Origin of the sequence: Spirillospora sp. NPDC048911 (assembly GCF_043198015.1) — a bacterium.
Classification (GTDB): domain Bacteria; phylum Actinomycetota; class Actinomycetes; order Streptosporangiales; family Streptosporangiaceae; genus Spirillospora.
This window is the reverse complement of the sequence record NZ_JBICUD010000004.1, coordinates 343,305-560,841: the sequence shown is the minus strand read 5'-3', so window position 1 is coordinate 560,841 and position 217,537 is coordinate 343,305. Positions and strand designations below refer to the sequence as shown.

The 217,537-nt window shown below is 73.0% G+C and carries 227 protein-coding genes, 1 tRNA gene and 2 pseudogenes (1 of these 230 running past the window's edge); 121 read left to right on the top strand and 109 right to left on the bottom strand.

Features of this window, described 5'->3' with window-relative positions:
- Window positions 1-158: 158 nt before the first annotated feature.
- The 3 genes from ACGFNU_RS20885 to ACGFNU_RS20875 all read left to right on the top strand — a co-directional run bounded on the left by ACGFNU_RS20885 (window position 159) and on the right by ACGFNU_RS20875 (window position 3,478).
- On the top strand, window positions 159-1,121 hold the full coding sequence (locus tag ACGFNU_RS20885; RefSeq protein WP_392595846.1) for an o-succinylbenzoate synthase: 963 nt from the start codon (window positions 159-161) through the stop codon (window positions 1,119-1,121).
- Window positions 1,118-2,788 (top strand): 2-succinyl-5-enolpyruvyl-6-hydroxy-3-cyclohexene-1-carboxylic-acid synthase, encoded by a 1,671-nt coding sequence (menD, locus tag ACGFNU_RS20880; RefSeq protein ID WP_392595844.1) that lies wholly within the window; start codon window positions 1,118-1,120, stop codon window positions 2,786-2,788. The genes ACGFNU_RS20885 and menD overlap by 4 nt, the downstream gene beginning before the upstream one ends.
- A gap of 147 nt (window positions 2,789-2,935) precedes the next feature.
- Window positions 2,936-3,478, top strand: coding sequence for a YdeI family protein (locus ACGFNU_RS20875; protein ID WP_392595843.1), 543 nt, complete (start codon window positions 2,936-2,938; stop codon window positions 3,476-3,478).
- On the opposite strand, the gene ACGFNU_RS20870 is transcribed toward ACGFNU_RS20875, so the two are convergent.
- The 3 genes from ACGFNU_RS20870 to ACGFNU_RS20860 all read right to left on the bottom strand — a co-directional run bounded on the left by ACGFNU_RS20870 (window position 3,468) and on the right by ACGFNU_RS20860 (window position 5,074).
- Window positions 3,468-3,815 (bottom strand): hypothetical protein, encoded by a 348-nt coding sequence (locus tag ACGFNU_RS20870; protein WP_392595841.1) that lies wholly within the window; start codon window positions 3,813-3,815, stop codon window positions 3,468-3,470. The genes ACGFNU_RS20875 and ACGFNU_RS20870 overlap by 11 nt on opposite strands.
- 33 nt (window positions 3,816-3,848) lie before the next feature.
- Complete coding sequence (locus ACGFNU_RS20865; RefSeq protein WP_392596500.1) at window positions 3,849-4,136, bottom strand: DUF917 family protein; 288 nt, start codon at window positions 4,134-4,136, stop codon at window positions 3,849-3,851.
- Between the two features lie 122 nt (window positions 4,137-4,258).
- Window positions 4,259-5,074: a tyrosine-protein phosphatase gene (locus ACGFNU_RS20860; protein ID WP_392595839.1), complete on the bottom strand. Its 816-nt coding sequence runs from the start codon at window positions 5,072-5,074 to the stop codon at window positions 4,259-4,261.
- A gap of 298 nt (window positions 5,075-5,372) precedes the next feature.
- On the opposite strand from ACGFNU_RS20860, the gene ACGFNU_RS20855 reads away from it, so the two are divergent.
- Window positions 5,373-6,401 (top strand): fatty acid desaturase family protein, encoded by a 1,029-nt coding sequence (locus ACGFNU_RS20855; RefSeq protein ID WP_392595837.1) that lies wholly within the window; start codon window positions 5,373-5,375, stop codon window positions 6,399-6,401.
- 34 nt (window positions 6,402-6,435) lie between these two features.
- The gene (locus tag ACGFNU_RS20850; protein ID WP_392595835.1) at window positions 6,436-7,296 is read left to right on the top strand and encodes an Fpg/Nei family DNA glycosylase; all 861 of its coding nucleotides are present in this window, start codon (window positions 6,436-6,438) and stop codon (window positions 7,294-7,296) included.
- Here the strand turns inward: ACGFNU_RS20850 and ACGFNU_RS20845 are convergent.
- The 4 genes from ACGFNU_RS20845 to ACGFNU_RS20830 all read right to left on the bottom strand — a co-directional run bounded on the left by ACGFNU_RS20845 (window position 7,269) and on the right by ACGFNU_RS20830 (window position 10,889).
- Window positions 7,269-7,931: a hypothetical protein gene (locus ACGFNU_RS20845; RefSeq protein WP_392595834.1), complete on the bottom strand. Its 663-nt coding sequence runs from the start codon at window positions 7,929-7,931 to the stop codon at window positions 7,269-7,271. The two genes, ACGFNU_RS20850 and ACGFNU_RS20845, sit on opposite strands and share 28 nt — an antisense overlap.
- A gap of 126 nt (window positions 7,932-8,057) precedes the next feature.
- Window positions 8,058-9,293 carry an isochorismate synthase MenF gene (locus tag ACGFNU_RS20840; RefSeq protein ID WP_392595833.1) on the bottom strand — a complete coding sequence of 412 codons (1,236 nt, stop codon included), beginning with the start codon at window positions 9,291-9,293 and terminating at the stop codon, window positions 8,058-8,060.
- Window positions 9,294-9,504: 211 nt separating this feature from the next.
- Complete coding sequence (locus tag ACGFNU_RS20835; protein WP_392595831.1) at window positions 9,505-10,101, bottom strand: biotin transporter BioY; 597 nt, start codon at window positions 10,099-10,101, stop codon at window positions 9,505-9,507.
- 122 nt (window positions 10,102-10,223) lie between these two features.
- A complete protein-coding gene (locus tag ACGFNU_RS20830) occupies window positions 10,224-10,889 on the bottom strand; it encodes a spermidine synthase (protein ID WP_392595829.1) in 666 nt (221 codons plus the stop codon).
- Window positions 10,890-11,004: 115 nt separating this feature from the next.
- Here ACGFNU_RS20830 and ACGFNU_RS20825 point away from each other — a divergent pair, with 115 nt between their 5' ends.
- Together ACGFNU_RS20825 and ACGFNU_RS20820 are read left to right on the top strand one after the other, a co-directional pair.
- Window positions 11,005-11,790, top strand: coding sequence for an SDR family NAD(P)-dependent oxidoreductase (locus ACGFNU_RS20825; protein WP_392595828.1), 786 nt, complete (start codon window positions 11,005-11,007; stop codon window positions 11,788-11,790).
- A 77-nt stretch (window positions 11,791-11,867) separates the two neighbouring features.
- Complete coding sequence (locus ACGFNU_RS20820) at window positions 11,868-12,866, top strand: S1C family serine protease (RefSeq protein WP_392595826.1); 999 nt, start codon at window positions 11,868-11,870, stop codon at window positions 12,864-12,866.
- Between the two features lie 14 nt (window positions 12,867-12,880).
- Here the strand turns inward: ACGFNU_RS20820 and ACGFNU_RS20815 are convergent, their stop codons facing one another.
- The 3 genes from ACGFNU_RS20815 to ACGFNU_RS20805 all read right to left on the bottom strand — a co-directional run bounded on the left by ACGFNU_RS20815 (window position 12,881) and on the right by ACGFNU_RS20805 (window position 15,243).
- Complete coding sequence (locus ACGFNU_RS20815) at window positions 12,881-13,516, bottom strand: maleylpyruvate isomerase family mycothiol-dependent enzyme (protein ID WP_392595824.1); 636 nt, start codon at window positions 13,514-13,516, stop codon at window positions 12,881-12,883.
- Window positions 13,517-13,642: 126 nt separating this feature from the next.
- Window positions 13,643-14,932, bottom strand: coding sequence for an RNA polymerase sigma factor (locus ACGFNU_RS20810; protein WP_392595823.1), 1,290 nt, complete (start codon window positions 14,930-14,932; stop codon window positions 13,643-13,645).
- A complete protein-coding gene (locus ACGFNU_RS20805) occupies window positions 14,929-15,243 on the bottom strand; it encodes a YciI family protein (protein ID WP_392596498.1) in 315 nt (104 codons plus the stop codon). Before ACGFNU_RS20805 ends, ACGFNU_RS20810 begins: the two co-directional genes overlap by 4 nt.
- Window positions 15,244-15,351: 108 nt before the next feature.
- On the opposite strand from ACGFNU_RS20805, the gene ACGFNU_RS20800 reads away from it, so the two are divergent.
- Both ACGFNU_RS20800 and ACGFNU_RS20795 read left to right on the top strand, forming a co-directional pair.
- Entirely contained in the window at window positions 15,352-15,672 is a 321-nt protein-coding gene (locus ACGFNU_RS20800; protein ID WP_392595821.1) for an ArsR/SmtB family transcription factor, read from the top strand.
- Window positions 15,669-16,145 carry an SRPBCC domain-containing protein gene (locus tag ACGFNU_RS20795; protein ID WP_392595819.1) on the top strand — a complete coding sequence of 159 codons (477 nt, stop codon included), beginning with the start codon at window positions 15,669-15,671 and terminating at the stop codon, window positions 16,143-16,145. Before ACGFNU_RS20800 ends, ACGFNU_RS20795 begins: the two co-directional genes overlap by 4 nt.
- A gap of 79 nt (window positions 16,146-16,224) precedes the next feature.
- On the opposite strand, the gene ACGFNU_RS20790 is transcribed toward ACGFNU_RS20795, so the two are convergent.
- Both ACGFNU_RS20790 and ACGFNU_RS20785 read right to left on the bottom strand, forming a co-directional pair.
- Window positions 16,225-16,995, bottom strand: coding sequence for a glycosyltransferase family 2 protein (locus ACGFNU_RS20790; protein ID WP_392595817.1), 771 nt, complete (start codon window positions 16,993-16,995; stop codon window positions 16,225-16,227).
- A gap of 121 nt (window positions 16,996-17,116) precedes the next feature.
- On the bottom strand, window positions 17,117-18,160 hold the full coding sequence (locus ACGFNU_RS20785) for an Rv2578c family radical SAM protein (RefSeq protein WP_392595816.1): 1,044 nt from the start codon (window positions 18,158-18,160) through the stop codon (window positions 17,117-17,119).
- 132 nt (window positions 18,161-18,292) lie between these two features.
- Between ACGFNU_RS20785 and ACGFNU_RS20780 the strand changes: the two genes are divergently transcribed.
- The 3 genes from ACGFNU_RS20780 (at window position 18,293) to ACGFNU_RS20770 (ending at window position 21,129) form a co-directional block, all read left to right on the top strand.
- A complete protein-coding gene (locus ACGFNU_RS20780) occupies window positions 18,293-19,888 on the top strand; it encodes a glycoside hydrolase family 10 protein (protein ID WP_392595815.1) in 1,596 nt (531 codons plus the stop codon).
- A gap of 57 nt (window positions 19,889-19,945) precedes the next feature.
- Window positions 19,946-20,149 (top strand): DUF3040 domain-containing protein, encoded by a 204-nt coding sequence (locus tag ACGFNU_RS20775; RefSeq protein WP_392595813.1) that lies wholly within the window; start codon window positions 19,946-19,948, stop codon window positions 20,147-20,149.
- A gap of 518 nt (window positions 20,150-20,667) precedes the next feature.
- Entirely contained in the window at window positions 20,668-21,129 is a 462-nt protein-coding gene (locus ACGFNU_RS20770) for an ATP-binding protein (protein WP_392595811.1), read from the top strand.
- A 120-nt stretch (window positions 21,130-21,249) separates the two neighbouring features.
- On the opposite strand, the gene ACGFNU_RS20765 is transcribed toward ACGFNU_RS20770, so the two are convergent.
- Together ACGFNU_RS20765 and ACGFNU_RS20760 are read right to left on the bottom strand one after the other, a co-directional pair.
- Window positions 21,250-22,344 (bottom strand): helix-turn-helix transcriptional regulator, encoded by a 1,095-nt coding sequence (locus ACGFNU_RS20765; RefSeq protein WP_392595810.1) that lies wholly within the window; start codon window positions 22,342-22,344, stop codon window positions 21,250-21,252.
- A 49-nt stretch (window positions 22,345-22,393) separates the two neighbouring features.
- A complete protein-coding gene (locus ACGFNU_RS20760; RefSeq protein WP_392595808.1) occupies window positions 22,394-25,129 on the bottom strand; it encodes a hypothetical protein in 2,736 nt (911 codons plus the stop codon).
- A 125-nt stretch (window positions 25,130-25,254) separates the two neighbouring features.
- Between ACGFNU_RS20760 and ACGFNU_RS20755 the strand changes: the two genes are divergently transcribed.
- Complete coding sequence (locus tag ACGFNU_RS20755) at window positions 25,255-26,310, top strand: DMT family transporter (protein WP_392595806.1); 1,056 nt, start codon at window positions 25,255-25,257, stop codon at window positions 26,308-26,310.
- Between the two features lie 93 nt (window positions 26,311-26,403).
- On the opposite strand, the gene ACGFNU_RS20750 is transcribed toward ACGFNU_RS20755, so the two are convergent.
- Window positions 26,404-27,183 (bottom strand): ABC transporter permease, encoded by a 780-nt coding sequence (locus tag ACGFNU_RS20750; protein WP_392595805.1) that lies wholly within the window; start codon window positions 27,181-27,183, stop codon window positions 26,404-26,406.
- Between the two features lie 26 nt (window positions 27,184-27,209).
- On the bottom strand, window positions 27,210-28,160 hold the full coding sequence (locus ACGFNU_RS20745; RefSeq protein WP_392595803.1) for an ATP-binding cassette domain-containing protein: 951 nt from the start codon (window positions 28,158-28,160) through the stop codon (window positions 27,210-27,212).
- A 97-nt stretch (window positions 28,161-28,257) separates the two neighbouring features.
- Between ACGFNU_RS20745 and ACGFNU_RS20740 the strand changes: the two genes are divergently transcribed.
- From ACGFNU_RS20740 to ACGFNU_RS20730, 3 genes are read left to right on the top strand one after another with little or no spacing between them, the layout of a single operon-like run.
- Complete coding sequence (locus tag ACGFNU_RS20740; protein WP_392595801.1) at window positions 28,258-28,989, top strand: TetR/AcrR family transcriptional regulator; 732 nt, start codon at window positions 28,258-28,260, stop codon at window positions 28,987-28,989.
- A gap of 51 nt (window positions 28,990-29,040) precedes the next feature.
- Complete coding sequence (locus ACGFNU_RS20735) at window positions 29,041-30,414, top strand: hypothetical protein (RefSeq protein WP_392595799.1); 1,374 nt, start codon at window positions 29,041-29,043, stop codon at window positions 30,412-30,414.
- Window positions 30,411-31,421, top strand: a complete 1,011-nt coding sequence (locus ACGFNU_RS20730) for an ARPP-1 family domain-containing protein (protein WP_392595797.1) — start codon at window positions 30,411-30,413, stop codon at window positions 31,419-31,421. The genes ACGFNU_RS20735 and ACGFNU_RS20730 overlap by 4 nt, the downstream gene beginning before the upstream one ends.
- 177 nt (window positions 31,422-31,598) lie before the next feature.
- Here ACGFNU_RS20730 and ACGFNU_RS20725 read toward each other — a convergent pair whose 3' ends face one another.
- Window positions 31,599-32,018 (bottom strand): acyl-CoA thioesterase, encoded by a 420-nt coding sequence (locus ACGFNU_RS20725; protein WP_392595795.1) that lies wholly within the window; start codon window positions 32,016-32,018, stop codon window positions 31,599-31,601.
- 131 nt (window positions 32,019-32,149) lie between these two features.
- Here ACGFNU_RS20725 and ACGFNU_RS20720 point away from each other — a divergent pair, with 131 nt between their 5' ends.
- The 5 genes from ACGFNU_RS20720 to ACGFNU_RS20700 all read left to right on the top strand — a co-directional run bounded on the left by ACGFNU_RS20720 (window position 32,150) and on the right by ACGFNU_RS20700 (window position 38,601).
- The gene (locus ACGFNU_RS20720; RefSeq protein WP_392595794.1) at window positions 32,150-33,310 is read left to right on the top strand and encodes an AI-2E family transporter; all 1,161 of its coding nucleotides are present in this window, start codon (window positions 32,150-32,152) and stop codon (window positions 33,308-33,310) included.
- A gap of 100 nt (window positions 33,311-33,410) precedes the next feature.
- Complete coding sequence (locus tag ACGFNU_RS20715) at window positions 33,411-35,279, top strand: glycoside hydrolase family 3 protein (protein WP_392595792.1); 1,869 nt, start codon at window positions 33,411-33,413, stop codon at window positions 35,277-35,279.
- A gap of 45 nt (window positions 35,280-35,324) precedes the next feature.
- Window positions 35,325-36,506, top strand: coding sequence for an LLM class flavin-dependent oxidoreductase (locus tag ACGFNU_RS20710; protein ID WP_392595790.1), 1,182 nt, complete (start codon window positions 35,325-35,327; stop codon window positions 36,504-36,506).
- Between the two features lie 43 nt (window positions 36,507-36,549).
- Entirely contained in the window at window positions 36,550-37,257 is a 708-nt protein-coding gene (locus ACGFNU_RS20705) for a phosphatase PAP2 family protein (RefSeq protein WP_392595789.1), read from the top strand.
- Window positions 37,258-37,311: 54 nt separating this feature from the next.
- Window positions 37,312-38,601 (top strand): cytochrome P450, encoded by a 1,290-nt coding sequence (locus ACGFNU_RS20700; RefSeq protein ID WP_392595787.1) that lies wholly within the window; start codon window positions 37,312-37,314, stop codon window positions 38,599-38,601.
- Between the two features lie 39 nt (window positions 38,602-38,640).
- Here ACGFNU_RS20700 and ACGFNU_RS20695 read toward each other — a convergent pair whose 3' ends face one another.
- The gene (locus ACGFNU_RS20695) at window positions 38,641-39,384 is read right to left on the bottom strand and encodes an alpha/beta fold hydrolase (protein WP_392595785.1); all 744 of its coding nucleotides are present in this window, start codon (window positions 39,382-39,384) and stop codon (window positions 38,641-38,643) included.
- An 84-nt stretch (window positions 39,385-39,468) separates the two neighbouring features.
- Here ACGFNU_RS20695 and ACGFNU_RS20690 point away from each other — a divergent pair, with 84 nt between their 5' ends.
- Together ACGFNU_RS20690 and ACGFNU_RS20685 are read left to right on the top strand one after the other, a co-directional pair.
- A complete protein-coding gene (locus tag ACGFNU_RS20690) occupies window positions 39,469-40,416 on the top strand; it encodes a helix-turn-helix transcriptional regulator (protein WP_392595784.1) in 948 nt (315 codons plus the stop codon).
- 27 nt (window positions 40,417-40,443) lie between these two features.
- Window positions 40,444-41,361 (top strand): DNA-3-methyladenine glycosylase family protein, encoded by a 918-nt coding sequence (locus ACGFNU_RS20685; RefSeq protein WP_392595783.1) that lies wholly within the window; start codon window positions 40,444-40,446, stop codon window positions 41,359-41,361.
- Here the strand turns inward: ACGFNU_RS20685 and ACGFNU_RS20680 are convergent, their stop codons facing one another.
- Both ACGFNU_RS20680 and ACGFNU_RS20675 read right to left on the bottom strand, forming a co-directional pair.
- Entirely contained in the window at window positions 41,362-42,123 is a 762-nt protein-coding gene (locus ACGFNU_RS20680; RefSeq protein ID WP_392595782.1) for an SDR family oxidoreductase, read from the bottom strand.
- 18 nt (window positions 42,124-42,141) lie between these two features.
- The gene (locus tag ACGFNU_RS20675) at window positions 42,142-42,657 is read right to left on the bottom strand and encodes an MATE family efflux transporter (protein ID WP_392595781.1); all 516 of its coding nucleotides are present in this window, start codon (window positions 42,655-42,657) and stop codon (window positions 42,142-42,144) included.
- Between ACGFNU_RS20675 and ACGFNU_RS20670 the strand changes: the two genes are divergently transcribed.
- Window positions 42,628-43,260 carry an ATP-binding cassette domain-containing protein gene (locus ACGFNU_RS20670; protein WP_392596496.1) on the top strand — a complete coding sequence of 211 codons (633 nt, stop codon included), beginning with the start codon at window positions 42,628-42,630 and terminating at the stop codon, window positions 43,258-43,260. The two genes, ACGFNU_RS20675 and ACGFNU_RS20670, sit on opposite strands and share 30 nt — an antisense overlap.
- Here ACGFNU_RS20670 and ACGFNU_RS20665 read toward each other — a convergent pair.
- Together ACGFNU_RS20665 and ACGFNU_RS20660 are read right to left on the bottom strand one after the other, a co-directional pair.
- Window positions 43,233-44,354: an AAA family ATPase gene (locus ACGFNU_RS20665; protein ID WP_392595780.1), complete on the bottom strand. Its 1,122-nt coding sequence runs from the start codon at window positions 44,352-44,354 to the stop codon at window positions 43,233-43,235. The two genes, ACGFNU_RS20670 and ACGFNU_RS20665, sit on opposite strands and share 28 nt — an antisense overlap.
- The gene (locus ACGFNU_RS20660) at window positions 44,341-45,126 is read right to left on the bottom strand and encodes an RNA ligase family protein (protein WP_392595779.1); all 786 of its coding nucleotides are present in this window, start codon (window positions 45,124-45,126) and stop codon (window positions 44,341-44,343) included. The genes ACGFNU_RS20665 and ACGFNU_RS20660 overlap by 14 nt, the downstream gene beginning before the upstream one ends.
- A 94-nt stretch (window positions 45,127-45,220) precedes the next feature.
- Between ACGFNU_RS20660 and ACGFNU_RS20655 the strand changes: the two genes are divergently transcribed.
- Window positions 45,221-45,928, top strand: a complete 708-nt coding sequence (locus tag ACGFNU_RS20655; RefSeq protein ID WP_392595777.1) for a TetR/AcrR family transcriptional regulator — start codon at window positions 45,221-45,223, stop codon at window positions 45,926-45,928.
- Here the strand turns inward: ACGFNU_RS20655 and ACGFNU_RS20650 are convergent.
- Window positions 45,906-46,391, bottom strand: coding sequence for a GNAT family N-acetyltransferase (locus ACGFNU_RS20650; protein ID WP_392595775.1), 486 nt, complete (start codon window positions 46,389-46,391; stop codon window positions 45,906-45,908). The genes ACGFNU_RS20655 and ACGFNU_RS20650 overlap by 23 nt on opposite strands.
- A 77-nt stretch (window positions 46,392-46,468) precedes the next feature.
- On the opposite strand from ACGFNU_RS20650, the gene ACGFNU_RS20645 reads away from it, so the two are divergent.
- Entirely contained in the window at window positions 46,469-47,398 is a 930-nt protein-coding gene (locus ACGFNU_RS20645; protein ID WP_392595773.1) for a hypothetical protein, read from the top strand.
- Here ACGFNU_RS20645 and ACGFNU_RS20640 read toward each other — a convergent pair.
- From ACGFNU_RS20640 to ACGFNU_RS20630, 3 genes are read right to left on the bottom strand one after another with little or no spacing between them, the layout of a single operon-like run.
- Entirely contained in the window at window positions 47,379-48,164 is a 786-nt protein-coding gene (locus tag ACGFNU_RS20640; RefSeq protein WP_392595771.1) for an ABC transporter permease, read from the bottom strand. The two genes, ACGFNU_RS20645 and ACGFNU_RS20640, sit on opposite strands and share 20 nt — an antisense overlap.
- Window positions 48,161-49,714, bottom strand: a complete 1,554-nt coding sequence (locus ACGFNU_RS20635) for an ABC transporter permease subunit (protein ID WP_392595769.1) — start codon at window positions 49,712-49,714, stop codon at window positions 48,161-48,163. Before ACGFNU_RS20635 ends, ACGFNU_RS20640 begins: the two co-directional genes overlap by 4 nt.
- A complete protein-coding gene (locus ACGFNU_RS20630) occupies window positions 49,711-50,667 on the bottom strand; it encodes an ABC transporter ATP-binding protein (RefSeq protein ID WP_392595767.1) in 957 nt (318 codons plus the stop codon). Before ACGFNU_RS20630 ends, ACGFNU_RS20635 begins: the two co-directional genes overlap by 4 nt.
- Before the next feature lie 166 nt (window positions 50,668-50,833).
- Between ACGFNU_RS20630 and ACGFNU_RS20625 the strand changes: the two genes are divergently transcribed.
- Both ACGFNU_RS20625 and ACGFNU_RS20620 read left to right on the top strand, forming a co-directional pair.
- Complete coding sequence (locus ACGFNU_RS20625) at window positions 50,834-51,859, top strand: sensor histidine kinase (protein WP_392595765.1); 1,026 nt, start codon at window positions 50,834-50,836, stop codon at window positions 51,857-51,859.
- 5 nt (window positions 51,860-51,864) lie between these two features.
- Window positions 51,865-52,530, top strand: a complete 666-nt coding sequence (locus tag ACGFNU_RS20620; protein WP_392596494.1) for a response regulator — start codon at window positions 51,865-51,867, stop codon at window positions 52,528-52,530.
- Between the two features lie 27 nt (window positions 52,531-52,557).
- Here ACGFNU_RS20620 and ACGFNU_RS20615 read toward each other — a convergent pair whose 3' ends face one another.
- A complete protein-coding gene (locus ACGFNU_RS20615) occupies window positions 52,558-53,214 on the bottom strand; it encodes a response regulator transcription factor (RefSeq protein ID WP_392595763.1) in 657 nt (218 codons plus the stop codon).
- Window positions 53,211-54,359, bottom strand: coding sequence for a sensor histidine kinase (locus ACGFNU_RS20610; RefSeq protein WP_392595761.1), 1,149 nt, complete (start codon window positions 54,357-54,359; stop codon window positions 53,211-53,213). The genes ACGFNU_RS20615 and ACGFNU_RS20610 overlap by 4 nt, the downstream gene beginning before the upstream one ends.
- A 147-nt stretch (window positions 54,360-54,506) precedes the next feature.
- On the opposite strand from ACGFNU_RS20610, the gene ACGFNU_RS20605 reads away from it, so the two are divergent.
- The 5 genes from ACGFNU_RS20605 (at window position 54,507) to ACGFNU_RS20585 (ending at window position 58,464) form a co-directional block, all read left to right on the top strand.
- Window positions 54,507-55,055: a hypothetical protein gene (locus ACGFNU_RS20605; protein ID WP_392595759.1), complete on the top strand. Its 549-nt coding sequence runs from the start codon at window positions 54,507-54,509 to the stop codon at window positions 55,053-55,055.
- Complete coding sequence (locus ACGFNU_RS20600) at window positions 55,055-56,278, top strand: peptidoglycan-binding protein (protein ID WP_392595758.1); 1,224 nt, start codon at window positions 55,055-55,057, stop codon at window positions 56,276-56,278. The genes ACGFNU_RS20605 and ACGFNU_RS20600 overlap by 1 nt, the downstream gene beginning before the upstream one ends.
- Window positions 56,275-56,997 (top strand): ABC transporter ATP-binding protein, encoded by a 723-nt coding sequence (locus ACGFNU_RS20595; protein ID WP_392595756.1) that lies wholly within the window; start codon window positions 56,275-56,277, stop codon window positions 56,995-56,997. Before ACGFNU_RS20600 ends, ACGFNU_RS20595 begins: the two co-directional genes overlap by 4 nt.
- Window positions 56,994-58,196 carry an ABC transporter permease gene (locus ACGFNU_RS20590; RefSeq protein ID WP_392595754.1) on the top strand — a complete coding sequence of 401 codons (1,203 nt, stop codon included), beginning with the start codon at window positions 56,994-56,996 and terminating at the stop codon, window positions 58,194-58,196. Before ACGFNU_RS20595 ends, ACGFNU_RS20590 begins: the two co-directional genes overlap by 4 nt.
- A 67-nt stretch (window positions 58,197-58,263) precedes the next feature.
- A complete protein-coding gene (locus ACGFNU_RS20585; RefSeq protein WP_392595752.1) occupies window positions 58,264-58,464 on the top strand; it encodes a hypothetical protein in 201 nt (66 codons plus the stop codon).
- Between the two features lie 107 nt (window positions 58,465-58,571).
- On the opposite strand, the gene ACGFNU_RS20580 is transcribed toward ACGFNU_RS20585, so the two are convergent.
- The 11 genes from ACGFNU_RS20580 to ACGFNU_RS20530 all read right to left on the bottom strand — a co-directional run bounded on the left by ACGFNU_RS20580 (window position 58,572) and on the right by ACGFNU_RS20530 (window position 69,091).
- Window positions 58,572-59,816 carry an RNA polymerase sigma factor gene (locus ACGFNU_RS20580; protein ID WP_392595750.1) on the bottom strand — a complete coding sequence of 415 codons (1,245 nt, stop codon included), beginning with the start codon at window positions 59,814-59,816 and terminating at the stop codon, window positions 58,572-58,574.
- Window positions 59,813-60,208, bottom strand: coding sequence for a YciI family protein (locus ACGFNU_RS20575; RefSeq protein ID WP_392595748.1), 396 nt, complete (start codon window positions 60,206-60,208; stop codon window positions 59,813-59,815). Before ACGFNU_RS20575 ends, ACGFNU_RS20580 begins: the two co-directional genes overlap by 4 nt.
- Window positions 60,205-60,573 carry a VOC family protein gene (locus tag ACGFNU_RS20570; RefSeq protein ID WP_392595746.1) on the bottom strand — a complete coding sequence of 123 codons (369 nt, stop codon included), beginning with the start codon at window positions 60,571-60,573 and terminating at the stop codon, window positions 60,205-60,207. Before ACGFNU_RS20570 ends, ACGFNU_RS20575 begins: the two co-directional genes overlap by 4 nt.
- 2 nt (window positions 60,574-60,575) lie before the next feature.
- The gene (locus ACGFNU_RS20565; protein ID WP_392595744.1) at window positions 60,576-62,054 is read right to left on the bottom strand and encodes an MFS transporter; all 1,479 of its coding nucleotides are present in this window, start codon (window positions 62,052-62,054) and stop codon (window positions 60,576-60,578) included.
- A 139-nt stretch (window positions 62,055-62,193) separates the two neighbouring features.
- Window positions 62,194-63,189, bottom strand: a complete 996-nt coding sequence (locus ACGFNU_RS20560; protein ID WP_392595742.1) for a sigma-70 family RNA polymerase sigma factor — start codon at window positions 63,187-63,189, stop codon at window positions 62,194-62,196.
- Between the two features lie 77 nt (window positions 63,190-63,266).
- The gene (locus ACGFNU_RS20555) at window positions 63,267-63,572 is read right to left on the bottom strand and encodes an EthD family reductase (RefSeq protein ID WP_392595741.1); all 306 of its coding nucleotides are present in this window, start codon (window positions 63,570-63,572) and stop codon (window positions 63,267-63,269) included.
- Between the two features lie 30 nt (window positions 63,573-63,602).
- Window positions 63,603-64,589 (bottom strand): zinc-binding dehydrogenase, encoded by a 987-nt coding sequence (locus tag ACGFNU_RS20550; RefSeq protein WP_392595739.1) that lies wholly within the window; start codon window positions 64,587-64,589, stop codon window positions 63,603-63,605.
- A 437-nt stretch (window positions 64,590-65,026) separates the two neighbouring features.
- Window positions 65,027-66,448 carry a hypothetical protein gene (locus ACGFNU_RS20545; protein ID WP_392595737.1) on the bottom strand — a complete coding sequence of 474 codons (1,422 nt, stop codon included), beginning with the start codon at window positions 66,446-66,448 and terminating at the stop codon, window positions 65,027-65,029.
- Between the two features lie 277 nt (window positions 66,449-66,725).
- Entirely contained in the window at window positions 66,726-67,097 is a 372-nt protein-coding gene (locus tag ACGFNU_RS20540) for a DUF6596 domain-containing protein (protein ID WP_392595735.1), read from the bottom strand.
- 614 nt (window positions 67,098-67,711) lie between these two features.
- Window positions 67,712-68,017, bottom strand: a complete 306-nt coding sequence (locus ACGFNU_RS20535) for a hypothetical protein (RefSeq protein WP_392595734.1) — start codon at window positions 68,015-68,017, stop codon at window positions 67,712-67,714.
- Between the two features lie 81 nt (window positions 68,018-68,098).
- Entirely contained in the window at window positions 68,099-69,091 is a 993-nt protein-coding gene (locus ACGFNU_RS20530) for a LacI family DNA-binding transcriptional regulator (RefSeq protein ID WP_392595732.1), read from the bottom strand.
- 82 nt (window positions 69,092-69,173) lie between these two features.
- On the opposite strand from ACGFNU_RS20530, the pseudogene ACGFNU_RS20525 reads away from it, so the two are divergent.
- The 3 genes and pseudogenes from ACGFNU_RS20525 to ACGFNU_RS20515 form a co-directional block, all read left to right on the top strand.
- A pseudogene (locus tag ACGFNU_RS20525) lies at window positions 69,174-69,277 on the top strand (DNA-binding response regulator); the annotation flags it as partial.
- A 122-nt stretch (window positions 69,278-69,399) separates the two neighbouring features.
- Window positions 69,400-70,338 (top strand): NAD-dependent epimerase/dehydratase family protein, encoded by a 939-nt coding sequence (locus tag ACGFNU_RS20520; protein WP_392595730.1) that lies wholly within the window; start codon window positions 69,400-69,402, stop codon window positions 70,336-70,338.
- 26 nt (window positions 70,339-70,364) lie between these two features.
- Window positions 70,365-70,598 (top strand): annotated as a pseudogene (locus ACGFNU_RS20515) (sigma factor-like helix-turn-helix DNA-binding protein); the annotation flags it as partial.
- Window positions 70,599-70,645: 47 nt separating this feature from the next.
- Here ACGFNU_RS20515 and ACGFNU_RS20510 read toward each other — a convergent pair.
- Entirely contained in the window at window positions 70,646-71,335 is a 690-nt protein-coding gene (locus ACGFNU_RS20510) for a haloacid dehalogenase type II (protein WP_392595728.1), read from the bottom strand.
- Window positions 71,336-71,449: 114 nt separating this feature from the next.
- Between ACGFNU_RS20510 and ACGFNU_RS20505 the strand changes: the two genes are divergently transcribed.
- From ACGFNU_RS20505 to ACGFNU_RS20495, 3 genes are read left to right on the top strand one after another with little or no spacing between them, the layout of a single operon-like run.
- A complete protein-coding gene (locus ACGFNU_RS20505; protein WP_392595726.1) occupies window positions 71,450-72,058 on the top strand; it encodes a TetR/AcrR family transcriptional regulator in 609 nt (202 codons plus the stop codon).
- Window positions 72,051-72,926: a crotonase/enoyl-CoA hydratase family protein gene (locus ACGFNU_RS20500; RefSeq protein ID WP_392595724.1), complete on the top strand. Its 876-nt coding sequence runs from the start codon at window positions 72,051-72,053 to the stop codon at window positions 72,924-72,926. Before ACGFNU_RS20505 ends, ACGFNU_RS20500 begins: the two co-directional genes overlap by 8 nt.
- A gap of 32 nt (window positions 72,927-72,958) precedes the next feature.
- Window positions 72,959-73,390 (top strand): VOC family protein, encoded by a 432-nt coding sequence (locus tag ACGFNU_RS20495; protein ID WP_392595722.1) that lies wholly within the window; start codon window positions 72,959-72,961, stop codon window positions 73,388-73,390.
- A 27-nt stretch (window positions 73,391-73,417) separates the two neighbouring features.
- Here the strand turns inward: ACGFNU_RS20495 and ACGFNU_RS20490 are convergent, their stop codons facing one another.
- A complete protein-coding gene (locus ACGFNU_RS20490; RefSeq protein ID WP_392595720.1) occupies window positions 73,418-74,047 on the bottom strand; it encodes a TetR/AcrR family transcriptional regulator in 630 nt (209 codons plus the stop codon).
- Window positions 74,048-74,135: 88 nt separating this feature from the next.
- Here ACGFNU_RS20490 and ACGFNU_RS20485 point away from each other — a divergent pair, with 88 nt between their 5' ends.
- Window positions 74,136-74,858, top strand: a complete 723-nt coding sequence (locus ACGFNU_RS20485) for an SDR family NAD(P)-dependent oxidoreductase (protein ID WP_392595718.1) — start codon at window positions 74,136-74,138, stop codon at window positions 74,856-74,858.
- Window positions 74,859-74,911: 53 nt separating this feature from the next.
- Here ACGFNU_RS20485 and ACGFNU_RS20480 read toward each other — a convergent pair whose 3' ends face one another.
- Window positions 74,912-75,475, bottom strand: a complete 564-nt coding sequence (locus ACGFNU_RS20480) for a TetR/AcrR family transcriptional regulator (protein WP_392595716.1) — start codon at window positions 75,473-75,475, stop codon at window positions 74,912-74,914.
- A 70-nt stretch (window positions 75,476-75,545) separates the two neighbouring features.
- On the opposite strand from ACGFNU_RS20480, the gene ACGFNU_RS20475 reads away from it, so the two are divergent.
- The 4 genes from ACGFNU_RS20475 (at window position 75,546) to ACGFNU_RS20460 (ending at window position 78,581) form a co-directional block, all read left to right on the top strand.
- The gene (locus ACGFNU_RS20475) at window positions 75,546-76,040 is read left to right on the top strand and encodes an FBP domain-containing protein (protein ID WP_392595714.1); all 495 of its coding nucleotides are present in this window, start codon (window positions 75,546-75,548) and stop codon (window positions 76,038-76,040) included.
- A 105-nt stretch (window positions 76,041-76,145) separates the two neighbouring features.
- A complete protein-coding gene (locus tag ACGFNU_RS20470) occupies window positions 76,146-76,751 on the top strand; it encodes a dihydrofolate reductase family protein (protein ID WP_392595712.1) in 606 nt (201 codons plus the stop codon).
- Window positions 76,752-76,817: 66 nt separating this feature from the next.
- Window positions 76,818-77,465 carry a TetR family transcriptional regulator C-terminal domain-containing protein gene (locus ACGFNU_RS20465; protein WP_392595710.1) on the top strand — a complete coding sequence of 216 codons (648 nt, stop codon included), beginning with the start codon at window positions 76,818-76,820 and terminating at the stop codon, window positions 77,463-77,465.
- Between the two features lie 27 nt (window positions 77,466-77,492).
- Entirely contained in the window at window positions 77,493-78,581 is a 1,089-nt protein-coding gene (locus tag ACGFNU_RS20460) for a tyrosine-type recombinase/integrase (RefSeq protein WP_392595708.1), read from the top strand.
- Window positions 78,582-78,588: 7 nt separating this feature from the next.
- Here the strand turns inward: ACGFNU_RS20460 and ACGFNU_RS20455 are convergent, their stop codons facing one another.
- Window positions 78,589-78,999: a winged helix-turn-helix transcriptional regulator gene (locus ACGFNU_RS20455; RefSeq protein WP_392595706.1), complete on the bottom strand. Its 411-nt coding sequence runs from the start codon at window positions 78,997-78,999 to the stop codon at window positions 78,589-78,591.
- Between the two features lie 107 nt (window positions 79,000-79,106).
- On the opposite strand from ACGFNU_RS20455, the gene ACGFNU_RS20450 reads away from it, so the two are divergent.
- Window positions 79,107-79,940, top strand: coding sequence for an NAD(P)H-binding protein (locus ACGFNU_RS20450; protein ID WP_392595704.1), 834 nt, complete (start codon window positions 79,107-79,109; stop codon window positions 79,938-79,940).
- Window positions 79,941-80,025: 85 nt separating this feature from the next.
- On the opposite strand, the gene ACGFNU_RS20445 is transcribed toward ACGFNU_RS20450, so the two are convergent.
- Complete coding sequence (locus ACGFNU_RS20445) at window positions 80,026-80,781, bottom strand: SRPBCC domain-containing protein (protein ID WP_392595702.1); 756 nt, start codon at window positions 80,779-80,781, stop codon at window positions 80,026-80,028.
- Window position 80,782: 1 nt separating this feature from the next.
- A complete protein-coding gene (locus ACGFNU_RS20440; RefSeq protein ID WP_392595700.1) occupies window positions 80,783-81,403 on the bottom strand; it encodes an ArsR/SmtB family transcription factor in 621 nt (206 codons plus the stop codon).
- A 109-nt stretch (window positions 81,404-81,512) separates the two neighbouring features.
- Between ACGFNU_RS20440 and ACGFNU_RS20435 the strand changes: the two genes are divergently transcribed.
- Entirely contained in the window at window positions 81,513-82,502 is a 990-nt protein-coding gene (locus tag ACGFNU_RS20435; RefSeq protein WP_392595698.1) for a helix-turn-helix transcriptional regulator, read from the top strand.
- On the opposite strand, the gene ACGFNU_RS20430 is transcribed toward ACGFNU_RS20435, so the two are convergent.
- Window positions 82,492-83,097 carry a TetR/AcrR family transcriptional regulator gene (locus ACGFNU_RS20430; RefSeq protein ID WP_392595696.1) on the bottom strand — a complete coding sequence of 202 codons (606 nt, stop codon included), beginning with the start codon at window positions 83,095-83,097 and terminating at the stop codon, window positions 82,492-82,494. The genes ACGFNU_RS20435 and ACGFNU_RS20430 overlap by 11 nt on opposite strands.
- An 89-nt stretch (window positions 83,098-83,186) precedes the next feature.
- Between ACGFNU_RS20430 and ACGFNU_RS20425 the strand changes: the two genes are divergently transcribed.
- Complete coding sequence (locus tag ACGFNU_RS20425; protein WP_392595695.1) at window positions 83,187-84,173, top strand: ATP-binding cassette domain-containing protein; 987 nt, start codon at window positions 83,187-83,189, stop codon at window positions 84,171-84,173.
- Window positions 84,170-85,003 carry an ABC transporter permease gene (locus tag ACGFNU_RS20420; RefSeq protein ID WP_392595693.1) on the top strand — a complete coding sequence of 278 codons (834 nt, stop codon included), beginning with the start codon at window positions 84,170-84,172 and terminating at the stop codon, window positions 85,001-85,003. Before ACGFNU_RS20425 ends, ACGFNU_RS20420 begins: the two co-directional genes overlap by 4 nt.
- On the opposite strand, the gene ACGFNU_RS20415 is transcribed toward ACGFNU_RS20420, so the two are convergent.
- Window positions 84,982-85,854, bottom strand: coding sequence for a TetR/AcrR family transcriptional regulator (locus ACGFNU_RS20415; protein ID WP_392595691.1), 873 nt, complete (start codon window positions 85,852-85,854; stop codon window positions 84,982-84,984). The two genes, ACGFNU_RS20420 and ACGFNU_RS20415, sit on opposite strands and share 22 nt — an antisense overlap.
- 108 nt (window positions 85,855-85,962) lie before the next feature.
- Between ACGFNU_RS20415 and ACGFNU_RS20410 the strand changes: the two genes are divergently transcribed.
- Together ACGFNU_RS20410 and ACGFNU_RS20405 are read left to right on the top strand one after the other, a co-directional pair.
- Complete coding sequence (locus tag ACGFNU_RS20410) at window positions 85,963-86,964, top strand: ATP-binding cassette domain-containing protein (protein ID WP_392595689.1); 1,002 nt, start codon at window positions 85,963-85,965, stop codon at window positions 86,962-86,964.
- Window positions 86,961-87,803 (top strand): ABC transporter permease, encoded by an 843-nt coding sequence (locus tag ACGFNU_RS20405; protein ID WP_392595687.1) that lies wholly within the window; start codon window positions 86,961-86,963, stop codon window positions 87,801-87,803. Before ACGFNU_RS20410 ends, ACGFNU_RS20405 begins: the two co-directional genes overlap by 4 nt.
- 59 nt (window positions 87,804-87,862) lie before the next feature.
- On the opposite strand, the gene ACGFNU_RS20400 is transcribed toward ACGFNU_RS20405, so the two are convergent.
- A complete protein-coding gene (locus ACGFNU_RS20400; protein WP_392595685.1) occupies window positions 87,863-88,369 on the bottom strand; it encodes a GNAT family N-acetyltransferase in 507 nt (168 codons plus the stop codon).
- Window positions 88,370-88,380: 11 nt separating this feature from the next.
- Window positions 88,381-89,457, bottom strand: a complete 1,077-nt coding sequence (gene rsgA, locus ACGFNU_RS20395) for a ribosome small subunit-dependent GTPase A (protein ID WP_392595683.1) — start codon at window positions 89,455-89,457, stop codon at window positions 88,381-88,383.
- A gap of 276 nt (window positions 89,458-89,733) precedes the next feature.
- Between rsgA and ACGFNU_RS20390 the strand changes: the two genes are divergently transcribed.
- The 8 genes from ACGFNU_RS20390 to ACGFNU_RS20355 all read left to right on the top strand — a co-directional run bounded on the left by ACGFNU_RS20390 (window position 89,734) and on the right by ACGFNU_RS20355 (window position 99,653).
- A complete protein-coding gene (locus ACGFNU_RS20390) occupies window positions 89,734-91,101 on the top strand; it encodes a hypothetical protein (RefSeq protein ID WP_392595682.1) in 1,368 nt (455 codons plus the stop codon).
- Window positions 91,102-91,186: 85 nt separating this feature from the next.
- The gene (locus tag ACGFNU_RS20385) at window positions 91,187-91,912 is read left to right on the top strand and encodes a response regulator transcription factor (RefSeq protein ID WP_392595680.1); all 726 of its coding nucleotides are present in this window, start codon (window positions 91,187-91,189) and stop codon (window positions 91,910-91,912) included.
- A 7-nt stretch (window positions 91,913-91,919) separates the two neighbouring features.
- A complete protein-coding gene (locus tag ACGFNU_RS20380) occupies window positions 91,920-93,326 on the top strand; it encodes an ATP-binding protein (RefSeq protein ID WP_392595678.1) in 1,407 nt (468 codons plus the stop codon).
- A gap of 67 nt (window positions 93,327-93,393) precedes the next feature.
- Window positions 93,394-94,656, top strand: coding sequence for a glycosyltransferase (locus tag ACGFNU_RS20375; RefSeq protein ID WP_392595676.1), 1,263 nt, complete (start codon window positions 93,394-93,396; stop codon window positions 94,654-94,656).
- Window positions 94,653-96,791: a glycosyltransferase family 39 protein gene (locus ACGFNU_RS20370; protein ID WP_392595675.1), complete on the top strand. Its 2,139-nt coding sequence runs from the start codon at window positions 94,653-94,655 to the stop codon at window positions 96,789-96,791. Before ACGFNU_RS20375 ends, ACGFNU_RS20370 begins: the two co-directional genes overlap by 4 nt.
- Window positions 96,792-96,809: 18 nt before the next feature.
- A complete protein-coding gene (locus ACGFNU_RS20365) occupies window positions 96,810-98,828 on the top strand; it encodes an ArnT family glycosyltransferase (protein WP_392595673.1) in 2,019 nt (672 codons plus the stop codon).
- 38 nt (window positions 98,829-98,866) lie between these two features.
- The gene (locus ACGFNU_RS20360) at window positions 98,867-99,166 is read left to right on the top strand and encodes a 4a-hydroxytetrahydrobiopterin dehydratase (protein ID WP_392595671.1); all 300 of its coding nucleotides are present in this window, start codon (window positions 98,867-98,869) and stop codon (window positions 99,164-99,166) included.
- 19 nt (window positions 99,167-99,185) lie between these two features.
- Entirely contained in the window at window positions 99,186-99,653 is a 468-nt protein-coding gene (locus ACGFNU_RS20355; RefSeq protein WP_392595669.1) for a TIGR00725 family protein, read from the top strand.
- A gap of 12 nt (window positions 99,654-99,665) precedes the next feature.
- Here the strand turns inward: ACGFNU_RS20355 and ACGFNU_RS20350 are convergent, their stop codons facing one another.
- From ACGFNU_RS20350 to ACGFNU_RS20340, 3 genes are read right to left on the bottom strand one after another with little or no spacing between them, the layout of a single operon-like run.
- Window positions 99,666-100,448, bottom strand: coding sequence for an SDR family NAD(P)-dependent oxidoreductase (locus tag ACGFNU_RS20350; RefSeq protein WP_392595667.1), 783 nt, complete (start codon window positions 100,446-100,448; stop codon window positions 99,666-99,668).
- A 10-nt stretch (window positions 100,449-100,458) separates the two neighbouring features.
- On the bottom strand, window positions 100,459-100,635 hold the full coding sequence (locus tag ACGFNU_RS20345) for a hypothetical protein (RefSeq protein WP_392595665.1): 177 nt from the start codon (window positions 100,633-100,635) through the stop codon (window positions 100,459-100,461).
- Complete coding sequence (locus ACGFNU_RS20340) at window positions 100,632-102,488, bottom strand: hypothetical protein (protein WP_392595663.1); 1,857 nt, start codon at window positions 102,486-102,488, stop codon at window positions 100,632-100,634. Before ACGFNU_RS20340 ends, ACGFNU_RS20345 begins: the two co-directional genes overlap by 4 nt.
- Before the next feature lie 135 nt (window positions 102,489-102,623).
- Between ACGFNU_RS20340 and ACGFNU_RS20335 the strand changes: the two genes are divergently transcribed.
- Window positions 102,624-103,073: a hypothetical protein gene (locus ACGFNU_RS20335; RefSeq protein WP_392595662.1), complete on the top strand. Its 450-nt coding sequence runs from the start codon at window positions 102,624-102,626 to the stop codon at window positions 103,071-103,073.
- A gap of 3 nt (window positions 103,074-103,076) precedes the next feature.
- Window positions 103,077-104,381, top strand: coding sequence for a hypothetical protein (locus tag ACGFNU_RS20330; protein WP_392595660.1), 1,305 nt, complete (start codon window positions 103,077-103,079; stop codon window positions 104,379-104,381).
- A 935-nt stretch (window positions 104,382-105,316) separates the two neighbouring features.
- Here ACGFNU_RS20330 and ACGFNU_RS20325 read toward each other — a convergent pair.
- Entirely contained in the window at window positions 105,317-106,807 is a 1,491-nt protein-coding gene (locus tag ACGFNU_RS20325) for a M1 family metallopeptidase (RefSeq protein WP_392595658.1), read from the bottom strand.
- A 136-nt stretch (window positions 106,808-106,943) separates the two neighbouring features.
- On the opposite strand from ACGFNU_RS20325, the gene ACGFNU_RS20320 reads away from it, so the two are divergent.
- Entirely contained in the window at window positions 106,944-107,897 is a 954-nt protein-coding gene (locus ACGFNU_RS20320) for a helix-turn-helix transcriptional regulator (protein ID WP_392595657.1), read from the top strand.
- Here ACGFNU_RS20320 and murJ read toward each other — a convergent pair.
- The gene (murJ, locus tag ACGFNU_RS20315; RefSeq protein WP_392595656.1) at window positions 107,894-109,462 is read right to left on the bottom strand and encodes a murein biosynthesis integral membrane protein MurJ; all 1,569 of its coding nucleotides are present in this window, start codon (window positions 109,460-109,462) and stop codon (window positions 107,894-107,896) included. The two genes, ACGFNU_RS20320 and murJ, sit on opposite strands and share 4 nt — an antisense overlap.
- Before the next feature lie 37 nt (window positions 109,463-109,499).
- Complete coding sequence (locus ACGFNU_RS20310) at window positions 109,500-110,108, bottom strand: TetR family transcriptional regulator (protein WP_392595655.1); 609 nt, start codon at window positions 110,106-110,108, stop codon at window positions 109,500-109,502.
- Window positions 110,109-110,228: 120 nt separating this feature from the next.
- On the opposite strand from ACGFNU_RS20310, the gene ACGFNU_RS20305 reads away from it, so the two are divergent.
- Both ACGFNU_RS20305 and ACGFNU_RS20300 read left to right on the top strand, forming a co-directional pair.
- Entirely contained in the window at window positions 110,229-110,960 is a 732-nt protein-coding gene (locus ACGFNU_RS20305) for a carbonic anhydrase (RefSeq protein ID WP_392595653.1), read from the top strand.
- A gap of 67 nt (window positions 110,961-111,027) precedes the next feature.
- A complete protein-coding gene (locus ACGFNU_RS20300) occupies window positions 111,028-111,492 on the top strand; it encodes an SRPBCC family protein (protein WP_392595651.1) in 465 nt (154 codons plus the stop codon).
- Window positions 111,493-111,506: 14 nt separating this feature from the next.
- Here the strand turns inward: ACGFNU_RS20300 and ACGFNU_RS20295 are convergent, their stop codons facing one another.
- Window positions 111,507-112,286, bottom strand: coding sequence for an alpha/beta fold hydrolase (locus tag ACGFNU_RS20295; RefSeq protein ID WP_392595649.1), 780 nt, complete (start codon window positions 112,284-112,286; stop codon window positions 111,507-111,509).
- A 53-nt stretch (window positions 112,287-112,339) separates the two neighbouring features.
- Complete coding sequence (locus ACGFNU_RS20290) at window positions 112,340-113,302, bottom strand: LysR family transcriptional regulator (RefSeq protein ID WP_392595647.1); 963 nt, start codon at window positions 113,300-113,302, stop codon at window positions 112,340-112,342.
- Window positions 113,303-113,386: 84 nt separating this feature from the next.
- Between ACGFNU_RS20290 and ACGFNU_RS20285 the strand changes: the two genes are divergently transcribed.
- Complete coding sequence (locus ACGFNU_RS20285; RefSeq protein ID WP_392595645.1) at window positions 113,387-114,451, top strand: aminotransferase class V-fold PLP-dependent enzyme; 1,065 nt, start codon at window positions 113,387-113,389, stop codon at window positions 114,449-114,451.
- A gap of 118 nt (window positions 114,452-114,569) precedes the next feature.
- On the top strand, window positions 114,570-115,730 hold the full coding sequence (locus tag ACGFNU_RS20280; protein WP_392595643.1) for a serine hydrolase domain-containing protein: 1,161 nt from the start codon (window positions 114,570-114,572) through the stop codon (window positions 115,728-115,730).
- Between the two features lie 63 nt (window positions 115,731-115,793).
- On the opposite strand, the gene ACGFNU_RS20275 is transcribed toward ACGFNU_RS20280, so the two are convergent.
- The gene (locus tag ACGFNU_RS20275; RefSeq protein ID WP_392595641.1) at window positions 115,794-116,825 is read right to left on the bottom strand and encodes a 3-oxoacyl-ACP synthase III family protein; all 1,032 of its coding nucleotides are present in this window, start codon (window positions 116,823-116,825) and stop codon (window positions 115,794-115,796) included.
- A gap of 209 nt (window positions 116,826-117,034) precedes the next feature.
- On the opposite strand from ACGFNU_RS20275, the gene ACGFNU_RS20270 reads away from it, so the two are divergent.
- From ACGFNU_RS20270 to ACGFNU_RS20260, 3 genes are all read left to right on the top strand, one after another.
- On the top strand, window positions 117,035-118,099 hold the full coding sequence (locus tag ACGFNU_RS20270; protein ID WP_392595639.1) for an ACP S-malonyltransferase: 1,065 nt from the start codon (window positions 117,035-117,037) through the stop codon (window positions 118,097-118,099).
- Window positions 118,100-118,169: 70 nt separating this feature from the next.
- On the top strand, window positions 118,170-119,978 hold the full coding sequence (locus ACGFNU_RS20265; RefSeq protein WP_392595637.1) for an acyl-CoA dehydrogenase: 1,809 nt from the start codon (window positions 118,170-118,172) through the stop codon (window positions 119,976-119,978).
- A 131-nt stretch (window positions 119,979-120,109) separates the two neighbouring features.
- Window positions 120,110-120,685 (top strand): TerD family protein, encoded by a 576-nt coding sequence (locus ACGFNU_RS20260; RefSeq protein WP_392595635.1) that lies wholly within the window; start codon window positions 120,110-120,112, stop codon window positions 120,683-120,685.
- A gap of 55 nt (window positions 120,686-120,740) precedes the next feature.
- On the opposite strand, the gene ACGFNU_RS20255 is transcribed toward ACGFNU_RS20260, so the two are convergent.
- A complete protein-coding gene (locus tag ACGFNU_RS20255) occupies window positions 120,741-121,898 on the bottom strand; it encodes an alpha/beta hydrolase (RefSeq protein WP_392595633.1) in 1,158 nt (385 codons plus the stop codon).
- An 11-nt stretch (window positions 121,899-121,909) separates the two neighbouring features.
- Here ACGFNU_RS20255 and ACGFNU_RS20250 point away from each other — a divergent pair, with 11 nt between their 5' ends.
- Complete coding sequence (locus ACGFNU_RS20250) at window positions 121,910-122,557, top strand: TetR/AcrR family transcriptional regulator (RefSeq protein ID WP_392595631.1); 648 nt, start codon at window positions 121,910-121,912, stop codon at window positions 122,555-122,557.
- A gap of 8 nt (window positions 122,558-122,565) precedes the next feature.
- Here ACGFNU_RS20250 and ACGFNU_RS20245 read toward each other — a convergent pair whose 3' ends face one another.
- The gene (locus ACGFNU_RS20245) at window positions 122,566-122,997 is read right to left on the bottom strand and encodes a RidA family protein (RefSeq protein ID WP_392595629.1); all 432 of its coding nucleotides are present in this window, start codon (window positions 122,995-122,997) and stop codon (window positions 122,566-122,568) included.
- 31 nt (window positions 122,998-123,028) lie between these two features.
- Window positions 123,029-124,762, bottom strand: coding sequence for a class I adenylate-forming enzyme family protein (locus ACGFNU_RS20240; RefSeq protein ID WP_392595628.1), 1,734 nt, complete (start codon window positions 124,760-124,762; stop codon window positions 123,029-123,031).
- Window positions 124,763-124,912: 150 nt separating this feature from the next.
- On the opposite strand from ACGFNU_RS20240, the gene ACGFNU_RS20235 reads away from it, so the two are divergent.
- The 3 genes from ACGFNU_RS20235 (at window position 124,913) to ACGFNU_RS20225 (ending at window position 127,419) form a co-directional block, all read left to right on the top strand.
- Entirely contained in the window at window positions 124,913-125,695 is a 783-nt protein-coding gene (locus ACGFNU_RS20235; protein ID WP_392595626.1) for an HAD-IIA family hydrolase, read from the top strand.
- A gap of 239 nt (window positions 125,696-125,934) precedes the next feature.
- Window positions 125,935-126,762 carry a DUF3152 domain-containing protein gene (locus ACGFNU_RS20230; protein WP_392595624.1) on the top strand — a complete coding sequence of 276 codons (828 nt, stop codon included), beginning with the start codon at window positions 125,935-125,937 and terminating at the stop codon, window positions 126,760-126,762.
- Window positions 126,763-126,792: 30 nt separating this feature from the next.
- Complete coding sequence (locus tag ACGFNU_RS20225; RefSeq protein WP_392595622.1) at window positions 126,793-127,419, top strand: YigZ family protein; 627 nt, start codon at window positions 126,793-126,795, stop codon at window positions 127,417-127,419.
- Between the two features lie 30 nt (window positions 127,420-127,449).
- Here ACGFNU_RS20225 and ACGFNU_RS20220 read toward each other — a convergent pair whose 3' ends face one another.
- The 3 genes from ACGFNU_RS20220 to ACGFNU_RS20210 form a co-directional block, all read right to left on the bottom strand.
- Window positions 127,450-128,379: a GlxA family transcriptional regulator gene (locus ACGFNU_RS20220; RefSeq protein ID WP_392595620.1), complete on the bottom strand. Its 930-nt coding sequence runs from the start codon at window positions 128,377-128,379 to the stop codon at window positions 127,450-127,452.
- Between the two features lie 7 nt (window positions 128,380-128,386).
- Window positions 128,387-128,995 carry a cysteine hydrolase family protein gene (locus tag ACGFNU_RS20215; RefSeq protein WP_392595618.1) on the bottom strand — a complete coding sequence of 203 codons (609 nt, stop codon included), beginning with the start codon at window positions 128,993-128,995 and terminating at the stop codon, window positions 128,387-128,389.
- 98 nt (window positions 128,996-129,093) lie between these two features.
- Window positions 129,094-129,624, bottom strand: coding sequence for a CGNR zinc finger domain-containing protein (locus ACGFNU_RS20210; protein WP_392595616.1), 531 nt, complete (start codon window positions 129,622-129,624; stop codon window positions 129,094-129,096).
- 84 nt (window positions 129,625-129,708) lie between these two features.
- Between ACGFNU_RS20210 and ACGFNU_RS20205 the strand changes: the two genes are divergently transcribed.
- Both ACGFNU_RS20205 and ACGFNU_RS20200 read left to right on the top strand, forming a co-directional pair.
- Window positions 129,709-130,626, top strand: a complete 918-nt coding sequence (locus ACGFNU_RS20205; RefSeq protein ID WP_392595614.1) for a DMT family transporter — start codon at window positions 129,709-129,711, stop codon at window positions 130,624-130,626.
- Window positions 130,627-130,712: 86 nt separating this feature from the next.
- The gene (locus ACGFNU_RS20200) at window positions 130,713-131,426 is read left to right on the top strand and encodes a 2OG-Fe(II) oxygenase (RefSeq protein WP_392595613.1); all 714 of its coding nucleotides are present in this window, start codon (window positions 130,713-130,715) and stop codon (window positions 131,424-131,426) included.
- A 29-nt stretch (window positions 131,427-131,455) separates the two neighbouring features.
- Here ACGFNU_RS20200 and ACGFNU_RS20195 read toward each other — a convergent pair whose 3' ends face one another.
- From ACGFNU_RS20195 to ACGFNU_RS20170, 6 genes are all read right to left on the bottom strand, one after another.
- Complete coding sequence (locus ACGFNU_RS20195) at window positions 131,456-132,307, bottom strand: hypothetical protein (RefSeq protein WP_392595611.1); 852 nt, start codon at window positions 132,305-132,307, stop codon at window positions 131,456-131,458.
- Between the two features lie 10 nt (window positions 132,308-132,317).
- Window positions 132,318-132,794, bottom strand: coding sequence for a hypothetical protein (locus ACGFNU_RS20190; protein ID WP_392595609.1), 477 nt, complete (start codon window positions 132,792-132,794; stop codon window positions 132,318-132,320).
- A complete protein-coding gene (locus tag ACGFNU_RS20185; RefSeq protein ID WP_392595607.1) occupies window positions 132,794-133,558 on the bottom strand; it encodes a methylated-DNA--[protein]-cysteine S-methyltransferase in 765 nt (254 codons plus the stop codon). The genes ACGFNU_RS20190 and ACGFNU_RS20185 overlap by 1 nt, the downstream gene beginning before the upstream one ends.
- A complete protein-coding gene (locus tag ACGFNU_RS20180) occupies window positions 133,548-134,261 on the bottom strand; it encodes an RNA polymerase sigma factor (protein ID WP_392595605.1) in 714 nt (237 codons plus the stop codon). The genes ACGFNU_RS20185 and ACGFNU_RS20180 overlap by 11 nt, the downstream gene beginning before the upstream one ends.
- Before the next feature lie 64 nt (window positions 134,262-134,325).
- Entirely contained in the window at window positions 134,326-134,991 is a 666-nt protein-coding gene (locus ACGFNU_RS20175) for a response regulator (RefSeq protein ID WP_392595604.1), read from the bottom strand.
- A complete protein-coding gene (locus ACGFNU_RS20170) occupies window positions 134,988-136,199 on the bottom strand; it encodes a sensor histidine kinase (RefSeq protein WP_392595603.1) in 1,212 nt (403 codons plus the stop codon). Before ACGFNU_RS20170 ends, ACGFNU_RS20175 begins: the two co-directional genes overlap by 4 nt.
- Before the next feature lie 71 nt (window positions 136,200-136,270).
- On the opposite strand from ACGFNU_RS20170, the gene ACGFNU_RS20165 reads away from it, so the two are divergent.
- Window positions 136,271-137,914 carry a histidine kinase gene (locus ACGFNU_RS20165; RefSeq protein WP_392595601.1) on the top strand — a complete coding sequence of 548 codons (1,644 nt, stop codon included), beginning with the start codon at window positions 136,271-136,273 and terminating at the stop codon, window positions 137,912-137,914.
- A gap of 38 nt (window positions 137,915-137,952) precedes the next feature.
- On the top strand, window positions 137,953-138,615 hold the full coding sequence (locus ACGFNU_RS20160; protein WP_392595599.1) for a response regulator: 663 nt from the start codon (window positions 137,953-137,955) through the stop codon (window positions 138,613-138,615).
- Window positions 138,616-138,690: 75 nt separating this feature from the next.
- Here the strand turns inward: ACGFNU_RS20160 and ACGFNU_RS20155 are convergent, their stop codons facing one another.
- Together ACGFNU_RS20155 and ACGFNU_RS20150 are read right to left on the bottom strand one after the other, a co-directional pair.
- Window positions 138,691-139,530 (bottom strand): ABC transporter permease subunit, encoded by an 840-nt coding sequence (locus tag ACGFNU_RS20155; RefSeq protein WP_392595597.1) that lies wholly within the window; start codon window positions 139,528-139,530, stop codon window positions 138,691-138,693.
- Between the two features lie 3 nt (window positions 139,531-139,533).
- Window positions 139,534-140,463 (bottom strand): ABC transporter ATP-binding protein, encoded by a 930-nt coding sequence (locus ACGFNU_RS20150; RefSeq protein ID WP_392595595.1) that lies wholly within the window; start codon window positions 140,461-140,463, stop codon window positions 139,534-139,536.
- 173 nt (window positions 140,464-140,636) lie between these two features.
- On the opposite strand from ACGFNU_RS20150, the gene ACGFNU_RS20145 reads away from it, so the two are divergent.
- Window positions 140,637-141,839, top strand: a complete 1,203-nt coding sequence (locus tag ACGFNU_RS20145; RefSeq protein WP_392595593.1) for an epoxide hydrolase family protein — start codon at window positions 140,637-140,639, stop codon at window positions 141,837-141,839.
- A 72-nt stretch (window positions 141,840-141,911) separates the two neighbouring features.
- On the opposite strand, the gene ACGFNU_RS20140 is transcribed toward ACGFNU_RS20145, so the two are convergent.
- A complete protein-coding gene (locus tag ACGFNU_RS20140) occupies window positions 141,912-142,670 on the bottom strand; it encodes a phosphatase PAP2 family protein (RefSeq protein WP_392595591.1) in 759 nt (252 codons plus the stop codon).
- A gap of 263 nt (window positions 142,671-142,933) precedes the next feature.
- On the opposite strand from ACGFNU_RS20140, the gene ACGFNU_RS20135 reads away from it, so the two are divergent.
- The 5 genes from ACGFNU_RS20135 to ACGFNU_RS20115 all read left to right on the top strand — a co-directional run bounded on the left by ACGFNU_RS20135 (window position 142,934) and on the right by ACGFNU_RS20115 (window position 146,746).
- Window positions 142,934-143,389 carry a DUF1707 domain-containing protein gene (locus ACGFNU_RS20135; RefSeq protein WP_392595589.1) on the top strand — a complete coding sequence of 152 codons (456 nt, stop codon included), beginning with the start codon at window positions 142,934-142,936 and terminating at the stop codon, window positions 143,387-143,389.
- A gap of 44 nt (window positions 143,390-143,433) precedes the next feature.
- Window positions 143,434-144,078: an HAD family hydrolase gene (locus ACGFNU_RS20130; RefSeq protein ID WP_392595587.1), complete on the top strand. Its 645-nt coding sequence runs from the start codon at window positions 143,434-143,436 to the stop codon at window positions 144,076-144,078.
- Window positions 144,079-144,159: 81 nt separating this feature from the next.
- Window positions 144,160-144,654 carry a hypothetical protein gene (locus ACGFNU_RS20125; protein ID WP_392595585.1) on the top strand — a complete coding sequence of 165 codons (495 nt, stop codon included), beginning with the start codon at window positions 144,160-144,162 and terminating at the stop codon, window positions 144,652-144,654.
- Window positions 144,655-145,109: 455 nt separating this feature from the next.
- The gene (locus ACGFNU_RS20120; protein ID WP_392595583.1) at window positions 145,110-146,075 is read left to right on the top strand and encodes an ArsR/SmtB family transcription factor; all 966 of its coding nucleotides are present in this window, start codon (window positions 145,110-145,112) and stop codon (window positions 146,073-146,075) included.
- Window positions 146,072-146,746, top strand: coding sequence for a hypothetical protein (locus tag ACGFNU_RS20115; protein WP_392595581.1), 675 nt, complete (start codon window positions 146,072-146,074; stop codon window positions 146,744-146,746). Before ACGFNU_RS20120 ends, ACGFNU_RS20115 begins: the two co-directional genes overlap by 4 nt.
- A gap of 218 nt (window positions 146,747-146,964) precedes the next feature.
- On the opposite strand, the gene ACGFNU_RS20110 is transcribed toward ACGFNU_RS20115, so the two are convergent.
- On the bottom strand, window positions 146,965-148,029 hold the full coding sequence (locus ACGFNU_RS20110) for a tyrosine-type recombinase/integrase (protein ID WP_392595579.1): 1,065 nt from the start codon (window positions 148,027-148,029) through the stop codon (window positions 146,965-146,967).
- A 146-nt stretch (window positions 148,030-148,175) separates the two neighbouring features.
- Between ACGFNU_RS20110 and ACGFNU_RS20105 the strand changes: the two genes are divergently transcribed.
- Together ACGFNU_RS20105 and ACGFNU_RS20100 are read left to right on the top strand one after the other, a co-directional pair.
- Window positions 148,176-148,637, top strand: coding sequence for a hypothetical protein (locus ACGFNU_RS20105; protein WP_392595577.1), 462 nt, complete (start codon window positions 148,176-148,178; stop codon window positions 148,635-148,637).
- 143 nt (window positions 148,638-148,780) lie between these two features.
- Window positions 148,781-149,482 (top strand): hypothetical protein, encoded by a 702-nt coding sequence (locus ACGFNU_RS20100; RefSeq protein ID WP_392595575.1) that lies wholly within the window; start codon window positions 148,781-148,783, stop codon window positions 149,480-149,482.
- On the opposite strand, the gene ACGFNU_RS20095 is transcribed toward ACGFNU_RS20100, so the two are convergent.
- Window positions 149,457-150,494, bottom strand: coding sequence for a threonine/serine dehydratase (locus ACGFNU_RS20095; RefSeq protein WP_392595573.1), 1,038 nt, complete (start codon window positions 150,492-150,494; stop codon window positions 149,457-149,459). The two genes, ACGFNU_RS20100 and ACGFNU_RS20095, sit on opposite strands and share 26 nt — an antisense overlap.
- A gap of 16 nt (window positions 150,495-150,510) precedes the next feature.
- Between ACGFNU_RS20095 and ACGFNU_RS20090 the strand changes: the two genes are divergently transcribed.
- The 7 genes from ACGFNU_RS20090 to ACGFNU_RS20060 all read left to right on the top strand — a co-directional run bounded on the left by ACGFNU_RS20090 (window position 150,511) and on the right by ACGFNU_RS20060 (window position 158,881).
- A complete protein-coding gene (locus tag ACGFNU_RS20090; RefSeq protein WP_392595571.1) occupies window positions 150,511-151,056 on the top strand; it encodes an Lrp/AsnC family transcriptional regulator in 546 nt (181 codons plus the stop codon).
- A gap of 51 nt (window positions 151,057-151,107) precedes the next feature.
- On the top strand, window positions 151,108-152,241 hold the full coding sequence (locus ACGFNU_RS20085; RefSeq protein WP_392596493.1) for an MFS transporter: 1,134 nt from the start codon (window positions 151,108-151,110) through the stop codon (window positions 152,239-152,241).
- A 225-nt stretch (window positions 152,242-152,466) separates the two neighbouring features.
- Window positions 152,467-153,654: a cytochrome ubiquinol oxidase subunit I gene (locus ACGFNU_RS20080; protein ID WP_392596491.1), complete on the top strand. Its 1,188-nt coding sequence runs from the start codon at window positions 152,467-152,469 to the stop codon at window positions 153,652-153,654.
- Window positions 153,655-153,698: 44 nt separating this feature from the next.
- Window positions 153,699-154,445: a cytochrome d ubiquinol oxidase subunit II gene (locus ACGFNU_RS20075; protein ID WP_392595569.1), complete on the top strand. Its 747-nt coding sequence runs from the start codon at window positions 153,699-153,701 to the stop codon at window positions 154,443-154,445.
- Window positions 154,442-156,370, top strand: coding sequence for a thiol reductant ABC exporter subunit CydD (gene cydD / locus ACGFNU_RS20070; RefSeq protein ID WP_392595567.1), 1,929 nt, complete (start codon window positions 154,442-154,444; stop codon window positions 156,368-156,370). The genes ACGFNU_RS20075 and cydD overlap by 4 nt, the downstream gene beginning before the upstream one ends.
- Before the next feature lie 5 nt (window positions 156,371-156,375).
- Window positions 156,376-158,064 carry a thiol reductant ABC exporter subunit CydC gene (gene cydC, locus ACGFNU_RS20065; RefSeq protein ID WP_392596489.1) on the top strand — a complete coding sequence of 563 codons (1,689 nt, stop codon included), beginning with the start codon at window positions 156,376-156,378 and terminating at the stop codon, window positions 158,062-158,064.
- A 307-nt stretch (window positions 158,065-158,371) separates the two neighbouring features.
- Window positions 158,372-158,881 carry a Rho termination factor N-terminal domain-containing protein gene (locus ACGFNU_RS20060; protein WP_392595566.1) on the top strand — a complete coding sequence of 170 codons (510 nt, stop codon included), beginning with the start codon at window positions 158,372-158,374 and terminating at the stop codon, window positions 158,879-158,881.
- A gap of 164 nt (window positions 158,882-159,045) precedes the next feature.
- On the opposite strand, the gene ACGFNU_RS20055 is transcribed toward ACGFNU_RS20060, so the two are convergent.
- From ACGFNU_RS20055 to ACGFNU_RS20010, 10 genes are all read right to left on the bottom strand, one after another.
- The gene (locus tag ACGFNU_RS20055) at window positions 159,046-159,456 is read right to left on the bottom strand and encodes a gas vesicle protein K (RefSeq protein WP_392595564.1); all 411 of its coding nucleotides are present in this window, start codon (window positions 159,454-159,456) and stop codon (window positions 159,046-159,048) included.
- Window positions 159,453-159,659 carry a gas vesicle protein gene (locus tag ACGFNU_RS20050; RefSeq protein ID WP_392595562.1) on the bottom strand — a complete coding sequence of 69 codons (207 nt, stop codon included), beginning with the start codon at window positions 159,657-159,659 and terminating at the stop codon, window positions 159,453-159,455. Before ACGFNU_RS20050 ends, ACGFNU_RS20055 begins: the two co-directional genes overlap by 4 nt.
- A complete protein-coding gene (locus ACGFNU_RS20045) occupies window positions 159,656-160,498 on the bottom strand; it encodes a GvpL/GvpF family gas vesicle protein (RefSeq protein WP_392595560.1) in 843 nt (280 codons plus the stop codon). The genes ACGFNU_RS20050 and ACGFNU_RS20045 overlap by 4 nt, the downstream gene beginning before the upstream one ends.
- Entirely contained in the window at window positions 160,495-160,929 is a 435-nt protein-coding gene (locus ACGFNU_RS20040) for a gas vesicle protein (RefSeq protein ID WP_392595558.1), read from the bottom strand. Before ACGFNU_RS20040 ends, ACGFNU_RS20045 begins: the two co-directional genes overlap by 4 nt.
- A gap of 42 nt (window positions 160,930-160,971) precedes the next feature.
- The gene (locus tag ACGFNU_RS20035; RefSeq protein ID WP_392595556.1) at window positions 160,972-161,238 is read right to left on the bottom strand and encodes a gas vesicle protein; all 267 of its coding nucleotides are present in this window, start codon (window positions 161,236-161,238) and stop codon (window positions 160,972-160,974) included.
- A gap of 5 nt (window positions 161,239-161,243) precedes the next feature.
- Entirely contained in the window at window positions 161,244-161,486 is a 243-nt protein-coding gene (locus tag ACGFNU_RS20030; protein WP_392595554.1) for a gas vesicle protein GvpG, read from the bottom strand.
- Window position 161,487: 1 nt separating this feature from the next.
- Window positions 161,488-162,234, bottom strand: a complete 747-nt coding sequence (locus tag ACGFNU_RS20025; protein WP_392595552.1) for a GvpL/GvpF family gas vesicle protein — start codon at window positions 162,232-162,234, stop codon at window positions 161,488-161,490.
- 3 nt (window positions 162,235-162,237) lie between these two features.
- Window positions 162,238-162,672, bottom strand: a complete 435-nt coding sequence (gene gvpJ, locus ACGFNU_RS20020) for a gas vesicle protein GvpJ (RefSeq protein WP_392596487.1) — start codon at window positions 162,670-162,672, stop codon at window positions 162,238-162,240.
- Window positions 162,673-162,982: 310 nt separating this feature from the next.
- Window positions 162,983-163,306, bottom strand: a complete 324-nt coding sequence (locus ACGFNU_RS20015) for a hypothetical protein (RefSeq protein ID WP_392595551.1) — start codon at window positions 163,304-163,306, stop codon at window positions 162,983-162,985.
- Between the two features lie 119 nt (window positions 163,307-163,425).
- Window positions 163,426-165,213 carry a thiamine pyrophosphate-requiring protein gene (locus ACGFNU_RS20010; protein WP_392595549.1) on the bottom strand — a complete coding sequence of 596 codons (1,788 nt, stop codon included), beginning with the start codon at window positions 165,211-165,213 and terminating at the stop codon, window positions 163,426-163,428.
- A gap of 220 nt (window positions 165,214-165,433) precedes the next feature.
- Here ACGFNU_RS20010 and ACGFNU_RS20005 point away from each other — a divergent pair, with 220 nt between their 5' ends.
- Complete coding sequence (locus ACGFNU_RS20005; protein ID WP_392595547.1) at window positions 165,434-166,309, top strand: EamA family transporter; 876 nt, start codon at window positions 165,434-165,436, stop codon at window positions 166,307-166,309.
- Window positions 166,310-166,359: 50 nt separating this feature from the next.
- On the opposite strand, the gene ACGFNU_RS20000 is transcribed toward ACGFNU_RS20005, so the two are convergent.
- Window positions 166,360-166,432 (bottom strand) — tRNA-Arg (locus ACGFNU_RS20000).
- Between the two features lie 90 nt (window positions 166,433-166,522).
- On the opposite strand from ACGFNU_RS20000, the gene ACGFNU_RS19995 reads away from it, so the two are divergent.
- A complete protein-coding gene (locus ACGFNU_RS19995; protein ID WP_392595545.1) occupies window positions 166,523-167,086 on the top strand; it encodes a GNAT family N-acetyltransferase in 564 nt (187 codons plus the stop codon).
- Here the strand turns inward: ACGFNU_RS19995 and ACGFNU_RS19990 are convergent.
- A complete protein-coding gene (locus ACGFNU_RS19990; protein WP_392595543.1) occupies window positions 167,047-167,466 on the bottom strand; it encodes a winged helix-turn-helix transcriptional regulator in 420 nt (139 codons plus the stop codon). The genes ACGFNU_RS19995 and ACGFNU_RS19990 overlap by 40 nt on opposite strands.
- Before the next feature lie 125 nt (window positions 167,467-167,591).
- Here ACGFNU_RS19990 and ACGFNU_RS19985 point away from each other — a divergent pair, with 125 nt between their 5' ends.
- Window positions 167,592-168,530 carry an NADP-dependent oxidoreductase gene (locus tag ACGFNU_RS19985; RefSeq protein WP_392595541.1) on the top strand — a complete coding sequence of 313 codons (939 nt, stop codon included), beginning with the start codon at window positions 167,592-167,594 and terminating at the stop codon, window positions 168,528-168,530.
- 15 nt (window positions 168,531-168,545) lie between these two features.
- On the opposite strand, the gene ACGFNU_RS19980 is transcribed toward ACGFNU_RS19985, so the two are convergent.
- Window positions 168,546-169,331 (bottom strand): leucine-rich repeat domain-containing protein, encoded by a 786-nt coding sequence (locus ACGFNU_RS19980; protein ID WP_392595539.1) that lies wholly within the window; start codon window positions 169,329-169,331, stop codon window positions 168,546-168,548.
- A gap of 50 nt (window positions 169,332-169,381) precedes the next feature.
- On the opposite strand from ACGFNU_RS19980, the gene ACGFNU_RS19975 reads away from it, so the two are divergent.
- The 4 genes from ACGFNU_RS19975 to ACGFNU_RS19960 all read left to right on the top strand — a co-directional run bounded on the left by ACGFNU_RS19975 (window position 169,382) and on the right by ACGFNU_RS19960 (window position 172,796).
- Window positions 169,382-170,032 carry an alpha-ketoglutarate-dependent dioxygenase AlkB family protein gene (locus ACGFNU_RS19975; RefSeq protein WP_392595537.1) on the top strand — a complete coding sequence of 217 codons (651 nt, stop codon included), beginning with the start codon at window positions 169,382-169,384 and terminating at the stop codon, window positions 170,030-170,032.
- 79 nt (window positions 170,033-170,111) lie between these two features.
- Entirely contained in the window at window positions 170,112-171,050 is a 939-nt protein-coding gene (locus tag ACGFNU_RS19970; protein ID WP_392595535.1) for an alpha/beta hydrolase, read from the top strand.
- Between the two features lie 76 nt (window positions 171,051-171,126).
- On the top strand, window positions 171,127-171,498 hold the full coding sequence (locus tag ACGFNU_RS19965; protein ID WP_392595533.1) for a YciI family protein: 372 nt from the start codon (window positions 171,127-171,129) through the stop codon (window positions 171,496-171,498).
- On the top strand, window positions 171,495-172,796 hold the full coding sequence (locus ACGFNU_RS19960; protein ID WP_392595532.1) for an RNA polymerase sigma factor: 1,302 nt from the start codon (window positions 171,495-171,497) through the stop codon (window positions 172,794-172,796). The genes ACGFNU_RS19965 and ACGFNU_RS19960 overlap by 4 nt, the downstream gene beginning before the upstream one ends.
- Window positions 172,797-172,847: 51 nt before the next feature.
- Here ACGFNU_RS19960 and ACGFNU_RS19955 read toward each other — a convergent pair whose 3' ends face one another.
- The 3 genes from ACGFNU_RS19955 to ACGFNU_RS19945 all read right to left on the bottom strand — a co-directional run bounded on the left by ACGFNU_RS19955 (window position 172,848) and on the right by ACGFNU_RS19945 (window position 176,005).
- Window positions 172,848-174,500 carry a DUF885 domain-containing protein gene (locus ACGFNU_RS19955; RefSeq protein ID WP_392595530.1) on the bottom strand — a complete coding sequence of 551 codons (1,653 nt, stop codon included), beginning with the start codon at window positions 174,498-174,500 and terminating at the stop codon, window positions 172,848-172,850.
- A 27-nt stretch (window positions 174,501-174,527) separates the two neighbouring features.
- On the bottom strand, window positions 174,528-175,160 hold the full coding sequence (locus tag ACGFNU_RS19950) for a LysE family translocator (protein WP_392595528.1): 633 nt from the start codon (window positions 175,158-175,160) through the stop codon (window positions 174,528-174,530).
- 101 nt (window positions 175,161-175,261) lie between these two features.
- Window positions 175,262-176,005 (bottom strand): hypothetical protein, encoded by a 744-nt coding sequence (locus ACGFNU_RS19945; RefSeq protein ID WP_392595526.1) that lies wholly within the window; start codon window positions 176,003-176,005, stop codon window positions 175,262-175,264.
- A gap of 183 nt (window positions 176,006-176,188) precedes the next feature.
- Between ACGFNU_RS19945 and ACGFNU_RS19940 the strand changes: the two genes are divergently transcribed.
- From ACGFNU_RS19940 to ACGFNU_RS19920, 5 genes are all read left to right on the top strand, one after another.
- On the top strand, window positions 176,189-177,202 hold the full coding sequence (locus tag ACGFNU_RS19940) for an AAA family ATPase (RefSeq protein WP_392595525.1): 1,014 nt from the start codon (window positions 176,189-176,191) through the stop codon (window positions 177,200-177,202).
- Entirely contained in the window at window positions 177,199-178,218 is a 1,020-nt protein-coding gene (locus tag ACGFNU_RS19935; protein WP_392595523.1) for a DUF58 domain-containing protein, read from the top strand. The genes ACGFNU_RS19940 and ACGFNU_RS19935 overlap by 4 nt, the downstream gene beginning before the upstream one ends.
- Window positions 178,215-179,162, top strand: coding sequence for a VWA domain-containing protein (locus tag ACGFNU_RS19930; RefSeq protein ID WP_392595521.1), 948 nt, complete (start codon window positions 178,215-178,217; stop codon window positions 179,160-179,162). The genes ACGFNU_RS19935 and ACGFNU_RS19930 overlap by 4 nt, the downstream gene beginning before the upstream one ends.
- A 107-nt stretch (window positions 179,163-179,269) precedes the next feature.
- Complete coding sequence (locus ACGFNU_RS19925) at window positions 179,270-179,884, top strand: class I SAM-dependent methyltransferase (protein ID WP_392595519.1); 615 nt, start codon at window positions 179,270-179,272, stop codon at window positions 179,882-179,884.
- A complete protein-coding gene (locus tag ACGFNU_RS19920; protein ID WP_392595517.1) occupies window positions 179,881-180,423 on the top strand; it encodes a TrmH family RNA methyltransferase in 543 nt (180 codons plus the stop codon). The genes ACGFNU_RS19925 and ACGFNU_RS19920 overlap by 4 nt, the downstream gene beginning before the upstream one ends.
- A gap of 46 nt (window positions 180,424-180,469) precedes the next feature.
- Here ACGFNU_RS19920 and ACGFNU_RS19915 read toward each other — a convergent pair whose 3' ends face one another.
- Complete coding sequence (locus ACGFNU_RS19915) at window positions 180,470-180,679, bottom strand: EF-hand domain-containing protein (RefSeq protein WP_392595516.1); 210 nt, start codon at window positions 180,677-180,679, stop codon at window positions 180,470-180,472.
- A gap of 117 nt (window positions 180,680-180,796) precedes the next feature.
- Between ACGFNU_RS19915 and ACGFNU_RS19910 the strand changes: the two genes are divergently transcribed.
- Window positions 180,797-181,603 (top strand): glycerophosphodiester phosphodiesterase, encoded by an 807-nt coding sequence (locus tag ACGFNU_RS19910; RefSeq protein WP_392595514.1) that lies wholly within the window; start codon window positions 180,797-180,799, stop codon window positions 181,601-181,603.
- A gap of 27 nt (window positions 181,604-181,630) precedes the next feature.
- On the opposite strand, the gene ACGFNU_RS19905 is transcribed toward ACGFNU_RS19910, so the two are convergent.
- A complete protein-coding gene (locus ACGFNU_RS19905) occupies window positions 181,631-181,936 on the bottom strand; it encodes a type II toxin-antitoxin system Phd/YefM family antitoxin (RefSeq protein ID WP_392595512.1) in 306 nt (101 codons plus the stop codon).
- 152 nt (window positions 181,937-182,088) lie between these two features.
- Here ACGFNU_RS19905 and ACGFNU_RS19900 point away from each other — a divergent pair, with 152 nt between their 5' ends.
- The 3 genes from ACGFNU_RS19900 to ACGFNU_RS19890 all read left to right on the top strand — a co-directional run bounded on the left by ACGFNU_RS19900 (window position 182,089) and on the right by ACGFNU_RS19890 (window position 183,771).
- The gene (locus tag ACGFNU_RS19900) at window positions 182,089-182,673 is read left to right on the top strand and encodes an ATP-dependent Clp protease proteolytic subunit (protein WP_392596486.1); all 585 of its coding nucleotides are present in this window, start codon (window positions 182,089-182,091) and stop codon (window positions 182,671-182,673) included.
- Complete coding sequence (locus tag ACGFNU_RS19895; protein ID WP_392595510.1) at window positions 182,670-183,299, top strand: ATP-dependent Clp protease proteolytic subunit; 630 nt, start codon at window positions 182,670-182,672, stop codon at window positions 183,297-183,299. The genes ACGFNU_RS19900 and ACGFNU_RS19895 overlap by 4 nt, the downstream gene beginning before the upstream one ends.
- Window positions 183,300-183,426: 127 nt before the next feature.
- Window positions 183,427-183,771, top strand: a complete 345-nt coding sequence (locus ACGFNU_RS19890; RefSeq protein ID WP_151560963.1) for an RNA polymerase-binding protein RbpA — start codon at window positions 183,427-183,429, stop codon at window positions 183,769-183,771.
- Between the two features lie 81 nt (window positions 183,772-183,852).
- On the opposite strand, the gene ACGFNU_RS19885 is transcribed toward ACGFNU_RS19890, so the two are convergent.
- The 7 genes from ACGFNU_RS19885 to ACGFNU_RS19855 all read right to left on the bottom strand — a co-directional run bounded on the left by ACGFNU_RS19885 (window position 183,853) and on the right by ACGFNU_RS19855 (window position 190,999).
- Entirely contained in the window at window positions 183,853-184,371 is a 519-nt protein-coding gene (locus tag ACGFNU_RS19885; RefSeq protein ID WP_392595509.1) for an FxsA family protein, read from the bottom strand.
- A 166-nt stretch (window positions 184,372-184,537) separates the two neighbouring features.
- Window positions 184,538-185,284, bottom strand: coding sequence for a polyprenol monophosphomannose synthase (locus tag ACGFNU_RS19880; protein ID WP_392595507.1), 747 nt, complete (start codon window positions 185,282-185,284; stop codon window positions 184,538-184,540).
- 6 nt (window positions 185,285-185,290) lie between these two features.
- Window positions 185,291-186,979, bottom strand: a complete 1,689-nt coding sequence (gene lnt / locus ACGFNU_RS19875; RefSeq protein ID WP_392595506.1) for an apolipoprotein N-acyltransferase — start codon at window positions 186,977-186,979, stop codon at window positions 185,291-185,293.
- Between the two features lie 463 nt (window positions 186,980-187,442).
- Window positions 187,443-187,865, bottom strand: a complete 423-nt coding sequence (locus tag ACGFNU_RS19870; RefSeq protein WP_392595504.1) for a hotdog fold domain-containing protein — start codon at window positions 187,863-187,865, stop codon at window positions 187,443-187,445.
- On the bottom strand, window positions 187,862-188,695 hold the full coding sequence (locus tag ACGFNU_RS19865) for an OAM dimerization domain-containing protein (RefSeq protein WP_392595502.1): 834 nt from the start codon (window positions 188,693-188,695) through the stop codon (window positions 187,862-187,864). Before ACGFNU_RS19865 ends, ACGFNU_RS19870 begins: the two co-directional genes overlap by 4 nt.
- Window positions 188,692-190,296, bottom strand: a complete 1,605-nt coding sequence (locus tag ACGFNU_RS19860; protein WP_392595501.1) for a lysine 5,6-aminomutase subunit alpha — start codon at window positions 190,294-190,296, stop codon at window positions 188,692-188,694. The genes ACGFNU_RS19865 and ACGFNU_RS19860 overlap by 4 nt, the downstream gene beginning before the upstream one ends.
- A gap of 124 nt (window positions 190,297-190,420) precedes the next feature.
- The gene (locus ACGFNU_RS19855; RefSeq protein WP_392595499.1) at window positions 190,421-190,999 is read right to left on the bottom strand and encodes a hypothetical protein; all 579 of its coding nucleotides are present in this window, start codon (window positions 190,997-190,999) and stop codon (window positions 190,421-190,423) included.
- A 590-nt stretch (window positions 191,000-191,589) separates the two neighbouring features.
- Between ACGFNU_RS19855 and ACGFNU_RS19850 the strand changes: the two genes are divergently transcribed.
- Window positions 191,590-191,850 carry a hypothetical protein gene (locus ACGFNU_RS19850; protein ID WP_392595497.1) on the top strand — a complete coding sequence of 87 codons (261 nt, stop codon included), beginning with the start codon at window positions 191,590-191,592 and terminating at the stop codon, window positions 191,848-191,850.
- A 53-nt stretch (window positions 191,851-191,903) separates the two neighbouring features.
- Here the strand turns inward: ACGFNU_RS19850 and ACGFNU_RS19845 are convergent, their stop codons facing one another.
- Entirely contained in the window at window positions 191,904-193,241 is a 1,338-nt protein-coding gene (locus ACGFNU_RS19845; protein ID WP_392595495.1) for a DUF2252 domain-containing protein, read from the bottom strand.
- A 37-nt stretch (window positions 193,242-193,278) separates the two neighbouring features.
- Window positions 193,279-194,364 (bottom strand): L-erythro-3,5-diaminohexanoate dehydrogenase, encoded by a 1,086-nt coding sequence (locus ACGFNU_RS19840; RefSeq protein WP_392595494.1) that lies wholly within the window; start codon window positions 194,362-194,364, stop codon window positions 193,279-193,281.
- 140 nt (window positions 194,365-194,504) lie between these two features.
- On the opposite strand from ACGFNU_RS19840, the gene ACGFNU_RS19835 reads away from it, so the two are divergent.
- From ACGFNU_RS19835 to ACGFNU_RS19780, 12 genes are all read left to right on the top strand, one after another.
- A complete protein-coding gene (locus ACGFNU_RS19835; RefSeq protein WP_392595493.1) occupies window positions 194,505-195,893 on the top strand; it encodes a KamA family radical SAM protein in 1,389 nt (462 codons plus the stop codon).
- Window positions 195,894-195,918: 25 nt separating this feature from the next.
- A complete protein-coding gene (locus ACGFNU_RS19830; RefSeq protein ID WP_392595491.1) occupies window positions 195,919-197,106 on the top strand; it encodes a cytochrome P450 in 1,188 nt (395 codons plus the stop codon).
- 62 nt (window positions 197,107-197,168) lie between these two features.
- Window positions 197,169-198,248: a DUF3616 domain-containing protein gene (locus ACGFNU_RS19825; RefSeq protein ID WP_392595489.1), complete on the top strand. Its 1,080-nt coding sequence runs from the start codon at window positions 197,169-197,171 to the stop codon at window positions 198,246-198,248.
- Between the two features lie 81 nt (window positions 198,249-198,329).
- Window positions 198,330-199,544 (top strand): acyl-CoA dehydrogenase family protein, encoded by a 1,215-nt coding sequence (locus ACGFNU_RS19820; RefSeq protein ID WP_392595487.1) that lies wholly within the window; start codon window positions 198,330-198,332, stop codon window positions 199,542-199,544.
- A gap of 141 nt (window positions 199,545-199,685) precedes the next feature.
- On the top strand, window positions 199,686-200,273 hold the full coding sequence (locus ACGFNU_RS19815) for an FHA domain-containing protein (RefSeq protein ID WP_392595486.1): 588 nt from the start codon (window positions 199,686-199,688) through the stop codon (window positions 200,271-200,273).
- Window positions 200,274-200,432: 159 nt separating this feature from the next.
- On the top strand, window positions 200,433-201,602 hold the full coding sequence (locus ACGFNU_RS19810) for an ROK family transcriptional regulator (protein ID WP_392595484.1): 1,170 nt from the start codon (window positions 200,433-200,435) through the stop codon (window positions 201,600-201,602).
- Window positions 201,603-201,615: 13 nt separating this feature from the next.
- Entirely contained in the window at window positions 201,616-202,947 is a 1,332-nt protein-coding gene (locus ACGFNU_RS19805) for an ABC transporter substrate-binding protein (RefSeq protein WP_392595482.1), read from the top strand.
- A 58-nt stretch (window positions 202,948-203,005) separates the two neighbouring features.
- Complete coding sequence (locus ACGFNU_RS19800) at window positions 203,006-203,938, top strand: carbohydrate ABC transporter permease (protein WP_392595480.1); 933 nt, start codon at window positions 203,006-203,008, stop codon at window positions 203,936-203,938.
- Window positions 203,935-204,834 carry a carbohydrate ABC transporter permease gene (locus ACGFNU_RS19795; RefSeq protein WP_392595478.1) on the top strand — a complete coding sequence of 300 codons (900 nt, stop codon included), beginning with the start codon at window positions 203,935-203,937 and terminating at the stop codon, window positions 204,832-204,834. Before ACGFNU_RS19800 ends, ACGFNU_RS19795 begins: the two co-directional genes overlap by 4 nt.
- Entirely contained in the window at window positions 204,831-206,105 is a 1,275-nt protein-coding gene (locus ACGFNU_RS19790) for a 6-phospho-beta-glucosidase (RefSeq protein ID WP_392595476.1), read from the top strand. Before ACGFNU_RS19795 ends, ACGFNU_RS19790 begins: the two co-directional genes overlap by 4 nt.
- Window positions 206,102-207,091: an N-acetylglucosamine kinase gene (locus ACGFNU_RS19785; RefSeq protein ID WP_392595474.1), complete on the top strand. Its 990-nt coding sequence runs from the start codon at window positions 206,102-206,104 to the stop codon at window positions 207,089-207,091. The genes ACGFNU_RS19790 and ACGFNU_RS19785 overlap by 4 nt, the downstream gene beginning before the upstream one ends.
- Window positions 207,092-207,138: 47 nt before the next feature.
- Window positions 207,139-208,035 (top strand): TIGR03619 family F420-dependent LLM class oxidoreductase, encoded by an 897-nt coding sequence (locus ACGFNU_RS19780; RefSeq protein ID WP_392595473.1) that lies wholly within the window; start codon window positions 207,139-207,141, stop codon window positions 208,033-208,035.
- Here ACGFNU_RS19780 and ACGFNU_RS19775 read toward each other — a convergent pair.
- The gene (locus tag ACGFNU_RS19775) at window positions 208,032-208,472 is read right to left on the bottom strand and encodes an Lrp/AsnC family transcriptional regulator (protein ID WP_392595472.1); all 441 of its coding nucleotides are present in this window, start codon (window positions 208,470-208,472) and stop codon (window positions 208,032-208,034) included. The genes ACGFNU_RS19780 and ACGFNU_RS19775 overlap by 4 nt on opposite strands.
- Before the next feature lie 59 nt (window positions 208,473-208,531).
- On the bottom strand, window positions 208,532-209,551 hold the full coding sequence (locus ACGFNU_RS19770) for a LacI family DNA-binding transcriptional regulator (RefSeq protein ID WP_392595470.1): 1,020 nt from the start codon (window positions 209,549-209,551) through the stop codon (window positions 208,532-208,534).
- Window positions 209,552-209,739: 188 nt separating this feature from the next.
- Between ACGFNU_RS19770 and ACGFNU_RS19765 the strand changes: the two genes are divergently transcribed.
- The gene (locus ACGFNU_RS19765) at window positions 209,740-210,996 is read left to right on the top strand and encodes an ABC transporter ATP-binding protein (RefSeq protein ID WP_392595468.1); all 1,257 of its coding nucleotides are present in this window, start codon (window positions 209,740-209,742) and stop codon (window positions 210,994-210,996) included.
- Window positions 210,997-211,170: 174 nt separating this feature from the next.
- Here the strand turns inward: ACGFNU_RS19765 and ACGFNU_RS19760 are convergent, their stop codons facing one another.
- From ACGFNU_RS19760 to ACGFNU_RS19740, 5 genes are all read right to left on the bottom strand, one after another.
- A complete protein-coding gene (locus tag ACGFNU_RS19760) occupies window positions 211,171-212,241 on the bottom strand; it encodes a carbohydrate ABC transporter permease (RefSeq protein ID WP_392595466.1) in 1,071 nt (356 codons plus the stop codon).
- Complete coding sequence (locus ACGFNU_RS19755) at window positions 212,238-213,821, bottom strand: ABC transporter permease subunit (RefSeq protein WP_392595464.1); 1,584 nt, start codon at window positions 213,819-213,821, stop codon at window positions 212,238-212,240. Before ACGFNU_RS19755 ends, ACGFNU_RS19760 begins: the two co-directional genes overlap by 4 nt.
- Before the next feature lie 34 nt (window positions 213,822-213,855).
- Window positions 213,856-215,178: an ABC transporter substrate-binding protein gene (locus tag ACGFNU_RS19750; protein ID WP_392595462.1), complete on the bottom strand. Its 1,323-nt coding sequence runs from the start codon at window positions 215,176-215,178 to the stop codon at window positions 213,856-213,858.
- A gap of 31 nt (window positions 215,179-215,209) precedes the next feature.
- Window positions 215,210-216,400, bottom strand: a complete 1,191-nt coding sequence (locus ACGFNU_RS19745) for an ABC transporter ATP-binding protein (protein ID WP_392595460.1) — start codon at window positions 216,398-216,400, stop codon at window positions 215,210-215,212.
- A gap of 250 nt (window positions 216,401-216,650) precedes the next feature.
- Window positions 216,651-217,537: the 3' portion of a M24 family metallopeptidase gene (locus ACGFNU_RS19740; RefSeq protein ID WP_392595458.1), read on the bottom strand. 223 nt of this gene lie beyond the right edge of the window; only the last 887 of its 1,110 coding nucleotides appear in the window; the start codon falls outside the window, past its right edge; the stop codon is at window positions 216,651-216,653.

Below are 217,537 nucleotides of genomic sequence, written 5' to 3'. Positions count from 1 at the left end.
GGACTCGGCCGGTTCCAGCCGGTGCGACCGGCACGATCCGGCATGCTGCGGGGCTTCTGACAAGCAAGAACAACCTGGAACATCACCGGGCATCACCATCCGGTACGTTCTCTGCGGTACTACTAAAAACCTCGAGCTGAACGGCAGGGGGTCAACGGGTGAGGGTCTACTCCATCCCGATGCGGACGCGGTTCCGCGGCATCACGCAACGGGAGGGCGTGCTGATCCACGGCCCTGCGGGCTGGGGCGAGTTCTCGCCCTTCGCCGAGTACGGCCCGGCCGAGTGCGCCCGCTGGCTGGCGGCGGCGCGTGAGGCCGCCTACGACGGCTGGCCCGCGCCGTTGCGCGACACCGTCCCGGTCAACGTGACGATCCCGGCGGTCGGCCCCGAGACGGCCGCCGCGATGACGCGGGCGTCGGGCTGCCGCACGGCCAAGGTGAAGGTCGCCGAACGCGGCCAGGACGAGGCCGACGACGTGGCGCGGGTGGAGGCCGTCCGTGACGCGATCGGCCCCGACGGCAGGATCCGGGTGGACGTCAACGGGGCGTGGGACGTCGACCGGGCAGTGCGGATGATCCGCACCCTCGACCGGTTCGGGCTGGAGTACGTCGAGCAGCCCTGCGCGACGCTGGACGAGCTGGCCCGGGTCCGGCGGCAGGTGGACGTGCCCGTCGCCGCCGACGAGTCGATCCGGCGCGCCGACGACCCGCTGAGGGTGCGGGCGGCCGGGGCCGCCGACATCGCCGTGCTGAAGGTGCAGCCGCTCGGCGGCGTCCGCGCCGCCCTGAAGATCGCCGAAGCGTGCGAGCTGCCGGTGGTGGTGTCGAGCGCGGTGGAGACCTCGATCGGGCTCGCCGCGGGCCTGGCGCTGGCCGCGGCGCTGCCCGAGCTGCCGTACGCGTGCGGCCTGGCCACCCTGTCGCTGCTGGAGGGCGACGTCGTCCGCCACCCGCTGGCCGCGGTGGACGGCGCGATCCCCGTGCGCCGCCCCGAGGTGGACGAGGACGCCCTGCGCCGGTTCGAGCCCGCCGACGACCGGCTGCAGGCGGGCTGGCGGCGCCGGGTCGCCGACGCCCAGACCCTGATGGACGCCCCGCCGGTGATCGGAGTCGCGCGATGAATCCGGCCACCGCCCTGGCGACGGTGCTCGTCGACGAGCTGCTGCGCTGCGGCATGACCGAGGTGGTCCTGGCGCCCGGGTCGCGGTCGGCGCCGCTGGCGCTGGCCCTGCACGAGGCGGTCGAGGCCGGGCGGGTGCGGCTGCACGTGCGCGTCGACGAGCGGTCGGCCTCGTTCCTGGCGCTCGGCATGGCCAAGCGGTCCGGCCGGCCGGTCGCGCTCATCTGCACCTCGGGCACGGCGGCGGCCAACTTCCACCCCGCCGTCATCGAGGCGCACGAGTCGCACGTGCCGCTGGTCGTGATGACCGCCGACCGGCCGCCCGAGCTGCGCGACACCGGCGCCAACCAGACCATCGACCAGGTCAAGCTCTACGGCACCGCCGCCCGGTGGAGCTGCGAGGTCGGCGTCCCGGAGAACCGGCCCGGCATGGTCGCCTACTGGCGGTCGCTGGTCAGCCGGGCGTGGGGGCTGGCGCTCGCGCCCGACCCGGGGCCCGTGCACCTGAACGTGGCGTTCCGCGAGCCGCTGATCCCCGACGGCGACGCGAGCTGGTGCGAGCCCCTCGACGGGGACGCGACCGGCGCCTGGACCAAGGTCCGGGCGTCCACGCCGGGATCGGTGCTGCACGTGCCGCCGACCCGCCGCGGCGTTCTCGTCGTCGGCGACGGCGCCACCAACGTCAAGCGCTACGTCGCCGCCGCGTCGATGGCGGGCTGGCCGGTGCTGGCGGAGCCGAACGGCAACGCCCGCTACGGCGACCATGCCCTTTCCTCGCATCACTTCCTGCTCGGCGTGCCGGAGTTCGTGGAACGGCACCGGCCCGAGGTCGTCGTGACGCTCGGCAAGCCGGGCCTCTCCCGGCCCCTGCTCTCGCTGCTGCGCCGCGCGGAAGAGCACGTCGTCCTGTCTCCCGACCTGACGCGCTGGCCCGATCCCGTGCGCTCGGCCACCCAGGTCGCCCAGGACGTGGAGATCCCGGTGGTGTCGGGCGACGACTCGTGGCTGAAGTCGTGGCGCAGCGCCGACCTGGCCGCCGCCGCCGCGGTCGACGCGGTGCTCGACGCGATCCCCGAGGTCACCGAGCCGCGCCTGGCCCGCGACCTGGTGGCCGGGCTGCCGGGCGGGTCGTTGCTGTTCACCGCGGCGAGCATGCCGATCCGCGACCTCGACCAGGTGATGCGGCCGCGCCGCGGCATCCGCGTCATGGCCAACCGGGGGGCCAGCGGCATCGACGGCCTGGTCTCCTCGGCGATGGGCGCCGCACTGGTGCACAGCGGCCGCGCCTACGCGCTGCTGGGCGACCTGGCGTTCCTGCACGACCAGAACGGGCTGATCCTCGGCCCGGACGACCGCCGTCCCGACCTGGCGATCGTCGTGGTCAACAACCAGGGCGGCGGGATCTTCTCGCTCCTGCCCCAGGCGGCCCTGCGCGGCCCGTTCGAGCGGGTCTTCGGCACGCCGCACCAGGTCGACCTGGAGCACATCGCCGCCGCGCACGGCATCCCGTACCGGCGCCTGGAGGCCGCGGCCGACCTGCCCAAGACGGTCGCGGGGGAGGGGCTGCGCATCGTCGAGGCCCGCACCGACCGCGACGCCAACGCCGTGCTGCACGCCGAGATGCGCAAGGCCGCCCACGAGGCCGTCCGCGACCTGCTGTCCCGCTGACGAACCCGGCTTCCGCCCCCGCCATCGATAGTTCAACTCTCAATTTACTACGTAAAGCCGGCGGCCCATTAGTGCCTCTTATCGATTGAGGAACCGCACGTTCCTCAACAACCTCTAGCCTCGGCACGGAGGAAGGGAGAACGGCGGATGATGCACTTCGAGGACGCGGCGCAGTGGGAGGCGTGGCTGGCCGAGCACCACGCGGAGGGGGGCGAGGCCTGGCTGAAGATCGCCAAGAAGAACGGGGGAGCCGTGTCCCTCACGATCAAGGAGGCGCTCGACGTCGCGCTGTGCTACGGCTGGATCGACAGCCACCGCAAGGCCCTTGACGAGCAGTTCTACCTGCAGCGCTACTCGCCCCGCCGCAAGGGCAGCCCCTGGTCGCGCGTGAACGTCGAGAAGGTGGCGGCGCTGACGGACGCGGGACGCATGCGGCCGGCGGGGGAGGCGGAGGTCGCCGCCGCCCAGGCCGACGGCCGCTGGGAGGCGGCCTACATCGGCCAGCGCGACGCCACCGTGCCGCCCGACCTGGCCGCGGCCCTGGAGGCCAGCCCCAAGGCCGCCGCCCGCTTCGAGGCGCTCGGCAAGACCGACCGCTACCAGATCATCCTGCCGCTGCTGAAGGCCAGGACCCCCGCGGGCCGCGCCGCCCGCCTGGAAAAGGCGATCTCCGACCTGCTCAGCGACTGAGGGGGACGTGGCCGGTGTCGTAGCCGAAGTAGCGGGGACCGGCCAATTCCAGGCCGCCGGGCGTGAGCCAGCGGGGATCGCAGGGCACCCCGAGGACGGTGACCCGGAGGCCGTAGCGCAGGCCCTCGGTGGTGACCGGTTCGCCGCTGTCGGTGCCGAGCACGCAGATGAGGTCGGGTGTGGTCGCCACGATCTCGCCGTCAGGCGGGCCTGTCCGCGGGCGAAGCCGCCGGACGTCGACGACCTTGCCGGTGAGGAGCCGGATCCCGCCGAGCAGGCCGGCGGCCGGCTGGTCGCCGCGCATGACGGTGTCGGCGCACGAGACCGAGCAGCCCATCTCGACGCAGGCCGTGCGCGCGAGCCGTTCGGATCACAGGTTGGAGACCGTCTCCAGGACCAGGGTGTTGCCCTTGTCGTCCGCGACGGCCATCGGGGCGACGGTGACGCCGATGAGGCCGGGGAGCACCATCTTGGCCTCGGGAAAAGCGCGGCCCATGGCGTCGCCGTCCACCACCGGCAGCCGGGTCCGCGCGGCGGCGATGAACGGGGTCATGGAGTTGAGGCCGCCGACCTCGATGGGGACGAGGTGGATGGCCCGGCGGCCGAGGACCCTCTCCAGGGCGCGAAGGGCGGTGACCTCCTCGGTCCCGGCGGGGATCTTCTCCAGGGAGCTCGACCACCAGGGGTCGCCGGCACGGGCGGCGGAGGAGCTGCACCTGCATCTAGAAACTTACTATGTAAAGGTCGTGAGCTTGGAAACTCACCAGCCTGAACAAAGAGTTAATCCAGCAAACGAGCCCGCAAGGCGTTGGTGTCTTCGTCCGCCCATCCGTGTGCGGAGAGCCACTCCTGGGAGCCGCCGAACTTCTCGTCCACGCGGGCCAGGAACTTCTCCATGATGTACGCGTGCGGCACGTGGCTGTCGGCCGGCCGTGAGTCCAGGTCCTCGGCGTAGGTGGTGCTGGCGCGCAGCCGGGCCAGGATCGCGTCGATGCGTTCACCGGTCTGGGCGTAGTCGGCCACGATGGCCTCGCGGGTCACCCCCGCCACCTCCAGCGCGAACGCGCAGACGACGCCGGTGCGGTCCTTGCCGGCGGCGCAGTGCACGAGCGCGGAGCCGGCCGGCCTGGTCATCACGCGCAGCGCCGCCACGATCGAGTCGGGCCGGTCGTCCAGGTAGCCCAGGTAATGGCTGATCGAGCGGTCGTGCGCGGGCGCGGTGTCCGGGCGGGTCTGCCACGGGAGCACCTTGTCGATGTCCACCTCGTCGGACTGTGCCTCGGTGTCGGCGGCGACGTCGGTGTGGCGGCCGCCCTCGGCGAACAGCGACAGGTTGTGGACGGTGACCGAGGGGGTGCGGGTCAGCGGCCCGGGCCCCTCGAGGCGTACTTCGGCGTCGCTGCGCAGGTCGATGACGTCCCTGAGCTCGTAGTCGTCGACGAGGATCCGGATGTCGGCGGTCGTCAGGTCCTGCAGGTTGTCCGACCGCAGCACCCGTCCCAGGCGGGTCGTGCCGCCGTCGGTGGTGGGGAGCCCGCCGAGGTCCCTGACATTGACGGCACCGTCCAGATCGATCCAGCGAGAGCGCGCATTCATGGCATATGACCCTATATGACCGGTCTGTCGCTCTGGGTGGGGGAGCTGGCCCCACCCCGCGGCCGGGTGGCAGGTCCCCCTCGCGTGGGGTGCTGGAGCCCATGTGATCGCGAGGTCAGGTGACCAGACTGAATGCGTGATCAAGCCCGTCACGTGGGGTTTTTCTGGCCGGTACCGAGACCTGCGAGCCAGGCCGCAGATGGCTCCCCAGCGTGGTGACCGCTTGATCGCCGGTTCCGTAGCTTTCGAGTCGAACGATCCCGCCCCACCCCGTGAACGCCGCACGAATGGAGAGTCCATGACCGCCACCCTCGAGGCCCCGGCCCCCCGCCGGAGCGCTGGCAGCGATTTCGCGCCGCTGTCACGGCAGGTCCGTGACAGCGGACTGCTGGAACGGCGCCTCGGCTACTACGCGTGGGCGATCGGCCTGAATGTGGTGGCCACGGCGGCGATCTGGGCGGCGGTGGCATGGGCGGGCGCCACCTGGTGGGCGGTGCTGCTGGCGGTCCCGCTGGCGCTGGTGTCGGCGCGGACGGGGTTCCTGGGCCATGACGCGGGGCATCGCCAGATCGCGGGTTCGCATCGCGTGAACCGTGTGCTGGGCCTGATCCTGGGCGATCTGATGCTCGGCATGGGCTACGGGTGGTGGAACGACAAGCACAACCGGCACCACGCCAACCCCAACCATGTCGGCAAGGACCCGGACGTGGGCGAGGGGCCGCTGGCGTGGACGCGGGAGCAGGCGCACGGGCGGCGGGGCGTGCTGGGGTTCCTGGCCCGCCACCAGGCGAAGCTGTTCTTCCCGCTGCTGACACTGGAGGGGTTCAACCTCCAGGTCAACAGCGTCCTGCACCTGAAGAACGCGCCGCGGCGGGAGAGGCTGATCGAGGGGACGCTGCTGGCGGCGCACCTGATCGGCTATGTGGGGCTGGCGTTCGCGTTCCTGTCGCCGCTGCAGGCGGTGGCGTTCATCCTGCTGCACCAGGCGCTGTTCGGCGTGCATCTGGGCGCGTCGTTCGCGCCCAACCACAAGGGGATGGAGATGCCAGCGGAGGGCACGCGGTGGGATCACCTGCGGCGGCAGGTGCTGACGTCGCGGAACGTACGCGGCGGGCTGGTGACCGACTACATGCTGGGCGGGTTGAACTACCAGATCGAGCACCATCTGTTCCCGAGCATTCCGCGGCCGAATCTGCGCAAGGTGCAGCCGCTGGTACGCGAGCACTGCGCGCGGGTGGGGCTGCCGTACGTGGAGACGGGGCTGATCGAGTCGTACCGGGAGGCGCTGGGGCACATGCACGAGGTGGGCGAGCCGCTGCGTTCCTGAGCCCTGTCCCGGTTGGCTCTATCCTTGTTCCACCATGCCTGAGGGACACACGATCCATCGTCTGGCCGCCGAGCATCTGCGGATGTTCGGCGGTCGTCGTTTGCGCGCCGAGAGCCCGCAGGGCCGGTTCGCCGAGGGGGCGCGGCTGCTGGACGGGCGGGTGCTCAGCGATACCGACGCCTACGGGAAGCATCTGCTGCTGTGGTTCGAGGACGAGCGGCCGCTGCACGTCCATCTGGGTCTGTACGGGACGTACACGTTCGGGCCGGTGCCGGCTCCAGAGCCCAAGGGGCTGGTGCGGCTGCGGCTGACGGGGGAGGCGGAGTTCGCCGATCTGCGCGGCCCGGCGGCGTGCGAGCTGCTGGAGCCGGGTGAGGTGAAGGTGCTGCTTGATCGGCTGGGCGCCGATCCGTTGCGTGCCGACGCCGATCCGGACCGGGCGTGGCGGCGGATCTCGCGGAGCCGGACGAGCATCGCGGCGTTGCTGCTGGATCAGGCGGTGGTGGCGGGCCCGGGCAACGTGTACCGGGCGGAGGTTCTGTTCCGGCAGGGGATCGATCCGGGGTTGCCGGGCCGGGCGCTGACGCGTGAGCAGTGGTCGGCGATCTGGGCGGATCTGGTGTCGCTGATGCGGGCGGGTGTGGCGACGGGCCGGATCGACACGGTGCGGCCGGAGCACACGCCGGAGGCGATGGGTCGTCCGCCGCGGGTGGACGACCATGGCGGTGAGGTGTACGTGTACCGGCGTGCGGGGTTGCCGTGCCTGCTGTGCGGGACCGAGGTGCGCACCGAGCGGCTGGTGGGTCGCAATCTGTTCTGGTGCCCTGCGTGTCAGCCGGCGAACTCGGGTCAGCCGACGAACTCGGGTCAGCCGACGAATTCGCTGTCGCCGTAGCGGACGGTGGCCCGCGCCCAGTCGCCGCCGATGGCGGTGACGAACCGGCGGGCGATGCCGAGGTCGGCGAGTTCGGCGACGAGGATGAGGTGGCCGTCGAGGGTGACCGAGCCGCCGTAGAGCTCGTCGCGGGCGGCGGGGTCGGCGACGAGGCCGTCGTGGAGGCGGCGGGCGTCCAGGCCGGGGACCTCGATGCGGACGGCGTCGGTGCGCGCGGAGGCCTTGGGCAGGTACTCGAAGGTGAGGACCGACTCCTGGTGGAATTCCTTGCGGACGAGGTCGGCGATGTGGTGGAGCTCCAGGGCGTCGGTGCGGTCGATGTCGAAGCGGCGTGACCGTTCGTAGGTGGTCTGCTGGAGGTCGCCGGACCAGAAGACGCCGTCGAGCAGGGTGGAGCGGCGGGTGCGGGCGCCGTTGCCGGCGATGATGCGGCGGACCTGCCGGTCGAAGCGGGTGAGGTGGGTCCTCAGCCGGGGATCGCCGGGGTCGGTGATGATGGCGGTGTTGTTCGTGGCGAAGATCTCGGCCTGGGGCGGGTGGTGGCCGGTGGCGGCCTGCGCGGGTGCCGCCGCGAGCGTGCCGATGGCGAGGAGCCAGGCGAGCAGGGCGGCGGCGGTGGTACGGCGGCGGTGCATCTGGTGATCCCCCGAGGATGGTGCAGACGGTGTCGGTGCCAGCCTCACAAGGCGCGGGGGAGCTCAACAACCGCCTGACCCGCTCTGGTCAGCGAACACTCGCCTTTTCGGCAGGTCGGGGGTGGGTCAGCCTTCGAGGGCGTACTGCATGGCGCGGAACTTGGTCTGGGCTTCGGCGAGTTCGGCGGCGGGGTCGGAGTCGGCGACGATGCCGCAGCCGGCGAACAGGCGGGCGCGGTTGCCGTCGAGCTCGGCGCAGCGCAGCGCGATGCCCCATTCGCCGTCGCCGCGGGCGTCGACCCAGCCGACGGGGCCGGCGTAGCGGCCGCGGTCCATGACCTCGAGCTCGCGGATGAGGTCGAGGGCGGTATCGGTGGGGGTGCCGCAGACGGCGGGGGTGGGGTGGAGGGCGGCGACGACGTCCAGGACGGAGCGTTCGCTGTGGAGGCGGCCGTGCACGGGCGAGGCCAGGTGCATGACGTTGGGCAGGGTGAGCAGCTCTGGCTCGCCGGGGACGGTGAGCTTGGCGCACAGCGGCGCGAGGGCGTCGCGGACCATCTCGGCGGCGTAGGCGTGTTCTTCGAGGTCCTTGGGGGAGGCGCAGAGCCGGGCGGCGCGTTCGGCGTCCTCGTCGGGGGTGCTGCCGCGGGCGGTGGTGCCGGCCAGGACGAGGGAGTCGACGCGTTCGCCGACGCGGCGGATGAGCAGTTCGGGGGTGGCGCCGACCAGGCCCGCGACGGAGAAGGTGTAGCAGGCGGGGAAGCGGTCGGCGAGGCGGCGCAGCAGGGTGCGGGCGTCGATGGGCTCGGCGGCCTCGGCGCACAGGTCGCGGGCGAGGACGACCTTGCCGAGGCGGCCGTCGCGGATGCGGCCGACGGCGGCGGCGACGGCCTGTTCCCAGGCGGGGGCGCTGAGGGTGCCGTCGCTCCAGTCGAGGCGGGCCGGTGGCCGGGGCGGGTGGACGAGGGCGAGCGGGTCGGTGTCCTCGCCTATGGTGGTGAGCCAGGCGACGCCGTCGCGGCGGCCGACGATCCAGCGCGGGACGATGAGCACCGAGCCGGACGAGGCGGGGTCGAAGGCGAAGCTGCCGAAGGCGACGGGTCCTGAGCCGGGTACCTGGACGGGGTCGTCGATGTCGGCGGTGGCGAACAGCTCGCGCAGCCGGCGGTCGGCGGCGGCGAAGTGGTCGTCGCCGGCGGGGACGGTGAGGCGGGCGGCCTCGCCCCAGCCGACGATGCCCTCGCCGTGGCGGATCCAGGCCAGCGCGGTCGGATGCGGAAGTCGCGAGACGAGGTCGCCGGGGTCGGCGACCCGCTCGGTGCGGACGATCAGGCGGTCCGGTGCGGTCACGGCGAGCTTCACGGATGCCACTCTACGGGAGAGTTGAACCCGTTCAAACTGCCGGGACGACCGGTCGTGGTGAGGTATGCGCCACATTGTGCGCGGCGTCGCGGGCGCGAGCGCCTCTACTCGTTCCCCGGGCGGGGCGTGCCGAACCCGCGCCGCGGGGGCCGATCGGCCTGTCGCGGCACGGGTTCGGTGAAGGCCCAGGTGGACGTCTCCGGGTGATGGCTCAGGCGGAGCGGCCGCGGCCCGTTCCGGCCAGTTTCCAGGCGGTGGGCAGCAGGCCGGCGGCCAGCAGGACCTTCAGGGCGTCGCCGGCCAGGAACGGAGTGAGGCCCAGGTCGACCGCCTTGCCCGGGCCGACGCCGAGCGAGGCCATCAGATAGGGGACGCCGGCCGCGTACATGATCGCGGTGCCGAGCAGCATCGTGCCGGCGGTGCGGGCGGGAGTGCGGTCGCCGCCGAGTTCGGCCAGGCGTCCCACGACGGCGGCGGCGATCACGAACCCGATGACGTAGCCGAGGGTGTGCAGGCCGGCGCCGGATTCGCCGTCGGTGAACCAGGGCACGCCGGCGATCCCGGCGAACAGGTAGAGGGCCATGCCGAGCGTGGCGCGGCCCCAGCCGAGCGCGGCGCCCGCCAGGAGCACCGCGAACGTCTGGCCGGTGACGGGCACGGGGGTGCCGGGGAGCGGGACGGCGATCTGGGCGGCCAGGCCGACGAAGGCGGCGGCGCCCGCGACGAGCGCGGCGTCGCGGGCCAGGGAGCCGGGGAGCAGGTCGCCCAGGACGACGGGATGCCGCCGGGCCGCTGATGCGATAGTCACAAAACCCTCCACAAATGCTGTGTCAGGCCGAAACCTAGCGAACTGGGACGAGCAGGTGGATCAGGTGGGTCACAGTTTCGGCGGGCCGTTTCTTGTGCGCCCCGGCCATGGACGCGCCCCGATCACCGGTGCGGGGTCCGCGCGAGGTAGACGACGTCGGGCTCGCCGCGCGGGACGGGCACGGGCCGCGCCTCCACCTCGGCGAACCGGGCCCGCAGCCGCTCCTGGAAGGCGGGCGCGGCGTTCGCGCTCCACACGGCCAGGACGCCGCGTCCGGTCAGCCGCGCGGCGAGCAGGTCGAGGCCGTCGTCGCCGTAGAGGCCGGCGTTGGCGGGGGTGACGGTCCAGTCGGGGCCGTTGTCGATGTCCAGGCAGATCGCGTCGTGCCGGCGGGTGGTGCCGCGCAGGTGGTCGAGCAGGTCGGCGGTGACGACGCGGACGCGCGGGTCGTCGAGCGCGGCGGCCGAGAACGCCCGCAGGTGGGTGGCGTGCCAGCCGATCACGGCGGGTTCGATCTCCACGACGGTGATGTCGCCGGCGCCGGGCAGCGCGGCGGCCTCGGCCAGGGAGAACCCGACGCCCAGGCCGCCGATCAGCAGCGACACCGGTGGCGCGAGCCCGGCGACGGCGGCCTGGACCAGCAGCCGCTCGGACTCGCCGTTGCGGGTGTCCATGAGGAAGACCCCGTTGCTGATGATCTCGTAGTGGGCGCCGGCGCGGCGCAGCACGAGCTCGCCGCTCGGCCCGCAGGCGCGTTCGATGGTGGCCGGCTCCGCGCTGATGGTCACCCGGGCAGCCTAGCCGCGGGCGGCGCACCCGGAGTGCCCGGAGCGTCATGGCCCGGCTCCGGCGGCCGATCTTGGGTCTGGGCGGGACGGCGGCGGCGCCGCTAGCGTCTGCGGCATGGCCGAGACGCTCCTGCCCGGCCGGCGGATCCTCGTGGTCGGCGCCGGCACCCGCCTCAGCGACGAGCCCGGCGCGCCGGCCGGCAACGGCCGCGCCATCGCCGTGACCGCGGCGCGGGAGGGCGCGGCCGTGGCGTGCGCCGACCTCGACGAGGCCGCCGCGGCCGGGACCGCCGAGCTGATCTCCGCGGCCGGCGGCCGCGCGCACGTGCTGACCGGCGACGCCGCCGACCCGGACGCGTGCGAACGCGTGGTCGCCGGTGCCGCCGAGGCCCTCGGCGGGCTGGACGGCGTGGTGTTCAACGCCGGGATCGGCGCCGGGTACGGCCTGGCCGGCACCGGGACCGCCGACTGGGACCGGGTCCTGGCGGTGAACCTGCGCGGCCCGTTCATGGTCGCCAAGGCGGCGGTGCCGCTGCTGGGGGAGGGCGGCGCGCTGGTGTTCGTCGGGTCGCTGGCCGGGACCAAGCCGGGCAGCGGTTCGCCGTCCTACGACGCGTCCAAGGCGGGGCTGGCGGGCCTGGTGCGGCACGTCGCGGCCGAGGCGGCGCCGCGCGGGATCCGGGCGAATGTGGTCGCCCCCGGCCTCATCGACACCGTGATGGGCCGGGCGGCGTCGGCGGGCAACGCCGACCGTGACCGGATCGCCAAGCTGATCCCGCTGGGCCGGCAGGGCACCGCGTGGGAGGTCGCCGAGGTGGCGGTGTTCCTGCTGTCGCTGCGGGCGGGCTACGTCACCGGGCAGGTCATCGGCGTCGACGGCGGCCTGTCCACGCTGCGCTGAACACTCTGAGCCTCGCAGGGGATTACGGATCCATCTTCCGCGGATACCGTGTAACGGTGTAATCATCGGGAGGTGAGATGAGCCCCGAACCGATCTCCGAGCCCGTCCCCGAACCACGCGACCCCGGCACCGATCCCGAGGCCGCCGCCGAGCCGCTCGACGCCTACTCCCGGGCGGTGTCGGCCGTCGCCCGCGAGCTCACCCCGCGCGTGGCGAGCCTGCGCGTGCGCCACCACGGCCGTGAGGGATCGGGGTCGGCGGTGACGTTCACCGCCGACGGGTTCCTGCTCACCAACGCGCACGTCGTCGGCGGCGCCCGCGACGGCCACGCCGCGTTCGCCGACGGCACCACCACCACGTTCACCGTCGTCGGCACCGACCCGCTGTCGGACCTGGCGGTGGTCCGCGCCGACGGCGACACCCCCGGGCCGGTCACCCTCGGCGACAGCGAGCGGCTGGTGGTGGGCCAGCTGGTCGTCGCCGTCGGCAACCCGCTCGGCCTGGCCGGATCGGTCACCGCCGGGGTGGTCAGCGCGCTCGGCCGGTCCCTGCCCACCCGCAGCGGCACCATGATGCGGGTGATCGAGGACGTCATCCAGACCGACGCCGCCCTCAACCCCGGCAACTCCGGCGGCGCGCTCGCCGACTCCCGCGGCCACGTCGTCGGCATCAACACCGCCGTCGCCGGGATCGGCCTCGGCCTGGCCGTGCCGATCAACGCCACCAGCCGCCGCATCATCGGCGCGCTGATCCGCGACGGGCGCGTCCGGCGCGCGTTCCTCGGCCTGGTCGCCAACCCCGTGCCGGTCCCCGCCGCGCTGCGCGAACGCCTCGGCCAGCGCGAGGCGCTGCGGGTCGCCGACGTCGTGCCCGGCAGCCCCGCCGCGCGCGCCGGGCTGCGCCGCGGCGACCTGGTCCTGACCGCCGGCGGCGTGCCCGTCAGCCACGCCCAGAGCCTGCAGCGGCTGATGTTCGCCGAGGCGATCGGACGGCCGCTGCAGATCACCGTGCTGCGCAACGGCGCGATGGTCGACGTGATCGCCGAACCCACCGAACTGGACGCCGAGCACGCCTGACCACCGGGCGGCGGTCACGTCCGGGCGGCGGCGAAACGCGCGCTCCGCTCGCCGCGCAGCCGCCCGGCGGGCAGGCGGCGGCCGCACAGCACCAGCGCCAGGTCCTGCGCCGCACCCGTGACCGGCGTGCCCGAGCCGAACGACCAGTCCATGTCGTCGGCGCGCAGCTCGATCCCGTCCAGATCGACGCCGAAGTACTTCAAGCCCCTGGGCGAGCCGAGGCCCTCCAGGACCACGCGCAGCCGCGCCTCGGGCACCCGCCGGTCCAGCCCGAGCGCGACCGTCATGTCCAGGCCGTGCACGACGTCGTGGGTGAGGGCGCCCTCGTAGCCGCCGCCCGGCGGCTTCCACGGATGGGTGGTGTTGTCGCGCAGCGAGGCGTGCAGATCGGCCGCCGGGACCGACGCGGCGTCGCGGCGTGCGCACCGGTCCAGCATCCGGTCGAAGCGGCCACCGGAACGGGCCAGCTCGAAGATCACACGCGGCGCCGAATAGCGGTAGGCCATCGTGATGTGGGCGACGACCTCCCGGATCCGCCACCCCTCGCACAGCGACGGCGCGTCCCAGTCCCCGGGCGCGAGGGCGCCGAGCATCGCCGCCAGTTCGCCGCGTTCCGCCGCGATCTCGGTGCGAAGGTCCGTCTCGTTCATGCCGGTCTCCTGACTGCGGGCGTGCGCCGCGCGAACGGATCAGCGCGGCCTGACACCCCACCGACGAACGAACCGCCGCCGGACGGACACCCCGGACCAGCCGGATGCTTCCGGGGCCCGCGCCGGTCAGGTCCCAGCGGTCACCTCGGCGAGGCGGCGCCGCAGATACCGGCGTTCGGCATCGGCCGTCGCCAGTTCGAGCGCGTCGCGGTAGGCGGCCGCGGCGTCGGCGCGGCGGCCCAGGCGGCGCAGGAGATCGGCGCGGACCGCCGGCAGCAGGTGGTAGCCCGCCAGCCGTCCCGCCGCGTCCAGGGCCTCCACCAGCGGCAGCGCCGCGGCGGGCCCGTCGGACATGCCGACAGCGACGGCGCGGTTCAGCTCGACCACGGGTGAGGGCGCCAGCCGCGCCAGCTCCCCGTACAGCGCGGCGATCTGCGTCCAGTCGGTGTCGGCGGCGCGCGCGGCACCGGCGTGGCAGGCGGCGATGGCGGCCTGCACCTGGTAGGGGCCGGGACGGGCGCGCCGCAGCGCCGCCTCCAGCAGCGCCGTCCCCTCGCCGATCTCCCCGGCGTCCCAGCGGGCCCGGTCCTGATCTTCCAGCAGCACCAGGTCACCGGCGGCGTCGAACCGGGCGGCGCGGCGCGCGTCGTGCAGCAACATCAGCGCCAGCAGCCCCACCGCCTCGGGCTCGTCGGGCATGAGCCGCGCGAGGACCCGCGCCAGCCGGATCGCCTCCCCGCTCAGCTCCGCCCGCACCGGGTCGGCCCCCTCCGATGCCGAGTACCCCTCGTTGAACAGCAGGTACAGCACCGCGAGCACGGCGGGCGTCCGTTCGGGCAGCAGATGGGCGGGCGGCACCCGGTACGGGATGGCGGCGTGGCGGATCTTCTGCTTGGCGCGGGTCAGCCGCTTGGACATCGTCGGCTCGCCCACCAGGAACGCCCGCGCGATCTCGGCGGTGGTCAGTCCCGCCAAGGTCCGCAGTGTCAGCGCCACCTGCGCCTCGATCGCCAGCGCCGGATGGCAGCAGGTGAACATCAGCCGCAGCCGGTCATCGGGCACCGTCTCGTCGAGCGCCGCCTCGCCGTCCGGTCCCGGCACGCCACCCGAGATCGCTTCCATCGCGGCCACCTCCCGCAGCTTGGCGGCGCCGACCGCGGCGCGGCGCAGCCGGTCGGCCGCGCGGTTGCGCGCCGCCGTGGTCAGCCACGCGCCGGGCCGGGCGGGCACCCCGTCGCGCGGCCAGGTCCGCAGGGCCTGCGCGAAGGCGTCCTGCGCGCACTCCTCGGCCAGATCCCAGTCGCCGGTGAGGCCGATGAGCGTCGCCACGACCTGGCCCCACTCGTCGCGGAACGCCCGGTCGACCGCGCCGGTCACGCCGGCCGCGGTCTCGGGCCCCTCGTGCGGGCCGTTCACTGCGGCCAGAGCGGCCGGATCTCGATCGTGCCGTAGCCCGCCGCCGGATGCGCGGCGGCGATCGCGATGGCCTCGTCGAGATCGGCGCACTCGATCAGGCAGAATCCGCCGATCTGCTCCTTGCTCTCGGCGAACGGCCCGTCGGTCAGCAGCACCTGGTCGTCGCGGACCCGCACGGTCGTCGCCTCGGCCGGCGGCCGTAGCCCGCCGCCGCCGCGGATCACGCCGCGCGCCGTCATCTCCTCGCTCCATCCGCCGCAGCCCTCGTCGGCGTGCTCGGCGGCGGTCTCGTCCCCGGCGATCAGCAGCATGTACTTCACGGTTCCTCCGTATCAGGTCTTCCACCCTCCCGACGAACGGCACCGGCCCGCAAGGACCACCCTTGATAGGTAGGGAAAAACCTACGTATTATGGCGGGCATGACCGGCACCGTGGACGACCTGTTCGGAGCCCTGGCCAGCCCGGTGCGGCGCGAGCTGCTGCGGCTGCTGCTGGCGGGCCCGAGCACCGTGAACACGCTGGCCGCCCGTTTCGACATGGCCCGGCCCAGCGTCTCCGAGCATCTGAAGGTGCTGCGCGACGCCGGGCTGGTAGCCGAGACCAGGCACGGCCGCGAACGCCACTACCGGCTGGAGGCCGGCCCGCTCATGGAACTGGCCGACTGGCTGCACCCCTACGAGCGGTTCTGGCGCCAGAAGCTGGCCGGCCTGCGCACCGTGCTCGACGAGGAGGACCTGTGAACGACCCGACCACCGTGAACGAGACCGACGGCGACCTGCGCACCATCCGGGTCGACCAGTTCATGCCCCACCCGCCCGAACGGGTGTGGCGGGCGCTGACCGACCCCGATCTGCTGGCGCGCTGGTTCATGCCGTGCGACTTCAAGCTGGAGATCGGGCACCGCTTCACCTTCACCACCGACCCGCGGCCGAACGTGAGGTTCCAGGGCGTCTGCCACTGCGAGGTCCTGGAGTTCGACGAGGGCAGGATGCTGCGCTACAGCTGGACCGACCCCGGCGAGGAGAACGGCCTGGACTCCACCGTCACCTGGCGGCTGGAACCCGAGGGCACCGGCACCCGCCTGTTCCTCGAACACGATGGCTTCGACCCCGACAACCCCTACCAGCGGCTGGGCCGCAAGATCATGGGCGGCGGCGACGGCTGGGCGGGCGTCCTGCGGCGCTTCGCCGGTTCCCTCGACGAGCCGGCCTGACGCCCCGGCACGGCGAAGGCCCCGGTCCGCCAGGGGCGGACCGGGGCCTCAGGTCGCGGAGAGGTGCCGGGGAGACGGGTCAGGCGGCCGCACCGGCCGCGGCGGGCAGCGCCACCGGCTCGGGCAGCACGGCGGTGTCGCGGACCGGGCGCATCCTGCTGCCGATCATCATCTTCAGGACGCGGTAGCCGTCGCGCCAGGTGTTGAGGTGCGACTCGCCGAACAGCCGGTTGCTCTCGAAGCTGGCGACCTCGGCGATGCGCAGTCCGGTGGTGACGGCGTTGACGCACATCTCGGTCTCGATCTCGAACCCGGTCGACTTCAGCTGCAGCCGCTCGACCGCGCTGCGGTGCATCGCGACGTAGCCGTAGCACAGGTCGGTCCAGCCGGTGCGGTAGAGCGAGTTGGCCAGCCGGGTCAGCCACTTGTTGCCGGTGCGGCGCAGGAAGGTCAGGTCCTCCGAGCCGCCGCCGCAGGCGTACCGCGAACCCTTGACGAAGTCGAAGCCGCGGCCGACCAGCGCGACGAACGCGGGGATCTCGGCCGGGTCCATGCTGCCGTCGGCGTCCAGCATCACGATCACCTCGCCGGTGGCGGCGGCGAACCCCGCCTGCAGCGCCAGGCCCTTGCCGCGCGGCGGCTGGCTGATGATCACCGCGTCGGGCCGCAGCGACGCGGCGATCTCGGCGGATCCGTCGGTGGACTCACCGTCCACGATCACGATCTCGTCGACCCCGGTCAGCCGGGGGAGGAGCCATCGGAGGTTGTCGGCCTCGTTCAGGGTCGGGATGACGGCCGTGACCGTCGGCGCGGGGCTGGCGATGCGGCTCAGGTCTGCGGTGGCGTTCATCGTTTACTCCGTGGCTCCTTGTTGGCGACACTCTGTTAGATGTGACGCCTGCCACGAGATGTTTGAAAAAATCTTGACGGCCGCCTTATATGGCCGCTCCGGCCGCTGACATGACGGCCCCTCACAGGAGCGTGAGCTGCTCCGGACCCGCCGGCCGCACGGGCCGCTCCGGCCCGCGCGCCGACCTGCGCGCCGTCCGCCCGCCGATGCCGTGAGCGGCCGCGAGCTCCTTGACCCGCGCCGAGATCCTTTCCTGGAAGTCCTTGGGGGCGTACGCGCCGTCGCCGTACAGCCGCGCGTACGGCACCACCAGCTCGGGACGGTGCTCGCGCAGCCACGACAGGTACCACTCCCTGGCCCCGGGCCGCAGATGCAGCGTGATCGCCCCGATCGAGGTGGCGCCCGCCTCCGCCGCCGCCCGCACCACCGCCTCCAGCTGCCGGGGCGAGTCGCTCAGGTAGGGCAGCACGGGCCCCATCAGCACCCCGCACCCGATCCCGGCCTCGTTCAGGGCCGCGCACACCTCCAGCCGCCTGCCCGGAGCGGGCGTGCCCGGCTCGGTCAGCCGCCACAGCTCCCGGTCGAGCGACCCGACCGACACCATCGTGCTCACCTCGGCCCGCTCGTTCGCCTCGGCCAGCAGCGGCAGGTCCCGCAGGATCAGCGACCCCTTGGTGAGGATCGAGAACGGGTTGGCCGCGTCCCGCAGCGCCGCCAGGATCCCCGGCATCAGCCGGTAACGCCCCTCCGCCCGCTGGTAGCAGTCGACATTGGTGCCCATCGCGATGTGCTCGCCCCGCCACTTCGGTGCCGCCAGCTCCCGCCGCACCACCTCGGCCGCGTTGACCTTCACCACGACCTTGGAATCGAAGTCCGCCCCCGAATCCAGCTCCAGATACTCATGCGTCTTGCGGGCGAAGCAGTAGGTGCACGCATGGGAACAACCCCGGTAAGGGTTGATCGTCCAGCGGAACATCATGCGGGACGCGGGCGGCACCTGGTTGATGACCGAGCGGGCGTGGATCTCATAGAAGGTCATCCCCCGGAACTCGGGGGTGTCGAACGTGCGCGCGACCGCCCGCCGCTCGATCAGCGGCACGGCGGCGCGGTCCTCGCCCTCGACCAGCCGCAGGTTGTCCCAGCGCACACCGCTCCCTTCGAACACTTGAACGATAGAACTGGCGTTCTAAGAACGCAAACAGGGGAGTGCCGGTCCGGTGTGCTCCGGGCGGTGCGGCAGGGGCGTGTGGGCGGTTCGGGCCAGAGCATGGCAACAGGTGCGTAACAATGGGCCGCTATGGCGAGGCATTCGGGGATCGGAGCGAGGGCGGCCGCGGCCGTCGCGGCGGCGGGCCTGCTGTCGGCGTGCATTCCGGCGAGCGGCGGTACCGACGGGCCCGAGCGGGCGCTGGTGCCCGACGGCGCCAAGGCCGAATGCTCGGTCGCGGCGCCCAAGGGCGACTCCAAGGCGCGGCAGGTGCGCGGCATGTGGATCGCCACCGTCGCCGGCATCGACTGGCCCAAGGACCCCGCGAAGCCGGTCGCCACACAGCAGGCGCAGTTCCGCAAGCTGCTCGACACCGCCAGGGCGATGAACCTCAACGCCGTGTTCGTGCAGATCCGGCCCAACTCCGACGCGTTCTACCCCTCGCCCTACGAGCCGTGGTCACAGTGGCTCACCGGCACGCCCGGCAAGAACCCCGGCTACGACGTCCTGGACTTCATGCTCAAGGAGGCGCACGCGCGCAACCTGGAGTTCCACGCCTGGTTCAACCCCTACCGGGTCAGCCGCAGCAGCGATGTGAAGAAACTCGCCCCGGGCAGCCCGGCGCGGCAGCACCCCGACTGGGTCCGCAAGTACGGGACCGGCCTGTGGTACGACCCGGGGCTGCCGCAGGTACGCGAGCTGGCGACCAAGGCCGTCCTGGACGTCGTGCGCAAGTACGACATCGACGCCGTGCACTTCGACGACTACTTCTACCCCTATCCCGAGGGCGGGCGCGACTACCCCGACCAGGCCACGTTCAAGACCTACGGCAAGGGCATGAAGAAGGCCGACTGGCGGCGCCAGAACGTCGACGTCATGGTGCAGGGCCTCTCCCAGAAGATCCACCAGGCCAAGCCGTGGGTGCGGTTCGGGATCAGCCCGTTCGGGGTGTGGCGCAACTCCACCTCCGACCCGGCGGGGTCGGCGACCAAGGCGCTGCAGAGCTACTCCGACCAGTACGCCGACACCCGCAAGTGGATCCGCAACGGCTGGATCGACTACGTCACGCCGCAGCTGTACTGGCCGATCGGCGACTCGCGCGCCGACTACGCGCGGCTGGTCGACTGGTGGGCCAGGCAGGTCGCCGGCACCAAGGTGCAGCTGACGATCGGGCAGGCCGGCTACCGCGTCGGCGAGGACTCCACCTGGAAGAAGCCCGCCGAGCTGTCGCGGCACCTCACCCTCAACCAGCGCTACCCCGGCGTGCGCGGCGACGTGTACTTCAGCGCCGCCGACCTGGCCGCCAACCGGCGCGGCTTCGCCGAGCGGCTGCGCAAGGACCACTACGCGCGGCCCGCGATCCCGCCGGCGGTGCCCGGCCGCGGCGGTAAAGCGCCCGCCCCCGCCCGGTCGGTGACGGCGGAGAGTGACGGCAAGGGCGTCCAGGTGCGCTGGCAGACCTCCAAGAACGCCACCGCGTACGCGGTGTACCGCGCCGACGGCAAGCGGCCCGGCTGCGCGGCGGTCGACACCGGAACGCTGCTGGCCAGCGTGCGCGGCGGCGGCGTCACCGACCCCTCCGCCAAGCCCGGCAAGGCCTACACCTACTACGTGACCGCGCTCGACCGGCTGCACCACGAGAGCGCACCGGGTCGTGGCGCAACGGTTACCGTCCGGGGCGGATAAAGATCTTGCTCGCGGGGGAGGAACACAGCACTTGAACGCCCCCCGGAGGTAAAAGGCATGTCGCTGTCGATGGAGGAGCGGCGGATCCTCGCCGAGATCGAGATCCAGCTCAGTGCGAACGACCCGCGGCTGGCCCATCGCCTGTCGAGACTTGGCCAGGAACGGCCGCGCCGCCGGATCCGCCTGATCGCGGCCATCGTGGTCGCCGCGATCGGCGTGGTGACGGCGATCGCCACCGCGATCATCACCGCGATCTCCTAGCCCGGCGGCCCGCGCCCGGAGACACCGCGCCACGGAGACGCCGAAGGCCCCGGCGAGAGAACCTCTCGCCGGGGCCTTCGACGTCAGGCCGGTGTGGTGGTCGCCTCACGGCGAAAGGCACAACGCGGCTCCAGCCCGGACCTTTCGATCCGGCGGTGTTCCACGAAGGCTTTATTTAGAGCCCGGGGGACACATGCCACACCGACCCCTCCACCATAACGGCTTCCGGGGAGTGCCTGTTCCACCCGGCCCCCACCTGACCGGAAAGTGAGCTTTATGTATGAAAGTGCACCCGCCTCCGACGGGAAGCGTCCTGACTGTACGGACGCAGGAGGCGATGAGCCGAGCCAGATCTGAGGCGCAAGGGCGGGCGGGGTGCGTGCACCGTGGCCGCCACCGGCACGGGGAACTCCCGGTTCGGCCAGATCTGCGGGCGGGGCCCTATCGCGCGGCGCAGGCCGGGAACATGCCTGGTGGGCGCTGACCTGCCGCAACCGGCAATGTGAGGAGTCGGGGCATTGAGTACGAAGTGGCTCGGGATCGACGACATGACGGGGTACGACGAGCGGGACGCGGTCTGGGAGCTGGCCGCCGAGGCCGCCGCCGCGTCCCGGGCACGCACGCTCACCGCTGAGACCCTGCGCGCCTGGCGCGTCACCGACCCCGCCGACGTCGACGACATCGTGCTGATGGTCGACGAGCTCATCACCAACGCGATCGTGCACGGCACCGGGCCCGTCCGGCTCCGCCTCCACCTCGACGGCCCCGCGATCGTGGGCGAGATCACAGACGACGACCCCGCCGTACCCGGCGCCCCCGCCGCCCCGCCCCTGCTCGACTGGTCCGAACAGGGCCGCGGGCTCCTGCTGGTCACCGCCCTGGCAACCGGCTACGGCTGCCGCCCCGCGGGCCGCGGCAAGACCGTCTGGTTCACCCGCCTGCTCCACACCGCCAACGGCAACGGCCGCGCCCCCACCTGACCCGGCCCCCGCCGACATGCCGAGCGGCGACCCGCGCACCGACGACCACCGCATGGCCCGCCACTGACAGGTTCCACGGGACGGCGACGGCGGGAGGCGGTCGCGTCCGGGGGCGGGTGGTCAGGCTTGGAGGGGGCAGCGGTCGACGACCCAGACGCCCTCGTCGTCGGCGTCCAGCTCGGCGGCGGGGGAGCCGTCGGTGAGGCGGTCCAGATGCCACTCGATGTGGGCCAGCGGGCCGCGCCAGCCGGCCAGCAGGTCGGCGAGCGGACGGCGCCGGGACGGCTCGGTGGGATCGGGCCACGGATCGTCCCAGTACGCGTCGTCGCAGTCGGCCGCCCACCGCGCCACGTCGTCGAGCAGGCCCTCCAGATCGCGGGCCAGCTCGCCGAGCGAGCGCAGCGCCATCGCGTCCTGGATCAGCTGCTCGCGCGTCTCGTAGGGCAGGTCGCGCTCGAACGCAGGGGCCGTGCCCGCGGTGCCCGAGCGGTCGGCGGCGGCGCGGACCGCGGCGGCCTGCCAGCGCGTCCACTCGGTGAGGTGGCCGAGCACGGCCCGCAGCGCGGCCGCGCCCTCGCGGTGGGCGCGGACCTCGGCGATGGTGTCGGCGAGGCGGCCGCGCACGTGCCGGAGGCGGTCGAGCGTCCACGCCCTCGCGCGATCGGCGCCGGCGGGGCCGCGCGGGGACCCCTCGGGCGGCGTGCGGGGGAACGGGACGCGCAGCGCCGCCAGCAGGTCGTCGAGGTCGCGCAGGCTCGCCTCACGGCCGCTGAGGTAGGCCGCGCCGATCCGGTCGACGCGGAACATGCGGGGCCCGTCGCGCATGCGGCACCAGCCGACCAGGTACTCGGCCTGCGGCGCGGTGACCAGGCCGTGCGCCTCGACGTCGCGGCACGTGCGCACGCCGGACTGGTCGGTGTAGACCAGGCGCACGACGCGGCGGCCGCGAACGGCGTCGGTGAGCGTGCCGCGCACCGGGCCCACCAGCGACTGCGCCTCGGTCAGCGGCGGGGGCGGCTCGTCGGGCGGCAGCACGTAGCCGCGGCCGCGCTCGAGCCGCACCGGCAGGCCGCCGTACATCAGCAGCTCCAGATCACGGCGCACGGTGCGCGCGCTCACGCGCAGGCGCGCCGCCAGAGAGTCGGCGGGCAGCGGCTCGGGCGCCGCGGCCCGCAGCTCGGCGGTCAGGGCCAGCAACCGGTCCGCACGGTTCACCCCACCATCGTGACCCGCGGCACCGACATTTTTCACCGACAGTCATATTTCAGTGCGGGGACAGTTCCGCGGCGACGCCGTCGAAGTCGGCCGCGGTGAGCGTCAGCGCGCTGTCGATCGCCTGCGTCGCCGGCGCCCGGCCGAGATTGCGGGTCGCGGCACGGTCGAGATAGGCCTCGATGAGACGCGCGCCGGTGAGGCGGCCCCGGCCGCGCAGCGTCGCCATGTCGCGGTGCACGACCTCCCACGCGTCCTGGCCGAGCCGCAGCCGCCGCTCCTCGGCCAGCAGCCCCAGCAGCCGCGTGCGCGGACGCGGCGCCCCCAGATCGGGCAGGCGCACGGCGCGCAGGTCGGCGACCAGCTCGGGCGCGGCCGCCGACAGCTCCCCGACACGGTCGGGCTCGCACGTGCCCAGCAGCGCGGTGTCGCTGACGCCCTCCAGGCGCGCGCGGTAGATCGCGGCGGCATAGGCGGCGCCGTGGGTGTCGTCGAGGATGAGGGCGTCCAGCCCCTCCAGCAGCAGGACGTGCCCCGAATGCTCGTCGAGCGCCCCGCGCAGCCCGTCGGGCCCGTCCTCGCGCAGCTCCTCCGAGTGCATGCCGTGGACCTCGCCGCTGGACACCTCCACCTCGGCGAGGGCGCGCGCGACCATGCGCGCCAGGCGGCGCTGCCCGCACGACACCGCCCCGATCAGCAGCAGCGCCGGCACCGAGGCGCTGGAGACCTCCTGGCCGCGCAGCCCCTTGGCCCACTTGCCGCGCCGCCGCACCTCGGTGACGACGCGTTCGATGTCGTCGGCGCCGCACAGGAACCGGATGCCGTACGCCTCGGCGACCTGCGTGCCCGGCTCGGGCGCCGCCGCGGGCGGGACGGGCGGCGGCGGCTCGGAGACCGGCGCGGGGGGCGGCGGCAGCACCGGCGGCGGCGGTTGCGCGGCCGGCTCCTCGGCGCCCGGCCACACCGGCGCGGCCGCGCGGTCCAGCTGCGTGGCCCCCGGGCCCGGGTCGAGCTGGGTCGCCTCGGCCTCGCCGGGCCACGCCGGAGCCGGTTCCCCGGCGTCGGCCTGCGGCCACGCGGGAGCGGCAGGCGGGGCGGGCGGCGGGCCCGGCGGCGACTCCTCGGGGGACGCGGGCGACGCGGCCGCAGGCGGCACAGGCGCGGGTGGCACAGGCGCGGGCGGCTCGGGGACGGGCGCGGCGGCGGGCGGCGGCACAGGCGCGGGCGCCTCCGGCGGCGGGACGGGCGCGGCAGGCGGCGGCGGAGGAGGGGGCGCCGGAACGGGAGCGGGCGCCTCGGGCTGCGGCGGCAGCGGCGCCACGGCCGCGTCGGCGGCCTGATCGCGCTCGGAGGCCAGGTGGGCGCGGGCGGCCTTGATGATGTCCCACGCGCTGAGCTCGTCGGTGGAGGGCGGCGACTGCAGGCCCGTGCCGGTGAGCTCGGCCGCCGTCGCCTGCGGCACCGCGAACCCGACCGCCGGCGGCGACACCTGCGCCAGCCGGCACCACGTCAGGCCGAGGGTGTAGGTGGTGGCCAGCAGCGCCGAGAGCGCCTCGGCGTCGGTAGAACGCAGCGCCTCGGGCAGCCTGCCCTCGCGCGGCCACAGCTCGCGCAGCGGGCTGCCCGGATCGGCCAGCACCGCCTGCAGCGTGCGGGCACTGTCGGGGTCCAGCCAGCGTTGCAGCGCGGGCAGCACGTGCGGCGCGGCCTGAAGGTCGGCGGCGAGCACCGCGATGCCCGCGCGGCGCACCTCGTCATGACCCCGGCCCGCGGCGCCCGGGCGCGGCCCGGTCAGGCCCGCCACGATCTGCTGCAGGTCGTACAGCGCCAGCCGCAGGTACTCGCCCGGCGCGGCGTCGCGCACCATCGGCGTGGCGTACTCGGCCGGGCAGCGGCGCCGCCACTCCTGCAGCACCGCCGCCGGGCCGTAGCGGGCGGTCGCCATGTCCTGCGGCACCAGGCGCAGCGACGCGGCGGTCACCGCGGCCAGCGCGTCGGCGCCGGGCCGGAACCGCGGGTCGCCCTGCAGGCCCGCCGCCACCTCGTACATCACCCGGGCGATGTGGGCGGCGCCGCCCGCGTCGCCCGCGCCGAGCCTGCTGATGTAGTAGCCGGCCAGTGTGCTGAAGTCGGGCGGCATCATCCAGTGCAGCCGCTCGGCGGGCGTGGTGAGGAACGGGACGAACGACTCGATCAGCGGGTTCTCGGTGAGCGCCACCGGCGAACCGGCGCACCACAGCAGCGCCGCCCAGGCCGCGGCGATGGTGCTGGGCGTGCCGGGCGCGAAGGTGGGGTCCTGCTGGGCGAACTGCGCCGGGTTGACCGCCAGCGCGGTGGTGATGGCCTGCTGCACCGGCGCCACGACCGGCGTCTCGGGCGGCGGGCCGAGGAACCCCAGCGACGACACCCGTCCCGCCGACAGGTCCGGGCCGGTCGGGAACAGCTGCGGCGGCACCGGCGGGGTCGCCGCGCCGCGCGGCGCGGGCACCGCCACCCGGCGGTCGCCCGGATCGGCCGGCGGCGGGCAGGGATGCCAGCTGCCGTCCAGGCCGCACCGGTACCAGCGGCCCCACGCGCCGTACAGCCACCACTCGCCGGCGCCCCACAGCATGCGCGCGATGGTCTGCTCGGCCCGCTGCTGGGGCGCGGCGGTCTGCCACCACGCCGAGGTCACCAGCTCCCGGACGTTGCCCTCCACGGCGGTGAAGAGGTCGCCCGCCGCGCCGCCCCCGGTCCCCGCGCCGCTCCCCGTTCCGCCGAGTCCCGCCCCGGCCCCCTGCCAGTTCACGCGGCGATCCTAGTCCGCCCCGCCGGACCGCGGTGATGATCGGCGATCACGGCCTCGCCCTGTAATGAGCGTTATGCGATTATGCTCATGAATTCTGGGCATCGGGCGGGAGCGGAGGAGGCGGCATGGCGGCGGACGCGGCGGCACGCGCGAAGGCGTGGGGACTGGCGCTGGCGGTGTTCTCCTCGGTGTGCTTCGGCGCCTCCGGGCCGTTCGGCAAGGCCCTGATCGGCGCCGGGCTGACCCCGCTGCAGGCGGTGTGGTTGCGCATCGCCGGCGCCGCGCTCGTCCTGGTGCCGCTGGTCCTGGTGCTGCGCGGAGCCGCCGGACTGCGCACCCTGCGGCCCCACCTGCGCCCCGTGATCGCCTACGGCATCACCGGCGTGGCGGGCTGCCAGGCGTTCTACTTCGTCGCCGCCTCCCGGCTGCCGGTGGGCATCGCGATCCTGCTGGAGTTCACCGGGCCGCTGCTGGTGCTGGCCTGGATCCGGCTCGTCCGCCGCGCGCCCGTGCACCGCACCGCCGCCCTCGGCATCACCGTGGCCATGATCGGCCTCGCCATGGTCGTGCAGGTCTGGGCCGGGCTGCGGCTGGACGCGCTCGGACTGGCGGCCGGACTGGGCGCCGCCGCCTGCCAGGCCGCCTACTTCCTGCTGGTCGAACGGCTCACCGGCGGCGTCGACCCGCTGGTCACCACCGCCGCCGGCGCCGTCATCGCCGCCGCGGCCCTCACCGCGATCGCCGCCCCGTGGGCCCTGCCGTGGGACGTGCTGACCGCGCGGGTGCCCGTCGGCGGCCACACCGCGCCCGGCTGGACGCTCGCCGCCTGGATCATCGTGGTCAGCACCGTCCTGGCCTACCTGGCCGGCGTCGCCGCGGTGCAGCGGCTGTCGGCCGAGGTCGCCGGCGCGATCTGCTACACCGAGGCCGTCGCCGCCACCCTCATCGCCTGGGCCGCGCTCGGCGAGCACCTGGCCCCCGTCCAGATGGTGGGCGGCGCGGTCGTGCTGACCGGCGCCTTCCTCGCCCAGCGCGCCGTCGGCCCCCGCGAATTCGCCACCGCTCCCACCCTCTCCACCACCCCGGACGCGCCCGCCGCCAGCCCTCTGGACGGACACGGCGCACACGATGGACGGGGCGTGGCCGCCGAGGAGCCCGACGCCCGCGCCGTCACCCGCTGACGCCGACCACCTTGAGACGGATCAATTCACCCGCCCGGCCGGTCACCCGCCGACCGGCGCCATGATCGGAGCGGCGCTGTGTCCAGGCTTGGGTCAGGCGTTCTCGCGGCGGAAGCGGCGTGTGCCGAGCGCCAGTGACACCACCAGCAGCGCCACCGTCACCGCGGCGCCCTCGGCCACCGCCGCGCTCGCGTAGTCGCCCCGGAACGCCGCGCGCACCGCCTCCACCACGTACCGGAACGGCGTGAAGTGCGACACCACGTCCAGCCAGCCCGGCGCCATGCTCATCGGCAGCAGCATCCCCGACAGCAGCATCAGCGGCAGCGTCACCGCCGACAGCAGCGGCGCGAACGCGTCCTCCGACCGCGTCATCAGCGCCAGGACGTACGACAGCGAGGCGATGGCGACCGCGAGCAGCACCACCAGCACCAGCCCCGCCGCCAGCCCGGCCGCCGGGGCGCGCAGGCCCATCGCCAGCCCGGCCGCCACCAGCATCACCGCCTGCACGGTCAGCACGAGCGTGTCGCGCAGCACCCGGCCCAGCAGCAGCGCCACCCGGCTCGCCGGGGTGACGCGCAGCCGCTCGATCACGCCCGACCTCAGATCGGCGATCAGGCCGAAGCCCACGAACCCCGCCCCGAACAGCGCCAGCTGGACGAGGACGCCGGGCACGAACACCTGCCAGGCGTCGGCGCCGCCGAACGCGCCGGTCAGCCGCGTCAGCAGCGGGCCGAACAGCACCAGGTACAGCAGCGGCTGCACGGCGCCGAAGACGATCGCCACCTTGCTGCGCAGCGTCTGCCGCAGGTGACGGCGGAAGATCAGGCCGGTGTCGCGCGCGGTCCGCGTGACCGGCGTCCAGGAGGAAGACATCGGGGAGGCTCCTTGTCAGGGGGTTCTCAGGCGGCGTCGCGCAGCGAGCGGCCGGTGACGGTGAGGAAGACGTCGTCGAGCGTCGGGCGGGCCAGGTGCAGCGACACCAGGTCGACACCGGCCACGTCCAGGGCGCGGACCAGCCCCATCAGCGCCTGGTCGCCGTTCTCCACGGTCAGCCGCACGGTGCCGCCGGTGACCGTCGCCTCCCGCACGGCGGGATGGCCGGACAGCGCGGTGCGGGCGCGGGCGGCGCCGCCGGGGCCGTCGGCGAGGTCGAGGGTGACCACGTCGCCGGACACGCGGCGTTTCAGCTCGGTGGGCGTGCCCTCGGCGACGATCCGGCCGTGGTCGATGATGAGGATCCGGTCGCACAGCGCGTCGGCCTCGTCGAGGTAGTGCGTGGTGAGGAAGACCGTGGTGCCGTCCTCGCCGCGCATCCGCCGGATGTGCTCCCACAGGTTGCCGCGGCTCTGCGGGTCCAGCCCGGTCGTCGGCTCGTCCAGGAACACCAGCGGTGGCCGGTGCACCAGCCCCAGCGCGATGTCCAGGCGCCTGCGCTGGCCGCCCGACAGCGCCCCGGCGGGCCGCTCCAGCATCCCCTCCAGGTCCAGGCGCGCGCACAGCTCGGCGATGCGCCCGCCCCGGTCGGGCACCCCGTACAGGCGGGCCTGCAAATCCAGCTCCTCGCCCGCCGGGACGGACGGATCAGTGCCGCCGCCCTGCGCGACATGGCCGATACGGCGCCGCACACCCGCCGGATCCCCGCGCAGATCGTGGCCGGCGACCGTGGCGCTGCCCGCCGTCGGCGCCAGCAGCGTGGTGAGCATCCGCAGCATGGTCGTCTTGCCCGCGCCGTTGGGGCCCAGGAACCCGACGATCTCACCCGGCCCCACCCGCAGATCGACACCGCGCACCGCCTCGACCGTGCCGTGCTTGCCGGTGAACGTGCGGGCCAGCCCGCTCGCCTCGATCACACTCGCCTCCCATGAACGTCGATGACGTCGCTACAGTAACCACAAAATTTAAGTCACACCAAATTTTCACTCACACCATGTTGGATAGACTTCCGGCATGGGTGAAGTCGAGGAGTCCCGCCAGGAGGCGAGGCCGGCCGCACCGCAGGCCGCCGAACCCGAGCTCGGGCTCCGCGAGCGCAAGAAACGCGAGACCCGGCGGCGGATCTCCGACATCGCCACCGGCCTGTTCATGATGCGCGGGTTCGACAACGTCACCGTCGCCGACGTCGCCCGCCACGCCGACGTGTCGGTCAACACGGTCTTCAACTACTTCAAGACCAAGGAGGACCTGTTCTTCGACCGGCAGGGCGAGGTGACCGACCAGGCCGCGCGGGCCCTGCGCGAACGCGGGCCGGGCGAGACGGCCGTCGCGGTGTTCCGCCGCGAGTTCCTCGACGGCCTGGACCGGAACAGCTACCAGACCGGGTTCCACGAGGGCGCCGAGCACTGGGCCAGGACCGTCCGCGCCAGCCCCGCGCTCACCGCCCGCGCGCGCGAGATCGGCCTGGAGGCGCAGGCCGTGGTCGCCGAGCAGCTGGCCGAGGAGACCGGCGCCGACCCCGACGACGTCACGCCCCGCGTCGCCGCCGCCATGATCTTCGCCGCGCACTGGGAACTGATCGACGACATCCAGCGGCGCAAGCTCGCCGGGCAGAGCCTGGCCGAGATGCGCGACGCCGTCTACGCCAACGCCCACCGCGTGTTCGACCTGCTCGAACAGGGTCTCGGCGACTACGCCGCCCGCCCGCAGGCCGGCGCGCCCGCGGGCCCCTCGAACGAAAAATAGGTGTCGGGGCACTCCCGGTGATTCTTAAACTCCATGATTGCGGAGGCACTCATGGACACCCCCACACTCCTGGCCCACCTCGAGACCCATACCGGCCCGCTCGCCCTTCCCCGGGGCGGCACGCTGTGCTGGGACGACGCGGACTTCCACCGCGCCGCCTACACCGACGACCCCGAGGGCTACGCCCTGCTCGGGCTCGCGCCCGGCGTCCTGCCCTGGCAGCGCGCGCGGGTGCTCCTGCAGCTGCTGGCCGCCTCCCAGGCGGGCCTGGACGACACCACCCGCGGCACGCTCGCCCGCGTCGCGCGCGTCCTCACCCTCGCGCTGCCGCCCGCCGCCGTGATCACCGTCCTGCTCGGGCTGCGGCGGCTGCGCGCCAACCACAAGCACACCACCCGCGCCGCGCTGCGGTTCGTCCTGGAGCACCCCGAGGCCGACGTCCTCATCGCGGCGCGCCGCCCCGCCCTGCTCGACTGCTTCGAGCACGCGCTCGGCAAGGCCACCGCGCGTGGCTGCGCCCGCCGCATCGGCGACGGCGACACCGGCTCGGACTATCTCCAGCGGCGGCTGCTGCGGTTCCTCACCGCTCCGCAGGCGGCGATGCCGCGCGTGCGGGCGCTGTACGGGGCGGGGGAGCACGGGACGAACGGCGGGAACGGCGGGACCGAGGTGAACGGCGGGAACGGCGTGGTGCTGCCGTACGAGCCGGTCCTCGCCCTCGACCCCGTCCGCGAGCGCGCCCCCGTCGTCACCGCCACCAACCGCGGTGACATCGCCGCCACGCTCGTGCACCTGTACCGCGGCGCCGGCGGGCCCGCCGGCGACCTGCGCACCGCGCTCGGCCGGTACGTGGCCGCCGCCACCGACGCGCTGCCGCGCTTCGACGGCACCGTCGCGGTCGTGCTCGACACCTCGGCGTCCATGCGCGGCTACGGCGACCGCGAATGGGCCGTGCTGTCCCAGGCCGCGGCGCTGCGGATGGTGCTGTCGCACGTCTGCGCCCGGCTGGAGGTCGTCGAGGTCGGCGGCGGCGAACACGACCCCGCCGGCGCCACCGACCTCGCCACCGGCGTGCTGGACGCGCTCACCGCCGCACCCGACCTGGTCGCGGTGATCTCCGACGGCTACGAGAACCTGTTCCCCGGCGACCTGGCCCGGGTCGTGGCGACGCTGCCGCGCGCCGGCGTCACCGTCCCGGTGGTGTTCTGCCACGCGCAGTTCACCGGCGCCGACGACCTCACGCTGCGCCGTCCCGCGCCCGCGCTGCCCCAGCGCGGCTTCTGGCACCAGGACGACTTCACCGAGCTGCTGCCCTGGATGTTCGGCCACTGCGCGGCGGGCGAACCCTGGCTGCGCGCCGCGATGCGCGCCCGGCTCGACACCCTGGACCGGCAGGCGGCACAGATGGGAGGAGTCGCCGCATGACCACCACCCACGACAACACCGGCAACACCGGCGCTCCCGGATCGCTCGCGCCGTTCGTGCCGGGCCCGCTCGACCTGGCCCGGCACCGGCTCGGCGCCCCGCAGCGGGCCGGCGCGCTCACGATGATCCCGATCACCGGGCCCGCCCACCCCGGCATCGTGCCGCCCCGCTCGGGCCTGAAGCTGACCCAGGTCGCCGGATACGGGCGGGTCGAGCTGCGCAACGGCTCGGCCGACGGCGTCGCGATCGTCCCCCTGCACATCGGCTACATCCAGGACGCCGCGCAGAACCACGCGCTGTGCCGCTCGGCGTTCCTGGCCCCCGGCGCCGCCATGATGTTCGACGACGCGTGCTGCGTGCAGGAGAGCCAGGGCGGCTACCTCACCGGACGCGACCAGTGGTTCTTCGTGCTGCCCGTCGAGCTGCGCGCCCGCGCGCTGGAGCTGCGCGGCGTCCACGGCTACGGCAAGCTCTGGAACGACATCGGCGACCTCAACGCCCGCTACGGCCTGCCGCGCCGCGGCCACCTGGAGCAGGTGCTGTCGCGCAAGCGCGCCGTCCTCACCCAGTTCCAGAGCCGCCTGGAGCTCCAGCCCGGCCAGCTCGGCGCGCTGTTCTTCATCGGCGGCCGGTTCGCCGGCCTGGAACTGGCGCCCGACCCGGTGTACTTCGCCGAGATGTGGATGGCGCTGGTGTGCTTCGCCTACGGCGCCGCCGCCTGGCACGCCGAGCCGCCGCCCGCCGACGCCGCCCCCGCCCCCGCCCCGTACGAGGCGAGCGACCTGGCGTCGCTGCGCGCCGAACTGGCCCGCGACCGCGCCGCCCGCACCGCCGAGATCGCCGGCTGGGCGGCCGCCGTCCCCGCCGCGGACGCCCGCCTGACCGAGGAGGAACGCTACCTCGGCCTGCGGCTGTCGACCGTGACGGGCGCCGAGCTGGCCGGGCAGGTCGTCACCGACGGCGACCGGCCCGTCTACGCCTCCCTGTTCGCCCGGGCAATCGCATAAACCGGTTGCCCGGGCGGCCCGGGAGCACTTGAATCGTCATGCGGGAACTGAGCCGGGCACGCCGGGCGAAACCCTGATTCCACATTTGGGATTCGTCTTCGAAACGAACATCCGTCCGACGAGGCGCCGGCCGCCCGTCCCGCACCGCACCCCCGCCGCGTCACCCCGCCGCAGTGATCACTCTGCCGCGTCCACCAGATAGGGCTCCAGCGCCATCCGCACGTCCGGCGGGATCTCCCTCTTGCGCTTGGTCGGCGGGTCGATGAACACGTGCCGGATCTCCCCGTCGGCCATCAGCCGGTCGCCCACCCGGAACTCCGGCCGCACGATCATGCTGGTGGTGCCGAGCTTGACCAGCGGCATCCGCACGTCCAGCAGGTCGTCGAACCGCGCGCCGTCGCGGTACCGGATCCGCGCCTCCGCCACCACCAGGTCGTAGCCCTGCTCGAGCACGTCGACATGGGAGCCGAGCGCCGCCCGCCACCACTCGGTGAGCGCCACGTCGTACAGGAACAGGTACTGGCCGTTGAACACCACGCCCTGCTGGTCGCACTCGCTGTAACGCACCCGCAGCCGATGCGTGAAGATCTCTCCCATGGCAGGCATCCTCGCCCGCCGCCGCCGCACCGCGCATCCCCCGTACGGCCGAGACGAAGGCTCGGCAAAGAACGCCTCAGCCGCGAGCACGCCGCGGGCCGCGGGCGGACGCCCGCGGTTAGCGTGCCGGCATGGCGCAGCCCGACGACCTCCCCACCCCCGATCCGGCGCGGGCGATGCCGCCGTGGCTGCCCAGGGCGTTCGTGGTGGCGGCCACGACCGTGCTGCTGTTCGCCGGCGGCCTGTGGCTGCTCGCCCGGCTCAAGGGGCTGCTGCTCCTGCTGCTGATGTCGCTGTTCCTGGCGTTCGCGATCGAGCCCGCGGTCAACTGGCTCGCCGCCCGCGGCTGGCGGCGCGGCCTGGCCACCGGCGCGATGTTCCTGCTCATCGCCGCGGTGGCGGCGGTCTTCTTCGGCGTGCTCGGCTCGCTGGTCCTGGCCCAGGCCACCACCCTGGTGAACGGCTTCCCCGGGTACGTCGACCAGCTCATCTCCTGGATCAACGGGACGTTCGGCACCCGGCTGTCGCAGGACACCCTGCTCACCAAGCTGCCCACCATGACCGAGGAGGTGTCCAAGCACCTGTCGGGCCTTGCGGGCAACGTGTGGGGGATCGGCGCCACCGCGCTCGGCGTGGTGTTCCAGGGCCTGGGAATGCTGCTGTTCACCTTCTACCTGTCGGCGCAGGGCCCCCAGTTCCGCCGCACCGTGTGCTCGGTGCTGCCGCCGCGCCGCCAGCGGCAGGTGCTGTGGGCCTGGGAGATCGCCGTCGCCAAGACCGGCGGCTACATCTACTCCCGGGCCCTGCTCGCGCTGTTCTCCGGCGTCGCGCACTACGCCGTGCTGTGGCTGCTGGGCGTTCCCTACGCGCTCACCCTGGCGTTGTGGGTCGGCGTGGTGTCGCAGTTCATCCCCACTGTCGGCACCTACCTCGCCGGCGCCGCGCCGATCCTGGTCGCGCTCGGCAAGAGCCCCTCGACCGCGCTGTGGGTGCTGCTGTTCATCCTGGCCTACCAGCAGTTCGAGAACTACGTGCTCCAGCCGCGCATCACCGCCCGCACCCTGGACATGCACCCCGCCGTCGCGTTCGGCCTGGTGCTGGCGGGCACCGCCGTCGTCGGGCCCGTCGGCGCCCTGCTCGCGCTGCCCGCCGGCGCCAGCCTCCAGGCGTTCCTCGGCGCCTACGTCCGCCGGTACGAGGTCGAGGAACATCCGCTCACCACCCTCGACCCGCCGCAGGTCAGCGATGAGGCAGACCAGGAAGGAGACGGGGAAGGGGACGCGGGCGGTTGACGCGCGGCGCACCGGTGCCTAGGTTGCGAACAGGAAAGCGATCTTGGTCGTGGACCTTCGCCGTACGGGGGCGGCACCGGAGCGAGCGCAGGGAGCCGACATGCCCACCGGACTGGCCCGTCCCCGTCGTACCGTCGTCGCCGCCGTCGCGGCGATCACCGTGGCGGCCATGACGCCGATCCCCGCCCAGGCGGACGCCGGCGACCGGCACGGCGACCGCGGCAAGGACCGGCAGCTGCTGCGGCTCATCAGGTCGATGACGCTGGAGGAGAAGGCGGCGCAGCTGTTCGTGCTGCAGGTGTACGGCAAGAGCGCCGACACCACCGACGCCGCCGACGTCGCCCGCAACCGCAAGCTGTACGGACTGGACAACGCCGCGCAGCTCATCGCCAAGTACAGCCCCGGCGGCATCATCTACTACTCCGCCGACCCGCCCAACGTCACCGACCCGCAGCAGCTCGCCGCGTTCTCCAACGGCATCCAGCGCGCCGCGACCGCGACCCGCACCAGGATCCCCGCCACGATCGCCACCGACCAGGAGGGCGGCATCGTCGCCCGCGTCCAGCCGCCCGCCACCCAGTCACCGGGCGGCATGGCGCTGGCCGCCGGGCGCCGCACCGGCGACGCCCGCGCCCTGGCCCGCATCACCGGCCGGGAACTGCGCGCCATCGGCGTCAACCAGGACTACGCGCCCGACGCCGACGTCAACGTCAACCCCGCCAACCCCGTCATCGGCGTCCGCTCGTTCGGCTCCGACCCGTCCCTGGTGGCGAAGATGGTCGCCGCGCAGGTCGACGGGTACCGCGAGGGCGGCGTCACCGGCACCGTCAAGCACTTCCCCGGCCACGGCGACACCACCACCGACAGCCACATCGGCGTCCCGCGCGTCGACCACACCCGCGAGCAGTGGGAACGCGTCGACCTGCCGCCGTTCAAGGCCGCGATCGCGCGCGGCGCCGACTCCATCATGACCGCGCACATCATCTACCCGGCCCTGGACCCCTCCGAGGACCCCTCCACCCTCTCCAAGCCCATCATCACCGGGCTGCTGCGCGGCAAGCTCGGCTACAAGGGCGTCATCGTCACCGACGCCCTCGACATGCAGGGCGTGCGCACCAAGTACGGCGACGACCGCGTGCCGGTGCTGGCGCTCAAGGCCGGCGTGGACGTGCTGCTCAAGCCGCCCTCGTTCGACGCAAGCGGAAACGGCCTGTTCCGGACGCAGCTCGACGCCGTCGTCAACGCCGTCCGCGGCGGCGAGCTCACCGAACGCCGCATCGAGGAGTCGGTGTACCGCGTCCTCGCGCTGAAGAAGAAGCGCGGGCTGTTCCGCGACCCCTACGCCGACGAGTCCAAGGTCGGCCAGATCGTCGGCAAGCCCGCCAGCCTCGCCACCGCCCAGCGCGCCACCGACCGCACCACCACCCTGGTCAAGAACGACGCGCGGCTGCTGCCGCTGAAGCCCGGCGCCCGCAAGGTCCTGGTCGCCGGATGGGGCGCCACCACGACCCGCACCATCGCCGACGAGTTCACCAAACGCGGCGCCACCACCGCCGTCCAGGAGAGCGGCGTCAGCCCGACACCCGACCGCATCCAGCAGACCGTCGCAGCCGCGAAGGACCAGGACCTCATCGTCGCCGTCACCAACCGCGCCTGGGACGTCAAAGAGCCGCTGCCCGGCGAACCCCACAACGGCCCCGGGCAGATGAACCTGGTGAACGCCCTCATCGCCACCGGCAAGCCCGTCGTCGTGATCGCCGCCCGCGACCCCTACGACATCGCCTACTTCCCCCAGGCGCAGACCTACCTCGCGACCTACTCCTACACCGCCGAGGCGCTGCGGTCGGTCACCAAGGTGCTCTTCGGCGAGCTGGCCCCGGCAGGGAAGCTGCCCGTCACCATTCCCGTCCGCGACAACCCGGGGCAGGCGCTCTACCCGTTCGGCCACGGTCTGACCTACCGGCGCTGACATCGAGCGCCGACATCGACCGCTGAAAATCGACAAGGGGTCCCGATGAGCACACCCGCACCCGGCCCGCGGCGGTTCGGAATCTTCCTCGCCCCGTTCCACCCCGCCGGCCAGAACCCCACCCTGGCCTTGGAACGCGACCTCGACCTGATCGCCCACCTGGACGCGCTCGGCTTCGACGAGGCGTGGATCGGCGAGCACCACTCGGCCGGATTCGAGATCATCGCCTCGCCGGAGGTGTTCATCGCCGCCGCCGCCGAACGCACCCGGCACATCCGCCTGGGCACCGGCGTCTCCTCGCTGCCCTACCACCACCCGCTGATGCTCGCCGACCGCATGGTGCTGCTCTCGCACCTCACCCGCGGCCGCGTCATGCTGGGCGCCGGCCCCGGCGCGCTGCCGTCCGACGCCCACATGATGGGCATCGAGGTCGCCCGCCAGCGCGACATGATGGAGGAGTCGCTGGAGGCGATCCTGGCGCTGCTGCGCGGCGACGAGCCGGTCACCCGCAAGACCGACTGGTTCGAGCTGCGCGACGCGCGGCTGCAGCTGCGCCCCTACCGCGACGAGCTGGAGGTCGCGGTCGCCGCGATGGTGTCCCCGTCCGGGCCGCGCGCCGCCGGGCGGTTCGGCTGCGGCCTGCTGTCGCTGGGCGCCACCCAGACCGCCGGCTTCGACGCGCTCGGCTACCACTGGGGGATCTTGGAGGAGCGCGCCGCCGCGTTCGGCACCGCCGTCGACCGCTCGGCGTGGCGGCTCGTCGGCCCCATGCACCTGGCCGACACCCGCGAGCAGGCCGCCCGCGACGTCGAGTTCGGCCTCGCCGACTGGATCGCCTACTTCCAGAAGGTGGCCGCGCTGCCGATCGCCCCCGACGAGGCCGACCCCGGCGCGCTCGTCGAGGCGATCAACGCCACCGGGTTCGGCGTCATCGGCACCCCCGACGACGCCATCGTCCAGATCGAACGGCTCGCGGCGCAGTCGGGCGGCTTCGGCACCTACCTGCTGATGGGGCACGAGTGGGCCGACACCGCGCAGACGCGCCGCTCCTACGAGCTGTTCGCGCGGTACGTCGCCCCGCGCTTCCAGGACTCGGCGGCGGGCCTGACCGCCAGCCGCGACTGGGCCGCCGAGAACCGGCCGGAGTTCATCGGCGCCACCACCGACGCCATCATGGCCAAGGTCCAGCAGCAGGCGGAGGAGTCCGGCGGCACGGCCTCGGAGTGAGCATCGGAGTGAGCATCGCCCCTGATAAGGCAAGATCGAAGGCATGCAGGTGCCTCGATCGGGGGGCGGGCGCCTTCCCACCCGTCCGCGTCCGCACGCGCTGCGGGCCCGTGTGCGGCGGCCGTACGCGCTGCCGCTGGTCGCCGCCGCCGTCATGGTGGCGACCACGCTCGACGTGCTCGCCGGCGGCCTGCTGCGGCGGTTCGACCACTGGACGTTCGCCGGCGGGCTGCCGCCGCGTACCGGGGCCTGGCACTTCTTCTGGCGGACCGTCGTCAACGGCGGCCAGTACTGGATCGTGGCCACCGTCGCGGCACTGGCGACCCTGTGGACCGCGTGGCGGCACCGCGACCGGGGCCTGCGCGGCGTCCTGGGCTTCCTGGCGCGGGCCGGGCTCTGGCTTGCGGGCACCGAGCTGACGATCCGCGGCGCGCAGCTCGCGTTCGCGCGCACCCCGCCGCGCACCGGCGCCGACCTGCTGTTCGAGGACGGCTACCTGTCCTATCCGTCCGGGCACGCCGCCAACGCCGCCGCCTGCTGGATCTTCATCCTCGCCGTGCTCGGCGCGAGCCGGCGCCGGACCATCGCCGGCCACGTCCTGATCGCCGGCGTCGCGGTCGCCGTCGTCACCCTCGGCTACCACTGGCCCACCGACGCCATCGCGGGCTGGTCCCTCGGAGCGGTCCTGGGCCGCCTCGGCGCCGCGCTGGTGGCGAGGTGGCCTGGATCACAAGACGATCCACCCCATTGACTGTAACCAAGCACTTACCCAACTATGGGGTGATTCCACGGAAGGGGCGCGGCGGTGGCGATCCAGGTGCCGGGCGGGCAGGTCGGCGACGTCAACCTCAGCGATCTGCGCTTCTGGCAGCGGCCACCGGCCGAGCGGGCCGCCGCGTTCGCCGCGCTGCGCGAGCGGGACGCGCCCCGCTTCTTCCCCGACCCGGCGATCCCGTTCACCAAGCGCGGCCCGGGCTACTGGGCGCTGGTGCGGCACGCCGACGTGGCCGAGGCCAGCCGCAGCCCGCAGATCTTCAGCAGCGAGCCGAACGCCACCAGCGTCGTCGACTCGCCGAAGTGGCTCGACAAGTACGTCAACTCCATGATCAACATGGACGATCCGCGGCACGCCAAGATCCGCCGGATCGTGTCGCGCGCGTTCAGCCCCAAGATGCTCGCCAAGACCGAGGACGACATCCAGCGCCGCGCCGCCCGGATCGTCGACGAGCTCATCGCGTCCGGGCCCGGCGACTTCGTCGCCAAGGTCGCGGTGCGGCTGCCCGTCGAGGTCATCTGCGACATGCTCGGCATCCCCGAGCGCTACTACCCGCGCGTCATCCACCTGACCAACATCGTGCTGGGCAACTCCGACGCCGAGTTCACCGGCATCACCCCCGACATGGGCCGGTTCCGCACCGGCAAGGGCCTGGCCAAGGTCGCCCTCGCCAGCCGCGAACTGCACGTGATCGCCGCCAAGCTCGGCAAGGAACGCATCGCCGCCCCGACCGGCGACCTCACCTCGGCACTGGTGAACGCCAACATCGACGGCGAGAAGCTCACCGCGCAGGAGTTCGGCACGTTCTTCCTGCTGCTGGTCGTCGCGGGCAACGAGACCACCCGTACCGCCATCGCGCACGGCCTCACGCTCTTCAGCGACAACCCCGCCCAGCGCGACCTGCTCCTGGCCGACTTCGACGGCCGCATAGCCGGCGCCGTCGAGGAGATCGTCCGCCTCTCCACGCCCGTCATCCAGTTCCGCCGCAACCTCACCCGCGACCACGAGATGAACGGGCACGCCTTCCGCGAGGGCGACAAGGTCGTCCTCTTCTACAACTCGGCCAACCGGGACGCGGCGGTGTTCGACGACCCCGACGCGTTCGACATCACCCGCAGCCCGAACCCGCACGTCGGCTTCGGCGGCCCCGGCCCGCACTTCTGCCTCGGCGCCAACCTCGCCCGCCGCGAGATCACCGTCATGTTCCGGGAGCTGTTCACCCGCCTGCCCGACCTGCGCGCCGCCGGCGAGCCCGACCGCCTGGTCTCGAGCTTCATCAACGGAATCAAGCGGCTGCCCTGCACGTTCACCGCCCCCTGACCCTGCCGGGCCAGAGGGCGGCGGCGTGACCGGCAGAGGTCAGCGGGCGATCTCGTCGAGAAGCGCGGCCAGCTCCACCGGCTTGGAGAACATCGGCCAGTGGCCGGTCGGCAGCTCGCGGTAGGTCCACTCGGGCCCGGCCATCAGGCCGAAGACCGGGTTGCCGCCCGCCGCCATCTGCTCCACCACCGCCAGCGGGATCGTGCTGAAGATCGCCGTCTTGGGCGTGTCAGGCAGCGTCTCCGGCCGGACCAGCGGCTGGGTCGCCGCGCCGAACGGCTCGGGCGTGCCGCGCTCGGCGAACGTGGCCAGATGCTCGGTGGTCAAGCCGGCCAGCGTCACCGGGTCGGCCTCGGGGTCCAGCGGCGGCAGCGGCAGCCGCCAGCCGTCACCCTCGATCTCCACCTGCTTGCGCGTGGCCGCCTGCTCCTCGGGGTCGGTGAAGTCGATCTGCGCCATCCCCGACGGCATCGGCCCGGTGTCGACGTAGACGATCCGCGTGAGCCGCTCGGGAACGCGGTCGGCCGCGCCCGTCGCCGGCATGTTGGCGCCGCTGTGCGCCACCAGGATCACCTCGCGCAGGTCGTTGTCCTCGATCACGCCGATGATGTCGGCGATGTGGGTGTCGACGTTCACCTCGGGCGTCGCCTCCGCCGCCCGCTCGGCCAGGCCGGTGAGCGTCACCGCGTGCACCTCGTGCCCCGCCGCGCGCAGCCCCGCGGCCACCTCGTCCCACGCCCACGCGCCGAGCCAGAAACCGGGGACCAGTACGAACGTCGCCATCTCGGTGCCTTCTCTCTCTCGATCCGTTGCCACTAACGTAAGGTCAATACCGGACAGACCCCGCCCGGATTAAGAGAGTGACCTGTGTCACATCCGACCACTCGCGTGCTGACGATGCTGGAGCTGCTCCAGGCCCACCACCGCATGCGCGGCACTGAGCTGGCCGAGCGCCTCGGCGTCGACGAGCGCACCGTCCGCCGGTACGCGGCGCGGCTGGAGGAGCTCGGCATCCCCGTCGTCGCCGAGCGCGGCCGCTACGGCGGCTACCGGCTGATGCCCGGCTACAAGCTGCCGCCCCTCATGCTCACCGACGACGAGGCGACCGCCGTCGTGCTCGGCCTGCTGGCCGGGCGGCGCCTGGGCCTGCCCGGCGAGGCCACCGAGAGCACGCTGGCCAAGGTCCAGCGCATCCTGCCCGCCGCGCTGCGCGAACGCGTCCAGGCCCTCGAACAGACCCTCGGCTTCACCCTCGCCGCCCGCGACGCGACCTCACCGGCCACCGCCGCGCTGCTCACCCTCGCCGCCGCCGCGCGCGAACGGCGGCGGGTACGCCTGCGCTACCGGTCCTGGCAGGGCGGCGACAGCGAACGCGACCTCGACCCCTACGGCCTGGTCTTCCACTCCGGACGCTGGTACGTCACCGGCCACGACCACCGCAGCGGCGAGATCCGCACCTTCCGCGTCGACAGGGTGCTGTCGGCTCAGCCCGGCGACGGCACCTTCGAGATCCCCGACGACGTCGACCCCGTCCAGCACGTCACCCGGTCCCTGGCCGGCGTCCCTTACCGGTACGACGTCGAGGTCCTGCTGGAGACGTCCCTGGCCGAGGCGCGGCGCCGCGTCCCCGCCTCCACCGCCACCCTCACCGAGACCGACGGGGGAGTGCTCATGGTCACCCGCGCCGAACGCCTCGACGGCATGGCGATGATGCTCGCCGGGCTCGGCTGGCCCTTCCAGATCCGCCGCCCTGATGAACTGCGCGACGCCGTCCGCGACCTGGCCGACGGCCTGCGCCGCCACGCCGACAGGTAACGTGATCCGGGGCCGAAGAGGGGGAGCATGAACGCCGGAGACGCCGCGACCGTGCGTGTGCGCGGTCGCTACGATCTGAACCAGACACTGGACTTCCTGGAAGGATGGCCGCCCACCGCGCGGACGCCCCAGGCGGCCGACGGCCTGCGGTTCACCTACTGCGTCCCCGGCGAGTGGACGCCCACCAGCGTCCACGTGACCCAGTCCGGCGACCGCCTGCGCGTGGCGGCCTCACAGCCGGTCACCCCGGCGCTGGCCGGCGACGTCGCCCGGATCCTGTCGGCCGACGTCGACGGGAGCCCGCTGGCCGCCATCGCCGAACGCGACGACATCGCCGCCGACCTCGTCTCCCGCGCCCCCGGACGTCGGCCCGTGTGCTTCTGGAGCACCTGGGAGGCCGCGTGCTGGGCCGTCCTGGTGCAGCGCACCTCGATGCGGTCGGCCTCGGCCGTGAAAGAGCGCATCACCCGCGAATTCGGCGGCGAAGTGAGCTGGGACGGCCACCGCGCCACCGCGTTCCCCGCCCCCGAGGTAGTGGCGGCGGCCGACTCCCTCCCCGGCGTCCCGGACGTGAAGTTCTCCCGCATCCAATCCCTGGCCCACGCCGCGCTCGACGGCACCCTGGACGCCGTGGCGCTGCGTGACATGCCCACCGACCAGGCCCTGGCCCTCCTCCAGGAGCTTCCGGGCGTCGGCCCGTTCTCCGCCGGGCTCATCCTCATCCGCGGCGCCGGGGCACCCGACGCCTTCCCCGGCAGCGAACCGCGCCTGTTCGCCGCCATGCGCGGCCTCTACCGGCTGCCGGAATCGGCCGAACCCGCCGACTACGCGCGCATCGCCGACGACTGGCGGCCGCTGCGGTCCTGGATCTCCTTCCTCGTGCGGTCGCTCCCCGGCCAGCCGCACCGGGCGTGGGACGCGAGCGCAGCCGGCGGCCGCCGCTGATCAGCCGCGGCCGACGAACGAGGGCATCGCCGTCGCCAGCACCGTGAGGTTCTGCACGTTGGCGTCCAACGGCAGGCCCGCCATGTAGAGCACGCCGTCCACCACGTGCCGCACGTCCATCACCGGCTCCGACCTCTTCGAACCGTCGGCCTGCAGCGTGCCCGCCCCGAAACCGCTCGTCATGTCGGTCGCCGCGTTGCCGATGTCGATCTGGCCGCAGGCGATGTTGTAGCGGCGGCCCTCCAGCGACAACGTCTTGGTCAGCCCGGTGACCGCGTGCTTGCTGGCGGTGTACGCGACTGCGTTCGGACGGGGCGTGAACGCCGACAGCGACCCGTTGTTGATGATCCGCCCGCCCTGCGGCCGCTGGTCCTTCATGACGCGGAACGCGGCCCGCGCGCACAGGAACGAGCCCGTGAGGTTGGTGTCGAGGACCGTCCGCCACTGCTCGAGGTCGAAGTCCTCCACCGGCGCGGGAGAGCCGAACGTCCCGGCGTTGTTGACCAGCAGGTCCAGCCGTCCCCACCGGCCGGCCACCGCCGCGAACAGCGCCTCGACCGACTCCGGCGAGGTCACGTCGGCGGTCACCGTCAGGACCCGGCCGGCCGGCGCGCCGGCGGTGTCCGCGGTCGCCCGCAACGTCCCCTCGCGGCGGCCCGCCAGCGCCACCCGCCAGCCCGCGCCCAGCAGCGCCGTCGCGATCGCGGCCCCGATGCCCGACCCGCCGCCCGTCACCACTGCCACCTGACCCGGAGCTTCCACGAGCACCCCTCCTTCGTGTTAGGCCTCCCAGGAGTGTGCCAGCAGCGGCTCAGCCGGTGGACTGAGCCGCCCGGACGGGGAGAGTCCGTGCGAAGCGGCGCAACAACAGGACAGCGGTGGCGCTGAGCCCCGTGAACAGCCCCAGCCAGGTGCCGGCCGTCTCCAGCCCGGCGGCGACGCCCAGCAGCCACGCGGCGGGCAGACCGCCGCGACCACCGGCATCACGCCCGCCCCGCAGATCAGCGCCGTGCGGGCGATGCGGCCTGCGGCCTCCGGGCGGCCGCTCGCCAGCTCGCGGCTGACGCCCAGGAACGCGGCGTGCGACAGTCCCACCGAGATCTGGAAGACGATGTACACGAGCTGGTTGACGGCGGTGTGCGCGGCGAGCGCGGCGCTGCCGAACGTGCCGACGATGAGCGCGACGACCGAGAAGAACCCCGCCTCCGAGCCGTACGTCGCGGCGATCGGCACGCCCAGCCCCAGCAGCCGGCGCAGCACGGCGGGATCGGCCCGCCAGACCCGCAGGCCCAGCATCGCCGCCAGCTCGGGGTCGCGGCGCGCCGACGCGTACAGCGCCGCCACCATCTCGCCTATGTCGGCCAGGATCCCGCCTCGGCGCTCAATCCACGCATGCGCGTCGCCCAGCTGCTGGCCGAGATGACCCGCGAGCGCAGGCCAGGCCGCGCGACGCTGCTCAAGCTCCTCGACGAGGTCCGCCTGCCGGCGGCACCGGAGCTGCTCAGGCGACGACCCGGACAGCTCTCGGGCGGGCGGCAACGGCGGGTCGCGCTCGCCCGGGCCCTGGCGCGCCGCCCCGAGGTCCTGCTGCTGGACGAGCCCACCGCGGGCCTGGACGCCGCGCTCCGCGACGAGATCGCGGACCTCCTGCGGCACCTGGCCGCCGACCACCAGCTCGCGGTGCTGCTCTCCTGCCACGACCCCGCGCTCGTCGGCCGCCGTCATGGACCTGCTGGTCGACCTGCGCGACCGGCAGGGCCTGGCGCTGGTCCTGGTCAGTCACGATCTCGCGCTCGTGGCCGAACGCACCGGCACCGTGCTGCTGCTCGCCGACGGTCACGTCGTCCAGAGCGGGCCCACCCGGGAGGTGGTCAGGCCGTCGACAGCCAGTGCACCTGATGCGCCTCGGTCGGGTCCGGGGTCTCCCAGCGGCCGACCATCCGGTCGATGACCGTGTCGGGGACGGGCGCCGGACGGGAGCGGTTGCGTGCGCGCAGCACCTCCGGCGGCGCCTCCAGCGCGATCAGCTCGACGCGGCCGCGGTAGTCGGCGGCCAGCCCGGTGGTCTGCTCGCGCAGCTGCCGCGACAGGCTCGTGGCGTTCCACACGAACGAGCGGCCCGCCCTCAGGTGCTCGCGCGCCAGCTCGTGCGCGGCGGTGGCCACCGGGCGCTGGTCGCCGGACGGTTTCACGCCCATCTCGGCGCGCAGCCGGTCCAGGCTCACCACCGGCAGGTCCGGGCGGTTCGCCGCGATCCAGTGGTCCTTGCCGACCCCCGGCAACCCCGACAGCACCGTGACCGTCAGCCGGGTGTCGTCATAGGCGTCGTAGTCGGGGTCGCGGCCGGGCTTGCGGAAGTACCAGAAGCGGGCGTGGTCGGACGGGAACCGGCGCGGGGCGTCCAGGCACTCCTGCTCGGCGCAGTACTCCTCGTACAGCGCGATGTTGTCCAGCACCTCGGCGGTGTCGCCGCAGATCCGGCCGAGGATGTCGGCGGTGGCCAGCAGCACCAGGTCGTCGTTGCGGGCCAGCAGGCTCACCCGGAAGGCGATCTTCTGCAGGTCGGGGCGTTCCAGCGCCCAGAAGGGCACCTGATGGTGGCGCACCAGCGCCGCCACGTGCTCCCGCCACGCGACCGGCGCGCCGAGCTCCCACAGGATCCGGCGCACCATCAGATCGCCGCGCCGCGAGTGGCCGTGCGCGGTGATCCGGCCGTCGTCGGTCTGCGTGCAGTACGGCTTGGCGACGTCGTGCATCAGCACGGTGGTGAAGAGCCGCACCCGCTCGCCTGCCGGACGGGCCCGCCACTCCGGCAGCGACGCCAGGGCCTCGCACGCCATCCGCGTGTGCACCTCCACATCGCCCTCGGCGTGATGGATCGCGTCCTGTGGCACGCCCGCCAGGTCGCGGACCCAGGCGAACGTCTCCTTGATCTGCGGCCAGGGCACGGTCCAGTGGGGCGGCGCCGGACACAGATCCTCAAACACCCGCATAGAGCACCTCCGGATCGGCCAGGCCGTTGGCGACGATCGGCCGCGCCTGCCAGTGCGTGCCCGAGTCCAGGATCGCGGTGAGGAAGCTGGCCCGCACCCACTTGAAGCGGTCGACGGTCAGCCCGTCCTCCTCCACCTTGATGTAGAGGCCCTCCATGTCGTCGGACCGGTCGGTCTCCTCGGCGACCTTGCCCGGGTCGGCGCCGCCCGCCACCGCGGCCTCCCGCAGCGCGTCCCGCCACGCCGCCGTCCGGCAGGTCGAGGGCCCCGTCAAGGCCGTCAGCGACGCCAGATCGGGCAGCGGCCCCTCGTGCAGCACCGGCACCGAGACCACCGGCGTCCCGGCGAGCAGCTCGCGCCGCCGTGCGGTCGACAGGAACGTGCCGTCGCGCTGGTCGAGCACGTCGAACTCGCAGAAATAATGGGGGAGGGCGTCGTAGAACACCGTGTGCTTGGCGTACATCCACTCCCCGTACAGCACGTACCGGTCGCCCAGCCGCGGCCACAGATGGCGCTGCGCCGACGCCGCCCATGCCTTCAGCGGACCGAACTGGCGCTCGCGCGGGCCACCCGTCAGGTAGTGGCCGCGGCTCTGCAGCCGCAGCTCGCCTTCCGCCGAGAAGCTGATCCCGCAGTTGGCGCCGTCGAGCTTCTCCTCCACCACCAGATACCGCCCCGCGATCTCCCGGAAGGGCACGGCGGCGAGATCGTGGTCCCCGGGCTGCAGCCGGGAGCCCTCGATGTGCCGGGTGCGGGGATACTTGCGAAGCATGTGATCCGTTGTAACGGACGGGTCCGGTCCCGGCCAACCGGATTTCCGGCCGCCCCCGCGGCTAATGCAACCGCTGTCGCGTTACAGTGGCGGGATGGCCGCCGAGATGCCGGAGCCGGGCTCGGTCCGCCCGGGCGGGCGCACCGCGCGGACCCGCGCCGCCGTCCGGGAGGCGACGCTCGCCGAACTGGCCGAACACGGCTACCGGGGGCTGTCGGTCGAGAACGTCGCGGCGCGTTCGGGCGTCCACAAGACGACCGTCTACCGCCGCTGGGGCAACGCCGAAGGGCTCGTCGCCGACGCGCTGGAACTGGCCGGTGAAGAGCCATGGCCCGTCCCCGACACCGGCTCGGCCGAGAACGACCTGCGCGAGCTGGCCCGGCTCGTCCACAGCGGCTTCGCCGACCCCGAGCTCGGGCCGGTGTCGACCGCCTTCATCGCGGCCGCCGTACAACACCCCAGCGCAGCCACATCCAAGGGCGCCGCATCCAAGGACAGCGCACCCGAGAGCGGCACACCTGAGGGCGGCGAGCCCACGGGTGGGGTGGCCGCCGCGCTGCATGCGTTCGTCGTCCGGCGGCAGCAGGACGCCGCTGTCATCGTCACGCGAGCCGTCGAACGCGGGGAACTGCCGCCGGGCACCGACGCCGCCGAGGTGGTGCGCTCGGCCGTCGCCCCGCTCTACTACCGGCTGTTCATCTCCGGTGAGCCGGTCGACCGGGCCACCGCCGACAGGGCCGGATCGGCCGCGTTCGCCGCCGCCCGCGCGGGCGTCTTCGTCAGCGGCCCCGATGGCGCATGACCACGCGCGGGCCGAGCTCGTGCAGGCCCGCGGCGATCTCCGCCTGCCAGTGCGCGCGCAGCTGCGGGCCCCACTCCGGCTCGGGCATCTCGGCGAAACCGAACCGCGCGTACCACGGGCCGTTCCACGGCACGTCGCGGAAGGTGATGAGCGTGAGGTCGCCGCCGGCGTCGGCGATGACCCGCTCCACCAGCGGGCGGCCGAGCCCGCGCCCGGTGTGGTCGGCGCGCAGCGCGATCTGCTCCAGATGCCGGTGGCCGTCGACCTCGATGACCGCGGCGAACCCCACCGGCGGGTCGCCCATCACCAGCAGTTGCAGCGCGCCGTCGCCCACCTCCTCGATGACCGTGGGACCGGGCGGGAACACGATGCCGAGCGGGCCGAACACCCCGTCGGCGCTGCGTTCGATGTCGGCCAGCAAGGGCAGGTCGCGGTGTTCGGCGGGACGGACGGCATAGGCCATGGCGGCGATCGTAGGCGACCCCGCGGTGATGCGACACTTGTTTCCCGTCGGTCCTGCGAGGTCTAGCGAGGTTGCTGGTGAGGGAGACGGATGCCGCGTCCCTGGCCGCGGCGAGGGTCCGGCAGGTCGCCGAGGGCACCGGCAGCCGGGTGCGGCTGGCCACCGAGTTCTACCGCGCCGCGGGCCGCGAACGCGGCTCCTACGGCCGCGCCGAGCTGGCGTTCCTGCGCTGGGAGATCGCGCGCGGCGTCCTCAACCCGCCCGCCGCCGCCACGCCCGGCAGCCCGTGGTGGCGCGCGGTCAACGACCGCCTGCTGCGCGACAAGATCGAGGCGGCGCTGCTGTACGAGGCGGGAGCCGGCAGGCCCTCGGCCCGCAGCGTCGACCTGTGGGTGGAGTTCCTGCGCGTCCCCTCGCCCGCCGCCTGGTACCGCGCCCACAACTCCAGCGTCGTGGCCGGCTACCTCGACAACGTCGACCTGGCCGAGGCGGAGCTGCCCGCCGAACGCTTCATGATGAACGTCGCGCTGCTGCGCGTCCTCTACACCCACGCGCTGACGGCCCGGCCGAGACTGGCGCTGGGCTCGTTCGGCGGCGTCGGGCGGCTGGCCGGAGACCCGCGGCGCGGCTCGGTCGGCTTCTTCCTCGACCTGCGCCACGCCTTCCCCGAGCGGTACCCGCTCACCGGCCTCACCGTGGAGGAACTGGTCTCCACCGAGGCGTCGCTGCCGCGGCTGCTGGACTACGGCATCATCGCCCCCCGGCTGACCGGGCTGTACTCGTTCGCGGCGGCCTGGCTCGGCGAGCCCCGCGTCATGGAGATGATCAGCCACGGGACGCCGTGCTACGCCCTCCCCGCGGCACGGCCCGAGCTGTGGCGCGAGGCGGGCGGCGGCCGGATGCTGACCCGCTTCGCCGCGTACGCCACCGGCGCGGGCGGCGGCCGCACGCGCCGCCGGCCGGCGTCCCCGATCGGGGACGCCGCGGTCAGGGATCACGACGGATGAACGCGGCGCCGCCCGCCAGCAGGATCGCGGCCGCGTAGGCGGCGAGCACGCCCAGCCCCGCCCACGGCCCGATCGGGAGCCGGTCCAGGTCCCGCGTCGCCTGCACGGCCATGCCCGCGGTCGGCGCCGCCTTCTCCAGCCGCTCCCGCCACCGCGGGTCGCCGACGAACTGGACGGCGATCGGGACGAGGTAGAACAAGCTCAGCACCCCGGTGATCGTCCCGGCGGTGTCGCGCAGCAGCGCCCCGGCGCCCAGGCTCAGCACGCCGACGAGCACCAGGTACAGGACGGTGCCGGCCGCCGCCCGCAAGGTCGGCTCGGTCGCCAGGGACAACGGCGGATAACCGTTGGCCGCGGTGAACCCGTTCCCCTCAAGGAAGAACCGGCCGGTCAGCAGGGAGCCCGCCACGCCCAGAACCGCCGCCGCCAGCACGACGCCCGCGACGACGGCGGCCTTGGCCAGCAGCACCACGGCCCGCCGAGGCGTGGCCGCCAGCGTCGTGTGGATCATCCGGGTGCCGTGCTCGTTGGTGATGACGAGCGCGGCGAGGACGACGACGGCGGCCTGCCCGAGCCAGGTGCCCGACAGCGCGAGCTTGGTGGTGTCCTCATGGCAGCCCTGCGGCGTCGCGCAGTCGCCGACGTCCACCGAAGCCGTGAACGCGACGCTCAGCGTGACGGTGACCCCGACCACGCCCAGAAAGCACCAGGCGTTGCCCGGCATCGTGCGCAGCTTGGTCCACTCGGCGTGCAGCGCGCGGATCACGCGTCCCTCCGGCGCAGCAGCCAGTACGCCAGCGCGAGCGCGACCGCGGCGTAGGCCGCCAGCACGCCGATGCCCGCCCACGGTTCGGTGTAGAAGCAGCCGTCCTCGGGGACGCAGACGTCCTCCACCTGGGGGTAGTGCGTCCCGGTCTGCTGGATCGACAGGCCCGCGGCCGGGGTGAGACGCATCATCCAGGTCGCCGCCGACAGCGGCAGCGCGGACGCGATGATCGTGGGCAGCACCAGCAGCGCGATGATGCCGGCGATCGCACCGGCGCTGCGCCGCAGGACCGTGCCGACGCCCAGGCTGAACACCGCCACCAGCGCCAGGAAGAGCGCCGTCCCCGCCACCGCCCGCAACACCGCCGGCTCGGTGAGCGACGAGTCGGGGAAGGCGGGCGGCTCGTAGCCGCTCGAACGCAGTACCGGCTTGGAGGCGTAGAACAGGGTGACCGCGGAGGCCAGCCCGGCGGCGAACGTCACGGCGCCGATCACCACGGCCTTCGCGGCCAGCACCAGGCCGCGCCGTGGGCTCGCCGCGAAACTGGTCCGGATCATCCCGCGCTTGTACTCGGCGGTGATGAACAGGACGCCCAGCGCGACGACCGCGATCATTCCGATCATGACGCCGCCGAACGCGACCCGGACCGGATCGTCGTTGTCGGATATGGGCGCGATGTCGCCGAACCCGCGCAGCGTGAACGTGCCCGCGTTCTCGGTGCCCTGGAACTGCTCGGCGGGCACCCCCGAAGGGCCGCCGCCGGGAGGCGCGCCGCCGGGGCGGCCTCCTCCGCTCGGGCCCACGACGGTGTTGTTCCACGGACCCGCCTGCCGGGGCGTGACGTCGACGCCGTCGAACGTCGCGGCGGCGACCGAGACACCCTGGCCGACCGACGTGCTGCCGAACTCCCGCCGAACCTCGAACACCCCGGGCGCCGTCGTGAAGAGCCCGATCTCGGCGCGCTGCGGCAGCTTGGGCAGCTCGACCGTGCCGGCCTGGCGCCACGTCCGCCCGTCGGACGACTCGTAACCCGTGACGGACGCGCCGGCACGGACCAGGCGGACCCAGCCGGGGATCGCTCGCGACTTCCCGGCCACGTCCCCGATGAAATCGGACTGCAATCGGGTGCCGTGGCCCGCCGTGACCATCATCGCCGCGTACGTCGAGCCCGGCTTCGTGTCCGCCTTGATGATCACACCGGCCTTGGCCCAGCCCGAGATCTTCCGGCCGTCCGCGGCCTTCAATGACGTCACCCGCGCGGTGACGGCGCCGTCCCCCTGCAACGGCCGGTGTGTGAACTGGAAGACGTCATGGACCCGCGTCCCGCCGGGCCCGAACGTGATCTCCCCCGGATTGGAGTCGACGTCGGTGCTGCTGCCCGAGGCGATGAACAGGCCCATCAGCACCGTGAGCACGGCCATGACGAGCATGCCGGCGGCCCATCTGCGCACCGACCGGAACTTCGTCCACTCGGCCAGCACCAGCCGGCCGAACCCGTCGCGGGCGCCGGACACCGAACTGGTGAACCGCGGCGGCGTCGTGGTCGTCATCTCCGCTCCCGCCCGGTCGCGGCGGCCGAACCCGCCGGATCGCCGGCGCCCTTGAAGTCGACGGCGTCGCGGGTGAGCTCCATGTACGCCTCCTCCAGGGACGCGCGGTGCTCGGCGATGCCCGAGAAGCTCACGCCGCCCTCGTTGAGCAGCGCCACGATGCGCTCGGCGGGCAGGCCGGACACCGTCAGCGTGTCGGGCCCGTCCGCCGCCACCGCCGCCCCGGCGTTGGCCAGCACGGTCATCGCCTCCTGCCGCCGCCCGGTGCGGACCGTCACCCGCCCGCTGGACGCGGCGGTGAGCAGCTCGCGCACGCTGGTGTCGGCCACGATCCGGCCGCGGCCGATCACCACGAGATGGTCGGCGCTGTCCTCCAGCTCGCTCATCAGATGGCTGGACACCAGCACCGCGCGGCCCTCGGCCGCCAGGGAGCGCAGCAGCCCGCGGATCCAGGTGATGCCCTCGGGGTCCAGGCCGTTGACGGGCTCGTCGAACATCAGCACCGGGGGATCGCCGATCAGCGCGGCCGCGATGCCGAGCCGCTGCCGCATGCCGAGCGAGAACCCGCCCGCCGCCCGCCTGGCGACCCCCTGCAGCCCGACGAGCTCGATGACCTCGTTCACCCGCCGCGCCGGCAGCCCGTTGGAGTGGGCCATCCACAGCAGATGGTCGCGCGCCCGCCGGCCGGGATGCACCGCCGCGGCGTCCAGGAGCGCTCCGACCTGGCACAACGGGGTGCGCAGCGACCGATAGGGACGGCCGCCGACCAGCGCGCAGCCCGCGTCGGGCCGGTCCAGCCCCATGATCATTCGCATCGTCGACGACTTGCCCGCGCCGTTGGGCCCGACGAACCCGGTGACCTGCCCGGGGCCGACGGTGAAGGAGAGGCCGTCGACGGCCACGGCCGACCCGTAGCGCTTGCGCAGCCCGCGCACCTCGATGGTTGCTTCCATGACCAGGAGGTTAGGAACCCGGCGCCGCCGCTGTCGTCCCGCACCGGGGCCATCTTCGCCCGTGCGGGCCGGGGGACGGGCCGCCGCCGCGTCCCTCTCACGGGGGACGGGCGGACGGCTGATCAGGGGGACGCGGCGGCCCGTCCCGGTCGGTGACAATGAAGCTGTGAAGCTGCTCGAGGCGGCGCGCGGCCGCGCCCCCGCCATCGCCGGGGCCGTGCTCGGCGTGATCGCGCTCGCCGAGGCCGTGGCCCGCACCGGGGTGGGCGCGAACCTGCCGGTCGCGATCCTGCTCGCCCTGTGCGCGACCGTGCCGGTGGCGTTCACCGGCCGGTACGCGCTCGCGTCCGCCGTGACGGTCACGGGCGCGACGCTGCTGTCGGTCCCGTTCTACTGGTCGCCGCTAGCCACCGGCGTCGCCGCGGTGACCGCCGCCTGGTACCTGGTGATCCGCCGCAAGGTGGCGCGGGCGCGCGCCGAGGCGGCCGAACGGGACGCCTCCAGACGCGCCATCGAGAGCACGCTCATGGAGTTCACCGCGCGCGGCGAGCGGGCCCGCATCGCCCGCGAGCTCCACGACGTCGTGGCCCACCACATCTCGATGATCTCCGTCCAGGCCGAGACCGCCCGGCTCGCCGTGCCCGGGATGCCGCCCGACGGCGCCAAGCACCTGCTCGCCATCGGCGACACCGCCCGCACGGCGCTCACCGAGATGCGCCGGCTGCTGGGAGTCCTGCGCGAGGACGCCGGAGCCGAACCCACCCGGCGGCCGCAGCCCACCCTGCAGCAGCTGCTGGAGCTCATCGACGAGACCCGCGAGTCCGGCGGTGTCGCCGCCCGGCTCATCCTGCGCGGGCGGGCCGCGCCGCTGGACCCCGGCGTCGAGCTGGCCGCCTACCGCATCGTGCAGGAGGCGCTCACCAACGCCCGCAGGCACGCCCCCGGCGCCGCCGTAGACGTCGAGATCCACTACGACGCCGGCGCGCTGCGGCTGCGCGTCCGTGACAACGGCCCCGGCCCGCGCCCGCCGGAGAGCGGGCGGCGACCGGACGGGCGGGAGAGCGGGCACGGGCTGCTGGGCATGCGCGAACGCGTCGCGACGGTGGGCGGCGAGCTGCGCACCGGACCGGCGCCCGGCAGCGGGTTCCTCGTCGAGGCGACGCTTCCGGCCAGGACGGAGGACGACTTGTGAGCGCGCTGGTCCGTGTCGTGGTGGTCGACGACCAGGAGGTGGTGCGGGCCGGTTTCAGCGCCCTCCTGGAGACCCAGCCCGACCTCACCGTGGTCGGCACCGCCGCCGACGGCGGCGCGGCGATCGAGGCCTGCCGCGAGCAGAACCCCGACGTCGTCCTGATGGACGTGCGGATGCCCTCGATGGACGGCATCGAGGCCACCCGCCAGATCACCGCGGCGGCCGGGGACGGCCCGTCACCGCGGATCGTCATGCTGACCACGTTCGACCTCGACGAACACGTCTACGACGCGCTCGTCGCGGGCGCCAGCGGGTTCCTGCTCAAGGACGTCACCGCCGAACGGCTCTTCGACGCCGTCCGGGTCGCGGCGGCCGGCGAGGCCCTGCTCGCGCCGAGCGTCACGCGCCGGCTCATCGGCGAGTTCGCCCGGCTCCGCCCGCGCCCGGTCGCGCCGTCGCTCGGCGCGCTCACGCCCCGCGAGACCGACGTGCTCCGCCTCGTCGCCGAGGGCCTGTCCAACACCGAGATCGCCGCGCGGCTGATGGTCGGCGAGGAGACCGTCAAGACCCACGTGAGCCGCGTGCTGCGCAAGCTCGGCCTGCGCGACCGCGTCCAGGCGGTCGTGACGGCCTACGAGTCGGGCCTGGTCGTGCCCCGCACCGGCGGCTGACTGCCGGCGGGCCTCCGGCGGCGCGGGTCATTCGGCGATGCGGTAGCCGACGCCGGGCGTGGTCGTGATGACCGGCGGATCGCCGAGCTTACGCCGCAACCGGCCGACGGTCACCGGGACGGTGTTGGTGAACGGGTCGGCGTGCTCGTCCCAGACCTGGTCGAGCAGGTCCTCGGCGCTGAGGAACGCGGGCGCGGCGCGCAGCAGCGCCTCCAGCACCCCGAACTCCTTGACCGACAGATTGAGCATCCGGCCGTCGCGCAGGACGGTGCGGCGCACCGGATCGAGCTCGATGCCCGCCGCCCGGAAGACGCGCGCGCGGGCGCCGGGGCGGCGGCGGGCGAGCGCCCGCACCCGCAGCACCAGCTCGGGGAAGTGGAACGGCTTGGCCAGGTAGTCGTCGGCGCCCAGGCTCAGGCCGCTGACCCGCTCGCCGGGGGAGTCCGCCGCGGTCAGCATGAGCACCATCACCGGCCGTTCCGCCTCGGTGATCATGCGGCAGAGGGTGTCGCCGTGCAGCCCGGGAAGGTCGCGGTCGAGCACCACCACGTCGTAGGGGACGTCGAGCTTGGTGGCGGCGTCGAGCCCGTCATAGGAGACGTCGACGGCCATGCCCTGGTCCCGGAGCCCCTCGGCGACGACGTCGGCCAGTGCGCGCGAGTCTTCCACGACCAGCACCCTCATGCGTCCACCCCGATGGCCGCGCTTGCGTCGACGTCCGTCTGCGTGAGCGGCAGTGTGACGGTCACGCGCAGGCCGCCGTCGGGCAGCGCGTGGAGGTCGAGCGTCCCGCCGTGGACCTCGGCGATGGCGTCGACGATCGACAACCCGAGCCCGCTGCCCCGGTCGGAGCCGGTGCGGTCGGCTCCCAGCCGGCGGAACGGCTGGGTGAGCTCGGCGAGGTCGTCCTGCGCGAGGACCGGGCCACCGTTCTCGACGACGAGCAGGGCGCCGGCTCCCCGCGCGGCGGTGCGGACACGGATCCAGCCGCCGGGCCGGTTGTGGGTCACGGCGTTGTCGATCACGTTCTCGACCAGGCGGGACAGCAGGGTCTCGCTGCCCCGGACCCGCGCCTGCGGGCTCGGCTCCTGATCCACCCGGAGGTCCAGGTCGGCGATGACGTCGGCGCGGTGCCGGATCGCGGCCGCGGCGACCGCGCCGAGCGCCAGCGTCGACTCGTCGGCGACGGGGGCGTGCTGGGCGCGCGCGAGCGCCAGGAATCCCTCCAGCAGCCGGTCGACGTGGTCGAGCTCGTGCCTGATCCGGCCCGCGAGGGTGACGGTCTGCGGGTGCAGCGGCCCGGGCTTGGCCATCGCGACGTCGAGCGACGCCCGCATGGTCGCCAGCGGCGTGCGCAGCTCGTGGGAGGCGTTGGCGACGAACCGCCGCTCGAACTCGAAGGACCGCTCGAGCCGGGCGAGAAGATCGTCGAACGTGTCGCCCAGCTCCTTGAGCTCGTCCTCGGGTCCGGGCAGGTCGAGCCGTTCGTGCAGGTTGGTGGCCGAGATCTGGCGCGCGCTCGTGGTGACCGTGCGCAGGGTCCGCAGGAACCGGCCCGGGACGAGCCAGCCCAGGACCAGCGACACCACCGCCATGAACGCCAGCGCGAACCCCGCGGCGGCCAGCAGCTGGCCCAGCTCGGAATCGTTCCGGCCCTCCTCGAACGAGCCGGGCGCGCCAGGTGAACCGGGTGCGGGATGCGCGGGGGGAACGGCACCCGGGTCGACCGGAGAGGAGACCGAGGCGCCCTGGTAGAAGGCGATCATGACGATCAGCAAGATCGCGCCCGAGCCGAGAAAGACCCCGAAGTACAGCAGGGCGAGACGCATCCGGATGGTGCGTCGTGGCAGGTGGAACACGGCCCAAGAATGCCTCATCGGGCCTAACAACGAAATAACGGATCACGTTGGGCCCGTGTTAGCGCCTCCTGCGTAGAACGGCCTCTGACAACCAGGGACCGAGTAGTGAGGGACGACATGGCAGCGACACACACGGCCGGACTGCGCGCAGCACGCCTCGCGGTGGTGACGACGGCGATCTTCGGGCTCGTTCTCGGCGCGAGCGCCTGCTCCGGCGGCGAGAAGCGGAACGCCGGGGCCGCGAACGGCGGTGCCGGGGCGACCGGTTCCCAGGCGGAGCTCGTGGCCAAGCACGTCGCGTACTCGAAATGCATGCGCGCCAACGGACTCAAGGACTTCCCAGATCCCGAGGTCGACCCGGGCGGGCACGGCGTGGGCTTCTCCACCAATCTCGACGCCGACGATCCCAAGTACAAGGCCGCCGACGCAAAGTGCAAGCCGTTGCTGCCGGCCGAACCGACCGAGAACGACCCGCAGGCGCGCGAAGGGGCCGTCAAACTGGCCGGCTGTATGCGGGCCAAGGGCGTCTCCGGTTTCCCCGACCCCGACGGCAAGGGCGTCTTCCACCTCAAGGACGTCGACCGCGAGTCGCCGCAGTACCGGACGGCCATGGACGCCTGTCAGAAGCAGACCGGCTTCAAGGGCCCGATGCGTGTCGAGAACTGATGACCACCGAAACACGCCACGACGCGATGAACACCGAACACCCCAGGAAGATCGAACCCGCCAGGGATACCGGCCCCTCCTTGAACGCCGGGCCCGGCACGGCACCTGACCGCCCGGAGGCGGGACCGCCACGGCGATCCCGGGGCGGGCGGCGCCGGACCGGGCCGGTGATCATGGTCTCCGCCGGTGTCCTGATCGCGGCGGGCGCCGGGGCCGTCATCGCCGACCCGTTCGGCATGCGGCCCGAGGACCCGCCGCTCCAGGGGACCAGCGCGACCGGGCTGGCCCAGGTCACCAGGGAAACGCTGGCGGCCCGCACCCAGGAGAACGGGACGCTGGGCTTCGCGGGCACCTATGACGTCGTCAACCAGGCCGGCGGCACCATCACCAGGCTGCCCGCCGTGGGCCAGGTGATCCGCCAGGGCAGGGTGCTCTACCGGGTCGACGGCAAGCCGGTGATCCTGCTGCGCGGCGCCGTCCCCGTCTACCGCGATCTTTCGCAGGGCAGCAAAGGCGCCGACGTCCGGCAGTTGAACGCCTCACTCGTCGCGCTGGGATACGCCACGAAAGCCGAGATCGACCCCGGCTCCGACTACTTCGGAACCGCCACCTACTACGCCCTGCGCAAGCTGCAAGACAAGGCGGGCCTGACCGAGACCGGCGTCCTGGCGCGCGGGCAGGCCGTCTTCGTCCCGGAGACCGCGCTCAGGATCACCAAGATCAGCGCGGTGCGGGGTGGTGCGGCGGCGCGCGGCGCGGTGGTCCTGCGGGCCTCCTCGACCCGGCGGCAGATCACGATCTCGCTGCACGCCGGCCGGCAGGGCGAGGTGGCGGCCGGTGACAAGGTGACCATCTCCCTGCCCAGCGGCAAGAGCACCCCCGGAGTGGTCTCCTCGGTGGGCAAGGTCGCGACGAAGGGCGACAAGACCACGACCGTCGACGTGCGGATCAGGCCGTCCAGGCCCAGGGAGACCGGCATGCTGGACCAGGCGCCGGTCCAGGTCTCGATCGTCACCGAGACGGCGAAGGACGTGCTGTCGGTCCCGGTGAACGCGCTGCTGGCGCAGGCGCGCGGCGGCTACTGCGTCGAGGTCGTCGCGACGGACGGCGCGCATCGGCTGATCCCCGTGACCACCGGGCTGTTCGACGACAGCGCGGGCACGGTGCAGGTCAGCGGCAAGGGCCTGGCGGCCGGGCAGAACGTGGTGGTACCGGCCTCATGACCGACGCGAGTGAGCCGGTGCTCCAACTGGAGAACGTATCCAAGATCTATCCGGGCGCCGTCCCCGTGACGGCGCTCAAGGACGCCACGTTCACCGTTCATCGCGGTGATCTGGTGGCGATCGTCGGGCCGTCCGGCTCGGGCAAGTCGACTCTGCTGCAGGTGATGGGCACGCTGGACCGGCCCACCTCCGGCACCGTGCGGATCCTCGGCGACGACGCCGCCGCGATGTCCGACCGCGCGCTCGCTGGCCTGCGGGCCGAACGGATCGGCTTCGTCTTCCAGCAGTTCTTCCTGGCCGAGCACGCCACGGCGGTGGAGAACGTCGCCGACGGGCTGCTGTACGCGGGCGTCCGGCACCGGCAACGGATGCGCGCCGCCGCCACCGCCCTGGAACGCGTCGGCCTGGCCCACCGGCTCGACCACCGCCCGTCGCAGCTGTCGGGCGGGGAACGCCAGCGCGTCGCGATCGCCCGGGCCCTGGCCGGTGACCCGGCGATCGTGCTGGCCGACGAGCCCACCGGCAACCTCGACAGCGTCTCCGGCGCCGCCGTCCACGACCTGCTCACCGAACTCAACGCCGAGGGCGCCACCATCATCATGATCACCCACGACCGCGAGCTGGCCGCCCGGCTCCCGCGCCGCATCGAGGTGCTCGACGGCCGCATCGTCGCCGACGTCACCGCGGCGCCGCTGCTCGCAGGAAGGCGGCTGCCATGACCGCCACGACTCCCGTTCCCGGCCGGCTGCATCCGGCCGACCTGGCCCGGGTCGCCGCGGTCGGCCTGCGCACCCGCCGGACGCGCGCCGCACTGTCGGCGCTCGGCATCGCCATCGGCGTCGCCGCGATGGTGGCGGTGCTGGGGCTGTCGGCCTCGTCCCAGGCCGGGCTCCTCGCCGAGATCGACAAGCTCGGCACCAACCTCCTCACCATCGCCCCGGGCCAGTCACTGACCGGCAACGACGCCCGGCTGCCGATCGAGGCACCCGGGATGATCGGGCGGATCCCCACCGTGGAGGCCGTGCAGAGCACCGGCGACACCAAGGTCAACGCGTTCCGCAGCCCGCTCATCCCGGGCCTGCAGACCAACGCGCTGACGGTCAACGCGGCCAGCCTGGACCTGCCCGCGGCCGTGCGCACCACCGTCGCCCAGGGCCGGTACCTGAACGCGGCGACCGCCACCCAGCCGGTGGCCGTCCTCGGCTCGGCGGCGGCCCAGCGGCTGGGCATCGCCCGCGTCCACCCGGGGATGCGCATCTGGGTCGGCGGCCAGTGGTTCTACGTCAGCGGCATCCTCGCCCCCGCGACGCTGTCACCCGAGGTCGACTCGTCAGTGCTGGTCGGCTACCCGGCCGCGCGGAAGTACCTCGACTTCGACGGGCATCCGTCGATGATCTATGTGCGGGCGCGCACCGGCCACGTCGAGGACGTCCACCGGCTGCTGGGCGCGACCGCCAACCCCAGGAACGCCGGTGAGGTGCGCGTCAGCCAGCCTTCCTCCGCGCTGGTGGCGCGGGCCGCGGCCGAGTCGGCGCTCAACGGGCTGTTCCTCGGGCTCGGCGCGGTGGCGCTGCTCGTCGGCGGGATCGGCGTGGCCAACACCATGGTCATCTCCGTGCTGGAACGCCGGTCGGAGATCGGTCTCCGGCGTGCCCTGGGCGCCACCCGGGGCGGCATCCGCCTGCAGTTCCTGTCCGAGGCGGTCCTGCTCGCCGCACTGGGCGGCGCCGTCGGCGTCGCACTCGGCGTGACCGCCACGGTGGTGTACGCGACCGTCAAGGGCTGGGCGGCGGTCGTCCCGGTACTGGCCTGGGGCGGCGGCCTGGGCGCGGCCATCATCATCGGCGCCGTGGCGGGCCTGCTCCCCGCGCTGCGCGCAGCCCGAATGCCCCCCACTGAGGCACTCAGAACGGCGTAACGGCGGCTGACCGGCCAACGGCGATGGCGAGCCGGCCAACGATCTCACCGCACGCAACGGAACCCTGGTGCGGGATCCACTCGACCTGCGACAGCTCTTGCGAGCGGGCCAGACCGTGCGGGTCACCACCCCTGGCCGCTGCCCGGGATCCGGCACATTCTCGATCACCCTGGTCGCGCCCAGCGGGCGGGCGATCGACCGTACCCGCGGCGCCGGCTGCGGCTCGCTCGGCACCTCCCAGCTCCACATTTACCCCATCCGCAACTGAGCCCCAGATCATCGACCGGCATGCGGTGCGGCCCAGGCCATGCACCGGCACACCATGATCGGTGAGTGACCTGGTGAGGAGGATCCGCGCTATGGCGCGAGGCGGCGCTACGGCGTGAGGCGGTCTGCGCGGGCTTGCAGGTAGCGCTGTTCGGGGAGGCTGGTGGTCAGGCGGGCGGCCGTCCGGTAGCAGGTCCGGGCGCCCTCCTGGTCACCGGCCATCTCCAGCAGATGCGCCCGCACGGCGTGGAGCCGATGGTGACCCGACAGCCGGTCGTCGGCGTCCAGCGGCTGGAGGAGGGCGAGACCGGCGTGCGGACCGTCCACCATCGCGACCGCGACGGCGTGGTTGAGGGTGACGACGGGATTGGGGTCCATGCCATCGAGCAGCTGGTAGAGCGCGACGATCTGCGCCCAGTCGGTGTCGGCGGCGGTCGCGGCCTCGGCGTGGACGGCGGCGATGGCCGCCTGCAACTGGTAGGGCCCGAGGCGGGCGCGGGGGAGTGTCCCGGTGATCAGGGCGATGCCCTCGTCGATGGACTCCCGGTGCCAGCGGGTGCGGTCCTGCTCGGCGAGCGGCACCAGGGCGCCGTCGCCGCGCGTGCGTGCCGGGCGGCGCGCGTCGACGAGGAGCATGAGCGCGAGGAGCCCGGCGACCTCGCCGTCGCGGGGCAGCAGGGCGAGGACGGTGCGGGTGAGGCGGATCGCCTCCCTGGTGAGGTCGGCGCGGTGCAGGTCGGGGCCCGAGCTCGCGGTGTACCCCTCGTTGAAGATCAGGTAGAGGACGTGCAGGACCGAACGCAGCCGCTCGTCCCGCTCGTTCTCCGGCGGCATCCGGAAGCGGGCGCCGGACGCCTTGACGCGCTGCTTGGCCCTGCTGACGCGCTGCGCCATCGTCGCCTCGGGGACCAGGAACGCGCGGGCGATCTCCGCCGTGGTCAGGCCGCCCACCGCGCGGAGCGTCAGCGCGATCTGCGAGGCCGGGGTGAGGCTGGGATGGCAGCAGAGCAGGAGCAACGTGAGCGTGTCGTCCTCGCCGCGCAGCAGTTCGGTGTCGGCGGCCGGCGCGAGGAGCTCGTCGGGCGAGGCCTGTGCGACGGCCTTCTCCTGTCGTCGCCGGCCCGCCGACTCGCCGCGGAGCAGGTCGGTCATCCGGCGCGACGCCACCCTGATCAGCCAGGCGTCCGGACGGTCGGGAACGCCGCGTTCGGGCCACTGCGTCGCGGCGGCCAGCAGCGCCTCCTGGACCGCGTCCTCGGCCGTCTCGAAATGCCCGAAGCGGCGCACGAGCGCGGCGAGGACCCGCGGTGCCAGCGGGCGCAGCAGGTCCCCGGCCTCGGCCGCGGTGCTCACATCTCCTGACCGGACAGGTCCATGATCGGCCGTATCTCCAGCGCGGCGAAGCGCGCGTCGGGGAACTTCGCCGCGATCTCGGCCGCCCGCTCCGGGCCGTCGCAGTCGAGGACGAAGTAGCCGGCCAGCTGCTCCTTCGCCTCGCCGTACGGCCCGTCCGTGGTCGCCGCGACGCCCTCGCGCACCCGGACGGTCCTGGTGGTGGCCGGATCGGCCAGCGCGGTGCCGACGACCAGCTCCCCGGACTCGGTGATCTCCTTGAACAGATCCTCGAACCGCCGGATCAGCTCGTCGCGTTCCCGTCGCGGCAGCGCGAGGAACTCCGGATGCCGCAGGAAGATCGGATGTTCCCAGTTCTCCGCGTTGCTGTAGATCAGCAGCAGATACTTCATTTCGCCTCCTTCGGGCCCGCGACGCCGATCAGGTGCCCCTCGGGATCGGTGAAGTGCCCGACCGAGAAGTCCGCTGCGCCCACCGGGCCCATCAGCCGCCTCCCGCCGAGCCGCTCCGCCTCCCGCAGTGCCGCCTCGACGTCGGGGACGCCCACGTAGAACAGCACACGGCTCTCGTAGCCCGCGCCGCCGCCGACGCCTCCGTTGATCCCGCTCTCCACGAACCCGTACTCGCCCGGCCGGGAGACCTCCTCGGACAGCGCGTCGCCGACCTGGAACTCCCATCCGAACAGCTCACCGTAGTACGCCCGGAGCCGCGCCGGATCGGCCCCGATGATCTCGAAGTGCACCACTGGACTCCCCATGATCAGACCTCCGTTCGTGGCGCCCCCGCGGGCGCCTCGTCCCAGAGGTCGGATCCGGCGTCCCCGCTCTCGACATCCGTTCCGGAATTTCTTCGCCGCATGAGCAGCGCGGCGGTGAGGACCGCCGCGGCAAGCAGGATGCCGAACGCGACCATCAGGGCCGTGGTGTAACCATGCACGGTCGCCTCACGCTCCGCGTTCCGGTGGGACGCCAGATAGGACGCGGTGGCGCTGGCGGCCAGCGTGTTGAGCAGCGCGGTGCCCAGCGCCGCCCCCAACTGCTGGGCGGCGTTGTAGGCGGCGGACGCGGCACCGATGTCGTGGCCCCGCATGCCTTCAGTGGCCATGCTCGCCGTGGGCGGCATGACACAGCCGAGGCCGACCCCAGTGAGCACCAGCGCGGGAAGCAGATAGAGGGCGAAAACATGATCACTGCCGGCGGTCAGTCGGGTGAGAATCAACATCCCGGTGGCCGCGGCGAGCAGCCCAGGGACGAGCGCTGCCCGCCCGCGGATGAGCATCGACCCGGCCAGCACGGCCAGCGCGTTGACGATCAGCGTCAGACCGGCCTGGACGGGCGAGTAGCCGAGCACCGTCTGGGTGTAGTAGCTCATGAACAGGTAGAAGCCGAACATCGCCACGAACATCAGTGTGATGGCCACGAACGCGGCGGCCCGCCCACGGTGCAGCAGCACGCGCATCGGCAGCAGCGGATGGGACGCGCGAACCTCGACGGCGACGAACGCGGCCAGCAGCACCACTCCACCGGCCAGCAGCGCGAGCACCTCGGCCGAGCCCCACCCGAGCGGCTCGGCCCGGTTGAACCCGTACACCAGCAGGGCCACCCCGGTGAGACTGAGCAGCGCTCCGGCGACGTCCAGCCGTCCCCGCGTCGGCCGGTCCGCCGGCACCAGCGTCATCGTCCCCAGCACGGCGACCAGCGCGATGGGAACGTTGATGTACAGGCACCACCGCCAGCTGAGGTACTCCGTCAGCAGACCCCCGGCGATGAGGCCGACCGCCGACCCCGCCGCACCGACGGCGGCGAACACCCCGAACGCCCGGCCGCGTTCACCGGCCCGGGTGAAGGTGCTCGCCAGCAGCGACAACCCGGCGGGCGCCAGCAGAGCGGCGAACACCCCCTGCAACGCTCGCGCCCCGAACAACATCAGCGACTCCGTGGCCGCGCCGCCCAGCGCGGACGAGGCGGCGAAGCCTGCCAGCCCCACCAGGAACGCGCGCCGGTGACCGAGCACGCCGCTGACCCTGCCGCCGATCAGCAGCAGCCCGCCGAAGGCCAGCGCGTAGGCGGTGATCGCCCACTGCCGGTTCCCGTCCGACATCCCGAGCGCCCGCTGCGCCGACGGCAGCGCGATGTTGACGATCGTCCCGTCCAGGACCACCAGCAGCTGCGCCGCACTCACCACCGCCAGCGTCCACCACCGGCTCCTGACATGCGATTTCTTGTCTTCGAGATCCATGACTTCAAGGGTTCCGTTGAAGCGGCCCCGGAGACTTTCAGCCGCGATGGCCCCACCGACCAGGCGACCGCAACGACAACCCTCAACCCGAAGTAGAACCACCAGCCGGCAAGGAGAGCAGGCTGGTTGCGTTGGCGGGTCAGCGCGTGAGCACGTGCGGGAAGCCGAACGTCGCGACCAGCGCGGGATCGTGGAACTTGACAACGCGCGAGACGCCCGTGGCGGTGGCGGCCAGCGCCACGACGCCGTCGGCTCGGAGCACGCCGTCGTCGTTCCGGTGGTACACGACGGCGGCGGGTTGGCCGTTGGCGGTGGTGGCGATCATCCGCCAGTCGCCCGGTGCGCCCAGTACGTACGCGTCGAGGATGTGGAGGCACATGGCGCGGCCCGCCTGCCAGTCGCGGAACGGCGTCGCCTCCAGGGTGGCGTCGGTGCGCAGGACCTGTTCCAGCAGGCGAGCATCGGAGCGCTCAAAGGCCGCGATGTAGCCGTCGAGCAGCGCACGTGCTCGTTCGTCGGTCGGCTCGAGCAGACCCTCTGGCTCGGGCTCCAGTTCGTTGAGCCGGGCACGGGCGCGCTGCAGTCCGCTCTTGACCGCAGCCGTGGTGGTGTCGAGGATTTCCGCGGTTTCGGCCGCGGAGAACGCGAGGACTTCGCGCAGGATGAGGACCGCGCGCTGGCGGGCGGGCAGGTGCTGCAGGCTGGCGATGAGCGCCAGCCGCAGCGACTCGCGTTCGATCACCATCGCGGCCGGGTCACCGGCGGATGGGGCGATCCATGCGTCCGGCAGCGGTTCCAGCCAGGAGACCTCGCCCGGCGCGACGGGATTCGGCGGGCGATCGGGGCCGTCGTACGGTCCGGCCAGGCCTGAGGGCAGCATCCGGATCGGGCGCGGCTTCAACGCCGTCAGGCAGACGTTGGTGGCGATCCGGTAGAGCCAGGATCGGATCGATGCCCGGCCCTGGAACCGGGAATAGGACCGCCACGCCCGCAGATAGGTCTCCTGCACCAGGTCCTCGGCATCGTGCGCCGAGCCGACCATGCGGTAGCAGTGCGCCAGCAGCTCCCGGCGGAACCGCTCGGTCTCGGCGGTGAACCGGTCTTGATCCGGTGCCGTCCGCAGCTGCGCCGTCACGCCGGGAGCCTGGTACCGCAGCACGTGGTCCGTGTGGCGACGCCGCCGAGCCTCTCTCGCAGCGGTGACATCCGCGATCAGACCTCGCCGAGCCGAAGGGTCATGCCACGGAAGGCCGCGAGGCGGGTCAGGTTCACCGCGGCGTCCTCAGCGGCGCGGCGGCCGGCCTCGGACCCGAGCGCGGCCATGTCGTCCCAGTCCAGCATCACGACCGTGTAGCACGGCTCGCCGATCACGGCTGCCGGCTCATGACTGCGTGTGCAGCGGCGCGGGCCCGGATACTGTTTCGCCAGCGGGACGTGGACATCGTTGTAGTGACGTTCGAACGCGTCGACGTCGGACGGGGTGTCGTACATCACGAATCGCGCCGCCTGCTCGGTCATCTGGTTCGGCTCCTTGGTGCGCAGCGAATGTCAGGGCAGCAGGGCCAGCTTGCCGATGGTGGCCCTGGCCTCCAGTTCCGCGAGCGTTTTCGGGCCGTCGGCCAGGTCGTACGCGGTGGGACGGCCGGGGGCCAGCACGCCGGCGGTGATGAGCGCGGACAGCTCGCCCATGACCTCACCGAAGACCTGCGGCGCGGCCTGGATCAGCACGCCGAGGTTGAAGCCGATGATGTGGACCTGGTGCTCGTAGACCAGCTCCCAGTTGGTGATCGAGGCTTCGCCGCCCGCCACGCCGAGGACGACGACACGGCCGGTGACCCGCCTGGCCGCCGCCAGGCTGGCACCGAAGGTGGTGCCGCCCGCCGACTCCAGCACCACATCGGCGCCGGTACCTCCGGTCAGCCGCAGCACCTCGGCGGCGATGTCGCCTCCGCCCAGGACGTGGTCGGCGCCCAACGCCAGCACTGTGTCGTGCTTGTTCGGGGAAGCAACGGCGATGACCGTCGCGCCGTAATGCTTGGCCATCGTGACCGCGGCCTGCCCGGTCGCGCCCGCCGCCGCGTGGATCAGCACGGTCTGCCCCGCGGTGACGCCCCCCAGCGGCCTGAGCGCCGCCAGCGCGGTGGGCCAGTTCACGACCAGGCCCAGCGCTTGCCGCTCCGTCCAGCCGGCGGGCACCGGCATCGCCCCGGCCGCGGGCAACACCATGTACTCGGCGAAAGCGCCGGCTCCGACGCCGACGACGCGGGCCCCCGGCTGCGGGCCGGTCACCGCCTCGCCCAACGCGACGACCTCACCGGCGGCCTCGAAACCCGCCAGGTACGGCGGGCGCGGGCCGCCTGCGAACGTGCCGTGGGCCCGGGAGACGTCGGCGAAGTTGACACCGGCGGCGCCGACCCGGATCAGAACCTCGCCCCGGCCCGGACTCGGCACCGGCACGTCGGTGACGAGGCGCATGTCCTGCGGGCCGTTGAGGGACGTCTGCCGCAGCGCGCGCATGGTCACGGGAATGCTCATCGGCGATCAGCCTCTCTTCTCGGAGTACGGACGGGCCCACCTGCCGGGCCGCGCCTCCCACCATGTAGACCCCGGCCACCGCCCAAAGGAATCGCCGACTCCCGACAAGGATGAGCCTGCTGTTCATACTCGACTTGACCGGCATCTAGTCGTCCAGCCGGTTCACCGCGCGCCGAAGCCGGCGCGGCCCCAACCTTCGACACTGGGCCGTCGCATTCTGGATCGACCAGGGGAGATCAGCCGCCGAAACAGCACCGACATCGCCACACCTCCGTGGTTACTACACCCACGTCTCAGCCGACGCACTCACCATTGCCGTGGCAGCGAACGTTTGCCCGGTTCGGGGGTTGCGTCGCCCGCGTAGCATCACGGCCTCGGGAAACGCAGCCGGGGCCACCCGACCGACCGTGCACCGAAAGACTCGCTGTAGAAGACCGTCAGGTGCTACTGCCGCGACCTCCGAGCCGCTGTTGCAGCTCCGCTGCCACTGCACGTTCCCGCTGGGCTGACGCTTCTTCCCGAGCCGCGTCACGCTCCCGGGCGAGCTCGGCGTTGCGGGTCTGCTCCGCGCGCAATTCAAGCCGAACGTCAGCGACCTCGCCTCGAAGCCGCTCAAGCAGAGCACGCATCTCAGTGCTTTCCTCCCTGGCCGCTTCCACCCGTGCGACGGCATGCTGCCTCGCCTGCTCGGCCTCCGCCCTGGCGGCGTCGCGTTCGCTGGCGCGCTCCTCGGCGGTGCGCATGCGCGCCTCGGCCCGTCCCCGCGACTCTTCGGCAGCCTGCGCCCTCGCCTCGGCCATGGCCCGCACCCGCTCGGCCTCACCCGCCGCCTCCCGAGCCCTTTCCGCGCCGGTGCGCAGGTTGCTCGCCTCCCTGACCGCAGCCGCTTCCCCCTGCCTAGCTTCCCGCGCGTCCGCACGCGCACTTTCCAGTTCCCCGCGCGCTTTGTCCGCCGCCGCCTCTGCCAACCGCGCGTCCGCACGCACGCTTTCAAGTTCAGCGCGAGCCTGATCCACCGCCCTGACCGCGGCCGCCTCGGCTTGCCTCGCCTCCCGGACGTCCGCCCGCACACTCTCGAGCTCGGACCGCGCCTCGCCTGCCGCCTCAACCGCCGCCATCTCGGCTCGTCGCGCTTCGCTGATGTCCACCCGCACACTCTCAAGTTCAGCCTGCGCTTGGCCTGCCGCCTCAAGCGCGGCCGCCTCAGCCCGCCGCGCCGAGCCCAGGTCCGTACGCACGCTTTCAAGTTCAGCGCGAGCCTGATCCGCCGCTTTCAGCGCGGCAGTTTCGGCTCGTCGCGCTTCGCTGAGGTCGGCACGCAGGCTTTCCAGTTCGGCCCGCGCCTTGCTCGTTTCCTCGGCCGCGGCCGCTTCGGCTCGCCGGGCCTTCCAGGCGTCCGCACGCGCGCTCTCCAACTCGGCGCGCAGTGCCGTGGCCTCGTCACGGACCCGGGCCGCCTCGGTCCGCGCCTCGCGTACGAGGCGGTCGGCTTCCTCTCGCACCGCCGCTATCGCGCGTTCCGCCTCGGTCTTGGTGGTCGCCAGCTCGGCATCTGCTTCGGCGCGCGCCTGCTCCGCCTCCTCGCGCTGCTTTTCGGCCTGCTGAGCGCGTTGCCTCGCCGTCCGTGCTTGTTCCTTGGCCTTCTCGGCATCCTTCTCCGCTCGTTCCGCCCGTTCGGCGGTCTCCTCACGTGCGGCGAGGGCCGCCGCGACCTGCGCCTGCGACTCGGCGCGGACGGCGGTGATCTGAGCCTCGACACCGCGCGGAGAGAACTCGGCGTCCAGCGCCTGGGCCAGGGGAGCGAGGGCGGCAGTCAACCCCTGCTCCATCCGTTCGTAGAGATCCTCGGCCCGTGCCAACGCGCCCTCCAGCCCCGGAGTGGCCCGTCTTAGCTCACGCTCGCGCTTGGCCCGCGCCTGGCAGTCGCTCTGCAAGCAGTATTCCCGCGGCCGTCCACGTCCTGTGCGCTGGGGCACGGCCTGCCCGCAATACCGGCAAGGCCGCTCGCCGACCGGGGTCTCAGTCTCAACTTCACTCACACTGGCCAGCCTATATTTTTCGGATTTCTATTTCCGGAAAATAACAAGGTTCAGAAAACGTGGCGCTCTAACTTACGACAATGTTCGTTTGCAGAAGTTAGATGATGGCGACGCCGCCGGCGCGGGGCAGCGGCGATGACGATCCCGGGGCGCCGACCGCTCGCGGCCCGCGCCGGAGGCCGTCCGCAACCACGGCGCGCTGGGGGACCCGGACGCGTCCGGGCTGGACGAGGAGGCCAACGGAGGGCCAGCCGCTGGGGTTGCGGAGAAGCAACCTCTCCATGGTCCCGGCGACCTCGCCGTCGCGGGGCAGCAGGGTGAGGACAGCGCGGGTGAGGCGGATGGCTTCCCTGGCGAGGTCGGCGCGGTGCAGAGCCTGAACTCGCGGCGTGTACCCCTCGTTGAAGATCAGGTAGAGAGCGTGCAGGACGGAACGCAGCCGTTCGTCCCACTCGTTCTCCGGCGGCACCCGGAAGTGAGCGCCAGACGCCTTGCCAGCGCTGCGGTGAGCGCGCCGTGCTCAGCCAACTCACCACAGGGTTCGCCCCATAAGGAGAGCTAGAGCACTTCAGATCGCGACCGCATTCCAGCGAGGCCACGATCAACCCCTCGGTCGGTCATATCTCACCCCGTCTGCTGTGCGGATACGGGCGCCGTCCGCTCAACAGCCGAGGGAGGCGGACGGTGGCCGAGTGGCAGCGCTGAACTCAGGCAACTCAGTACAGCGCTCACCATTAGCCCACCGAGAGCACTTCTACGCGGCAATGGGACAATGGCCTGCGTCATCCAACGATGCTGAATGGCGTCCATCCCTCACGAACCCTGGTTGCGGAACAGCATGTATTGGGAACGAGGGTGCTACCCCGTCCACCCAATCACCGAGATGGCAGATCCGCAAGGCGGTGGAGATCTAGGTCGCGTTCAGGTGCGGCTGGTGTGCCCGGTCGATCCACTGTAGTGCGCAAATATTAGGCCGCAAGGCGCCCCGGCCATGGATCAGGTCCACAAGCTTATGCACGTGGGGCCCGCAAACAAGGAGTCAGCTTTATCAGTGCTGCGGTCGCACGTGGTGGTCCAGCTTCTTTAGGGTGTCGACCATGTGATATCGGAGGGCAACTTTGATTCAGCGGCCGCCTTCGCATCCTCGATGGTCAAGTTCCCGCCTGAGTCCGGCCAGAACGTTCCATCGCGATGAATGCCATGGAAGGATACGTAATAGATGTTTCCCTCATCGTTGAGCCTCGGCTGCTCGTCGGGCTCGAGATGACCATCTTCTTTTGCGATCTCGTACCAGAAATCGTAGTTGAGACGAACGATGAAGACGGGCTTCTGAACAGAGGCGGCGTATTCCCATGTGCCCGTGGCGACCACGTCATTCTGGAAATTCATAAACTCAGCACCTCCTATCCGACCGTGATTCTGGTCCCTCTCATTGAAAGATCGCCAGCAATCATTGGCGACCGGGCCGCGTCAGGCTGATGCGCGGATGACCAGGTTGGTTTCGCAGATGACCTGTCCGTTGGCCGTCGATGTGCCGTGGATCCGGGTGAGCAGCATCTCCACCATCTGGCGGCCCATGCTTTCGGTGGGCTGGTGGACGGTGGTGAGCGCCGGGTCCGCGCGGCGAGCTATGGGTGAGTCTTCGAAGCCGATGACGGCGACGTCGTCCGGGACGCGTCGTCCATGCCGTTGGAGTACGTGCAGAGCGCCGACGGCCATGTTGTCGGACGCGGCGAACACCGCGTCCAGCGATGGCTCGCGTTCGAGTAGTTCCTGCATGGCGGTGGCGCCGCCGGTCTCGCTGAAGTCGCCGCGGGCCACCAGTTCCGGGCCGCCGGAGAGGGCCTGCCTGTATCCGTCGAGCCGGTCGATGCCCACGGCAGTGTCAGGAAGGCCGGCGATGGTGGCGATGCGTTTGCGGTCCTGGCCGATCAGATATTCGGTGGCCCGCCGGGCTCCGCCCTTGTTGTCGGCATCGACGTAGCTGGCCGGGTTGGCTGGACGGCCGCCCAGCACGGTCGGTATGCCGCCGGCCGCCAGCAGGCCTGGAAGAGGGTCTCTGTGGAGCAGCGAGATCAGCATGACGCCGTCCACGCGTTGCGTGCGCAGATCATCTGCCAGGCGTGCGCGGTCGGCGGGCGAGTGTGTGAAGGTCAGCATCAGCTGGAGCCCGGCCGCGCTGGACGCCGAGCTGATGCCGCGCAGGATCTCACCGAAGTACGGCTGCTCGAACGGCCGCGCCTGTTCCTCCGACAGCACCAGGGCGACCACACCTGTGCGCCGGGCGGCCAGCGTGCGGCCTGCGTGATTGGGCACGTAGCCGAGCTCGTCGATTGCCTTCATGACCGCTGCCCGGGTCTGCGGGCTCACCCTGGCGGAGCCGTTGATCACACGCGACACGGTGCCGCGGCTCACCTTCGCCCGGACGGCGACCTCCTCCAACGTGGGACGTCGCGCTGACATGGCCCTCCTTCGGGTCGCCACACCCCCACAGTCTCGCAGGCGCCGGTCACGCGCGAAGATCGAGCCGCAGGACGGGACATCGCTTCACCTGGACGAAGGCACCGTGCGCAACTACCTCTCCAAAGCCATGCAGAAGACGCGGACCCGCCACGAGGCAGATATGCACGCGAACACGACTGGCTGTAGGCAGGCGCCGCCTGCTTGAGCGCGCCGCCGGATGATCTTTCTCCGGTGGCTTTCCGCTCGCATGTCACAGATCGCCGAGCCGTCCCGTCTCAGGTGCGAGACAGGTTCTGATCAGGAGGGTGATGACCATGCGGGTGTTCGTGGCAGGCGGGACCGGGGTGCTGGGACGGCGGCTGGTGCCGCAGCTGGTCGCGCGGGGACACCACGTGACAGCCACGACGACCAGCGCGGCCAAGCTCGGCCTGCTGGCCGAGCTCGGCGCGGACGGCGTGGTGATGAACGGGCTGGACGCGGTGTCGGTCGGCGAGACGGTGGCCCGGGCCCGTCCGGAGGCGATCGTGCACCAGATGACCGCCATCTCGGTTGCGCATGCCGGCAAGCCCGACATGAAGCACGCGGATCGGTGGTTCGCCGGCACCAACCGGCTGCGGACCGAGGGGACCGACCATCTGCTGGCCGCCGCCGAGGCGACCGGCGTGACCAACTTCGTGGCGCAGAGCTACGCGTCCTGGAACGGCATCCGGGAGGGCGGCCGGGTGAAGACCGAGCAGGACCCGCTGGACCCGATGACGGGCACGGCGGCGGAGCCCGGGATGGCGGCGCTCGCCCACGTCGAGGACGCGGTCGGCAAAGCCGGCGGCGCGGTCCTGCGATACGGGTGGTTCTACGGGCCGGGCGCCACCGAGGATCTGGTCGAGCCCGTCCGCAAGCGCCAGTTCCCGGTCGTCGGGGGCGGCGCCGGCCACTGCTCGTGGGTGCACCTGGACGACGCCGCGAGCGCGACCGTGCTTGCGGTGGAGCAGCAGGCGCGGGGCGTGTTCGACATCGTCGACGACGAACCGGCCCCGGCGAGTGAGTGGCTGCCCTATCTGGCGGAGTGCGCGGGCGCCAAGCGGCCGATGCGGGTTCCCGCATGGCTGGCCCGGCCGCTGGCGGGGCAGGTGGCGGTGGTGATGATGACCGAGGGGCGTGGCTTCTCCAACGCCAAGGCCAAGACCGAGCTCGGCTGGGAGTTGCGGTACCCGTCGTGGCGGCAGGGCTTCAAGGAGGAGCTGGCGTGACCCGCACCGAGGAGTTCCAGCCCTCCTACGACCCGCGAGGTTCGGCGGAACTGACCGACTTGGTGTCGATGGCGGCCCTGCTGCGGCTCGAACGGCTCAGCCCCTTGGAACGCGCGGTCTTCGTACTGCGGGAGGTGTTCGCGTTCGGCTACCCCGAGGTCGCCTCGGCCGTGGGCCGGCCGGAGGCGGCGTGCCGGCAGCTCGTGGTGCGGGCGCGCCGCCACATGAACGCGGGCCGGCCCCGGTTCGAGGCCGACCGCGACGCGGACGAGATCCGCCGGGCCGCGGACTGACCAGGCGGCCTGCCTCAGGTGTTCTCGGTCAGGGCGAGCAGTTGTGCGTGCAGGTCCTGGAGGCTGGTGGCATGAAGGTCGAACGCGTCGTCCGGACCGGGCGTGTCGCCGTGGGGGCGGGGCACGTACGCGGTCCGCATGCCCACGGCCGCGGCCGCTCGCAGATCCCAGGCGTGAGCGGCCACCATGAACGGCGGGCCTGAGCCGGCGGGCACGCTCGCCATCGCCAGCTCGTAGATTCCCGGAGCCGGTTTGTAGGTGCCCGCGTCCTCGGCGGACAGCACCTGGTGCCACCGCAGCCCGGACCTGCCGCTGAGCCCGGTCAGGACGCGGCGGCTCGCGTTCGACAGGCCGAGCACCGTGAGGTCGGCCGCCAAGAGGTCGAGGCCGCCGACGGTGTCCGGCCACGGCCGCAACCACTCGGACGCGTCGGCGAGCCCGGCCAGGGAAGCGGCAGGCAGCAGCCCTTCGCCGACCAGCCGGCGCAGGGCCTCGGCATCCAGCTCATGGCTGGACGCGAACGCGCGCTCACCCTTGTTGATCGCGCGTTCCTGCGCCGAGACGTGCTCGAACCAGTGGCGCACGACGTCCGCCGCGGCGCCGGCCTCGATCCCGGCCACCGCGCACACGCGTTCTTCCAGGCTGCCGGCCTGATCCACCAATGTGCCCAGAACGTCGAAGACCACAGCCGTCCTTCGCTTCATGATCACATCGTAGCCGGGCCCGGCCTCTCGGCGATCGTTCGGCACCCCTTCACAGTCAGTGTTGACTGTGAGATGCTCCCCTTCACAGTCAGGCTTGACGGTGAAAGGGCGGGGATGACCAAGCGGGACGTCCAGCGGGAGGCGACGCGGCAGCGCCTCGTCGACGCCGCGGTGGAGTCGCTGATCCAGGAGGGGTACGCGGCGAGCACCACGCTGGCGGTGCAACGGCGGGCAGGGGTGAGCCGCGGGGCGTTGCTGCATCACTTCCCCTCGCGCGAGGACCTGTTCGGGGCCGCGATCGCTCAGCTGGTCGAACGCAACGAGCAGGCCGTCCGGCGAGAGCTGGCCGGGGCGCCCGCCAACGGAGATCCCGTCGCCCGGGGTCTTCAGGTGCTCCGGGTCGCCTTCGCCAGCCCGTCCTTCGCCGCCGAGCTGGAGCTGTGGGCGGCGGCCCGGACCAGCAAGGAGCTGCGTGCGGTGCTGCGCCGCGCGGAGGGCGCCGCCCGGCGGGACCTGTACCGGGTCATCGGCGAGGTGCTCGGGCCCGAGGTGACCGCCTCGCCCGCCTATCCGATGGTCGCCGATCTCACCGTCCAGTTGCTGCGCGGTATGGCCATTTCAGCCGTCCTCTACCGCGAGGCCGCCGAGCTGGAACCGCTGCTGGAGCAATGGGCGACCGTCATCCGGACGATCCTCGCCCGGAAGGAGACCGCCGATGAATGACGCGCAGCCCGAGACCGTGACCTACGAGGTCAGGGACCGCAAGGCCTACCTGACGCTCAACCGGCCCGATCGGCTCAACGCGATCGATCACCGGCTGGCGCGGGAACTGCCGCTGGCCGTCGAACGCGCCAACGAGGATCCGGACGTCCACGTCATCGTGCTGCGGGGCGCCGGACGGGCGTTCTGCTCGGGATACGACCTCAAGGAGTACGCGGAGGCGGGCGTCGACCACCAGGGCCCCGTCTGGGATCCGATCAAGGACTACCGCATGATGAAGCGCAACACCGATGACTACTTCTCCCTCTGGCGGTCGCTGAAGCCGACGATCGCCAGGGTGCACGGGTACGCGGTGGCCGGCGGCAGCGACATCGCGCTGTCCTGCGACCAGGTGATCATGGCGGACGACGCGCGGATCGGGTACATGCCGTCGCGGGTGTGGGGGTGCCCGACGACGGCGATGTGGGTCTACCGGCTCGGCGCCGAGCGCGCCAAGCGGATGTTGTTCACCGGCGACACCATCGACGGGCGGCAGGCCGCCGAATGGGGGCTGGTGCTGGAGTCGGCTCCGGCGGACGAGCTCGACGCCCGCGTGGAGGCGCTGGCCGACCGCATCGCCGGCGTGCCGGTCAACCAGCTCGTCATGCAGAAGCTGATGATCAACCAGGCGTACGACAACATGGGCCTGCACGGCACGCAGATCCTGGCCACCCTGTTCGACGGCATCACCCGGCACTCGCCGGAGGGCCGCTGGTTCCAGGAGTTCGCCGCCACGCACGGTTTTCACGAGGCGGTGAAGTGGCGCGACTCCGGCCGCTGGATCCCCGAGGGAGGCGGCCCGGTCCCCACCGAGAGCGACCTGCGAGGCTGAGGTCATCCAGCCTTTAGGGAAGGACGCAGATCATGACCAATGCCGACTCCGCGATCCCTCGGTTCCACCTGGCGACGCCCGTCGACGACCTGGACGCCGCACGGCACTTCTACGGCGAGGTCCTGGGCCTTGACCAGGGCCGGAGCGCCGACACCTGGGTCGACTGGAACCTGCACGGCCACCAGTTCGTCACCCACCTCGCGCCGGCCCGAGCCCAGCGCATCCACAATCCGGTCGACGGCCATGACGTTCCCGTCCCGCACTTCGGCCTCATCCTGACCATCCCCGACTTCCACGAACTCGCCGCCCGCCTGCGCGCGGCCGACACCACGTTCGTCATCGAGCCCTACGTGCGCTTCGAGGGCGAACCCGGCGAGCAGTGGACGATGTTCCTGCTCGACCCGGCGGGCAACGCCCTGGAGTTCAAGGCGTTCGCCGACGACTCCCAGGTCTTCGCCACCTGATCGGCGACCAGGCCGTCCACCTGGACGTCAGCACTCGCGCATGATGGTCGCCAGCTCGTCGGGGCTCAGCGGCGGCTCCGGCAGCGGGTGCGCCGCCGTGGCGCGAAGACCGTCGAGCATGAGGGCCAGGTGGCGGCGCCACGCCTGCGGCCTGCTGCCGGCGGTGGCCTCGACGGTGCGGGCGGTGCCCCAGGTCACGAAGGCCATGTCCTCGAGGGTGACGTCGTCGCGCAGGGCGCCGGACTCGCGCGCCCGCTCGATGATCTGCTTCATCAGCGTGTATCCACGCTGGAAGTCGCCGGTCGGGGGCGCCTGCGGGACGCGGCGGGAGACGAGGTCGTTGTAGCCGCGATCGGCGGCCTGCAGCTCGCAGACCCGTTCCAGGAAATGGACCAGGCCCGCCCACGCATCGTCCATCGCCAGGGAGTTCTCGGCGATCCGCACCACCGTGGCCGCGCGGTCGGCGAAGACGGCCTCGACGAGGTCGGCGCGGTCGGGGAAGTGGTTGTACAGCGTGCCGCTGCTCACCCCGGCGGTACGGGCGATCTCGTCGAGGGACACGTCCAGCCCGCGCGCGGCGTACAGCTCCCGGGCCGCCTTGACGAGCAGGTCGCGGTTGCGCTGCGCGTCCCTCCGCAGTGGCTTCGTGCGAGACATGGGGACGATCCTACCTAAGTTGACCATGCTCCCAACTTATGCGTACGCTCCAAGAAGTTGGGACCACAGTCAACTTAAGGAGCCTCCCATGCCCCAGACACTCGCGATCTTCGGCGCCGGGCCCGTCCTCGGGCTGTCCCTCGCGCGGCGCTTCGGACGCGAAGGCTTCCGGGTCGCGCTCGTCGCCCGGACCACCGAGAACCTCGACCGTCTCGTCGCCGAGCTCGCCCGGGACGGCATCGAGGCGGCGGGCTTCACCGGCGACGTCTATGACGGCGCGCAGATCGAGGCCGCCGTCGCGGCCATTACGAAGAGATTCGGCCAGATCGATGTCGTGGAGTTCAGCCCGGGCGGCGGAAACATGGGCGACGGCATCGAGGGGGCGCTGGACGTCGACCCCGCCAACCTGCAGCTGATCCTCGACCGTTTCCTGCTGTCAGGGGTCGCTCTCGTACGGGCCGTCCTGCCCGGCATGGTCGAACGCGGGGACGGCGCGATCCTGTTCACCGCGGGCCAATCCGGCATCCATCCGACGCCGTTCCTCGGCAATATCGGCATGGCACAGGCCGCACTGCGCAACTACTTCTACAACCTCAACGGCGCGCTGGCGGACAAGGGCGTGTACGTCGGCGCCGTGAACGTCGGCGCGCTGATCGAGGGCAGCGTGCCGCACCAGGGCATCATGTCGGCCACCGAGCCGCTCGGGTTCGAGCCGGAGGTGATCCACCCCGACGTGTTCGCCGACGGCTTCTGGGATCTTTACGCCAAGCGCGACCGGGTGGAGGCCCTGGTCGGCAGCTTCGGCCAGTAGCCAGGCCAGTCGCGCAAGAGCAGCAGTCAGGGCCAGTTGCGCAGGACCGGCGGTCAGGGCCAGTTGCGCAAGGCCGCGTCGAGGGCGTCGATGGCCCTCGACCATGAGGCGTCGACGTGGCGCGGGTGGTTGCTGAACGCGCCGGCGGCCTCAAGGCTCACGTAGCCGTGGAACATGCTTCCGAGCAGCCGCACCGCGTCGGTCTCGTCGGGCTCCTCCAGGTCGTAGCCGTGGAGGATCGCCCGGGTCAGCTCGGAGTGCCGGCGCGCGGCGCCTGCCCCCGGCGTCTCCGGGTCGAGCGGGAACCGCGCCGCCGCGTACATGCCCGGGTGTTCCTTCGCGAAGTCCCGGTAGGCGCCCGCGAACGCGGCCAGGGCGTCCTTGCCCGCGCGGCCGGCCAGCGCGGCGGCGGCCCTGTCGGCGAGGTCGGTGAGGGCCCGCACCGCCACCCTCGTTTTGAGATCGTGCAGGTTCTTGACGTGCGAATACAGGCTCGCGTCCTTGACGCCGAACCTGCGAGCCAGTGCCGAGATCGTCACGTTCTCGAAGCCGGCCTCGTCGGCCAGGTCCGCCGCCGCCCGGGTCAGGCGTTCAGCGGTCAGCCCCGCGCGTGCCATGGTGTCGCCTCCCGAACCTAGGGGTCATAAGCATTTGCCTAATACTCCTAGGAAACATACCGTACGAGGTATGAAACCGGCTACTGAGCGCGACATTCGCGCGTCGTTCGTCAACTGCACCAAGGGTGAGGCGAAGCGTCTGGCCGTGCCCAGGGACCTGGACGCCCGCCCCTGGGACGATCTGGACTTTCTCGGATGGCGGGACCCCGCCTCCCCGCAGCGCGCGTACCTGGTCACCGAGTCCGGCGACGGATTCACCGGGGTGGCGCTGCGGCTCGCCACGCCCTACGCGGGGCATGCCCGGCGCAGCATGTGCTCGTTGTGCCTGACCACCCACTCGGGTGGCGGCGTCTCGCTGATGACCGCCGCACGCGCGGGCCGGAACGGGCAGGAGGGCAACTCGGTGGGCGGCTACTTCTGTTCCGACCTGGCGTGCTCGCTCTACCTGCGCGGCAAGAAGCAGGCCGAGCCAGGCGCCCGCCTTGAGGAGTCGCTCACCCTGGAGCAGCAGATCGAGCGGACCACCGCCAACCTCACGGGCTTCCTGCACAAGGTCGTCGGATAACTTCTCCAAGAAATTCTCGGCGACCATGTCGAGACCGTGTCGATGGCTCCGACCAACGGATGAGCGACCCCGGACGGGGAAGCGAAAACCAAGATCACGGTAGGAGTGAGACAGTTGAGCAAGGTCACCTGCGACATGTCGATGTCCCTGGACGGTTTCACCGCGGGCCCCCGCCAGAGCCTGGACCAGCCCTTCGGCGAGGGCGTGGACGACCGGCTGCACCGGTGGATGTTCGAGCAGGCCGAGGTCCACGCCGACGTCATCGAGGCGGGCACGGAGGCGGGCGCCTTCATCATGGGGCGCAACATGTTCGCGCCCGGACGCGGCGAATGGGACCTGGACTGGAACGGCTGGTGGGGCGAAGAGCCGCCCTACCACGCGCCGGTGTTCGTCCTCACCCACCACCCGCGCGAGAGCGTCACGATGAAGGGCGGCACCACCTTCCACTTCGTCACCGACGGGATCGAGTCGGCACTGGCCCGGGCACGGGAGGCGGCGGGGGAGCGCACCGTCTCGATCGCCGGCGGCGCCCACACCGTCAACCAGTACCTGGCGGCCGGGCTGATCGACGAACTGCGGCTGCACATCGCGCCGGTGATCCTCGGCCAGGGCGAACGCCTGCTCAAGGACGTCGGCGACCTCAACCTCGAACCGGTCCACGTCGCGGGCACCGACCTGGTCACGCACGTGACGTACCGGGTGGGCCGCTAGCCCGGCCGTGCGCCGGCGAGGTCGCGGAGTGAACGTACGATCGTCCGTGCGTGCCAGGATGGGCGCATGGGCGATGTGGACCGGCCGCGGACGGACGACGAGCACCCTCCCACCGACGACCAGCGCCTGCTGCGCGGCGCGCGGGCCCGGCAGACCATCGCCCGCCACGCCGTGGACGTGGCGTCGATGGAGGGGCTCACCGGGTTGACCATCGGGCGGCTGGCCACCGACCTCGAGCTCAGCAAGAGCGGGATCGCCACCCTGTTCGGGACGAAGGAGAAGCTGCAGCTGGCCGCCGTCGCGTCGGCGCGGGAGGCGTTCCTCGACGCCGTCGTGCGGCCGGCGATGGACGAGCCCGCGGGCGCCGCCCGGCTCCGGGCGCTGACCGAGCACTGGATCACCTACGCCGAGACGCCGCTCTTCGCGGGCGGCTGCTTCTGGGTGGCCAGCCTCCCTGATTTCGACAGCCGGCCGGGCCGGGTCCGGGACGCGCTGATCCGCCACCACCAGGACTGGCTCGCCCTCATCGCCGGGGAGTTGCGGCAGGCCCTCCACGCGGGCGAGGTGGCGCGGCTGGACGTCGATCTCACGGCCTTCCAGATCGACGCCGTCCTCAGCGCCGCCAACACGGCGCTGCGGCTCGGCGACACCGGCGCCATGGCCAAGGTCCGCCGCGTGGTCGGCGGGTTCCTGGACGGTGACCTGCCGTCCTGACGCCCTCCGCCGGGCTAGGGTCGACGCGTGGATCATGCGAGTGAGGTCGTGCCGGCGGCCACGCCCCTGACGCCCCTGCCCCTGGCGCACGCGGTCCCGGCGCAGGCGCCCGCCTCGCGCAATCCCTACCTGGTGTACGTGGCGTCCCTGGAAAGCCCTCGCTCCCGCCGGACGATGGCCGCGTGCCTCGACCGCATCGCCGCGTTCCTCCTGGAAGCCTCGGGCAGGCAACCAGGCGGGGCCGCGAACGGGGACGCGGACAGAGCCGCGAACGTGGCCGCCGGGCGAGACTTCCCCTGGGCGGCCCTGCGCACCGAGCACACGGCCGCGATCCGCGCGCTCCTCGGACGGCAGGCGACGCGCGAGCCGGACGGCACCGAGCGTCCCTGGTCACCGGCCTACCGCAACCAGCATCTGGCCGCGTTGCGCGGCGTCCTGCGGGCGGCGTGGAGCCTGGGGGAGATGTCCACCGACGACTACCAGCGCGCCAAGGCGGTGAAGAACTTCAAGGGCACCAGGCTGCCGAGCGGCCGCAGCATCCACGTGGCCGAGTTCGCCGCACTGCTGCGGGCCTGCGCGCTCGACCCGTCCCCGGCCGGGCGCCGCGACGCGGCCCTGCTCGCCACGCTCTACACCACCGGCGCGCGGCGCTCGGAGATCGCGGGACTGCGCCGCGAGCACTACGATCCCGGCGAACGCGCGCTCCGCATCGTCGGCAAGGGCGACAAGGAACGGATGGAGTATCTCCACGAGTCGGCCGCCGCGCTGCTGGGCACCTGGCTGTCGCTCGACGACCGGCCGGCCGGCCCGTTGTTCAAGCCCGTGCACAAGTCCGGGGCGCTGCAACATCGTCCGCTCACCGACGCGGCCGTGCGCAACGTCGTGGTCAAGCGGCGGCGCGAGGCGGAGCTGCCGGCGATGACGCCGCACGACTTCCGCCGCACGTTCATCGGCGACCTCCTGGACGAGGGCGTCGACCTGGTCACGGTGCAGCAGCTGGTCGGGCACTCCTCGCCCGCCACCACCGCCCGCTACGACCGCCGTCCCGAACGCCGCCGCCGCAGCGCCGTCGACCGGCTCCACTTCCCCGCGCCGGGGCACGAGCCCACGGCCTGACCGCCGTTCAGCCGGCGTCGTAGGCCTCGCGGGCCCGCTCGACCTTGGGCAGGTTGTCGGCCGCCCAGTCGCCGAGGGTCGCGAACAGCGGCGCCAGGCTCAGGCCCAGCTCGCTGATCTCGTACTCCACGCGCGGCGGGACCTCGGGGTGGTACGTGCGCACGACCAGGCCGTCGCGCTCCAGCTGGCGGAGCCGCTGGGTCAGCACCTTGGGCGTGATCGTGCCGATGCGGCGTTCCAGCTCCACGAACCGCTGCCTGCCGTGCGCGTGGAGCGTCCAGAGGATCGGCGTCGTCCAGCGGCTGAAGACGATGTCGACGACCGGGGCGATCGGGCAGGCGTTCTCCGGGTCGACGGGCGCCTGCGCTTGCGCCTTGGCGCCCTGCGCCTGCATCGGCCGGGTCGCGGTCTTCGCCATGCTGCAGCCTCCGGGGGTAGTCACTATCTCCTAGGTACCTACTATAACCAGGATGTTAGCTTTCCTGCGTCCACCAAAGGACACCAACGGAACCAATAGGAGCTGACATGTTTGTTGTGACCGGAGCGACGGGAAACGTGGGACGGCCGCTGGTGCAAGCGCTCGCAAAGGCCGGTGCTGAAGTGACGGCCGTCTCCCGCCGGGCGGCGGACGCGGACCTGCCCGCGGGCGTGCGCCATGTGCAGGCCGATCTGGCGGACGCGGCGAGCCTCAAGCCCGCGCTCGACGGAGCCGAGGCGGTCTTCCTGCTGATCCCGGACAACGAGGTCGACCTGTACGCCGTTCTCGACGTCGTGAAGGCGGCCGGGGTGCGCCGGATCGTCCTGTTGACCTCTCAGGGCACCGGTACCCGGCCGCGGAGCGCCTCCCACGGTCCGGCGCGCGTCTTCGAGGACGCCGTCCGGGCCTCGGGGCTCGACTGGACGATTCTGCGGCCGAGCGGGTTCGCCTCCAACGCGTTCTGGTGGGCCGAGCCGATCCGGGCGCACCGGACGGTCGTCGCGCCGTTCGCCGACGTGCGCCTGCCGGTCATCGACCCGGCCGACATCGCCGAGGTCGCGGCCGCCGTCCTGCGGGACGAGTCGCACGCCGGCCAGACCTACGTGCTCACCGGGCCCGAGTTGAGCTCGGTGCGCGAGCGGACGCGGGTGATCGCCGACGCGCTCGGCGCGCGGATCGAGTTCGTCGAGCAGAGCCGGGCCGACGCCGCGGCGCAGCTGCGGCAGATCATGCCCGAGGAGATCGCGGAGGGGACCCTCGACATCCTGGGCGAGCCGACGCCCGCCGAGCAGGAGGTGAGCCCGGACGTGGAGAAGGTGCTCGGCCGCCCCGCCCGTACCTTCGCCGCCTGGGCGGAGCGGAACGTCGCGGCCTTCAGATAGGCATCCGGCGAGCAGCGCAAGGCGGGCGCCCGGCGACGACACGTCGCAGGCGCCCGCCTGACGTCGAGCCCGGTCGCTCAGGGCGTCAGCCGACCGGGAGTTCGTTGAGCCAGGCCTGCCACGCCTTCTCCGCCTGCGCCGCGTCCACGTCCGGCGCGAACAGGTGGTGGCCCGCCACCGCCACGCTGCCGCGGTGCGCCCCGGAGTGGATGAACCGGTAGAGCGCGTCATCGGTGCGCACGCCCAGGAACGTGGGGAGATCGACGTAATCGACGACGCCCTCGATGGGGGCGACCCCTTCGGCGGACAGGCTGACACGGTCGCCCTCGGCGACGGAGGAGCCCAGGCCGAGCCGCGCCTTGAGGGCCGTCCAGTAGCCCTCCGCCGGGACACCGGGCCGGAAGGCGGTGACCGTGCCCGCGTGCCGGCCGCGGAAGTGGACGAGGTATTGGCCCAGCGTGTGCAGGTACATGTCCCAGCCGGTCTTCATGGCCTCGTACTCGGTCTCCCAGTCGCCGCCCAGGATGCCGCTGTGCACCATCCGCAGGACCGTGGCCCCGCCGTCGCGGCCCTCGATGAGGTACTCCATGGCCATGAACGCGCCGTCCTCACCGGGCTCGGTGCGGTAGGCGAAGCGCTTGGCCGGTTCCCAGCCGGTGACGGTGGAGGTCTCGGTCGTCCCGGCCATGGTGAACGTGGTCGCGCCGCCCTCGCGCGGCTCGATCTCGCTGCGGCCCATGAACCAGGCGTCGACACCCGGGCCGGTGGCGATCGCGTCCCACACGTCCTCCGGGCTCGCCGCGAGCGTGATCTCCTTGTGCACTTCGAACTCGTGGCCCATGTCAGGACTCCTTGCTCTCGTCGGACCGCCCGGTCTCGGACACGGCCGGAACACTCGGATGGAGGGCGACGACGACGCGGTGGTCGCGTCCGCCCGGCGCGCCGTCGTCGTGGTAGCGGGACACCAGCGCGGTGACCGTCGCGGCCAGTTCCTCGGCGAACGCGGCGCGGTCGGCCGCCGAGGCGAACCGGACCCGGCCGTCGATGGCGAACGTGGCGACCCGCTTGTCGGCCTTGGCCGCACCGGTGATCAGGGCACCGACGTCCCGGACCAGCCGGGCGGCGACCGCCAGCAGCCAGCGGGCCGACAGCCGGTCGGGGGCGCGGTCGGGATCGGGCTGCACCGCCGCCAGCGCGAGGGGGGAGATGACGAACGAGACAGCGGTCGCCCGCATCATCCGCTCGGTGACGTTGCCCTTGCGGCGCTCCTCGACCAGCTCGACGAGCCCGTGCCGCTCCAGCGCCTTGAGGTGGTAGTTGACCTTCTGCCGGGCCAGCCCGACCCGCGCGGCCAGCATCGTCGCCGAGGCGGGCTCCGACAGCTCCGACAGCAGCCGGGCGCGCATCGGGTCGAGCGACACCTCGGCCGCCGCCGCGTTCTCGATCACCGCTACTTCGTCCATGCCCTCAGCCTGCCATCCGACAAGTCATAGCGTCAAGACAAACTTATTTGTCGGTATCATCGTCTATCTAGGTCAGGTCATGACCTAGCAGTAGCGCCATGATGGATCAATGAGCGACACCCCGGGCCGGCTGCTGAGCCTGCTGTCCCTGCTGCAGATGCCGCGCGAGTGGCCCGGGAGCGAGCTGGCCGAGCGGCTGCGCGTGAGCCCGCGCACGATCCGCCGCGACATCGAGCGGCTGCGCGAGCTGGGCTATCCGGTGGAGGCATCGATGGGAGCCGTGGGGGGTTACCGGCTGGTGGCAGGGACCGCGATGCCGCCGCTGCTGCTGGACGACGAGGAGGCCGTGGCCATCGCGGTCGGCCTGCGCACGGCCGCAGGCTACCCCGTCGACGGCATCGGAGAGGCGTCCGTCCGCGCGATGGCCAAGCTGGAGCAGGTGCTGCCGTCCCGGCTGCGGTACCGGGTCGGGGCGCTGAGCGCCGCGACGGTGCCGGTGCCGCCGCACGCGGGCAGGCCGAGCGTGGACCCCGAGGACCTCACCGTGCTCGCCGCGGCCGCCGCCAACCACGAGCGCCTGCGGTTCAGGTACGAGGGGGCCGGCGGCGGTGAGTCCCGGCGGCTGGTGGAGCCGTACCATCTCGTCCCCCTCCATCAGCGCTGGTACCTGGTCGCCTACGACGTCGAACGGGACGGATGGCGCGTCTTCCGCGTCGACCGCGTCCAGGAGCCGCGTCCCACCGGGCAGCGGTACGCACCGCGCGAGCTTCCCGGCGAGGACGCCGCCGCGTTCGTCACCGGAAAGCTCTATTCGCTCGTGCCGACCTACAGCGCGGTCGCCACCCTGCACGCCCCCGCCGAGCAGGTCCGGGGACGCGTGGGCGACGGTCCCGGCGACATCGAGCCCATCGACGATCACACCTGCCGGCTGCGCAGCCATACCGACACGCTGCCGTGGCTGGCCCAGTCGCTGCTGCTGCTCGGCTGCGAGTTCGAGGTGCACGAGCCGCCGGAGCTCATCGACCACCTCCGGGAGCTGAGCGGCCGGGCCCTGCGCGCCTCGGGCGGCACCGCCGCCCCGGCCGCGGCTAGCGGGTGAGCACGCCTCTCTCCAAGGTGCGGATCACCGTGGAGGTGACCCCGTGCCGGGGTATCAGCCCCTGCCCGGCCTGCTCGACCGCCGTGTAGACCAGCGCCCACACCACGTGCTGGATCCAGCGGGGGCTCAGCTCCGGGTCGAACACGCCCTCGGCCTGCCCGCGCTCGATGAGACGCAACACCGGGTCGTCCGGGGGGCCGCCGGCAGAGCCCTCGGGAGGGTCGCAGCCGGGATCGTCCTCGTCGGGATAGCCCTCCAGCACCCTCGGGTCGCCCCACAGGAACACCAGCTGATCGCCCGCGTCCACCATGCCGGCGACCAGGCGCCGCATCGCCTCCAGCGCCGAGCCCTCGTCCAGCGCGGCGCCCTGGGTCGCCTCCTGGACCACGGTGAGCGAGTCGTCGACGACGGCCCTGATCAGCACGTCGCGGTCGGGGTAGTAGCGGTGCAGCGTGCTGCGGCCGACGTCGGCGGCCTTGGCGATGTCGGCCAGCGTCGCGGACCTGTCGCGGGCGAGGACGGTCGCGGCGGCGCTCAGGATGGCGCGGCGGGTCCGTCCGCGTGCCCCTGACTCGGGAATCTCGGTCGTGCTCATCGCTCGAAAAGTATCACTTGACATCCATCGCGAGACATGTGGCACTCTCTATGGGACATCAATGTCCCAAAAACAAGGAATGGTGTTCCATGGATCCGGGTTTCGGCGTCTTCGCCGAGGGACTGACCAAACGTTTCAAGGCCACGACGGCGCTCGACGGGTTCGACCTCGCGGTGCCCGAAGGAACGGTGTGCGGGCTGCTCGGGCCGAACGGAGCGGGCAAGACCACCGCCGTGCGGATCCTGTGCACTCTCCTGCGCGCCGACGGCGGGCACGCCCGCGTCGCCGGGCACGACGTGCGCAGGGAGCCCGCGCAGGTACGGCACCGCATCGGCCTGACCGGGCAGGAGCCCGCCGTGGACGAGATCCTCACGGGCCGCGAGAACCTCGCGCTGTGGGGGCGGCTCTACCACCTGGGAGCGCGCACGGCCCTGCGGCGAGCCGACGAACTGCTGGAGCAGTTCGGCCTGGCCGACGCGGCCGGCAAGCGCGTGAAGCACTACTCCGGAGGTATGCGGCGACGGCTCGATCTAGCCGCGAGCTTCATCCTGGCTCCTCGTGTGCTCTTCCTGGACGAACCCACCACCGGTCTCGACCCGCGCAACCGCAACGAGGTGTGGAACGCCATCCGCGCGCTCGTCGCCGGCGGGACCACCGTCCTGCTCACCACGCAGCACCTCGACGAGGCCGACCAGCTCGCCGGGCAGATCGTCGTGCTCGACTCCGGCCGCGTGATCGCCGACGGCTCGCCGGAACGCCTGAAGTCCAGGGTCGGCGGCGACCGGATCGACCTCGTCCTGCACGACGCCGCCGAGCTCGATCAGGCCACGGCGATCCTCGGCCGGGTCAGCGGCGCCGCACCGCAGGCCGACCGGGACACCCGCCGCGTTCACGCGCCGGTCCGCGACCGGATCACCGCGCTCACCGAGACCGTGCGCGCGCTGCACGAGGCGGGCGTCAAGGTCGAGGACGTCGCGCTGCGGCGGCCCACGCTCGACGAGGTGTTCCTCAAGCTCACCGGCCAGCACGCCGGCACGCCCACCGCTCAGGCCGGCGACGGCGAGGTGGCCGCGTGACGACGTCCCCGCCGGTCGTTCCGCCGATGCCGCGGACCGCGCTGGAGAAGGTGCGCTGGACGCTCGTGGACGGGCGGGTCATCGCGGGCCAGGGCTTCGTCCACTGGGTGCGCAATCCCACGGTCGTGGTCTCGGTGCTGCTCTATCCGATCGTGGTGGTGCTGCTGTTCGGGTACGTGCTCGGCAGCGCGATGGTCGTGGCGGGCGGTGGCGACTACCGCGAGTACCTGATGCCGGGCATCTTCGCGCAGACGATGGTGTTCGGCGTCGCGGCGACCATGGCGGCCGTCTCCAGCGATGTGGCCAAAGGTGTCAGCGACCGGTTCCGCGCGATGCCGATCTCGCAGGCCGGGGTGGTGGTCGGCCGCAGCTTCGCCGACATGGTCAACTCGGTGATCGAGCTGGCGATCCTCGTCGGCTGCGGCCTGGTGGTCGGCTGGGGCTGGAACGAGGGCCCCGGGCGGGCACTGGCCGCGGCCGGGCTTCTGCTGTTGCTGCGCTTCGCGCTGATCTGGGTCGGCATCTACGTCGGCCTGCACATCGCCCCGGAGGCCGCCGGGGCCTCGTGGATGTTGCTGATGCCGTTGACGTTCCTGGCCAACACGTTCGTGTCGCCGTCACAGCTACCCGCCTGGCTGGGTGCCATCGCGGCGTGGAACCCGCTCTCGGCCACGGTCGGCGCGACCCGGGAGCTGTTCGGCAATCCCGGGGTGGGCGGCGACTCGTGGGCGGCGCAGCATCCCGTCCTGCTCGCGGTCGCGTGGCCCGTGGCGATCATCGCGGTCTTCCTGCCGCTGGCCGCGCGCCGCTACCGGCGCCTCGACCGCTGAGCATCCCCGGCGGGGACGTCGCGACCGGCGGCGGCCCCGCCGGGGGCGTCGGAGGCGGGGGCCTCGTCCGGGCCCGCCAACGAGAAGTCGATCAGATCGGCGACGTCGCGCCCGGACGCGTTGCCTGCGGGGGCGGCGCCTTCGATGGCGACGGCGATGCAGTCGAGCACGCGCTCCAGCCCGCTCCGGAACCGTTCGTCACGGTTCATGTGGGGCTGGCGCGCTTCGACGACGATCCGCGTGAACATCGGATAGTCGCCGCTGTCCATGAGCCGGCGCACATAGGGTCCGCTGCGGGCCATCCAGTCCGACTCGCCGACGCCGGACCGGCGCGACTCCTCGACCCACATGAGCTCGCCCCGGACGGTGCGCTCGACGTAACCGTGGAGGAGGTCGAGGAGCTCGAGGATCTCGTCGATGGGCTGGCCCACGTCGAGCGTGCCCACCACGAACTCGAGGAACCGGAGCTGGTTGGGGCCGAAGGCGGGCCGCCCGCGGTGCAGGCGGGCGATCCACGGATGCCGCAGCCACATCGCCCGGGTCTGCTCGGCGACGAGCCGCAGATCGGCGCGCCAGTCGCCGGTGGGCCGCTCGGGCAGGTCCTGCTCGCCCTCTATCAGGTCGACCATGAGCTCGATCAGGTCGTCGCGGCTCGGCACGTACCGGTAGAGCGACATGGCGCCCGCGCCGATCTCGGCGGCGATCCGCCGCATCGACGCGGCCTCCAGCCCCTCGGCGTCGGCGACGCGGACGGCCGCCTCGGTGATCTGCGCGCGGCTGTAGGCCGGACGCGGCCCCCGGGCGGGACGCTCGGGACGCATCCAGATGTTCGGGTACTCCTCGTCGCCCACCGGCCTGCCTCCTTCTTCGCCGCCGCCAGTCTATCTAGTTGCGTACATCGTACCCAGTAATCTACGCTGAGACCCTCAATCGCGTACGCCGTACCCAGTGGAGGGGCGATGGACGACCCGATAGTGATCGCCGAGGGGCTGCACAAGCACTTCGGCCGCACCCACGCCCTGCGGGGGCTCGACCTGCGGGTCCCGGCCGGCACCGTCTGCGGCCTGCTCGGCCCGAACGGCGCGGGCAAGACGACCGCCGTGCGCATCCTGGCGACGCTGTCCGAACCCGACGCCGGGCACGCGCGGATCGCCGGGCACGACGTGGTCGGCGAGGCCGACCAGGTCCGGGCGCGCATCGGCCTGGCGGGCCAGTACGCCGCCGTCGACGAGAAGCTCACCGGCCGCGGCAACCTGCGCCTGTTCGGCCGGCTCTACCACCTGCCGCGCCGGGAGGCGCACCGCCGGGCCGACGAGCTGCTCGAACGATTCGGCCTGACGGCGGCGGCCGACCGGCAGGTGGCCGGCTACTCGGGCGGCATGCGGCGCCGTCTCGACGTGGTCACCAGCCTCATCCTGCGGCCCCAGGTGCTGTTCCTGGACGAGCCGACGACCGGTCTGGACCCCCGCAGCCGCGGTGAGATCTGGGACAGCATCCGCGAACTGGTCGCCGACGGCACCACCGTCCTGCTGACCACGCAGTACCTGGACGAGGCCGACCGCCTCGCCGACGACATCGCCGTCGTCGACCACGGCCGGGTCGTCGCGTCCGGCACGCCCGACGAGCTCAAGGCCACCATCGGCGACCGCCTCGACGTCGTCCTGGCGGACCCGGCGATGTTGCGCGAGGCGGCCACGGTCATGCACCGGCTGGCGGGCACGGACCCGACGATGACCGGCGCCGAGTCGCTGAGCGTCGCCCTGACGGGCGGCGGCGTCCGGCTCGCGGACGCCGTGCGGGAGCTGGACCGGGCCGGGGTGGCCGCGGCCGACGTCAGCCTCCGGCGTCCCACGCTCGACGAGGTGTTCCTGCGCCTCACCGACCGCGGCGGCGCGAACGACGGCGATTCCGGCCAGGAATCCGATCGTGGATCCGGGCTGAAGAAGGAGGCGGTCCGATGACCACGGCACCTTCCGTCCCCGCCCCGGCCTCCTCGTTCGCCGGCCGGTTGCGGTGGTCGCTCACCGACGGGCTGACGCTGGTCGGGCGCGAGTTCTCCCGCCTGCGGCAGGAGCCCGGCCAGATCGTCGTCGCCATGATCTTTCCGGCGATCATGGTGGTGCTCTTCGGGTACGTGTTCGGCAGCGCGATCCGGGTGCCCGGCGGGGGCGACTACCGCGAGTACCTGATGCCGGGCCTGTTCGCCATGGTGACCTTCAGCTCGATGATGCTCGTGACGCTGAAGGTGGCCACCGACGCGTCCCGGGGCGTGATGGACAGGTTCCGCTCGATGCCGATGGCCCGCTCGGCCGTGCCGTTCGGGCAGGCGGGCGCCGAGACGCTGCTGGGCGGCGTGCTCGGCCTGGGAATCATGGCGGGGGCGGGCCTGCTGGTCGGCTGGCAGCCGCACCGCGGTCTGGTGCCGACCGCGCAGGCCTTCCTGCTGCTGATGCTGATGCGGTACGCGCTGGCCTGGGTCGGGTGCTACCTCGGCCTGGTCGTCAAGGACGAGCAGACCGCCGACCAGTTCGTGCCGTTGACCCTCCCGTTCACCATGCTGTCCAACTCGTTCGTGCCGACCGGCGGCATGCCCGCCTGGCTGCGGACCCTGGCCGACTGGAACCCGGTCAGCGCCCTCACCGCGGCCTGCCGGGAGCTGTTCGGCAATCCGGGCGTGCCGGCGGGCGACACCGCCTGGCCGATCGCCCACCCGGTCACGGCCACGCTCCTGTGGTCCGCCCTGCTCCTGGTGGTGTTCGTGCCGTTGACCGTGCGCACCTACGAGCGCAAGGGCCGCTGAAGCGGCGGCGGGCCGGGCGGTGGCCGGCGGGGACGCACCCCGCCGGCCACCACCGCGCGCTAGACCCCGAAGGGCGCCGCGTAGCGGATCGTCCCGGCGGGCACCGGGCCCGCGCCGCCGAGGACGAGCGCCATCAGCGCCTCATCGGGCACCTCGAACGAGGTCCGGATCCCCAACGCGGACGCCCGGACGAACCCGAACCTCGGGTAGTACTCCGGGTGCCCGAGGACGACGACGAGGCGTTCGCCCCGCTCGCGCGCCGCCCCCAGCGCGGCGCGCACGGCGGCGCCGCCCGCGCCTCGACGCTGATGCGCGGGGAGAACGGCGACCGGCGCGAGCGCCAGAGCGGCCTCGTCACCGACATGGCAGCGGGTCAGCAGCGCATGGCCCGCCACCTCGCCGTCCGGATCCTCCGCCACCCAGGACAGGCCGGGCAGCCACGCCGCGTCCTCGCGGAGGGCGTCGACGAGGTCGGCCTCCTGCGCGGTCGGGAACGCGGCCTCGACCACCCGGCGCACGGCCGGCACGTCCCGGCCGGTCTCGGGCCTGGTCTTCCACTCGGTCATGGCGTCCCCCTTCACCGGTCGCGGCCGTTGGCCTTGTAGTGCTGGCGTTGCCACTTGGTGATGGCCTTCCGGCTGTTCTCGCGCTCGGCGCGCAGCCGCGCGTCGTTGCGTGAGGCGGCCCAGGCGTTCTCGCGCAGCAGTTTCCGGTAGCTGTCCAGGCGGCGCTGGGCCAGGACGCCGTCCTCGATGGCGGCCAGCACGGCACAGCCGGGCTCGGTCTCGTGGGCGCAGTCGGCGAAGCGGCACTCCGCCGCGAGCTCCTCGATCTCGGCGAAGGTCTGCTGCAGACCTTCCCCGGCGTCGAACAGGCCGATCCCCCGGAGCCCGGGGGTGTCGATCAGCACGCCCCCGTACGGCAGCGGGAGCAGTTCGCGGCGGACCGTCGTGTGGCGGCCCTTCCCGTCCTGGTCCCGGACCGCGCCGGTGGCGAGGAGCTCGGCGCCCAGCAGGGCGTTGCCGAGCGTGGACTTGCCCGCGCCGGACGGGCCGACCAGCACCACCGTGCCGGTGAGCACGGCGGCGGCGATGTCCACGCCGTCGCCGGTCGTGGCGCTGACGGTGACGATGTCGACGCCGGGCGCGGCCGTGGCGACCTCGGCCTCGGCGGCCGCCGGATCCTCGCTCCGGTCGGCCTTGGTCAGGACGATCACCGGCCGGGCCCCGCTCTCCCAGGCCAGGGCCAGCAGCCGCTCGACGCGGCCGAGGGCCAGGCGCGCGGCGAGCGAGACCGCGATCGCGATGGTGTCGACGTTGGCGGCCAGGACCTGGCCGTGCGAGTGCTGCGAGGCCGACGAGCGGACGATGGCCGTCCGCCGGGGGAGCAGGGCGGCCACGGCCGGGTGCTCCCCGGTCCGCAGCGCCGCCCAGTCCCCGGTGCAGGGACCCTGGACCGGGTCGTCGGGCGAGGCGACCGGCGTGGTGTCGGCGCGCAGGAGGCCGTGCTCGGTGATGGCGTCGCACTGGCCGCGGTCCACGGCGGCGATGCGGGCAGGGATCAGCCCTGCCTCGCGATAGGGGGAGAAGTCTTTCTCCAGGCCCTCATCCCAGCCATAGGTGAGGAGAGCCTGCGGAAACGCAGATGAAGACAACGGATTGAACCCTTGCGTGAAGGGGCCCCGGCGCCGACCGGAGGTCGGAGAAAGTGAGAGTCAGCCGAGGGCCCGGGACATGAGGTGGGCCGGAGTGCTGCACGCGGCAGCCATCACCGCGACGGCCATACACCTCACCTCCCTAGAGTTCGCGGACAAATATACACGGATCGCCCGCGACCCGCTGGCCCGGCGACAGCCGCGACATATCTCGTTTTGGTCCTCTGTGGCGGTTATGGTGAAGAGGGCGGAACCTCACCGGACAGGGGCATGGTGGTGGACGACAGGATCGAAGGCGGCGCTCACGCGCCCGGGGAACGGTCCACGAAGGACGGCGGGCGGCTGGAGCCGGCCAAGGCAGAGACAGCGAAGACCGAGCCCGCGAATCACGAGCCTGTGAAGCTCGAACTGGCGAAGCTCGATCAGGCGGCCGCGGACCGCATCGAGGACGTCTGGAACGCCCTGGCCCCGGCCGCGGCAGGCGCCGCGCGGGCGGCGGCCACCATCAGCGAACCGGTCCGGCAGGCGGCCCGCGAGGCGGCCGCCCGCGCCGCCGTCCAGATCGTGGACCAGCTGTCCGGCACCCCGGCGATGCGGATCGTCGAGCAGGCGGCGCGGGACGCCGCCGTCAAGGTGGCCGCCACGGCGGCCGAGAAGGCGGTGGCCGAGGCCCGGGCCGTGGCCGAGTCCAACGCCGTCACCGGCGCCGCTCTGGAGATGACCACCAGCGCGCTCACCCTCGCCGGCCAGGCCGCCCAGCATCCGATGGCGATCGCCGCGGCCAGGCTCGCCGCCCGCAACCCCTTCGCCCGCGCGGCCACCGCCACCGCCCTCGACGTGGCGAGCCGCACCGTGTCCGCCCCGATCGTCCAGGCCGCCTCCAAGGCCGTGGTCGACACCGCGCTGGACGCGGTGGCCGACGTCGCGGTGGAGGTCGCGCTGGAGGTGGGCGGCGACATCGTCGTGGCCGTCGTCCAGCAGGCAGCGCGCGAGGCGGCCCGCGATCTCGGCCGGGGAGTACGCAGCCGCGCCCAGGAAGCCGTGGCGCTGGCCGAACTCACCCCGGTGACGGCGGTCGCCGCCGAGATCGCGGCCGACGTCGCCCGCCAGGCCGCGCAGAGCGAGGCCGCACGCGAAGCCGCCCGCACGGCCTCGGGCCTGCTGGCCGCGGCCGCGGGCAGCGCCGTGGCGCGCACGGCGCGGGGCCTGGTCACGCAGCTGGCCACCCGCGCCACCATCTACGCCATCGAGACGGTGATGGCCGAACTGATGCGCGAGGCCCTGAAGCTGGCGATGAAGGACGCGCTGCGCGACCTGATGCGCGACGTGGCCAAGGACGTCGTCGTCGACGTCATGAAGACCACCTGGGTGACGGCGACGCGTCCCGCCCCGGCCCCCCACCCGCCCGGCGGCGCCACGGTCACCGGCATCGCCGTGCGGGTCACGACGCGGACCGCGCCGGGTTCCGTGCCCAAGATCGCGGTCAGCACGCTCAAGAACGCCTCGCGGTACCGGGTGTGGTCCCGCCGCAACCGCCTGCCGACCGCCCCCGCGCTGCCCGCGGCGATCATCACTGTCGGCACCGACGCCGCCGGCGGCGGCGCCACCGCCGTCGTGCGCACCACCGTCGACCGGGCCTCGTAAGGCGCCGCTCAGAACTTCGTGAGAGATCCATGAGAAACCGGGCACCGCGTGCCCGGCCGGGGTATGCGCTGGTTACGGTGGGTGCATGGAGCCTGGAACGCCGGGGGCTGTGCCGGCCCGCATCTTGATCGTGGACGACGAGCCCGCCGTGCGCGAGTCGCTGGTCCGCAGCCTGGAGTTCGAGGGCTACGCGGTGGCCGAGGCCGCCGACGGGACGGCGGCGCTCGACCGCGTCGCCCGCGAGGAGCCCGATCTCGTCGTGCTCGACGTGCTGATGCCCCGGATGGACGGCCTGACCGCGTGCCGCCGCATGCGCGCCCAGGGGGCGACGATGCCGGTGCTCATGCTGACCGCCCGCGACATGGTCGGTGACCGCGTGACCGGCCTGGACGCCGGCGCCGACGACTACCTGGTCAAGCCGTTCGAGCTGGACGAGCTGCTGGCCCGCATCCGCGCCCTGCTGCGCCGCAGCGCGATGGCGGCCCCGGCGGCGGACGCGCCGGACGAGGAGACTCTCACCTTCGACGACCTGCGGATGAACACCCTCACCCGCGAGGTCACCCGCGCCGGCAAGCCGCTGGAGCTCACCCGCACCGAGTACATGCTGCTGGAGATGTTCCTGCTGCACCCGCGCCAGGTGCTCACCCGCGAGCAGATCCTGGAGACGGTGTGGGGCTTCGACTTCGAGCCCGCGTCCAACTCCCTCGACGTTTACGTGATGTACCTGCGCCGCAAGACCGAGGCCGACGGACTGCCGCGCCTGGTCCACACCGTCCGCGGCGTCGGGTACGTGCTGCGCTCCGCGGCGTGATGCCGTGATGAGACGCCTCACCCTCCGCGCCCGGCTGGCCCTGCTGACGGCGGTCGCGGTCGCGGTGGCCGTCGCCGTCTGCGCCCTCGCCAGCTGGTTCATGACCCGCGACCAGCTGTACGCCCAGTTCAACCACACGTTGCAGAGCTCCAACACCGGCCCGCCCAACCTGCTGCGGGACGCGAAGATCGCCTGTACTCCCGATGAGACCGACGGCGGGCCCTATCCCTTCGGCACTCTCCAGCTGGTGCGAGAGGACGGCCAGCGCTGCGCCATCCCCGGTTCGAAGACGCTGGTGGTCACCGAGGCCGACATCCAGGTGGCGAGGGGCGAGCTGAAGCAGTCGCTCCATGACGGCACCATGTCCGACGGGACCCCCGTCCGGATCTTGACGCGGCCCATGCGCGAGTGGCGCGGCGAGCCGGGCCCCGGCTACGCGCCGACCGATCAGCAGCGCGCCGCCGTCTCGGTCGCGCTGCCGCTCTCCCAGGTCGAGGACCCCCTCGACACGCTCGCTCTGCTGCTGCTCGCGGTTTCGGCGCTGGGCATTCTCGGCGCGGCGTCCGCGGGGCTGGTGATCGCGCGGGCCTCGCTGCGGCCGGTGGACGAGCTGACCGGCGTGGTCGAGCACATCGCGCGGACCGAGGACCTGGACACCCGGATCCCGGCGGAGGGCGTGGACGAGATCGCGCGGCTGAGCCGTTCGTTCAACACGATGACGGCGGCGCTCGCCGCCTCCCGCGACCGGCAGCAGCAGCTCATCGCCGATGCCGGGCACGAGCTGCGGACACCGCTGACCAGCCTGCGCACCAACATCGACCTCCTCATGCGGTCGGAGGACACCGGCAGGCCCCTCCCGCCGGAGACGCGGCACCGGATGCTGGTGAGCGTCAAGGCGCAGATGCAGGAGCTGTCCAGCCTCGTCGGCGACCTGCTCGAACTGGCGCGGCCCGAGCAGGAGGACCCCGTCCAGGAGGAGGTCGCGCTGCACGAGGTCGTCGGCCGCGCGGTGGAACGCGCGCGGTTGCGCGGGCCGGGCCTGCGCATCGAGGCCGAGGCCAAGCCCTGGTACGTGCACGGCGATCCCGGCTCGCTGGAGCGGGCCGTGGTCAACCTGCTCGACAACGCGGTGAAGTTCAGCCCGCAGGACGGCACGGTAGAGGTGCGGCTGTCCGGCGGCGAGCTGACCGTGCGCGACCACGGCCCCGGGATCGACCCGGCCGACCTGCCGCACGTGTTCGACCGGTTCTGGCGTTCGACGTCGGCGCGGAGCCTGCCCGGCTCCGGGCTCGGGCTGTCGATCGTGTCGCGGGTGGTGCACGAGTGCGGCGGCGAGGTGCGGCTCGACCCGGCCGACGGCGGGGGGACGCTGGCCCGCGTCCGGCTGCCCGGCACCGTCGCGCCGGCGGGCTGACGGTTTCTCATCCCCGGTTAATGATCGGCTCAGGCCGCTCCCACACCGGGTGGCGACGGTGGTCCCCATGAGCCCATTGGTCACCGAAACGGCGCCTCCCGCCGCGACGCAGCCAGGCCGCCCGGAGAACGGCGGACGGCAGCGCCTGGTCGAGGTCGTCGTGCCCGTCTACAACGAGGAGCACGTCCTCGAGGCCAGTGTCAGGCGGCTGTACGCCTACCTGTCCGAGACGTTCCCCTATCCGTTCCGCGTCACGATCGCCGACAACGCCAGCACCGACTCGACCTGGCATGTCGCCGAGGCGCTGATGGCCGACCTGCCGCGAGTGCGGGCGGTGCGGCTGGAGCGCAAGGGACGCGGCCGCGCGCTGCGGCACGTGTGGAGCGGCAGCGACGCCGACGTGGTCGCGTACATGGACGTGGACCTGTCCACCGACCTGGACGCGTTCCTGCCACTGGTCGCGCCGCTGATCTCCGGTCACAGCGACCTGGCGATCGGCAGCAGGCTGTCGCGCGGCTCGGCCGTGGTGCGCGGGCCCAAGCGTGAGATCATCTCCCGCTGCTACAACCTGCTGCTGCGCACCGCGCTCGCGGCGCGGTTCTCCGACGCGCAGTGCGGTTTCAAGGCCGCTCGCACCGAGATCGTGCAGGCGCTGCTGCCGTCGGTCGAGGACGAGGAGTGGTTCTTCGACACCGAGCTGCTGCTGCTCGCCGAGCGCAACGGGCTGCGCATCCACGAGGTGCCGGTCGACTGGGTCGACGACCCCGACAGCCGCGTCGACGTGCTGCACACCGCGCTGGACGACCTGAAGGGCATGGCCCGCGTCGGGCGCCGCATGCTGACCGGCGCGTTCCGCGCCCCGGTCGGCGGCAGGCAGCGGCCGAAGCTGCCGAGCGGCATGGCCCGGCAGCTGCCGAGCTTCGCGATCATCGGGGTCGTCAGTACGCTCGCGCAGCTGCTGCTGTACGTGCTGCTGCGCATGGTCACCGGGCCGTTCGCCGCCAACGCGCTGTCGCTGGTGATCACCGCGATCGGCAACACGGCCGCCAACCGCCGGTTCACCTTCGGGGTCACCGGCACGCAGGGCGCGTTCCGGCAGCAGCTCGAGGGCGGCGCGGCGTTCCTGCTCGGCCTCACGCTCAGCACCGGTGGCCTCGCCCTGCTCCACGCCGTCGCGCCCGGCTCCTCGCGGACCGTCGAGCTCGGCGCGCTCATCTGCGCCAACGGCGTCGCCACACTGGTCCGCTTCCTGCTCATGCGCGCCTGGGTCTTCCACCCCCGCCGGGTGGAGGCCCAGCCGCCGAACTACACCGGGGGACAGAACCGATGACCACCATCCGACCGATCGCCACGCCGCAGGCGGAGGCACCGCCCGGCGAGGCCACCGGCCAGGCGCCGGAGAGAAACCGGATCACCCGGCTGTTCCTCGGACGGCCCGAGGACCCGGCCTGGGTCCGGCCCGTGCTCTGGGGCGTCCTGCTGATCGCGGGCGCGCTGTACGCGTGGGGGATGTCGGCGAGCGGCTACGCCAACTCCTACTACTCGGCGGCCGTGAAGAGCGGCACGCAGAGCTGGAGCGCGTTCTTCTTCGGCTCGCTGGACACCGGCGACTTCATCACCGTGGACAAGCCGCCGATGGCGTTGTGGGCGCAGGAGCTGTTCGGGCGGGTCTTCGGATTCGGCACGTTCAGCCTGCTGTTCCCCGAGGTGCTGATGGGGGTCGCGGCCGTCGCCGTCCTCTACACCACCGTCAGGCGCGCGTTCGGCTACAAGGCGGCGCTGGTCGCGGCGGTCGTCCTCACGCTGACGCCGATCACGGTGGCGATCAACAGGGACAACAACCCCGACACGATGCTGGTGCTGTTCCTGGTCCTGGCGGCCTGGGCGGTCCAGCGCTCCATCGAGTCGGGCCGGGTGCGGTGGCTGCTGGCGTCGGCGTTCTTCGTCGGCTGCGGCTTCAACACCAAGATGCTCCAGGCCTACCTCGTCGTGCCCGCTCTCGCGCTCGCCTACCTGGTCGCGGCCAAGCCCGGTCTGCTGCGGCGCATCGGGCACCTGCTCGGGGCCGGTGCCGTGCTCGCGGCGTCCAGCTTCTGGTGGATGCTCATCGTCGACCTGATCCCCGCCAAGAACCGCCCGTACATCGGCGGCAGCACCGACAACACGGTGTGGGACCTGGTCATCGGCTACAACGGTCTCGGCCGGATCTTCGGCCAGGGTGGCGGGCCCGGTGGCGGGCGCGGTGGTGGCGGCGGGGGCGCGAGCTTCGGCGGTGCGTCCGGCGTCGGGCGGCTGTTCAACGACATCCTGGGCGGCCAGATCTCCTGGCTGCTGCCGTTCGCCGCGATCGCGCTGGTGGCGGGACTGGTGCTGGCGGGGCGGCGGCCGCGCGCCGACCTGGCGCGGGCGGCCCTGCTGATCTGGGGCGGCTGGCTGATCGTGCACTACCTGGTGTTCAGCCTCGCCGAGGGCACCTTCCACCCCTACTACTCGACGGCGATGGCGCCCGCCATCGCCGCGCTGACCGGCGCGGGCGGGGGCATGCTGTACGAGGCCGGCAAGCGCTCGGCCGCCTGGGCGTGGGTCCTGCCCGCCGGTGTGGCCGTCACAGGCGCGTGGTCGTTCGTGCTGCTCGACCGCACTCCTGGCTGGAACCCGTGGCTGCGCTGGGTCGTCGTGGCGTGCACCGTTGTGGCCGTCCTGCTCTTCGCGGCGGGACGTGTGGGCGGTGTGCGGCGTCCGGCCGCTTTGGCCGCGCTGGTGGTCGCGCTCGTGGCGGGCCTGGCCGGGCCGGGCGCGTACGCGGTGTCGGCTGCCTCCACGGCGGCGAACGGGACCAACCCGCTGGCCGGGCCGAGCAGCGGCTCGGGCTTCGGCGGGCCGGGCGGCGGCATGCGCGGCGGGATGCCCGGTGAGATGCCCGGCGGGATGCCTCCCGGCATGAGGTCGGGTCAGGCGCCGTTCGGCGGTCAGCCGCCGACCGGCCAGGCACCGACGGGTCAGCAGCAAAGTGGTCAGCGGGCGAACGGCCAGCGGCAGGACGGCGGCGGTTTCAGAGGCGGTTTCGGAGGCGGCTTCGGAGGCGGCATGCGGGGCCAGGTCGACACCAAGATGGTCTCCTACCTGGAGCAGCACCGCGGGAACGCGCAGTGGCTGGTCGCGGTCGGCAGCGCGCAGCAGGCCTCGTCGCTGATCCTGGAGACCGGTGAGCCGGTCATCGCGATGGGCGGCTTCTCCGGCAGCGACGCGGCCATGACGGTCGCCAAGCTGCAGGAGTACGTGAAGGCGGGCAAGCTCCGCTACATCCTCATCAGCGGTGAGGGCCGCGGCGGGCCCGGCGGCGGAGGCAGCACCGAGGTCACCGCGTGGGTGAAGAAGAACGGCACCCTCGTCGACCCGTCCACCTACGGCGGCTCGTCCTCGTCCACCTCGGACGGCGGCGCGCAGCTCTACCACCTGGGCTGATCTCATATGACCGCAACCATGACACCCACAGTGGCACCGGCCCCGGCATCGGCGCGTGATCCGCGCTGGGCGAGACCCTCTCTACTGGCCCTGCTCGTGCTGACGGCCGTCCTGTACGTGTGGGACCTGGGCTCGTCGGGCTGGGCGAACTCCTTCTACTCGGCCGCGGTCCAGGCCGGGGCGTCGGACTGGAAGGCGTTCTTCTTCGGCTCCTCCGACGCGGCCAACGCCATCACCGTCGACAAGACACCGGCGGCGCTGTGGCCGATGGCGCTGGCGGCGCGGGTGTTCGGCGTCAACGCCTGGAGCATCCTGGTGCCGCAGGCGCTGATGGGCGTGGCCACCGTCGGCACCCTGTACGCGACGGTGCGCAGGGGCTTCGGTGCCGGCGCCGGCCTGCTGGCCGGGGCGGCGCTGGCGCTCACGCCGGTGGCCGCGCTGATGTTCCGCTTCAACAATCCCGACGCGCTGCTGGTCCTGCTGCTGACGGTGGCGGCGTACGCGCTGGTGCGGGCCCAGGAGAACGCACGCACGGGCTGGCTGGTGCTGGCGGGCTCGTGCGTGGGGTTCGCGTTCCTGGCCAAGATGTTGCAGGCGTTCCTGGTCGTGCCGGTCTTCGCGCTGGTCTACCTGGTGGCGGCGCCGACCCTGGTGCGGCGCCGGATCTGGCAGCTGCTCCTGGCGGGCGCCGCGATGCTGGTGTCGGCGGGCTGGTGGGTGGCGATCGTCGCGCTCGTCCCCGCCGGGTCGCGTCCCTACATCGGCGGCTCGCAGCACAACAGCGTGCTGGAGCTGGCGCTGGGCTACAACGGGCTCGGCCGGCTGAACGGCGAGGAGACCGGCGGGCTGGGCAACCTCAACCAGGACGCGGGCTGGCTGCGCATGTTCGGGGACTCGATCGGCGGCCAGATCTCGTGGTTGCTGCCCGCCGCGCTGATCCTGGCGGCGGCCGGGCTGTGGATCACCCGGCGTGCGCCGCGCGCCGATCCGGCGCGTGCGGCGTTCGCCCTGTGGGGCGGCTGGCTGCTCATCACCGCCGTGATCTTCAGCTTCATGCAGGGGATCTTCCACGAGTACTACACGGTCGCGCTCGCTCCGGCGATCGCGGCGCTGGTGGGAATGGGAGCGGCCATGCTGTGGCAGCGGCGGCGCGTCCCGGCGGCCGCCGCGGCCCTGGCGGGCACGTTGGCGGTGACGGCGGTGTGGTCGTTCGTGCTGCTCGGCCGTACGCAGGACTGGCATCCGTGGCTTGGGCCGGCGGTGCTGCTCGGCGGCCTGGTCGCGGCGGGGCTCATGCTCGCCACGGTGTGGCTGCCGCGCGCCGCGGTGGTCGGCGCCGCGGCGCTGGCCCTGGCGACCTCGTTCGCGGGGCCCGCCGCGTACGCCGTCGACACGGTGACCACGCCCAAGACCGGCGCGATCGTCACGGCGGGCCCGTCGACGGGCGGCGGTCCGGGCGGGCGAGGCGGGCCCAAGGGTGGTTTCGGCGGGGGGCGTCCACCGGGCATGCAGACACGGTTCTCGCAGGGCCAGAACGGCGGGGGCTTCGGTCCCGGCGGCGCCGGTCAGGGCCAAGGCCAGGGCCGGGGCATGAGTCAGCCGCCCGGCGCGATGGGCGGCGCCCGCGGCGGCGGGATGGGCGGCGGGCCGGGCGGCCTGCTGAACGCCACGACGCCGAGCGCCGAGCTGACGGCCCTGCTGAAGGCGAACGCCGGCTCCTACACCTGGGTCGCGGCGGCCGTCCGGTCCAACAACGCGGCCGGCTACCAGCTGGCGACCGGGAAGCCGGTGATGGCGGTCGGGGGGTTCAACGGCACCGATCCGGCGCCCACCCTCGCCCAGTTCCAGCGATACGTCCGGGAGAAGAAGATCCACTACTTCGTCGGCGGCGGGACGGGTGGCGGTTTCGGCGGCGGGATGTCGCGAGGGTCGGGCGGCAGCGACGCGGCGCAGCAGATCAGCGCCTGGGTCACCGCCACGTTCACGGCGAAGACCGTCGGCGGCGTCACCGTGTATGACCTCACGGCGTCGCGGTGATGTACTCGGGGGCGAGGCACCACCGAAAGGAGAGAGCGATGGCAGACACCCTCGATGACGCCGCCATCACCACCCACCTGAAGGAGCTGCCCGAGTGGTCGCGTGCGGGGGACGAGATCCGCCGGGAGCTGACGGCCCCCTCGTTCCTGGCCGGCATCGATCTGGTGGTCGAGGTCGCGCGGGCCGCCGAGGACGCCGACCACCATCCCGACATCGACATCCGCTGGCGCACCGTCACGTTCGCGCTGAGCACGCACAGCGCCGGCGGGCTGACCGGCAAGGACTTCGACCTGGCGCGGCGCATCGACCGGATCGCCGACGAGCTCGCGGCCCAGTAGTGGCGGTGGAGTAGTGCCGGTGCAGGTCGCGGTGTGCGGGCCGCGCGCGTGCTCGGAGGAGGAATGGCAGGACGCCTGCACGACGGGCCGGCTGCTGGCCGAACGCCAGGCCGTCGTCATCTGCGGCGGGCAGGGCGGGGTGATGGCGGCCGTGGCCGCCGGCGCGCGGTCGGCGGGCGGCATCGTCGTGGGCGTCCTGCCGGCGGCCGACCGGTCGGCCGCCGACCCGGCGCTCACGGTGGCGATCCCCACCGGTCTCGGCGAGGCGCGCAACAGCGTGATCGTCAACGCCGCGGACGCCGTCATCGTCGTCGGCGGGTCGTGGGGGACGTTGTCGGAACTGGCGCTGGCGATGCGGGCGGGCCGGGTGCCCGTCGTCCAGCTCGGCGGGTGGCACGTCCTGGACGAGCGGGGCCGTCCGCTGTCGGCCATCCGTCATGCGAGCTCCCCGCGGCAGGCTCTGGACCTGACGGGCCTGTGGTCGTGACGGGTCGGCGGCCTAGTGGCTGGAGAGCCCGCCGTCGACGAACAGCGCCTGGCCGGTGACGTACGCGGACGCCCGGCTGGCCAGGAACACCGCGGCGCCGGCGAAGTCCTCGGCCAGGCCGTTGCGGCCGACCATGGTGCGGGCGGCGAGTTCGGCCACCTTCTCGGGGTCGCTGGACAGCCGGGCGTTCAGCGGCGTCATCACGAACCCGGGCACGAGGGTGTTGCAGGTGACGCCGTGCGGCGACCACGCCTCGGCCTGGGAACGGGTCAGTCCTTCCAGCCCGGCTTTGGACACCCCGTAGGCGCCGCTCTGCACGAACGCGCGGAAGGCCTGCTGGGAGGAGACGTGGATGATGCGGCCGAAGCCGCGCCGCGCCATGCCGGGCCCGAATCGTTCACCGAGCAGGAACGGGGCTTGCAGGTTGACCGCCATCGTGGCGTCCCAGACCTCGTCGCCGATCTCGCCCATCGGGGGCCGCAGGTTGACGCCCGCGGAGTCGACGAGGATGTCGGGCTCGCCGAACGGCTTGACGGCCTCCTCGGCGGCGGCGCGGACGCCGTCGCGGGAGCCGAGGTCGGCGCTGACCCACGCGGCCCTGCAGCCACGGGCCTCCAGGTCCGCGGTCGTGGCGGCGAGCTCGGCCTCGCGGCGCGCCACCACGACGACGCTCGCGCCCGCCCGTGCGAGGGCCTCGGCGATGGCGCGGCCGATGCCCGAGCTGCCGCCCGTCACGACGGCGACCCGGCCGTCCAGGGAGAACAGTTCGGCGAGGTAGGAGGGCTGCGGTGTCATGTCCCGCACCCTAGGTGATGTCGCGGGTCTCCTCGTCGTCGCCCCGGCGCCGGTCGCGCCACACCACGACGGCGATCACCGCGACCACGACGAAGGTGGGCACGAAGAACGGCACGGCGCTGATCAGCGGGTGGGCGGCGAGCACCCCGTCGGCCACGGACACTGGCATGGTCACCGGCACGGTCATGCGGTGACCTTCGGCCGGTCGCCGGTACGGGCGGCGGACGCCGGGATCACGCGCGAGACGCGGGAGACGCCCCAGCCGAGCGCGATCACCAAGGCGAGGGTGCAGAACAGCACCACCGAGGAGCAGACCAGCCAGAGCCAGCCGGGCACGTCGGATTTGAGCTCGCGTTGCAGGATCTTCTTCTCGCTCTGCACGTCGCGGGTGAAGGTCTGCGGCGCGGGCAGTTCCTTGGCGCCGATGGCGGCGTCGGCGGGCATGTAGATCGGGACGCCCGCGAGCGTGCGGCCGTCGTGGACGCGGATGAGGGTCTTCCAGTCGCCGTGCAGCGGCATGGGCTCGCTGGTCCGGTAGACGCCCCGGCCCTCGCGGATCAGCGGCTCGACGTGCAGGCCCCGGCCCTGCCATCCGGTGACGGCGACCCAGGCGGGGTCGTCGACGGCGCCGGCGGGGTCGAGGGTGACGCGTGCGTGCGCGGTGCGGCCGGCGGGTCCGTTCTGGACGTCGGTGAGGGTGACGGTGGCCTTCTCGTTCGCCGGAACGGAGATCACCAGGCCGTTGGCGACGGCGGCGGCGACGCCGGCGAGGGCGGCGGCGAAGAGCATGCGCGAGACCGCCGGGCGCGGCAGCCTGCCGTGCAGGCCCTCGGCCAGCAGCGCGCCGCACAGCCCGCCCGCGACACCGCCGGCCACGGCCATGATCATGCCTTCGGTGAGGATGTCGCCGGTCCACGGCAGCTTCATGGCGACCTGGCTCCAGCCGTACTCGGCGCCGAATCCGGCGGTGCCGATGAGCAGGCCGCTGACCGCGCCGAGCGCGATCGGACGCCGGGCGAGGACGAGCGCGGCGACCTCGACGCACAGGGCCTCGGCGAAGTAGAGGGGCACCGACGCCCACAGCTCGCCGATGACGGGGCCGACGACGACGGAGACGCCGCCGCGGATCAGCATGTAGAACACGACGGCGAAGAGCGCTCCGCCGCGTCCGACCCACAGCCGGGCGGCGACCAGCGCGCAGCCCGCGGCCAGCGCGATCAGCAGCGGCTGGTGGACGAGGCGGAACTGCGGCACGCCGAAGTCGTACTCGGCCTGGAAGACCGACAGCCCGATCAGCAGCCCGCCCGCCAGCATGCCCCGGCGCAGGTAGCGTGCCGCAGCCGACGGTTGCGCCGCGGCGGCGGCCGGGTCGCCGCCGGTGGCTCCGGCCTGACGGCCCTCCCGTTCGAGGATCATCATGGCGACCAGTGACAGGCCCGCGCCGCCGATGAGCATGAGGTGGGTCGGCCCCCACAGGGTGACGTCCTGGCCGAAGATGCGGTGCCAGACGTCGTCGAGGGGGAAGCCCAGCAGGGCGTAGAACCCGGCGCCGGCCAGCAGGACCCCGCCGGCCGGGGCGTACCAGTCGCGGGTGATCCGGACGGCGGCGGGGCCGGGGCGCTCGCCCTTGGGCAGCGCCACCGCCAGGACGCCGGCGGTGAAGATCCCGAACAGGCCGATGAGGATCGGGTAGTGCGCGATGTTGGCCAGCGGTCCCTCGTCGCGGCCGTGCGAGATGTGCAGGGAGATGTCCCAGTACATCCCGAGCAGCGCGGTGATCAGCGAGAGGAACGCCACCACGCTGGGCAGCGCCGCCCAGCCGGGCAGGCCGCGGCCGGGTCCCCGCTCGGCGAGCCCGGCCAGCCGCGTCAGCAGCGTGATCCGGCCGGTGCGGTGCCCCCAGCCGAAGACCAGCAGGAACGCCGTGAGGAGCGCGGCGCCGCCGGAGGCGATGACGATCTGGTCCAGGGCCGCGCCGCCCGCGGGTTTCTCCTCGGGGGCGGCCAGCCGCAGCGCGACGGTCAGTCCTGTGTCACTCACTCGATCCAACACGGATGCTCCCATAGCCGACAAAACGGGGTACAAACCCACCCCGGCCGGAGTATGTCATCTCACTATGTGCCATTGTCTAGTGTCACGTTATGTGGTGTGAAGCACCTGATCGGAAGGAGCGGCATGAGGGGCGTACTGCTGAGGGTGGTGACGGCGGTGACCGCTGGGGCGGTGGTGACGCTCGCCGGATGCGGCGAGCCCGCGGCGCCGTCCGGCGGCACGGGCAGCGCGGGCGCCTCCGCCGGCCCGGGCGGCTCGGGAGCGGCGTCGCCCCCACCCGCCACATCCACCGGACCTTCAGGTAAGCCCGATGTCACCCCCGTCTCGGTGACGTTCGCCCACGGGAAGGTCACGACCGCTCAGAGCCGGGTGAAGGTGCGCCGCGACGCGACCGTGCGGATCACTGTCACCGCCGACGAGGCCGACGAGTTCCACCTGCACGGCTACGACCGGACGCTCAAGCTGTCGCCCGGCCGCCCCGGCACCCTCGACGTGGTCGCCGACAAGCCGGGGGTGTTCGAGGCCGAGCTGCACCACTCCGGCGCGCGCCTCTTCGAGCTGCAGGTGAGCTGACCGGTGGAGGTGCTCGCGCACGGCCTCGGCGGCCGGACGGACCTGCCGCTGGACGCCGTCGCCGCGATCGCCGGCGGGGGAGCGGCGGTGGCGGCATCGTTCCTGGCGCTCACCGTGGCCTGGCGGCGTCCCCGGCTCCGGCCCGACGGCGGCAGGCCGCTGCCCGCGCGTCTCGCCCGCGTCCTGGACTCACCGGCGCTGACCTGGGCGGGCCGCGCGGCGGCGCTGGCGGCGACCCTGTTCGTGGTGGTGGTCGCGCTGGCCGGGCCGGGCGGTGACGCGGCCAATCTGGCCCCGTGGGCGTTGTACGTGACGTTCTGGGTGGGGCTGGTACCGGCCAGCGTGCTGCTGGGGCCGGTGTGGCGGCGGGTCAACCCGTTGCGCACACTCCACGCGGGGCTCTGCCGGATCACGCGCGCCGATCCGGCCGGGCGCCGGCCACCGCCCAAACGGCTGGGCTACCGGCCCGCCGCCGCGTGGCTGACCGGCTTCGTCTGGCTGGAGCTGGTCGCGCCGCACCGCTCGGATCCGCGTCTGGTCGGCGCCCTGATCATCGGCTACGCGGTGGTGAACCTGGCGCTGGCCCGGGTGTACGGGCGGGACTGGTTCACGCGGGGTGACGGGTTCGAGGCCTATTCGAGCCTGCTGGCGCGGATGTGCCCCATCGGCCGCCGCGGCGACGGGACGCTGGTGCTGCGGACGCCGCTGACCGGGCTGACGCGCCTCACCGGCGAACCCGGCCTGGTGGCGGCGGCCTGCGTGCTGATCGGCTCGACCGGCTTCGACGGCGTCACCCGCACCACGTACTGGCGCGACAACGTCGATCCCGGCAGTGTGGTGGCGGGCACGCTGGGGCTGGCGGGCGCCATCGGCCTGGTGACCGCCCTGTACGTGGCGGCCCTGCGCGCCGGCGCGGTGCTCACCGGCGACGACCCGGCGGAGCTGCCGGGCCGGTTCGCGGCGACGCTGCTGCCGATCGCGCTCGGCTACACGCTGGCGCACTACTTCTCGTTCTTCGTGCTCGAAGGGCAGATGACCGTCATCCTGGCCAGCGACCCGTTCGGGACCGGGCTGAACCTGCTGGGCTCGACCGGCCACCGCGTCGACTACGACCTAGCCGGTCCGACGCTCACCGCTCAGGTGCAGGTCAACGCCATCGTGCTCGGGCACATCGCGGCGACCGTCGCCGCCCACGACCTCGCGCTGCGCATCGGGCCGCCCGGCCGTTCCGGGCGCGGGCAGGTCCCGATCGCCGTGGTCATGGTCGCCCTGACCTGCGCGGGGCTCTTCGCCCTCCTCAGCGGCTGACGCCTGCTCGGTGCCTTGTGCCTTGCCCTCGTCCTTCTTGCGCTTGCGCACCTCGCGGACGGCGACGCCGCACGCGACGAGGATCGGGATCCAGAACTTGGCCGTCACCACGATCACCTTGATCCACCACGGGACGCTGAGGTCGGGCAGCGGGAGGTCGAGGTCGGGGAGGCTGAGGTCGGGCAGCGGGATCGACGGCAGGTCGACCGAGGGCAGGTCGATGTCGGGCTCGGGGAGGTAGGACAGCAGCAGCTTGATCAGGACGCCGACGCCCAGCAGCGGGAACAGCACCTTGCCGGTGGCGGCGGCGGGATGCCGGGCGGCGTAGAGGACCGGGTGCTCGCGGCCCCACTTCTCCCGCCTGGCGGCGCGGCTGCCCTCGGGCGGCGTGAACGGGAACACCGGAGTCTTGCCGTCGTCCTCCTCGGGCTTCTTGACCAGCGAGACCTTGGTCTCCGCCGTGTCGTCGCCGCTCTTCTGCTCGTCGTCCTCGTCCGCGTCGCCATCGTTCTCGTTCTTGGCGGGGGCCAGTTCGATCCGGCTCGCCTGGCCGTCCAGGATGCCTCTGGGGTCGAAGTGCACGACCACGGTCAGCTCGTCGCCGTAGGGCAGCTCGCCCTTGTTGATGATCTCGTCCGCCTCGCCGGCCGCGTCTTCGTCGACGTACAGCCGCGCGACGCGCTGCCAGCCGGTGCGTTCGGTCTCGACCTCCAGGCGGTGCCCGTCGTGGTCGAGCACCCATCTGTCCCGGGCGGTGCCGCTCATCGAGATTCCCCCTGATCACGGACCTGGGCATGGTCTGCCTGGTCGTTGTCTTCAGGGTGCGCCGCCGCCGGCGGGCCGTGCTGCGTCCGAAGCGCTAAACACCTATAGACCAAAGTCGACGGCCGGACGGTGGTGAACCGTCCGGCCGCTCATGCCGTTCTCGTCTCCCGCTAGGGAAGCGGGGGCTTGCCCGGGGACCAGAGCCAGGTGTTGAAGAAGGCGCTCAGGTCCTGCCCGGCGATCTGCTGGGCGAGGGTGGTGAACTGCTCGGTGACGACGGTCTTGCCGCGGTTCTGGGCGTACCAGGTGCGCAGCAGCCGGAAGAACTTCTCGTCGCCGATCTTTTGGCGGAGGAACTGCAGCACCATGGCGCCGCCGTGGTAGACGCGGTTGTGGAACATGGTGTCGCGCTTGGGGTCGGCGATGACCACGTTCCACCAGGCGTCGTCGGCCGGGTGCAGGTTGTAGGTGTTGAGGGCCTCGGTGGCGACGGTGTTGCCGCCCTGCTTCTCGGTCCAGTACCAGTTGGACCAGCGCGCGAAGCTCTCGTTCAGCCAGATCTGCTGCCAGTCGCGCGGGCCGACCGCGTTGCCGAACCACTGGTGGGCCATCTCGTGGGCGATGGTGCGGTCGGGACGGATCGCCGAGTAGATGGGCTTGCCGTTGGTCTCCAGGGAGAAGCCCAGCGGCTCGCCGTTGAACCTGGCGTCGTCGACGATCGCGCCGGCGGTGTTGTTCTGGTACGGCCCGTAGGTCTGGACCCACAGGTCGGTGGAGCGGGCCGTCACGTCGTAGTAGTAGTCGATCGCCGGCGCGCCGGTGGGGGTGGTGGCGGTGGCCAGCGCCGGGTCGACGCCGACCCACATCGGGACGCCGCCGGCGGTCTTGCCCGTCCTGACGTCCCACTTGCCGACGTCGACGGTGGCCAGGTAGGTGGTCATCAGGTCGGGTTCGTGCCAGCGGAAGGTGGCCGAGGGCGCGGCGGCGCTGCGGCGGCTGAACCCGGCCTTGCCGCTGCTCTTGCCGACCGGGACGCCGTTGGCGACCGCCGTCAGCCCCGCCGGGACGGTGATCTTGAAGTCGTAGGTGGCCTTGTCGGAGGGGTGATCGTTGGAGGGGAACCACGTCGAGGCGCCGTTGGGCTCGTTGGTGGTGTTCATGCCGTCGGGGGTGTGCAGGAACCCGTACGGGGACCCGAACACGATCGGCGACCCGACGATCGTCTGGGGGACGCCGCCGTAGGTCACGCGCACCTCGAACGTGCGGCCTTTGCGCAGGCCCTTGCGCGGGGTGACGGTCAGCTCGGCGCCGCGCCGCTTGTAGGAGGCCCTGCGGTCGTCGACGCGGACCTGCTCGACGTCCAGGCCCGACAGGTCGAGGTTGAAGCTCGACAGGTCCTGGGTGGCCGTGGCCCTGATGGTGACGACGCCGTCGAGCTGGTCGAATTCGGGGTCGTAGGTGAGGTCGAGCCCGTAGTGCGCGACGTCGTACCCGCCGTTGCCCAGCTGCGGGAAGTACGGATCGCCGGCCCCGGGCGCGCCGGGGGTGAACTGCGCCTTGCTCGCCGCCAGCGCGTCGGCGGAGGCGGCGGGTGCCAGGGCCAGGAGCCCGGCGGCCGCCACCGCGAGCGGCAGGAAGCGCGGAGGGGTGCGCAACGCCATCCGAAGATCCTCTCCATCGAGTGATCAACTTGACTGGCTTCACCCTGCCCGCCGGAATGGGCGGCTGTCGATGGTTTGCGCCGGTTCCGGCCGCCGCACCGCCGGAACCGGTCACGGGCGCCCGTAGGCTCGGCGGGTGACCGACACCACCACCTGGGCACGGCTGCTCCAGCTGCTGTCGCTCCTGCAGACCCGGCGCGAGTGGACCGGACCGGAGCTGTCGGAGCGGCTCGGCGTGAGCGGCCGCACCGTGCGCCGCGACGTGGAGCGCCTGCGCGAGCTGGGCTATCCCGTGCACGCCACGCTGGGTGCGATCGGCGGGTACCGGCTGGAGGCGGGCACCGCGATGCCGCCGCTGCTGCTGGACGACGAGGAGGCCGTGGCGATCGCCGTCAGGCTGCGCGGCGGCGCGATGGAGGGTATCGAGGAGACCTCACTGCGGGCCCTGGCCAAGCTGGAACAGGTCCTCCCGCACCGGCTGCGCCGGCGGGTCGGCGCGCTGAACGCCGCGACCGTCCCCATCGACGGCGCGCCCGCGGGCCCGGCCGTGGCGCCCGAGACCCTGACGGTGCTGGCCGCCGCCGCCCGTGACCGCGAGCGGGTGCGCTTCGCCTACCGCGACAAGGACGACGCGGTGTCCCGCCGCCAGGCCGACCCGCACAGTCTCGTGCCGGCCGGCCGCCGCTGGTATCTGGTGGCCTTCGACGTCGACCGCGGCGACTGGCGGACGTTCCGGATCGATCGCGTGACCGAGGCGCGGCCGACCGGCGTCCGGTTCGGCCCGCGCGAGCTGCCCGCCGAGGACGCCGCCGCGTTCGTGCGCCAGGGCCGCGCGTTCGGGTCGACGATGCGCGCGGTCCTGCTGGTGCACGCCTCGGCCGAGCGGCTCGCCGACGTGTTCCGCGTGAGCGGCACCGAGCTGGAGCCGGTCGACGAGCACACCTGCGTCCTGCGCACGACCCCCGAGTCCCTGGAGTGGACCGCGCTGCGCATCGCGTTCCTGCAACTGGACTTCGAGGTCAGGGAGCCGCCCGAGCTGGCCGACCGCCTGCGCGACCTGGGCGCCCGCCTGCTGCGCGCCGCCGGCTAAGGCGTGGGCAGCGCGGCGAGCACGACGCGCAGCTCGTTCACCCGCATCCACCGGGCGGCGACCGCGTACAGCGCGGCCCCGGTGACGGCGACCGCGAGCATTGTGGTCAGGGACCCGGCGCGCCCCATCCCCGCGGCCGGTGCCACCAGGGCGAGGACGAGCGCCCCGGCCGCCGCGGCGGCGAGCACGGCGAGCGCCATCCGGGCGTGGCTGGCGACCAGCCGCCGTCCGTCGATCCGGCCGAGCCGGCGCCGCAGCACCGCCGCCGCCACCAGCGCTCCGATGGTGTGGCCCGCGGCCGACGCGGCGGCGGTCCCGGCGGCCAGCCGCGACGCCGGCAGCAGGTGGGCGAGGGTGAGGACGGTGCCGATCGTGGACGCGGCGACCACGCCGCCGATGAGCGCCTGCGTGCGGGTGTCCTGCAGGGCCGCGAAGGCCCGCATCATGATCTGGTACGCGGCGAACGGCATGAGCGCGAGGCCGAACGCGGCCACGACCGGGCCCGCCTGCCGGCCGTCGCCGAACAGGACGGTGGCGATCTGCTGGCCGAGCAGCATCAGCGCGGCCGCGGCGGGCAGCAGCACGACGGCGGTGACGCGCAGGCCGCGCGACAGGTCGGCGGTGATCCCGGCCAGGTCGCTGGCGGCGGCCGATCTGCTCATGCGCGGCAGCATGCCGGTCATGACGGTCACGGCGATCACCGCGTACGGCAGCTGGAACAGCGTGTAGGCGTTGGCGTACACGCCGATCGCGCCCTCCCCGGCCCCCGACAGCAGCCGCGTCACCACCAGGAACACCGTCTGCGTGGCCAGGACCGAGGCCAGCGTCCAGCCCGCCAGCCGCAGCACCCGCCGGATCCCGATGCCGCGCGGGTCGGCGGCCGGCCGCGGGGTGAAGCCCGCGCGGCGGCTCGCCCAGGCCAGCACCAGCAGCTGGGCGGCGACACCGGCGGTGGTGCCGAGCGACAGCACCAGGGCCTGGGTCCGGGTGAGCGCTCCGGCGTCGTGGGTGCCGCCGATGAGCAGGTAGATCCCGGCGGTGGCGATGACGACGAGGTTGTTGACGATCGGTGCCCGCATCGGCGTGGCCATCCGCCCGCGGACGTTGAGGACGGCGGCCAGCGCGGCGCTGGTGCCGTAGAAGAGGATCTGCGGCAGCAGCAGCCGGGCGAAGCCGACGGTCGCCTCGCGCTGCGCGCCGTGGAAGTGCGGCGCGTAGAGACTGACGATCTGCGGCGCGAGCACCACGGTGACGACGGTGGCCGCGCCGAGCAGGTAGACCACCAGCGCCAGCAGGCGCCGCGCGTACAGGTCGCCCGCGCGCGGGTCGTCGTGGGCGGCGCGCACCAGCAGCGGCACCAGGACGCTGCCCAGCGCCCCGCCGAGCAGCAGGTCGAACAGGGCGTTGGGCACGGTGTTGGCGACGGTGTAGCCGGACATCAGCGCGGTGCCGACGCCGAGCGCGGCGCCCATCGCCAGTACCCGCAGGAAGCCGGTCACGCGCGAGGCGATCGTCGCGGCCGCCATCGCGCGGCCCGCCCGGGCCAGGTCGTCCCGTTCGCTCATGCCGTCCCTCCCGAACGATCGTCCGGTCGGTCCAACGTTATTGGCGCTCCGCCAGTTCCGGGTCGGGGCGGTGGGGGGCGAGGAGGTCGTCGAGGCCGGCGCGCACCGCGCCGGGCAGGGCGCCCTCGCCGTCGAGCGCCCAGACGATCAGGGTGCCGTTGTAGGTGACCTGGACCGAGCGGGCGAGCCGGGCGGGGTCGGTGCCGGCGGCCAGCTCTCCGGCCGCGACGGCCTCGGCCAGCAGCGCGCGGATCTGCTCACGCGTGACGCGGGTGTGGGCCCGGGCGTGCTCGCGGAACTCCGGATCGGTGAGGTCCAGCTGGAGGAAGCCGAGGCTGTTGGCCAGTTCCTCGGGGCCGGCGACGTGGGCGGCCATCGCCGCCATCGCGGAATGCAGGGCGTCCAGCGGCGAGGGGTGGTCGCGGCGGGCGCGCTCGAAGGGCAGGCGGGCGCCGTGCTCGGCGCGCCGGGCGAAGGCGAGCAGGAGCCCGCGCTTGGAGCCGAACCGCTGGACGAGGGTGGCCGGGGACAGCCCGGCCTCCGCGGCCACCGCGTTGAGCGTCAGCCGCCCCGGCCCCAGGCGCCCCAGGGCTCGTGCCGTCGCGGCGAGGATCGCCTCGTCGCTGGTGGTGCGCGGTCGTGCCACGGCCCCTCCGAGTTTGTGAATGAACGTTCGCAAACCCTAGCAGGGCGTTTCGGCGAGCAACCCTCACCGACGTTCACTCTCTGTCATCATTGCTGGTGGGGGGCGGAAAGAGGGGGAGCTGTGACCTGCCCGTCACCCGTTCTGGCCCGCCGTCTGGTGCTGCGCGCCGGGCTCTCCGGGTTCGCCGCCCTGCTGCCCTCGGGGTGCGGGCGCACCTCACCGCACCTCGCCGAGCATCCGACGCCCGCGCAGGCGTGGGCGCGGCTGGCGGAGGGCAACCGGCACTGGGCCGAAGGGCGGCTGCGCCACCCCGACCAGAGCGAGCACCGCCGCCGCCAGGTCGCCGCCGAGCAGTCGCCGCTGGCGACCGTGGTGTCGTGCATCGACTCGCGGGTGCCGCCGGAGACCGTGTTCGACCAGGGCGTGGGCGACCTGTTCGCGGTGCGGACGGCCGCCCAGACCCTGGACGGGCTGGTCACCGGGTCGGTCGAGTACGGCCCGCTGGAGAAGGGCACGCCGCTGATCGTGGTGCTCGGCCACCAGCGGTGCGGCGCGGTGAAGGCCGCCGTCGCCGCGCTCGGGGCCGGCGGGCACCCGCCGCCGGGACGGCTCGGAACCGTCGTGGCGGCGTTGCGGCCGGCCTACGAGGAGGCGGTGCGCGAGGCGGCGCGCGGCGCGGCGGGAGGGGACGTGGCCGACCTGACGGTGCGGGCACAGATCCTGCGCAGCGCGCGGGAACTGGCGGCCGATCCGGCGCTGGCCGCGGCGATACGTGCCGGGACGCTCGGAATCGTCGGAGCGTACTACGACCTCGGCACCGGGCGGGTGTCGGTGCTCACCCCCGGCGTTTGACCCCTCCCGCTATGGGCAGGGTCGGCCACGAACCCGACAGGACCCGACCTGAATGGAGGAATCGGTCATGAGCACCATCGAGCAGTCGATCGACGTCGAGGTGCCGGTGCGCGCCGCCTACAACCAGTGGACCCAGTTCACCGAGTTCCCGCGCTTCATGGAGGGCGTCGACAAGATCGACCAGATCAGCGACACCCGGACGCACTGGAAGACCAGCATCGCCGGGGTCAAGCGCGAGTTCGACGCCGAGATCACCGAGCAGCGGCCCGACGAGCGCATCGCGTGGACGTCGGTCGAGGAGCCCCGGCAGGCGGGCGTGGTGACCTTCCATCACCTGGCGCCGGAGAAGACCCGCGTGATGCTCCAGATGGAGTTCGCGCCCGAGGGCGCGGTGGAGAAGGCCGGCGACGCCCTGAACGTGGTGGAGCGCAAGGTCAAGGGCGACCTCAAGCGGTTCAAGGAGTTCATCGAGGAGCAGGGCCGCGAGACCGGCGGCTGGCGCGGTGAGGTCGGCCAGGACCCGACGTACTAGAGGTACCGGACGTCCTAGTCGAGGACGAACCCGCGGATGAGCTCGGTGAGTTCGGCCGGGCGCTCGAACAGCACCAGATGGCCGCTGTCGATCTCGGTGTAGCGGCTGCCGGCGATGCCGTCGTGCAGGGCGATGGGTCCCCAGGCGGGCACGAGCTGGTCGCGGGTCAGCTCGACCACCAGCGCGGGGGCCGTGACCCGGGGCAGCAGATCGCGGACGTCGACCCGCAGGTCGAGGTCGAGCTGGCGGTCCAGCCCGGGTTCGCGGGCGCCGGCGGCGATCGTCTCGGCGATGCCGGCGGGCCCCAGGCCCTCCAGGAAGCGGGGGCTGAAGCCGTTGAGGATCACCTCGCGGTTGAGCAGCCCGAAGTCGGCGCGGTCCAGCTCGCGCCACAGCTCGAACATCAGGCGCTGCCGGGCGTTCCCGGTGTGCGCCCAGCCCGCCACCAGCACCAGCCTGCGGACCAGGCCCGGCTCGAGCGCCGCGGTGGCGGCGGCGACGACCGCGCCGAGCGAGAAGCCGACGATGTCGACGGGACCGTCGACCGCGGCGCGGGCGGCGGCGGCCACCTGGCCCGCCAGGGTCTCCACGGTGAGCTCGCCGCCCGCGTCGGTGGTCTTGCCGCTGCCGCTGAGGTCGGGCCGCACGACGGTGCGGTCGCCGGTGAACCCGTCGACCAGATGGCCCCAGCTGGTCTCGCCGCTGCCCTGGGTGCCGTGGACCAGGACCAGCCCCGGACCGGTGCCCTCGACCTCGTAGTGGACGTTCGCGTCGGCGACGGTGATGGACGGCATGGGAATCCCTTTCGGAGGGAACGGCCAGACGACGGGCACGGCGATACGACCGTTTATGTCGTCACCGGTGGCGGGCCGTCAAGAGCGCCGCCCTCCTCGATCGTGATCGCGCCGGCCGTCCGGGCGGCGGCGTCGCCGAGCTCGTCCAGCAGCGCGGCGACGGCGGGCGGGCGCGTGCCGGCGGGGACGAGCGCGCTGACGCGGCGGCGGCCGAGGTCGGGCAGCGCCGGCAGCGCCAGCCCGGATTCGTGGTGCAGCGCCAGGGCGAGGCCGGGCAGGGCGGTGACCGCCAGGCCGCGCGCGACCAGCCGCTGGACGGCGATGTGGTCGTCGGTGGCGAACGCGATGCGCGGGGTGAAGCCGGCTTGCTCGCAGGCGCGCAGCAGGTGGCCGCGGCACCGTTCGCACCCCGACGCCCACGTCTCGTCCGCCAGGTCGGCCAGGGTCGCCGTGCCCGCGGCGGCCGGCGCCGCGAGCGGATGGGCGGCGGGCAGGGCGAGCCGGACGGGGTCCTCGCACAACGCGACCTCGCGCAGCCGGGTGCCGCCGTCGGGCGGCGCCCCGGGGTAGGAGAACACCACGGCCAGGTCGACCTCGCCGGCGCGCAGTGCGGCGAGGGCCTGCGGCGGCTCGGCCTCCACGAGGGTGACGGCGACGCCGGGCGCGCGGTCGCGCAGCCCGGCCAGCGCGTCGGGCAGCAGCGCGGCCGCGGCGGTGGGGAACACCGCGGCGCGGACCCGGCCGGCGCGCAGCCCGGCGATGGCGGCGATGCGCTCCTCGGTGTCGGCCATGCGGCCCAGCACGTCCTCGACGTGCTCGACCAGGATCCGCCCGGCCTCGGTCAGCCGCACGCCGCGCCCGTACCGGACGACCAGCGGCGTGCCGACCTCGGCCTCCAGCCGCGCGATGTGGTGGGAGACCGCGGGCTGGGTGTAGGAGAGGGCCCGCGCGGCGGCGGTCATCGAGCCGAGCCGCGCCACCTCGCGCAGGATCCGGCCCCGGTGCAGATCGAGCATCCCGCCAAGGTATCAACCTCATTTATGGATGCCCCAGAAGATGGGACTTTGCCCTATGGCTCGCGGGTCGGCGATGATCGGGACATGGGTATTCCGATCAGCCTGGCGCAGCGGGAGTTCGCCGCCGAGGTCACGTTCCTGAACACCGCGAGTTACGGACTGCCGCCCCGTATCGCGCACGAGGCGATGCTGGCGGCCGAGCGGGACCGGGCGGCCGGGCTCCTCACCACCGACCTGGGCGACGCGGTGGTGACCCGGTCGCGCGAGTCCTTCGCGCGCCTGATCGGCCTGCCCGCGGACCGGGTCGCGATCGGCCCGCAGGTGTCCTACTTCGTCGGGCTGGTGGCCGCGTCGCTGCCCGCCGGCGCCACCGTGCTGACGGCCGACGGCGACTTCACCTCGCTGCTGTTCCCGTTCCTGGCGCGGCCGGAGCTGACGGTCCGCTCGGTGCCGCTGGAACGGATCGCCGACGCGGTGGACGGCGGCGTCGACCTGGTGGCGGTGTCGGCGGTGCAGTCGGCCGACGGCGCGATCGCGCCGATGGAGGACCTGATCGGCGCGGCCCGCGCGCACGGCGCCCGCGTCCTGCTGGACGCCACGCAGGCGGCGGGCTGGCTGCCGCTGCCGGCCGACCGGGTCGACCTGCTGGTGTGCGGCGGCTACAAGTGGCTGCTGGGCCCGCGCGGCACCTGCTTCCTGGCGGGCACCGCCGAGGCGCTGGCCGCGCTGCCGCCGATCGCGGCCGGCTGGTACGCCGGCGCCGACATCTGGGACTCCATCTACGGCGCGCCGCTGCGGCTGGCCGCCGACGCCCGCCGCCTGGACATGTCCCCGGCCTGGCAGGCGTGGGCGGGGCACGCCCCGGCGCTGGAGTTCCTGGAGGGGGTGGGGATCGAGGCGATCCACCGGCACGACGTGTCGCTGGCCGCGCGGTTCCGTGCCGGGCTGGGTCTGCCGCCGGGCGATTCGGCGATCGTGTCGGTCCCGGTGAGCGAGGGCACCGCCGAGCTGCTGCGCGCCAACAAGGTGGCCGCGGCGGTGCGGGCGGGGTTGCTGCGCTGCTCGTTCCACCTGTCGACGACGCGGGAGGATGTGGAGCGCGCGCTGGACCTGCTGTCGGGCCGCGTTCTGCTGCCCGCCGCGAGCTGACGCGTCCGCCGCAAGCTATCCGCTTCGCCGCGCCCCGCCGCGCTTGCCGTGGCCGCCTGCGGCCCGGCCACCGAATTGCGCTCTGGTGGGCGGTGCTGAACCGGTCTACCGTGCGTCCATGACCCAGATCCACGGCACGTGCGAGGACCGGTTCGGCGGGGTGCGCGACGCGCTGGCGGCGTCCCTGGACCGCGAGGACGTCGGCGCGTCGGCGGCGGTGTTCCTGGACGGCGAGCCGGTCGCCGACCTGTGGGGCGGCCACGCCGACCAGGCCCGCACGCGACCGTGGGAACGCGACACGATCGTCAACGTCTGGTCGACGACCAAGACGATGACCGCGTTGTGCGCGCTGATCCTGGCCGATCGCGGCGACCTGGATCTGGACGCCCCGGTGGCGCGGTACTGGCCCGAGTTCGCCGCCGCGGGCAAGGAGGGCGTGCGGGTGCGGCACCTGCTGTCGCACACCGCGGGGCTGCCCAGCTGGGACGAGCCCCTGGAGACCGAGGACCTGTTCGACTGGGACAAGTCCACGGCGGCACTGGCCCGCCAGCGGCCGGGCTGGGAGCCCGGCACCGAGTCGGGCTACCACGCCTTCACCCAGGGCCATCTGGTCGGCGAGGTGATCCGCCGGATCACCGGGACGAGCGTCGGCACGTTCTTCGCCGCGGAGGTGGCCGGGCCGCTGGGCGCCGACTTCCACATCGGCCTGCCCGCCGAGCACGACCACCGGGTCGCGCCGATCATCCCCGCGCCTGTCCCCGAGTCGGAGGGGCCGGCGATGGAGGCGGCACGGCTGCTGCTGCGCCACTACGGCAACCCGCCGTTCGACGCCGGCACCGCCAACACCGAAGCCTGGCGCCGCGCGGAGATCCCGGCCGCCGGCGGGCACGGCAACGCCCGCTCGGTGGCCATGGTGCAGTCGGTGCTGGCCTGCGGGGGAGAGGCGCGCGGGGTGCGGCTGCTGTCGCGGGCGGGCTGCGAGGCGGTGTTCCAGGAGCAGTCCAACGGCAAGGACCGGTGCCTGGGCGTGCCGCTGCGGTTCGGGATGGGGTACGGGCTCACCAGCGCGGAGATACCGATCTCCCCCAACCCGCGCACGTGCTTCTGGGGCGGGTGGGGCGGCTCGCTGGTGGTCGTGGACCTGGACGCGCGCATGGTGGTGGCGTACGCGATGAACCGGATGCTCAGCCCGGGCACGCTGGGCGACGACCGGGGTCTGAGTATCGTGCTGGCCGCCTACCAAGGCCTGGCCTCCTACCAAAACCTGGCCCCCGGGTAAGGTCCGGCCTTACGACCCGCGACGCGTCATCGGACGGTCTACCGGCCGCACTATCGGTGCCGGCTATCGATTGTGTGTGCGGCGTGGCGGCCAGACGAGCAGGGTGTGCCCCCAGGTCAGGCCGGCGCCGAAGCCCGCGAGCAGCACCAGCTCGCCTTCGCCGATGCCGCGGGTGCGCACGGCGCGGTCCAGCGCGTACGGCAGGCTCGCAGCGCCGATGTTGCCGACGTCCTGCCCGGCGATGACCATCTGGTCGGGGGTGAGCCCGGCCTGGTCGGCCAGCGAGGCCACCAGCCGGGGGTTGGGCTGGTGCGGGACGACCAGCGCCAGGTCGCCGGGTTTGACGCCGGCGTCGTCGGTGGCCTCGCTGATCAGCCGGGGCAGGACGTCGACGATGAACGAGCGGACGGCACGGGCGTCCATGTGGATGGTGTGGCCCAGCGAGGCCAGCGTGCCGGGGCCGGCGGGCGCGCGGCTGCCGCCGGCGGGGATGAGCACGTCGCCGGCGCGGGTGCCGTCGGCGCCCATTCCCATGGAGGCGATCCCGTACGGCGGCGGCGCGGGCCCGATGACGGCGGCCGCGGCGCCGTCGCCGAACAGCGCGGCGGTCGCGCGGTCGCCGGTGTTGAGGAACCGGGAGTAGACCTCGACGCCGATGACCAGGGCGTAGGGGGGCTTGCCGCGCTGGGTGGCCAGCCAGCCCACGGCGGTCTGCAGCCCGTAGACGAACCCGGTGCAGGCGGCGGCGACGTCGAAGGCGGCGGCCTGCGCCGCGCCGAGCATGGCCTGCACGCGGCAGGCGGTGGAGGGGCCGAGCTCGTCGGGGGTGGAGGTGCCCAGCACGATGAGGCCGAGGTCGCCGGCGGCCAGCCCGGCGGCGTCCAGCGCCCGGCGGGCGGCGCGCTCGGCGAGGTCGGACGCGGCCTGCTCCGGGGCGGCGACGTGCCGGCGCCGGATGCCGGTGCGCCCCTCGATCCAGCCCGCCTCCAGGCCCATCGCCAGGGAGAGGTCCTCACTGGGAACCCGCTGGTCGGGAAGGTAGGACCCGGTGCCCGTGATCGCCCACCGATGCCGTACGGCCGGCCGCCCGTTCATGTGCACTCCCTTGCATCCGCCCGGTCAGACCGGTGGCTGTCGTACCCACGATCGGGCCCCGACCGTGCATACTGTCCACACGGACGGTTGTCAGGCCGATCCCTTGAGTGAATAATCGCATTTTGTGACTTTCAATCCATAACAACTACAAAGCGGTCTTCATCCAATAAGGAAAGTCGGCCCTTCCTTAGAGGTAAGGAGAACCCCGCGTGTCCTCCTCGTTCCCCGCCAGCTGGACGCAGGAATTCAAGCCGGACGACCTCTGCGCGTTCCTGTTCCCTGGCACCGGCTCCACGGGTGTGCCCGACCTGCAGGCGCTTTCGCGGACCGGCCCGGCGGCACCCCGCATCGTCACCGATGTCCTGGACGCGGTCCAGGAGGGTCTGCCCCGCACAGGTTGGCCATCGTTGCGAACGATCCTGCTGGAGGACCCGGGCGGCTACCGCGCCGCGGCCCGCCGGCAGGGTGTCGCCCAGCTCGCCGCCTACACCACCTCGGTCGCCGTCGACAGGGTGCTGCGCGCCGAGGGCGTGCCGCTCGGCTACGCGGTCGGCCAGAGCTTCGGCGAGATCGCCGCGCTGGTGTGCGCGGGCGCGTTCAGCATCAGCGACGGCGCCCGCATGGCCGTCAGCCTCGTGGACGTGCTGGCCCGGCGCGGCGCCGGCGGCGGCATGGGCCTGATGGAGGCGACCGAGGACGGCGCGCTGGCGTGCATCGAGGCCGCTGGCGTCCCCGAGGTCGTCGTCGCCTGCCTCAACGCTCCCGGCGTCACGGTCGTCAGCGGCCCCGAGGGCCCGCTGGAGATGGTGCTGGCGGCGGCGCAGGCCACCGGCGTCCGCGCCGTCCGCCTCGCCGTCCCCTACCTGTCGCACCATCCGGCGATGCGCGGCGCCGACGACGAGTGGTACGAGATGATCCGCTCGTTCCCGCAGCGCCCGCTGGAGGTCGCGGTGTACTCGCCGGTGCGCGGCCGCGCCTACCGCGACGACGACGATCTGCACCGCGCGCTCACCGACTGCATCGTCAAGCCGGTGCGGCTGCCGCAGACGCTGCGCGCCGTGCACGAGGCCGGCGCGACCGCGTTCGCCGAGGCCGGCGCCGGCAACGCGCTGTGCCAGTGCGCCCGCCTCACGCTGCCCGAGGTGCCCACGCTGGCGCCGCTGCGCGAGCGGCCGCGCTCGGCGGGGCAGCGCGGCTCGCAGGTGAGCAAGTCCGCGCCCGGCGTGCGGCCGGTGCCGCTGACCGGCGCGCTCGACCGCCCCCACCTCGAGTGACCCGTCCACCCGGCCGACCGTCCGCCTCGGACGACTTCTTGGACGACTTCGCCTCAGCAGGAGCGCCGCGATGGGAACCGCCCCCCAGCCCGATCCCGGCCTGTCGCGGCTGGTCCGCGGCGCCGGGCTGACCGCCAAGACCCGCGCCCGGCTGGAGGAGGCCGTCCCGGGCGAGTTCTTCGGCTACCCCGACGGGCTGACGGTCCAGGACCGGCACGCCCTCACCTACGAGCGGCTGCGGCGGGCGGGGCTGGCGGCGCCGCCGGCCCCCGAGCTGCTGGACGACCCGCCGGCGTTGTGCGCGCTGCTGGAACGCGCCGCGATCGCCGACCCCGGGCTCTTCCACGTGATGCTGCTGCACTACACCCTGGCCCTCGGCCCGATCCTGCTGTTCGGCTCCGAACAGCAGGGGCCGAGGGCGGCGCGCGACGCGCTGGAGTCGATGGAGTCGTTCGGCGCGCTGCTGATGACCGAGGTCGGGCGCAGCAACAGCCACCTGGCACCGCGCACCCTGGCGCGCTACGACGCGGCCACCCGCGAGTTCGTGCTGACCACGCCCGACGACCAGGCCGTGAAGTTCCCCACCAACACCGCCCACCCCGCCATCCCCAAGATCGCCGCGGTGTACGCGACGCTGGAGCACGACGGCGTCGAGCGCGGGGTGTTCGTGTTCGCGGTGCCGGTGCGCGGGCCCGGCGGCGCGGTGCCCGCCGGCGCCGAGATCGTGCCCGCGCCGGACACCACCGGCCTGATGGTCGACTACGCGGCGGTGCGGCTGTCGGGGCTGCGGGTGCCCTACGAGGCGTGGCTGCGCGACGGCGCCACGATCGGCGCGGGCGGGCAGTTCCACGACCCGGTGGGCGGCCCGGCCGCGCGGCTGACCCGGTCGATGAGCATCGGCCCGGCGGTGTGGCGCGCGGTGATCTCGATGGCGGCGGCGATCACGCGGGCGGCGGCGGGCATCCTGCACGCCCACGCCGCCGGCCGGGTCACGCTGGGGCGGCTGGCGCCGCTGCGGCCGCTGACCGACTACCGCAACGTGCGCGAGGCGGTGCTGGAGTCGCTGGCGTCGGCGTACGCGCTGACGGTGGTCGCCGCGCACGTCAAGGAACGCCGGGCCGGGGCGGCGCGGGCGGGCGGCCCGGCGACGGCGTGGGCGCCGTGGTCGGCGGTCGACCGCGACCTGGCGCTGCTGAAGGCCGCGACGACGATGGAGGCGCAGGAGACGGTGTCGCGGTGCCGGGTGCTGTCGGGCGCGCCGGGGTTCGCCGCGACCGACCGCCTCAACGGGTACCGCGGGCTGGCCCACGCCTACATGAACGCCGGCGGCGACAACGAGCTCATCCTGTTCGACACCGCCCGCGCGATGGCCGATCTCGACCGCTACGAGCCGCCGGCGGTGGACGGGGCGGTGCCCGACGGCGGTGACCTGTCGTCCCCGCGCGTGTGGGTGCACCTGGCCCGCGACTGCGAGCTGCGGCTGCAGCGGCGCCTGGCGGGCCGGATCGAGGCGGCGCGGGCGGCCGGGCACGACGGTTTCGAGTCGTGGAACGACAACCTGTCGCTGGCGGTGCGCACGGCGACGGCCTGTGCCGACCGCACGGTGCTGGAGATCCTGGCCGCCGCCTGCGAGCCGGAGGCCGTGTCGGGGTCGGGGCCGCTGCGGCCGTTGCTGGGGCTGCACGCCCTCGGCTGGCTGGAGCGCCGGGCCGGGGTGCTGCTGGACGAGGGCGTGGCCGAGCCGGGCCTGCTGGAACGGGTCGCCGAACGCCGCCGCGCCGTGTGCGACGCGCTGGCACCCGACGCGGCCGCGCTGGCCGCCGCGCTGGAGCTTCCGCCCGAGGTCACCGCCCCGACGGCGTTCGTCGACGCGAGGTGAGCCGAGAGTGAATCCTCGCCACGCCGTGTGCGAAACCGGCCAGGGAACCGCCGCCGGGTGGCTACCGTTCTACCATCAGGCCGTGCGGGCGGCAGAGGCCCGCACGGAACGTCTATATGGAGGTGCACGCAGTGGGAGTCAGTCTGAGCAAGGGCGGCAACGTCTCGCTGACCAAGGAGGCTCCTGGACTGACCGCGGTCGTGGTGGGTCTGGGCTGGGACGTGCGGACCACCACGGGGGGCGACTTCGACCTCGACGCCAGCGCGCTGCTGTGCTCGCCGGAGAGCAAGGTGCTGTCTGACAAGCACTTTGTGTTCTTCAACAACCTCAAGAGCCCCGACGGCGCCGTCGAGCACACCGGCGACAACCTCACCGGTGAGGGCGAGGGCGACGACGAGCAGATCAAGGTCAACCTGGCCACCGTCCCGGCCGAGGTGGCCAAGGTCGTGTTCCCGGTGTCGATCTACGACGCCGAGAACCGGCAGCAGAACTTCGGCCAGGTCCGCAACGCCTTCATCCGGGTCGTCAACCAGGCCGACAACAGCGAGATCGCGCGCTACGACCTGTCCGAGGACGCCTCCACCGAGACCGCCATGGTGTTCGGTGAGCTCTACCGCAACGGCGACGAGTGGAAGTTCCGCGCCGTCGGCCAGGGGTACGCCTCGGGCCTGGCGGGCATCGCGTCCGACTTCGGCGTGAACGTCTGACCGCGGGTTTTCCTGCGCTTCCCGAGGGCGTCCCGGCCGACCGGCCGGGGCGCCCTCACGCGTTCAGCAGGAGCGGGGCCAGGGGCAGGCGGGCGGCGCGTTCGGCGACCGGTGTGGTGGGACGGGCGGCCAGGCGGGCGGTGAGCCAGCCCCAGACGGCCAGGATGAGGGGCCGGAACCGTTCGGGTGCGCAGTGGGTGGCGCCGCGGACGAGCCAGACGGTGGTGGCGGGCCGCCCGGCCAGGCCGGTGGTGTCGCCGCGCGGGATGTACTGGTCGTCGGCGCCGTTGACGGCCAGCAGCGGCGCGCCGCCGCGCCGGTCCAGCAGCCCTTGGGCGCGCAGGGAGAACGCCAGGAGTTGCTCGGCGATGAGGGCGGGGGTGGGAAGCGCGTCCAGGTGCAGGGCGTTGCCGATGATGCCGGGCATGCCGTACGGCAGGTTCGCCACGTCGACGGGCTCGTCGGCGGCACCGGTCGGGCCGCCGAGGTCCACGGCGGCGTCGACCTCGCCGAGCAGGGCGAGCTTGGCAGCCCAGTGCCCGCCGAAGCTGAGGCCGAGGAAGCCGACGGGCAGCGCGTAGTCGGCGCGCAGCCGCCGCACCAGCCCGGTGAGGATCTGATCCGCGCGGGGGGTGAGCGGCACCTGCGACTCGCCGGTGCCGGGCATGTCGATCGCGGCGACCAGCAGCCCGGTGGCCAGGGCGGTGGTCACCGCGAGGCGGTGCAGGTCCATCTTCCAGGTGTCGACGCCGCCCGACAGGATCAGCACGCCGCGTGGCCGCCCGTAGGGCCGCCGCAGGAAGTGCACGGGGACGGCCGTGGTGCCGTCGGTGGTGCCGTCCCGGCTGCCGTCCGGGCTGCCGTCCGTGCAGGGCACATGGAAGATCTCCCGGCGGAACGCGGCGCGGAAGCGCGGCGCGGCGGCCAGGTAGCACTCCAGCTGCTGTTCGTAGGCGAACCGGCGGCCGGGCGTGGCCAGGGCGGGGAACCGGGCGGCGCCCCAGCACAGCGCGGACAGCAGCGGGTCGCCGTCGCGGTCGGCGCGCTCGGCGTGCCGCGCCCAGGCCGGCACCCAGCCGCCGGGGCCCATGCCCCACATGTCGTCGATCTCGTCGCGGGCGGCGGCGACCACGCGGGCGGGGATGCCGCAGGCGGTGAACTGCCGCGTCCGCTCAGCCAGGATCTCCTGCGGATCTGCGGGGAAGGTGAACATGTCCCTAGAATGTGAGTAATCCTCAGGGTCTGGCAACTCGCATTGGAGGCCTCATCTCCACACCCCGCAAAAGGCCGCGCCAGCAGCGTTCCCAGGAGACCTTCGACGCGATCCTGGAGGCGGCTGCTCAGCTTTTCGAGCGGCACGGGTACGCGGCCGCGACCACCAACCGGATCGCCGAGCGCGCCGGGGTGTCGATCGGGTCGCTCTACCAGTACTTCCCCAACAAGGACGCGCTGCTGTACGCGCTCGGGGAGCGGCACATGCTGCAGCTGGTGGACGCGCTGGGCGCGGTGTTCACGCGGCTGCGCGAGCAGGCGCCGCCGCTGGAGGAGACGGTGCGGACGCTGGTGGGGGCGCTGGCCGACCTGCACCGCACCGATCCGGTGACCCACCGGCTGCTGTACGACCAGGCGCCGCGCCCGCCGGAGGCCGCGGCGCAGCTGCGGAGTGTGCAGACGGCGATGGCGCGGGAGGTCGAGCATCATCTGCACCGGCTGGAGGTGGGCGGCCCGGACCGGGCGCTGACGGCGCTGCTGCTGGTGCAGGCCGCCGAGGCGCAGGTGCACGGCGCGCTGCTGGATCCCCCGGCGGGCCGGTCGGCCGAGGAGGTCGTCGAGGCGGTGGCGGTGCTGTGCCTGCGGGCCCTGCGGCCCTAGTCCCAGCCCTAGTCCCGGGCGGGGGCGATGGGGACGACGGCGAGGGCGTCGATCTCGACCAGGAGGTCGTCGCGGAACAGCCGTGACACCTCGACCAGGGTGCTGGCGGGCGCGAAGCCGGGCGGCACGATCTCGTCGCGGACGGCCCGCACGACCGCGACCTGCTCCGCGTCGCGCAGGTAGTAGCCGAGCTTGATGACGTGCCGCCAGTCGGCGTCGGCGGCGGCGAGCGCGGCGTGCAGGTTGGCCAGCACCTGCCGGGTCTGGACGGCCAGGTCGCCGGGGCCGACGAGGTTCCCGGCGGCGTCGAGGGCGACCTGGCCGCTGACGGCGACCAGGCGGCCGGGGACGTCGGCCGAGACCGCGTGGCTGTAGCCGGGCCCGGGCGCCAGGCCGGGCGGGGCGATCTTGCGGAGGCCGGTGGGGTCGGTGTCGCTCACGTCCGGCCACGTTACAGGTCGGCGTTACCGGTCAGCCGAGGAGCTCCTCGCGCAGGCGGGTCTTCAGGAGCTTGCCGCCGGGGTTGCGGGGCAGCTCGCCGTCGCGGAACCACACATGGGCGGGGATCTTGAACGCGGCGATGCGGGGTGCCAGGAACTCCTGGAGTTCGGCGGCGGTGAGCGTGGCGCCGGGCCGCAGGCACACCACGGCGCCGACCTCTTCGCCGAGGACGTCGTGGGGCACGCCGATGACGCCGCAGTCGGCGACGGAGGGGTGCTCGTAGAGGGCGGCCTCGACCTCGGCGCAGTAGATGTTCTCGCCGCCGCGGATGAGCATGTCCTTGGCGCGGTCGACGATGTAGACGAACCCGTCGGCGTCCAGGCGGGCCAGGTCGCCGCTGTGGAACCAGCCGCCCGGGTCGAAGGACTGCGCTGTCGCCTCCGGTTTGCCCCAGTAGCCCTTGATGACGTTGGGGCCCTTGATGAGCAGTTCGCCGACCTCGCCGGCGGGCAGTTCGGTGCCCGCGGGGTCGACGACCTTGACGTCGCAGACCGCGACGGGCGGGCCGACGCTGTCGGGCCGTTCCAGGTAGTTGAGCCCGGCGTTGTAGGTGGTGACCGAGGAGGTCTCGGTGAGGCCGTAGCCGTTGCCGGGCACCCGGTCGGGCAGGCGCTCCTTGATGGTGTCGACCAGGCTGGGCGCGGCGGGCGCGCCGCCGTAGCTGACGCCGGTGAGGCTGGAGGTGTCGTACTTGTCGAAGTCGGGATGGGTGAGGACCTGCCAGGCCATGGTGGGCACGCCGCCGAACCCGGTGACCTTCTCGCTCTCGATGAGGCGCAGCGCCCGTTCGGCGTCCCACTTGTACATCAGGACCACGGTGCCGCCCTGCAGCGCGCTGGTGACCAGGACCGAGTGGCAGCCGGTGGCGTGGAAGAACGGCACCGACAGCAGGGTGACGCGCGGCTGCGGCGCCAGCAGCTCTTCCAGGGTGCGGCCGGCGCGCACGCCGCCCGACAGCATGCCGTAGGCGAGGCTGACGGGGTTGGTGGCGATGTTGCGGTGGGTGCCGAGCGCGCCCTTGGACCGGCCGGTGGTGCCGGAGGTGTAGAAGATCGTGGCGTCGTCCTCGGGGTCGAGCGCGACGTCGGGCAGTGCCGCATCGGCGCCGGCATCGGTGGCGGGTGTGTCGTCGAACGGTTCGGTGCCGGCGGGCGGCGTCCCGCCGGCGCGGACGACGAGGGCGGCGGCCAGGTCCAGGCCGGGGAGCGCGCCGGCGAGGCGTTCGGCGCGTTCGAGGTCGGCGATCAGGAGCCGGGCGCCGCTGTCGCGCAGCGCGTACTCCAGCTCGGCGGCGGTCCACCAGGCGTTGAGGGGGACGACGACGGCGCCGGCGACCGCGGCGGCCCAGAACGCCACCGACCATTCGGGGTAGTTGCGCATCGCGATGGCGACCCGGTCGCCCTTGCGTATCCCGTACCGGTCCACGAGGCGGTGCGCGAACGCCGCGACGCGCGCGTAGTGCCCGGCGAACGACAGCCGCTCGTCCTCGTACACCAGGAACGGCTTGTCGCCGTGGCCGCGCGACATCTCCAGGATGTCGCGCAGGGTGCCCGGGGCGTGCTTCCACACGCGGGTGGGGACACCGCGCACGTCGACCTCGTCCATCTCGAACAGCTGCCCGGGCGCGGTCATCGCCGCCCGGACCTCCCGGATGCCGGGGACGCCGGGCGAGTCGGAACCGTGCGTGTCGGGAGCGCTGGGCATGCCTACCTCCGCGGGGACCGGCGGCGCCGCCGCGCTCCCTGGCCGAACACGGTTCGGTGCGCCTGTCGTCGTGAATCTATGGTCCGGGCGCGGGCGGGGTCAATCATCGGGGCGGATCCACCAGTGACATCCACCTGCGACAATGTGCGCATGAGCGAGCGCAGGCCGATCGAGTTCTGGCTGTCGGACATGGACGGGGTGCTGGTGCACGAGGGCCGGCCGGTGCCGGGCGCGGACGAGTTCATCGGCCGCCTCTCGGCGTCGGGCCGGCCGTTCCTGGTGCTGACCAACAACTCCATCTACACCCCCCGCGACCTGTCGGCGCGGCTGGCCGCGCTGGGCCTGGTGGTGCCGGCCGAGTTCATCTGGACCTCAGCGCTGGCGACCGCGCGGTTCCTGGCCGACCAGCGGCCGGAGGGGTCGGCGTACGTGATCGGCGAGGCGGGGCTGACCACCGCGCTGCACGAGGTGGGGTACGTGCTGACCGACCTCGATCCCGAGTACGTGGTGCTGGGCGAGACCCGCACCTACAGCTTCTCGCAGCTGACCAAGGCGATCCGGCTGATCGAGAACGGCGCGCGGTTCATCGCGACCAATCCCGACCCGATCGGGCCGTCGCCGGAGGGGTCGCTGCCGGCGTGCGGCGCGGTCGCCGCGATGATCACCAAGGCGACGGGGGTGGACCCCTACTTCGTCGGCAAGCCCAACCCGCTGATGATGCGGACCGCGCTGAACGTGGTCGGCGGGCACAGCGAGCGCACCGCGATGATCGGCGACCGGATGGACACCGACGTCGTGGCGGGCGTGGAGGCGGGCCTGCAGACGATCCTGGTGCTGAGCGGGGTGACGCGCAAGGAGGAGGTCGAGCGGTTCCCGTTCCGGCCGTCGCGGGTGGTGCCGTCGATCGCCGACGTCCTCGACCTGATCGACTGACCCGCCCGCCTGACCCGCCCGCCTGACCACCGCCCCGATCCGGTCCGGCGGCTTTATCTGTGTTCGTCCCGCTTCGCCCCGGGGCTCGCCGGGTGAACATGGCGGCGCTGTGATCGCCGCGCCCACTACGATGCCGCCTAGATCAACGATCATCGGGGGCGGGCGGAATGAACGGCAGGCGCGGCGCGGTGTCCGGCGGGCGGGGCTGACCAGGGCTCATGCACAATCTCAAGGAACCCGTGGCCCCGGCGCCGGCGGCGCGCCGCCGGCGGCAGGACCGGCGCCGCGGACGCGGGTGGGCGGTGGCGTTCGGCGCCGCGCTGGTGATCGCGGCGGGAGCCGGCGCCGCCGTGTGGGTGGCGGCCCCCGGCGACTCGGGCGGCACGGCGCGGACGCCGCAGCGCGGCACGGGCGCGGACGCCGCGCCGGTGACGCCCGCGGCGCCGGGCAGCAGGCGGACGACGGCGCCGCCCGGCACCGGGCGCCAGGGGCCGGTGGTGAACGGGCGGCGGCAGCCGGTCCGGACGCGGGTGCCGCGGTCGGCGGGCGGCCGGTACGCCGTGGTGCCCGGCACGGCGGCGGCGCCCGCCGGGCGGCGCGGCACCGTGGTGAAGTACATGGTCGAGGTCGAGCGGGGCCTGCCGTTCCGCGGCGCGCAGTTCGCCGCCGAGGTGCACCGGATCCTCAACGACCGGCGCAGCTGGGGGCGGGGCCGCACGATGCGGTTCGTGCGGGTGAGCCGGGGGACGGTGCGGTTCCGCGTGTCGTTGTCGAGCCCGGCGCTGGTGGACCGGATGTGCGCGCCGCTGGTGACCGGCGGGGAGCTGTCGTGCGGGCGCGGCGGCAGGTCGGTGCTGAACGCGCTGCGCTGGGGCACCGGCGCCGCGTCCTACGGCCGGGATCTGGCGACCTACCGCGAGTACCTGGTCAACCATGAGGTGGGGCATCTGCTGGGGCACCAGCATGAGCAGTGCCCGGGGCCGGGGCGCCGGGCGCCGGTGATGGTGCAGCAGACCAAGTCGCTGTACGGGTGCCGCCCCAACGCCTGGCCCTTTCCCAAGGGCTGAGCCGCGCCGGGCCGTAGACTCGGGTCTCCCATGCGCATGATCAGGAACGCGGGCTCGGCCGAGCTGGAGATCCGCAAGTCGAGGTTCGTCTGCACGCTGGCGCGGGTGCGCTCGGAGCAGGCGGCGGTGGAGTTCCTGGCCGGACATCGCCGGGCGCACCGGGACGCCACGCACAACTGCACCGCCTACGTGCTGGGTGAACGCGGTGAGATCACCAAGAGCAGCGATGACGGGGAGCCGGCGGGGACCGCGGGCGTCCCGATGCTGGAGGTGCTGGTGCGGCGCGGGCTGACCGACACCGCGGCGGTGGTGACGCGGTATTTCGGCGGGGTGAAGCTGGGCGCGGGCGGGCTGGTGCGCGCGTACGGGCAGGCGGTCGCGGCGGCGGTGGACGCGGTCGGGGTGGTGGAGCTGCGGCCGGTGGTGACGGTGACGGTGCGGGTGGACCACGCGCTGGCGGGCCGGTTCCTGGGGGATCTGCACGGCAGCGGCCGGCAGCCGGGCGATGTGCGCTATGGGGACGGCGTGGAGGCCGACGTGGCGGTGCCGGTGGAGGAGCTGGCGGTTTTCGAGGCGTGGGCGGCGGAGGTCACCGCGGGCCGCGCCCGGGTGACACGCGGCGCCACCGGCCATATCGAGGTGCCGGTGACCGGCTGACCGCCGCTCGCCGCGTCAGGTGGCGGGTCGTCAGACGGCGGTGTCGGTGGCGCGGGAGCGCAGGCGGCGCAGCATGCGGGCGTCCTGGAAGCCGACGGCGCGGGCGGCGGCCTCGGCGGTGGCGCCCTGTCCGATGAGGTGACCGGCGTGTTCCAGGCGCAGCAACTGCTGGTAGCGCAGCGGGGTGAGGCCGGTGGCGGCGCCGAACAGGCGGGTGAGGGTGCGTTCGCTGACGCCGCCGGCGGCGGCGAGCGCGGCCAAGGGCAGCGGTTCGGCGAAGCGGGCGTCGATGAGGTCCTGGACGCGGTGGACGGCGTCGCTGAGGTGGGAGCGGTGCCGCAGCATGGCGCCGATCTGCTGGTCGTCGCCGTTGCGGCGGGCGTAGACGACCATGGCGCGGGCGACGCGGGCGGCGGCGCCGGGCCCGTGCCGGGCGGCGACCAGGTGCAGGGCCAGGTCGATGCCGCTGGCGATGCCGGCGGAGGTGACGACGCGTCCGTCGGTCACGTGCAGGACGTCGCGGACGACGGCGGCGCGCGGGTGGCGGCGGGCCAGCTCGTCCTGGAGTTCGTGGTGGGTGGTGCAGCGGCGGCCGTCCAGCAGCCCGGCGGCGGCGAGCGCGAACGCCCCGGCGCAGACGCTGGCGACGGTGCCGCCGCTCTGGTGGTGGGCGGACAGGCGGCGGGCGGTGGCGGCGCCGACGCGGCCCCAGCCGGGCTCGCCGGTGCCCCACCGCCAGCCGGGGACCATGACGACGTCGCCGGGCCCGAGCTCGGGCCAGGTGGTGGCGGCCCGTACCGGCAGGCCTTGCGCGGTGGGGACGTCGTCCTGCTCGGCGACGTACCGCAGCCGGTAGGGCGCGCCGTCCAGGGTGGTGGCGGCGGTGGAGAAGACCTGGGCGGGCCCGGCCAGGTCCAGCAGGTGCAGCCCGGGGACGAGCAGGAAGACGATCTGGGTCACGATCCGGTCAGCCTACCGCGGTCTCAGCCGACGCCCCGCCCGTGAGCTGTTCCAGGGTGGCGATGGTGGCGAACCGGCCGGCGAGGGCGTATTCGGTGCGGGCGATGACGTCGGCGGTGGGCAGGGTGCGGGGGTCGGCGAGCAGGTCGGCCGCGGTCGCGTGGGCGGGGGCGTCGCGGTGGGCGATGGGGAAGGTGGCGGTGGCGTCGGTGACGAAGGTGACGGTGTAGCCGAGGTCGGCGGCCAGGCGGGCGGTGGTCTCGCAGCACTGCTCGGTCTGGATGCCGCAGACGACCACGTCGGTGACGCCCGCGGCGGTGAGGAGCTGCTGCAGGTTGGTGGTGGTGAAGGCGTTGCGGCTGGTCTTGGTGATGACGGGCTCGCCGGGGCGCGGCTCCAGCCCGTCCATGAGGCGGACGTGACCGAGTTCGGGGTCGAAGACGCCGCCGGAGCCGGGTTCGGCGTGCAGCACCCACACCACCAGCTCGGCGCGGGCGCGGGCGGCGTCGACCAGCCGCCCGGCCCGCTCGGCGATGTCGGGTGCGGAGATCGCCTGCCAGCTGGGCCGGCGGCGGAAGGACTCTTGGACGTCGATGACGAGGAGTGCGGTGCGCATGTGTCGATCCTGGCGGCGCCGGGCCGCCCGGGACAGACACGATCAGGCCTCCCACCGGAACGATCCGGTCACCTGGGCCGGGCGTGGGCGCGGCGGGATCAGGGGGCGGTGCGGTGGCGGGCGCGGAACGCGGCGGCCTTGGCGCGGTTGCCGCATTCGCGCATGTCGCACCAGCGGCGCGTGCGGCGGCGTGAGGTGTCCAGGTAGAGGCGGGTGCACTGGCCGGCCTCGCATTCCCTGACGTCGCGGGCGTCGGGGCCGCCGAGGAGCTCGACGGCGCCGCGGGCGAGGGTGGCCAGCGCGGCGTCCAGGCCGCCGGTGCGTTCGACGGTGCCGCCGGCGGTGAGGCGGACGGTGACGGGCGCGCCGGCGGCGTGCCGGTTGACCAGGTCGCGGTCGGTGCCGGTGCCGGTGCCGGCGGCGAGCCGGTAGATGGCCTCACGCAGCTCCACGGCGGCGTCGAAGCCGGTGGTGCCGGCCGGGGGCGCGCTGGTGAGCAGGCCCGCCTCCACCGTCCAGCGCGCGAGGTCGGCGGGGGTGGTGAGCAGGTCGATGAACTCGTCGCGCCGGTGCTGGACGGTGCCGGCGAAGTCGAGCGCGGGGTCGCCGCTGACGAACGTGAAGCCCATCCCCTCAGCATAACCGCCTTGACAGGTTATTGGCTCGGTCACCAGACTGATAACCGTTCTAGCCGGTTATCGAGGGGTGGGGTCATGGCGGTCCGGATCGAACGGGAGGCTCCTCCTTCCATGCCCGCGCCGGTCGACGCGGCGCCGGCTCGAGCGGGGCGGGGCGCGGCGGCGATGCCGCCGGTGTTCGTGGTCCTGTGGAGCAGCGCGTTCATCGCCGGGGCGGTCGGCGTGGGCGCGGCGCCGCCGCTGCTGCTGACGTTCGCGCGGTTCGCGCTGGCGGGGGTGCTGCTGGCGGGCCTGGCGGTCGCGCTGCGGGCGCCGTGGCCGCGCGGGCGGCGACTGGGGCACATCGCGGTGACGGGGTTGCTGATCCAGGCGGTGCAGTTCGGCGCGCTCTACAGCGCGATGGGGCTGGGGCTGCCGGCCGGGGTGGTGGCGCTGGTGCAGGGCCTGAACCCGGTGGTGATCGCGTTGCTGGCGGCGTCGGCGCTGGGGGAGCGGGTGACGGCCCGGCAGTGGGCGGGGTTCGGGCTGGGCGCGGCGGGGGTGGTGCTGGCGGTCGCCGACCGGGTGGCGTTCTCGGCGCTGGGCGTGGTGCTGTGCGTGGCGGGGCTGCTGGGGCTCAGCGTGGGCACGCTGTATCAGAAGCGGTTCGTGGCGGACATGAACGTGTTCTCGGGGACGGCGGTGCAATTCCTGGTGGCGGCGCCGGTGATCGGGGCGTCGTCGCTGCTGTGGGAGACGCCGCGGGTGACGCACTGGCCGGCGTTCGGCGCGGCGCTGGCGTGGATCGTGCTGGTGAACTCGGTCGGGGTGTTCCTGCTGCTGAACACGATGCTGCGGCGGTCGTCGGCGAGCCGCGTCAGCACGCTGTTCTTCCTGACCCCTTCGGTGACGGCGCTGCTGGCGTGGGTCACCATCGGCGAGTCCCTGGCCCCGCTGACGGTCGCGGGGCTGGTGCTGGGCGGCGCGGGCGTGCTGCTGGCCAACCGGGGCTGACGCGTCCGGGCCCCGGCTCCGGCGCAACCGCCGCGGGGCCGGCGGGGTTCTTCGGAGGAACACCTCCGGCAGGAAGGACCCTTGTGATGTCTGTGCAGCAGACGGCTCCGGTGGACGGCGTGGTGGACTGGGCGCGGGCGGAGGAGGATCTGGACCGTGCCGGGTTCGCGCTCACGCCGCCGCTGCTGAGCCCGGACGAGTGCGCGGACCTGATCGGCATGTACGGCGCGGGCGGGGTGTTCCGCAGCACGGTGGTGATGGCGCGGCATTCCTTCGGCGAGGGCGAGTACCGGTACTTCGGGAACCCGCTGCCGCCGCTGGTGCGGGAGTTGCGGACGCGGCTGTATCCGCCGCTGGCGCGCGTCGCCAACCGGTGGGCCGGGCGGCTGGGCGAGGAACCCTACCCCGGTGACCTGGACGGGCTGCTGGAGGCGTGCGCGGCGGCGGGCCAGCACCGGCCGACGCCGCTGCTGCTGCGGTACGGGCCGGGCGGCTACAACTGCCTGCACCAGGACGTGTACGGCGATCTGACGTTCCCGCTCCAGGTGGCGATCATGCTGAGCACGCCGGATCGGGACTTCACCGGCGGTGAGAGCGTGTTCGTGGAGCAGCGGCCGCGGGCGCAGTCCCGCCCGATCGTGGCGCGGCCGGGCCTGGGCCAGGGTGTGATCTTCCCGGTGCGGCACCGGCCGGTGCCGTCGGCCCGCGGTTTCAAGCGGGTGGCGATGCGGCACGGGGTGAGCGAGGTGCTGTCGGGCGACCGGCACGTGCTGGGCGTCATCTTCCACAACGCCCGCTGACACGGGCCACGGCGCGTCTCCGCCCCGGTTCAGGTTTCGCGGATCGGGGGCAGCGCCATGGCGTTGGGGAACGGGATGGCGCCGCCGGAGTCGACGATGTGGTGGGACAGGGGCCGCAGGCAGGCGGTGAGCCGCCGGGTGGCGCCGGGCCCGAGCGTGTCGAGGGCGGGTGCGGCGAGCCGGTCGGTGTCGTCCTCGATGGCGGCGCGGGCGGCGCGTCCCTGTCCGGTCAGGGCGCCGTCGCCGGTCAGCCAGCCGCGCGCGGCCAGGCGCCGGGTGGCGTCGTCCCATTCCTGTTCGGTCCAGCCGCGCTGCTCGCGCTGCTCGGGGGCGGAGGTGCCGGCCGCGACGGAGACGCGGTTGGCCTCGCAGCCGTCGAGCCCGCCGGTCAGCAGCGCCGCGATGTGCCCGTCGCCGCGGTATTCGCGCAGGACGCTGGCCGCCCACCACAGCGCCAGGTGCGGTTCGCGGGGGACGGGCAGCGCGGCGTGCGCGGCGGCGAGGGGGCGGCCCTGCGGCGGGCACGCGGCGGCGGCCGCGACGGCGAGGCCGGCGGCCTCGGCGACTTCGGGAGTGGTGATGAGGTCGCCGAGCAGGCGCCGCAGGGTGTGGTCGGCCGCTTCCAGCCGCGCGTCCAGGACCTTGCCGGGCGGGCAGAACCGCCAGGCGTCGGGGATCGCCCGCTCGACGCGGCGGGGCGCGAAGTTGTAGAAGGTGGCGGTGACCACGCCGGGCCCGGGCGCGCCCAGCGGCGCCGACCGGGAGGCGAAGTAGCCCATCCAGTAGCCCTTGAGCCCGGCGGCCTTGTAGGCGGCCGCCGCCTCGTCGGAGAAGTAGATCGGCGCGTGGTACGCCTCGAGCAACCGCCAGACCTCGTCCATCGCGCACACGCTAGCGGCCGGTGCCGCGGGCCGTAAAGAACACCGCGGCACCGTCGTTGATCTCCCAGATCCGCCCGCCGGCGGTGACGCCGCGCAGCCCCTCGGTGGACTCCGGCCCGGCCAGCGCGGGCAGGCGGGGGCCGGCCAGCCCGGTGAACGCGAAGGTGGCGTGGGCGCGCCAGAGGCCGGTGGCGGCGAGCCGGGGGCCGATGCCCGCCCATCCGGCGGGCTCGTCGGCGATCACCCACGCGTCCGGGGCGCCGGCGGCGAGCCGCCGCGCGGGCCGCAGCCACGACGCCGCGGCCGCGGGCCAGGACACCACGGCGCCGACGTCGCCGGGCCAGGCGTCCAGGAACGCGCGGGCACGGGCGGCCGAGGCGGGGGAGCGGCCGTGGCCGACGTTGACCAGCCGCGCCCCCTCCCCTTCCAGCAGCCGCAGCATCGCGTCCAGCTCGGCGTCCGCGGGCCGGGTCTCCCGGAGGTCCATCAGGCGGTCTCGGGCAGGCCGGGACGGCACCGCAGGCAGGGCCGGTATCCGGCGGACTCGGCCGCGGTGAGGGTGCGGAACCCGTGCCGGTGCTCGGGCGTGATGCGGCGGGCGTCGGCGCAGGTCGGGTAGCACACGATGCCGGTGGTGTCGCTGGCCAGGTAGAACACGCCGGCGCCGGCGAGTTCGGCGACCTCGTCGAGGTTGACGTTCTCGGCGCGCAGGAGCCGTTCCTTGGCGTCGGCGCCGAACACGTACTCGCCGACGGCGCCGTCGGAGCGGGTGACGCGGTGGCAGGGGATCAGCAGCGGCACCGGGTTGCGGCCGAGCGCGGACCCGACGGCGCGGACGGCCTTGGGCCGCCCGGCCTGGCGCGCCACCCACGCGTAGGGGCGGGTCTGGCCGCGCGGGATCCGCGCGGCGGCGCGCAGCACGGCGGACTCGAAGTCGCTGAGGCCGCGCAGGTCCAGGCGCAGCCCGCCCAGCCTGCCGGTGCGCAGCGCGGGCAGCAGCCCGGCGGGCGGCTTGGCGGCGGGCAGCAGCGGCCGCCCGAACCGGGTGCGGAACGCGGTGGTGAACTCCTCCTCGCCGAGCCCGGCGCGCAGGTAGGCGACACCGTGGTCGGTGAAGGCGACCTGGACGCCGGCCAGCGGCCCGGGGACCTGGACGCGGCGGGCGACGATCCGGTCGAGCAGGGTGTCGGGCGCGTCGGCGGCCAGCCCGGCCAGGCCGGTGGTGAGCGGGTCGGGAACGTCAGAACGCATGGGGTGCCCCCTGAGTGGTGTGCAGCGTGCGGAGCCGGGCCAGGCCCCGGGAGATGTGCGATTTGACGGTGCCCTCGGGGACCGCGAGGACGACGGCGATCTCGGCGATCGGCAGGTCGGCGACGTGGCGGAGCACGACGGCGGCGCGCTGTGCCTCGGGCAGCTCGGCCAGCATCCCGGCCAGTTCCCGGCCGGTCTCGTGCCGCGCCGCCACCGCCTCGACGCCCTCGGCGGGGTCGGCGGGGTCGGGCGCGGCCTCCAGCGGGCCGGGCGGCGGTTTGCGCGCGGCGCCGCGGCGGGTGTTGCGCCACAGGTTCATCAGGATGGTCAGCAGCCAGGCCCGCGGCCGCAGCTCGGCGATCCGTTCGGCGCCGTATCCGGCCAGCGCGCGGTAGGCGCGCAGGAACGCCTCGGCGGCCAGGTCCTCGGCCTCGGCCCAGCGCCCGCACAGCCGCAGCGCGGTGGAGAACACCGCGCCGCGGTAGGCGTCGTACAGGACCGTGAAGCCGTGGTCCAGGTCGCGGTCGAGCGCCGTCACGACCCGGGCCGCGACCTCGTCCGCGACCTCGTCCGCGACCTCGTCCGCGGCCTCGGGCGCGCCGGCTGGGCCGGGCGCGGCGCCCGTGCCGGGCGTGGCGTCAGGGTTGGTGCCCGGGTCGTCGTCCGCCGGGGCGGGGGAGACCGCTTCGTCCGTAACCGTCACATCCGTTCAACACCGGCCCGCCACGCCTGGTTGCACCCGGGGCCCTACCCGGTCGCGGGGCGGGTCAGCTGAGCCAGCCGGGTTTGATCATGCCGCTCTCGTAGGCGAGGACGACGAGCTGGGCGCGGTCGCGGGCGCCGAGCTTGGACAGGATGCGGCTGACGTGGGTCTTGGCGGTGGCGGGGCTCAGCACCAGCCGCGCGGCGATCTCCTCGTTGGACAGGCCCGCGGCGACCAGCTCCAGCACCTCGCGTTCGCGGTCGGTGAGGGCGTTGAGCTCGACCGACGGCGGCGGCGCGGTGATGCGGGAGGCGAACTCGGCGATGAGCCGCCGGGTCACGGTCGGGGCCAGCAGCGCGTCGCCGCGCGCCACGACCCGCACGCCGTGGATCAGCTCGGGCGGTTCGGTGTCCTTGACCAGGAACCCGCTGGCACCGGCCTTGATCGCCCCGTACACGTAGTCGTCGAGGTCGAAGGTGGTGAGGATCACGACCTTGACGGCGGCCAGCCGCGGGTCGGTGACGATGCGGCGGGTGGCCTCCAGGCCGTCCAGCACCGGCATGCGGATGTCCATCAGCACCACGTCGGGCCGCAGCTCGTCGGCCAGCCGCACGGCCCGCTCGCCGTCACCGGCCTCGGCGACGATCTCGATGTCGTCCTCTCCTTCGAGGATCGACCGGAACCCCGCCCGTACCAGCGTCTGGTCGTCGGCCAGCACCACCCGGATCACGCGCTCTCCTCCATCTGCCCCGCCGGGCCGCGCAGCGGCAGCCGCGCCCGTACCCGGAAACCGCCCGCCGGGCCGGGCCCGGCGGTCACCTCGCCGCCGACGGCGGCGGCGCGCTCTCTGATCCCGCGCAGCCCGTTGCCGGCGTCCAGCGCGGCCGGGTCGGCCGGACCGGTCCCATCGTCGTCGATCTGGACGACCACCGCATCCGCGGTGGCGGTGATCTCGACGGTCGCGGCGCTGGCCCCGGCGTGCCGCACCGCGTTGGTGAGCGCCTCCTGCACGATGCGGTAACCGGCGAGATCGACCGGGGCGGGCAGCGGCCCGGCGGGCACCTGCCCGGTCAGGGTGACCTGCAGCCCGGCCGCCGACGTGCGCGCCAGCAGCTCACCGACGCGTTCCAGCGACGGCGCGGGCGCGACCGGGCTGCCGCCGTCCTCGCCTTCGGCCTCGTCGACCTGCCGCAGCACGCCCAGCACGCCGCGCAGCTCCCGCAGGGTGTCCTTGCTGGCGCGTTTGATCTCCTCCAGCGCCGCGTAGGCCTTGGCGGAGTCGTCGCGGCGGTGCAGCGCCGCCCCGGCCTGCACGTTGATCAGCGAGATCTGGTGGGCGAGGACGTCGTGCAGCTCGCGGGCGATGCGCAGCCGTTCCTCGGTGGCGCGGCGCCGCGCCTCCTGCTCGCGGGACCGTTCGGCCTCCAGCGCGCGGCGTTCGGCGGCGGCGGCGAAGTCGCGCCGGTTGCGCACGAACTGGCCGAGCGCGATCACCAGCAGCAGCCAGAACGTGAGGCCGGCGACCGACTCGGCGCCCAGCACCATGTCCTCGTCCTCGGTGCCGTTGGCGCCGCTGGCGAGGTTGACCACGACGAACCCGGCGTTGATCGCGGCGGCGGCGCTGAGCGGCACGTACAGGCGGCACCGCACCGCGGCGGTGTAGAGCGCGACGACGAACACGAACGCCAGCGGCCCGTCGGGGTAGCCCGCCGGGTAGTAGACGACCGACACCACCAGCGTGACCAGCAGGACGATCACCGGGTGGCGGCGCCGGAACGCCAGCGCGCCCGAGCCCAGCGCGATCAGCGCGGCCCCGGCCGGGAACAGCGGCGCGTCGGTCCCCTTGACGTTGGCCGCCGCCATGACCAGGTTGACGATCAGGGCGCCCGCGGCCAGCGCGGCGTCGGCGCGCGCGGGCGTCCACCAGCTTCGGGTCACGGCCCCCAACCTATTGCACCCTTGACTTTCGGCAGTATCAGCGCTGGTCGGACGCTTGTAGCGTGGACGGCGTGAACGACTCCCCGCCGCGCCACACCAGGGCCAAGGACGTGCTGCTGTTCGCGGCGCTGGCACTGCCGTTGATCTACGGTGTGCTGCTGCCGCCCGCCGCCGGCGACCCTGGCTGGTGGGCGCAGGCCGCGGGGGTGGCGGCGCTGGGCGGCGCGGTCGCGGTCAGCCGGACGCGTCCGCTGCTGTCGCTGCTGATCGTGCTGGCGCTGGTGCCGCTGCAGGGCAACTTCGCGTTCGGCATCCCGGTGATGGCCTACCTCACCGGCCGCCGCACCTCCCACGCCCGCGCGGTGCTGTGGGCGTTCACCGCGGTGTTCGTCGCCGGGTCGGTGCTCAACATCGTCCGCGGCATCGACGTCACCACCTGGTTCCCGCTCACCCTGTACCTGGTGGTGATCGGTGTCCTGCCGTGGCTGGCGGGCCGTTACTGGCGGCAGTACCAGGAGCTGGTGCACGCCGGGTGGCAACGCGCCGACCAGCTGGAACGCGAGCAGCGCATCGTCGCCGAGCGGGAACGGCTGCGCGAGCGGGCCCGCATCGCCCAGGACATGCACGACTCCCTCGGCCACGAGCTGGCCCTGATCGCCGTCCGCGCGGGCGCCCTGCAGGTCGCGCCCGACCTGTCCGAGCGGCACCGCGAGCAGGCGGCCGAGCTGCGCGCCAGCGCCGCCGACGCCACCGAGCACCTCCGGGAGATCATCGGGGTGCTGCGGGAGGAGACCGGCCAGGACCCCGCGGGCCAGAACGCGGCCGAGACCCCGGGCGGGAGCGGGGCTCCGACGCGGCCCGCCCGCGAGAGCATCACCGACCTGGTGGAACGCGCCCGCACCTCGGGGATCCCGGTCCGGCTGACCGGCGCCGCCGAGCCGCCCGCCGACGCCGCCCCGATGATCGCGATCGCGGCGCACCGGGTCGTGCAGGAGGCCCTCACCAACGCCGCCAAGCACGCCCCCGGCGCCGCCGTGACCGTGCGGCTGGCCCGCTCGGGCACCGGGAAGGGCGAGGGCAAGGGGCGGGGCAGCGGCGCGACCGTCGTGACCGTCGTCAACGCGCCGCCGCCCGCCGGGCCGCCGCTGCTGCCGTCGGGCGGCCGCGGCCTGACCGGGCTGGCCGAGCGGGTCCGCCTGGCCGGCGGGACCCTGCGCACCGGACCTGCCCCGGGCGGCGGGTTCCGGGTCGAGGCCGAGCTGCCCGACGTCCCGGCGGCGGCTCCGGTGCCGGGGGCGGGGCACGAGACCGCCCGGCGCCTGGACCGCGGCCGCCGCCGGGTCCGCCAGGGCCTGATCACCGCGATCGCGGTGCCGGCGGGCCTGGTCGCGCTCCTGTCGGCGATCATCCTGGGCTACTACGCCTACGCCACCCTCAACTCGGTGCTGAAGCCCGCCGACTACGAGGCGCTGTGGGTGGGGCAGCCGCGCGCGCAGGTGGAGAAGGTGCTGCCCGCGACCGAGCTCATCAACTCCGACGTCGGCCGCGCCCAGCTCCCCCCGAAGCCGCCCGGCGCGCACTGCGAGCACTACCGTTCCGACGGCAACCTGCTGGGCCTGGGCACCGTGTACCGGCTGTGCTTCGCCGGCGACCGCCTGGTCGGCAAGGACGCCGCGCGCGTCACCTCCGATCCCGAGCCGCCGGCCACGCCGTGACAGGCTCCCCCCGTCATGACCCGAACGAGAGGACACAGGTGATCCGGGTACTGCTCGCCGACGACGAGGCGATGATCCGCGCCGGGGTACGGGCGATCCTGTCGGCCGACCCCGGCATCGAGGTCGTCGCCGAGGCCGCCGACGGCCACCAGGCCGTGGAGCTCGCGCTGGCGCACCGGCCCGACGTGGTGCTGCTCGACATCCGCATGCCGCGCATGGACGGGCTGGCGGCGGTCGCCGAGCTGCGCCGCGCCGCGCCCGGCACCTCGGTGGTGATGCTGACCACGTTCGGGGAGGACGAGTACATCGCCCGCGCGCTGTCGGGCGGCGCCGCCGGGTTCCTGCTGAAGTCCGGCGACCCCCGCGAGCTGCTGGCGGGCGTGCACGCCGTCGCCGAGGGGGCCGCCTACCTGTCGCCCAAGGTCGCCCACCGGGTCATCGCCGAGCTGAGCGGCGGCCGCCTGGCGCACGGCACCACCGCCCGCAAGCGCACCGGCGTCCTCACCCCGCGCGAACGGCAGGTGCTGGCGCTGGTGGGCGCGGGCCTGTCCAACGCCGAGATCGCCGCGCGCCTGCACGTGGTCGAGGGCACCGTGAAGGCGTACGTCAGCACGATCCTGACGCGGCTGGACGTGCGGAACCGCGTCCAGGCCGCCATCGTCGCCTACGAGGCCGGGCTGGTCGACGACGCGCCGCGGTGATCTCGCGGCGCGCCGCCGGCCGGCCCGGCCGTGTACTGGTGCCGTTCTGTCAGGCGGCTGCCGGACGGGGCGGTGTCAGGCGTCGCGGCGGCGCAGCACCACCGTGCCCAGCGCCAGCGCCGCCGCCGCCCACGCCGCCAGGATCAGCAGCCCGACGGCGGCCGGGTACGGGTCGCCCCCACCGCTCATGAAGTGCCGTCCGGCGGTTCCGGGCAGCGCGCTCGACACGTGCCTCAACGCCGTGACGCCGCTGTTCTCCAGCAGCATCGGCACCGCCATCAGCAGCAGGAACGCCGTGGTCAGCGCCCCGGCGGTGCTGCGCAGGACGGCGCCGACCCCCAGGATGAACACGCTGATCAGCGCCAGGTACACCCCGACCGCCAGCACGTCGCCGGCCGCCTCACCGGCCGCGAACCGTCCCCACCGGCCCAGCAGCGGCTCGGCCACAGCGGTCCCGGCGGCGGCCAGGACCACCCCGGCGGGCAGCACCACGGCCGCGACCACCGCCGCCTTGGCCGCCAGCATCCGCCCGCGCGGCGGCACCCACTGCAGCGTGGTGCGGATGCTGCCGGTCGCGTACTCCCCGGTGATCACCAGGATCGCCAGCGCGACCACCACGAACTGCACCAGATCGGTCGCGCCCACGGCGACGCCGCTGACGGCCACCACGCCCTGGTCGTCGCCGGTGAGGTCGTTGGTGTTGTTGGCCGCCGTCGAGGACGCCAGGATCGCGCTCATCAGCCCCATCAGCCCGAACGCCGCGACCAGGCTCCACCACGTGGACCGCAGCGACCACAGCTTGGTCCATTCGGCCGCGACCGCCCCCGGCAGCCCGCCACGCCCCCGGCCGGCAGCGCCACTTCCGCCACTGCCCTTGCCCTTGCCGTGTACTTGTAGTCCGGTCAGGCTCGCCATCGGTCACACCCCCGCCTTCTGCGGCGCGCCCGCGCCGTACTCCACGCTCGCGCCGGTCAGTTCCATGTAGGCCTCCTCGAGCGAGGCCTCCTGCGGGCTCAGCTCGTACAGCGGCACCCCGATCTCGTGGCAGATCATCCCGATCCGCTCGATCGGCGCGCCCGCCACCACCAGCTCGTCCTCGGCCGGCCGCGTGACCCGCAGCGGCGCGGGCTCGGCCGCCAGCCGCGCCGCGAGCTCACCGGACCGCGGGGTGCGGATCCGCACCGCGTTGCGCGAGCTGGCCGCGATCACCTCGGCGACCGGCGCGTCGGCCAGCAGCCGGCCCTTCCCGATCACCACCAGCCGGTCGGCGGTCAGCTGCATCTCGCTCATCAGGTGGCTGGAGACGAACACGGTGCGGCCCTCGGCGGCCAGCGACCGCATCAGCGTGCGGACCCACAGCACCCCGTCGGGGTCCAGCCCGTTCACCGGCTCGTCGAACATCAGCACCTGCGGGTCGCCCAGCAGCGCCCCGGCGATGCCCAGCCGCTGGCCCATGCCGAGCGAGAACGACCCGGCCCGCCTGCGCGCCACCGCCGCCAGCCCCACGATCTCCAGCACCTCGTCCACGCGCCGCACCGGGATGCCGTTGCTGCGCGCCATCGCCACCAGGTGCGCCCGCGCCGGCCGGCCCGGATGCACCGCCTTGGCGTCCAGCAGCGCCCCGACCCGCGCCAGCGGCCGCGGCAGCGCCGCGTACGGGCGGCCGCCGATGAGCGCCTCGCCCGCGGTGGGCCGGTCCAGCCCCAGGATCATCCGCATGGTCGTGGACTTGCCCGCGCCGTTGGGGCCCAGGAACCCCGTCACCTTCCCCGGCGCGATCTCCAGGGTGAGGCCGTCCACCGCCACCTTGTCCCCGTACCGCTTGGTCAGTCCCCGCAATGTGATCATCGAGTGTCCCGGCTCCGTTGTCGTCCCGATCAGCTGTCCGATCACGACGTTAGGAACCGGGGGAGTGCCGCCACAGTGCGCGAACGCCACCTCCCACCCCCGACTTTCGTCAACCCCGCCGACCCGGACCAGTAGGAACGAACCCGTCCTACTACATCCCTAACGTCGGCGGCATGACGAACTCGCAGCAGGACATCCAGCCTTTCCGCATCGACATCCCGCAGGCCCGGCTCGACGACCTCGACGCACGCCTGGCAGCCACCCGCTGGCCGGACGAGCTTCCCGGCGTCGGCTGGGAACGCGGCGTCCCCGTGGCCTACCTGAAGGACCTGGCCGAGCACTGGCGCACCGGTTACGACTGGCGGGCCCACGAGGCGGCGCTCAACGAGCACCCGCAGTTCACCACCGCCATCGACGGCCAGAACATCCACTTCCTGCACGTGCGCTCACCCGAACCGGACGCCACGCCCCTGATGCTGCTGCACGGCTGGCCGGGCGGCGTCACCGACTTCCTCGACGTGATCGGGCCGCTGTCGGACCCGCGCGGACACGGCGGCGACCCGGCCGAGGCCTTCCACCTGGTGATCCCGTCGCTGCCCGGCTTCGGGTTCTCCACGCCGCTGGCCGGGCCGGGCATGAACGCCGCCAGGATGGCCGGCGTGCTCACGCGCCTGATGGCGATGCTCGGATACGCGCGGTACGGGGTCCAGGGCTACGACACCGGCTCGTGGGTCGCGCCCGAGATGGGCAGGCAGGACCCCGGCCACGTCACCGGCGTCCACCTCAACGCCATGATCACCTTCCCGGTGGGCGCGGACGGCGAGACGGACGGCCTCACCGACGTCGAGCAGCGCCGCTGGCAGCGCATGCAGAACTTCAACGACGGCTACCTGCGGTGCAACTCCAAACGGCCGCAGACCGTCACCTACGGCCTGCACGACTCACCCGCCGGGCAGCTCGCCTGGATCGTGGAGAAGTTCAAGGAGCTCACCGACCCCGAGGACGGCCTGCCCGAGGACAGCGTCGACCGCGACCGGATCCTCACCGACGTCTCCCTCTACTGGCTGACGGGCACCGCGGGATCGGCCGCGCAGATCTACTACGAGGAGATCTCCGCCGCGTCCTGGAACGCCCCGGCCGACGCGGGGGAGTGGACCGACGGCGGCGAGGACGCGGGCGGATGGGAGCCCGAACGCGGCACCGTCCCCACCGGAGTGCTCGTGTCGGCCCACGACGTGACCATCCGCCGGTGGGCCGAACGCGACCACGACATCGTGCACTGGACGGAACTGGAACGCGGCGGCCACTTCCTGGCGATGGAGGCGCCGGACCTGCTGGTCGACGACGTCCGCGCGTTCTTCCGCAAGCTGCGCTGACCGCCCTGCCGCGCCGCCGCCAGAGGTGGCGGCGCGGCAGGGGACAGCCGTCAGGCGGGCGGGGAAGCCGTGTCAGGCGGGCGGGTAGTGGCCGTGGCGGCCGGTGCCCGACATCACGTCCGGCAGCGTCTCGGGCGCCACCGCCGGTGCGGCGGGGCCGCCGGGGGCGGCCAGCCCCGCGAGGCCGGCCGCCTCGGGCACCGGGGCCACGACGCGGTCCAGGGCCGCCGCCACCGGTGATCCGAGCAGGAACGCCGCGCCCCGCCGCACGCGCAGCGACTCCACCGCCGGGGTCAGCAGCCGCACCAGCAGCAGCGCGACCACCGGCGCGACCGTCACGCCGACCAGGAAGCCCGCCGCGACGTCGTGCGGGTAGTGCACGCCCACGAACACCCGGGAGAACGCCATCAGCGCCGCCAGCGGCAGCACCACCGGCGCCATCGCGCGCCACGCCACCACGATCACGGCCGCCGACGCCGCGGCGATCGTCGCGTGGTTGCTGGGGAAGGACCAGTCGCCGGGCGCCGGGCACGCCACGATGTTGGCCGCGTCCGCCACCGCGCGGCACGGCCGTTCCTCCTCCAGGAAGGTCTTGGAGACCTCGCTGGCCAGGTAGGCGGCGATCACCGCGAACGGCGCCGCCAGCGCCAGCCCCATCGCCCGGCCCGTCCCGCCGCGGGCCCGCCACCAGCCCGCCACGAAGAGCGCGGCGAACAGCAGGAGTCCCGCGTCGGTGCCGATCTCGGCGACCGCGTGCACCCATGACGGCAGCCCGTCGGCGAACTCGGTGATCTCGCGGTACCAGTCGGCGCTGAATCCAGGCGCTTGCATGCTCTCCCTCACGTACGGAACGGCCACTCGCAGAGTGAGATCCTTCAGCAGACCCGGGAAGTTCACCCTACGTTCATCAAAATGTGCTGAATGTCAGGCTAAAGAGTGATCATCGGGCGGAGGATCATCCGGAAGGCGCGTCCGCACCCCCACTTTCGACAGGGGGTCCTGCAAACGATGTACACCCGGTTCGTCACGCCGGAGGACGATCGCGGCACCCCGCGCGGCCATGCTGGAAACACCAGCACGAAAGGGAAGAACCCATGGCCACGCCGAACTTCGACAAGACCGCCGCCACCCCCGTCCGCGCCGGCGACGCCGACCGCAACGCCGTGATGGAACGCCTCGGCGACGCCCTCGCCGACGGCGCGCTGGACACCGCCGAGTACAACCGCCGCCTGGAGCTGGCCGCCCGCGCCGTCACCATGGACCGGCTCGAGCCGCTCACCGCCGACCTGCCGGTCTCCTCCGCCGCCCGGGCCAGGGCCGAGGCCGCCCGCGAACGCGCCGACAAGCGGGAATGGCGCAACGAATGGGGCTACTGGGGAGCCGGCGCCCTCATCATGACGGTCATCTGGGCCGTCTCCTCACTGACCGCGGGCGAGCTCAAATGGTTCTGGCCCGCCGCGCCCATCGGCATCTGGGCAGCCATCCTCGCCTCGTACATCATCTGGCCCGACAGCAAGGACAAGCACCGCGACCTCCTCCGCCACCGGTAACCCGTTCGCGCCGACCGCCCACGATGCACCACACTTGGCTGATCGTGAGCAACCTGCACATCTTCGACATGGACGGCACACTGCTCGCCGGGTCCACCGCCAACCTCGAGGTGGCCCGGCAGCTCGGCACCCTCCCCGAACTCCACGCCCTCGAAGCCCGCTTCGCCGCCGGCACCCTGGACACCCGCGGCTTCTCCGCCGCCATCCACGCCCTCTGGCGCACCCTCACCCCCGCCCAGGTCGCCGCCGCCTACACCGCCGGACCCTGGCTCCACGGCATCCCCGACGTCGCCGCCGACATCCGCGCCCGCGGCGAACGCTCCGCCGTCATCACCATGTCGCCCGACTTCTTCGCCCGCCACCTGCTCGACCTGGGCTTCGACGAGGTCATCGCCTCCCGCTTCCCGCCCCTGCCCTTCACCGCCCCGCTCGACCCCGCCGGCATCCTCACCCCCGCCGACAAGGTCCGCATCGCCGACGACCTGCGCGCCCGCCACGGCCTCACCCGCGCCCAGTGCGTCGCCTACGGCGACTCCATGTCCGACGGCCCCCTGTTCCGCCACCTCACCAACACCGTCGCCGTCAACGCCGACCACCACCTCGCCGGCATCGCCGCCGCCGACTACCGCGGCGACGACCTCACCCAGGCCTACCGCCTGGGCCGCGCCCTCCTCGACGGCCCCGGCTGACGGCCCGCCGACCCCCACCGCGCCGGACCAATCCCCGCAACCACCATCGCGACCCGCACCCGCACGCCTACCGTGGGTCACATGAACCGGCCACCGCCCAGACGCCGCCGCCCCATGGCGGGGACGCGCTCCACGGCCGCCCTCACTCTCCTCACGGTCGCCGCCGCCACCGCCGTCTGGGCCACCGTCCAGGTCGCCCACCACACCCCGCGCAGCGGACACGGCGACCTCGCCCCCTCCGCCACCTCCGAACCCCCCACACCACGCGCCCCCGCCCCACGCGATGACGCCACACCACCGTCCCAGCACGCCACCGCCTCGAGCAGCGAACACGACACCACACGCCACCGCCCAGCCCGCACCCACCCCCGACACACCCACGCAGAGCACACCCGCGCACCGCACCCCGAACGACCGCCCCGCCCACCCGCGCGCCGCGCGCCGCACATCAAGCCCCGCACCCCCGCACAGCCGCAGGTACCCGCCTGGATCCGCACGGAATGCGCCCGCCGCTTCCCCAGCGGCCCACGCCGCGCCGCCTGCATCACCTACCTCCAACAGAACACCGGCCGCTGACCGGCAATGCGCTTCGAGGACGGCGACAAGCCGCGCCACCGTCCCTCAGCGGCAGTGGCACGGAGGCGGGAGCGGCGGATTCAGCGCCGCTCGTGAAGAACGCGCGGACGTCGTCAACCAGCAGGCCCGGCATCGCCATGATCCGAGCCGACGGCGGCCACGAAACACCCACGGTGCCGAGCCTGTACGGCGGTCCGCCGGTGCGGCTCGAGCGCGGTCGCGGCTAGCGATGAGCCGCCGCCGGTGACCGAGGTGCAGGCCGGTGGGCCCGGTCCGTGGCACGCTCAGCGACGCCGTCCACGGCTGTCGTGCGCCCGATCTGCACCGGCCGGCCCGGTGTGCGGACGTGCCGCGACGTCGAGGCGCACGGCCTGGTCACCGCGCCGCAAGCCGGAGATCGCCGCGCCCGCCCCGCACCGTCCGCGGCCGATATCGTTTCGCGGGGAGGCGGAACGATGGGCTGGTGGCAGGTCGACGCGGACACCCTCGCGCGCGGCCGCTTCGTCATCTCACCCCTCGCCGAGACCACCGCCGCGCTCAAGACCCTCCACCATGCCACGGCCGCCCACCCCGGCGAACGCGCCTGGCTCGACACCCACCTGCCCGCCTACCGTGAACGCCTCGCCGCCGACCCCGTCACGGCCCTGCTCGTCCACGCCGCGCTCGGCCCCACCTGGAACGCCACCTTCATCACCCCCACACCCGACGACGACGCCACGTTCGACCAGGAGCTGGCGCACGTCCGCGCCACCCCGCCCGCCGCCGCCCGCACCGACCTCGGCCCCTCCCTGCGCGGGCCGCTCCCCACCGCGCTGGACCGCGACGACCTACCCGAACGCGCCGCCGACCTGCTCCAGTGGGTCTGGACCAGCAGCGTCCACCCGACCTGGCCGCGCCGCCGCCGCGTCATCGAAGCCGACATCATCGCCCGCACCGCCGCGCTCGGCCACGGCGGCTGGGCCGCCGCCCTCGGCGACCTGCGCCCCGGCATGCGCTGGCTCGGCGGCGACCGCCTCCAGATCACCACCCACGAGCACCCGCCCCGGCACCTCACCGGCGACCGGCTCGTGTTCGTCCCCGTCACCCTCCACCAGACCTGGCTCGCCTGGGACGACGCACACCGCCGCTCCGCCGTCGTCTACCCCTGCTCCGGCACCCTCACCAGCGCCCGCCAAGCCGCCACCGCACCCCTGGCCGCCCTCCTCGGAACCGCACGCGCCGACGTCCTCACCCTCCTCGCCACCCCCAAGAGCACCACCCAGCTCGTCGCCCTCACCGGCCAGCGCCTCGGCTCGGTCGGCCGCCACCTGAGAGTCCTGCTCGACGCCCACCTCGTCCAACGCCGCCGCGCCGGACGCTCGGTCCTCTACTACCGCACCAGCACCGGCGACGCCCTCGTCCAGGCCCAGGAGAACCCATGAGGGACCCCGCACCCGCCACCGGCGACCGGCCCCCCGCCCCCTACCTGCCCTGGCTCGCCGTGATGGCCGTCGCCTACGCCCTCACCCACCACATCGGGTTCGGGCTGGCCTGGCTCGGCAACGCGGGGGAGACCCGATGGGCCGACTGGGCCGACCTCCTCACCCCCTACGCCGTCCTCCTGCCCGCCGCGGCGGCCCTGCGCGCCGGGGAAGCGGCACCCCGGCTCTGGATCCTCTACCTCGCCGGCGCCCTCACCTACGTCGAGGGCCACGGCGTCCACCTGGCCGCCAACTCCGTCAGCAACGCCGAACCCAGCGACCTGGTGCACCTGTGGGACGAGGTCGTCGGCCACTACCTCTGGTACGGCGGCCTCACCGTCGTCCTGATCGCGCTCGCCGCCGCCCTGGCCCGCCGCCCACCGGTCCGCGGCCCCCTGCCCGCCTTCCTCGCCCTCAGCACGGGCGTCACGTTCACCACCAACGCCCTCGAAGGCGGCACCGCCATCGCCGCGATCATCGTGACCGCCGCCTTCACCGCGTGGGGCTGGCACACCCGCGACCACCTCGGCCGCCTCTTGATCTACGCGTTCGCGCCCGCGCTGCTCCTGCTCACCGCGTACGGCATCATGCAAGGCGGCTTCCCCGAACCCTCCGACATCGGCTGGGTCTAAGAAGACCAGGACGTCGTGGTCACCGCGCGCCTGGCGTTCTACTCGATGGTGAACGAGACGTCCCCGCGCTGGTGCCGAGGCCCGCCTTCTGCGGCGCGAGCTCGGCGATGAAGCCGGTGATCACTCCGTTGTGGGTCAGCCGGGTGAGGCGCGCACGTAGGGCGTTGGCGCGGGAGGCGGCTGACGAGGGCACGGGGGAGCGGACGGCAGGGGAGTGCTCAGGTGGTGTCGTCGCGGCCCAGCAGGGGGTGCACGCGCATCGCCGCCTCCAGCTCTCCCGGAAGCTCGTCGCGGTAGCGGCCCAGTGTCGACAGGTCGGCGTGCCCCAGGACGCGCCGCACCGCGTCCATGTCGGTCGCCGCCGCCAGCAGATGCGTCGCGGTCGTGTGCCGCAGCCCGTGCGGGGTGACGCTGCGGCGCCGGTCGGGCTCCACCCGCGCCAGCACCCGGTCGATCACCGCCTGCACGTCACCGCGGGCCAGGCGCCGCCCCCGCCACGACAGCAGCAACGCCTTCGGCTCGAGCCCGCGATCAAGCAGCGGGCGGCCCTCCGCCAGGTAGGCGTCCAGCACCTGCGCCACCGGCTGGGGGAGAGGCACGTCCCTGGTGCGGCCGCCCTTGCCGAAGATGCGCCAGTAGCGGGTGCCGGCGTTGACGAAGAAGTCTTCGGAGTTGGCGCCCGTCAGCTCCGACACCCGCGGCCCGACCGCGGCGAGCACCAGCACCACCAGCGCGTCGCGCAGCTCGGTGCGCTGGTCCGACCGGCGGCGCCGGCCGCGCTCGTGCGGGTCGGCGCCCAGCTCCCGCGCCGCGCCCACCAGCCCCGCGGCCTGCTCGGACGTCAGCGCGCGGCGTTCGGCGCGCAGGCCGCCGCGCTCCTTGGACCGGACCGTCACCGCGAGCATCGGGTTGAGCTGCACCCACCCCGAGATCTCCGCGTGCCGGAAGAACGCCGACACCGACCTGCGGAAACGCGCCTGCGACGCGGCGCTCTGCAGGGGAGCGGCGCCACCAACCGATCCGTCCGATCCGCCTGTGCCCTCCGCGCGGCGCCCGTCCGGCTTGCGCGCGAACCGCAGCAGCACCTCGTCGACGTCGGAGCCGTCGAGGTCGTCGAGGACGCGGTCGGGCCCGGCGAGGCCGGCGAAGGTGTGGACGTCGCGCGCGTAGACCTCGGCGCTGCCGGGGGCCAGCGCGCCCGTCGCGGTCTTGGCGCGGACCATCTCGGCATAACGGTCGACGGTCTCGGCGACGGTGAGACGCTGAACATCGGCTGGACGCACCCGCCGGACGCTACCGGCCGCCTCTGACAGAATCGAGAAACGGACATCCAAGATGAAACCAGACAGAAGGAGGATTCTGTTCGGTTTCGGAATCGATCCGCCCGGCGGGCCGTTCCCCCCACATAATGATCATCAGGAGGTCAGCGGTGCTGGACGAGGGACTGTTCGAGCAGGTCGGCGAGATCGTCAGGGGATCGGTGCCCCGGGAGCTGGGCGAGCTGCGCCTGATGGTGCGCCGTACCGGCGTCAAGGCCTGGTTCGGCGACCCTGCGCCGCACCGCGAGCACTACGAGGCCCAGGCCATCGGCGCCGACCTGGTCACAGGCGCCCGCGAGCTGGCCATCGAGATCGGCTTCCACGCCGAGTACCCGAAGGCCGCCGACAACGACGCGGCGCTCGAACGGCTCACCGGCCGCCAGGACGGCTGGCGCCCGGCGCTGGGAGACGACGCCGTCGCCGGGCCGTTCATCGGCCCGGCCAACTGGCGCCGCATCTCCGAACTGTGGCTCGACCCGGATCTGAGCGACGGCGACATCGTCTTCGAGATCGGCGTGCGGCTCGTCGACTACATGACGGCGCTCGAGCCGCACCGCCGCACCACGGCCTGAGAACCCGCCCGCGCGGCGCGCCGGATTTCCTGCCTTGCAGCCCCTCTTCTGGCGTTTCGCCCGTTGGTCGATAATTGACATTATGTTAAGTTGAGTCCGTTACGCTGCCCTGATCCGATCATGACGAAGGACGGGGCGCGACCGTGCACAAGCCAGGAATCCCGGACGACCTGCCGGCTCCGCCGGAGCTGTGGGCACGCGCCGCCACGATGGCCGCCGTCGAAGCCGCGCTGCCGTCGGAGGATTTCTCGGCGTTCTTCTCGGTGCACGCGAACGGCGTCACGCATGACGACGCCGGCGGCAACACCTGGACCCTGTCGCTGATCGAGGACGGGCGGGCCGTGCTCTACGGCTGCGATGTCGAGGCGAGCCGGACCCGGACGCGGGAGCCGGCGCTGGATCTGCTCGCGGACGCGCCGGCCTGGCTTCCGCTGGAACGTCTCGCGAGCATGCAGCGCGGCGCCGAACTGGGGTTCGTCTACTGGCACGACACCGGCTGGCATCGCATCGACTACCCCGCCGACCTCCCCGACGACGGTCTGGCCTCCACGGTGGGTCTCACCGCCGACACCGAGCGCCTCGTGCGCCACATCGCCCAGGACGCCGTGGGACAGCGGTGGGGCGGCGAGGAGGTCGAAGACGACGAGTTGATGGAGGCCCTGGAGGAGACGGTACGGCTGGCGCAGGACGGCGCTCTGGAGGACATGGTGCGCCAGGCGCGGGAGCGTGCCCTGTCCGCCCAGAGTTTCGCGTGGCTGGGCCACGGCTGGGAGCCGGACGTCTCCGCGGCGCTCGACGTCGCCGCCCGGGCGGGCCTCGTCAACGGAGCGCGGGGGCACCGTTGAGGCGGTAGAGGCCGAGGTCGGCGTTGGCTCCGGTGAGGACGGTGGCGATCGACTCCCCCGGGATGCCGCGGGCGGCGACGGCTGCCAGGGCCGCCGCTCCGGCGGGTTCCAGGAGCACCCCGAGCGTCTCGGCGGCCAGATGCATGGCGGCGAGCAGTTCATCGTCGTCGATCAGCAGGAAGTCGTCGACGAGCGCGCGGGTGCGGACGACCGCCTCGGGTTCGGGCCGGCTGATGGAGATGCCCGCGGCGATGGTCGCGCCGTGTTCGACGGCGACGCGTTCACCGGTCTGCCAGGAGCGTTGCAGGGCGGGCGCGGCGGCCGAGGTGACGCCGACGATGTGGACGTGCGGCGCGTGGGCCTTCACCCAGCGGGCGACGCCGGCGATGAGGGCGCCGTCGCCGACGGGGACGACGAGGGTGTCGAACGGTTCGCCGCGCAGGAGTTCGACGCCGATGGTGGCGTTGCCCTCGTAGACGGCGGTGTCGCTGCCGTCGACGGCGTAGTAGCGGCCGGGTGCCTGCGCGGCGTAGGCGGCGGCGTGGTCCTTGTGGGAGCCTTCGACGCGGTGGACGCGGGCGCCGAACGTCTCCATGCGGCGGGTCTTGATCTGCGAGGTGCCGGCGGGGACGAACACGTCGGCGTTCAGGCCGTGGCGGCGTGCGGCGTAGGCGATGGCCTGGCCGAAGTTGCCGCCGCCCGAGGCGCACACGACGGTGCTCACCGCGCCGCTCCCCACGGCGCTCCCCTGTGTCAGCGCGCCGACGAGGTGGTCGGCGCCGCGGCCTTTGAAGCTGCGCAGCGGGTTGAGGGTCTCGACTTTGGTGATGACGCGGCGGCCCAGGCGTGCGCAGAGTTGTTCGTCGGCGTACTGGGGGCTGTCGCGGAACACCGGGTCGATGGTGGTGGCGGCGTGTGCGATGCGGCCCAGGTCGAGGCCGAGGTCCGGGCCGAGGTCGGAGGTCTGGTCGGCTGAGGTCGCCGGCGCGCGGCGCGTCGTCTGGTCGGTCATGGATGGAACGGTAGGCGTGGCGGCGGTGGACGCGATTGAAGATTTTCCCGCTGCCATGCAAGATTCTTGCGTGGACTCCTCCTCGCTCGGCCTCGATGAGATCGACTATCTGCTGCTCGGGCTGGTGCAGGTGGACGCGGCGCGGCCGTTGCACGAGCTGGGCGATGAGGTGGGCCTGTCCCCCAGTGCGGTTCAGCGGCGGCTGGCGCGGTTGCGTGCTGGTGGGGTGATCCGGGCGCAGGTCGCGGTGCTGGAGCCGCGTGCGGTGGGCGCCACGTTGACGGCGGTGGTGCTGGTGGCGCTGGCCGATGACGACGCGGCGCATCATGAGGGGTTCCGGGCGCGGATGCGGGCCGAGCCGGCGGTGCAGCAGTGCTTCAACATCGTCGGGCAGTGGGATTACGTGGTGGTGCTGGTGACGGCGGATCTGGCGTCGAACCGGGAGGTGTCGCGGCGGTTGTTCGTCGGGGCCGCGACGAACGTGCGGCGGTTCGAGACGTTGCCGGCGTACGAGACGGTGAAGTCGGGTCTGGCGGTGCCGCTTCCGGGTGCGGCGGGGTAGGCTGCGGCCATGACGTGGCGATATTGATCTTCAACTGGGCCTGGGTCCGGGCTGGCGCGCCGGCTGTACGTCTGCGCGTTCCTTGAGGACTTCGTTCTTCTGTATCCGGTGTACGCGCTGTTGTTCGCCGACACCGGCCTGTCCCCCGCGGCGATCTCGTCGCTGTTCGTCATCTGGTCGGTCGCGGGTTTCGTGTTCGAGGTGCCGTCGGGTCTGTTCGCCGACGTGTTCTCGCGGCGTCGGCTGCTGGTGGCCTCTCCCCTGCTGACCGGTGCGGGTTTCGCGCTGTGGATCTGCCTGCCGTCGTATCCGGCGTTCGCGGCGGGGTTCGTGTTGTGGGGTGTGGGGTCGGCGCTGCGTTCGGGGACGTTGCAGGCGCTGGTGTTCGAGGAGCTCGCGCGGGCCGGCGCGACGGATTCGTACGCGCGGCTGATGGGACGGTCGCAGGTGCTGGGGACGACGGCGATCATGCTGGCGAACGGGGTGGCGGCGCCGGTGATGGCGGCCGGGGGGTACCGGGCGGCAGGGGCGGCGAGCGTCGTGGCGTGCGTGTTGTGCGCGGTGGCGGCGTGGTCGTTGCCGGAGTCCCGCGGCCAGGGCGAGAGCGGGGACGACGATGAGGGGCCGTTCCTTGAGGTGCTGCGTGACGGGGTGGCGCAGGTGCGGCGGGCGCCGCGGGTGTGGGGGGCGCTGCTGCTGGCGATGGCGGTGATGGGGTTCGCCGCGCTGGATGAGTATCTGCCGGTGCTGGCGCGGTCGACGGGCGCGTCGGTGGCGGCGGTGCCGTTGCTGATGCTGGTGGTGGGTGTGGGTGAGACGGCGGGCGGGTGGCTGGCGGGCCGGGGGGTGCGGTGGCTGGCGCCGGCGTTGCTGGTCGCGGCGGTGTGCATGGCGGTGGGGGCGCTGAGCGGGCGGCCGGCGGGGATGGCGGCGATCGCGGTGGCGTTCGGGGTGATCGAGTGGGCGAGGGTGGCGGCGGAGGCGCGGTTGCAGGAGCGGATCTCCGACCGGTCGCGGGCGACGGTGATGTCGATGGCGGGGTTCGGTGCGGAGGTGTTCGCGGTGCTGGTGTTCGCGGGGTACGCGCTGGGGTCGGCGTGGGCGGGGCCGGGGGTGCTGTTCGCGGTGGCGTCGGTGCCGTTCGCGGTGATGGGGCTGGCGCTGTGGATGCCGCGCCGCCGCTGACGTGGGGTGTACGGGCCGGTGGGCGGTGTACATCTGCGGATGTAGGCGGGTGGGCGGGGCTGCGCGAAAGGCGCATGGCGGGTGAACGCTCGCGCCGGATTCGGTGGTGCGGGTGCCGCGGCCAGGATCGGGGCGTACCTGAACGATCCTGACTTGGGGCGTGAGCTGATGGATGCGCTGATGCTGGCCCGGGTGCAGTTCGCGTTGACGGCGGGTTCGCATTTCCTGTTCGTCGCGTTGACGCTGGGCCTGGCGACGCTGGTGGCGGTGATGCAGACCAGGGCGGCGGTGTCGGGCAGCGCGGTGCACGCGCGGATGACGCGGTTCTGGGGCCAGCTGTATGTGATCAATTATGCGGTGGGGATCGTCACGGGGCTGGTGATGGAGTTCCAGTTCGGGCTGAACTGGGGCGGCATGGCGCGGGTGGCCGGCGGGGTGTTCGGGGCGCCGCTGGCGATGGAGACGATCGTGGCGTTCTTCGTCGAGTCGACGTTCCTGGGGTTGTGGATCTTCGGGTGGGATCGGCTGAACCGGTGGGCGCATCTGGCGCTGATCTGGGTGGTGACGCTGACGGCGTACCTGTCGGCGTACTTCGTGCTGGTGGCGAACGGGTGGCTGCAGCGGCCGGTGGGCTATGAGCTCGTGGACGGTGTCGCGCGGCTGACGGATCTGGCCGCGGTGATGGCGAATCCGACGGCGGTGATCGCGTTCTTCCACGTGCTGTTCGGCGGGTTGCTGACGGCGGGGTTCTTCATGGCGGGGGTGAGCGCGTTCCATCTGTTCCGGCGGACGGCGGAGGTGGAGTTCTTCCGCCGGTCGATGCGGATGGGGCTGCTGACGGTGATCTTGTCGGTGTTCCCGGTGGTGGTGTTCGGCGGGATGCAGTTCGCGTACGTGCAGCCGACGAAGAGCGGCGGGTCGGCCGACGCGGCGGCGAAGGCGGCGGAGTTCACGGCGCGGTTCGGGCCCGATGACTATCTGGCGCCGGGCCTGTCGGGCGCGGGTCTGGCGACGATGGTCACGGTGTGGATGGTGATGATCCTGGTCGCGCTGGTGGCGCTGGTGAAGTTCCCGTTCGGGGGCTGGCTGGTGCGGGGCCGGGTGTTCCACGTGCTGATGATGCTGGCGGTGCCTCTCCCCTATGTGGCGATGCTGTCGGGCTGGGTGTTCCGTGAGGTGGGGCGGCAGCCGTGGACGGTGTACGGGGTGCTGAAGACCAGGGACGCGCTGTCGGACGTGAGCCCGGGGTGGATCACGGCGTCGTTCGCGGCGTTCACGGCGCTGTTCACCGTGCTGATCGTCGTGAACGCGTGGCTGCTGGCGCGGTACGCGCGGCGCGGCCCGGACGCGGCGCGGCTGGGTGCCGCTCCCCCGGTGGAGCCGCTGACACCGGCGCTGACGCCGACGTTCTGATCCTGCCTTCCTTTCGAGTACTTCGGTCTGAGTGGAGCCTTGCCATGGAGATTCTGGCGATCGTGATGCTGGCGGTGTTCGCCGGCGCGTATCTGGTGCTGGCGGGCGCCGACATCGGGGTGGGGATGCTGCTGCCGGTGCTGGGCCGGTCGCAGCACGAGCGGCGCGTGGTGATCGCGGCGATCGCGCCGTTCTTCCTCGGCAACGAGGTGTGGCTGGTGTCGGCGGTGGGGATCGTGGCGGGCGCGTTCCCGGGGTTGGAGCATCACCTGCTGGAGGGGCTGTTCCCGCTGTTCGTGGCGTTGCTGCTCGGCTGGGTGGTGCGCGACATGGGGTTGTGGCTGCGGGGCCGGGTGGACGCGGCGGCGTGGCGGTGGGTGTGCGACGGCGCGATCGTGGCGGGCAGCTGGACGCTGGCGCTGGCGTGGGCGTCGGTGCTGGGGTCGATCCTGGCCGGTGGTGCGGGCCTGAACGCGGGGTCGCTTCTGGGGTTGCCGCTGGCGGTGCTGTTCGCGGCGCACGGCGCGGCGCTGGCGCGGTGGCGGCTGGCGGGGGCGCCGGCGGCGCGGGCGGACCGGTTCCCGGCGCCGTATCCGCTGACGGGCGCGGCGCTGGCGGTGGTGGCGCTGGTCGCGGGGACGCGGCTGCCGTGGTCGGACGCGGCCGCCGCCGGTTCGGGGCCGGCGGTCACGGCGGTGACGACGGTGGTGGTGCTGCCGTTGCTGGTGGCGGCGCAGGCGCTGGTGTGGTGGACGTTCCGTGGCCGTGTCGACTCCCCCTCCTACCTGTGAAGCCGGTCGAGCGGCGCCTGCTGCGCCGTCTCCCGCGCCGCGTCCTGGTGACACTGGCGGTGCTGGCGGCCGGTCAGGGGGTGCTGCTGATCGTCCAGGCCGGGCTGCTGGCGCGGGCGATCGCGGATCTGGAGACGTGGCCGCTGCTGCCGCTGGCCGGTGTGGTGGCGGGCCGCGCGGTGCTGGCGTGGGCGACGAACGGTGTGGCCGGACGCGCGGCGGCCGCGGCGAAGCGGGACCTGCGCGACGCCCTCCTCACACACCCCGCCGGCGGTGCGGGCGAGCGGGTGACGTTGCTGACGCGCGGGCTGGACGCGCTGGACCCGTTCTTCACCGGTTATGTGCCGCAGTTGCTTGCGGCGTGCGTGGTGCCGGTGCTGGTACTGGCGCGGCTGTTCACCGCCGATTGGGCGTCGGCGCTGGTGGTGGCGGTGACGGTGCCGCTGGTGCCGGTGTTCGGCGCGCTGGTGGGGTTGCGGACGGCGGCGCTGACGGGACGGCAGTGGGGGGCGCTGCAGCGGCTGGGCGGCCATTTCCGGGATGTGCTGGCGGGGTTGGCGACGTTGCGGGCGTTCGGGCGGACCGGTCACCAGTCGGTGGTGGTGCGGGAGCTGGCGGGCGAGCACCGGCGCGCGACGGTGGGGGCGCTGCGGGTGGCGTTCCTGTCGTCGCTGGTGCTGGAGCTGGTGTGCGCGCTGTCGGTGGCGCTGGTGGCGGTGCCGGTGGGGCTGCGGCTGCTGGAGGGCGGCATGGCGTTGTCGACGGGACTGCTGGTGCTGATCCTCACGCCGGAGGCGTATTTGCCGTTGCGGGCGCTCGGCGCGCGGTTCCACGCGAGCGCGGAGGGGGTCGCGGCGGCGGAACAGGCGTTCGCGGCGTTCGACGCGCCACCGGAACGCCAGGGCGGCCTCGTCCCCCAGCGTGACACGGCACCGGAGATCGTCCTGGAGAACGTCACCGTGCGCTACCCGGGATCGAAGCAGGCGGCGCTCAAGGACGTGTCACTGCGGATCGCGCCAGGTGAACGGATCGCGGTCGCGGGACCGTCGGGCGCGGGCAAGTCAACGCTGCTGCTGGCGCTGCTGGGACTGGTGACACCGGAGTCGGGCCGAGTGCTGGTGGACGGCGTGGACCTGGCGGACCTGGATCCATCGGAGTGGCGGCGCCGGATCGGCTGGGTGCCGCAGTCACCGCGCCTGTTCGCGGCGTCGGTCACCGACAACATCCGGCTCGGCGTACCGGACGCGCCGGACGAACGCGTGGTGGAGGCCACGCGGGCCGCTGTGGCCGACGAATTCGTGGCCGCGTTGCCGCAGGGCTACGCGACGGTGCTCGGTGAAGGCGGCACGGGCCTGTCGGCGGGTCAGCGGCAGCGGCTGGCGGTGGCGCGCGCGTACCTGACCGGCGCGCCGCTGATGGTGCTGGACGAGCCGTCCGCGCGACTCGACCTGGTGAGCGAGCGGGCCCTGGTAGAGGGCGCCGCGCGGCTCCTGGCAGACCGGACGGCGCTGATCGTGGCACACCGCCCGGCACTGCTGGCCCTGGCAGACCGTGTGCTGCGCATGCGGGACGGCCGACTCGTCGGCAACGGCATGACCTCCCCCGACGCAGAAACGCGGGCTGTGGAAATGCGCGGAGCGAACGCGAGCCGTATGGAAGCGGGCGGCGCGGACGTGACCGGAACCGATCCCGGCGTTGAACACCACGCCGTCCGCCTCACCAAGGATCTCAGTGACACCGCCGACTATGCGTCCGCACGCGTCCGAGGCGGCGGCGCGCGTGCGGGCGGCGTGAATGTGCGCGGCACGAACGTGGGTGAGGCAGAAGCGGGCGGAGTTGATCCGAAGGGTGCTGACATGGGCGGCGCGGACGCGAATGGCATGGGAGCAGGCGGTGCCGGTGTGGGTGGGGAGGCGGCGGCGTGAGGGGGATGTGGGATGCGGTGCGCCCGTACACGGCGCGGCTGGTGGCCGCGGGTCTGGCGGGGGTGGCGGCGGAGCTGTGCGGCCTCGGGCTGGTCGCGGCGGCGGCGTGGCTGATCGCGCGGGCGGCGCAGCAGCCGGGGCTGGCGGCGTTGTCGCTGGCGATCGTGGCGGTGCGGGGGTTCGCGCTGGCGAAGGGGTCGCTGCGGTATCTGGAGCGGCTCGCGGGGCACGATGTGGCGTTGCGGGCGCTGGCGGAGCTGCGCGGGCGGGTGTTCGACGCGCTGGCGGCGCGGCGGCGTGGCGGGGACGCGCGTGATGGGGACGCGCTGACGCGGATGGTGTCCGATGTCGACGCGGTGCAGGATCTGCTGCTGCGGTGCCTGCTTCCGGCGGTCGCGGCGGTGGTGTGCGGCGTCGCGGGAGTGGTGGTGTGCGCGGTCACGGTGCCGCAGGCGGCGGTGGTGGTCGCCGGTGGGCTGCTGCTGGCCGGGGTGGTGGTGCCGGGTTCGGCGTGGGCGGCCGGTGGACGTGCGGCGGCGCGGGCCGCGGCCGAGCGTGGACGGCTGGCGGTGCGGGCGCTGGACGTGCTGGAGGGCGAGGATGAGCTGGCGGTGTTCGGGGCGTCGGGCCGGTTCGCCGCGGTGGCGCGGGAGTCGGCGGCGCGGCTGGAGGCGGCGGAGCGGGCCGCCGCGCGGGTGGCGGGCACGGTGACGGCGGCGGGGTTCGCGGTGCAGGGTGCGGCGGTGGCCGGGGCGGCGTGGGCGGCGATGAACGCGGGCGCCGACGAGGTCGCGGTGGCGGTCGTGGCGTTGACGGCGCTGGTGGCGGTGGAGGCGGTGCTGCCGCTGGCGTCGGCGGCGCAGCGGCTGCGGGAGGTGCTGCAGGCGGCGCGGCGGGTCGCGGCACTGCTGGCCGCTCCCCCGCAGCCGCGTCCGAAGCGGCCCAGGCCGCTGCCGCGCGGGCCGCTGGCGGTGGATCTGCTCGGTGTCCGCGTCGCCTACGGCGGCGGTGGCCGCGCGCTGGACGGGGTGGATCTGACGGTGGAGCGCGGGCGGCGGGTCGCGGTCGTTGGGGCCAGCGGCGCGGGCAAGAGCACGCTGCTCGCCGTGGTGTCCGGAGAGGTCGCGCCGGAGTCGGGGACGGTGCGGCTCGGCGGCGTGGACGTGGCGTCCTGCGACCCCGAGGTGGTGCGTTCGGCGGTGCGGGGTCTCACGCAGGACGCGCACGTGTTCGCCACCACCGTCCGCGGCAACCTGATGCTGGCCCGTCCGGACGCCACGCGGGCGCAACTGGAGGCGGCGGCGCGGCGGGCGCGGCTGCTGGAGGTCGTCGACGGGCTGCCCGGCAGCTGGGACACCGTCGTCGGTGAGGGCGGCCGGGGATTGTCGGGTGGGCAGCGGCAGCGGCTGCTGCTGGCGCGCGCCCTGCTGGCCGACCCGCCGGTGCTGGTGCTGGACGAGCCCGCCGAGGCGCTGGACCCGGCGATGGCCGACGAGATCACGCGGGAGCTGCTGACGTTGCCGGGCGGCGGCACGCTGCTGCTGGTGACCCACCGGCTGGCCGCGCTCGGCGCCGCCGACGAGGTCATCGTGCTGGACCGCGGAAAGGTCGTGCAGCGCGGCCGCCACGAGGACCTGCTGGCACGCCCCGGCGCCTACCGCGACCTGTGGGAGTCAGAGCTCCTCACGGCCTGACCCACCCTCGTTCGCCATCTCGCCATCTCGCCGTCGCCGCCCGTGCGCTCAGCCGCCGCCCGCGCTCACCACCACCGTGCGGGACGTCACCGGCTCCCCCGCGCGCCCGCTGCGGCGATGGGTCACAGACCACGCCGACGACTTCGCGTGATCTCCCGTTCGCGCAGGTCACGTCCCGTGCACGCATGGAGGGCGCCGCACCGGGTACGTCGCGCACCGACAAAAGAGTGCAATTTCCCGGGAGGGGGCGAACGTTCCAATGCCGCGACCACGCGACGTACCGTCGGCCTTCCGGCGTTCTCCGCAGGTGGCTCAGGAACTGCTGGGCAAGGCCAGGAACCGCATCGGCCGGCTCGGTGAACGGTGGCGGCCCTCGCTGCGCCGTAACCTGCGGCCCAACGGGCCCGGCAACATGCAGCCGGGGCCCGCGCCGCTGGAGGAGCCGGAGGAGGCGCGGGGGCCCGAACCGCCCAGCCCACGCAAGGCGGACGAGGCGGACGCACCGGCGGAGGCCCCGGCCGAGAAGAAGACGACGGCCAAGAAGACCGCGGGGAGCTCCAAGCCCGCCACGGCGGACAAGACCCCCGTCAAGAAGGCCCCCGCCAAGCGCACGACGGCCAAGAAGGCGCCCGCGGCCAAAACCCCGAAGGCGGCCGAAGAGGCCGCGAGCCAGAAGGGAGCGGCCGACGCCAACGGCGACGGCCCCGCCAAGAAGGACCTGTACGAGCGGGCACGGGAGCTGGACATTCCCGGCCGGTCCAAGATGAGCAAGCAGGAACTGGCCGACGCGATCAGCAAGGCCGAGAAGGGCACGTGACGCGCTAGTTCAGGCGGACGCAAGTAGAGCGGGCGCCGGGCGGGCAGTGATGCTCCGTCCGGCGCCCGCTCTCATCTGGTCGCCGTGTCCCCACGTGACCGCCCGCGGGCAGGGGAAAGGCCCGGTGGCGCCCCTGTCCACGCACCACCGGGCCTGTGGCCTGGTCACACTTCGGGGAGGAGCGGGCCGAGGGGGCCCAGGTCGAGGTTGAGGTCGTGGTCCGCCAGCTCGAAGTGGTCCTTCAGCCGTTCCATGGCCTGTTCCAGCCGCATCAGCGCCAGCCCGAGGTCCTCGATCTGGTCGTCGGTGAGGCCGCCGCCCTCGACGCGGCGCAGCGCCTGGCGTTCCATCAGCTGCCGGATCAGTTCGACGACGGTGAGGACCAGCTTCACCAGGTCGCGTTCGACGGTCTCGGGGTCCGAGCGCAGCCGGCGCATCACGCTCGACGTGCCCGGCGTGCGCGAGTGCATCGCCGGCGACCGCAGCGGCTCGGCCCGTGCCGGGCGGCGCGCCCGCGGGTAGGTCGCGGAGTCCTCGTGCGCGGCGGGCCGCCGCGCGGGGACGTGGTCGGTCACTGGTCCTCCTCCCGCGTCAGCTCGTCGCGGACGGTGGTGATGAGGGCGCGCAGCGACACGTGCACCAGGTCCACCTCGGCGATGGAGATGACCACGTCGCCCGTGATGACGACGCCGCCGGCCAGCAGCCGGTCCAGCAGGTCCACCAGCGCGATCCGCTCGGCGGGGACCGACGAGCGGCCGGTGTCCAGGGCGATCGTCATCGCCGCTCCCCCGCGCCGCCGGCCGCGTCGGCGGTGTCGATGAACGAGTACGGCGGCCACGGCCCGGTGACCTCGGCGCCGATGCCGGGCAGCCGCGCGTCGATGTCCTTGACGGCCGCGAGGAAGCCCTCCACCTGGTCGTCGTCGAGCAGGTAGGCGACGTTGAGGATCTGGGTGCCGTCGTGGCCCGACAGCTTGGGGTCCTGCGGCGGATGCTGGCGGGTGGCGACGGCGTGGCCGGCGAGTTCGGCGTGGATGTCCTGCGCCTGCGCGGTGACGCGGCGTCCGGCGTCCTCGCGCTGCTTGCGCTGCGCCTGCCGGTTGCGCAGGTAGGCGGCGCCCGCCCCCGGCCCGCCGGCCGTCGCGGCCGCCTCCCGGGCCGGAGCCGCGGGTGCGGCCGGTGCGGCGGCGAGCGCTTCGGCGTAGGCGTAGGCCTTGACGCCCCATTCGGAGCGGCCGGTGATGCGGTCCAGCGCGCGGGTGAACGTGTCGTGCCGTTCGGTGAGCAGCAGCGTCACGCGTTCGTCGTCGCGGTAGAGCGTGGCGATCCGCACCGGCGCGGTGGGCGCGGTGCGGGCCGCCTGGTCGACGACGTCGTGGTGGGCGCGCGCGGTGGCCTCCAGGAACGCCAGGTCCTCCAGGTTGGCGCGCAGCGCGTCCTCGCCGTAGTCGGCCTCGTTCACCGTGCTCACCAGCGCGGTGAGGTCACCGGCGGTGACGGCGCGGACGGGCGCGCCGCCGACGCCGGTGAGGGCCGGGAGCGCCGCGGGGTCCAGGCCCCGCGACACCCCGTACAGGTACACGGCGGTGCCGCCCCCGGGTCCGGTCGGTCCGGTCACTGGTCGTCACCGCCCTTCTTGGCCGTGCTTCTGCTCTTCTTCTCGGCGGGCCCGTCGTTCTGCCCGGCCTCCAGCGCCGCGATGCGTTCCCGCAGCCGCTCGTTCTCCTCCAGGATCCGCCGCTGCTGGTCCAGCTCGGCCTCGGAGGGGCCGCCGTCGGCGGGTTTGCGGGCGCGCGACGACAGCGACGGGTCGTGTTCCCACCAGTCGATGCCCATCTCCTTGGCGCGGTCGACCGAGGCGACCAGCAGCCGCAGCTTGATGGTGAGCAGCTCGATGTCCAGCAGGTTCACCCGGATGTCGCCGACGATGACGATCCCCTTGTCGAGGATGCGTTCCAGCAGGTCGGCGAGGTTGGCGGTGGGCCGCTGCTCCATGCCCATCGAGCGGGCCGGTGAGCGCGCACCGGTCCAGGACAGGTCGTCGGTCACGTGTGCAGCACCTTCCTCAGTGAACCCTTCTCGGTCAACCGGTCAGTCCCGTCCGCATCGGTCGACGTGGCCGCGCAGGTAGCGGTGGCGGCGCCGGTAGGACACCAGCTCGCCGTCGCCGTCCAGCTCGGTCACGTAGACGGCCAGGATGTCGGCCGAGTCGGGGATGCGGTGGGTCTCGACGATCTCCACCGCGACCTGCCAGCCGTCGTCGGCGCGTTCGACGCCCACGACTCCCTCGGCGTCCCGGCCGGTGAGCCGGGTGACATGGTCCACGGCGTACTTGGCGGCCTCGGACGCGGAGATCATTGTGATCAGCCCCCCTGGGACCGCTGGTTCCGGGTCAGCCGGCCGATGAGTTCCTCTTCCCGCTCGGCCGCCTCCTCGTCGCTCATCTCACCGCTGGCGACCGCGTCGGCGATCTCCTGCATCTCCGCCGCGATCTTGCCGGGGTCGTACAGCTGCGCCTCGGCCTGTTCCTTGAGCACGTCGGCGAGCCACACGACCCCGCGGACGGGGGCCAGCGGAAGCGTCACCAGACCGGTGAAGAGGCCCACCTCAGCCCTCCGGGACGAAGTCGTAGGGCGGCAGCGGCCCGACCAGCCGCAGCTTGATGCGGTCGCCGTGGGCCTGGCCGAGCTTGTCGACGGCCGCCTCGAACTCGGCGCGCTTGGCGCGGTCGATGAGGAACGCGGCGTCCAGCACGTCCTCCTCGCGGGCCGGCGGCTTGTTGATCACCGACTCGGCGACGGGCGCGAGCGGGTCCATCAGCGCGCGGCCGTCGTTGTCGCGGCGCCGTTCCAGCGCCTGCGCGATCATCTCGCCGAGGCGGACGCGGTCGTAGTAGACGGCGTCGGCGGCGTCGGCGGGCACCTGCCGGATCCGCTCGCTGAGGCGCGCGATCTCCGGTTCCTGTTCCATCACCTCGCGCAGGACGCTGTCCTGCACGTAGGTGCCCTTGAGGCGCAGTTCCAGGCGGCCGTCCAGGCCGTCCAGCACCTGGCCGAGACGGTCGGCGTTGGCGGCCAGCAGTTCCTTCTCCACCGCTTCGCGGCCGCTCATCGCGGCGCCGAACCGGAACGGGACGACGACCGCGTCGGCGTCCAGGAACTCGTTCAGGACCTTCTGGTGCGCGACCAGGTCGGCGCGTTCGCCGAGCGGCCGGCCCTGCGGCAGGTCACTGACGATCGCGCCGACGCCGTCGCCCTCGACGATCTCCACGGGCTTGTCGTCCAGCCCGGTCAGCCCGGCGGGACAGGGGGTGCCTGCGCGGGTCACTCCGTAGACGTAGGAGGGAGTGGTCATCTCTTACTCTTCCTCCTTCTTGCTGCTGCGGCTGCTGCTGCGGCGCGACCGCGAGCCCTGCTTCTCCTCTTCGTCGTCCTCGGAGCCGCCGAAGGTCTCCTTCAGCTTCTCCGAGGCGCCTTCCAGGGCGCCCTTGGTCTTCTTGTTGGCGCCGGACTCGGTCATGGTGTCGATCATCTGCGGGAGGCCCTTGGACGTGCCGTCGTGGGCGATGTCCAGGCGGTTGACCGCCTCGGCGAACCGCAGGTAGGTGTCGACGCTGGCGACGACGATCCGCACGTCGACGGTGAGGATCTCGATTCCGACCAGTGAGACGCGGGCGTACACGTCGATGACCAGTCCCTTTTCCAGGATCAGGTCGACCACGTCGGCCAGGCCGCTGCCCGATCGGCCGCCGCCGCCCTGCGAGTAGGTCGTGCCCGACGTCTGCTGGGCGATGGGCCCAGTCATGTCATCACTCCTCGGGGGGTCGGGGGAATTGTCGATGTTCAGTTCGACCACTACCCGCCCTGTTCCCCCTAAACGGGACATCCGGATCCGGCCAGGTCGGCCGCCCGCTCCACCCGCCGGCAGACCTCGGCCCACCGTCCCGGACCTCGCGCCGGCCGCCTGCGACGCGGGTCCGGACAGTGAACGGCCACGGACCGGGGTGGCCGGTCCGTGGCCGTTCAGTGATCGGTTTCCGCGACCGGCCCCCGGGTGTTCGCCGGGTTTCCGTCGCGGGTCCTGTCGGGGTGTGGCAGGGGGGTCAGCGCTTGCGTGCGCGGCGCACGACCCACACCGCGGCGCCGGTCGCGGCCGCCGCAGCGGCGGCGGCCGGTGCGGCGCGCAGCAGCTTGTGCAGCGACAGCAGCCGGGTGAGGCCCGCCAGCTTCTGCGGCGCGGCGGCGACGGTGGCCACCGCCTGGCCGCCTGCCTTCGCCGTGCCGGCGGCCTTGCCGCCGGCCTTGGCGGTGCCCTCGGACGCCGCGCCCGCGGTGTCCTTGGCGGCCTTGCCGGCGCGGTCCTTGGCGCCGGCGGCGTGCTGGGTCACCTGCTCGGCTCCCTTTCCGGGGACCGAAGGGGTCTTCATCTGTGATCTCCTTGTCGTGATGAACGATTCGCCGTGATGAGCGATCGGTTTCGGTGGGACATCGGTTTCGGCGGACATCGGGGCCGCCGGATATGGGTGTCGCCGGGCCCGTGCCGGGGTCAGCCGTGGCGGCGGACCTCGAAGAACTCGGCGAGCTTCTGCCGGAACGCCGCGGCGGTCGCGCCGACCCGGTCGGGGTCGTGCCGCAGCGCCTTGGCGGTGTTCTTGGCCTGGTCGGACATGACGTGCGGGGGCATCGGCGCGACGTTGGCGTCGACGACGAACTCCAGCACCACGGGCCGGTCGGCGGTCAGCGCCCGGTCCCAGGCGGCGCCGACCTCGTCCGGGTCGGCGCAGCGGATGCCGGTCAGCCCGAGCAGCTCGGCGTAGGCGGCGTAGGGCACGTCCGGCAGGTCCTGGGACGCGGGGAACTTGGGGTCGCCGCCCATCGCCCGCTGCTCCCAGGTGACCATGTTGAGGTCCTGGTTGTTGAGGACGCAGAAGACCAGCGGCGGCCCGGCAAGCCGGTCGGCGTACCGCGCCACGGTGATCATCTCGTTCATGCCGTTCATCTGGAACGCGCCGTCCCCCACGAACGCCACCACCGGCCGGTCGGGGTGGGCGAACCGCGCCGCGATCGCGTACGGCACGCCGGGGCCCATCGTGGCCAGCGTCCCCGACAGCGACGCGCGCATCCCGGCGCGCAGCCGCAGCTGCCGCGCCCACCAGGTGGTGCCCGACCCCGAGTCGGCGGTGAGGATGGCGCCGCCGGGCAGCCGGTCGCTCAGCTCCCACGCCACCAGCTGCGGGTTGATCGCGTCGAACCGCTGGTGGGCCTGGCGTTCCAGGATCCGCCACCACTCGGCCACGTCGGCCTCCACGCCGGCCCGCCAGGTCCGGTCCTCCTTGCGCTCCAGGTAGGGGATCAGCAGCCGCAGCGCCTCCCGCGCGTCGCCGGCCAGGCCCGCGTCGACGGGGACGCGGCGGCCGATGCGGCGCGCGTCCTGGTCGATCTGCACCACCCGCGCCTTGCCCTCCTCGGGCAGCCACTCGGCGTAGGGGAACCCGGTGCCGACCATCAGCAGCGTGTCGCACTTCATGATCATGTCGTCGCTGGCGCGGGAGCCCAGCAGCCCCACCGGCCCGGTGACGAACGGCAGGTCGTCGGGCAGCACATCGCGGCCCAGCAGCGCCTTGGCGACCCCGGCGCCCAGCAGGTCGGCGACCTCCACCAGCTCGGCGGCGGCGCCGCGCGCGCCCTGCCCGGCCAGGATCGCGACCTTCTCCCCCGCGTTGAGGATCTCGGCGGCGTGCCGCACGTCGTCGACCGGCGGGATCACCTGGCCTCGGTAGGAGCCGACACCGGAGAACACGCTGCCGTGCGCCCGGTCCGGTGCGGTGACGGCGTCCTCCTCCTGCACGTCCTCGGGGAAGATGATGGTGGCGACGCCGCGGGTGGCGGCGGCCGTCCGCATCGCCTGGTCCACCAGGTGCCGCGCCTGCGCCGCGGTCATGCACACCTGCACGTACTCCGACACGTCCTTGAACAGCGTCGCCAGATCGACCTCCTGCTGGTAGTCGGCGCCCAGCGACGTGCGGCGCTGCTGCCCCACCAGCGCCACCACCGGGACGTGGTCGAGCTTGGCGTCGTACAGCCCGTTCAGCAGATGGATCGCGCCCGGCCCGGACGTGGCCATGCACACCCCGACCTCGTCGGTGAACTTGGCGTGCCCGCACGCCATGAACGCCGCCATCTCCTCGTGCCGCGGCTGCAGGAACTCCGGGTCGTTCTTGGCGCGGTCGAACGCGCCGAGGAACCCGTTGATGCCGTCCCCCGGATAGCCGTACACCCGGTGCACGCCCCATTCCCGCAGCCGCGAGAGGACGTAGTCGGCGACCTGTGTCATCGTTCGCTCCTCCTGTGGGCCGGCCGTCGCTCAGCCGACGTGGTCTCGGGGCCGTCCTCCCGCGGGGCCGCGGGCCGCATGTCACGGGGGTCACCCAGCGGCCTACCCGGCCCGCCACCGGCAAACATGCGCCCGCCCGGGACGCGGAAAGATCCGGTTTTCCGGGCACGGACGTTTACGGGCGTGATCACGGTTATGTAAGGGGCATGCGAGAACCGCGATGATCCCCGGTGAGGTGCTGGCGCTGGCGGCGGCGGGCGCGTTCGGGATCACCCACTTCACGGCCGGGCTGCTCGCGCGCCGCGTCCCCGGCGTCACCGTCGCCCTCTACACCCAGCTCGGCGGCACCGCGATCGTCGTCCTCGGCGCGCTGCTGTGGACGTCCGGCACGCCCGGCGCCGCCGACCTGGCGTGGGGCGCGCTGTCGGGCGCCGGCTCGGGCGTCGGCGTGGCGTTCCTCTACCGCGCCATGGGACGCGGCTCGCTGTCGGTGGTGGTGCCCCTCAGCGACGTCGGCACCGTCGCGATCCCCGTGCTGGTCGGCCTCGCCGTCCTCGGCGACCGGCCCTCACCCCTCGGGCTCCTCGGCATCGCCCTGACGATCCCCGCCATCTGGCTGGCGGCGACCGGCCCCGCTCCCCCGCCCGGCACGCCCACGGCGACGCGAACCGGCCGCGGCGTGCTGGCCCCCGGCGTCGGAGACGCCCTGCTGGCCGGGACGGGCTTCGCCGTGCAGTACCTCGCCCTCAAACCCATCCCCCTGGACGCCGGGCTGTGGCCGATCGCCGCCAGCCGCGCCGCGTCCGTCGCGGTCACCCTCCCCTGGGTGCTCGCCGCGGCCGGCGTCCCCCTGCGCATCCCCGCGCGGCACGCGCTGCCCGCGCTGGCCGTCGGCACCGTCGGCAGCGCTGCGGTCGTGTTGTTCTGGGTAGCCGCGCACCGCGAGATGCTGGCCGTCGCGTCCGTGCTCGCCGCGCTCTACCCCGTCATCCCGGTCGTCCTCGCGCTGGTCTTCCTGCGCGAACGGCTCACCTTCAAACAGGCCCTGGGCCTGTGCGGCGCCGGCGCCGCCATCGCCCTGCTGACCGTCCCCTGACCCGCCCGTGCGGCCGGCCGCCCGCGCGACGGCCCACCCGTGCGCTGGAGTCTCCCCGGCAGGAATCGAACCTGCGACACCCGGCGTCGGAGGCCGGTGCTCTGTCCGCTGAGCTACGAGGAGCGGACTGTCCTGGACCACCAGACTCCCCGCGGCGGCCACCGGATTTCAACAGGTTTTCCCGTTTTCCCGCGCCGCCGTAGAGTCTCTGGAATGACCTCGGCTCCCGTGCTGACCACCGAACGGCTGATCATGCGCGGCTGGCGCGACACCGACCGCGAGCCCTTCGCGCGCATGAACGCCGACCCCGCCGTCATGGAGCACTTCCCCGCGCCGCTCACCCGCGCCGAGAGCGACGCGCTCGTCGACCGCATCACCGCCGGATTCGACCGGCACGGCTTCGGCCTGTGGGCCGTCGAGATCGCCGCCACCGGCACGTTCATCGGGCTCACCGGCCTGTCGGTGCCCGCGTTCGACGCCCACTTCCAGCCCGCCGTCGAGATCGGCTGGCGGCTGGCGATCACCGCGCAGGGCCACGGCTACGCCACCGAGGCCGCCCGCCGCGCCCTGGCCCACGGGTTCCGCGACGCCGGCCTCACCGAGATCGTCTCGTTCACCTCGACCACCAACCGGCGCTCCCAGGCCGTCATGCGGCGCATCGGCATGACCCGCGACCCCGCCGACGACTTCGACCCCCCCGCCCTCGCCGACGGCCACCGCCTGCGACGCCACGTCCTCTACCGCATCGACGCCGCCACCTGGTCGCGGGCGTCGTAGGACGCGCGCGCCGCCAGGACCTCGTCCATGTTCGCCTCGGCCCAGCCCTTCACCGCCCGCATCACCGGCAGCAGCCCCTCGCCCAGCGGCGTCAGCTCGTAGTCCACCCGCACCGGCACCGACGGCGTCACGGTCCGCGACACCAGGCCGTCCCGCTCCAGGTTCCGCAGCGTCTGCGTCAGCATCTTCTGGCTGATGCTGGCGACCACCCGCGCCAGCTCCCCGTACCGCAGCGGCCCGCCGGCCAGCGCGTTCACCACCAGGCTCACCCACTTGTCGCTGATGCGGTCCAGCAGCCGCCGCGTCGGGCACTCGGCGATGTAGGCGTCATAGGCGGCCGCCGCCTCCGCGCGCCGCTGCGCCGCCGTCCGCGTCGCCATCGCTCTCCTCCAGGTCCGGTACGCACTCACAGGTGCCTACTTCCCGTCAGAGAGTACCGCTCCATAGGTTCGTGGCGTCCGGCCGGCCTGTCACCGGCCCGAGCATCGACCATTTGGAGACAGTCATGCGCGCAGTCGTCACCCGCACCTTCGGCGGCCCCGGCGTCCTGGAGATCGTCGACGTGCCCGTGCCCGCCCCGGGCCCAGGGCAGGTCCGCATCCGCGTCCAGGCCGCCGCCGTCAACCCCGTCGACACCGCCACCCGCGCCGGCCTCCTCGCGCAAGCCGGCCTCATGGCGCCCCGCGACACCCTCGGCATCGGCTGGGACGCGGCCGGCGTCATCGACGCCACCGGGCCCGGCGTCACCGCCTTCACCACCGGCGACGCGGTGATCGCGCTGTCGGACCGCCTCGACGTCCCCCTCGGCACCCACGCCGACCACGTGGTGCTGGACGCGAGCGCCGTCGCGCCCGCTCCCGCCGGTGTCCCCGCCACCCACGCCGCGACACTGCCCCTCAACGGCCTCACCGCCGCCCAGGCATTGGACCTGCTGGACCTGCCGCGCGGCGCGACCCTTCTCGTCACCGGCGCCGCCGGCGCCCTCGGCGGCTACACCGTCGAACTCGCCGCCCACCGCGGCCTGCGCGTCGCCGCCGTCGCCGGAACCGCCGACGAACGCCTCGTCCGCGATCTGGGCGCCGAATGGTTCGTCCCTCGCACCTCGGCCGACCTGCCCGCCGCCGTCCGCGCCCTCGTCCCCGGCGGCGCCGACGGCGCGGTGGACGCCGCCGTCATCGGCCCCCGCGCGCTGGAGGCCGTCCGCAACCGCGGCGCGTTCGTCGCCGTCGCCGGCGGAGCCGCGCCCGCCCCGCTGCGCGGCATCCGCGTCGCGAACGTGTGGATCACCGCCGACGGCACGCAGCTGGCCGAACTGTCCGCGCTCGCCGCCGCCGGCCGCCTCACCCCGCGCGTCGCCGGCGTCCTCCCCCTCACCGAGGCCGCGGTCGCCCACCGGCGCCTCGACGAAGGAGGACTGCGCGGACGCCTCGTCCTCACCCCCTGAAACCCCGCAGTGCCCTCAGGCGTACACCACGCACCCGCGTTCCTCCAGCCCGGCGATCAGGCCGTCCGGCAGCGCGTCGAGGGGATTCCAGCGCACATCGAGCTTGTCCAGCGCGGGCAGCCCGGCCAGCCACTGCGGGAGTGTCCGCAGTTGATTGGCACGCAGATCCAGGTGACGCAGCGAACGCAGCCGCCGCACCGCTTCCGGCACGGCGGTGAGGCGGTTGCGGCGCAGATTGAGGACCCTCAGCTCCGCCAGCTCTCCGGCGGACTCAGGGACGCCCTCCAGCCGGTTGCCTTCCACATGCAGCTCACGCAGTCCCGTCATGCCGCCGATCTCGGCGGGGAGCGCGGCCAGGGCGTTCCGCATCGCGCGCAGCTCCCGAAGGCGCCCCAAGCGGCCGACCGCACCCGGCAAAGCCGTCAGCCCGTTGCCGTTCACGTTCAGGTAGACCAGGTCGGCCAGCGCACCGATCTCCTCCGGCAGTTCCGCCAGGCGCAGGTCCGCCGCGTACAGGAAACGGAGCCGCCGCAGCACACCCAGACCCTCCGGCAACGCCGCCAGCTCCCGGTTGCCGCTGAGGTCCAGCACCCGAAGCCCCGGCATGGACGTCACCGGCGGCAACTCCCCGATGCCGTTGTTGTCGACGTACAGCTCCTCCAGCGCCGTCAACTCCGCCAGCAGCCCGGAGACCACGGTCAACGCGTTCTCACCGACATCCAGGCACCGCAGCCCGGGCCGGTCCCACACCTCCGCCGGCACCGCCGCCAGCCCCGTCCCGCGCAGCCGAACCTCGTCCATCACCCGACCCTAGATCAACCGCCCGCCGGCGCCGGCCGTACCGTGGGGCCATGACGGCGCTCATCCCCCGGCCGCGTTCCGAGCCGGCACCCGGCGCCGTGCACGTGCCCGGCTGGCTCGGCCCTGCCGCGCAGCGGCATCTCGTCGAGGCGTGCCGCGAATGGGCCCGGCCGCCAGCGGGCATGCGCCACACCCGGCTGCCCGGCGGCGGCGTCATGTCGGTGCGGACCGTGTGCCTGGGCTGGCACTGGGAGCCCTATCGCTACATGCGCCAGGTGGACGGCACGCCGGTCAAGCCGTTCCCCGCCTGGCTGGCCGATCTGGGCCGCCGCGCGCTCACCGAGGCCTACGGCGACGACGGCGGCTACCGTCCCGACGTCGCGCTGGTCAACTTCTACGACGCCGCCGCCAGGATGGGCCTGCACCAGGACCGCGACGAACGCAGCCGCGCCCCGGTCGTGTCGTTCAGCCTCGGCGACACCGGCGTCTTCCGCCTCGGCAACACCGAGAACCGCGGACGTCCCTGGACCGACCTGGAGCTGGAGTCTGGCGACCTGGTGGTGTTCGGTGGCGACTCCCGCATGGCCTACCACGGCGTCACCAAAATCCTGCCCGGTACTGGCCCGCTGGACATCGGCCTGGACGGCGGTCGCCTCAACATCACGCTCCGCGAATCCGGCTTCGTAGATGTGGGTGAATGAGGGATACGGATGAAGCCTTACAACCCGCCTGCTTGACAACGTAAGGTTCTAATCGGACATTCGAGCCACCGGGAGAGCCATGGGCCGCGACCCCGACTACCTCGCCTTCCTGCGCACGCGCCTTGCCGCCGAGCCCCCTCCCGGCCGCAGGACCATCTCCGAGCTCCGCAAGGAACACGCCGCCGACCTCGCCGCCCTCCCCCGCCCCGAGGTCGGCGCCGTCAAGGACGTCACGATCGACGGGCCCGGCGGGCCGCTGCCCGCACGCCTCTACCGTCCCGCCCACCCCGTCCAGGCCGGCGCGGACGACCCCCTCCCCTGCCTGGTGTACTTCCACGGCGGCGGCTGGGTGCTGGGCGACGTGGAGTCCTACGACCCCGTCGCCCGCGCCCTCACCCTCGCCTGCGGCGTCGCGCTGCTCTCGGTGGACTACCGGCGGCCGCCCGAGAACCCCTTCCCCGCCGCCGTCGACGACGCCGTCGCGGCCGTCCGCTGGACCGCCGCCAACGCCCGCGACCACGGTCTCGACCGCGCCCGGCTCGGCGTCGCCGGCGACAGCGCGGGCGGCCAGATCGCCGCGGCCGCCGCCTGGCGCCTGCGCGACAGGCACCTGGCACCGGCCCTGCAGCTCCTGGTCTACCCGGCCGTCGACCTGCGCGACGTGCCACCCGACCTGCCCGACCCCGACGGCCTGACGTTCGAGCGGTCCGGCGTCGACCGGATCCTCACCCTGTACCTGCTCGGCACCGACCGCACCATGCCCGAGGTGTCACCGCTGCTCGCCGCCGACCTGACCGGCATGCCGCCGACCATCATCGCCACCGCCGAGCACGACCGGCTGCGGCCTCAGGCCGAACGGTACGCGGCGCGGCTCACCGAGTCCGGCGTCGACGTCACCCTGCTCACCGGCACCGGCCTGGACCACGGCTTCCTCGGCTGGGGATCGTTCGCGCGGCGTCCCGCCGAGGCCATCGCCGGCATCGGAGCCGCCGTCCGCGCCGCCTTCGCCCGCGTCTGACCCGATGGTTGTCGATTCCGGCGCAACCCGATCGTCGTATGAGCGAAACGATCCACCAGCGGAAGGACGAACCGCGATGAAGTACATGCTGATGATGTACGAGACCGACAAGGACTGGGTCGCCGCGCCCGAGCAGGAACTCAAGGACGTCATGGCGGAGCACATCGCGTTCACGCGGCACCTGGACGAACGCGGCGTCGCCTGGTCGGGGGAGGCGCTGCGGCCCTCGACGTCGGCGACCACGGTGCGGCCGAGCACCGGCGGGCTGGCCGTCACCGACGGCCCCTACGTCGAGCTGACCGAGTACCTCGGCGGGTTCTACGTCATCGAGGCCCGCGACCTCGACCACGCCCTGGAGATCGCCCGGCGCTGCCCGATGGGCACCGGCATCGAGGTGCGCCCGATCTGGGACGTCGACACCCCGGAACAGCAGACGCGGAACGCGTGACCGGCGTCGACGCCGCCGTGGCGGAGGCGCACCGGCGGGGGTGGGCGGAGACGCTCGCCACCGTCGTGCGCCTCACCCGCGACCTGGACGAGGCCGAGGACGCCGTGCAGGAGGCGTTCGTCGCCGCCCTGGCCACCTGGCCGCGCACCGGCGTGCCCCGTAACCCCGTCGCCTGGATCACCACCACCGCCCGCCGCAAGGCCCTGGACCGGATGCGGCGCCGCGCCACGCTCGCCCGCAAGCTCCCGCTGCTCATCGTCCCCGACAGCCCCGGCAACCCTGACGCCACCGGCACCACCGGCGCCCTGGGCGACCACAACGCCACGGGCGACGAAGGCGTCGCGCCGCCGGGACCGCGGGACGACAGGCTGCGGCTCATCTTCACCTGCTGCCATCCGGCGATCGCGCCGCAGGCGGCGGTCGCCCTCACCCTGCGGCTGGTGTGCGGCCTGCACGTCCCCGAGATCGCCCGGCTGTTCCTGGTGACCGAGCCCACCATGGCCGCCCGGCTCACCCGCGCCAAGAAGAAGATCCACGAAGCCGGGATCCCCTACCGCTCCCCCGGCGGCGGCGAACTCGCCGAACGCCTCCCGGCCGTCCTGGCCGTGATCTCGCTGCTGTTCACCGAGGGGCACACCGGCAGCCAGGGCACCACCCTCACCCGGCCCGAGCTGCTCGACCAGGCGATCCGGCTCGCCCGGCTGCTGGCCGAGATGCTGCCCGGCGAAAGCGAGGTCACCGGGCTCCTCGCGCTGCTGCTCCTGCTGGACTCCCGCCGCGCCACCCGCGCCGGCCCCGGCGGCGCCCTGATCCTGCTGGCCGACCAGGACCGCTCCCGCTGGAACACCGGAGCGATCACCGAGGGACGCGCCCTGGTCGAACGCGCGCTGCGCACCGCCCGCCCCGGCGGCGCCGGACCCTACACCGTGCAGGCCGCGATCGCCGCGCTGCACGCCGAGGCGCCCACCGCCGCCGACACCGACTGGCCCCAGATCGTCGCGCTCTACGACGTGCTGCTGCGGGTGCACCCCGCACCGGTCGCCGCGCTCGGCCGCGCCGTCGCCGTGTCGATGGCGGCCGGCCCCGCGGCGGGCCTCGCCGAACTCGACCGCATCGCCGGCGACCCCCGGTTCGCGCGCTACCACCGTCTCGACGCCGCCCGCGCCCAGATGCTGGAACGCCTCGGCCGGCACACCGAGGCGCGCGCCGCGTACCGCCGCGCCGCGCAAGCCGCCCGCAACCCCGTCGAACGTGACTTCCTCACCACCCGCGCCGGCGAACCCGGACCAGGCCCGTGACGGCATCCACCCCGAGAGCGGGCCCGGAGGACGGGCCCCGGGGACAGGCGGTCAGACGGCCGCGAGTTCGGCGCGGAGCATGTCCAGGCCCATCGGGCCCAGGTCCAGCGCGCGGCGGTGGAAGGCCTTCAGGTCGAAGGCCGCGCCGTCGCGGCGGCGGGCGGCCTCCCGCGCCTCCAGCCACACCTTCTCACCGAGCTTGTAGGCGATCGCCTGCCCCGGCCGCCCCAGATACCGGTCGATCTCGAACGCCACCGGGATGTCGGGGGTGGTGTGGCCGCGCATGAACTCCAGCGCCAGCTCCGGCGTCCACCGCTCCCCCGCGTGGAACCGCGCCCGCTCAGGGATCTCCAGCTCCAGGTGCAGGCCGATGTCCACCACGATCCGCGCCGCGCGGAACCGCTGGCCGCCCGCCCACAGGCCCAGCCGGTACGCGGGGTCGGTGAAGTACCCCAGCTCGTCCATCAGCCGCTCGGCGTACAGGCCCCAGCCCTCGCAGTGGCCGGGGAACAGCTCGCTGCCCAGCCGCTGGAACCGGTTGAGCGTCGTGGTGTTGAGCGTGGTGACCCCCACCTGCAGATGGTGGCCGGGCACCCCCTCGTGGAACATCGTCGCCGGCACGCCCCACGTGGCGATCTCCTGCCCGGGGTCGGTGACGCCCCACCACACCGTGCCGGGCCGCGACAGGTCCTCGGCGGGCGCCAGGTAGTAGATGCCCTCCTCGTTCGGGATCCGGCAGTCGACGCGGCGCAGCGGCGCGGGGATGTCGAAGTGCGTCCCGTCCAGGTCGTCGATGGCCTGGACGGCCAGCTCCTGCAGCCACGCGCGGAACCGCTCGGCGCCGCGGATCCGGTACTTGGGGTCGGCGTCCAGCGCCGCCAGCACGACCCGCAGCGGCTCGGCGGGGACGATCCGCTCCGCCGCGTTGTCGATCTCGGTGTTGATGCGGGCGAGTTCCTCCCACCCCCACGCGTAGGTCTCCGCCAGGTCCAGCCGCGTCCCCAGGAAATCCCGCACGCCCAGCTCGTAGCGGTCCCGGCCGAGCGCGTCACGCTCGGGGGCGGCCGCCGCCAGCTCACCGGTCAGGAACGCCGCGAACTCCGCCAGCGCCCGCGCGGCCGCCCTCCCCGCCGCGTCGAGCTCGCCGCGCAGCGGCCCATCGCCGTACCCGGCCGCGATCCCCGCCACATAGTCCTCGAACTGCGGGCAGGAACGCGCGTTGCGCAGCACCTGCCGCCGCGCCGCGACCCGGCCGTCCCGCCGCGCCAGCGACAGGCTCGCCGTCAGCCCCGCCAGCGCGCCCGGCAACGCCCGCAGCCGCGCCAGCATCGCCTCCCACGGCGTGCGCGGGCCGTCGTCCAGCAGCTCGAACGCCTGCCGCAGCCGCTGGAGCGGCCCGTCGGTGGTGTCGAGGAAGCTGTCGTTGACCTTCGCGTCCTCCAGCGCCAGCTCGACCTGGAGGCGCTCGCGCATCACCCCGGCCGCGATCCGCCCCGTATCCCCGGCCGTCCCGCCGTCCGCAGTCAGCGCGTCCAGCTCGGCGAGGGTACGGCGCGACAGGTCGGCGCGCGCGGCGAAACCCTCCGGGCCGTAATCGGTGAGGTTCGCCTCCTGCCCGGCGATCCCCATCATCGCCGCCCGGCACGGATCCAGAGCGGCGAAATCGTCCACGTACCGGTCGGCGAGACCGTCCAAAGTGATCATGGTCTCAGGCTACGGCCGGCGCGCCGGTCAGCGGGACTCGGCCGCCAGCCGGACGCCCAGGCCGACCAGGACCACACCCGACACCTGCTCCAGGCGGCGCCGCACCGCCGGCCGCTCGAACAGCCGCCGCGCCGCCACCACCAGCCACACCAGGCCCGAGTACCAGAGCAGGTCGATCAGGGCCCACAGCGCCGAGAACGCGATCAGTGTCACCAGCACCGGCGCGCCCTCGGGCACGAACTGCGGCAGGAACGACACCGCGAACACCCCGGCCTTCGGATTCGCGAAGTTGGTGATCACGCCGAGCCGGAACGACCGCCACCCCGACTCGGGAACGCTCGCCGCCTCCAGCGCGGGCGCCTGCGCGGCCGGAGCGCCGCGGCGCGCCTGCCACAACGCCTTCGCCCCGAAATAGACCAGGACGGCCGCCCCCACGATCCGCAGCCCGTCATAGGCCATCTGCGACGCCGCCAGCAGCGCCGACAGGCCCAGCGCGGCCGCCACCCCCCACACCAGCACACCCGCCTCGTTGCCCAGCGTCGTCAGCACCCCCGCGCGGCGCGACCGCATCGACTGGCGCATGATGACGACCGTGCTCGGCCCCGGGGCCATGGCGATCAGGAACGCGGCGCCCGTGAAGGCGAGAAGGCTCTCCAGCATCCGCCCATGATCGCCGCATATCCAGGCGAAACGCAACGCCTTATCCCCGCGGAAGCCCCCGGCTCAGACCAGGCCAGGCCCCGGCCGGACGCGGAACAGGCTCAGACCGGCCCGCCCCCGTCATCGCCCCCGCTGTCCCCCGGCGACGGCGTCGGCCGGCTCGGCGACGGCGACGGAACCTCCGTCGTCGGCGGCGGCGACGGAGTCGGCGTCTGCAACGTCGGCTCGGGCGGTGGCGGCGGCTGGTCCTTCACCTTCGGCTGGCACGCGAACAGCACCATCATCAGCAGCGCCAGCACCACCAGCACCGCCGCCAACGTCAAGATCGCCGACACCAGGCCGCGCTCGGCCCGCTCCGCCGCCACCGGCCGCGGCGGCGCCTGCTCGGGCGGCCGCTCCAGCGCCGGCGCACCCGACCCCAGCCAGTACGGCTGGAACTGCGGCCCCCGCCGCCGGCCGCCCCAGCCGCCCCGGAACGACCCCTCCAGCAACACCGAATCAAGGAACCGCTCCGCGCCCGCCCGGTCGGGCCGGTCGGCGTCATAACGCGTCGCCACCCACGGCGCCGGGCCGTCCGGCCGCGCCGCCACCACCGGCGCCGGCCCCTCCGGCCCGAACTCCGGCGGCCGCCCCGGACCCGGCAGCGCCGCCGTGATCGCCGCGCGGAACCGGTCCCGCGCCGCCGCGTCACCCGCCGCGCCCCGCGTCAGCACCGCCACGCTCGCGCGCCGCCCCTCATGATCCTCACCCAGGAACACGATCCCGGCGGAGGTCTCCGACAGCCGCGCCGACAGCCGGTACGGCCCCAGCTGGGCGGGATCCCCCGGTGGCAACGGCCTGGACATGGGCGCCACACTACAACCGCCCGGCCCCCGCAGATCACCGAGGACGTGGGGATACCGCGCTATTGGGTAAAGATGATCGCGTAGGGTCGAAAGGCGCCCGCCCGGCACCCGGAGGCCAGCGTCGACCGCCGGCAGACCGCCGATGGACTCCCATGACGACTCCCAGATGACGAGGACTTGCAGATGACCGTCGCCGCCCACGACGTCGACCAGGCCGCCGCCCTGCTGCAGGACACCGTGGCCGAGGTCAAAAAGGTCATCGTCGGCCAGGAGCACATGGTCGAACGCATGGTCGTCGCCCTGCTCGCCCGAGGCCACTGCCTCGTCGAAGGCGTGCCCGGCGTCGCCAAGACCCTCGCCGTGGGCACCCTCGCCCAGGTCGTCGGCGGCACCTTCGCCCGCCTGCAGTTCACCCCCGACCTGGTGCCCTCCGACATCGTCGGCACCCGCATCTACCACCCCTCCACCGAACAGTTCGACGTCGAGCTCGGGCCCGTCTTCGTCAACTTCGTCCTCGCCGACGAGATCAACCGCGCCCCCGCCAAAGTCCAGTCGGCACTGCTGGAGGTCATGGCCGAACGCCAGGTCTCCCTGGGCGGCAAGACCTACCCCCTGCCCAAACCGTTCATCGTCCTCGCCACCCAGAACCCCATCGAATCCGAAGGCGTCTACCCGCTCCCCGAAGCGCAACGCGACCGCTTCCTCATGAAGATCGACGTCCACCACCCCGGCGCCCACGAAGAACTCCAGATCCTCCAGCGCATGAGCGTCGACCCGCCCGAGGCCACCGAGGTCCTCGACACCGAGCAGCTCACCGCCCTCCAGCGCGCCGCCGAAGAGGTCTCGGTCCACGAACTCGTCGCCGACTACATCGTCCGCCTCGTCATGGCCACCCGCGAACCCGAGCAGTACCGCCTGCCCGACCTGCGCCGCGTCATCGAGATCGGCGCCAGCCCCCGCGCCACCCTCGGCCTGGTATCCGCCGCCCGCGGCCTCGCCCTGCTCAACGGCCGCGACTACGTCCTGCCCGACGACGTCCGCGCCGTCGCCCGCGACGTCATGTCCCACCGCCTGGTGCTCACCTTCGACGCCCTCGCCGACGGCGTCGCCACCGCCGACGTCATCCACCAGATCCTCGCCGCCGTCCCCCCGCCCCGCGTGGTGTGGAACCACGGCGTCGCGGTGGCGGCACGATGATCTCCCTCCGGCGGCCCCGCCGCAGCCGCAAACTCGCGGCCCTCGCCCCCGAACGCCCCCTCAACCGCCTCGAACTGGCCGTCACCCGCCGCCTCGACGGCCTCCTGCACGGCGAGCACCTCGGCCTCATCCCCGGCCCCGGCACCGAACTCGCCGAAGCACGCCTCTACCAGCCCGGCGAGGACGACATCCGCCACATGGACTGGGCCGTCACCGCCCGCACCACCACCCCCCACGTCCGCGACCTCATCGCCGACCACGAACTCGAGGCCTGGGCACTGGTCGACCTCACCCCCAGCATGGACTTCGGCACCGGCCGCATGGTCAAACGCGACCTCGCCGTCGCCGCCCTCGCCGCCGTCGGCTTCCTCACCGTCAAACTCGGCGACCGCGTCGGCTCCTACCTCCTGCAGCCCGACGGGCTCCGCCGCCGCCCCGCCCGCACCGGCAAGGCCGCCATGTACGCCACCCTCCAGGCCATCCTCGACGCCCAGCCCGGCCCCCGAGCCGCCGGCGCCCCCGACCTCGCCGGCGGCATCACCGCCCTCGACCGCGGCCAGACCCGCCGCGGCCTCCGCGTGATCATCTCCGACTTCCTCCCGCCGCACGACCCCGTGCCCGGCCTCGGCACCCCCCACGACCCCGCGGGCACCGCGCCCGCCGGCGGCGCACCGGCCTGGGAACGCCCCCTGCGCCGCCTCGCCGCCCGCCACCAGGTCCTCGCCGTCGAGATCATCGACCCCCGCGAGCTCGACCTCCCCGACATCGGCCTCGTCGAGATGGCCGACCCCGAGACCGGCGCCGTCCACGAGATCGTCCTCAACAGGAAGGTCCGCGAACGCTACGCCGCGGCCGCCGCCGCCCAGCGCGAGCAGACCCGCGCAGCGCTCCGCCGCAGCGGCGCCCACCACCTCGTCCTGCGCACCGACCGCGACTGGATCGCCGACGTCGCCCGCTTCGCGCTCCGCCAGCGCCGCTCCGCCGGCCGCACCGTCGCGCCGGGGGTGCGCCCATGACCTTCCTGTCACCCGAACGGCTCTGGCTGCTCGCCCTGCTCCCGATCCTCACCGGCGCCTACGTCGTCCTGCAGCTGCGCCGCGGCCGCTACGCCGTCCGCTTCACCAACCTCGCCCTGCTCTCCCAGGTCGCGCCCAAACGGCCGGGCTGGCGCCGCCACGTCGCCGCGCTGCTCTTCCTCGCCATGCTCCTGCTCATGATGATCGGGTTCGCGCGGCCCGCCACCGCCGTCAAGGTCCCCCGCGACCGCGCCACCGTCATGGTCGCCGTCGACGTCTCCCTGTCGATGATGGCCAAGGACGTGGCCCCCGACCGGTTCGGCGCCGCCAAGGAGGCCGCCAAGAAGTTCATCCAGGACCTGCCCGGCCGGTTCAACGTCGGCGTCGTCTCCTTCGCCGGCAACGCCAACCTCGTCGCCGCGCCCTCCGCCGACCGCGAGTCCGCCATCACCTCCATCGACCGGCTCGTCCTGGCCAAGCGCACCGCCATCGGCGAGGCCGTCTTCACCTCACTGCAGGCCGTCCGCTCCTTCGACGCCCAGGCCAGCAACGACCCGCCGCCCGCCCACATCGTGCTGCTGTCCGACGGCGACAACACCACCGGCCGCACCGTCCAGGAGGCCATCGACGCCTCCCGCGCCGCCCACGTCCCCGTCTCCACCATCGCCTTCGGCACCCCCTACGGCACCGTCGACATCGAAGGCGAGACCACCAGCGTCTCGGTCAACAAGGAGACCCTCCGCAGCCTCGCCGAAGGCACCACCGGCAAGGCCTACGAGGCCGCCGACGGCAACCAGCTGTCGGAGGTCTACGCCAACATCGGCAGCTCCCTCGGCTGGAAGACCGAGCACCGCGACGTGTCCGCCCGCTACACCGGCATCGCCCTGCTGTTCGCGCTCGCCGCCGGCGGCACCTCGCTCGCCTGGTTCTCCCGCATGCCCTGACCCGCGCCGCGCCCGCCGCCGTGACCTGCGCCCTGACCCGCGCTGTGCCACCCGCCGTGCCCGCCCGCGGCGGCGGTACCCGCCCGGCGCTGATACGGTCGGCCGACGTGGGGGAACATTACTTCGCGCAACAGCCAGAGGCCGCCAGCAAACCGCGCAGCGTCGACCTCGTCCTGCCCGACCTGCACCTGCGCCTGGAGACCGACCGCGGGATGTTCTCGCCCGACCGGATCGACCTCGGCACCCGCATCCTCCTCGAAACGGCCCCGGCGCCACCCGCCACCGGCACCCTGCTCGACCTGGGCTGCGGATACGGCCCCATCGCCCTCACCATGGCGAGTCGCTCGCCGCAGGCGAGTGTCGTGGGCGTGGACGTGAACGAGCGAGCGATCGCCGCAGCCGTGCGTAATGCCATCACCGCCGACCTTGACAATGTAAGGTTCTGCTTGGCGGACGCGACGGACCCCGGCCTGCGCTTCGACGCCATCTGGTCCAACCCGCCGATCCGCATCGGCAAGGCCGCCCTGCACGACCTCCTGCTCACCTGGCTCCCCCGCCTCACCCCCGCCGGGACCGCCCACCTCGTCGTCCAGAAACACCTCGGCTCCGACTCCCTGCAACGATGGCTGAACGACCAGGGCTTCCCCACCCGGCGCGTCGCCTCCCGCTCCGCCTACCGCATCCTCGCCGTGTCCGCCCGCACAGAAGGCCCCGACTCATGACCACGCCCGCCGAGCGCAAGCAGCTGCGCCCCACCGACGTCAAACGCCTCAACCGCGACTGGCGGCGGCGCACCGACGCCCGGCTCGGCCTCCTGGTGGAATCGGTCACCCAGCCGTTCAACATCGGCTCGATCATCCGCAGCGCCGCCGTGTTCGGCGTCGACCGGCTCTGGCTGGCGGGCAACGCCACTCCCCCGACCCACCGCAACGTCGCCAAGACCGCCCTGGGCACCGAGCGCCTCGTCCCCTGGGAGCACGCCGGCACGCCCGCCGAGGCCGCGGCCGCCGTGCGCAAGGAGGGCATGCGCCTCGTCGCGATCGAGCTCACCGGCGACGCCGTCCCGCTGCACGAGGCGCCCCTGGACGGCGACGTGTGCCTGGCCGTCGGCGGCGAGGACCACGGCTGCTCCCCCGCCCTGCTCGCCGCCGCCGACGCCGTCGCCTACATCCCCCAGATCGGCCGCGTCGGCTCGCTCAACGTCGCGGTCGCCACCGCGATCGCCCTCGGCGAGGCCCGCCGCCGCGAATGGGCCCGCTAGACCGAGCCCGCCGGTCGCCGGTCCTGTCGGCCGCCGGGAACGCCCGCTAGTTGCCGAGCAGCGCCGCGAACTCCTCCAGCGAGATCTTGCCGTCCCCGTTGGCGTCGGCCTGCACCACGACCTCCACCGCGCGCGTGTCGCTGACCTGCCCGCCCAGCGCGCGCATGAGGTTCTTCAGCTCGGCGGTCGAGATGTAGCCGTCACCGTCCACGTCGACCATCTCGAACGCGGCTCTGTAGTCGTTCACGTCAGCCACCAGGCGCACCTCTCGTCACGGGTTTCAACCTCAGGACGGTAGCAGTGCCCACCGCCTTGACAAAGTAAGGTCGAGCCCGGATCGCGCAAGCCCGCAAGGCCCGACATAATCGGGTGAGTGCCGCGCAGCTACGCCTTCCTGGACCATCCCGGCCCGATCCCGTTCGCCCACCGCGGCGGCGCCGGGAGCCGCCCGGAGAACTCCATGGCCGCCTTCCAGCGCGCCATCGACCTCGGCTACCGCTACCTGGAGACCGACGCGCACGCCACCGCCGACGGCGTCGTGGTCGCCTTCCACGACCGCACCCTCGACCGGGTCACCGACAGTTCCGGCGCGATCTCCCGGCTCCCCTACGCCCACGTCGCCAAGGCCCGCATCGCCGGCACCGAGCCCATCCCCCGCCTGGAGGACATCCTCGGCTCCTGGCCCAAGGCCCGCGTCAACATCGACCTCAAGGACGCCCCCGTCATCGGCCCCCTCGCCCAGGCGCTGCACCGCACCAAGGCCTGGGACCGGGTCTGCATCACCTCGTTCTCGACCCGCCGCCTCGCCCAGATGCGCGCCCGCCTCCCGCTGTTCACCGACCGCGACGTGTGCATGTCTTTGGGCCCCCGCGGCGTGATGGCGCTGCGCGCCAAGTCCTACGGCGGGGCCACCGACAAGCTCGTCCGCCTCGCCGCCACCGGCATCGCCTGCGCCCAGGTCCCGCACGGCCTCGGCCGCGTCCCCTTCGTCACCGAGGCGTTCGTCGCCAAGGCCCACGACCTCGGCCTGAAGGTCCACGCCTGGACGGTCAACGACGCCGCCGACATGGACCGCCTTCTCGACTTCGGCATCGACGGCATCATGACCGACGAGCTCACCACGCTCCGGCACGTCATGGGCGCGCGAGGCCTCTGGCCCCGCGCCATCACCGCCCCTTAACCGCCCCTAGCCGCCCGAACCCGGGGGTCAGCGGCCGAAGCCCGGCGGACGCGGCGGCGGGCCGGGCGGGCGGTACTGGGCCGCGATGCGCATCGGCTGAGGCGCGGCCACCGGCCTCTGCTCGGCCGCCTCCGTGCCCGGGCCGGCCTGCGTCAGGTCGATCCGGCCTTCCTTCAGCAACCGCAGCAGTTCGAGGTCCTCCGCCGACACGATGGCGGCCATCACCCGGCCACGACGGGTCAACGCGATCGGCTCCCCCGTGTAAGAGACCCGATTGACCAGATCGGCGAAGTTGGCTCGCGCTTCCGTAACCGGCACATCCACAGGATTCATCGTATAGCGAACCTCCCTAGCCTCCTCGGCCGTACGAAACGTACGCTTCGTTCATCTCGTACCAACTGTACAGATCAGGAGGAGATGCGCCCATGAACGGAACGCAGGGGCCGGGGTTCGGCGGCGGCGGAACCGAGGTGTTCGCGCCGAGGATGAAGGCCACGGTGGCGGAGGCGCCCATGCTGGCGGAGGCGGCACTGTACGAGCGGCTGCTCGCGGAGCGGATCGTCTTCGTGGGGCAGGAGGTCGACGACCAGCTCGCCAACCGGGTGTGCGGGCAGCTGCTCCTGCTGGCGGCGCAGGACGGGCGGCGCGACATCACGCTCTACGTCAACTCCCCCGGCGGCGTGGTGGACGCCGGGATGGCGATCTACGACATGATGCAGTTCGTGCCCAACGACGTCTCGACCGTCGCGCTGGGCATGGCGGCCTCGATGGGACAGTTCCTGCTGTGCGCCGGCACCACGGGCAAGCGGTACGCGCTGCGGCACGCGCGGATCATGATGCACCAGCCGCACGGCGGCGTCGGCGGCACCGCGTCCGACATCAAGATCCAGGCCGAGCAGCTGCTCTACCTCAAGCGCACCCTGGCCGAGCGGACCGCCCACCACACCGGCCAGCCGCTGGAGAAGATCGAGGCCGACGCCGACCGGGACCGCTGGTTCACCGCCGAGCAGGCCCGGGAGTACGGGATGGTCGACCACGTCATCGACAGCACCGAGCGGGTCGGGTCATGACGAGACGCGAGGCGCGGGCCGAGGCCCGCTACGTGCTGCCGTCGTTCGTCGAGCGCACCTCGTACGGGGTCAAGGAGATGAACCCGTACAACAAGCTGTTCGAGGACCGCATCATCTTCCTCGGCACCCTCGTCGACGACACCGCCGCCAACGACGTCACCGCGCAGATGCTCGCGCTGGAGGGCATGGACCCCGACCGGCCCATCAGCCTCTACATCAACTCCCCCGGCGGATCCCTGACCTCGATGCTGGCCGTCCTCGACACCATGCAGTACATCCGGCCCGAGATCGAGACCACCTGCATCGGGCAGGCGAGCTCGGCCGCGGCGGTCCTGCTGGCCGCGGGCACCCGGGGGCGGCGGGCCGCGCTGGTCAACTCCCGGATCCTCATCCAGCAGCCGGCCATCGACGTCCAGCGCGGCCAGTCCAGCGATCTGGAGATCCAGGCGCGGGAGATCATCCGCATGCGGGAACGGATGGAGGAGATCCTGGCCGAGGCCACCGGCCGGGACCTGGCCGAGGTCGCCGCCGACATCGACCGCGACCGGTTCCTGACCGCGGCCGAGGCACTGGAGTACGGCCTGATAGACGACGTTCTCAGTTCCCGCAAGGGGCCCGGACGCTGAAACTTTCTCCCGGAGGGCGCAGGACGGCCGAAACTACAGGGTTGGATCCGGCCTCCGGCGGGAATCTTGTCTCGGCATGGAGCGTTGGTGAGTACAAGACCGCAAGCCGTCTGGGAGGCACGTGACGATGGCCGAGCGCGCACTTCGCGGCACCCGACTCGGAGCGACGAGCTACGAGAACGATCGCAACACCGATCTGGCCCCTCGGCAAGAGGTGGACTACACCTGTACTAAGGGCCACCGGTTCACCGTGACGCTCGCAGCCGAGGCCGAGGTGCCGATGACCTGGGAATGCCGCAACTGCGGCGCCACCGCCCTGCGGGTGGACGGGGAACTGCCCCAAGCGAAGAAGGGCAAGCCCCCGCGCACCCACTGGGACATGCTGATGGAGCGCAGGACGCTCGAAGACCTGGAGGAGGTCCTCGCCGAGCGCCTGGCGATCCTGAGAGCGGGGCGCAGGAAGACCGCATGATCAGCTGAAAGGGCCCGTACCGTCACCCGACGGTACGGGCCCTGCTGCTTTTCCGGTGCGCAGGAGGCGGCTGAGGGGGTCTCAGGGGCGCTTGTCGTCCTCGTCGACGACCTCGCCCCGGACCACCGGCCCGCGGGGCGCGCCGGTGCTCTGGGAGCCGCCGGGGGCCGCGCCGAACGGGTCGAAGCCCGCGCCGCCGGTGGGGAACATCGGGCCGACCCGCGTCTGCGCGATCTTCACGCGCCGTCCCGCGTACGCGACCAGCAGGCGCCGCACCACCGGCCGGGTGAACGGCAGCACGAACAGGAAGCCGAAGAGGTCGGTGACGAACCCGGGCGTCAGCAGCAGCACGCCACCGACCAGGACCAGCGCCGCGTCGGCCAGCTCGCGGTCGGGCATGACGCCGCGCTGGAGCGTGTCCTGCAGCGCCCGCCAGGCCCGCCGGCCCTCACGCCGGACGATCCAGCCGCCCAGCAGGCTCTCGGCCAGCAGCAGCGCCACGGTCCACCAGCCGCCGATCACCTCGCCCACCTGGATGATCACGTAGATCTCCAGGATCGGCATCACCAGGAACGCCAGGACCATCACGAGCGCCAGCATGGTTCCATCTTCGCGTAGGAGGGTTGGTCTCTCTGCCCCTGTCAACGCCGGGCGCACGCCGATCGTTTCCCCGGCGGCGGGAGTATGCGCAGGGCGAACGCGGCGCCGCCGAGCCAGGCCCCGCCCGGCCAGGCGCCGCCCAGTCACGCGCCGCCGGGCCGGCGGCTCAGCGGCGGGAGCGCAGCTTGGCCGTCCGGGCCTCCACACCCCACCGGGTGATGCGGAGCATCGCCTCGGCCATGATGTCGCGGCTCATCTTGCTGCTGCCGTGGGTGCGCTCGACGAACGTGATCGGCACCTCGGCGACCTTCAGGCCCTGCCGCAGGGCGCGCAGCGCGAGGTCGATCTGGAAGCAGTAGCCGCGCGAGTCGACGCCGTCCAGGCCGATCTTCTGCAGGGTCGCGGCGCGGAAGGCGCGGTAGCCGCCGGTCGCGTCGTGCAGCGGCACGCCCAGCATGAGGCGGGTGTAGGTGTTGGCGCCGCGCGACAGCGCCTCCCGGCTCTTGGGCCAGTTGAGGACCTTGCCGCCCGGCACCCAGCGCGCCCCGATCACCAGGTCGGCGTCGACGAGGGCGGCGAGCAGGCGGGGCAGCTCCTCGGGCTGGTGGGAGCCGTCGGCGTCCATCTCGACCATGACGTCGTAGCCGCGGTCCAGCGCCCACCGGAAGCCCGCGATGTAGGCGGGGCCGAGGCCCTCCTTGCCGGTCCGGTGCAGCACCTTGACGTGCTCGTCGGACTCGGCGAGGGCGTCGGCGAGGTCACCGGTGCCGTCGGGGCTGGCATCGTCGACCACGAGCAGGTCCACCGACGGCGCGGCCTCTCGCACCCGCCCGACGATGCTCTTGATGTTGTCCCGCTCGTTGTAGGTCGGGATGATCACGAGCACCCTGCCGAGCTCGGCTGGGATCTCCATCGGTGTCTACTTCCCCTCGTTCTTCCTGCGGGTGGTCGCCACGGCCACACCGGCCGCCCCTACGGCCAGCAGCGCGAGCGCCCGTTCCGGCGTGGCCCCGAGCCGGTCGGACAGCGTACGCGAGGTGCGCGCCGGCACGCTCGCCACCTGGATGTCGGGTGTGAACTCGCGGGACCGGTCGATCATCGTGCCGTCCGGTGCCACGATCGCGCTGATGCCGCTCGTCGCCGCCACCAAGATCGTACGGCCATGCTCCACCGCGCGCAGCCGGGACATGGCGATCTGCTGGGGCGGCAGGCTCGTCTTGCCGTAGGTGGCGTTGTTGGTCTGCACGACCAGGAGGTTCCCCGCGGCGACGTCGCGTACCTCCTTGTCGTAGGCGACCTCGAAGCAGATGACGTCGCCGATCGTGACCGGCCCCAGCCGCATGACGCCCGAGCGGGTGCCCTTGGCGAAGTCGCGCGGGATCCGCTCGAAGCGAGTGATCAGCTTGGTGAGGACGTCGCGGAACGGGAGGTACTCGCCGAACGGGACGGGGTGCCGCTTGACGTAGTAGTCGCCGGGGCCGCTGCGCGGGTCCCACACGATGCCGCGGTTCTCCACGCGCTTGCCGTCGGGGGTGTCGACGAGGGCGCCGACCAGCACCGGGACGCCGATGTCGCGGACGGCGCCGTCGATGGCGGTGTAGGCGTCGGGCTCGGCGTAGGGGTCGAGGTCGCTGGCGTTCTCCGGCCACACCACCAGCTCGGGCCGCGCGGCCTGGCCGGCGCGCACCTGCCGGGCCAGCTCACGGGTCTGCTTGACGTGGTTGTCGAGCACGGCCTTGCGCTGCCCTTGGAAGTCAAGGCCGAGCCGGGGCACGTTGCCCTGGATGACGGCGACCGTGACCGGCTTGCCCTCGGCGGGCGTCGGGATCACCAGGCCACCGCCGACGATCACCGCGGCGGCGCCCAGCGCGACCGCCAGCGGCCGGGCGGCGGCCTTCGCCGGGCCGTGCCGGTGCCCGAGCACGACGACCGCGGCGCAGGCCAGCAAGGCGCCGATCAGGGCCGTGAGGAAGGTGACCAGCGGCGCGCCGCCGACGGAGGCGTACGGGGTGAGCGGGGCCGCGGTCTGGCTGAACGCCAGCCGGGCCCAGGGGAAGCCGCCGAACGGCACGGTGCCGCGCAGCAATTCCTCGGCGACCCACAGGGCCGCGGCCCATACCGGCCACGCGCGCAACCGGGTCACCAGCGCGATACCGGCCCCCAGCGGGACGAAGTAGAGCGCCTGGACCAGGCTCAGCAGGATCCAGCCGTCCGGGCCGATCTTGGCGATGCCGGTGAGGACGGGCAGGAAGAACGCGGCGCCGCCGACGAAGCCGAGCCACCCGGCGGTACGGCCGCGCAGCCCGCGCAGGGCCAGCGTGAACATCGCCACGCCGACGGGCGCCAGCGGCCACAGGTCGATCGGCGGGAACGCCAGCCACATGACGAGCCCGGAGGCGATCGCCAGCAGCGTCCGCGGCCACCCGGCGCGGCCATTGGTCCGCCCGAACGCCGCCAGGCGCGCGGCACGCCCGCGAGGGGCGCCGTCGCCGGGCTCGCCGACCGAACCGTGCTCACCGGCGGTATCGGGCTCGCCAGCGGTGCCGGGTTCACCGGCGGAACCGGCCGCGGGCGGTGTCCGGTCCGGGAGGGTCTCCTGCGCCACCATGGCTCCTTGTCGATAACACCACTGGCGGGAACGCTACCGCGCAGGAGGGGCTGGCACGACCATCCTGACCGAGCAAAGGAGGGCACGGGAGAGGGCCCGTGACATCCATCGGGCCGGAGTCGTCTCACAGGCGGTGAGAACGATGATGCTCCGTTTTCTCCTGGATGTCCGGGCCCTTCCCGGGTCCAAGCCCCCGCCCGATCGGGCGGCTCCGCCGTGACGCCGGCTGCCGGTCACCTGCACCTGGCTGGGACGGGATGGGAGCGAATCCGCACTCGTGCCCGTCGCGGCGCGGTGTCCGGTGGCGCCTCGAGCGGCCGATCGGTGAGTCCCGTGCTGGACTGCAGCAAAACTACCGGCTTCCGGGCCCTTGTCAACCGCCTCACGTTCTGCGGGGATCCCTTGTTTCACAAGGTGAAAACCATGATCGGCGAGGGTTCGCAAATCACGGTGGTCACGGCGGTCACAACTTCGGCCGCGCCGGTTCGGGCACCACGACCGTGCCGGTCGCGGTGACCACGATGATCGGTTCGCCGAGCACCTCGGCGGCCGACGCGCCCTTGCCCGGCGTGCTCATTCCCGAACTGCCACGGCACACCACCCGCGCCTCGAACTCCAGCGTCCGGCTGCGGCGCCCCACCCGGACGACGGTCGCGGTCGCCTCGACCACGTCGCCGGCCCGCAGCGGCGCGCGGAACTGCACGTCGGAGTAGGAGGCGAACAGCCCCTCGTCGTTGTCGGTGCGGATGCACACCTCGGTGGCGACGTCGCCGAACAGCCCGAGCACGTAGGCGCCGTCGACGAGGTCACCGGCGTAGTGGGCGTGGGAGTACGGCACGTACCGGCGGTGCGTGACCGTCAGCCCCTCCAGGTCCGGACCGGTCACTGGGCGGCCTCCCCGGGCAGCAGCGCGTGGACGAGGTAGCTGGCGACCTCGGCGGGCGTGGTGCCCTTGCCGAAGATGCGGTCGACGCCGAGATCCGCGGGCGTGACGGTGTCGAAGCGGGGGCCGCCGACCACCAGCAGCGGGCGGCCCATCCCGGCGGCGACGGCCGTCGGGTACTCGGCGTGGAAGGCGGCCGCCATCTGCTTGGTGTTGTGCAGGTGGGCGTTCTTCTGGGTGACCACCTGGGAGACCAGGACGGCGTCGGCGTTGTCGGCCTTGGCGCGTTCGACGAGCTCCTCGACGGTGACCTGGGCGCCCATGTTGACCACCTGGATCTCGCGGTAGTACTCCAGGCCCTTCTCCCCCGCGAAGCCCTTGACGTTGAGGATCGCGTCGATCCCGACGGTGTGGGCGTCGGTGCCGATGCAGGCGCCCACGATCACCAGCCGCCGGCCCAGCGCCGCGCGGATCGCCAGGTTGACCTCCTTGGCGCCCAGCAGCGGGTACTCCCGGCCCTCCGGCACGGGAATGGAGGCGTAATCGATCAGGTGGCCGACCCGCCCGTAGACGATGAAGAACGTGAAGTCGGGGCCCATCGGCTTGGCGTGCACCACGCTGGCCGGGTCGAGTCCCATCTTCCCGGCGAGCTGGAGGGCGGCCGCCTCGGCGCGCTTGCCCGCCGGGACGGGCAGGGTGAAGGAGACCTGCACCATGGCGTCGCCGGTGGTGTCGCCGTAGGGCCGGATGACCTGCCGGGTGTCGGCGGGCTCGGCCGGGGCCTGGGTGTCCGCGCTTCCCGCGGGATGCGTGCTTCCTGGCGGTGGGGTCATGCCGGCACCTCCTCTGAGTGGACGCCGTGGTGGGCGTGCGGGTCCTCACTGTCGAGGATCTCGATGGCGGGGTTGAAGTACCCGCCGGCCCGCTCGGCGACGCCGTCCAGGCCCTTGCCGCGGTCGGCGGGCCGGCGGGTGATGCCGAACGTGCCGTCGGCGATCGCGGTCAGCAGCCCGTCGTCACAGATCTTGTCGAGCAGGTCGATCGACTCCGACAGGACCTGCCGTGCGCGCCGGGCGACGAACCCGTCCGGGCGCGGCACGAAGTCGTCGGCGAGGCCGCCGCAGGCGTCGCGGACGTACCGCACGTTCTCCAGCGCCAGGTCGCGGTCCGACAGCCAGGGCGTGTGGATGCCCTCGGTCATCATCCCGATGAGGATGATCGACTGGCCGGTCATGACGCCGGCGAGGTTGAAGAACGCGTCGAGCAGGTACCCGGCGAAGATGTTGCCGCTCATGTGCTTGGTCGGCGGCATGTACTTCAGCGGCGCGTCGGGGAACAGCTCGCGGACGAGCTGGGCGTGCGCCAGCTCCAGCCGGAACGACTCGGGCACCGCCGGGTTGATCTCGAACGCGTGGCCGAGCCCGAGCTGGCCGTCGGCGAGGCCCGCCTCGTGCCCGAACCGCTCGTTGAGCAGCTGGCTGACGATGACGGTGTGCGCCGCGTCGACCGCGTCGGCCGTCGTGAGGTAGTTGTCCTCGCCGGTGTTGATGACGATCCCGGCGCGCGCGTGGATCTGCCGCGAGAACCGCTGGTCGATGAACGTGCGGCGCGGGTTGATGTCGCGGAAGATGATCCCGTACATGCAGTCGTTGAGCATCATGTCCAGGCGCTCGAGCCCGGCCAGCGTCGCGATCTCGGGCATGCACAGCCCCGAGGCGTAGTTGGTCAGCCGCACGTACCGCCCGAGCTCCCGCGAGACGTCGTCGAGGGCGGCCCGCATCAGCCGGAAGTTCTCCTGCGTGGCATACGTGCCGGCGTAGCCCTCCCGTGTCGCCCCCTCCGGCACGAAGTCCAGCAGCGACTGGCCGGTCGACCGGATCACCGCGACCACGTCGGCGCCCTCCCGCGCGGCGGCCTGCGCCTGCGGGATGTCCTCGTAGATGTCCCCCGTGGCGACGATCAGGTAGATCCACGGCTGCGCCGGGTCGCCGACCTCGGCCAGCACCCGGTCCCGCTCGGCCCGCCGGCGGTCGATCGCGGTGATCCCGGCCCGGGCCGCCCGCCGCGCCGCCTCCCGAGCGTTCGCCGCGTCGGTCCCCGCGGGCAGCCGGAAGGACACCCGCCCCCGCGCCGCGGCCTCGGCGAGCTCGGTCAGCGAACCATAGGGCCCGTTGACCAGCGCGTCCCACACCGGGAGGGCCACGCCGTGCTCCAGGCCCACCTGGCCGCGGACGGCGTCGGCGAGATGGTTGACCCAGGGGCGGCCGTCGCTGTCGGCGCCGCCGAGCCCGGCCAGCCGCAGCAGTGCCCGTTCCACCGAGACGGTCGTGTGGGTCCGGGCCATCTCGATGATCGGCTCGGCGGCGCGGGCGGCCAGCCGTCTGGCCCGCCCGGCCACCGCCGGATCGAGATCGAGTTTTCGCTGCGGCGTCATTGCCGACCCCCTCGAACAATCGTCCGTAGTGATGGGACTACTACGGAAGATCTTGCGGCAAACCGCCCCCAATCCGCAAGAACCTCAACCGCCCCACCTCGAACTTCCGGAAACCGCCGGTGTATCAGGAGTATCCGGGCGAGGTGACGGCTCGCAGGGAATTGCCGTTGGCGAGGTACATCCACGCGCTCAGCTCGGTTTCCTTGACCTGAATCTCGACCGGCTGGTACAGGGACGGATCCACGAAGCCGGGCCCCTCTCTGATGACCGACTCGTACACGTACGCCGAGGTGATGAAGCCGAGATCGCCCCCGCTTTCGGCGAGGCCGCTCTTGAGCACGGGCGCCTCCAGCAGCCGCGCGGCCTGGGTGATGGCGTTCCCGAAGACGCCGTGGAGGTCCCCCACCACCGGGCCGACGTGCAGAGCGGCCCGCAACTGGATCCTGACCGGCGCGGCCGCCCGCTGGTTGTGCCGCCGCAACTCGGTCTCCAGCCGTGCGAGCATCGGATCCACGACGGTCCGGGTGGGGACGTCGGGCGGAACGATGATGAGGACGCCGTCGCCCCGATCCTCCCGGTAATAGTCGGGAAGACGAAGCCCCGAACTCGAGAACGCCTGCTCCAGCATCCGGAAGATCGTCTCGCGGACGAATCTCCGGTCGTCGTCGTCGCGGGTGTGAGACGCGAACCCGGCGACGTCCACGGCGAAGATCGTGCAGTTCCCGCTCGACCATGACGGCTGACCGCTCCCGGCGCGCCAAACGCCGCGCGTTCGGCGTCGGTGAGCGAATGCCAGAAGCTCCGGGGCTGCCCTCCCTTCGGTGGCGACTCATCCCATTCGGCACGGAAGCCCGGCGCGGGCGAGCCAGGCCGCCGCGCGGCGGCGGCCTGGAGGCCGCGGTCGCCGCGCAACAACACCGCCAAGGGCCGGCTGAACGCCGCCGCGTCACTCTCCTTGAGCGCCCTGATCTCCGCCACCGAGCCCGCCAGGGCCCGCCCTCTCCTGGTCAGCATGAACTGGTTGATCGTGAAGCCCACCACCGGCACCACGACGGCGGACGCGATCGTGCCGCCCAGGGAGACGGCCCACACCAGCGACGCCGATCCGCCCACGGCGCCGAGCAGCGTCGTCACCACCAGAAGACCGCCGAGGGCGAGCGCCCAGGCCGTCCACCACGCCAGCCGCGCACCGGCGAACGACAGCCGCCGGGCCAATGATCGGCGCGGGCGGCCCTCGGCGAGGCCGCTGTGGCGGGTGACTCCGGTGCCTTTGCGACCGGTGACCCGCTTCAGGTGGACGGCCGTATCGACGGTGTCCGCGAGCCGGGCCTCCAGCTGGTCGGTGGCGCGTTCAGGAAGGCGCGCGTGTGCAGCCATGTCGTCGCCACGCCCGCGGCGGTGCCGATCGACGCCACCGCCGCGGCGACCAGAGCCGGATCGTTCACCACGGCTCCTCCCCTCACCCAGGGGCCCGGCCCGCCGGCCCGGGACGTGCCGGCGGCCCGCGTGCCCCATCCGTCGTCTGGTGAGTGCGGCGAGAGCCGCCGGGCGTGACTCGGGAGCCCGGGAAAAGTCGCGGGAGCCGCCGGGATCCCTCGGGCGCTCCTCTACAGGCCCGGGATCTGGCCGTTGCGGAAGGCGTCGACGAAGAGCCGGTGGTCGTCGCGGACGACCGTGGCGTACTCCATGCCGAACGCCACCATCGCCTCGACGAAGGCCTTCTCGTCCGGGCCGATCACCGCGTTGATGGCGTCCTCCACCTGGAAGCCGACCAGGGTGTGGTCGGAGTCGGAGTCGGAGACGCAGTGGATCTTGGCGGTGGCGCGGCCGAGGTCGTCCAGGACCGACAGCATGTCCTCGGGCTCGGTGAGGGCCGACCAGTCCAGGTCCTCCTCGTAGGGGGAGAGCTCCTGGACGACGTAGCCCACCCCGTCCAGCTCGGTGTGGCCGAGCCACGGGTCGGTGTTGGCCTGCAGCGCGCGCCGGGAGACCGCGGTGCGGTGGCCGTGGTGCTGGAAGTAGTCGCGGATGCGCGGGTCGTCGACGACCCTGCTGGGCGCGGCGACGTTGCCCTGCTTCATCGACAGGATGACGTCGTTCTCCAGGGCCTGGCTGTTGCCCTCCACCAGGATGTTGTACGCCGACAGCCCGGCCGAGCCGATGCCGAACCCGGAGGCGCCCACGATGTCCTTCACCTGGTAGGTGATGGGCCGCAGCCGCTTGTCGACGGGGATCGTCTGCAGGTACGCCTCGTACGCCGCCTCCACTTTGGCCCGCTCCTCGTCGCCCAGGCGGCGCACGCCCGGCCGGTTGCGGAACCGCCGCTCCTGCTGGTCGACCAGCGTCATCTCGCCGAGCAGCTCGATGCGGGTGTTGGCCAGCGCCGCCACCAGCACCGCGCGGATATAGCCGTCGGTGTTGTCGAGGGTCAGCGCGAACTTGCGGTCGTGGTCGGTGTCGTGCTCGGCGAAGTGGCGGACCTGGTCGACGTAGGCGCGGACGTAGGTCTCGATCAGCCGCTGGATGTCGGAGTCGGAGATGGCCTTGCTCCACGCCAGCAGCGCCAGGCTGGCCACCAGGCGCTTGACGTCCCAGGTGAAGTGCCCGACGTAGGCCTCGTCGAAGTCGTTGACGTCGAAGATGAAGATGCCGTCGTCGTTCATGTAGGTGCCGAAGTTCTGCGCGTGCAGGTCGCCCTGGATCCAGACGCGGCCCGTGCGCTCGTCGGCCCACGGATCCTCGTCGTCGACGATGTCGGCGTAGAACAGGCAGGCGCTCCCCCGGTAGAACGCGAACGGGTCCGAGGCCATCTTGCGGAAGCGGCGGCGGAACTCGGCGGGACTGCGCTCCATCAGGTCGGAGAAGGCGTCGACCAGCACCTCCACGATCTGGTCCTGGCGTTGCCTGGGGTCACGCTCGCGCAGTGACCGGGTGATGCTCGCCATCACAGTGCTCCTCGATATTCCGGGTGGTTCGTCCCGGTCATTCTGGTTGTTCACCGCCCTCCCGGGCGGTGAACAACGCGCGAATCGCCGGTTCCGACCTGAACAAGTCCAACGCCAGATCGACGTGCCCGGGGACGTAGCCGTTCCCGACCAGCATCGTGACGTCGGCCGCCAGGCCCTCGGCGCCCAGCGCGGCGGCGGCGAACGAGGTCGCCATCGAGAAGAAGATCACCGTGCCGCCGGGCGCGGTGGCCAGGATCGCGCCGTGCTCGCAGCCCGGCACGTCCACGCAGACCACGGTCACGTCGGCGGGCTCGCCGAGGGCCTCGGCCACCGCGACCGGGTCGCGCGCGTCGGCCCGCACGACCCTGTCGGCGAGGCCGGTCGCCGCCAGGCGGCGTTCCTCGTCCTCGATGGGCACCAGCCCGATCGTCCGGGCCGCGCCGGCGCGGCGGGCCGCCGCCAGCGACAGCGACCCGCTCTTGCCCGCCGCCCCCAGCACCGCCACCACCGGTCCACCGGGCGCCGGATCGCCCGACGCGGGTCCGCCAGGCCCCTTGTACCGGCGGACCACACGATGGGTGAGCGCGGGCGCGCCGCAGACGTCCATCACCGACAGCGCCAGCGGCACCGGAAGGTCGGCGGGCAGGACGGCGGCGATCGAACGCGCGAACAAGATCGCGTGACCCTCGGCCGGGATCTGCTCGGACCGGCCGTCCCAGCGGGCCAGCCCGTCGGTGATCGCGAGCGGGGTGAGCGTGAGCGACACCAGCGTCGCGATCCGATCGCCCGGCTTGAGGCCCAGCGGCGAGCCCGGTCCCACCTCCTCGACGACGCCGACGAGCATCCCGCCCGAGCCGGTCACCGGGTTCTGCATCTTGCCGCGCTCATCGATGATCGCCAGCACCTCGCGGCGGACGGCCTCGGGATCGCCGCCGTGCGCGGTGTGCAGCTGCCGGTAGGAGGCGGCGTCGAGATTGAGCCGCTCCACCCGTACCCGCACCTCGTCGGCGCGGATCCGGGGGTCGGTGTCGAGCCGCGCCGCCGCCTGGGGCAGGACGCCGCACGGCTCCAGGACCCGGTGGAGCCCGACAGGGGACGTGCTCGTGCGTGGATCGGTCACCTATCCGCCCGCCTCAACTCTGCTGTCCGAAATGTCTTACCGGAGGATGTCCGGGGTACCACTGGTTTATACGAAATTCTTCCCGTAACGTCCGTCCCAGACAAGATTTCGTTCAAGTGTTTCGCGCGAGGGGGTCAACGATGACCACTGCTCTGCATCCCGAAGCCCGCGCCGCGGGCGGCGATGCCGGGATTTCGGACCAGCCGTACGTGTATCGGCGCCGGCCTTTGGAGGAACCGGACTGGCGGCGCCTCCCCGGCTGGCGGGACGTCACGGAGCAGGAGTGGGAGTCGGCCCAGTGGCAGCGCGCGCACTGCGTCAAGAACATCCGGCAGCTCCGCGCCGTCATGGGCGACCTGCTCGACGAGTCGTTCTACGCCGACCTGGAGCGCGACCAGGCCGAACGCGCCACCATGTCGATGCTGGTCACGCCCCAGATGGTCAACACCATGGACGTGACCTCCACCGCGGCCTTCCTCGCCGACCCGGTGCGCCGGTACATGATCCCGGTCTTCGGCGACCGCCGGACCGACTGGCCGTCCCACCCCTACTCCTCGCGTGACTCCCTGCACGAGGCCGAGATGTGGGCGGTCGAGGGGCTCACCCACCGCTACCCCACCAAGGTCCTGGCCGAGCTCCTCCCGACCTGCCCGCAGTACTGCGGGCACTGCACCCGCATGGACCTGGTCGGCACGTCCACCCCGGCCGTGGACAAGCACAAGTTCACGATCAAGGCCCCCGACCGGCACGGCGCCATGCTCGACTACCTGCGCCGCACCCCCGGCGTACGCGACGTCGTGGTCTCCGGCGGCGACGTGGCCAACCTGCCCTGGCCGCGCCTGGAGTCGTTCGTGGACGCCCTCCTCGACGTCGACAACATCCGCGACATCCGGCTGGCCACCAAGGCGCTGATGGGCCTGCCGCAGCACTGGCTGCAGGACGAGGTCCGCGCCGGCATGGAACGCCTGGCCACCAAGGCGCAGGAACGCGGCGTGCAGATCGCCGTCCACACCCACGTCAACGCCGCCCAGTCGGTCACCCCGCTCGTCGCCCGCGCGGCCAAGGCGATGCTCGACACCGGCATCCGCGACGTTCGCAACCAGGGCGTCCTGCTCCGCGGCGTCAACACCACCCCCGCGCAGCTGCTGGACCTGTCGTTCGCGCTGCTCGACGAGGCCGGGATCCTGCCGTACTACCTCTACATGTGCGACATGATCCCCTACGCCGAGCACTGGCGGGTCGCGGTGTGGGAGGCGCAGGAGCTGCAGCACGCCATCATGGGCTACCTGCCCGGGTTCGCCACCCCGCGCATCGTCTGCGACGTGCCCTACGTCGGGAAGCGATGGGTGCACCAGCTCGCCGACTACGACCGCGAGCGCGGCATCTCGTACTGGACCAAGAACTACCGCACCGCCCTGGAGGCCGCCGACCCCGAGGCGCTCAACCGCCGGTACGAGTACTACGACCCGATCCACACCCTCCCCGGCCCCGGCCGCACCTGGTGGGAGGACCGCGCCACCGCCGCATGACGATCAGGCGGCTACGCTCGCTGGAATGACTCCTCTGCCAGCGATGTTCCCTGTCGGCGCGGCGGCCACGGTCGAGGAGCTGGAGAACGACCCGCATCCGCTCCTGGCCCGGCTGCGTGCCCGCGAGCCGGTCTCGTGGCTGCCCGCCTTCGACGGCTGGCTCGTCACCTCGCACGAGCTCGCCCTGCGGGTGATGCGCGACGCGGCGGCGTTCACGGTCGACGACCCGCGGTTCTCCACCGCGCAGGTCGTCGGCCCCAGCATGCTGTCGCTGGACGGGCGGACGCACACCCGCCACCGCGAGCCGTTCGCCCGCCCGTTCCGCCCAGCCCAGACGCGTGCCCGGTTCACCGCGTTCGTCCAGGCCGAGGTGGACCGGCTCGTCGCCGGGTTCGCGCCCGCCGGGCGGGCCGAGCTGCGGGGCGACCTGGCCGGCCCGCTCGCCGTCGCCGTCGTGGCCGAGGCCCTCGGCCTGAAAGGCGTCGACGCCACCACCGTCCGGTCCTGGTACGACGCGTTCGTGGTGGCCGTCTCCGACATCACCGCCGGTCGCCCGGGCCGGGCGGGCGACGCCTACGAACGGCTGAGCGCGGCCGTCCACGAGGCGATCGGCGTCCCGGGATCGTCGTCGCTGCTCGCGGAGGCCGCGCACCAGCAGGAGGGCCTCACCGCCGAGGAGGTCACCTCGAACGCGGCCGTGCTGATGTTCGGCGGCATCGACACGACCGAGGGCATGATCTCCAACGCGGCACTGCACCTGCTCGCCCACCCCGAGCAGCTCGCCCTGGTCCGGGCCGAGCCCGCGCTGCTGGACGCCGCGATCGAGGAGTCGCTGCGGTTCGAGCCGTCCGCCTCGGTCGTGGACCGCTACGCCACGCGGGACGTCGCCCTCGGCGGGGCGGCCGTCCGCAAGGGCGACCTGGTGCGCGTGTCCATCGCCGGCGCCGACCGGGATCCGGCGGTCTTCCCCGACCCCGATCGGTTCGACGTCCGCCGCGCGAACGCCGCCGACCATCTGGCCTTCGCGCACGGGCCGCACTTCTGCTTCGGCGCGCACCTGGCCCGCCTGGAGACCCGCACCGCCCTGGCGGCGCTGCTCGACCGGCTGCCGGGCCTCCGGCTCGACTCCGCGCACGCGGTGCCGGCGCGAGGCCTGGTGTTCAGGAAACCGCTGCGGCTGCCGGTGCGCTGGGACGCGGCCTTTACAATGTAGATCAGAAATGACCAGGGCGGATACCGACGATTTCGCCCCTGGTTCTATGGGAGCATCGGCGCATGATCGTGGAACGCCGGGTCGAGCTCCGCTTCGGGCACGAGAGCCGTGAAGCCGAGACCCACACCAACCTCTCCGCCGTCCGCCAGGACGGCGCCTGCCTGTGGCTGGCGGGCGACGAGACCGCCACCATCGAGCGGCTGACCGCGACCACCGACGGGTCCGGGCGGGTCACCGCCTACGACGACCACCGCTCGGTGGCCCTCGCCGACCTGGTCGACCTCCCGGCCGGGCCCGACGAGGAGGCCGACATCGAGGGCCTCGCCCGCGCCAACGGCTGGCTGTGGGCGATCGGCTCGCACAGCCTCAAGCGCAAGAAGATCAAGGCCGGGCAGTCCGACGCCAAGGCCCGCAAGCGGCTGGCCTCGGTCGTCCGCGAGGAGAACCGGTTCATCCTCGCCCGGCTCCCCCTGGCGACCGGCGACGACGGCCTGCCCGAGGTGGTCAAGCGGAGGGGCGACGACACCGCGGCCGTCCTCGGCGGGCACGGCGACTCGCTCACCGACATGCTCGCCGGCGATCCGCATCTGGCGCCGTTCCTGCCGATCCCGAGCAAGGACAACGGCATCGACATCGAGGGGATCGCCTCCCAGGGCGACCGCCTCTACATCGGCCTGCGCGGGCCGGTGCTGCGCGGCTGGGCGGTGCTCATCGAGATCCGTCCCGAGACCCACCCGGACGACCCGCACCGCCTCCGGCTGCGCCCCATCGGCGAGGACAAGGCGCCCTACCGCACCCACTTCCTCGACCTGGGCGGCCTCGGCATCCGCGACCTGTGCCCGCACGGCGACGACCTGCTGATCCTCACCGGCCCCACGATGGACCTGGACGGCCCGGTGCGCGTGGTGCGCTGGCCCGGCGCCGCCAAGGTCGCCGCCGCCGACATCGTGCCCGCCGGCGAGCTGCGCCTCGTCGGCGAGCTCCCGTTCGGGGACGGCGACGACCACGCCGAGGGCATCGCGGTCCTGGAAGAGTCCGACGCCGCCGGGCCGAAGCTGCTGGTCGTCTACGACAGCCCCTCGGCCGAACGGCAGACCCCGGACGGCGGGATCCTCGCCGACGTCGTCTCGTTCGAGAAGTAGCCCACCCGCCCCAAATAAGCACTTACTTTCCACCTCTGCTTGGATATGGCTACCGAGCAGAGGCGGAAGGGCGGGGCAGGCATGATCGAGTGGTCCGACGAGGACGTCATGATCCGGGACGCGGTGCGCGGCTGGATCGACGCGGAGGTCCGGCCGAACCTGGACGCCCTGGACGCCGGCGAGCTCCCGCCCTACGACCTGATCCGGAGCCTGTTCAAGACGTTCGGCATGGACGAGCTGGCACGATCCTCGTTCGCCTCCCGCATCCGCAGGGAGCACGAGGGCGGCGACTCCGACGGCGACTCAGGCGAGGACAGGCCTTCGGGCGGCAACGCCGCGATGAACATGCTGCCCATCATCGAGCTGTGCAAGGTCTCCCCCGGCCTGGTCACCGCGATGGGCGTGAGCCTGGGCCTCGCGGCGGGCACGATCATGAAGCGCGGCACGGTCGAGCAGAAGGAGCGCTGGGGCCTCGACCTGCTCACCATGGACAAGGTCGGCGCCTGGGCGATCACCGAGCCCAACTCCGGCTCCGACGCGTTCGGCGGCATGCAGGCGACCGCGCGCAAGGCCGGCGACGAGTACGTCCTCAACGGCAGCAAGACGTTCATCACCAACGGCCCCTACGCCGACACGATCGTCTTCTACTGCAAGCTCGACGACGGGGAGGACCCGCGCGACCGCGAGATCCTCACGTTCGTCCTCGATCGCGGCATGCCCGGCCTCGACCAGAGCAGGCCACTGCGCAAGATGGGCCTGCACTCCTCCCCCACCGGCGAGCTGTTCCTCAACGACGTGCGGGCGGGCGCGGACCGGCTGCTGACCGGCGGCTCGGGCGACGGCAAGGAGTCGGCCAAGCAGAACTTCGTCACCGAGCGCGCCGGCGTCGCGGCCATGTCCCTCGGCGTCATCGAGGAGTGCCTCAAGCTGTCGGTCGACTACGCCAAGAAGCGCGAGCTGTGGGGGCAGCCGATCGGCGACTTCCAGCTCATCCAGTTGAAGCTCGCGAAGATGGAGGTCGCGCGCATCAACGTGCAGAACCTCGTCTTCCGGCACATCGAGATGCAGCGCGCCGGGCGCGCCCCGACGCTGGCCGAGGCGTCGGCGATGAAGCTCTACTCCGCCCAGGCCGCCGGCGAGGTGGCGATGGAGGCCGTCCAGCTGTTCGGCGGCAACGGCTACATGAGCGAGTACCGCGTCGAGCAGCTCGCCCGCGACGCCAAGTCGTTCCAGATCTACGCGGGCACCGACGAGATCCAGGTGACGCACATCGCCCGGGACCTCCTCTCCCGCTGACACCGGAAGATCCACTCGCCGAAAGACCGGTCGCCGCCCGAACTCCGGGCGGCCGCCGGGCGTCCAACAGACAGCCCTGCCGAACACCCGGAAAGGAGGACGGGGTAAGGGGATCGGCAATGATGATCACTTATCCTGGGGATGCGGGCTTTCCTGGACAGGCGACGACGGGATCTGGATACTCACAGCATGGACGGTCAGCCCTCATATCCGGTGAGAGCGTCCGATATGGAGCGCGACCGAGTGTTGCGCGTGCTCAGCGATCGAGTGGCCGAAGGCCGGATGTCCCATGAGACGTTCGAGCGCCGGGTCGATCAGGTGCTGCGCGCGCAGAGCCAGGCCGAGCTCGCCGACATCGTGCACGACCTGCCGTCCACCAACCGCGTCGTCAACCGGCTGACCGGCATCATCTCCTCGGTCTCCCAGGTCACCGCGCGCATCGAGGCGGCCTGGCGGGCACCGCGGCTGCCGCGGTTCATGCTGCCGCCGTCCGGCCTCACCCGCATCGTCGTCGGGCGCGCCCCGGGCTGCCAGTTCATCCTCACCGACCTCACCGTCTCCCGCTTTCACGCCGAGATCTACCAGGGCGACGAGGGCTGGATGATCTCCGATCTGGGGTCCATGAACGGCACCCGCGTCAACGGCTGGCGCCTCACCGGCCCCGCCCGCGTCCGCCCCGGCGACGAGGTCGGCTTCGGCAACTCCAGCTTCATCGTGGCGGCCCCCTGAACCTGCCCGCCGCGGCGCTCCGGCGGCTCGACGAGGACGCCCCCGGCATGCCCGGCGCCTGAAATGACCCCTTGACGAATTCGGCAGGGTTCCTTACTTTCACTTCCAAGTTAGGAAACCTTCCTAACTCCGCGGTCCCGGGCGGGCGGAGGCGATCCCTTGACGGCACCCATGCCCGGCAGGCCGAGCCTGATGCGGGCCATCAACGACCGCGCGGCGCTGGAGGTGCTGCTGGAACGCGGGCCGCTCACCCGGCCGCAGCTGTCCGAGCTCACCGGCATCTCCAAGCCCACCGCGTCGCAGCTGCTGGCCCGGCTCGAAGAGGCGGGGCTCGTCGTCCAGGACGGGATACGGGAGGGCCTGCCGGGCCGTACCGCAGAGCTCTACCGGATCGATCCGGGCGCGGCGTACGTCGCCGGGCTCGACGTGACCCCGGCGCGGATCCGCGCCGTCGTGGCCGACCTGACGGGGGCCGTGACGGGCGAGCACACGCTGCCCACACCGGCGCGTTCGGGCGTCGACGCGGTGGCGCGGGTCCGGGCCGCTCTCGAACCGGCCGCCGCAGGGATACCGCGCGACCGGCTCCGGCGCGTGGTCATCGGGATCGGCGGCGCGGTCGATCCCACCACAGGCAGGCTCGGGTACGCCGCGCACATTCCCGGGTGGCACGTCCCCGACCTCGGCAAGCGCCTCACCGGCGCGCTCGGCACGCCGGTCTCGATCGAGAACGACGTCAACCTGTCCGCGCTCGCGGAGCTGTCCGGCGGACAGGACGTGCGGGACTTCGTGCTGCTGTGGGTCGCCGAGGGCGTCGGCATGGCCGTCGTCCTCGGCGGCGCACTGCACCGCGGCGCCACCGGCGGCGCGGGCGAGATCGGCTACATGCCCGTCGCGGGCGCGCCGCTCATGCGCGACGTCCGGCGCACCCACACCGGCGGCGTGCACAGCCTGACCGGCGGCGCCGCCGTGCTCAGGCTGATGCGATCCCACGGCTTCCGGGGGCGCGACGCCGCGACCGCCCTCGGCCGCGCCGCCGCCGACCCGGACGCGGGCCGCCCCGCGCTCACCGAGCTGGCCACCCGGCTCGGCGCCGCCCTCGCCACCGTCGTCGCCGTCCTGGACCCGCAGCTGATCGTCCTCACCGGCGAGGTCCTGCGGTCGGGCGGCGAGCCGCTGCGCGCGCTCGTCGAGCGCGAGCTGCACACCATGACCATCCCCAGGCCTCCGGTCCGGCTCAGCTCGGTCGAAGGCAACCCCGTCCTGGCGGGCGCCCTGCACCTGGCGCTCGGCGACGCCCGGACCGAGGTCTTCTCCAGCACCACTCCCTGAAGGAGGAACCGGAGTGCGCATCCAACCCCCACCTCGCGCCTCGTACCGCACCGTGGCCCTGACCGCCGTCCTCGTCCTCGCCACGGCCTGCACGGCGGGCACCAAGGAGAAGGACGCCGGGCCCGCGGCCGACGCCCCGCAGACGATCCAGGTCTGGCACGGCTGGAGCGCCGACCACGAGGTCAAGGCGTTCGAGGACGCCGTCGCCGGATTCCGCCGCGCGCATCCCAACATCACCGTCAAGATCACCGGCAACCAGCTCGACGACCAGATCACCAACGCCATCCGCGGCGGCAACCCGCCCGACGTGGTGTCCTCCTTCACCACCGACAACCTCGGCCAGTTCTGCCAGAGCGGGGCGTGGCAGGAGCTGACCCCGCGGATCCAGAAGGACAAGGTCGACCTCGGCATCTTCCCCAAGGCCGTCCAGGACTACACGCAGTTCAAGGGCAAGCGGTGCGCGCTGCCGCTGCTCGCCGACGCCTACGGCCTCTACTACAACAAGAAGCTGATGAAGGGCGAGAAGCCGCCGACGACGATGACCGAGCTCGCCGCGCTGGCCAAGAAGCTGACCGTCCGCGACCCCGACGGCACCATCAAGGTCGCCGGCTTCATGCCCTCGGTCCAGTACTACGAGCACACGCCGCAGCACATCGCCCCCAGCTTCGGGGTGAAGTGGCTGGGCGACGACGGCAAGGCCAACTTCTCCAAGGACCCGGCGTTCACCGCGTACCTGAAGTGGTCCAAGGAGCTCCTCGACTGGTACGGGCTGCAGAACGCGCGCAAGTTCATGCGGTCGATGGGCCAGGAGTTCGAGGCGTCCAACCCCTTCCAGAAGGGCAAGGTCGCCATGGCCGTCGACGGCGAGTGGCGCACCAAGTTCATCGAGAAGGAGGCGCCCTCGCTCGACTACGGCACGGCCCCGCCGCCCGTCGCCGACGCCCGCAAGGACCAGTACGGCAGCGGCTTCACCCTCGGCACCATCATGGGGATCCCGCGCGGCGCCAAGCACCCCGACGCCGCCTGGGCGCTCGTCAAGTACCTCACGACCGACACCCAGGCCGTGGTGACGCTGGCCAACGCGCTGGGCAACGTGCCGAGCACGCGCGCCGCGATCGCCTCACCCGGCCTGAAGCTGCCGCCCCAGTTCAAGACGTTCATGGACGTCTTCCAGCATCCGGAGACCACCACCAGCCCGTCCAGCCCGAACGGCGGCGACTACATCGTGCAGTTCCAGAAGTTCGTCCAGGACCAGTGGGAGCCCGGCAAGGTGCCCGATCTCGGCAAGGGGCTGAGCGGCCTCGACAGCAAGATCGACAAGGCCCTGCGGCTCTCCGGCGGCTGACATGACCGTCCTGTCCGCGCGGCACGCGCGCCGGAGACCGCACCGGAGGCGCCGGCCGGTGGCGGCGCCCCGCGCGCGCCGCCGCCACCGGCTCCGCGTCCTGGCGTTCCTGTCGCCCTGGCTCATCGGGTTCACCGTCTTCTTCGCCTACCCGCTGCTGGCCACCGTGTACTTCTCGTTCACCCGGTACGACCTGTTCTCGCTGGAGTACGTCGGGCTCACCAACTACCGCTTCCTGCTCCAGGACGAGGACGCCTGGCGGTCGATGCGCAACACCATGTGGCTCGTCGTGGTCATGGTGCCGCTGCGGGTGCTGTTCGGGCTCGGCACCGCGCAGCTGCTCACCCAGCTCAAGGCGGGCGGGAACCTGCTGCGGTCGGTCATCTACCTGCCCTACCTGGTGCCCCCGGTGGCGGCCACGGTCGCGTTCGTGTTCCTGCTCAACCCCGGCACCGGCCCGGTCGAGCAGCTGGCGGACGGCCTGGGCATCCCGATGCCCGACTGGTTCAACGAGCCGCAGTGGAGCAAGCCGGGCCTGTCGCTGCTCGGCCTGTGGGCGGTCGGCGACGTCATGATCATCCTGCTGGCGGCGCTGCTGGACGTGCCGCGCCAGCTGTACGAGGCGTCCGCCATCGACGGCGCCGGCCCCTGGCAGCGCTTCCGGCACATCACGCTGCCCACGATCTCGCCGGTGCTGCTGTTCGCCGCGGTCACCGGCGTCATCCAGACCCTCCAGTACTTCACCCAGGCGATGGTCGCGGCCAAGGTCGCCGCCGGGCAGGCCGACCAGCCCGGCACCACCACCGCCCCCGGCTACCCGGACGGGTCGACGCTGACGTTCCCGCAATGGCTCTACGACGAGGGGTTCCGGCAGTTCAACATGGGCTACGCCTGCGTGCTGGCCCTCCTCCTGCTGGCCGTCTCGATGGCCTTCACCCTGGTGCTGCTGCGGCAGTTCCATGCCTTCGCCGACGAGGAGGCGTCCGGATGACCGAGACCGCGCTCGGCCTGCGCCCGTCCCCCGGCACCACCGCGGCGCCGCCCGCACGGCGCCGCGCCGCCGGCGGAACCCGGCCGCGGCGCACCCTCTACTGGATCGCCACGCACGCGATCGCCATCGCCTTGGCGATCATGTTCATGGCACCGGTGCTGTTCATGTTCCTCACCGCCGTGATGACCGACGAGCAGGCGCTGAGCGGCGCGCTGTGGCCCTCGGAGTGGGCATGGGGCAACTTCGGCGAGGTGATGTCGTCGGAGATGCTGCGGTGGCTCGGCAACACCCTGCTGTACGCCGGGCTCGGGACGGCGTTCATGCTGGTGTCGAGCGTGCCCGTGGCGTACGCGCTCGCCCGCTTCAGGTTCCGGGGCCGCAAGCTCGCGCTCGTGCTGGTCATCACCATGATGATGTTGCCGCCGCAGGTCGTGGTCGTTCCCATGTACATCGTGTGGGCGCGCTTCGAGCTGACCGGCTCGCTGTGGCCGCTGATCATCCCGCTGCTGTTCGGCGACGCGTACTCCATCTTCCTGCTCCGGCAGTTCCTGGTGACGATCCCCAAGGACTACGCCGACGCCGCGCGGGTGGACGGCTGCGGCGAGTTCACCGCCATGATGCGCGTGGTCCTGCCGATGGCGCGGCCCGCCATCGCCGCGGTGGCGCTGTTCCAGTTCTTCTACTGCTGGAACGACTACTTCGGGCCCCTGGTGTACGCCGATCCCGACCACCGTCCGCTCGCCGTCGGCATCGCCACGTTCCGCGCCGCGCACAACGTGGAGTGGAACCTGACCATGGCGGCGACCCTGCTGACCGTGCTACCGGTGATCGTGGTGTTCTTCCTCGCCCAGCGGGTCTTCATCCAGGGCGTGACACTGACGGGAGTGAAAGGGTGAAGCTGGTCGTCATCGGCGGGGGGTCGACCTACACCCCCGAGCTGGTCGAAGGGATCGCGCGGCGGGCCGGGACGCTGCCGGTCGGGGAGCTCGTGCTCGTCGACCCCGCCGCGGACCGGCTCGCGGTGGTCGGCGGCCTGGCCGCCCGGATGCTGGCCCGCGCGGGCAGCGCGGTGACCGTGCGGACGGTGTCGGACCTGGGCGCCGGGCTGGACGGGGCGCTCGACGGCGCCGCCGCCGTGCTCGTCCAGCTCCGGGTGGGCGGGCAGGCGGCGCGGCTGAGCGACGAGACGTTCCCGCTGGCCTGCGGGTGCGTCGGCCAGGAGACCACCGGGGCGGGCGGGCTCGCCAAGGCGCTGCGCACCGTCCCGGTCGTGCTGGAACTGGCCGAGCGCGTCCGCGAACGCGCGCCCGGCGCGTGGATCGTCGACTTCACCAATCCGGTCGGCATCATCACGCGGGCGCTGCTGGACGCGGGCCACCGCGCCATCGGCCTCTGCAACGTCGCCATCACCTTCCAGCGCCGCTTCGCCGGCCTGCTCGGCGTGGAGCCCGGGCGGCTGAGTCTCGGGCACGTCGGCCTCAACCACCTCACCTGGGAACGCACCGTCCTGCTCGACGGCTCCGACGTCCTCCCCCTGCTCCTGGACCGGCACCTCGACGCGCTCGCCGCCGAGACCGAGCTGCCCGCCGGGCTGATCCGCAGGCTGGGCGCCGTCCCCTCCTACTACCTGCGCTACTACTACGAGCACGACCGCGTCGTCGGCGAGCAGCGCGCGGCGCCGGCGCGCGCGGAGCAGGTGGCGGCGATCGAGCGGCGCCTGCTGGAGCTGTACGCCGACGCCGAACTCGACACCAAGCCCGCCCTGCTGGGCGAACGCGGCGGGGCGCACTACTCCGAGGCCGCCGCCGACCTGCTGGCCGCGCTGCTCGGAGGATCACAGGGGGTGCAGGTGGTGAACGTGCGCAACGAGGGGACCCTCCCCTTCCTGCCGCCGGAGGCCGTCATCGAGGTCCCCGCCCAGATCGGCTCCGCCGGGGCGGCGCCGCTTCCCGTCCCGCCCGTCGAACCGCTGCTGGCCGGCCTCATCGCGCACGTGTCGGCGTACGAGCAGCTCGCCGTCGACGCCGCGCGCCGGGGCGGCGCCGACCGGGTGGCGGACGCCCTCCTGGCCCACCCGCTGGTGGGCCAGAGCGACGCGGCCGAACGGCTGGCGCGCGAACTGATCAACGAGGGCCGGACCCATCTCCCCTGGGCGGCGAACGGATGAACCGCACGCTGGTGGCGGTCGACGGCGGCAACAGCAAGACCGACGTCGCCGTGGTCTCCGGCGGCGGCGAACTCCTCGCCGCCGCCCGCGGCCCGGGCTTCCGGCCGCAGGCGCACGGCGTGGACGCGGCCGTCGCGATGCTGAGCGGCCTCATCACCGACGCCCTCGCGCGCGCCGGCTGCGGAACGGCCGACCACCTCGCCGCGTTCCTGGCCGGGGCCGACCTCCCCGAGGAGGAGGAACGGCTGGAGAAGGCGCTGGCCGCCCGGGGGCTGGCGCGGCGCGTCCGGGTCGCCAACGACACCTTCGCCCTGCTGCGCACCGGCTCCACGATGGGCTGGGGCGTCGCGATCGTCTGCGGCGCCGGCATCAACTGCCTGGGCGTCGGCCCGGACCGGCGCACCGCCCGCTTCCCCTCCCTCGGGCGGATCACCGGCGACTGGGGCGGCGGCGCCGACCTCGGCGCCGAGGCGCTGTGGCACGCCGTCCGCGGCGAGGACGGCCGCGGTCCGCGCACGGCCCTCACCGCCGCCGTCGCGGCGCACTTCGACCTCACCCGCGCGGAGGACGTGGGCCTCGGCGTCCACCGGGGCGACATCGCGTGGGAACGCCTGACGTCGCTGGCCCCGGTGCTCCTCGACACCGCCGAGGCGGGCGACCCGGTGGCGCGCGGACTCGCCGACCGGCTCGCCGAGGAGATCATGCTCCTCGGCGTCACGGCGCTGAGCAGGCTCGACCTGCTCGACGCCCCCGCCGAGATCGTCCTCGGCGGAGGCGTGCTCACCGCGCGCCGCCCGCTGCTCATGGACATCATCGAACGGCGCTACTCGGCGCGCGCGCCACGGGCACGGCTGATCATCGCCGCCGACCCGCCGGTGCTCGGCGCCACGCTGCTCGGCCTCGACCTGCTGGGCGCCGCTCCCGCCGTGCACAGGGCGGTGCGCGCCGCGTTCGACGGGCCGTGGCGCCCCCCGGTACGAGCCTGACGCCTTGACGTTGTAAGGTTCGGAACGTCCGCCACGGAGGGAGCGTCGTGCACGTCGGGTTCGCCGTACCGGTCTCGGGGGCATGGGCCACTCCCGCCGACCAGGTCCAGATCGCCCAGCGGGCCGAAGAACTCGGCTACCACTCGCTCTGGACGCTGCAACGTCTCCTCAACCCGGCCGGATCCGGCGACGAGACATACCGCAACGTGCCCGACCCGTTCATCACCCTCGCCTACCTCGCCGGCTTCACCCGCACCGCCAGGCTCGGCGTCGCCATCGCCAACCTGCCGTTCTACTCCCCCGCGCTCCTGGCCAAGCAGGCCGCGACGCTCGACCACGTCACCGGCGGCCGCCTCGACCTCGGCCTCGGGCTGGGCTGGATGCGCGAGGAGTTCGCCGCCTCCGGCGTTCCGTACGAGCGGCGCGGCGCCCGCGCCGAGGAGTTCCTCGCGGCGCTGCGCTCGCTGTGGCACGACGAGGTGAGCGAGTTCCACGGCGAGTTCTACGACTTCCCGCCCGTTCGGATGGAACCGGCGCCGCTCCAGGCCCCCGAACTGCCGATCCTGCTCGGCGGCGCGTCCGAGCCCGCGCTGCGCCGCGCCGGCCGTCTGGCCGCCGGCTGGGTGAGCTCCAGCCGGGCCGACCCCACGAGCCTCGGCGCGTCGATCGACGTCGTCCGCGACGCCGCCGCCAAGGCCGGGCGCGACCCGGACGCGCTGCGCTTCGTGAGCCGCGCCGCCGTCCGGATCCGCCCCGGAGGCGCCGCCGACCGGCGGCCGCTCACCGGGACCTGCGACGAGATCCGCGCCGACTTCGACGCCATCGCCCGGCAGGGCGTCACCGAGCTCTTCGTCGACCTGAACTTCGACCCGCGCGTCACCGGCGACCCGGCGGAGGCGACGCGGCTCGCCGGCGAGGCCCTGGAGGCGTTCGCGCCGCGCTAGATCGGGGGCCGGCGGCCCTCCCAGGGGGTGCTGAGGACGACCGTGGTCCGGGTGGCGACGTTGGCCGCCTTCCGGATCTGCTGGAGCAGCTCCTCCAGCTCGTTCGGCGTCGCGACCCGCACCTTGAGGATGTAGCTCTCCTCGCCCGCCACCGAGTGACAGGCCTCGATCGCGGTCAGGTGCGCGAGCCGGTCGGGGGCGTCGTCAGGGGCGGCCGGGTCGATCGGCTTGATCGACACGAACGCGGTCATCGGCAGCCCGATCTGCTCGTGGTCGAGCTGCGCGGTGAAGCCCTTGACGATGCCGCGTTTCTGCAGCCTGCGCACCCGCTGGTGCACGGCGGACACTGACAGGCCGGTCTCCTTGGCGAGGTCGGTGAAGCTCATCCGCCCGTCGTCGGCCAGCAGTGTCATGATCTGACGATCGATCTCCTCCACCCGGGAAAATCTAGCTTGCCGGGGAGCCCGGTGCCGACCCGGTTACGGTCACAGATCGGTCAGGTCCGGCGTGGCGGGCCGCAGCTGCCGCGGATCACCAGCTCGGTGGGCAGCGTCACCGGGCCGCCGCGGGCCCGCGTGCGGTCGCGCAGGAGGAGCTCGCAGGCCCGGTATCCGGCGTCGTGGCCCGGCCGCGCCACCGCGGTCAGCGGCGGATCGCACAGCTCGGCCCAGGACACGTCGCCGACCATCGCGATCGACACGTCCGTGGGCACGCGCAGGTCCAGCTCGCGGGCCACGAGGACGGCGGCCTCGCCGATCAGGTGTCCGGCGGCCAGGACGGCCGACGCGCCCGCCTGGCGTTGCAGCAGGCCGGCCGCCGCCGCGTAGGCGCTGTCACGCTCGGGCCTGGCCGCGACCACCAGATCCTCGTCCACCGTTACCCCCAGCTGGGCGAGGGTGTCGCGGAACGCCCTCTCGCGGACCCCCTTCGGGCTCCCCGGCGACGCCGCTCCGAGGAAGGCGATCCGGCGGTGGCCGAGGCCCACCAGGTACTCGACGAGGGCCCGCACTCCGGCGCGATCGTCGATCAGCACCGTGAGGACCTCCGGCGGGCCGGGGAGGACGCGGTCCACCGAGACCACCCATCCCCCTGCCGTGACCACCGAGTGCCAGGCCGCCGGGTCGCCCTCGGGGACGGCGATGATCCCGTCGACGCGCTGCTCCATCATCCGGTCGGCGATCGCGGCCTCCCGCTCGGCGTCGCCGTTGGCGGCGTCCAGCAGGACGTGCTCGCCGAACGTGCGCGCGCACTCCAGCACGCCGGCGATCAGGTCCGCGCAGAAGGGGTCGGTCACGTCGGGGACGATCAGCCCGATGCCGCCCGTCCGCTGGAGCTTGAGGCTGCGTCCCACGGCGCTCGGCCGGTAGTCGAGGTCCCCGGCGGCGGCGAGGACCCGCTCCCGCGTCGCCGGGCTCACCGAGCCGCCCGAGAACACCCGCGAGACCGTCGCGATGCCCACCCCGGCCGCCGCCGCCACGTCCTTGATCGTCGCCGGTCGTCCCGGCACGTCCGCCATCCCGCCATCTTTTCATGATCCACCCTTGTCATGGAAACGTTTCCATAGGGTTTAATCCGAACCATAGCTAAAGGGCCTGCTCAACCGAGTGGGTTGGAAACGTTTCCATCCGATGCCGGATCCGATCCGACCGGCCGGCGATCGGGGGGCCCGCGCGAGACCCGCGCGGGCGAGGCGAGAGGTTGACGATGGCCAAGATCGTGCTGGACAAGGTCGACAAGATCTATTCGGGCGGCGTCAAGGCCGTGGACTCCCTGGACCTGGAGATCCGCGACGGCGAGTTCATGGTGCTGGTCGGCCCCTCCGGCTGCGGCAAGTCGACCGCGCTGCGGATGATCGCCGGGCTGGAGGAGATCAGCGGCGGCAAGATCTCGATCGGCGACCAGATCGTCAACGACCTCGCGCCCAAGGACCGCGACATCGCGATGGTCTTCCAGAACTACGCCCTCTACCCCCACATGACGGTCGAGCAGAACCTGGCGTTCGGCCTGAAGCTGCGCGGCACCCCCAAGGCCGAGATCAAGCAGAAGGTCCTCGAGGCGGCCAAGATGCTCGGCCTCGAGCAGTTCCTGTCGCGCAAGCCCGCCGCGCTGTCGGGCGGCCAGCGCCAGCGCGTGGCGATGGGCCGCGCGATCGTGCGCCAGCCGCAGGCGTTCCTCATGGACGAGCCGCTGTCCAACCTGGACGCCAAGCTGCGCGTGTCGATGCGCGCCTCGCTGAGCCAGCTGCACGAGCGCCTCGGCGTCACCACCGTCTACGTCACGCACGACCAGGTCGAGGCCATGACGCTGGGCTCGCGGGTCTGCGTGCTGCGCGAGGGCAGGCTGCAGCAGGTCGACACCCCGCAGCGCCTGTTCGACAACCCGGTCAACCTGTTCGTCGCGGGCTTCATCGGCTCGCCCGCCATGAACTTCGTGGAGGCCGAGCTCAGCCGCGGCGACGGCGGCGCGCAGGTCGCGTTCGCCGGCTACACGCTGCCGGTGCCGGACGCGCTGCTGGCCGACAAGCCGGGGCTGGACGGCTACTTCGGCAAGAAGATCATCCTCGGCATCCGGCCGTCGGACTTCGAGGACGCCGCGCACGCCAAGCCCGACTGGGCGCCGCTGGCCGCCCGGAGCAGCGTCACCGAGGAGCTCGGCAGCGAGATCAACGTCATCTTCACCATCGACGCCCCGCCGGTCGAGCACAAGGACACCGCCGACCTCGCCGAGGACGCGGCCGAGGGCGAGGCCGACATGGCGATCCCGCTGATCGAGAACAAGGCCCTGTGGACGGCCCGCGTCAACGCGCGCTCCCACGTGCGTCCCGGCCAGGACATCGAGCTGGCCGTCGACACCCGCCGCCTGCACTTCTTCGACCCGGCCAGCGGCCTGGCGATCGGCCACGAGGCCGCCGCGTCGATCGAGCCCGCCGACACTCCGGAAGCCGACGAGGCCAAGGCCTGACGGCCCGCTCAGGGCCTTCCGCATAACAGAACAGCGACGCGCATCACGTTTCCCACAACCCCGTCCACAGGTTGTGGGGAACGTGATACGCGTCACATTTTTCGCCGATGCGCCGCTTGCCGTTCACGTCACGGTATGCGGCGCTTCATCGTCTCCGGTCAGCTCATCGGCTCGTCACTTCACCGAGCCTGCGAGCACGCCCTGCACGAAGTAGCGCTGGAAGGCGAAGAACACGCCCAGCGGCACCACCAGCGACAGGAACGCCCCCGGCGCGATGATGTCGATGTTGGAGCCGAACTGGCGGACCTGCTGCTGGATCGCCACCGTGAGGGGCTGCGAGTCCCGGTTGGCGAAGATCAGCGCGATGAGCATGTCATTCCAGACCCACAGGAACTGGAAGATCGCCAGCGACGCGATCGCCGGCCCGCCCAGCGGGAAGATCACCCGCCGGAAGATCGTCCACTCGGTGCCGCCGTCCATCCGCGCCGCCTCCAGCAGGTCCCGCGGGATCCCGGCGAAGTAGTTGCGCAGCAGGAAGATCGCGAACGGCAGGCCGTACGCGACGTGGAACAGCACCACGCCCGTGATCGACCCGAACATCTTGAACCCGCCGATCTCGATCCCGCCGTAAAGCTTGGCCACCGGGATGAGGCCGACCTGGATCGGCACCACCAGCAGGCCGACGACGCCGAGGAACAGCCAGTCGCGCCCGGGGAACTCGATCCACGCGAACGCGTACGCCGCCAGCGACGCGATGACCACGACCAGCACGGTCGTCGGCACCGTGATGAGGACGGTGTTCACGAACCCCGTCGTCATGTCGTCGTTGGACATGACGTCGCCGTAGTTCTTCAGGGTCAGCTCGGCCGGCTTGGTGAAGACCTTCCACCAGCCGCTCTCGGTGTTGGCGGCCTGGTCGCGCAGCGAGGCGATGAACAGCCCGATCGTCGGCACCAGCCAGACGACCGCGATCAGGATCAGGAAGACCTGGACGGCCCCGCCGCCCAGCCGGTTCACGATCCGCGACGCGACGCCGCGCCGCGGCGCTCCCGACACACCGCGCGTGGCGGCCGCCTTCGGCCCGCCCGCCGCCGGGGCCTCCGCCGCCGGGATCTCCGCCGCCGCGCCGCCGGTGGCCACGCCCTTGCCCGCGGTCTCCCCGGCGGCCGTGTCCGCGGCCGCCGTGTCCGCGGTCTTCGCGTCCTCGGGCTTGGCGTTCTCGGGCTCGGTGCTCTCGGTGGTCATGCCTGCTCCCGGCGGAATCGGCGGATGTTGAAGATCATCGCGGGCAGCACGAGCAGGAACAGCACGATCGCGATCGCGCTGCCCATGCCCTGGTCGGCGCCCTCACCGGTGAACGACTTGAGGTACATCTGCAGGGCCAGCACGTTGGCGTCCTGCTGCGTCGCGCCCGGCGCGATGATGTAGACAAGGTCGAACACCTTCAGCACGTTGATGACCAGCGTGACGAGCACCACCACCAGCACCGGGGCCAGCAGCGGCATCGTCACCCGCCAGAACACCTGCAGCTCGGTGGCGCCGTCGACGCGTGCCGCCTCCAGCGCGTCGCGCGGGATCGCCGCCAGCCCGGCGCCGATGAGCACCATCGCGAAGCCCGCCCACATCCAGATGTACGCGCCGATGATGGACGCGGTGACCAGGCCTCCCCCGAGCCAGTCGATGCCGTTGTAGGGCTCGGCGAAGTTCGAGGCGGCCAGGCGGACGGTGTACGACCCGGCGGGGAGTTCCTTGAAGGCGAACGTGCCGTCCGCGGCGGACGTGGCGGTCGCGGCGACCTTGCCGCCGGAGACCGCCTCCACCTTGATCTTCCCGAGGCCCTTCTCGGCCGCGTCGACCTGGTTGGGCTTGGCCGCGGCGCCCGGCGTGAAGTCCGACCACACCGTGCCGGTGATGGTGCCGGGCTGGGCCGTGCTGGCCTTCGCGGGCGCGAGCGTCCGCTGCACCTCGGGCTTGACCGCCACGAGAGGCAGCAGCACGGTGGCGCCGGACTGCACCGCGTCACGGGTCTCGTAGGCGGTGCCGCCCGAGGTCTTCGCCGACTTCAGCGGGCCGCCGCTCTCGCGCGGGCGGACGCCCGGGAAGGCGGAGGACTCCTTGAACGTGTCGTGCACTCCGACGGCGACCGCGTTCAGGACGCCGCGCTCGGGCGCCCGGTCGTACACCAGCGTGAAGATGACGCCGGCGGCGAGCATCGAGATCGCCATCGGCATGAAGACGATGAGCTTGAACGCCGCCGCCCAGCGGATGCGCTCGGTCACCACCGCGAAGACGAGCCCGAGGGCGACGATGATGGACGGCGCCGCGATGACCCAGATCAGGTTGTTGCGGAACGCGGTGTACATCGGCGACTTGGCCGACAGCAGCGCCCACATCAGCAGCAGCGCGACCGGCAGCGCCACCAGGGTGATCCTGGCCCGCCGCCAGTCGGTGACGCCGAGGTGGGCGGCGAAGACCGTGCCCGCCGCGACCAGCAGCACCAGCACGGTCACGGTCAGCTTGCCCGCCGTCGGGCCCCAGCTGACCGTGACGTCGTCGGTGAACATGTCGGTGTAGTTGCCGAACCACACCAGCTTCTTGCCGGAGCCGTCGTACAGGCTCCGCCAGACCGTGTAGAGGATCGGGTAGACGACCAGCAGGCCCAGCACCAGCAGCGCCGGTAGCAGGAACCCGCCGGACATCCACGGGGCCGGTCCGAGCCGCCCGCCCTCGGCGGGCGGCCGGGTGCCGGTCTTCTCAGAGATCGCCTTGTCGGACCCGCCCCCCGAGGGCTCGGGCGCGGCCGGACTCTCGGGGGAGTCGGTCATCTGCTTCTCCGTTGTCCCGTCAGTGTGGTGGTGGTCAGCTCTTCAGGGCCTTGGCGGCGTCGGACTCCAGGCCCGCGGCCGTGGCGTCGACGCTGGAAGGGGTCTTCAGCAGGTCTTGCAGACGCTTCCACTCGCCCGAGCCCTTGGTGCCGCCGAAGGCCGCCGGGTAGAGGTCGGACATGTCGAACAGGAAGTCGTCGCCCGCGTCGATGACGGCCTTGGCGCTGGTGCGCTGGACGTCGTCGGGGTAGTTCGACATCTCGAGCGCCTTGTTCGGCGAGATGTAGCCGCCGACCTTGGCCCACTCGGCGGCCGCCTCCGGCGAGGCCAGGTACTTCATGAGCTCCTGGCCGCCCTTGCTGTCCTTCAGCATGACCGCGGCGTCGCCGGCGCCGACCAGCGGCGGCTTGGCGCCGACCTTCGGGAACGGGAAGACCAGCGCGTCGGTGCCGACCTTGGACTTGGTCTCGCTGATGCCGGCGGAGACGACGTCGGCGCCCGACAGCATGGCGGCCTTGGGCTCGCTGCCGAACACGGTGGTGATCGCCTGGTCCATGAGCAGGCTGTTGGCCCCGGCCACGCCGCCGGACATGTAGGTCGGCTTGGCCCAGATCTCGGCGAGCGTCTTCAGCGCCTGCTTGACCGAGGGATCGGTCCACTTTATCTCGTGCTTGGACAGCTGGCGGTACTTCTCGACGCCGGCCTGCGAGGCGTAGACGTTCTCGAACCAGTCGGTCAGCGTCCAGCCGTCGCCGCCCGCGATCGCCAGCGGCGTGGTGCCCGCGTCGGAGAGGGTCTGCACGGTCTTGACGAAGCTCGCCCAGTCGGCGGGCGGCTGCACGCCGGCGTCCTGGAACGCCTTCGCGCGGTACCAGACCAGTGACTTGTTGCCGGCCTTGAAGTACAGGCCGTACATCTTGCCGTCGGAGGTGCCGAAGTCCTGCCAGACCTTGGCGTAGTTCTGCTTGATGAGGGCCTGGACCTCGGGGCTGAGCTCCTTGATCCAGCCCTTCTTGGCGAACTCGGCGATGACGCCCTGCTGCGGGAGCATCGCCACGTCCGGCGGCGCGCCGCCCTGGATCTTGGTCTGCAGGAACGTGGCGGTGTTGTCGCCGGTCGGGGTGAGCGTGACGGTGGCCCCGGTCTTCTTCTTGAAGCCGTCCAGCACCTTCTTGAAGCCGGCGCCCTCGGCGCCGGTCCACACCGCGGCCACCTCGAGCTTGACGCCCTTGAGCGTCTGGCCGCCGGAGTCACCGCCCTTGTCGCCGGAGTCGTCGCCACCGCAGCCGGCGAGGGCGACGAGCAGGCCGGTCGCGAGGGCGGTGCCCCGCATCACGGCAAAACGGTTGCTGCGCATTCGTTTCCTTCCTGGACGAGGGTGCCGCCGATCACCAGATCGAGGCACCGCTCTCGGGATCGAAGAAATGCAGTCGGCCGGTGTCGACGTGGATGTCGAGCGGGTCGCCGACCTTCACGCGGGTACGGGGACTGAACCGCGCCACCATGTCGGTGCGCGGCGCGTCCAGGGACCCGAGCACGTCGGTGCCCGCGTCCCGGGCCAGCTCCTTGGTGTCCTCGGTGACGACCTGAGCGGCCTCGACCGCGAAGTGCACGAGCACGTCCGAGCCCATCGCCTCCACCAGCTCCGCGGTGGAGGTCAGCCGCGCGCCGTCGGTGGTCTCGGTGAGCTCGGCGTCCTCCATGTCCTCAGGGCGGATCCCGACGACGACGTCCCGGCCCAGGTAGCCGGCGAGCCCCTCGCGGTCCGCCAGCACCTCCCCGGGCAGCGTCAGCGTCTGCCCGCCGACCTCGATGCGCGGGTTCGCCGCGTCCCCGGTCAGCGTGCCCTGAAGCAGGTTCATGGCGGGTGAGCCGATGAAGCCGGCGACGAACAGGTTCGCCGGCCGGTCGTAGAGCTCCTGTGGCGGTGCCACCTGCTGGAGCTCGCCCTTCTTCATCACCGCGACCCGGTCGCCGAGCGTCATCGCCTCGGTCTGGTCGTGCGTGACGTAGATCGTGGTGACGCCGAGGTCGCGCTGGATGCGCGCGATCTCGGCGCGCATCTGGACGCGCAGCTTGGCGTCCAGGTTGGACAGCGGCTCGTCCATCAGGAACGCCTGGGGCTCGCGCACGATCGCGCGGCCCATCGCCACCCGCTGCCGCTGGCCGCCCGACAGGTTGCGGGGCTTGCGGCTCAGATGGTCGGTGAGGCCGAGGATCTCCGCGGCGTGGTCGACCTTCTCGCGGATCTCGGCCTTGGGCAGCTTGCGCAGCGACAGGCCGAACCCGATGTTGTCGCGGACCGACAGGTGCGGGTAGAGCGCGTAGCTCTGGAAGACCATCGCCACGTCGCGGTCGCGCGACGGGATCCGGTTCACCACCCGGTCGCCGATCGTGACCTCGCCCTCGGAGATCTCCTCCAGGCCGGCCACCATGCGCAGCGCGGTCGTCTTCCCGCAACCGGACGGCCCGACCAGGACGAGGAACTCCCCGTCGGCGACGGCCAGATTCAGGTCGGTCACGGCCCGGGTCCCGTCGGGATAGACCTTCCCTACGCCCGTCAGGGCCACCTCTGCCACGGCGTCTCCTCTTCGTCCGGCAACCTTCGGGACATCTCCCCGCAACCCCGGCGGATTAAGGGTTTACGTCGTACCTCGCGGCGCAGCGGAGCCGCAACAGCCACACCCGTACTGAGACCTTTGATGCCAAGATCGTTATCTCTCCGTCTCCCGCCGTGACCGTCCCCCGGACGGCGCCGGGCGGGCCGGCGCGAAACAGCGAACGGGGGCGGACCAGTGCTGGTCCGCCCCCGTTCCACCGCGCCCGCCGTCAGCCGACGATGATCACGTCCCGGTCGGTGGTGTTCATCCGGTCGGCGCCGTCCGCGGCGCACACCACGATGTCCTCGATGCGGGCGCCGTGCGCCCCCGGGTAGATCCCCGGCTCGATCGAGAACGCCATTCCGGGCTCGAGCGGCTCGGTGTTGCCCGCGACGATGTAGGGCTCCTCGTGGCTCTCCAGCCCGATGCCGTGCCCGGTGCGGTGGAAGAAGTGCCGGCCGTACCCGGCCGCCGCGATCACCTCGCGCCCGGCGGCGTCGACCGCCTCGGGCGTGACGCCCGGCTTCACCGCGTCGCAGGACGCCTGCTGCGCCTCCCGGAGCACCCGGTAGTACGCCAGGTAGTCGTCCGGCGGCGTCCCGATGCAGTAGTTGCGGGTGGAGTCCGAGCAGTAGCCGCTGGGCATGGTCCCGCCGATGTCGACCACGACCGGCTCGCCCGGCCGGATCACCCGGTCCGAGAGCTCCGCGTGCGGGTTGGCGCCGTTGGGACCGGAGCCGACGATGACGAAGTCGACCGTCTCGTGGCCCTCGGCGATGATGGCGTCGGCGATGTCGCGGCCCACCTCGCGCTCGGTGCGGCCGGGCTTGAGGAACTCGGGCACACGGCGGTGCACCCGGTCGATCGCGGCGCCCGCCTCGCGCAGCGCCTCGACCTCGGCGGCGCTCTTGCGCATGCGCAGCTCCCGCAGCACCCTCCCGGCGAGGACCTGCTCGGCGCCGGGCAGCGCGTCCCGGAAGCGGAGCACCATCATCGCCCACATCCGGTCGGCCAGCCCCACCGTGCCCACCTGGCCGGGCAGGCGCCCGGCCACCAGGGCGTAGGGGTCGTCGGTCTCGTCCCAGGGCACCAGTTCCACGCCCAGGTCACCGGCGG

Bases quoted from the DNA above. Each gene is read 5' to 3' on its own strand.
- menD (WP_392595844.1), top strand. From the start codon at position 1,118: ATGAATCCGGCCACCGCCCTGGCGACGGTGCTCGTCGACGAGCTGCTG.
- ACGFNU_RS20875 (WP_392595843.1), top strand. From the start codon at position 2,936: ATGATGCACTTCGAGGACGCGGCGCAGTGGGAGGCGTGGCTGGCCGAG.
- ACGFNU_RS20870 (WP_392595841.1), bottom strand. From the start codon at position 3,815: ATGGGCTGCTCGGTCTCGTGCGCCGACACCGTCATGCGCGGCGACCAG.
- ACGFNU_RS20860 (WP_392595839.1), bottom strand. From the start codon at position 5,074: ATGAATGCGCGCTCTCGCTGGATCGATCTGGACGGTGCCGTCAATGTC.
- ACGFNU_RS20855 (WP_392595837.1), top strand. From the start codon at position 5,373: ATGACCGCCACCCTCGAGGCCCCGGCCCCCCGCCGGAGCGCTGGCAGC.
- ACGFNU_RS20850 (WP_392595835.1), top strand. From the start codon at position 6,436: ATGCCTGAGGGACACACGATCCATCGTCTGGCCGCCGAGCATCTGCGG.
- ACGFNU_RS20845 (WP_392595834.1), bottom strand. From the start codon at position 7,931: ATGCACCGCCGCCGTACCACCGCCGCCGCCCTGCTCGCCTGGCTCCTC.
- ACGFNU_RS20825 (WP_392595828.1), top strand. From the start codon at position 11,005: ATGGCCGAGACGCTCCTGCCCGGCCGGCGGATCCTCGTGGTCGGCGCC.
- ACGFNU_RS20820 (WP_392595826.1), top strand. From the start codon at position 11,868: ATGAGCCCCGAACCGATCTCCGAGCCCGTCCCCGAACCACGCGACCCC.
- ACGFNU_RS20815 (WP_392595824.1), bottom strand. From the start codon at position 13,516: ATGAACGAGACGGACCTTCGCACCGAGATCGCGGCGGAACGCGGCGAA.
- ACGFNU_RS20805 (WP_392596498.1), bottom strand. From the start codon at position 15,243: ATGCTGCTGATCGCCGGGGACGAGACCGCCGCCGAGCACGCCGACGAG.
- ACGFNU_RS20800 (WP_392595821.1), top strand. From the start codon at position 15,352: ATGACCGGCACCGTGGACGACCTGTTCGGAGCCCTGGCCAGCCCGGTG.
- ACGFNU_RS20790 (WP_392595817.1), bottom strand. From the start codon at position 16,995: ATGAACGCCACCGCAGACCTGAGCCGCATCGCCAGCCCCGCGCCGACG.
- ACGFNU_RS20780 (WP_392595815.1), top strand. From the start codon at position 18,293: ATGGCGAGGCATTCGGGGATCGGAGCGAGGGCGGCCGCGGCCGTCGCG.
- ACGFNU_RS20775 (WP_392595813.1), top strand. From the start codon at position 19,946: ATGTCGCTGTCGATGGAGGAGCGGCGGATCCTCGCCGAGATCGAGATC.
- ACGFNU_RS20755 (WP_392595806.1), top strand. From the start codon at position 25,255: ATGGCGGCGGACGCGGCGGCACGCGCGAAGGCGTGGGGACTGGCGCTG.
- ACGFNU_RS20750 (WP_392595805.1), bottom strand. From the start codon at position 27,183: ATGTCTTCCTCCTGGACGCCGGTCACGCGGACCGCGCGCGACACCGGC.
- ACGFNU_RS20740 (WP_392595801.1), top strand. From the start codon at position 28,258: ATGGGTGAAGTCGAGGAGTCCCGCCAGGAGGCGAGGCCGGCCGCACCG.
- ACGFNU_RS20735 (WP_392595799.1), top strand. From the start codon at position 29,041: ATGGACACCCCCACACTCCTGGCCCACCTCGAGACCCATACCGGCCCG.
- ACGFNU_RS20730 (WP_392595797.1), top strand. From the start codon at position 30,411: ATGACCACCACCCACGACAACACCGGCAACACCGGCGCTCCCGGATCG.
- ACGFNU_RS20725 (WP_392595795.1), bottom strand. From the start codon at position 32,018: ATGGGAGAGATCTTCACGCATCGGCTGCGGGTGCGTTACAGCGAGTGC.
- ACGFNU_RS20720 (WP_392595794.1), top strand. From the start codon at position 32,150: ATGGCGCAGCCCGACGACCTCCCCACCCCCGATCCGGCGCGGGCGATG.
- ACGFNU_RS20715 (WP_392595792.1), top strand. From the start codon at position 33,411: ATGCCCACCGGACTGGCCCGTCCCCGTCGTACCGTCGTCGCCGCCGTC.
- ACGFNU_RS20710 (WP_392595790.1), top strand. From the start codon at position 35,325: ATGAGCACACCCGCACCCGGCCCGCGGCGGTTCGGAATCTTCCTCGCC.
- ACGFNU_RS20705 (WP_392595789.1), top strand. From the start codon at position 36,550: ATGCAGGTGCCTCGATCGGGGGGCGGGCGCCTTCCCACCCGTCCGCGT.
- ACGFNU_RS20695 (WP_392595785.1), bottom strand. From the start codon at position 39,384: ATGGCGACGTTCGTACTGGTCCCCGGTTTCTGGCTCGGCGCGTGGGCG.
- ACGFNU_RS20685 (WP_392595783.1), top strand. From the start codon at position 40,444: ATGAACGCCGGAGACGCCGCGACCGTGCGTGTGCGCGGTCGCTACGAT.
- ACGFNU_RS20675 (WP_392595781.1), bottom strand. From the start codon at position 42,657: ATGCTGGGCCTGCGGGTCTGGCGGGCCGATCCCGCCGTGCTGCGCCGG.
- ACGFNU_RS20665 (WP_392595780.1), bottom strand. From the start codon at position 44,354: ATGCGGGTGTTTGAGGATCTGTGTCCGGCGCCGCCCCACTGGACCGTG.
- ACGFNU_RS20660 (WP_392595779.1), bottom strand. From the start codon at position 45,126: ATGCTTCGCAAGTATCCCCGCACCCGGCACATCGAGGGCTCCCGGCTG.
- ACGFNU_RS20655 (WP_392595777.1), top strand. From the start codon at position 45,221: ATGGCCGCCGAGATGCCGGAGCCGGGCTCGGTCCGCCCGGGCGGGCGC.
- ACGFNU_RS20650 (WP_392595775.1), bottom strand. From the start codon at position 46,391: ATGGCCTATGCCGTCCGTCCCGCCGAACACCGCGACCTGCCCTTGCTG.
- ACGFNU_RS20635 (WP_392595769.1), bottom strand. From the start codon at position 49,714: ATGACGACCACGACGCCGCCGCGGTTCACCAGTTCGGTGTCCGGCGCC.
- ACGFNU_RS20630 (WP_392595767.1), bottom strand. From the start codon at position 50,667: ATGGAAGCAACCATCGAGGTGCGCGGGCTGCGCAAGCGCTACGGGTCG.
- ACGFNU_RS20615 (WP_392595763.1), bottom strand. From the start codon at position 53,214: ATGAGGGTGCTGGTCGTGGAAGACTCGCGCGCACTGGCCGACGTCGTC.
- ACGFNU_RS20610 (WP_392595761.1), bottom strand. From the start codon at position 54,359: ATGCGTCTCGCCCTGCTGTACTTCGGGGTCTTTCTCGGCTCGGGCGCG.
- ACGFNU_RS20605 (WP_392595759.1), top strand. From the start codon at position 54,507: ATGGCAGCGACACACACGGCCGGACTGCGCGCAGCACGCCTCGCGGTG.
- ACGFNU_RS20600 (WP_392595758.1), top strand. From the start codon at position 55,055: ATGACCACCGAAACACGCCACGACGCGATGAACACCGAACACCCCAGG.
- ACGFNU_RS20595 (WP_392595756.1), top strand. From the start codon at position 56,275: ATGACCGACGCGAGTGAGCCGGTGCTCCAACTGGAGAACGTATCCAAG.
- ACGFNU_RS20590 (WP_392595754.1), top strand. From the start codon at position 56,994: ATGACCGCCACGACTCCCGTTCCCGGCCGGCTGCATCCGGCCGACCTG.
- ACGFNU_RS20575 (WP_392595748.1), bottom strand. From the start codon at position 60,208: ATGAAGTATCTGCTGCTGATCTACAGCAACGCGGAGAACTGGGAACAT.
- ACGFNU_RS20570 (WP_392595746.1), bottom strand. From the start codon at position 60,573: ATGGGGAGTCCAGTGGTGCACTTCGAGATCATCGGGGCCGATCCGGCG.
- ACGFNU_RS20565 (WP_392595744.1), bottom strand. From the start codon at position 62,054: ATGGATCTCGAAGACAAGAAATCGCATGTCAGGAGCCGGTGGTGGACG.
- ACGFNU_RS20555 (WP_392595741.1), bottom strand. From the start codon at position 63,572: ATGACCGAGCAGGCGGCGCGATTCGTGATGTACGACACCCCGTCCGAC.
- ACGFNU_RS20550 (WP_392595739.1), bottom strand. From the start codon at position 64,589: ATGAGCATTCCCGTGACCATGCGCGCGCTGCGGCAGACGTCCCTCAAC.
- ACGFNU_RS20535 (WP_392595734.1), bottom strand. From the start codon at position 68,017: ATGAATTTCCAGAATGACGTGGTCGCCACGGGCACATGGGAATACGCC.
- ACGFNU_RS20530 (WP_392595732.1), bottom strand. From the start codon at position 69,091: ATGTCAGCGCGACGTCCCACGTTGGAGGAGGTCGCCGTCCGGGCGAAG.
- ACGFNU_RS20520 (WP_392595730.1), top strand. From the start codon at position 69,400: ATGACCATGCGGGTGTTCGTGGCAGGCGGGACCGGGGTGCTGGGACGG.
- ACGFNU_RS20510 (WP_392595728.1), bottom strand. From the start codon at position 71,335: ATGAAGCGAAGGACGGCTGTGGTCTTCGACGTTCTGGGCACATTGGTG.
- ACGFNU_RS20505 (WP_392595726.1), top strand. From the start codon at position 71,450: ATGACCAAGCGGGACGTCCAGCGGGAGGCGACGCGGCAGCGCCTCGTC.
- ACGFNU_RS20500 (WP_392595724.1), top strand. From the start codon at position 72,051: ATGAATGACGCGCAGCCCGAGACCGTGACCTACGAGGTCAGGGACCGC.
- ACGFNU_RS20495 (WP_392595722.1), top strand. From the start codon at position 72,959: ATGACCAATGCCGACTCCGCGATCCCTCGGTTCCACCTGGCGACGCCC.
- ACGFNU_RS20490 (WP_392595720.1), bottom strand. From the start codon at position 74,047: ATGTCTCGCACGAAGCCACTGCGGAGGGACGCGCAGCGCAACCGCGAC.
- ACGFNU_RS20485 (WP_392595718.1), top strand. From the start codon at position 74,136: ATGCCCCAGACACTCGCGATCTTCGGCGCCGGGCCCGTCCTCGGGCTG.
- ACGFNU_RS20480 (WP_392595716.1), bottom strand. From the start codon at position 75,475: ATGGCACGCGCGGGGCTGACCGCTGAACGCCTGACCCGGGCGGCGGCG.
- ACGFNU_RS20475 (WP_392595714.1), top strand. From the start codon at position 75,546: ATGAAACCGGCTACTGAGCGCGACATTCGCGCGTCGTTCGTCAACTGC.
- ACGFNU_RS20465 (WP_392595710.1), top strand. From the start codon at position 76,818: ATGGGCGATGTGGACCGGCCGCGGACGGACGACGAGCACCCTCCCACC.
- ACGFNU_RS20455 (WP_392595706.1), bottom strand. From the start codon at position 78,999: ATGGCGAAGACCGCGACCCGGCCGATGCAGGCGCAGGGCGCCAAGGCG.
- ACGFNU_RS20450 (WP_392595704.1), top strand. From the start codon at position 79,107: ATGTTTGTTGTGACCGGAGCGACGGGAAACGTGGGACGGCCGCTGGTG.
- ACGFNU_RS20445 (WP_392595702.1), bottom strand. From the start codon at position 80,781: ATGGGCCACGAGTTCGAAGTGCACAAGGAGATCACGCTCGCGGCGAGC.
- ACGFNU_RS20440 (WP_392595700.1), bottom strand. From the start codon at position 81,403: ATGGACGAAGTAGCGGTGATCGAGAACGCGGCGGCGGCCGAGGTGTCG.
- ACGFNU_RS20435 (WP_392595698.1), top strand. From the start codon at position 81,513: ATGAGCGACACCCCGGGCCGGCTGCTGAGCCTGCTGTCCCTGCTGCAG.
- ACGFNU_RS20430 (WP_392595696.1), bottom strand. From the start codon at position 83,097: ATGAGCACGACCGAGATTCCCGAGTCAGGGGCACGCGGACGGACCCGC.
- ACGFNU_RS20425 (WP_392595695.1), top strand. From the start codon at position 83,187: ATGGATCCGGGTTTCGGCGTCTTCGCCGAGGGACTGACCAAACGTTTC.
- ACGFNU_RS20410 (WP_392595689.1), top strand. From the start codon at position 85,963: ATGGACGACCCGATAGTGATCGCCGAGGGGCTGCACAAGCACTTCGGC.
- ACGFNU_RS20405 (WP_392595687.1), top strand. From the start codon at position 86,961: ATGACCACGGCACCTTCCGTCCCCGCCCCGGCCTCCTCGTTCGCCGGC.
- ACGFNU_RS20400 (WP_392595685.1), bottom strand. From the start codon at position 88,369: ATGACCGAGTGGAAGACCAGGCCCGAGACCGGCCGGGACGTGCCGGCC.
- ACGFNU_RS20385 (WP_392595680.1), top strand. From the start codon at position 91,187: ATGGAGCCTGGAACGCCGGGGGCTGTGCCGGCCCGCATCTTGATCGTG.
- ACGFNU_RS20380 (WP_392595678.1), top strand. From the start codon at position 91,920: ATGAGACGCCTCACCCTCCGCGCCCGGCTGGCCCTGCTGACGGCGGTC.
- ACGFNU_RS20375 (WP_392595676.1), top strand. From the start codon at position 93,394: ATGAGCCCATTGGTCACCGAAACGGCGCCTCCCGCCGCGACGCAGCCA.
- ACGFNU_RS20370 (WP_392595675.1), top strand. From the start codon at position 94,653: ATGACCACCATCCGACCGATCGCCACGCCGCAGGCGGAGGCACCGCCC.
- ACGFNU_RS20365 (WP_392595673.1), top strand. From the start codon at position 96,810: ATGACACCCACAGTGGCACCGGCCCCGGCATCGGCGCGTGATCCGCGC.
- ACGFNU_RS20360 (WP_392595671.1), top strand. From the start codon at position 98,867: ATGGCAGACACCCTCGATGACGCCGCCATCACCACCCACCTGAAGGAG.
- ACGFNU_RS20350 (WP_392595667.1), bottom strand. From the start codon at position 100,448: ATGACACCGCAGCCCTCCTACCTCGCCGAACTGTTCTCCCTGGACGGC.
- ACGFNU_RS20345 (WP_392595665.1), bottom strand. From the start codon at position 100,635: ATGACCGTGCCGGTGACCATGCCAGTGTCCGTGGCCGACGGGGTGCTC.
- ACGFNU_RS20335 (WP_392595662.1), top strand. From the start codon at position 102,624: ATGAGGGGCGTACTGCTGAGGGTGGTGACGGCGGTGACCGCTGGGGCG.
- ACGFNU_RS20325 (WP_392595658.1), bottom strand. From the start codon at position 106,807: ATGGCGTTGCGCACCCCTCCGCGCTTCCTGCCGCTCGCGGTGGCGGCC.
- murJ (WP_392595656.1), bottom strand. From the start codon at position 109,462: ATGAGCGAACGGGACGACCTGGCCCGGGCGGGCCGCGCGATGGCGGCC.
- ACGFNU_RS20300 (WP_392595651.1), top strand. From the start codon at position 111,028: ATGAGCACCATCGAGCAGTCGATCGACGTCGAGGTGCCGGTGCGCGCC.
- ACGFNU_RS20295 (WP_392595649.1), bottom strand. From the start codon at position 112,286: ATGCCGTCCATCACCGTCGCCGACGCGAACGTCCACTACGAGGTCGAG.
- ACGFNU_RS20290 (WP_392595647.1), bottom strand. From the start codon at position 113,302: ATGCTCGATCTGCACCGGGGCCGGATCCTGCGCGAGGTGGCGCGGCTC.
- ACGFNU_RS20285 (WP_392595645.1), top strand. From the start codon at position 113,387: ATGGGTATTCCGATCAGCCTGGCGCAGCGGGAGTTCGCCGCCGAGGTC.
- ACGFNU_RS20280 (WP_392595643.1), top strand. From the start codon at position 114,570: ATGACCCAGATCCACGGCACGTGCGAGGACCGGTTCGGCGGGGTGCGC.
- ACGFNU_RS20275 (WP_392595641.1), bottom strand. From the start codon at position 116,825: ATGAACGGGCGGCCGGCCGTACGGCATCGGTGGGCGATCACGGGCACC.
- ACGFNU_RS20265 (WP_392595637.1), top strand. From the start codon at position 118,170: ATGGGAACCGCCCCCCAGCCCGATCCCGGCCTGTCGCGGCTGGTCCGC.
- ACGFNU_RS20255 (WP_392595633.1), bottom strand. From the start codon at position 121,898: ATGTTCACCTTCCCCGCAGATCCGCAGGAGATCCTGGCTGAGCGGACG.
- ACGFNU_RS20240 (WP_392595628.1), bottom strand. From the start codon at position 124,762: ATGCCCAGCGCTCCCGACACGCACGGTTCCGACTCGCCCGGCGTCCCC.
- ACGFNU_RS20235 (WP_392595626.1), top strand. From the start codon at position 124,913: ATGAGCGAGCGCAGGCCGATCGAGTTCTGGCTGTCGGACATGGACGGG.
- ACGFNU_RS20225 (WP_392595622.1), top strand. From the start codon at position 126,793: ATGCGCATGATCAGGAACGCGGGCTCGGCCGAGCTGGAGATCCGCAAG.
- ACGFNU_RS20215 (WP_392595618.1), bottom strand. From the start codon at position 128,995: ATGCGCACCGCACTCCTCGTCATCGACGTCCAAGAGTCCTTCCGCCGC.
- ACGFNU_RS20210 (WP_392595616.1), bottom strand. From the start codon at position 129,624: ATGGGCTTCACGTTCGTCAGCGGCGACCCCGCGCTCGACTTCGCCGGC.
- ACGFNU_RS20205 (WP_392595614.1), top strand. From the start codon at position 129,709: ATGGCGGTCCGGATCGAACGGGAGGCTCCTCCTTCCATGCCCGCGCCG.
- ACGFNU_RS20200 (WP_392595613.1), top strand. From the start codon at position 130,713: ATGTCTGTGCAGCAGACGGCTCCGGTGGACGGCGTGGTGGACTGGGCG.
- ACGFNU_RS20195 (WP_392595611.1), bottom strand. From the start codon at position 132,307: ATGGACGAGGTCTGGCGGTTGCTCGAGGCGTACCACGCGCCGATCTAC.
- ACGFNU_RS20190 (WP_392595609.1), bottom strand. From the start codon at position 132,794: ATGGACCTCCGGGAGACCCGGCCCGCGGACGCCGAGCTGGACGCGATG.
- ACGFNU_RS20185 (WP_392595607.1), bottom strand. From the start codon at position 133,558: ATGCGTTCTGACGTTCCCGACCCGCTCACCACCGGCCTGGCCGGGCTG.
- ACGFNU_RS20155 (WP_392595597.1), bottom strand. From the start codon at position 139,530: ATGGCGAGCCTGACCGGACTACAAGTACACGGCAAGGGCAAGGGCAGT.
- ACGFNU_RS20150 (WP_392595595.1), bottom strand. From the start codon at position 140,463: ATGATCACATTGCGGGGACTGACCAAGCGGTACGGGGACAAGGTGGCG.
- ACGFNU_RS20145 (WP_392595593.1), top strand. From the start codon at position 140,637: ATGACGAACTCGCAGCAGGACATCCAGCCTTTCCGCATCGACATCCCG.
- ACGFNU_RS20140 (WP_392595591.1), bottom strand. From the start codon at position 142,670: ATGCAAGCGCCTGGATTCAGCGCCGACTGGTACCGCGAGATCACCGAG.
- ACGFNU_RS20135 (WP_392595589.1), top strand. From the start codon at position 142,934: ATGGCCACGCCGAACTTCGACAAGACCGCCGCCACCCCCGTCCGCGCC.
- ACGFNU_RS20125 (WP_392595585.1), top strand. From the start codon at position 144,160: ATGAACCGGCCACCGCCCAGACGCCGCCGCCCCATGGCGGGGACGCGC.
- ACGFNU_RS20120 (WP_392595583.1), top strand. From the start codon at position 145,110: ATGGGCTGGTGGCAGGTCGACGCGGACACCCTCGCGCGCGGCCGCTTC.
- ACGFNU_RS20115 (WP_392595581.1), top strand. From the start codon at position 146,072: ATGAGGGACCCCGCACCCGCCACCGGCGACCGGCCCCCCGCCCCCTAC.
- ACGFNU_RS20095 (WP_392595573.1), bottom strand. From the start codon at position 150,494: ATGACCGACCAGACGACGCGCCGCGCGCCGGCGACCTCAGCCGACCAG.
- ACGFNU_RS20075 (WP_392595569.1), top strand. From the start codon at position 153,699: ATGGAGATTCTGGCGATCGTGATGCTGGCGGTGTTCGCCGGCGCGTAT.
- cydC (WP_392596489.1), top strand. From the start codon at position 156,376: ATGTGGGATGCGGTGCGCCCGTACACGGCGCGGCTGGTGGCCGCGGGT.
- ACGFNU_RS20050 (WP_392595562.1), bottom strand. From the start codon at position 159,659: ATGACGATCGCCCTGGACACCGGCCGCTCGTCGGTCCCCGCCGAGCGG.
- ACGFNU_RS20035 (WP_392595556.1), bottom strand. From the start codon at position 161,238: ATGATCTCCGCGTCCGAGGCCGCCAAGTACGCCGTGGACCATGTCACC.
- ACGFNU_RS20025 (WP_392595552.1), bottom strand. From the start codon at position 162,234: ATGACCACTCCCTCCTACGTCTACGGAGTGACCCGCGCAGGCACCCCC.
- ACGFNU_RS20015 (WP_392595551.1), bottom strand. From the start codon at position 163,306: ATGAAGACCCCTTCGGTCCCCGGAAAGGGAGCCGAGCAGGTGACCCAG.
- ACGFNU_RS20010 (WP_392595549.1), bottom strand. From the start codon at position 165,213: ATGACACAGGTCGCCGACTACGTCCTCTCGCGGCTGCGGGAATGGGGC.
- ACGFNU_RS20005 (WP_392595547.1), top strand. From the start codon at position 165,434: ATGATCCCCGGTGAGGTGCTGGCGCTGGCGGCGGCGGGCGCGTTCGGG.
- ACGFNU_RS19995 (WP_392595545.1), top strand. From the start codon at position 166,523: ATGACCTCGGCTCCCGTGCTGACCACCGAACGGCTGATCATGCGCGGC.
- ACGFNU_RS19990 (WP_392595543.1), bottom strand. From the start codon at position 167,466: ATGGCGACGCGGACGGCGGCGCAGCGGCGCGCGGAGGCGGCGGCCGCC.
- ACGFNU_RS19985 (WP_392595541.1), top strand. From the start codon at position 167,592: ATGCGCGCAGTCGTCACCCGCACCTTCGGCGGCCCCGGCGTCCTGGAG.
- ACGFNU_RS19980 (WP_392595539.1), bottom strand. From the start codon at position 169,331: ATGGACGAGGTTCGGCTGCGCGGGACGGGGCTGGCGGCGGTGCCGGCG.
- ACGFNU_RS19975 (WP_392595537.1), top strand. From the start codon at position 169,382: ATGACGGCGCTCATCCCCCGGCCGCGTTCCGAGCCGGCACCCGGCGCC.
- ACGFNU_RS19970 (WP_392595535.1), top strand. From the start codon at position 170,112: ATGGGCCGCGACCCCGACTACCTCGCCTTCCTGCGCACGCGCCTTGCC.
- ACGFNU_RS19965 (WP_392595533.1), top strand. From the start codon at position 171,127: ATGAAGTACATGCTGATGATGTACGAGACCGACAAGGACTGGGTCGCC.
- ACGFNU_RS19955 (WP_392595530.1), bottom strand. From the start codon at position 174,500: ATGATCACTTTGGACGGTCTCGCCGACCGGTACGTGGACGATTTCGCC.
- ACGFNU_RS19950 (WP_392595528.1), bottom strand. From the start codon at position 175,160: ATGCTGGAGAGCCTTCTCGCCTTCACGGGCGCCGCGTTCCTGATCGCC.
- ACGFNU_RS19945 (WP_392595526.1), bottom strand. From the start codon at position 176,005: ATGTCCAGGCCGTTGCCACCGGGGGATCCCGCCCAGCTGGGGCCGTAC.
- ACGFNU_RS19940 (WP_392595525.1), top strand. From the start codon at position 176,189: ATGACCGTCGCCGCCCACGACGTCGACCAGGCCGCCGCCCTGCTGCAG.
- ACGFNU_RS19935 (WP_392595523.1), top strand. From the start codon at position 177,199: ATGATCTCCCTCCGGCGGCCCCGCCGCAGCCGCAAACTCGCGGCCCTC.
- ACGFNU_RS19930 (WP_392595521.1), top strand. From the start codon at position 178,215: ATGACCTTCCTGTCACCCGAACGGCTCTGGCTGCTCGCCCTGCTCCCG.
- ACGFNU_RS19920 (WP_392595517.1), top strand. From the start codon at position 179,881: ATGACCACGCCCGCCGAGCGCAAGCAGCTGCGCCCCACCGACGTCAAA.
- ACGFNU_RS19905 (WP_392595512.1), bottom strand. From the start codon at position 181,936: ATGAATCCTGTGGATGTGCCGGTTACGGAAGCGCGAGCCAACTTCGCC.
- ACGFNU_RS19900 (WP_392596486.1), top strand. From the start codon at position 182,089: ATGAAGGCCACGGTGGCGGAGGCGCCCATGCTGGCGGAGGCGGCACTG.
- ACGFNU_RS19895 (WP_392595510.1), top strand. From the start codon at position 182,670: ATGACGAGACGCGAGGCGCGGGCCGAGGCCCGCTACGTGCTGCCGTCG.
- ACGFNU_RS19890 (WP_151560963.1), top strand. From the start codon at position 183,427: ATGGCCGAGCGCGCACTTCGCGGCACCCGACTCGGAGCGACGAGCTAC.
- ACGFNU_RS19885 (WP_392595509.1), bottom strand. From the start codon at position 184,371: ATGCTGGCGCTCGTGATGGTCCTGGCGTTCCTGGTGATGCCGATCCTG.
- ACGFNU_RS19880 (WP_392595507.1), bottom strand. From the start codon at position 185,284: ATGGAGATCCCAGCCGAGCTCGGCAGGGTGCTCGTGATCATCCCGACC.
- lnt (WP_392595506.1), bottom strand. From the start codon at position 186,979: ATGGTGGCGCAGGAGACCCTCCCGGACCGGACACCGCCCGCGGCCGGT.
- ACGFNU_RS19865 (WP_392595502.1), bottom strand. From the start codon at position 188,695: ATGACCCCACCGCCAGGAAGCACGCATCCCGCGGGAAGCGCGGACACC.
- ACGFNU_RS19860 (WP_392595501.1), bottom strand. From the start codon at position 190,296: ATGACGCCGCAGCGAAAACTCGATCTCGATCCGGCGGTGGCCGGGCGG.
- ACGFNU_RS19845 (WP_392595495.1), bottom strand. From the start codon at position 193,241: ATGGCGAGCATCACCCGGTCACTGCGCGAGCGTGACCCCAGGCAACGC.
- ACGFNU_RS19835 (WP_392595493.1), top strand. From the start codon at position 194,505: ATGACCACTGCTCTGCATCCCGAAGCCCGCGCCGCGGGCGGCGATGCC.
- ACGFNU_RS19830 (WP_392595491.1), top strand. From the start codon at position 195,919: ATGACTCCTCTGCCAGCGATGTTCCCTGTCGGCGCGGCGGCCACGGTC.
- ACGFNU_RS19825 (WP_392595489.1), top strand. From the start codon at position 197,169: ATGATCGTGGAACGCCGGGTCGAGCTCCGCTTCGGGCACGAGAGCCGT.
- ACGFNU_RS19820 (WP_392595487.1), top strand. From the start codon at position 198,330: ATGATCGAGTGGTCCGACGAGGACGTCATGATCCGGGACGCGGTGCGC.
- ACGFNU_RS19815 (WP_392595486.1), top strand. From the start codon at position 199,686: ATGCGGGCTTTCCTGGACAGGCGACGACGGGATCTGGATACTCACAGC.
- ACGFNU_RS19795 (WP_392595478.1), top strand. From the start codon at position 203,935: ATGACCGAGACCGCGCTCGGCCTGCGCCCGTCCCCCGGCACCACCGCG.
- ACGFNU_RS19785 (WP_392595474.1), top strand. From the start codon at position 206,102: ATGAACCGCACGCTGGTGGCGGTCGACGGCGGCAACAGCAAGACCGAC.
- ACGFNU_RS19770 (WP_392595470.1), bottom strand. From the start codon at position 209,551: ATGGCGGACGTGCCGGGACGACCGGCGACGATCAAGGACGTGGCGGCG.
- ACGFNU_RS19765 (WP_392595468.1), top strand. From the start codon at position 209,740: ATGGCCAAGATCGTGCTGGACAAGGTCGACAAGATCTATTCGGGCGGC.
- ACGFNU_RS19760 (WP_392595466.1), bottom strand. From the start codon at position 212,241: ATGACCACCGAGAGCACCGAGCCCGAGAACGCCAAGCCCGAGGACGCG.
- ACGFNU_RS19755 (WP_392595464.1), bottom strand. From the start codon at position 213,821: ATGACCGACTCCCCCGAGAGTCCGGCCGCGCCCGAGCCCTCGGGGGGC.
- ACGFNU_RS19750 (WP_392595462.1), bottom strand. From the start codon at position 215,178: ATGCGCAGCAACCGTTTTGCCGTGATGCGGGGCACCGCCCTCGCGACC.